We start from the raw sequence: 222,822 nt of genomic DNA on the forward strand, positions 1-222,822 counted from the left end.
ACCTGCGACATCAAGGACCCGACGCAGAACATCGTGTGGGTGACGCCCGAGGGGGGCGGTGGGCCCAACTACTCGGGCATGTGAGCCCACGACCCCATGAAGGGCCTGCACTTGCAGGCCCTTTTTTCATGCCGGTGCAGGCTGGGCATCACGGACGGCCACGCCGTTCACGCTCGCGCCGCGACCAGTACTGGAAAGCGTCCTCGTGCAGTTCGATGTCGAGTTCCTCGACGCGCTGCAGCATGCGCTCCTGCACATCGGCCACGGCCTGGTTGTAGACCAGCGGAGCGATCTCTTCCAGGAAGAAGCCAAGCAAGGCACCGGCGGCGATGTTGCCGATCTTCTGTTCCAGATGCTCCTGGAAATAGCGCTCGATGGAGGCCACGGCGTCCGCGCGGGCCTGCCGGGGAATCTCGATGCCCATGCAGTCGCTCCTTTTTTGATAGCTAATGGCGCTTGATGGCAAAGCGCCTCATGCCATTTTGGCTTGAATCTCAGTGCGCGAACAACGGCAGATCGGCCTTCTTCAGCGTGCGCAGCACGAAGCTGGAGCGGCTGTGGCGGATGCCCTTGATCTTGTAGAGCTTCTCGCGCAGCAGGCGCTCGTAGTCGCGCGTGTCCTTCACCACCACGCGCAGCAGGTAGTCGTAGTCGCCCGACACCAGGTGCGCCTCGATCACCTCGGGAATGCTGGCCAGCGTCTCGCCAAATTTCTCCAGCGTGTTGTCGGAATGGCTGTCTAGCGTGACCTGCACCAGCACCGTGTCGGCCAGGTCCAGCGACTGCGGGTTGATGCGCACCGTGTAGCCCTGGATGATGCCGGCCTCCTCCATCTTCTTGATGCGCCCCCAGCAGGGCGAAGGGCTCAGGCCCACGGCCTGGCCGATTTCCTGCAAGCTGGCGCGCGCGTTACTCTGGAGCACGGAGAGAATTTTTCTGTCAAGTCGGTCCATGCAGCCCATTATTCTTCATTCATGGAATTTGCAGAATATTTTTCTGCAGCAGAGCCATTCCTGCACAAATACAGAAAATCCATCCAGCGGCTCCGGGGCACACTTCTTCCATCAAGGCGCTCTTACCGGAACGCACGAAATGACAAGGCCCCGGCTGGTTACCGCCAGACCGGGGCGCTTGACAAACCCCACGGACAAAGCGGGTAGAATCGCGCCTTCGTCAGGAGAGAGTGCTCCGCCACCCGCGAGCAGCACCGCCGAAGGCGCAGGCACCCGCCGAACGCTCAGGCAAAAGGACTGGCAACCGCCCGCAGTGATGCGGGCGTTCCCTTGCTGGAGAGAGGTGGCCGCGCGCAACGCACAGGCCATCCACCGAAGGAGCAAGCCGCGCGGCCAGCCAGGGCGCAGCGGTGAATCTCTCAGGTAAAGCGGACAGCAGGGCAAATCCCGTGGCACCGGTGCCACGGCCCCCATTTGCCCTGGAGTCACCATGTCCGCACCTTCCGCCGCTCCCCTGCTCACCACGCCCCTCAACGCGCTGCACATCGAACTGGGTGCCCGCATGGTGCCGTTCGCCGGCTACTCCATGCCCGTGCAGTACCCCGCCGGCCTGATGGCCGAGCACCTGCACACGCGCCAGGCGGCCGGCCTGTTCGACGTCTCGCACATGGGCCAGTTGCGCCTGGTCGGCCCGGACGCCGCCGCCGCCTTCGAGAGCCTAATGCCCGTGGACGTGATCGACCTGCCCGTGGGCAAGCAGCGCTACGGCCTGCTGCTCAACGACGAGGGCGGCATCATCGACGACCTGATGTTCTTCCGCGTGGCGCAGGAGGAACTGTTCGTCATCGTCAACGGCGCCTGCAAGGTCGGCGACATCGCCCACATCCAGGCGCGCATCGGCCAGCGCTGCCAAGTCATTCCGCTGCCCGACCACGCCCTGCTCGCCCTGCAGGGCCCGCAGGCCGCCACGGCCCTGGCGCGCCTCGCGCCCGGCGTGGAAAAGCTGGTGTTCATGACCGGCGGCAACTTCCAGATCGCGGGCTGCGACTGCTTCGTCACGCGCAGCGGCTACACGGGCGAGGACGGCTTCGAGATCTCCGTGCCCGCCGCGCAGGCCGAGGCCCTGGCCCGGACCCTGCTGGCCCAGCCCGAGGTCAAGCCCATCGGTCTGGGCGCGCGCAACTCGCTGCGCCTGGAGGCCGGCCTGTGCCTCTACGGCAACGACATCGACACCACCACCACGCCCGTGGAGGCCGCGCTGAACTGGGCCATGCAGAAGGTGCGCCGCACCGGCGGCGCGCGCGCGGGCGGCTTCCCCGGCGCCGACAAGGTGCTGGCCCAACTCGACAACCCCGCCAGCGTGGCGCGCAAGCGCGTGGGCCTCGTGGCCCTGGAGCGCGTGCCCGTGCGCGAGCACACCGAGCTGCAGAGCGAAGGCGGCCAGAAGATCGGCGAGGTCACCAGCGGCCTGCTCGGCCCCAGCTTCGACAAGCCCATCGCCCTGGCCTATGTGGACGCCCAGCATGCCGCCATCGGCACGCGCGTCAACGCCATCGTGCGCGGCAAGGCCGTGCCCATGGAAGTCTGTGCCACCCCCTTCGTGCCCACGCGCTACTACCGCGGCTAAAACCGCCACGGGCGCAGGCTACATTCCGGATTCCCTTCATCTTTCAGGAGACCCTCCCATGACGATCAAATTTTCCAAGGACCACGAGTGGATCAACGCCGCCGACGCCAACGCCGCCGTGGTCGGCATCACGGTGCACGCCCAGGACGCCCTGGGTGACGTGGTGTTCGTGGACCTGCCCGCCGTGGGCGCCAGCTTCTCCCAGGGCGACGTGGCCGGCGTGGTCGAGTCCGTGAAGGCCGCCGCCGACGTATACATCCCCGTGTCGGGCGAGGTCGTCGAAGTGAACGAGGCGCTGCGCGCCGACCCCTCGCTGGCCAACTCCGACCCGCTGGGCGCCGGCTGGTTCTTCAAGATCAAGCTGTCCGACCCGTCGCAACTGGACGGCCTGATGGACGAGACCGCCTATTCGAGCTTTGCCGCCAGCGCCTGAGCGTCGCAGCAAAAACCATAGCATCTCGCGCTTGTATTCAGGCACTTTCAAAATGAAAAGTGCCTGAAAGCCTTTGAATACAAGTGCCAGATGCTCACTTTTTCATATTGCCTTTGAGACTGGTTCCCGCCATGCAGATGCCCGCCGCCCTGCCCTTGTCCGTACTCGAAAACACCACCGAGTTCCTGCCCCGCCACATCGGCATCGACGCGGCCGACGAGGCGCACATGCTGTCGGTGATCGGCGAGGCCTCGCGCCGCGCCCTCATCGACGGCATCGTGCCGCGCTCCATCGCGCGCGGCCAGGCCATGGACCTGCCGGCCCCGGCGACCGAGGCGGCCGCGCTGGCCGAGCTGAAGGCGCTGGCCTCGAAGAACCAGGTCCTCAAGAGCTTCATCGGCCAGGGCTACTACGGCACGCACACCCCCGGCGTGATCCTGCGCAACATCCTGGAGAACCCCGCCTGGTACACGGCCTACACGCCCTACCAGGCTGAAATCTCGCAAGGCCGCATGGAAGCGCTGGTCAACTTCCAGACCATGGTGTGCGACCTGACCGGCATGCCGATCGCCAACGCTTCCATGCTCGACGAGGCCACGGCCGCCGCCGAGGCCATGACGCTGGCCAAGCGCTCGGTCAAGGCCAAGGGCAACACCCTGATCGTGAGCGGCGACTGCCACCCGCAAACCATCGAGGTCATCCAGACGCGCGCCGCGCCGCTGGGCCTGTCGGTCAAGGTGATCCGCTCGGGCGACGAATGGATGGCCGCCATCGGCCAGGACGACTACTTTGCCGCCATCAACCAGTACCCCGGCTCCAGCGGCTGGCTGGCCGACTGGCAGATGAGCGCCGACATCATCCACGGCAAGGGTGCCGCGCTGATCCTGGCCGCCGACCTGCTGGCCCTCACGCTGCTCAAGACCCCGGATGAGATGGGCGCCGACATCGTGGTCGGCACCACCCAACGCTTTGGCATGCCCATGGGCGCGGGCGGCCCGCACGCCGCCTACATGGCCTGCCGCGACGAATTCAAGCGCTCCATGCCCGGCCGCCTGGTGGGCGTGAGCGTGGACGTGCATGGCAAGCCGGCCTACCGCCTGGCGCTGCAGACGCGCGAACAGCACATCCGCCGCGAAAAGGCAACCTCCAACATCTGCACCGCGCAGGTGCTGCCCGCCGTCATCGCGAGCATGTACGCCGTGTACCACGGCCCCGAAGGTTTGAAGCGCATCGGCCTGCGCGTGGCGCGTTTCACCGCCATCCTGGCCGCGGGCCTCAAGCAACTGGGCTTCGCCCCGCTGCACGCCACCGCCTTCGACACCCTGACGGTGGACCTGGGCAGCGCTGACGCCGCCCGCGCCGTGGTGCAGCGCGCATTGGATGCGGGCGCCAACCTGCGCCTGCTGCGCGGCCAGTGCGTGGCCGTGTCGCTCGACGAAACCACCACGCGCGACGACCTCGCCCTGCTCTGGCGCGCCTTCGCGCCCACGGCCACGCAGCCCACGGTCGAGGCCCTGGACGCCAGCGCGCCCGACCTCATCCCGGCCAGCCTGCGCCGCGCCAGCAGCTACCTCACGCACCCGGTGTTCAACACCCACCATTCCGAAACCGGCATGCTGCGCTACATCCGCCAGCTCTCGGACAAGGACCTGGCGCTCGACCGCACCATGATTCCGCTGGGCTCATGCACCATGAAGCTCAACGCGACGAGCGAGATGATCCCGATCACCTGGCCCGAGTTTGCCCACGTGCACCCGTTCGCTCCGGCCGACCAGCTCGAAGGCTACCGCCTGCTCGACGAACAATTGCGCGCCTGGCTGTGCCAGGCCACGGGCTACGCCGGCATCAGCCTGCAGCCCAACGCCGGTTCGCAGGGCGAATACGCCGGCCTGCTGGCCATCAAGGGCTACCACGAGGCCCGTGGCGAGGGCCACCGCAAGGTCTGCCTGATCCCCAGCAGCGCCCACGGCACCAACCCCGCCAGCGCCCAGATGGTGGGCATGCAGGTGGTGGTGACCAAGTGCGATGAAAACGGCAACGTGGACATGGCGGACCTGCAGGCCCAGTGCGAGAAGCACAGCGCCAACCTGGCCTGCGTGATGATCACCTACCCCAGCACGCACGGCGTGTTCGAGACGCAGGTGAAGGAGCTGTGCCAGCTCGTGCACAGCCATGGCGGCCGCGTGTACGTGGACGGCGCCAACATGAACGCCCTGGTGGGCGTGGCCGCGCCCGGCGAATTCGGCGGCGACGTGAGCCACCTGAACCTGCACAAGACCTTCTGCATCCCGCACGGCGGCGGCGGCCCCGGTGTCGGCCCCGTGTGCGTGGTGGAGGACCTCGTGCCCTTCCTGCCGGGCCATGCCACGGCCGGCAATGCCGCCAAGGTGGGCGCCGTCTCCGCTGCCCCGCTGGGCAACGCCGCCGTGCTGCCGATCAGCTGGATGTACATCCGCATGATGGGCGCCGAAGGCCTGCAGGCCGCCACCGAGGCCGCCATCCTCAGCGCCAACTACATCAGCGCCCGCCTGAAGGACCACTACCCCACGCTGTACGCATCCAGCAACGGCCATGTGGCGCACGAGTGCATCCTGGACCTGCGCGGCCTGAAGGAAACCAGCGGCGTGATGGCCGAGGACGTGGCCAAGCGCCTGATCGACTACGGCTTCCACGCGCCCACGCTGTCCTTCCCGGTGGCCAACACGCTGATGGTGGAACCCACCGAGAGCGAGACGCTGTTCGAGATCGACCGCTTCATCGACGCGATGATCGCCATCCGCGAGGAAATCCGCCAGGTCGAGAACGGTGCCCTGCCGCAGGACGACAACCCGCTGAAGAACGCGCCACACACGGCCGAGAGCCTGCTGGCCGGCGAATGGACGCACCCCTACACGCGCGAGGCCGCCGCCTACCCCGTGGCCGCCCTGCGCCAGGCCAAGTACTGGTCGCCGGTGGGCCGCGTGGACAATGTCTACGGCGACCGCAACCTGTTCTGCAGCTGCGTGCCGGTGAGCGAACTCGCCTGACCCCAGGCCCCAGCCGCCGTGGCCCCGGCCACGGCGGTGGATGCGACTGTGGCCGTGGGCTGGCAACGCGCTGCAGCACTACTGTTTTTGTAGCGCACTATCATTGGCAACCCTGCGGCAGAAGGCGTTTTCCTTCGATCCGCCGCGTTGCACACCCGCCCCATGCTCACCACCACGCCCCCACCCTCCCCCTCGCCCGCCTGGCAGCCCGACAGCTGGCGCACGCGCCCCGTGCGCCAGATGCCCGCCTACCCCGACCCGCAGGCGCTGGATGCGGCCTGCGCGCAGTTGCGCCAGTTTCCGCCCCTGATCTTTGCTGGCGAGGTGCAGGCCCTGCGCGCCCAACTGGCCGAAGTGGCGGCGGGCCGCGGCTTTCTGCTGCAGGGCGGCGACTGCGCCGAGAGCTTTGACACGCTGGACGGCGAAGCCGCGCGCGAAACCTTCCGCGTGATGCTGCAGATGGCCGTGGTGCTGACCTACGCGGCCGCGCGCCCGGTGGTCAAGGTGGGGCGCATTGCCGGGCAGTACGCCAAGCCGCGCTCGGCCGACACCGAAACCCAGGGCGGCGTGACCCTGCCCAGCTACCGGGGCGACATCGTCAACGGCGCCGCCTTCACCGCGCACGACCGCGCGCCCCAGCCCGAACGCCTGCTGCGCGCCTACTCGGCCAGCGCTGCCACGCTCAACCTGCTGCGCGCCCTGGCCCAGGGCGGCTTTGCCGACCTGCACCAGCTGCACGGCTGGACGGCCGACTTCGTGCGCGCCAGCCCGCAGGGCCAACGCTACCAGGAGCTGGCCGACCGCATCAGCGAAACCCTGGGCTTCATGGCCGCCTGCGGCTTTACCTCCGACAACACGCCGCAGCTGCGCGAGGTGGCCTTCTACACCTCGCACGAGGCCCTGCTCCTGCCCTACGAAGAAGCGCTGACGCGGCGCGAAGCCCCGCTCGCGGGCGCCACGCGCCCCGCCGACTGGTTTGGCGCATCGGCCCACATGCTGTGGCTGGGCGAGCGCACGCGCCAGTTGGACGGCGCGCACATCGAATACCTGCGCGGCATCGCCAACCCGGTGGGCGTCAAGATCGGCCCCGGCGCCAGCGCCGAAGACGTGCTGGCCCTGCTGCAAGCACTCGACCCCGCGCGCGAGCCCGGCCGCGTGGTGCTCATCACCCGCATGGGCGCCGGCCAGTTGCCCGCCAAGCTGCCGCCCCTACTGGCCGCCGTGAAGGCCAGCGGCCACCCGGTCGTGTGGAGCTGCGACCCCATGCACGGCAACACCACCACCACCGCCCAGGGCGTCAAGACACGCGACTTCGCCAAGGTGGTGCAGGAGGTGCGCGAATTTTTCGCCGCCCACGCCCAGGCGGGCACCGTGGCGGGCGGCCTGCATGTGGAGCTGACCGGCCAAGACGTCACCGAATGCCGGGGCGGCAGCCAGAACCTGACCGACGAGCATCTGCAAACCCGCTACACCACCGCCTGCGACCCACGCCTGAACGGCTCGCAAAGCCTGGAGCTGGCATTCTTGGTGGCCGATCTGCTCAAGGCGCAACGTGGCTGATGGGCACACCGGCCCGGCGAACCCGTCGTGCCAGGTGTGCGACCCCGCCACCCTGCAGGCCCTGCTGCAAGCCCAACCCACGCTGGCCGCGCTGTGGCCCACCCTGCCCCGGCGCAGCCATGCGGCGGGGACCGAGCTGCTGCGCGTGGGCGAGGCCAGCACGCGCTGCTGGCTGATCGAGCAGGGCCTTGTGCGCATGTACTACCTGAGCGACCAGGGCGTGGCGCGCAACCGTTCGTTTCACGCCCAAGGCCACTGGGTGGCGGGCGGCCTGCCCACGCAGAGCCTGCCCAGCCCCTGCACCATCGAAGCCCTCGAACCCCTGCAGACCGTGGAGCTGGACTTTGCCACCCTGCGCAACCTGCGCCAGCAGGTGCCCTGCCTGCAGCCCTTGCTGGAAGAAGCCCTGGGCTACCTCTTTGCGCAGCACGCGCAGCGCGAGGCACAGTTGCTCACCCTCTCGCCCGAAGCGCGCTACCGCGCCTTTCTGGCCGAGCATGCAGCCCTGCTGCCGCGCCTGCCCCAGCACCAGGTGGCGAGCTACCTCGGCATCTCGCCGGTGTCGCTGTCGCGCATCCGCGCGCGCATGCGTGGCGATGCCTGATTGAAAAACGCCTCGACCGCCCGATAGGCCGGTTTTCAAGGCGAAGACGAAGGCGGCCAGGCCATCACCGACCGATCCCGCGCGGGCATGACGATGCGGGGCAGGCTGTGCGCGTCCAGCTGCGCCTGGGCGTCCAGCAGTCCGTTCAGGTGCAGCACATAGGCCGTCGCGGCATAGACCTCGTCGCTCGACAGACTCTTGGGCGCATGGTGCGGCATGGCACGGCGCACGTAGTCGAACAGCGTGGTGGCATAGGGCCAGCGCGCGCCCACCGACATCACATGCAGCGGGTACTGGCGTATGCGCAGCGGCCGCAGCGGGTCGCTCCAGCCGATAAAGCCGTCCGACCCCGCCAGCCGCGCCGCCGGCCCCTCGATGCCCCGGGCGCCGTGGCAGGCCGCGCACTGTGCCTGGTACAGCCGCGCGCCCTGCGCCACGCTGCCCTGGCCTGGGGGCAGGTTGCGCCCATCAGGAAACACGGTGATCGACAGCCGCTGCACCTGCGCGGCATCCAGTGGCTGGCCCAGCCCCACTGCGGGCAGCTCGGCGCCTGCCTGGGCGGTGGCCACGCCCACCAGTGCACCCCACAGTACCCCGGTGCACACAGCGTTACGCATAGACGTTCTCCACCACGCCATCGCTGCCCACGCGCCAGGCCTGGATGGCGTTGTAGTGGTTGAACGAATGCAGGGCATAGCGGCGCTTCCACTCGCTGCGGGTGGGCTGCACGCGGCCCTGCTCGTCCGTGGCCCGGCTCATCAGCACGGCCTTGCGGCCATTCCAGCGCCATGGCAGCGTGAAGCGGGTAAAGGCCCGGTCGTGCACCGGGCCCTGCAACTGGGCGGGCGCCCAGTGCTGGCCGCCATCCACCGAAACGTCCACCCGCGCAATCCGCCCATGGCCCGACCAGGCCAGGCCGCCGATCTCGAAAAACCCCTGGGGCTGCGGCAGCGTCTGCTGGCCCGATGGATGGGTGATGACCGACTTCACATCCATGTGCAGCGCAAAGCGCTCGATGCGCCCGTCGGCCAGTACCTGGGTGTACAGGCCGGATTCGTCCTTGGTGTGGGCGGGCGCATCGGTCACCTCCAGCCGGTGCAGCCACTTGACCTGCGTATTGCCCTCCCACCCGGGCATGAACAGCCGCATGGGGTAGCCCTGCGAAGGCCGCAGCCGCTCGCCGTTCTGGTACAGGGCCACCATGGCATCGCGCAGCAAGGGTGTCAGTGGCAGGCTGCGGCTGTGCGAACCGCCATCGGCTCCCTCGGCCACCACCCACTGCGCGCCTTCTTTCAAGCCCGCTTCGTGCAGCAGATACGACAGGGGCACGCCCGTCCACTCCGAGCACGACACCTCGCCCGCGATCTCGCCCAGAGTCTGGTCCAGCGCCGTGGGCGAGAGCGCATTGGCCGCCGAATTGCCCGCGCATTCCAGGAAATGGATGCGGCTGACCATGGGGTAGCGCAACAGGCGCTCCAGGTCGAAGCGCAGGGGCTTGCGGACCATGCCATGCACCATCAGTTCATGCTGCCGTGGCGCGATGTCGGGCAATCCGTTGTGGTGCACCGCGAAATGCAGCCCGCTCGGGGTGATGATGCCGCGCTGCTCCTGCAAGGGCGTGCGCCAGGCCGCGAACCCGGACACATTCGACGCGATGCGCTGGACCGACTGCTCGTGGGGCGATGGCTGGCCGTAGGGCAGGTCCGCACCCCCCAGCGTCCTCATGGAATCGGGCATGCGCGCAGCCAGCGGCTCGGCGGCCTGCGCCACCAGCCCTCCGGCCCCCAGAGTCAGTCCGCCCAGAAAATCCCGCCGCGCCAACCGGCCCCGGCCACCCGATGAAAGCATGTGTGTTCCCCGCATCCCAAAGCGGCACCCATCGGCCGCAACGTCAGTGTTGCAGCGGGGGCACGGCAGCGCATCAACCTTTGTTAACGCACTTGCAAGACCGGCCGGGCCAGGTGGTGCTCTACAAAGCGTCGAGCGGGCTCAGAATCCCGCGCCCGCCCTTGTTGAGCACATGCGTGTAAATCATGGTGGTGCTCACATCGGCATGGCCCAGCAGCTCCTGCACCGTGCGAATGTCATAACCCGCCTGCAGCAAATGCGTGGCAAACGAATGCCGCAGCACATGGGGCGACACCGGCTTGGCAATCTGCGTACGCCGCGCCGCCTCGCGCACGGCGCGCTGCACCGATTCGGGGTACACATGGTGGCGCCGCTCCAGCAGCTCGCCCGTGCGGACATCGGGACGCGGATCGGTGGAGCGCACTGGCGACGGAAACACCCACTGCCAGGCCCAGCTTTGGTCGGCCTGGGGGTATTTGACGGCCAGCGCATACGGCAGATACACACGGCCAAAACCAGCGGCCAGATCCTTTTCGTGCAGCGCGCGGGCCTTTTGCAATTGCGCCTGCAAAGGCGCAATCAAGTTCTCCGGCAGCACCGTCACCCGATCTTTGTTGCCCTTGCCCTCGCGCACCACGATTTCGCGGCGGGCAAACTCCACATCCTTCACGCGAAGGCGCAGCGCCTCCAACAGGCGCATGCCCGTGCCATAGAGCAACTGCGCAATCAGGCCCGTGGTGCCATCCATGTGCAGCAATAGCTCGCGCACCTCTGTGGGCGTCAGCACCACCGGCAGGCGCTTGGGTGTTTTGGCTTGAACCACCTCATTGAGCCAGGGCAAATCCGTCTCCAGCACCTGCTTGTACAAATACAGCAGCGCCGCCTTGGCCTGGTTTTGCGTGGAGGCAGAAACCTGCCTATCAACCGCCAAATGGCTCAAAAATGCCTCCACATCAGCCGCACCCATCTCTTGCGGGTGGCGCTTGCCATGAAACACGATAAAACGCCGTGCCCAGTCGATATACGCCTCTTCGGTGCGAATGCTGTAATGCCGCGTGCGCAGGTGAATGCGCATACGTTCCAGCAGCTTGGGCGGCCGGGGCGCGACGGGGTCGCTGGTGGGCTGTGAGGATTCAGCGGGGCGCTCTGTCATCCGCGAAATTTTAGGTTTGCCTAATTTTCCGAATGTCGGGGTTTACGCGTGGCTGCTGTTGCGGTGGTTGTCTTGGCGGACTGATCGGGCTACCATGCCTGTCGTCTATTTCTAGTTAGGCCCACTGAAACCCCGCTTTATTTGGCCCATGTTGATTCAAACGGCATTTAGTTTCTCAAGCGCTGTTCAGCGCTGGGTTTGCCGTTTCTCCGGGCTTCGCCTGCTGGCATTGCGTCGTTTTCCAGTCTTTTTGGCCTCTAGCCATTGCGTAGCAAGCGCAAGCAGCTATCGTTTTCGTAGTGCTGTGCCGCCTCGGTGGCGCAGCGCTTTTTCACAGTTAGCGCCCGTCGCCAAATTCAGGTTATCCGTTTCAGCTTCTGGCTCTAACATTTCGGTCAAGCCGACCCGCCTTCGGCGGTCGGCTTACCTCGCCCGTTAGAAATCAAAGGAGAATTTATGGCCCGTTGGACAGAAACTCATGCCGATATGGTTCATATGGCTACGATTCAGAAAGAGTTCCCAATTTTTGGCATTGTTTCTGTTGCTCTTAAGAATGGCTCAACAATCGAGGGAGTCATCCGGCGAGTGAATTTTGGCAACAATGCTGGGCGTGGCGGTTGGCGCTACTACGGCGAATATGAGTTAGAAACCATCGAAGGGAATCGCTGGGTCATTGACATACTTGACATTGATTCAGCTCATGATGTTTGGCAAAGCCGCCACACGGCCTATCAAGCAGCAGGTCTCATCACCATATTAGGTGGCGTCTAACTTACCCATTCGGCTACCTTCTTTCTTGCGCTTCGGGTCTAACCCGGCGCTCAAGCCGACCCGCATACTGCGGGCGGCTTACCTTGTCCGTTAAACACATCAAATTAAAATTTCCAGTCCAGGATGATTTATGGCAAATGAAGTTGAAATAGAAATTAAGATTCTCAAAGAAGGTGATGAAATCATAGGACTTTGGGAGAATAGAATATTGATAAGACACAAAGATGGAGATGCGGAGTTTTTTATTCTATCTATAGATGAAAATGGCTATCCTCGACTAAGTAATAAAACATGGAAAATAACGAAAGGCGATGGCGAGATTCATATTAAAAGAAAAGTAGAAAATAAAAATAAAGGATCTAAAGGTGGCAATCCGCCAAAAGTAATTACATTTTAAGGCGGTAATTATGCCATGTTCTAAATGTGGCAAGACTGGGCATAACGCTAGGTCTTGCCCGGATAATCAGAGCGAAAAAAATTCTATTGTGGGTGGGCGAGATCGCATGATCATTGCGATTGACAACACCGATGAAGAAAGTCTGCATAAAATAGCCGCAGTAGTTATGAAAGCGAAACGGGAAATTGATCCAAATGCCCGTGGAACAATAGTTATTGGCGATGAAACATCACTTCCTCATAAGGTAATTCAGCTTTTAGAAAATAAAGAGCCTGGTGATGAGTAAAAAAAGACCGCCAAGTCATCTCAAAGCCCAGAAAGAAGTTAAAGAACGAGAAGGTTATATGTGTTTACGCTGTGGCGGTGTTTACAAAGATGCTCATGGTCATCACTTGCTTTACTATAGCGAGGGAGGTCCTGCTAATTACCACACCATGGCAACGCAGTGTCCAGAATGCCATAGAAAGTATCATGCAAAAAAAGCAAACATAGACATAATTCGCTTTTAGCATGTAACAAAGCACTGATATTTTCCATTTGGCTTCAAATTTTTGTAAAGCATGGTGCTAATCGTTCCTTTATTTCTACCCATTGCATTCCATGAATATCAAAAATTCATTTGCCTTCGCAAGCGTTTATTCGTTGTGGGGTTGGCGTTTCGTGGGGCTTCGTCAGCTCGCGGTCGTGGTGGCGTTGGGTAAGTTATTGGTGTTTTTGGCTTCTAGCCATTATTTCACTAGGGCAAGTAGCTCTGGTTTTCGTAGTCCGTGGCATTTGTTGTCACGGTTATTTTCTTGCGTTGGGTCTAACCCGGCGCTCAAGCCGACCCGCATACTGCGGGCGGCTTATCTTGTTCGTTAGCCCTCTTTCCCAATGCAACCTTAGCTCGCTAAAAATGGCTCAAAGCAATACAGAGGAAAAATCCCTTAAAGTGTCAGACATACGGATGCTTCGTCCCTTTGTGGTCCTCGAAAAAAAATCAAATATGTCTGTGGTGATTCAGCAGACTGAAACGTTCTCAGTAGAGAACTGCAAGATTTCTTTCTTCACGCCGAATAACGTATCCCTGTTCGTAAGCATATCCCACCGAGAATTAAAAGAAGCGGAAAGAATTTACAAGAGCCTAATCCATAAGGCGTTCGGCAAGAAAAACAAAATGAAAATTAAGGGGCGAAATCTGACCCGCCTTTATAATTATTTTGAGCACATCCAGAGCAGTATTATTGCCATCTATACTGCAATTGAGTCACTTGCAAATATTGCAATTCCACATAGCTACAAGCTCGAGCGCAAGAACAACAAAGGGGTAACCGAACTCTGGGACAAAGAATCAATTGAGCGCTGGTACAAAACCAGCGAAAAAATATCTGATATCGTTCCGGGCGTCTTAGAAATCGACAGCCCCAAGAAGCTGCCTCTATGGCAAAAATTTAAAGAGCTAGAAGATATTCGAAATGAAATTATTCATCAGAAGACGGCCATAAAAAGCAAAACGGATGTGGATTCACGGTTCCTCGCCCGTCTCTTACAGCCAACTATTTTTAGCACCATAAAATCCGGATTCGATCTGATTTCATATTTCTGTAGCATGGATAAGAGTCACGCATACTTCCCTTTAGGTTTTGGGGTGGCACATGTAAAGCCAGAGGAAGTTGACGACTTTGGCGATACATTCGAGAAAATTGAAGATGATTGAACCAACCGTTTTAGTCGCATGGGCTAACAATCCGGTCCAGCGGACAGTCGGCCAGCTGCGCTATCCGCCTGCCGCTGACCTTCGTCGTTAGGCGTCAATGGCAACGCTGCAGCCGGGCGAAAGGGTCGTTAGAGAGGGAACGTTTCTCTACGATCTGCAGATCGAATGCGATGTCCGAATCGTGTACAGCCCAATCCACTATGGCACTGGCGATTGGGAAGATCCGCCGGAAATTCAGAATGACCTCGAGCAGGACACGTACTACGTCCAATACGGGTCGACGACTGAACGGGGTCGCTTTAACGCGGGCGGCGGAGGCCATAGATCGCTGCCGGAAGCTATGGCGGCGGCGGAAGCCGCTCCTGGCATCGGTCCGACCGTACGCTGGCTGGGTCCGAGCGCGAATGACGCCTAACCCTTCCTATATGGACTCCCCCTCAACAGCAAGAGCCTGACCGATTGGGGACCAAGGGGTAAAAAAACCTGCAGTCGTATATCCGGCATCTGTTGTGGACTCTGTGGTGGTCCGTGCCGACATGGAATTTGCGTCACCGCTTCGCCACACGTTACAAGCGGCAGGCAAGCTGCCGGAAGAGTTATCGGCGTAGTGCGGTGTGGGAGGAACCCGATGGGCCATGATGGTCGATCATCTCGTCGCAAGTGGTGAATCGATAAGGCGCCTGGCGTGGTGATCCTGGCCGGTGTCAGTGCGGCATCACAAAGCTCTGGCGGTTCTCTTTCCTGTTCAACCGGGCTGCTTCATCGAACAGCTTGTGATCGCGCAGCGTCGCATAGCAAATGCGCGCCAGCTTGTTAGCCAGCGCGCAGGTGGCCTTGTTGTGGTTGCTGCGCCCCTGCACTTCCAGCGCCCAGCGGCGCACACCCTGTATCTCCTTGCCCGCCCCTTGCGCCACCTTGGCCGCTCGCAGCACACTGCGCGCGCCGTGCGTGAGCAGCATGCGCAAGTACCGGTCTCCCTTCTTGGAGATGCGGCCCAGATAGCGGCTGCCGCCCGAGCTGTACTCGCGGGGCGTCAGGCCAAACCAGCTGGAGAAGTGGCGTGCGTCCGCAAAGTGCGTCACATCCCCCGAGGTGGCTGCCACCATCGCAGTGGCTGTGAGCAGCCCGATACCGAGCACCGACAGCAGCAGGGTGCAGGCTGGGTTTTGCTGGGCGGCCATGCTCAACTGCCGCTCCACCTGGGCGATACGCGCTTCCAGCAAACGGATCTCTTCGAGCAATTGCGAAGCCGTGTGGCGGATCAGATCAGGCACCGCCGACTGCGGATCGGCCAGTATCCGCCCCATCGTCTCAATGCCGGTGCGCGCTCCTACGGGAATAGCGATGCCAAACTCCCGGCAAAAGCCCCGCAGGGCATTGATGCGCGAAGTGCGGGGGCCCATCCACAGCGAGCGAATGCGGTGCAACCCTTGCAAAGCCTGCTGTTCCACCGACTTCACACGCACGGGGCGCAAGTCTGACGCCCTGGCCGCTTCGAGCAAAGCGGCAGCATCGGTTGCGTCGGTCTTGTTGCGCCGCACATAGGCCCGCACGTACTGGGCGGGCAGCAGGCGCACCTTGATGCCCAGGCTGCCCAGCCAGCGCGCCCAGTGGTGGGCCGAGCCGCAGGCTTCCATGATGACCAAGCCCACGGATCGGTTGATGAACCAGCGCTCGAACTGCGAGCGGGTCAGCCGCTGGGTTTCGATGATGCGCCATTGGTCATCGGCCACGGCGATCTGGAAAACGGATTTGGCCAAGTCGACGGCCACGGTAGTAGCATGCATGTCGGACTCCTTTCGTTTGAAGACCTGATCCCCACGCCAATGAAGACCAGTGCGCCAATCTCGCGCAAACAAACGGGGGAGTCCATCCCATCATCGCAGCCGACCACCTACGGCGTCAGCTGAACTCAGGGCATTAACCGCTGAGGTTTGCCGTTCTGACTTAGTGGTGCTTTCTGGCTCTAGTGCTTATTCTGCATGCGCAAGAAGCTATTCTTTTCGTAGCACCTGCTTCTTCTGTCGTTTTAGCGCCCCAGCGGCACAACCCCACCCCTCGCCTCAAACAGCCCTACCATCGGGCCTTTGTTTTCCTCTGGAGCTTCCCTTCATGCGCGTTCTTTTCGCCCTACTTACGTCACTGGCCATTGCCCCCGCCGCCATGGCGCAGTTCGCAGGCGTCACCAGCCCCAGCGGCCTGGTTTTCCTGTCGCTCAAGGAAGGCGTGGGCGCCTCCCCGGCCGTCACCGATACCGTGAAAGTGCACTACCGTGGCACCTTCGCCGATGGCAAGGAGTTCGACAGCTCCTACAAGCGCGGCGAGCCCACCGAATTCCCGCTCAACCGCGTGATCCCCTGCTGGACCGAGGGCGTGCAGCGCATGAAGCCCGGCGGCAAGGCCCGGCTGACCTGCCCGCCCTCCATCGCCTACGGCGAGCGCGGCGCGGGCGGCGTGATTCCACCGAACGCCACGCTCACCTTCGAGATCGAGCTGGTGTCCGTGCGCCGCTGAGCGGCGCTCCGCGCCCCGGCAGGGCCTGCGCGGGCTTACACTTCCGTGCACAGGCCACGGCTTGGCCGCACGAAGGGTGCCGCCGCCGCCGCCCCCTGCCCATGAGCCTTCCCGACCTGTCCTTTCTGCTGCACGCCCAGTCCCCCGATCCGGGGTCCGAGGGCGTGCCCCAAGCCTCGCCGCCCGAACCCGCCAGCGCCCCCGCGCAGGCCGAGGGCACCCTGCCCGCGCTGGTCGCGGGGCTGCGCGCCTACCAGGCCGAGCTGGAGGCGCAGAACAAGGTGCTGCAGTACAGCCAGGCCGCCGCCGAGAGCGCATCCGAGCGCTTCGAGGCCCTGTTCTCCAGCGTGCCGCTCGCGCTCATGGTGCTGGACGAATACGACGTGGTGGTGCAGGCCAACTCCATGGCGCACCGCTCGTTCCAGCCCACCGAAAAGGACCGTCCCCTCACGGCGCTCATGCCTTTCGTGTGCGAGGACGACACCGAACGCGTGCGCGCCGCTTTCGCCACGGCCCAGGCCGAGGGGCGCAGCGAGGCCACGGAAGTCGTCTTCCACATCGGCGGCGACGCGCGCATCACGGGCGACCTGCACATCGCCCGCATCGAGATGGCGCAGGACGGCGCCGCGCCGCTCGTGCAGTTCCTCTGCGCCGTGATCGACCAGGGTCCGCTGCTGGCCGAGCGCCAGGCCCTGCAGCAGCGCAACGAGCAGCTCCATGCCAGTGAAAAGCGCATGGAGGCCATCATCAACTCCGCGCTCGACGCCATCGTCTGCGTGGACCAGCACCAGCGCATCACCGTGTTCAACCCCACGGCGGCGGCACTGTTCCAGTGCAGCGCGAGCGACGCGCTGGGCAGCCCGCTGGAGCGCTTCCTTCCCGACGCCGCGCAGGCCCTGGCCTTCGCCCAGCTCGCCACGCAGGCGCTGCTGGGCGAAATGACGGCGCGCACCGCCAGCGGCAAGGACCTGGCGGTGGAGGTCAGCGTCTCGTTCGAGCGCCATGCCGAAGGCGAGACCACCACCGTCTTCGCGCGCGACCTCACCGGCCGCAAGAAGGCCGAGGCGCACCGCAACGAGCTGGAGGCGCAGCTGCGCGAGTCGCACAAGATGCAGGCCGTGGGCACCATGGCCGGCGGCATCGCGCACGATTTCAACAACATCCTGGGCGCCATCCTGGGCAACGTGGAACTGGCCAAGGCCGACTGCGGCATGGGATCGCCCGCCATGGAGAGCCTGCTGGAGATCGAGAAGGCCGGGCGCCGCGCGCGCGACCTGGTGCGCCAGATCCTCACCTTCAGCCGCAACGAGCCGCCCCGGCGCACCGCCGTGCCCGTGGCCGAGGTCATGCACGACACCGAGCGCCTGCTGCGCGTGACCCTGCCCCCGGCCATCGACCTGCACATGCACCTGCCCAAGGGCCTGCCGCCCGTGCTGGCCGACCCCACGCAGGTGGAGCAGGCCCTGCTCAATCTCTGCACCAATGCCATCCACGCCATCGGGGACGCGCGGGGCGCGGTGCGGGTCGAAGCCGTGGCGGCCCATCCCGACCAGCGCCTGGGACTGCCCTCGGGCGACTACGTGGCCATCAGCGTGCAGGACAACGGCCCGGGCATGGACGCGGCCACCCTGGAACGCATCTTCGAACCCTTCTTCACCACCAAGCCCGTGGGCCAGGGCACGGGCCTGGGCCTGTCCGTGGTGCATGGCGTGATGCGCACGCACGCCGGCGCGGTGGATGTGCACAGCACGCCAGGCGATGGCAGCCGCTTCACGCTGTATTTCCCGGTCGCGCAGGCCTCGGTGCCGGCCGCCGAGATGCATGTCCCGGCGCCAGCGCCCGCCGCGCCCCCGGCGGCCCAGCCCCAAGGCCGCCATGTGATGTACGTGGACGACGACCAGGCCCTGGTGTTCTTGGTGCAGCGCCTGCTGCGCCGGCGCGGCTACCAGGTGAGCGGCTTCAACGACCCGCACGCCGCCGCCGACGCCCTGCGCGCCGCGCCGCACGACTATCACCTGCTCGTGACCGACTACAACATGCCCGGCTATTCCGGCGTGGACCTGCTGCAGGAGGTGCGCGGCATCCGCCCCGACCTTCCCGTGGCGCTGGCTTCGGGCCATGTCACGGCCGAGATCGAGCAGGCCGCGCTGGCGGCGGGCGCGCGCGCGCTGATCCACAAGCCCAACGACGTGCAGGAGCTGTGCGACACCGTGGACCGGCTGGTCAATGGCGCCCCCTGACGACGGCGGTCTGGCGGCGGCCGGCAGCATCGATTGCCTGCACGCCGACGGCGACCTGCTCGTGCTGGCCAAGCCCGCCGGCCTGCTGTGCGTGCCCGGGCGCGGCCCGGACAAGCAGGACTGCCTGAGCGCCCGCGCCCAGCAGCGCTGGCCCGAGGCCCTGGTGGTGCACCGGCTGGACCAGGCCACCTCGGGCCTGGTGCTGATGGCCCGCAACCTGGAGGCGCAGCGCCGCCTGAGCCAAGCCTTCGAGCAGCGCGCGGTGCGCAAGCGCTACCACGCCGTCGTGGCCGGCCGCATGGCCCCGCAGCCAGACAATGCCTGGGCCGAGATCGACCTGCCCATCGCGGCCGACTGGGAGCGCCGCCCCCTGCGCGTGATCGACACCGAGCGGGGCAAGCCAAGCCTCACGCGCTGGCACGTGCTGGGCCATGACGACGCGGCCGGCACCACGCGCCTCGCCCTGGAGCCCGTGACCGGACGCACGCACCAGCTGCGCGTGCACCTCGCCGCCGTGGGCCATGCCATCCTGGGCGATGCGCTGTACGCCGACGCGCCCATCCATGCACAAGCCCCCCGGCTGCTGCTGCATGCCGCCTGGCTGGCCTTCGAGCACCCGGTCTCGGGCGAATGGCTGGAATTCACCTCGCCCGCGCCGTTCTGAACCCAGGACCAGTTCACTTGCCGGCGCAGCGCTGCACGTTGTTGCGGCCGGTTTCCTTGGCGCGGTAGAGCGCCTTGTCGGCCTTGTTGACGAGCTGTTCGAACGTCAGGCCGGCTCCCTGGCCCAGCGTGGCCACGCCAATGCTCACGGTGACCGAAACCTGCGCCCCCTCCTCGTTCACGGTGACCTTCTGCCCGGCGATCACATGGCGCAGGGATTCGGCCAGGCCCAGCGCGCTGGCCTCGTCGGTTTCCGGCAGGACCAGCACGAACTCTTCCCCACCGAAACGCGCCACGGTGTCCACCCCATGGCGGGTGCGGGCCACGCAGGCGCTGGCGACGGCGCAGATCACCCGGTCGCCCGCCAGGTGCCCCCAGACATCATTGACCATCTTGAACAGATCGATATCCACCACCATCACCGACAGCGGATGGCCGAAGCGCTCGGCCCGGCGGCATTCGTTCTCGCCCAGTTCCATCAGCGTGCGGCGATTGGACAGGCCGGTCAGCGAGTCGTTGGCCGCCAGCAGCTCCAACGTGGCGTTGAGCCGCTGCAGCAACTGGTTCTGCTCGGTCAGCTGGCGGTTGATCTCGGCGATCTCGACCTCCTGGCGCTTGCGATCGTCGATGTTGAAGGTCACGCCGATCAACCGCTGGCCGGGCGACGTGCTCTTGCCGTCCATGATCCGGCCGTAGTTGGCGAACCAGATCCATTCACCCGCCTTGGAACGCAGCCGGAATTCACACCGGTACTGGGCCGTGCGGCCCGAAAGATGGTCCTCGACGGCCTTCTGGACCCGTGGCAGGTCGTCCGGGTGGAACAGGCCGTAGATGCCTTGCACGTCGGCGACGATTTCCTCCTCGGTGAAGCCCAGTTCCTCGAAAGTCTTGTTCGCCTTGCGGGTCACCTCCCCTGTCAGCAGGTTGTTCTCCCACAGGTCCAGGCCGGCGGCCTCCAGGGCCAACTCCAGCCTTTCCTTGTTCAGGTCTGCTTCGCTCATGGTCAGGCGGGCAGCGCCCCCGCGTAGCCCAGGTTGCGCAGCAGCGCGGCGAACGACGCCACCACGCCAGGCGTGCCGCACAGCTTTTCCGCGGCACGCACCTGGATCACGCTGACCATCTTTCCGGTGCTCTTGCCGGCGGTCGCGTCGAAGTATTCCGCCAGGTCGTCGCTGGCGTTGGAAAAGCCCCGTCCCGTGCTTTCGGAGTAGTAGCAGATGGAGTCGGGCGCGACGATGTCGGGCGCGGTGCTCGACGCCGAGTACATGATGAGGTTCTCGTTCAGGTTGTAGAGGTAGTGCGTCTGCGTGCTGTGCGCGGGATCGGTGGTGTTGTCCAGGCGAATGACGCCCGAGTCAAGCGATGCGCTCGACGTGGATTGCGTCACCGCCGTGATGTAGAAGTTGGTCACGACGGCGCTGGCGGCGCGGCCGGTGATCAGGGAGATCATCGCGGCCAGTTCGGCCGACGTGGGCGGGCTGGCCGCCCCCAGCAGGAAGCGGCCCAGGGCGTGCGTCTGCCGCAGGGTTCCGGCGATATAGCTGCCCGCCAGGGCGTGGCCGTTGCCCGCGTTGGAAGGCCACATGGCGATCCCCGAATACCCGCCAAAGCCCCCCACCACGCCGCCCGCCAGGGTTTCGACCTTGGCCGCCGTGGCGGCATGGAGCAGCGCCGATTCGACGGCCCCGGGCGCCTCGGCATCGCTGGCCAGCGCGCAGGGGCACGGCGCCAGCAGCGGATTGCCCGTGAAGGTGGTCTGGGGCAGCTGCGGAACGGCACGCCCGGCGCCATCGCCGTCGACCACCCAGACCGCGCCCTGGGACATCGCGGCGCCAATCAGGGGCACCAGGGAGTTGATCGGACCGATCTCCACGGGAATGAAACAACCCAGCACGGCGTCGGTCCCGGTCTCCAGCACCCGCGTGGTGTTGCGGATCGAATGCTCGATGGCGGCCAGCGTCAGGTGGTCGGCCGCGTCGGGAGACCCCATGATGGCCAGCACGCAGGCGTTGGTCACGCCGTCGTAGTCGCGCACCGCCACCGTGCCACTCCAGCCGCGCTGCTCCAGTTCCTGGAGGATGGCGAGCGCGTCGTGGTAGCTGCCGCCACCGCCGCTGGCGAGCACGGCGGCCCCGGCCGCGATGGCCTGGAAATCACTTAATCCGTATGCATGAATGTCCATGGCGCTTCTCCCGCTGGCGACCACGCTGCTGCACCGCTCTTGGCGGGCGCGCGCCCTGGCACCAAGGCTAACCGACAACCGGCCTCGCGCAGGCTCAGTAAAACCCGCAGTTTTCCGGCTGTCATCCGCACGACCCGCAGCCTTCGGCCAGGCGGGTACCATGCGGAAATGCCTCAACACCTCACCATCCTGACCGGTGCATCGCGCGGCATGGGCCTGGCCATGGCGCGCCAGCTGCTGCGCCCCGGCCACACGCTGCTGTGCCTGTCGCGCCGCACCAACGCCACGCTGGCCAGCGAGGCCGCCGCCCAGGGCGCCACCCTGCTGCAATGGGAACAGGACCTGGCCGACGCCGGGCAGGCCGCCGAGCGCCTGCGCGGCTGGCTGCAGCAGGCCCCGGCAGGCGCCTTCGCCAGCGCCACCCTGATCAACAACGCCGGGGTGATTCCCCCCATCGCGCCGCTGTCGGCCAGCGCGGGCGCCGACCTGGCCATGGCGCTGCGCGTGGGGTTGGAGGCGCCGATGCTGCTGTGCGCGGCCTTCCTGGGCGCCACCGAGGGCTGGGGCGTGCCGCGCAAGGTGCTCAACATTTCCTCGGGCCTGGGGCGCCGCGCCATGGCCTCGCAGGCCGCCTACTGCGCGGCCAAGGCGGGCATGGACCACTTCACGCGCTGCATGGCGCTGGACGAGGCCGGCAAGCCCCACGGCGCCAAGGTGTGCTCGCTGGCGCCCGGCGTGATCGACACCGACATGCAGGCGCAGCTGCGCGACGCGGCCCCCGACGCCTTCCCGGACCGCCAGAATTTCGCCAACCTCAAGACGGGTGGCCAGCTCACATCACCCCAGGACGCCGCCACCCGCGTGCTCGCCTGGCTGGACCGCGCGGACTTCGGCACGAACCCCGTGGCCGACGTGCGCGAAACATGAAAGCCCCCCTGAGCCGCTGCGCGTCTTCCCCCAGGGGGGACGCCACCCGTGGCCCGGCCAAGCCGGTTCCACAGGCCGCAGACACTTACTCATTTATTCATAGCTATCAGCGCTTGACTGGCAAGCGCTAGAGGCCTTTTTCATTCAAGGAGATTCCCATGACCCGTGAAGTCGTCGTCGTCAGCGCCGTGCGCACCGCCATTGGCACCTTTGGCGGCAGCCTGAAGGATGTGCCGCCCACCACGCTGGGCGCGCTGGTGGTGCGCGAATCGCTCGCCCGCGCCAGCGTGGAGGGCAAGGACGTGGGCCATGTGGTGTTCGGCCACGTGGTCAACACCGAGCCGCGCGACATGTACCTCTCGCGCGTGGCGGCCATCGAGGGCGGCTGCGCCGAGGGCACGCCCGCGTTCAACGTCAACCGCCTGTGCGGCTCGGGCCTGCAGGCCATCGTGTCGGCGGCGCAGAGCATCCAGCTGGGCGACGCCGACGTGGCCATCGGCGGCGGCGCCGAGGTGATGAGCCGCGTGCCCTTCGCCAGCCTGAACATGCGCTGGGGCGCCCGCATGGGCGACACCAAGATGGTGGACATGATGATCGGCGCGCTGCACGACCCCTTCCACAACATCCATATGGGCGTGACGGCCGAGAACATCGCCGCCAAATGGGGCATCACGCGCGAGGACCAGGACCGCCTGGCCGTGGAAAGCCACAACCGCGCCGAGCGCGCCACGCAGGCAGGCTATTTCAAGGACCAGATCGTGCCCGTGACCCTCAAGAGCAGGAAGGGCGACGTGCAGTACGCGACCGACGAGCACTTCCGCCCTGGCGCCACCATGGACGACATGGCCAAGCTCAAGCCCGTGTTCATCAAGGAAAACGGCACGGTGACTGCTGGCAACGCCTCGGGCATCAACGACGCAGCGGCCGCCGTGGTGCTGATGGACGCACAAGCCGCCCAGGCGCGCGGCGCCAAGCCGCTGGCGCGCCTGGTGGCCTACGCCCATGCTGGCGTGGACCCCAAGTACATGGGCATCGGCCCCGTGCCTGCCACGCAACTGGCGCTGAAGAAGGCCGGCCTCACGGTGAAGGATCTGGACGTGATCGAGGCCAACGAGGCCTTCGCGGCCCAGGCCTGCGCCGTCACCAAGGACCTGGGCCTGGACCCGGCCAAGGTCAACCCCAACGGCTCGGGCATCTCGCTGGGCCACCCCATCGGCGCCACGGGCGCGCTGATCACCGTGAAGGCCCTGCACGAGCTGCAGCGCATCCAGGGCCGCTACGCGCTGGTGACCATGTGCATCGGCGGCGGCCAGGGCATCGCGGCCATCTTCGAGCGCATGTAAATCCCTCACCCCGGGCGGCCCGCCCTGCCGCCCTTTTCCCGATTTGACGGAGACCCAAACCCCATGATTCGCCAATTGCTGTCTTTCACCGCCCTGGCCCTGGCCATGGGCGCCCCGGCCCACGCGCAGGCCCCCGCCCCGGCATTCCCCAGCAAGCCGATCCGCCTGATCGTGCCCTTCCCGCCCGGCGGCGGCACGGACATCCTCTCGCGCCTGGTGGCGACCAAGCTCACCGAGGCCAACAAGTGGACCGTGGTGGCCGACAACAAGGCCGGCGCGGGCGGCACCATCGGCATCGGCGAGGCGGTGAAGGCCGCGCCCACCGGCCATGACATCGTGATGGGCCAGAAGGACAACCTCGTCATCGGCCCCTGGCTCTACAAGAACCTGCCCTGGGACCCGACCAAGGACCTGACGGCCGTGGCCCACGTGGCCTACACGCCCGTCATCATCGCCACCAGCGCCAACTCCCGGTTCAAGACCCTGGCCGATGTGATCACCGCCGCGCGCGCCGAACCCGGCAAGATCACTTACGGCTCGCCGGGCAACGGCACCTCCATCCACCTGGCGGGAGACCTGTTCGAGAAGGCCGCCGGCATCAAGCTCAGCCACATCCCCTACAAGGGCTCCAACCCGGCCATGATGGACGCGCTGGCAGGCAACGTGGACCTGCTGGTGTCGTCCGTGCCCTCGGCCATGGGCCAGATCAAGGCCGGCAAGCTACGCCCGCTGGCCGTCACCTCGGCCAAACGCAGTTCTTCCCTGCCCGATGTGCCCACCGTGGCCGAGTCCGGCTTCAAGGACTTCGACGTGAGCACCTGGTACGGCCTGTTCGCCCCCGCCGGCACGCCGCCCGCCGTGGTGGCCACGCTGAACGCCGAGGTCAACAAGCTGCTGGCCACGGCCGACATGAAGGCCGCCATCCACGCCCAGGGCGCCGAACCGCAAGCCCTGACGCCCGCGCAGTTCGACAGCCTGCTCAAGAGCGATCACGCCAAGTGGAAGGGCATCGTCGAAGCTTCGGGCGCAAAGATCGAGTAACGCAAAAAAAAAGGCTCCCGAGGGGAGCCTTTCTGCTTCAGGGGGCGCGGTTCAGTCGCGCACCACCAGCACCGGCACGTGCACCAGGCCCAGCACACGCTGGGTGACGCTGCCCAGCACCAGCTTCTCGATGCCGCGGCGGCCATGCGAACCCATGATGATGATGTCGGCACCCGTGCTCTCGCGCGCACGCGCAATGCCCTCCTGCACGGCATGGCCCTCGCCCACCACGGTGTTGGCCTGCACGCCGGCCTCTTCCATGGCCTTCTTGGCGGCATCCAGGGCCGCATTGGCCTCGGCCGTGGCGGCACTGAGGTACTGGGCCTGACCGTAGGCGAAATCAGCACCCACGCCGGTGAACGGATAGGGGTCAATCACATACAGAACCGTGACGGCGCTGCCGAACGTCTTGGCCAGGCCTGCCGCCTTGGAAACAGCCAGCATCGAAGTGGGGGAACCGTCCACGGGGACCAGAATGTGCTTGAACATGGATGAACTCCTAGGGTTGATTGGAAGGTAGTCGCCCGGGCTCCGCAGGGGCCTGCGTCTGTGCATGCCAGTGTAACGCGCGCCTTCCCTGGCACCGGAGAATAAGGCGCTTTCATACCCCCGCTGCCACGGAAACGCAACGCCAGCCGCCAGCCCGGGCGGGCGCCGTCAGTCCCGGTGCTTGCCGTGGCCATGCCCCTTGCCATGGCCGTGCCCTTTGCCAGGGCCCTCGCCGCGCCCTGGGCCGCGTGGCGGCTCCTTCACGAAATACACCGGCTGGTTGCACGCGTCATAGCGGGCGCAGTGCTTGCGCCAGTTCTTGGCGTGCCCCGGGGGCACGTAGAGGTAGATCGGCGCACGCGGCACCACCACGGCAGGCTGATGAATCACCACCGGTTGCGGGTACAGCAGCGGCGGCGGCGGCGCGTTGCCGATCTGGATGCGGCCGTAGACCCCGGGCGCGAGTTCGCCGCCGACCGTTGCGTTGACATAGGCCTGGGCATGCGCCGAACCGGTGGCCACCCCGAGCAGAGCGGCGCCGCAAAGCAGGAAATGCAGGCATGGTTTCATGGGACACCTCGTATGGAAGGAACAAACCAGCGGGACACAAGGGCGCGCCCTCGGGTATTCAAAAAAACAACAAAAACCGCCACAAACGCTTACAAATAGAGCGCTAAATGCTATACATAGTATAGCTAAACCACAGGAATTCCGTGGTCACCCAGGGGTTCCTCCAACGCCTGGGCCGGGCCGGGCGCACCGAACAGGTGGCCCTGCCAATGGTGGCAGCCAAAGCTGGCCAGCACATCGCGCTGTTCGACTGTTTCCACCCCCTCGGCGATCACCCCCAGATCGAGGCTGTGCGCCAGCGCCACGATGGTGCGCGCGATCGCCGCATCGTTCGGGTCGGTCAGCACATCGCGCACGAAACCCTGGTCGATCTTGAGCTGGTCCAGCGGCAGGCGCTTGAGGTAGCCCAGGCTGGAAAACCCCGTGCCAAAGTCGTCCAGAGCGAAGGCCACGCCCCACCGACGCAGCTCTGACATGCGCGCGATGGTGCCTTCAACGTCGTCCAGCAGCACGGACTCGGTCAGCTCGATTTTCAGGCGCGATGGGTCAGCCCCGCTGTCCTGCAGGGCACGCAGCACGTCATCGACGAAGCCGCCGTGGCGGAACTGGCGCGCGCTCACGTTGACCGCCAGGACCAGCCCGGCGGTTTCGGGCCGCTGGGCCCAATGCGCCAACTGAACACAGGCGCTGCGCAGCACCCATTCGCCCAGCGGCACGATCAGCCCCGAGGATTCGGCAGCGGCGATGAAGTCCGCCGGCAGCACCAGGCCGCGCTGCGGATGCCGCCAGCGCACCAGGGCTTCGGCACCCACCCGCTGGCCGTCCGGCCCTACCTGGGCTTGGTAATGCAGCACGAACTGCTGCTCGCGCAGCGCCTGGCGCAGGCCGGCTTCGAGCGCCGTGCGTTCGGTGACGGCCACCTGGGCACGCGGGTCGAAGAAGCGCAAGGTGTTGCGGCCGGCCGCCTTGGCCTGGTACATGGACAGATCACCGCGCTTGAGCAGTTCGTCCACGGTGCCATGCGCGTCCGCGAAAAGCGCCACGCCGATGCTGCACGAGGTGTGGTGGGTATGGCCCTCCAGCGTGTAGGTCTGGCCCAGCGCCTGCAGCACCTTGCGGCCCACGGCCTCGGCCTGTGCCGCCGCGTCCTGGCCGCCAAGGCCCAGGTTTTCCAGCAGCAGCACGAATTCATCGCCCCCCAGCCGCGCCACGGTGTCCCCCAGCCGCACACAGCCCTCCAGGCGCGCGGCCACCTGCTTGAGCAATTCGTCGCCTACGTCATGGCCCTGCGTGTCGTTGAGGTCCTTGAAGTTGTCGAGGTCGACGAACAGCAGCGCGCCGCCCGAGCCCGTGCGCGCGCTGCTGTCGAGCGCGTGCTGCAGCCGGTCCACCATGAGGCGGCGGTTGGGCAGGCCGGTCAACGGGTCGTAGAACGCAAGGCGGCGGATTTCCTCTTCGGCGCTCTTGCGCTCGGAGATGTCGATCTGCGTGCCGACATAGTGCGTGACCTCGCCCTCCTGGTTCTTCACGGCCGAGATCGTCACCCAGGCCGGGTAGATCTCACCGTTCTTGCGGCGGTTCCAGATTTCGCCCTTCCATTGCCCGTTGGCCGCCACCTCCTGCCACAGGGCCCGGTAGAAGGTGTCGTCCTGGCGGCCCGACTGCAGAAGCCGGGGTGACTGGCCGATCAGCTCCTGCTCGCTGTAGCCCGTCAAGCGCACGAAGGCTCGGTTGACTTTCAGGATGCACCGGTCCGGTCCTGTGACGATCATGCCTTCCTGCGATTCAAACACCGTCGCCGCGATGCGCTGGGACTCCTCGATACGCCGCAGTTCGGTGATTTCGGTGGAAATCCCGCACAGCGCCACGATGGTGCCATCGGGCTTGCGCAACGGCAGCTTGACCGAGAGGTAGACATGCGTGCTGCCATCGGCCTGCAGCGTGTTCACCTCCTCGGCCTCGATCCGCTCGCCGCCCTCCAGCACCCGGCTGTCATTGGCCCGCAGTTGCAGCAGGGTCTCGGCATTGAAAAAGGCCGTATCGTCCTTGCCCAGCAGCTCTTGCGCCGTGCAGCCGAACAGTTCCAGCGTGTGGCGGTTGGCGTACTGGTAACGGTAATCCGTGCCTTTGATGTAGATATAGGCCTCCACGCTGTCGAGGATGGTGGCCAGTTTGTGCTCATTCACCTGTAGGTGGTGCGTGCGCTCCTGGACCTGCCGCCGCAGCACGAGCACGGCCAGCACCAGCAGCCCACTGAGCGCCGCGAAGGCCGCCAGACTCCACCAGCCCCATGGCACCCCGCCCGCCGCGCGCCCGCCTTCCTGCCCTCCCCAGCGCTGCAGCACCCGGGAATAGCTGGCATCGGTGCCGCTGCGCCAAACCCGCACATGCTGGTCGATCGCTGCCAGCAGATCGGCGTTGTGCCCAGGTTCCGCCGCGAAATACAGCGCGGCGGGCTGGAACACGATGCCGGAATCCTCCAGCCCGAACCGAACCCGGTGGAGATTGCCGAACAGGTGGTTGGCAATGGCGGCATCGGCCTGCCCCGACTGCACCATGGCGAAGGCCTGGGCCGGGGTGGCCACGTCCAGCAAGGTCACCTTCACCCCGAAATGCGCCATCTGGTCGGCAAAGTAGTCTTTTTGCAACGATCCTTCGAGCACCGCCACGCGCTGGCCCCGCAGATCGAAGACCGAATGGATGGCCGTTCCAGGGGCGCGGTAGACCTGCGACCAGCCATGGAGCACGGGCAGGCGGTGGAAGGCCAGGTGCGACCGGCGTTCGTCGGACTGCGTCACGCCAGGCAGCAAATCGATACGCCGTTCATGCAGTGCATCGAGGCACACCTGGCGTTCGCAGGGCAGAAAAGACAGCCGCCAGTTCTCGCGCGCCGCCACCAGATGCAGCAAATCGATGAAAACCCCCGCAGGCTGACCGGAGGCATCCATGAAAATCCGGGGCTCATTGGAATGCACCCCTACCCTTACCTCGCGCGCAGGCGTGGCCAGACACGCGGCAGGCAGCACGGCCCACAGCAGCCAGATGGCCCAGGGCCACCGGTTCCGGCGCACGGCAACAGTCACGCGGCGCTCCCCGCTGAAGAAGAGGAAGGGCTCATCGTAACTAGTTTTTACAAAATCAGTCCGTCCGGGCTTCCCTGCGTGTAGCATGCGTGGCAGAACCATTGACACAGTCGGTCAGACACCATGCCCCACGAACGCCGCCACTACATCCGTGTGACCTTTGATGCACCGGCGCTGCTCACCACCGCCACCAGCACCCACAGCGCGCATGTGCTGGACCTCTCTCTCAAGGGAGCCTTGGTGGCGCTGGCCCCGGGCGTGGTGCTGCCCCCTGGGACCTTGTGCCAGTTGACGGTGCCTCTGACCAGCACCAGCGACCATATCGCCATGTCGGCCGAGGTGGCGCATGTGGAAGGCCACTTCGCCGGTCTGCTGTGCCGCACCATCGACCTCGACAGCGTGACGCACCTGCGCCGCCTGATCGAACTGCAGCTTGGCGCACCCTCATTGCTGGAGCGCGATCTGGCCGAGCTCTCGGCGGTGACGCCGCTCACCTCTGAGCCGCCATCCGTGCATTGAATTCGACATGCGCACGCTTCGCCTGCACGGCCCTGGGCCCATTCTCCCCGCACCGATGGGTGCCAGGCAGCCACGGAGGATGAGATGCTGAACGCCAGCGCGCCCATCGTGAAGGAGCAGCCCCACAGGCAGACGGTGCTGATCGTGGACGACACGCCGCAGAACATCACGGTACTGGGAGAGCTGCTACAGCCCCACTACACCGTGCGTGCCGCCAACTCCGGCGAGCGTGCCCTGCGTGCCGCCCATTCGGACCCGCGTCCCGACATCATTTTGCTGGACGTGATGATGCCCGGCATGAGCGGCTACGAGGTTCTGCGGCAATTGCGCGCGGAAAAAGACACACGCGATATCCCGGTGATCTTCGTCACGGCCATGGACAGCACGGAAAGCGAGGAGCAAGGACTGGAGCTGGGAGCGGCGGACTACATCACCAAGCCGGTCAAGCCGGCCATCGTGCTGGCGCGGGTGCGCACGCACCTCGAATTCAAGCATGCGCGCGACCGCTTGGCGAACCAGAACGAATGGCTGGAACGCGAGGTAGCGCGGCGCATGAGCGAGAACCTGCTGATCCAGGACCTGAGCATGCGCGCGCTGGCGAGTCTGGCCGAGGCCCGCGATACCGACACCGGCCACCACATCCTGCGCACCCAGGCCTATGTCGACATCCTGGCGCGGCATCTGGAACACCACGAGCGTTTCCGGGAGGCCCTCGCAGGGGGAAGGCTGGCCATGGTGGTCAAGGCAGCCCCGTTGCACGATCTGGGCAAGGTTGGGATTCCCGACGCCATCCTGCTCAAGCCCGGGCGGCTAACGCCCGAGGAATTCGAGATCATGAAGACCCACGCAGCCATTGGTGCCGCTGCCATCGGCAAAGCCATGCAGGATGCACTGGCCGCAGCAGATGACGTCACGGCCGCCCAGGCCTCCGGCGCGTTTGCCTTCCTGCAGGTGGCTCACGAAATCGCCCTGTCCCACCATGAAAAATGGGACGGCAGCGGCTACCCCGCCGGGCTGGCCGGCGACAGTATTCCCGCCTCGGGGCGGCTGATGGCGCTGGCCGACGTGTTCGATGCACTGACCTGCCATCGCATCTACAAGAAGCCCATGTCCATCGGGCAGGCCACGCAGATCCTCACCGAGGGGCGCGGCACCCATTTCGATCCGGACGTGGTCGACGCCTATTTGGCGTGCCGCGAGCGCTTTGCCGACATTGCCATGCGTTTCCACGACACAGCGCCCGTTTTCGCGGGGTCGATCAGCTGAGCCGCTCCAGCCCCCCTTCACAGGCAAGGTGGGCCAGCCTCTGGTCAATGGTTTTTTTCAGCGTCCTGCAGCATCCGCCACATCACCTTGCCGCTACCGCTCTTGGGCAGGGCCTCGACGAACTGCACCACACGCGGCACCTTGTACACCGCCATGTTCTCGCGGCACCAGCCGATGATGTCCTGCTCGGTGGTGTCCTTGTGGCTGGCGCGCAGCACCACCACGGCCTTCACGCTTTCGCCACGGTAGGCATCCTTCACGGAGATGATGCAGGCCTCCTGGATGGCCGGATGGCGGAACATCAACGCCTCCACCTCCGCCGGCCAGACCTTGAAGCCCGAGGCATTGATCATGCGCTTGAGGCGGTCCGTGATGAAGAAATAGCCATCCTCATCCATGCGGCCAAGATCGCCTGAGCGAAAAAACCGCCGCCCCTCGAAATCGACAAAGGCCGCCTCCGTGGCCTCCGGGCGTTTCCAATAGCCGTCGAACACCTCCGGGCCATGGATGATGATCTCGCCGGATTCGCCCACCGGCATCTCCCGCAGGGTCTCGGGGTCGACCACGCGGGCATCGGTGCCCACGAACGGAACACCCAGGCATTGCTGCTTGGGGTTGTCCGGCGGGTTGCTGTGCGAGGGAGCCGCTGTTTCCGTCAACCCATAGCCCTCTGCGTAACGCAACCCGTACTGCTCAAGCAAGCGCTGGGCCACGGCCTGGGGCATGGCCGCACCACCGCCGCCGATGTAATTGAGGCTGGAGAGGTCGTACTGCGCGAAGTTCGGACTCGCCAGCAGATCGATGACCATGGTGGGAATATTGGTCCAGGAGGTCACTTTCCAGCGCGAGATCAGCCTTCCCGCCAGATCGCGGTCCCATCGCGGCATGATCACCAACGTGGCCCCGGCGTAAATGGTGGAGTGCATCACGCTCACCATGCCCGTGATGTGGAACATGGGCACCACGGCCAGCGTGATGTTTTCGGCCGAAGCATTACCCCACAAGGCACTGGCCACAGCGTTGTGCATGATGCTGCGGTGCGGATGCATGCAGCCCTTGGGCAGTCCCGTGGTGCCGCTGGTATACGGCAACACCGCCAGATCACGCGGGCCCGCCACATGCTCGGGCGGTGTGTCGCTGCATGCCAGCAGGTCCGCCCAAGAATGCACCTCACCCCCTTCCAGCTCAGGCAGCGGATACACGGTGCAGAGCCAGTCGTGCCACGCGGCCGGTGGCGCGTCCTCGCCGCACGTCTGGGGGTCGAAGGCATCCGTGAACTGCGTCACCACCAGATGCGCCAGCGCCTGCCCCGCGGGCAGCGCATTGCTGGCCTTGGCCAGTTCGGGCGCCAGATCTGCCGTGGTGATCGCGACACGGGCATCCGGGTCGGTGATGTAGTGCTTGAGTTCCTCGGCACGGTTCATCGGATTCACCGGAACCACCACCGCATTGGCCCGCAGGATAGCGAAATGCGCCAGCACCAGCTGCGGGCAGTTCTGCATGCACAGCACAACCCGGTCACCGCGCTGAACGCCCATCGCATGCAGCTGCGCCGCCAACCGCTCGGCACCCTCCACCAGTTCCTTGTAGCTGAAGGTGCGCCCAAAAAACACCACAGCCGGCTTGTCCGGATAACGCTGCGCACTGATGGCCAGATTCGCCCACAGCGACGTGGCGGGCGGCATGATGGAATGGGGAAGACGACGGGGCCAGAATCGGTGGTGCGGGCGCATGGGGACTCCTTTGCAAGGCAGTCTAGTTCCCGCTCAATCCACAAAGCTGGGGGTTTTCCCACAGTGATGTCACCCATGAGTCACCACGGGAATCGACCCTATCCCGAGATAAATCATGTTTTCCCCTTTCTCACCACAGAATCAAGGAAAGAGAAAACAGTGAACATCAACGCACGGTCCTTTTGCCTTGCTGTCTTGCCTGTGCATTGCATTCGAAGGGATTCCATACCGATGAAGGAGCCAGACAATGCTCAATGTTTCTCAAGCCACTTCCATGCTGCAATCTCTGGGTGTCAGCAACTCGATGGCGACCAAAGCTGCTGAACGCGTTTCTCAGAGCAGTTCCGACGGCGATGCACTGAACTTTCTCAAAGAGTTGCAGCACACTCTAAAAGAGCTTTCCTCGGCCACGGCCCAGGCATCTTCCATGGGCAGCACATCGACAACCAAGCCGGCAAGCCTGCCATCCACGGTCAGCCTGGCCAAGGACGATAAGGCCGCCACCGACGCCAACACCACCAAGGCCCCCTTCGGTAGCTTTGAAGAGTTCCGTGAGTGGGAGAAAGGGTTGGGAAGTAGCTTCGCCCAAGACTACAAGGCACCCGACTACATTCGCTTGATTCGCCTATCCCTTGAAGGTGGTGATAGCGACGCATTTAAGCGGTATACATTTTTCAAGAATAACCCGCAGTATGCAGTCGACTACGAGTCCATTCGAAACGGCAATCTCTCGAAATTCCCCACCGATGGTTCCACTTTGGTGAAAAGTGATCTGTCCAAGATGAACTCGGAGACCGCAGCCTTCTACAAAAAAAATCCCGATCAGCTACTTGCTGCTGAAGGTTTCAGCATGGACCCCACGCTGCTGAAAAATCGAATGGAAGGAGATACCGCAGGTATTGGCGACCCGGATTGGCTGACTCAGCACCGCTGGACAGCCGATGGTGTTGTGGCCAACAACAACCGGGTGACTTATGCGCAGTCCGCGTTCATAGGACTGGATGGCAAGGGCGCCGACAACTATCGATTGGCCAAATACGATTCGGCCACCGGGATGCTCATTGATCTGGATGGCCAAGCCTACGACCCGATTACCGGGCAAGCAGCTGCGTAAAGCCTATTCCAGTATTCCGTCGACCCCCTAGCTCACTCCCACTCAATCGTCGCTGGCGGCTTGCTCGACACGTCATAGGTCACACGGTTGATGCCGCGCACCTCGTTGATGATGCGGCCCGACACCTTTTTCAGTAGGGCGTAGGGCAGCTCTGCCCAGTCGGCGGTCATGAAGTCGCTTGTCTGCACGGCACGCAGCGCCACCACGTAGTCGTAGGTACGGCCGTCGCCCATCACGCCCACGCTCTTGACGGGCAGGAACACGGTGAAAGCCTGGCTGGTGAGGTCATACCAGGTCTTGCCAGTCGCTTCATCGGTGAAGTTGCGCAGTTCCTCGATGAAGATCGCGTCGGCGCGACGCAGCAGGTCGGCGTATTCCTTCTTCACCTCGCCCAGAATGCGCACGCCCAGGCCGGGGCCGGGGAAGGGGTGGCGGTAGACCATCTCGGGTGGCAGGCCCAGGGCCACGCCGAGTTCGCGCACCTCGTCCTTGAACAGGTCGCGCAGCGGCTCCAGGAGCTTCAGGCCCAATTGCTCGGGCAGGCCACCCACGTTGTGGTGGCTCTTGATGGTGACGGCCTTCTTGCTCTTGGCGCCGCCCGATTCGATCACGTCGGGGTAGATCGTGCCCTGGGCCAGGAAGGTCGCTCCCTTGTGGCCGGCTCCACCGGCCTTGAGTTTGGCGGCCTCCTGCTTGAACACGTCCACGAACAAGCCACCGATGATCTTGCGCTTCTGTTCGGGGTCGCTCACGCCGGCCAGCTTTCCCAGGAAGAGGTCGCTGGCATCCACGCGGATCACCTTGGCGTGCAGCTTGCCCTCGAACATGTCCATGACCATGTCGCCTTCGTTCAGGCGCAAGAGGCCGTGGTCCACGAACACGCAGGTGAGCTGGTCACCGATGGCGCGGTGGATCAACGCCGCCGCCACACTGGAGTCCACGCCACCCGAAAGGCCCAGGATCACTTCTTCATCGCCCACCTGGGCGCGGATCTGCTCCACGGCCTCGGCGATGTGGTCGCGCATCACCCAGTCCGGACGCGTGCCGCAAATGCCGAGCACGAAGCGCTCCAGCAGCGCCCGGCCCTGCACGGTATGTGTGACCTCGGGATGGAACTGCACGGCGTAGAAGCGGCGCTCCTCGTCGGCCATGCCGGCGATGGGGCAGCTGTCGGTGCTGGCCATGAGCTTGAAGCCCGGGGGCAGTTCGGTGACCTTGTCGCCGTGGCTCATCCAGACGTTGAGCATGCCATGCCCTTCGGGAGTGGAGAAGTCGGCGATGTCCTTGAGCAGCGCGGTATGGCCGCGTGCGCGCACGACGGCAAAGCCGAATTCGCGCTTGTGGCCTGTTTCAACCTTGCCACCCAACTGCTGCGCCATGGTCTGCATGCCGTAGCAAATGCCCAGCACGGGCAGCCCCAGATCAAACACGGCCTGTGGCGCACGGTCGGTGGTGTCTTCGGTCACGCTGGCGTGGCTGCCCGACAGGATGATGCCCTTGAGCGAACCGTCCTTGGCGTAATCACGCACCCAATCGTCCGTCACATCGCAGGGATGCACCTCGCAGTACACATGGGCTTCGCGCACGCGGCGGGCAATGAGCTGAGTGACTTGCGAGCCGAAATCGAGGATGAGGATTTTCTGGTGTTGCATGGTGGTGGTCCGTCAGAGGCGTGAGAGGTCGAGAAGCGGTACACCGCTGCACTGTGCGGCAGCGACCTGTTGAGGATCAAAAGTGGCCAGAGGCAGGCGCAGCGAGCGGGCCAGCCACAGGTAGGCGGCGTCAAAAGTGGGCAGGCCGGTTTCGAGCGCTACGTCGAGCACGGCTTTGTGCTGGGCGGGCGCGAGTTCATGCAGTTCCACACGGTGGCGGATGGCTTCAAGCACGCCCCACAGGCCTTCAACGGATGCGGCGGGGATGCGCCCACTGTTCACGCCGCTGGCAAGGATGTTGTTGCACTCCCACTGCCAGAGGTTGGGAGCTTGAGGCTCGACCTCGTCGCGGCGGATCAGTGTGTAGAGGCGACGCGTGTGGTCGCTGGCGGCATCGGGCAGCAACCAAGCGGCCGTAACAGAAGCATCGAGCACGAAGGCGGTCATGCAGCGCTCCGCCCCGTGCGGCGCAGGCTGTCGGTGGATGAACTGGCGCCCGCAGGCTGAATGCTGGCATGCAGCGCCTCCATCTGACCCAGCTCACGCGCAATCTGCTCGTCGGAAATCACCGGACGGCGGCGCACGGGCAGCATGCGCACCACTTCCTTGCCGTGGCGGGTGATACGCACTTCCTCGCCCTGCTCAACCAGCTCGATCAGGGCTGAGAACCGGCTCTTGGCTTCGTAGATACCGACGGATTGCATAAACAAAAAAGTCTGGCCCAAACAATGAATTCGGGCCAGACTATATCATTCTGACCAGATTTTTTCAATCAGGTCAGAATACATGTGGCAGATCAGTCCGCGCGGTAGTTCGGCGCTTCCTTGGTGATCTGCACGTCATGCACATGGCTTTCGCGGATGCCGGCCGTGGTGATCTCGACGAACTCGGCCTTGTTGTTCATCTCCTCGATCGTGGCGCAACCGCAGTAGCCCATGGAAGCGCGCACGCCACCGGCCATCTGGTAGACGATGGAGACCATCGAGCCTTTGTAGGGCACGCGGCCTTCGATGCCTTCGGGCACGAGCTTGTCCGCGTTGGGGTTGCCGGTGCTCGACTCCTGGAAATAGCGGTCGGCGCTGCCTTGCTGCATGGCGCCGATGGAGCCCATGCCACGGTAGCTCTTGTAGCTGCGGCCCTGGAAGAGGATGACCTCGCCCGGAGCCTCTTCGGTGCCGGCGAACATGCCACCCATCATGACGGTGCCGGCGCCTGCGGCCAGCGCCTTGGCGATGTCGCCGCTGTAGCGGATACCGCCGTCGGCAATCAGCGGCACCCCCGTGCCGCGCAGTGCCGTGGCCACATTGTCGATGGCCATGATCTGCGGCACGCCCACGCCGGCCACGATGCGGGTGGTGCAGATGGAGCCGGGGCCGATGCCGACCTTGACCGCATCGGCACCCGCCTCGACCAGCGCCAGCGCGGCCGCGCCCGTGGCGATGTTGCCGCCGATCACGTCCACCTGCGGATAGTTCTGCTTGACCCAGCGCACGCGCTCGATCACGCCCTTGCTGTGGCCGTGGGCCGTATCAACCACGATGGCGTCGACACCGGCCTTCACCAGCGCTTCGACGCGCTCTTCCGTGCCTTCGCCCACGCCCACCGCCGCGCCCACGCGCAGGCGGCCCGAGGCGTCACGCGCGGCGTTGGGGAAGCTGGTCTGCTTGGTGATGTCCTTCACCGTGATCAAGCCTTTGAGTTCAAAGGCGTCGTTGACCACCAGGATGCGCTCTAGCTTGTGCTTGTTGAGCAGCGCCTTGGCCTCGGCCGGCGTGGTGCCGTCCTTTTCGTTGACGGTGATGAGCTTCTCGCGCGGCGTCATGATCTGGTGGACCTTGACGTCGTAGCGGGTTTCGAAGCGCAGGTCGCGGCCGGTCACGATACCGACCACCTTGCCGCCATCGCACACCGGGAAGCCCGAGATGCCCAGTTGCTCGGACAGCTGCAGCACCTGCAGCACCGTGTGCTCGGGGGTGATGACCACCGGGTCGCGCAGCACGCCCGACTCGTAGCGCTTGACCTTGGCCACGTGCGCGGCCTGCTCCTGCGCGGTGAGGTTCTTGTGCACGATGCCGATACCGCCCTCCTGGGCGATGGCAATGGCCAGGCGTGCCTCGGTCACTGTGTCCATGGCGGCGGACACGAGCGGCAGGTTCAGCTGGATGTTGCGGGAGAGTTTCGTCGCGAGGGACGTGTCCTTGGGCAGGACCTGGGAGTACGCTGGCACCAGCAACACATCGTCGAAGGTGAGCGCTTTTCCAAGAAGGCGCATGAGAAAGCTCCAAAAAACGGATTGTACCCGCGCGGCGCCCTGGCCCGAGCGCCACCGCACCGCCGGCGCTGGGCTGGCGGCGCACCGGCCACCCGGCTAAACTCCAGCGTATGAAAACGCACAAGCTTCTGCTGTTGGCCCTGGCTTGCACCTGGGCGGTGGGCGCTGCCGCCCAGTGGCAATGGATCGACAAGGATGGCCGCAAGGTCTTCAGCGACCGCCCGCCGCCGCAGGACATTCCCGACAGCAAAATCCTGAAGCAACCACGCTTCACCGCCCCCGCCCCTGCGGCAGCCGCGGCCAGCAGCGCAGCGGCTGCTCCAGCACCTGGCGCGCCCGCCAGTGCCCCGGTGGCCTCGGGCAAGGACAAGGAGCTGGAAAAGAAGAAGGCCCAGGCAGAAGCCGAGGAAGCCGCCAAGAAAAAGGCGGAGGAAACCAAACAGGCTGCCGCACGCACCGAGAACTGCAACCGCGCCAAGCTGGCCATGGCCGCTTTCGAATCTGGCAAGCCGATGCGCATGCCCAACGCCCAGGGCGAAATGGTTTTTCTAGACGAGGCCGGCCGCTCGGCCGAGATGAAGCGCATCCAGGCCGTCATCGACGCGGACTGCAAACGCTGAAAGCCGGGCCCTCAAGGCCCCGGCCGCTCAGTAACCGGCCTTGCCACCTGGCCGCTGCCTAGCGAACAGGCCGGTCGCACGGGCTCCCTGGCGCGCGAAACGCTGGCGTCGCGCCACCTTCGGGTCCACGGTAAGCGCCCGGTACACCTCGATGCGGTCACCGGCGCGCAACACCTCGTCCCGCTCCACCACCCGTCCCCAAACACCGGCAGGCGCCCGTGCTGGCACGACAAGCCCGGCCTCGGCGCCCGCTAGCAAGGCATCCGCCACCGTGGCACCTGCACACAGGTGCAGTTCCCGTTCTTGCAGCGCGCCGGGAGCGACCTGCACCACCAGGGTGATGCACAGGCAGGCACCATCCAGATCAGCCATACACCTGCTCGGCACGCTTGACGAAGGCATCGACCATGCTGCTGGCGATGCGGTCGAACACCGGCCCCACCAACGCCGCCAGCGGCGCGCTGTCAAAGCCATAGTTCAGCTGCAGCTCGACGCGCGACGCACGCTGGCTGCCGTCGCCCACGGCATGGAAATGCCAGTCGCCATCCAGGCGTGAAAACGGCCCTTTGACCAATTGCATGCGCACGCGCCGCCCCGGCTCGTGCAGGTTGCGCGTCACGAAGGTCTGGCGGATGCCGCTGAGCGCGATGCCAACCTCCGCCAGCATGCCTTCGTTGTCCTGCTCCAGCACGCGCGCATGGTCGCACCAGGGCAGAAATTGGGGATACTGGGCAACCGCAGTGACCAGGCTGAACATTTCATCGGGGCTGTACCAGATCAATACGGACTTGTGGACGTTTTTCATGGGAGAACACGGTGCGCGCGGCCGAAAGGGATCATCCCCCGGGCGGACGAAACTAGAATCGCTGCTGCGTGATGACAGCAATTGTAGGGAGGGCATTCACCTCCCGGCTGACACCAGCCCGACTCCAGATGGCCAAGAAACCCGAAACACCCTCCCGCATCGCCGACAACAAGAAAGCGGCCTACAACTATTTCTTCGAGGAACGCCACGAGGCGGGCATGGTGCTGCAAGGCTGGGAAGTCAAGGCACTGCGCGAGGGCAAGGTACAGCTGACCGATGGCTACGTGGTGATCCGCGAGGGCGAGCTGTACCTGATCGGCTGCCAGATCAATCCGCTCAAGACGGCCTCGACGCACGTCAACCCCGAGGCCGCCCGCACCAAGAAACTGCTGCTGAAAAAAGAGGAGATCAAGCGCCTCATCGGCAAGGTCGAGCAGAAAGGCTACACCCTGGTGCCCCTCAATCTGCACTGGAAGAACGGTCTCGTCAAATGCGAGATCGCGCTGGCCAAGGGCAAGGCCGAGCACGACAAACGCGACACCATCAAGGACCGCGAAGGCAAACGAGAGGTCGAGCGCGCCATGAAGAGCAGGCACCGCTGATTTTTCCCGGCGTTTTTTTGGCGGATGATGGAATAAACCCCCACCGCCCTGTGTTTGTCCTGGTGCATGGCCGCCATCCCGCGCGGCCGGCATCCACCCGGAGACACGCGATGAAAAAGCTCGGTTTGATGACAGCAGCCCTGGTGCTGGCCGCCTGCCAGTCCATGCCCCATGCCCAGGTGAAGGTGCAGGACGGCGTCCTGGTCGGCCCCAATGGCATGACGCTCTATACCTTCGACCGCGACATGGCCGGCAACGGCAAGTCGGTGTGCAACGGCCCCTGCGCCACCAACTGGCCGCCCCTCAAGGCAGAAGGCCCCGCGCCCGGCGGCGACTACAGCGTCGTGCGGCGCGACGACGGCAGCACGCAACTGGCCTACAAGGGCAAGCCGCTGTACTACTGGGTCAAGGACACCAAGCCCGGCGACAAGACCGGTGACGGCGTGAACCAGGTCTGGCACGCCGCCAAGCCCTGAAGGCCCTCGCAGGTGCCGCATGGAGCCTCACCGCATCATCGACCATGTGCCCGCCCTGCGGCGCTATGCGCGCGTGCTCACGGGCGACGCCTGGGCCGCCGATGATCTGGTGCAGGACACCCTGGAGCGCGCCTGCCGCAAATGGCTGCTCTGGCGCTCAGGCAGCAACCTGCGCGCCTGGCTGTTCACGTTGATGCACCGTCTCTACCTGAACCAGCGGCGCGGCGCAGCGCCCTCGCCGGCTGTCGATATCGACACCCTGCACGAAGGGCTGGCAGCGCCAGCCTCCGGTACCGACGATGCCCTGGACCTCGAACGCTGCCTGCTGCGCCTGCCGGCCGAACAGCGCGCCGTGCTGCTGCTCGTGGCACTCGAAGACATGCCCTATGCCGACGCGGCGCGCGTGCTGCAGATCCCCGTGGGCACGGTGATGTCGCGTCTGGCGCGCGCACGAGCCCGGCTGCGCGAACTCATGGAACCCGCCGCGCAGGCGCCGGCCCAACCCTCGGCCCTGCGCCGCCTCAAATGACCCGGTGACCGCCATGCACGAAAGCACACCGCGCCCCATCGACGAAGACGACCTGCACGCCCTGGCGGATGGCCGGCTGGACCCGCCACGCGCGCGGGCCGTGCGCGAACGCCTGGGCGCCGATGCCGCCGCGCGCCTGGCCGCCTGGGAGCTGCAGCGCGAACGCCTGCGCGCCCTGCACGCAACCATGGCGCAGGAACCCCTGCCCGAGCCGCTGCGCTCCACGGCCGCGCGGCTGCAGCAGCGCCACGACCGGCAGACCCGGCTGCGCCACCTGGGCGGCATGGCCGCCTCGGTGCTGCTGGCCTTCGGGCTGGGGTGGACGCTACACGGGCAATGGCAATCCGCGCACTCCGTTTCCACCGCGCCCCTGGCCAGCGCACAGCGCTTTGCCCAGCAGGCGGCCATGGCCCATGCTGTCTATCAGCCGGAACAGCGCCACCCGGTCGAGGTGGCTGCGGCGCAGCAGGAGCATCTGGTGCAGTGGCTCTCCAAGCGCCTGGGGCGCCCCTTGACCCTGCCGGTGCTCACGGCGCAGGGCTTCGAGCTGGTGGGTGGGCGCCTGCTGCCGGGTGAGAACGGCGCGCGCGCGCAATTCATGTACCAGAACGCGGCGGGCCAGCGCATCACGCTCTACCTGGGCGCGCTCGATGGCGCGGGCGCGAGCGAAACGGCCTTCCGCCTGCATGCCGACGGCCCTGTGCCCGCCTTCTACTGGCTGGACCAGGGCTTTGGCTACGCTCTCAGCGGACCGCTCTCGCGCGAAGTGCTACTGGCGCTGGCCACGGCCGTGCACCAGCAGCTCTGACAGGCTCAGCGCAGCGCCGCCAGCGGGTGGGCGTGCGCTGGCCAGGGGCTGGCGAAGAACGAGGCCACCAGCTCGGGCGAAACGTCCTCGATTCGCACGGGGTTCCAGCGCGGGCTGTGGTCCTTGTCCACGGCCAGGGCGCGGATGCCCTCGACCGTTTCGCTCTGGCCAGGGCGCAGGAAGAAGCAGTGGCGCACCATGTCGCGCTCCATGCGCAGGTCACCCGCCAGGTCCATGCCACGCGCGCGGCGGATCTGCTCCAGCACCACATGCAGCATCAGCGGCGAGCGCTTGCGCAGCGTGGCCGCCGTGGCGCGCGCCCATTCGCTGTCGGCGGCTTCCAGGGCGGCCACGATGGCCCCCACGCCGTCGAGCGAAAAATACTGGTCAATTTGGCTTCTAAGGCCCGCCAGATTTGCGCTAGCAGCTACCATTTTAGAAGCAACAAACGCCTTCACATCGGCGCCATCCACAAAGGCCTGCGTGCCCAGGGCGTCCCAGACCGCGGCCTGCGCGTCCACCGGCAGGCAGCCATCGGCCAGACCGAAGGCGATGGCGTCACCGGCGCCGATGGTGTCACCCGTCAGCGCGAGCCATTCACCCACATGGCCGGGGCAACGCGAGAGGAAGTAACCGCCGCCCACGTCGGGGAACAGGCCGATGGCCGTCTCGGGCATGGCCATCTTGGTGCGCTCGGTCACCACGCGCAGCGCGGCGCCCTGGCTGATACCCATGCCGCCGCCCATGACGATGCCGTCCATGAAGGCGATGTAGGGCTTGTTGTAGTTGTGGATCAGGTGGTTGAGAGCGTATTCCTCGGTGAAGAAGTCCTCGATCTCCGGGTTGCCCGTGCTGCCCGCCTGGTGCAGGAAGCGGATGTCACCACCCGCGCAGAAAGCGCCGAACGGGCCTTCCTTGTTGCTGCCACGAATGGCCACGGCCAGCACGCGCGGGTCTTTCTGCCAGGCCAGCAGCACCGTCATCAAGTCACGCACCATGCCCAGCGACAAGGCATTGAGCGCCTTGGGGCGGTTGAGCGTGATGCAGCCCACTTGGCCGCGCAATTGAGCCATCACGTCACCGGTCATCTCCGTCATTTTTGTTCCTTCCAACCGAGTAGTTCATTGAAAACCAGCGCGCCGATCACCAGCGCGCCGCCCGTCAGCACCGCGGGCGCCGGGCGCTCACCCGCGCCCAGCCATGCCAGCAGAATGCCGAAGATCACCTCCAGCAGGCCCAGCAGCGCCAGTTCAGGCGCCTTGAGCACGCGCCCGCAACGCACCGCGAGCACGCAGGGAATCGCCAATTGCACCAGCCCGAGCAGGGCCAGCAGCGCCAGGTCGTGCCCGGTGGCCTGGAACGGCCATGCCAGCGGCAGCGTGGCCATGGAAGAAAGCACCGCGCCGATGAGCACGGCGGGCATCAGATCCACCGCATGGCCATGGCGCTGCGAGTGCTGCACCACCGTCCAGTTGACGGCGGCCGCCAGCGGCACGCACAGCGCCACCAGCGTGCCTACGATCGGCAAACCGGCCATTTGCGAGCCATACATCCAGGCAATGCCCAGGCCCGCCAGCGCGATGGCGCCCCAGGTGCGCGGCGCGATGCGGTGGCCGATGAAGGCCCAGGCGAACAGCGCGGTGAGCAAGGGACCGACGGCCATGGTCACCAGCACATTGGCCACGGGCATGAGCATGATGGCCACCATGAAGGCGGTGAACATCACGCTCCAGCACAGGCCCGAAATCCACAGCGCCCGGCCGCCGCCGCGCAGCGTGGCCAGCACGGCACGCCCCTGCACGGCCGGCAGGATGACGAGCAGCGCCAAAAGGGTAAAGAAGCTGCGCCAGAAGGTCACCTCGAAGCTGCGCGCATGCTCCAGGTGGCGTGTTACCACGCCAGCGATCGACCACATCAGCGTGACCGCCACCATGAGCCACACCGCCCGGCCATGCGAAAGACCAGGGCTATTGCGCAGCAGCGGGGGCTGGGCCGTTTCAGTTTTCATCGCGTGGCGCTTCACACATGCGCGGCCCAGGCCAGTGGCCACCGTGCAAGGGCCGCCCCGCCGCACCGGTGGCGTCCCCCTGCCCGCAGCGCGCAGCGCTGCGAGAGCGGGGGGAAGGCCCGCAGGGCCTCAGGGGGGTGTCGTTTCATTTCATTCACGGCTGGCGCGCTTGCGCTCATGTTCCTTCAGGAAGCGCTTGCGCAGACGTACGCTCTTGGGCGTGATTTCGACCAGCTCGTCGTCCTCGATGAATTCCACGCCGTATTCCAGCGTCAGCTCGATCGGGGGCGTGATCTTGATCGCGTCTTCCTTGCCGGAGACGCGGAAGTTGGTCAGCTGCTTGGTGCGGGTGGCGTTCACCACCAGGTCGTTGTCGCGGCTGTGGATGCCGACGATCATGCCTTCGTACACCGGGTCGTTGGCGCGCACGAACATGCGGCCGCGGTCGTCCAGCTTGCCCAGGGCGTAGGTGAAGATTTCACCGTCGTCCATGGAGATCAGCACGCCGTTCTTGCGGCCGCCGATGTCGCCCTTGTGCGGCTCGTAGCTGTCGAAGATGTTGCTGATCAGGCCCGAACCGCGCGTCAGGTTCAGGAACTCGTTGGAGAAGCCGATCAGGCCACGCGCCGGGATGCGGTACTCCAGGCGCACGCGGCCACGGCCGTCCGGCTCCATGTTCACCAGCTCGCCCTTGCGCTCGCCCAGCGCCTGCATGACGCCGCCCTGGTGCTGCTCTTCGATGTCGGCGGTGACCATCTCGATGGGCTCGTACTTCACGCCGTCCACGTCCTTGAACAGCACGCGGGGCTTGGAAACGGCCATTTCATAGCCTTCGCGGCGCATGTTCTCCAGCAGGATGGTCAGGTGCAGTTCGCCCCGGCCCATCACTTCGAACACGCCTTCTTCGTCGGTTTCGTTGACGCGCAGCGCCACGTTGTGCTGCAGTTCCTTCTGCAGGCGGTCCCAGATCTGGCGGCTGGTCACGTACTTGCCTTCACGGCCGGCCAGTGGCGAGGTGTTCACGCAGAAGTTCATCGTCAGCGTGGGCTCGTCCACCTTGAGCATGGGCAGCGGCGCGGGCTTGAGCGGGTCGGTCACGGTCACGCCGATGCCGATGTCGGTGATGCCGTTGATCAGCACGATCTCGCCGGGGCCGGCTTCCGTGGCCTGAACGCGGTCCAGGCCCTGGAACGTCAGCACCTGGTTCACACGGCCCTTGATGGACTTGCCGTCCGGGCCTTCCATCACCAGCACGTCCATGTTGGGCTTGATCGTGCCCTGGCTGATACGGCCCACGCCGATGCGGCCCACGAAGGTCGAGAAATCGAGCGCGGAGATCTGCAGCTGCAGAGGCGCTGCTGGGTCGCCCTTTTGCGACGGCACGTGCTCCAGCACGGTGTTGAACAGCGCCGACATGTCGGGGCCCCACTGCGCGCCGGGCTCACCCTCTTCCATCGAGGTCCAGCCGTTGATGCCCGAAGCGTACACCACGGGGAAGTCGAGCTGCTCGTCGGTGGCGCCGAGCTTGTCGAACAGGTCGAAGGCCGCGTTCACCACGTGCTGGGGGCGCGCGCCGGGCTTGTCCACCTTGTTCACCACCAGGATGGGCTTGAGGCCCAGGGCCAGCGCCTTCTTGGTCACGAAGCGCGTCTGCGGCATGGGGCCTTCCTGGGCGTCGATCAGCAGCACCACGCCGTCCACCATGGACAGGGCGCGTTCCACCTCGCCGCCGAAGTCCGCGTGGCCGGGGGTGTCGACGATGTTGATGTGCGTGCCCTTCCAGCTCACGGCGCAGTTCTTCGCCAAGATGGTGATGCCCCGTTCCTTTTCGATGGCGTTGTTGTCCATCACGGTATCGACCACCTTCTCGTGTTCGGCGAAGGTGCCGGACTGGCGCAGCAATTGGTCGACCATGGTCGTTTTGCCATGGTCGACGTGGGCGATGATGGCGATGTTGCGGATTTGTTTGCTCATAGTTTTTCCAATATGCCGCTGGCTTGTGGGCGCGGCGTGCCTTCCAAAATTTGTTGTATTTCCAGCGGGCTCAGGAGCCTGTCGGGCACCAGCTCTCCGCCCACGATATGGCCGACGCCGAGCAGAGCCCGGGGTTGGTCGCCGAACACGGCCACGGCGGGCGCATCGGGCCAGGGGCCCCTGCGGCGCATGCCGGAGAGAAACCGGCCCGCATTCTCGCTGTCGAGCGTGACATGCACATGATCGGCCAGCAGCGCCTGCGGCGGCTCCAGGCAGGCCAGGCGCGCATCCTCGTCCAGGGCTTCAAGCTGCTGCAGGGTGATGCAACGCTCCACGCCAATGCCCCCGGTGCCGGTGCGGCGCAGGAAGGTGAGATGCGCACCGCAGCCCAGGGCCGCGCCGATGTCCTCGCCCAGCGTTCGGATGTAGGTGCCCTTGCTGCAGGTCACTATCATTTTAATAGCTGGTTGCGCTTGGCTGTCGTGCGTCAGGGCCAATTCCAATGCATGAATCACCACGTCGCGCGGCGCGCGCTCGACGGCGATGCCGGCGCGCGCATATTCGTACAGCGCCTTGCCGTCTTTCTTGAGCGCGCTGTGCATGGGCGGTACCTGGCGGATCGGGCCGGTGAACTGCTGTTGCACGGCGGCCAGGCGCTCGGGCGTGAGCTGGGCCGGATCGACGTCACGCCGCTCCAGCACCTCGCCCTCGGCGTCGCCGGTGGTGGTGGTCACGCCCAGCAAAGCCACGGCCTCGTAGGTCTTGGCCGCTTCGAGCTGCAGCTGGCTGAACTTGGTGGCCGCGCCAAAACACAGCGGCAGCACGCCGCTGGCCAGCGGGTCGAGCGTGCCCGTGTGCCCGGCCTTTTCGGCGCGCAGCAACCACTTGGCCTTCTGCAAGGCCTGGTTGCTGGTGATGCCCAGCGGCTTGTCGATCAGCAGCACCCCGTGCACAGGGCGCCGGACGACCCTCGTGCGCGGCGCGTCCATGGTCATTCGTCCGCGTCTTTGGCGCGCGAGGAAACCGCCTTGGCGATCAAGGCGTTCATGTCCGCCGCACGCTCCTGCGTCCGGTCGTACACGAAATGCAACGTGGGCACGGTGTGAATGTGCAAGCGCTTGAACAGGCCGTTGCGCAGGTGCCCCGCCGCATGGTTGAGGGCCTCCTGCGTGGCCTGCGGGTCGCCCACGAGCACGCTGAAGAACACCTTGGCATGCGCGTAGTCGGGCGTGACCTCCACGGCCTGCAGCGTGACCATGCCCACGCGCGGGTCCTTCAACTCGCGCGCGATCAGCTCGGTCAGGTCGCGCTGGATCTGGTCCGCGACCTTGAAGCCGCGGTTGGGCGTGGATGACTTCTTCGCTGCCATGGCTTACAGGGTCCGGGCGATTTCCTTGATCTCGAAGAACTCCAGCTGATCACCTTCCTTGATGTCGTTGTAGTTCTTGAGCTTGATACCGCACTCGAAGCCTTCCTTGACTTCCTTGACGTCGTCCTTGAGGCGGCGCACCGACTCGATGTCGCCCGTGTAGACCACGACGTTGTCGCGCAGCAGGCGGAACTTGCAGCCGCGCGTGACCTGGCCGGAGGTGATGTAGGAACCCGCCACCGTGCCGATCTTGGAGGCCACGAACACCGTGCGGATTTCCGCCGTGCCCAGGGCTTCCTCGCGCTGTTCGGGCGCCAGCATGCCGGACATGGCCGCCTTCAACTCGTCCACCGCGTCGTAGATGATGTTGTAGTAGTGGACGCCCACGTCGTTCGACTCGGCCGTCTTGCGCGCGCCGGTATCGGCACGCACGTTGAAGCCGATCACGATGGCCTTGGAGGCAATCGCCAGGTTGATGTCGGACTCGCTGATGCCGCCCACGCCCGCGTACACCAGCTGCACCCGGATCTCGTCGGTCGAGAGCTTGAGCAGCGATGCCGCCAGGGCTTCCTGCGAGCCTTGCACGTCGGCCTTGATGATGATGGGCAGGTACTTGACCTCGCCCGCCGTCATATCGGCGAACACGTTCTCCAGCTTGGCTGCCTGCTGCTTTGCCAGCTTGGTGTTGCGGAACTTGCCGGCACGGTAGGTGGCGATCTCGCGGGCGCGGCGCTCGTCCTGCAGCACCATGAATTCGTCGCCAGCCTGGGGCACTTCGGTCAAGCCCTGGATCTCCACCGGGAGGGAAGGACCCGCCGCCTTGGTGACCCGGCCGTTCTCGTCCAGCATAGCACGCACGCGGCCATAGGTCTGGCCAGCCAACACCACGTCGCCCACCTTGAGCGTGCCGGACTGCACCAGCACCGTGGCCACGGGGCCGCGGCCCTTGTCGAGCTGGGCTTCGATCACCAGGCCCTTGGCCAGGGAATCGACCGGTGCCTTGAGTTCCAGCACTTCGGCCTGCAGCAGCACCTGCTCCAGCAGGTCGTCGATGCCCATGCCGGTCTTGGACGACACCGGAACGAAGGGCGAATCACCGCCGTATTCCTCGGGCACCACTTCCTCGACCACCAGTTCCTGCTTGACGCGGTCGGGGTTGGCATCGGGCTTGTCGGCCTTGGTGATAGCCACCACGATCGGCACCTTGGCCGCCTTGGCGTGCTTGATGGCTTCCTTGGTCTGCGGCATGACGCCGTCGTCGGCCGCCACCACCAGGATCACGATGTCGGTGGCCTGGGCACCACGGGCACGCATGGCCGTGAAGGCCTCGTGGCCCGGGGTATCCAGGAAGGTCACCATGCCGCGCGGCGTGTCCACGTGGTAGGCACCAATGTGCTGCGTGATGCCACCGGCCTCGCCGGATGCCACCTTGGTGCGGCGGATGTAGTCGAGCAGCGAGGTCTTGCCATGGTCCACGTGGCCCATGACGGTGACGACCGGCGCGCGGGGCAGGACTTCGGCCGTCTGCAGCGCGGCTTCTTCGTCGGTGAAGGCCTCGGGATCGTCCAGCGCGGCCACGACGGCCTTGTGGCCCAGTTCCTCGACCACGATCATGGCCGTATCCTGGTCCAGCGGCTGGTTGATGGTGACCATCTGGCCCATCTTCATCAGCGCCTTGATGACCTCGGACGCCTTGATCGACATCTTGTGCGCCAGCTCGGCCACGGTGATGGTCTCGGGCACATGCACTTCAATGATGCGTGCCTCGGCGGTCGATGCGTGGGCATGGTGATCGCCACCACGATCGCGGTCGTTGCCACGGCGGCCGCCGCCCTTGGGGCCGGCTCGCCAGGCGCTACCACGCGCGGCACCGCTGCCGGTGTCGCCACGGGTCTTCATTTCCTTCTTCTTGGCGGCATCGCCAGCCCAGCTGGAGGACAGCTTGGCGGACTTGACTTCCTTGCCGCTACCACCGGCGGGCGCGGCAGGCGCGGCAGCGCCACGCGGCGCAGCGCCGGGCGTGGTGGCGGGCTTGTGCAGCGTGCCCTTCTTGGGCTCGGCAGCGCGCGCAGCGGGCTTGGGTTCCTCGGGCTTCTTGGCCACCAGCACCTTGGCGGGCGCGGACATCATGGAACGGATGGCGGCAGCCTCCTCCAGGGCCTTGCGGCGGCGCTCCTCCAGGTCGCTGGCGCGCGCGCTTTCCTCGGCGGCGCGGGCTCGGGACTCGGCTTCCGCCTTCTCGCGGGCCTCGGCCTGGGCCGCGGCACGGGCGGCGGCCTCGGCGGCCTGCTCGCGGGTGGCTTCCTGCTTGATGGCGGAGGCCTGGGCCTTCTTTTCGGCCTCCTGGGCCGCGTAGGCGGCCGCACGCTCGGCGGCTTCGCGCTCGCGCTGCTCGCGGGCTTCGCGCTCGCGGCGCTTCTCCGCCAGCTCTTCCTCCTGGCGGCGGATCAGCTCGGCCTGGCGGCGCGCCTCTTCCTCGCGGCGGACCAGCTCGGGATTGTGGTCGGGCTCGGGCGCGGCCTCCTCGGCGGCCTGAACCCCAACCCCGACCACGGCGGCCTCGGCGGCCTCGTCGCGCTTGACGAAGGTGCGCTTCTTGCGCACTTCGACCTGGATGGTGCGGGCCTTGCCCGTGGCATCGGCCTGCTTGATCTCGCTGGTGGACTTGGTGACCAGGGTGATCTTCTTGCGATCCCCATGGGCCACGCCATGGCTGGCCTGCAGGTGCGCCAGCAGTTTCTGCTTGTCCGCTTCGGTCAGCGCATCGCTGGATGCGGACTTAACCACGCCCGCTGACTTGAGCTGGTCGAGCAGGACTTCAGGGGTTTTCTTGAGTTCGCTGGCGAACTCGGCGACGGTGTTACTGGACATATTCGGTACGTGCCTCCCTGACCTTACTCTTGCCCCGCGAACCAGTGTTCGCGCGCCTTCATGATCAAGGCCTTGGCTTCTTCTTCGGACTGTCCGGTCAGTTCGGTCAGTTCATCAATGGCCAGATCGGCCAACTCGTCACGCGTGTGCACGCCGCCTTCGGCGAGCTTGCCAATCAGCTCCGGGGTGATGCCTTCGAGGTCGCGCAGATCCTGCGAAACGCTCTCGACAATGTCTTCGCGGGCGATTTCCATGGTCAGCAGCACGTCCTTGGCGCGGGCGCGCAGTTCGTTCACGGTTTCCTCGTCGAAGCTCTCGATTTCGAGCATTTCCTGCAGCGGCACATAAGCCACTTCTTCGAGACTGGTGAAGCCTTCCTCGATCAGGATGTCGGCGATCTCCTGGTCGACGTCGAGCTTCTCCATGAACAGGCGGCGTGCCGCGTCGGTCTCGTCGGCGTGCTTCTGGGCGCTCTCGGCGGCGTCCATGATGTTGATCTTCCAGCCGGTCAGGTCGGACGCCAGGCGCACGTTCTGGCCGCCCCGGCCGATGGCGATGGCCAGGTTTTCCTCGTCCACCACCACGTCCATGGCGTGCTTTTCCTCGTCCACGACGATGGACTGCACGTTCGCCGGCGCCAGCGCGCCAATGACGAACTGCGCCGGGTCCTCGGACCACAGCACGATGTCCACGCGCTCGCCGGCCAGCTCGTTGGTGACGGCATTGACACGCGTTCCGCGCACGCCCACGCAGGTGCCGATGGGGTCCACGCGGCGGTCGTGCGAGAGCACGGCGATCTTGGCGCGGCTGCCCGGGTCGCGGGCGCAGCTCTTGATCTCCAGCAGGCCCTGTTCGATCTCGGGCACCTCATGGCGGAACAGTTCGACCATGAACTCGGGCGCCGAGCGCGAGAGGATGATGGGCGCGCCGCGCAGCGTCAGGTCCACTTCCATGATCATGGCGCGCACACGGTCGCCGCTGCGCAGGTTCTCCTTGGGGATCATCTCGGAGCGGCGCAGGCGGCCTTCGACGCGGCCGGACTCGACAATGATGTCGCCCTTGTCCATGCGCTTGACGGTGCCGGTGAAGATCTTCTCGCCGCGCGACATGAAGTCGTTGAGCAGCATCTCGCGCTCGGCGTCGCGGATCTTCTGCAGGATGACCTGCTTGGCGGCCATGGCGCCGATGCGGCCGATCGGCACGGATTCGATGGCTTCCTCGATGTATTCACCGACCTCGACGTCGGCCACGCGCTCGCGTGCATCCATCAACAGCTCTTCGGCATCGGGGTTCTGCAAGCCGGCGTCGTCGGGCACCACCAGCCAGCGGCGGAAGGTTTCGTAGTTGCCACTGTCGCGATCCACCGAGACGCGGATATCGACCTCGCCCTCGTACAGCTTCTTCGTCGCCTGGGCCAGGGCCGCCTCGACAGCCCCCAGAACCACATCGCGCTCGACGTTCTTCTCGCGCGAAATGGCTTCAACCAACATCAACAATTCGCGATTCATGCAACGACTCTCCTGTTTCAATCACCCCGGAAGCCCTGGCCTTGCGACCCGCTCCCACAACCACTCACCAGCAGCTCAGCCCGGCATCTGCCCGGACTTCGCTCCCCGCCCCTTGAAATCAACGATGGGCGCCAGGCGCGCGTCACGCAGCTCGTCCAGCGTGAAGCCCAGCACCTGCACGGGCGCCGGTGCGCGCTTCTTGCTCACCTTCTGGCCCGGCTTGACCGGCGGCTCATCGCTCCAGACGATCTGCCAGCCACCGGAATCGGCCCGCGAGAGCAGGCCACGGAATTTCTTGCGCAAGGGGCTCACCTGCCCCGCAGCGGCGGCGCCCATGGGCGCCTTGAGCGCGATATCGATCACCGAGCCCTCGAAGCGGATGAAATCCTGCTCGTGGCGCAACGGCCGGTCGATGCCGGGCGACGACACCTCCAGACGCTTGTAGTCCACCCCGTCGACCTCCAGCGCGAACTGCAACTGGCGCGTGACCTTCTCGCAGTCTTCCACGGTGATGAACTGCTCGGGCAGCACGGGCGCACCTTCGGTGGGTGCCTCCCACGGCAAATCGATGGTGATGCGCAGCAGGCCACCGGGGCAGCGCTCTATCTCGACCAGGTCATAGCCCAGGCCGGTCACGGTTTGCTCGACGATTTGCTGCAGTGCCACGTGTTTCAGTTCAATCCCGGAAAAACGAAAAACCCGATAACCTCCCAGAGGCTTCGAGCTCCAAAAGCAAACGACCAAAAAAAACGGGCGGTTGGTACCCGCCCGTTTGGTCGTGAGATCCACATTGTAGCCTCTAACGCCTTGATTTGCAACGACACATCGCCACGAACGTATTCCGGCCAGCCAGACGACCCCGGCCGGTGAGGTTTGGCACGAAAAATGGCTCCAGCGCTCAACCAGAAAGCGCCCGCAGCTATCAAAACCGAAGTATTCGCCTCACGCCCCGCCGTGGGCCGCGCGCACGCGCTCGAACACGGCCTGGGCCTGCGGCCCCGCGCCGGCGCCGCCCTGCGCCGCCCGCAGGCTCTCCAGCAGACGCGACAGCACGCCGGCCTGCGGCAGCAAGGGCCCCAGGAAACGCGCGGTCCGGCCGTCGGCGATCAGCAGCGTGGGAAAGGTTTCCACGTCCAGGTCGCCGGCCAGGTCGGACTCATCCTCGATGTCTACCCAGACGAAGCGCACCCCGGCATGCTCCTGCGCCAGGGCCTCGAAGACCGCGCGGTAGTCACGGCAGGTGCCGCACCATTCGGCGCACAGGCACACGGCCCACCAGCCGCTTTCGGCGGCGGCGGGGGCTGGATCGGGCAACACGGCCGGACGCACCATCGACAACACTCCTCTCAGCGCCGCTCGCGGGCGCGGTAGGCGTCGATGGTACCCACACCCGGGGCCTGGTTGCCCCAGGCATTGCGCACGAAACTCAGCACCGCCGCCACGTCCTCGTCGCCCAGCACCTGCCGGAAGGGAGGCATGCCGTGCGGGCGTGGGTTGCCAGCGGTCGCGGGCAAGTAGCCGCCCTGCAAGACCACGCGCAACAGGTTCGTGGTATCGGCCAACAACACGGCGCGGTTGCCCGCCAGCGGCGGAAAGCCTCCCGGCTCGCCCTGCCCCTGCTCGCCGTGGCATGCGGCGCAATGCCGCTCATAGACCTTCGCGCCGCGCGCCAGCGTGGAACTGGCCACGCCGCCGGCTGGCGGCGCCGTGGACATGCGCTGCGGCAGCGCGCGCAGATAGGCCGCGATGGCGCGCGCATCGGCCAGGCTCAAATACTGGGTGCCGCGAAACACCACCTCGGCCATGGGGCCGCTCACGGCGGCCCCGGGCGCCACGCCGGTGCGCAACAGCGCCACGGCGTCTTCCAGCGGCCACGGTGCCACGCCAGCCTCGGCCGGATCGTCGAGCGCGGGCGCATACCAGCCCTGGCCGGCCATGCGCCCGCCCGCCAGCGCCTGGCCCTTGCGCTCCGCCCCGAGTGCGTTTCGCGGCGTATGGCAGGCCCCGCAATGCCCCAGGCCGTTGACGAGGTAGGCACCCCGGTTCCATTCGGCGCCGCGCGCCGGTTCGGCCGCGAGCGGGCCGGGCCGGAAGTACAGCGCGCGCCAAACCGCCAGGGCCGCCTGGGTGCCAAAGGGAAAGCGCAGCGCATGCGGCACCGGGGGCCGGGCCACGGCGGGCAGGCTGCGCAGGTAGGCGTGCAAGGCGTCGGCATCCTCGCGCGTGACCCGCGTGTAGCTGGTGTACGGAAAGGCCGGGTTCAGCAGCCGGCCATCGCGCGAGCGCCCATGGTGCAGCGCGCGCCAGAAATCATCGGCCGACCAACGCCCCAGGCCCGTGGCCGGGTCGGGCGTGAGATTGCTGCTGTAGACCGTGCCGAACGGGGTTTCGATACCACGCCCACCCGCGTAGGCCGCGCCGCCCGGCGCCGTGTGACAGCCCGCGCAACCGCCCACACGGGCCAGGTAGGCACCGCGTGCCACCTGCTCCGGCGCGGCGGGCGCGGCGAGCGGCGGCGCATCGCCCTGGGCATCGGGCACGCCCCCGGCCGCCACGGCCTGGACGGCAGCCATGGCCAGGGCAAACAGCCACCCCCCGAAGCGCCGCGCGCCCATTCAGCGCCCCGCCGCCACCGGCAGCCCCTCGACCCCGCCGCAGCGCAAGGGCATGGCACCGGGCAGCCGTGCCGCAGGATGGCCATGGCCGGGCACGGGCTGCGCCGCCAGCCAAGCCGACACGGCGGCCACGTCCTGCGGCGCGAGGCGGCGTGCGATGGCGGCCATGCAGTCGGGTGCCTGGGCGCGGCGCTGACCGGTCGCCCAGGCGCCGAGCTGGCTGTTGAGGTAGTCGCGCGGCAACCCCAGCAGGCCGGGGATGGCGGGCGCCACGCCCGTGAGTGCCGCGCCATGGCACTGCACGCAGGCAGGGATTTCGCGCGCCGTGTCGCCGTGCTGCACCAGGGCCCGGCCGCGCTCCAGCACGGCCTGCGGCGCTTGCGACACAGGCGGCGGCGGGTACGGCAGATCAAGCGCGGCGAAGTGCGCGGCCATCTCGCGCAGATACTCCTCGGTGAGGTGCTCGATGAGATGGGCCATGGGCGGATAGCTGCGGCGGCCTTCACGGAAGTTGAGCAATTGGTTGGCCAGGTACCCTGCCGGCTTGCCCGCGATGCGCGGAAAGTAGCCATCGGGCGTGGCCCGGCCCTCGGGACCATGGCACAGGGTACAGGCGCGCACCCGCTGCGCCATGCCGGCATCCGCCCGTGCGGGCGGCGCGGCCAGCGCCATCGCGCACAGGACAGCCATGCCCAGGGCCCGCAGGCGGCATGGCAGACGGCGCAGGCGATCGGTCATCGGGCCATTGTGGCAAGAACGCGATGCACATGTGCCATGCTCGGGCACTCCAGGGGCCCGGTGCGCACGGCGTTCGCCAGATTCGCGTCGGCAGGAAAACGCGCCAGGCCCTGGAGAAAGCCACCGGCACCGGAGTGCGGCCCGGGCGCCTTTCTGGGACATTACGGCATGGGCCACGCACGGAGGACACGCGCCATGGACAAGATCTACGCCTGCATCGACGGCCTGGCCGCCACGGGTGCCACCATCGACTGGGCCGCCTGGGCCGCCCTGCGGCTGGACGCGCCGCTCGAACTGCTGCACGCCCTGCCACGCCCGCCCGAGCCGCCGCATGTGGGCGACTACGGCGGCGCCCTGGGCCTGGGCGCCCAGGAGGTGCTGCTGCAACAGCTGAGCGCCCTGGACGCGCAGCGCGAAAAAATCGCCCAGGAAGCCGGGCACCAGATGCTGAGCGGCGCCAGCGAGCGCGCCCGCGCCGCAGGGGTGGTGCCCACCGCCACGCATCTGCGCCATGGCGCACTGGAAGACCTGGCGGTGGAACTGGAGCCCGAGGCGCGCTTGTTCGTTCTCGGAACGCATTTCCGCGGCAGCTCGCACCAGAGACTCCACCTCGACCACCACGTCGAGCGCGTGATCCGCACCGTCCAACGCCCGGTGCTGGTGGCCACGGCGGAAAAATTCGTGGCACCCGAGCGCTTCGTCATCGCCTACGACGGCAGCGCCACCGCGCGCGAGGCCGTGCGGAGGGTGGCGACCAGCCCCTTGCTGCACGGCCTGCCGGCCCTGCTGGCCATGGCCGGCGACGACACCCCGGCCGCACGCCAGGCGCTGGACGAAGCGCGGCTGCTGCTGCACGGCGCGGGCTTCGCCGCCGAAACCATGCTGCTGCCCGGTGAACCGGAACAGGTGCTGCCCACCCTGCTGAAGTCGCAGGGCGCCGCCCTGCTGGTGATGGGGGCCTACGGCCATTCACGCATCCGCCATCTGATCGTGGGCAGCACCACCACCACGCTGCTGCGGTTGAGTGAAGTGCCGGTGCTGATCCTGCGCTGATACTGGCGCTGACATGGCAGCCGCCATTGAACTATCAAATTGATAGCTACTGGCGCTTACCAGCAAAGGGCCATGGCCAGAAAAAGCATCTAATCCTCCCGCCAAGCCGATCCTGCCCTCAGGGGCGGGCGCTGGCGGGCAACGCCTCCAGTTCGCCCCGCAAGATGGGCAGGAACTTGTCACCTTCCAGGAAACGGACCATTCGCTCGGTGGCGCCGGAGGACGTGAACCGCTCCAGGGCCTGGCGGTCGCCTTCGCTCAGGCTGGCCACGCTGGCGCTCAATTCCGCCAGGGATGACCCTCGCTGGGAGTGCTCCTGGAGTTTCTTTCCGACGGGTGTCTGGTAAAAATCGGCGAGCAAGGCCAGATCGCCGCTCGACATGCCCGCCTCCATCACCCGGGCTATCAGGGCAGTGAATGCCGATTCGGACAGACCGACCAGTTTTTGCACGGCGGCCATGTCCTTGCTGCTGCTACGCCGAACGGAGGCCGGGTCGGCCAGCAAGTTGCGGAGATTGGCCTGCAGGGTCGGCGCCAGCCCCATGGTTTGAACCAGCAAGGCAGCGGGCGACAGGGCCTGCGCCGGTTGCGATGTCTGGGCCGTGGCCATCCCGCAGGCCACCACAAGCGCCGCGGCCAGAATCTTCTTGGTCAATGACATGGTTTCTTTCGTTCAGGGTCAATAGAAGAGCCGCATCGCCAGCGGTATGCCGACCACGCTGCAAAGGGTGGTGACTGCCAGCCAGGAGGCCCAGAACGCAACCGTCGCCACGCTCTTTCGCCCCCACCAGGAAAGCTGGATGGCCAGCGAGCCCGCCAGACCGACGGCGAACGTCCACAAAAAGCGCAGGCCCCAGGTGTTGATGTCCGATGTCGCCTCGGCATGCGACAGCAGGTACAGCGCCACCATGGCAAACCCGAACGTCCAGGCCGCATGCGCCAGGCAGTGCGCCAGGGCGCGGGCGCTGGACGCCGCCGATTGATCGCCTTCCGCTGCCATTCTGCCTTCCGGACTCCTGTGTGTTGCTGAGGCCATGGGCACGTCATAACGGCCCGTGGAAAAGCAGTGTAGGGAGCTCAGGCAGCGCGAATATTGCGCCGCATCAGGAGGCGCATCGAAAGCCGCGCTGCTGAAATCCCGACGCCCGGGGAGGCGGTTCGAAGTTCTTTCAAGGAACCCCATGCGGGCTGCGACACGGGGGGCTCTTGCTCAGCGCCGCGCCTGCTCCGCACCGGGAAACCAGTGCCGCGTGCGGTTGACCAGCGCCACCAGCGACAGCATCACCGGCACCTCCACCAGCACGCCCACCACAGTGGCCAGCGCCGCGCCCGAGTTCAGGCCGAACAGCGAGATCGCCACCGCCACGGCCAGCTCGAAAAAGTTGGACGTGCCGATCAGGCAGGCCGGCCCGGCCACGTTGTGCGGCAGCCTGAGCCAGCGCGCCGCCACCAGGCTGATCGCGAAGATGCCGTAGCTCTGCACGATCAGCGGCACGGCGATGAGCGCGATGACCGCAGGCTGGGCCACGATGGTGCCCGCCTGGAAGCCGAACAGCAGCACCACGGTGGCGATGAGCCCGACGATGGACCAGGGCTTGAGCCGCGCCACGAAGTCGGCCACGGCATGGTCCGAGCGGCGCTGCAGCGCATGCCGCGTGGCCATGCCCGCCGCCAGCGGCAGCACCACATAGAGCACGGTGGAGAGCACCAGCGTTTCCCAGGGCACGGTCACGTTGGTCACGCCCAGCAGGAAGGCGGCAATGGGAGCAAAGGCCACGACCATGATGAGGTCGTTGATGGACACCTGCACCAGCGTGTAGTTGGCGTCGCCTTTCACGAGCTGGCTCCAGACGAACACCATGGCCGTGCAGGGCGCCACGCCCAGCAGGATCATGCCGGCGATGTATTCGCTGGCCGACTTCGGATCGACCCAGGGCGCGAACAGGTACTGGAAGAACAGCACGCCCAGCGCCGCCATGGTGAAGGGCTTGATGAGCCAGTTGACCACCAGCGTGAGCAGCAGGCCGCGCGGCTTCTGGCCCACGCCCTTCACGGCGTTCCAGTCGATCTGGATCATCATCGGGTAGATCATCACCCAGATGAACACGGCCACCACGAGGTTGACATGCGCCAGCTCCAGCCCGGCGATGGCCTGGAAAGCGCCCGGCGCCAGCAGCCCCAGGCCCACGCCCGCCAGGATGCCCAGGCCCACCCACACGGTCAGGTAACGTTCGAACAGCCCCATGTCATGCCCCCGTGGCCGGCAACGCAGCGCCCGCCAGTTGCAGCAGGCGTGGCACGCCCACGGGTTCTTCGCTGAGCAGCGGCACCACGGCATGGCGCGCGGCGTGGCGCGTGGCCACGGCCTCGATCTCGCGCAGCTCGTTGCGGGCGCGCTGGCGCAGCAGCGGCGATGTGGCGCGGGCCGCCGCCACGCTGTTGTTCACCACCCAGGCCCAGGGCTCGATGCCCGCACGCCGCAGGTCGGCCTGCAGGTTGGCCGCCTCCAGCACCGGCGTGGTCTCGGCCAGGGTGGCGATGAGCACCTTGGTCTGCTTCGGGTCTTGCAGCTGCATCATGGGTGTGGTGAAGTGCACGCCCTTGTCGCCCATCTGGCGCACAATGTCGCGGTGGTAGGCGCCGGTGGCGTCCAGCAGCAGCAGCGTGTGGCCGGTAGGCGCGGTGTCCATGACCACGAACTTGCGGCCGGCCTCGCGGATCACGCGCGAAAAGGCCTGGAACACCGCGATCTCTTCCGTACAAGGCGAGCGCAGGTCTTCTTCGAGCAGCGCGCGGCCCGCCGCGTCGAGCCCTGCGCCCTTGCTGGCCAGCACCTGCTGGCGGTAGCGCTCGGTGACTTCGTGCGGGTCGATGCGGCTCACGACCAGATGCTCCAGCGAGCCCGCCAGGGTTTCCTGGAGGTGCGCCGCCGGATCGGAGGTCGTCAAATGCACCTCGTGGCCCCGATGCGCCAGCTCCACGGCCACCGCGGCAGCCAGCGTGGTCTTGCCCACGCCGCCCTTGCCCATGACCATCACCAGCCCATGGCCGTCCTGGGCGATTTCGTCGACCAGCCGGGACAGGCTGGGCGCCTGCAGCACGGGCCCTTCCTCACTGCCACCGCCAGCGCCGGGCGCCGTCGGGGCCGCATCCAACAACTGGCGCAGGGCAGCGATGCCCACCAGGTTGAAGGGTTTGAGCGGCACCTGGTCCAGTGGCAGCACGCGCAAGCCCTCGGGCAGCGCGGCCAGCGCCGCCTGCTCGCGCCGGCACACGGCGGCGGCCAGCGGATCCTGCTCAGCCTCGGCCAAAGGCAGCACGCCGTTGATGACCAGGCACTGCTGGCGCAGACCGATGGCGGCAAGCTCGGCATGGGTGCGCGCGGCCTCGCGCAGCGTGGCGGGCTGGGCGCGCGCCACCAGCACCAGCCGGGTATGGGCCGGGTCGGCCAACGCGTCCACGGCAGCCTTGTAGCGCTCGCGCTGTTTTTCCAGTCCGGCCAGCGGCCCCAGGCACGAGGCATCGCCCTTGCCCGCTTCCAGGAAGCCGCTCCAGGCACCGGGCAACTGCAGCAGCCGGATGGTATGGCCGGTGGGCGCGGTGTCGAACAGGATGTGCTCGTACTGCGCGTGCAGGGCCGTGTCGGTCAGCAGCGCGGTGAATTCGTCGAACGCGGCGATCTCGGTGGTGCAGGCGCCCGAGAGCTGCTCCTCGATGCCCTGGACCACCGCATCCGGCAGCACGCCGCGCACCGGGCCGACGATGCGGTCGCGGTAGCCCTGGGCGGCGGCCTGCGGGTCGATCTCCAGCGCGGCCAGGCCCGACACTTCCGGCACGGGCGTGATGTGGTTGCCGATGGCGATGCCGAACACCTGGCCCACGTTGGAGGCCGGATCGGTGCTCACCAGCAGCACGCGCCGCCCTTGCGCCGCCAGCTGCAGCGCGGTGGCGCAGGCAAGCGAGGTCTTGCCCACGCCCCCCTTGCCGGTGAAGAAAAGGAAGCGCGGAGCTTGGTCGAGAAAGTGCATGGCAGCGTGGGGTGAAGTGGCGACAGCGGAGACAAGCACGCGGCGGTCAGCCGCAGCAACCGCCCGAACAGCAGCTGCCGGCGCTCTCGGCCTTGGCGGTGGCGGGCACGGCCAGGCCAGCCCAGCGCGCCAGGTCGGCGCGCGAGGGGTAGCGGCCCGCCAGCACGATCTGGCCGTCCACCAGGGTCAGGGGCAGCGCCTCCTGCCCTGCGCGCTCCAGAAAAGCCTTGACCGGCGCGCTCTCCGCGAAGGCCATGGGCTGCTGCGCGAGGTTGAAGCGCTCCAGCGCGGCGCCGTTCTGGCGCGCCCAGTCGGCATCGGCCGAGAAGGTGACGAGGTTCTGATCGACATCGGTGCCGCACACACCGCTGCTGCAGCACAGGGCCGGGTCGAAGATCTGGATGGTGGCCATGGGGAAACTCCTGGTTTTCAGTGGGAAGACGAAGACAGGCCGCGCGCGGCGTCCTGCAATTGGCTCTTTTGCAGCTTTTCGGGCGGCAGGCTCATCAGCAATTCGAGGCGGCGGCCGATTTCGTGCAGCGTGCGGCGAAAGGCCTCGCGCTTGGCGGCCTCGGGCGCATCGCCCGCCGAGGGATCGGCATAGCCCCAGTGCGCCGTGGCGGGGTGTCCCGGCCAAATGGGGCACGCCTCGCCCGCCGCGCTGTCGCACACGGTGATGATCAGGTCCATGCTTGGCGCGCCGGGCGCGGCGAATTCGTCCCAGCCCTTGCTGCGCAGGCCCTCGGTGGAAATGCCTGCAGCTTGCAGGACTTCCAGCGCCAGCGGGTGCGGCTGCTGCCCGGGCCGGGGGCTGCTCCCAGTAGACCACGCCTGGAAACGCCGCACGGGGGCCTGGCGGTCCAGGTGGTTGAGCAATGCCTCGGACAGGATGCTGCGGGCGGAGTTGTGGGTGCAGAGGAACAAGACGTTCAGCATGGCTTCAACAGGTGAGGTGGACGGAGAAATGGGGGACCGGCAAGCGGTTGGCGGCGATCAGGCCCGCGCGCACCCGCAGCGCTTCTGGAATGGTTTCATGGCGTGCGCCATCGACTTCCAGCGTGCGGCACTGCGCATCGCCGCCAGCGCCGCCGCCCAATGATGGCGAGCTTTTCATGGGCAATCCGTACAGGCGGCGGCCGCAGGCAGGCCCAGGCAGGCCTCCGGGTGGCCCGCGCAGCATTCGGCGGTGAGGTAGGCCACCAGGTCGCCCATCAGCGCCATGTTGGCGCGGTAGCGCTGGAAGCGCCCCTCCTGCGTGACCGAAAGCAGGCCGGACTGCGTGAGCGCCTTGAGGTGGAAGGAGAGATTGGTCGCGGGCAGACCGAGCGCCGCCGCGATCTCGCCGGCCACCAACCCCAGGGGCGCATGCCTGACCAGCAGACGGAACACATCCAGACGCACGCTGGAGGCCAGCGATTCGAAGACGGCGATGGCGGTATCTTTCTCCATGCTTTAATTATTCAATAATCGTTGAATAATTGCAATATTGAATGGCACCTGCCCCTTCGCGATTCGACCAACCGGGCACGGAGCCAGCCACCACGCCATGGCGGTTGGGCGCGATACGGATACCTGCTTTATTTGCTATCTAATCAATAGCTGCCAGCGCTTTATTGGCGGGCTAGAAGCGTGTTTTTACTCTTGTTCTTGCAAGGGAACGCGCTGGCGCGAACAAACCCCATGGGGGGAACGTGCCCGCGCAGCGCGCGGATTCATTCCCCCTCGCCGGCTTTCTTGCTTTCGTACTGGGCCACGGATTCACTCCAGGCCCGCGTGGACTGCTCGAAGGCCGTGCGGAAACGCAGCACCTGCCATGCCATCCAGGCCAGCAGCAAGCCGACGAAGGCCAGCAGGCCATAGACAACCCCCGGATGGAAGCGCTCGGATTCGATGAGGTCCACGCGCTGCTGCAGCGCGAGGGCGGCGGCATGGTCGCTGGCGGCCTGCATGCGCACCCGGGCCAGCTCCTCTTGCAGTTTGAGGATGCGCAGGGTCTCGGGCTGCGAGGCCGGTGGGGCACTGGCGGCGTCGGCAGCCATGCTGGCGGCGGCCTCGGCTCCCGATGCGGCCGAGGCTGGCGCCTCGGGCGCCGAGGCCGCGCTCGCGGGCATGGACGATGGCGCCAGAGGGGCCGGCTGCGCGGCGGCCGTGCCCGGACGTGGCGCCTGCGACATCACCACCGCCAACGGCTCCATCACCAGGCGGGGCCGGGGCGCGGGCCGGGGCCGGGGCGGCGGGGCCACGGGACGGGATGCCGTCTCCATCGCGGCCGAGGCGGCCGATGCGACCGCCACGGGTTGCGGCGCGGATGCTGGGCGCGCGCGCGGCTCGGCAGGCGCCACCACCGGCCGGCGCGGCGCGGCGGCGCTGGCCGGCTGCGCCGGCTCGGCAGCCACCGTCACGGATGGACGGGCCGCGGCGGCGGCCACCCGCGCCACGGCCGGCTCACCTCCGCCCGCTCCTGGCGCGGCCACGCGTTCGGGCATGGCGGGCGGCGCGGGCTGCGGCTCCCAGGGAATGGCCACAGGCGCCGTCGAGGGCAGCACGGTGTCGGGCAGATCGGCCAGGAACGTGTAGGTGCGGGTGATCTTGCCCGCGCAACCGACCGACAGGGCCACGGTCAGCACGGGCTCGTCGGCCAGCATCGAGGTCTGCACACGCACGGCCGGCACCTGGCCCGGCGCCTGCGGCAGTGGGACGACGCGCACCTGGCCTCGGCCCACCGGGTTTTCGCCAGACACCAGGTCGGCGGCCAGGCAGGAGGACTCCAGGTCCATGCCCGGGTCCAGCTGGACGTCGAAAACCAGGTCCACCGGGCGGCCCAGCAGCACACGCCCATGCGCGCTTCCCAAGGAAAGCGCGGCCGCATCGCCAGCGGCCAAACCCCAAACCAGGACCAACCATGCGTTACGAGGATTCACGATTTTTTCCCGTGGTTTCAGTTCATTCTGGCACCAAAGGGTGACCAAGCGAAAGAGTTTCTCGACAGCCGATGGCTATCGTAGGAATCCCCCATGTCGATCGCCCGCCACATCGCTGAATGTCGTAAGCTCTTCGGAGTCCGGACGATCGCTGGACTGTGCCGCCTGCTGCCCCGCTCCGACCTGCCAAGCGCGCCCCAGGGATGCGGCATCGACCGTCAGAAGCCGCCGGGCGCACCGTCGTCCCTGCCACTTCATGCCCGTCGACCGCTCCGAAACCCGTTCCCCGGACCTCCAACCATTGCAGGGCCTCAGCGCTGCCGATGCCCAGCGGCGCCTGGCCTCCGACGGCCCCAACCTGCTGCCCGGGAATACACCCAAGTCCACGGTGGCCATCGTGCGGGACGTCGTCACCGAGCCGATGTTCCTGATGCTGCTGGCCGCAGGCGGCATTTACCTGGCCCTGGGCGACCGGGGCGAAGCCCTGTTCCTGCTGGGCTTCGTCTTCGTGGTGATAGGCATCACGCTGGCGCAGGAGCGCAAGACACAGCGCGCGCTCGAGTCCCTGCGCGATCTTTCGGCGCCGCGTGCGCTCGTCATCCGCGACGGCCAGGAACAACGCATCGCCGGGCGCGACGTGGTGTGTGGCGACCTGCTGGTGCTGCACGAGGGCGACCGTATCGCCGCGGATGCCGTGCTGATCGACGGCCAGCTCGAAGTGGATGAATCCCTGCTCACGGGCGAGGCCGTGCCGGTGGCCAAGCTGGCCGCAGCAACCCATGCCGCGACAGACCCTCTTCCGGCACCAGGCGGCGACGGGACCTCGGGTTTGTTCGCCAGCACGGTGGTCACGCGGGGTGTGGGGGTGGCACGCGTGTGCGCCACTGGCGCCCAGACGGCCACGGGGCGCATTGGCGCCGACCTGGCAGCCACCGTCGAACCGCCTTCGGCACTGCAGCAGGGCTCGCGCCGCCTAGTGCGAGCCCTCGGCATCGGCGCGCTCCTGCTGGCGCTGGCCCAGGTGCTGCTGGGCTGGTGGTGGAACGGCAAGCCCCTCCTGGAGAGCCTTCTCGCCGGTATCGCCCTGGCCATGGCCATCCTGCCCGAGGAAATCCCGGTCATCCTCACGGTGTTCCTGGCGCTGGGAGCCTGGCGCATCGCCCATCAGAAGGTGCTGGCACGGCGCGTGTCGGCCGTGGAGGCGCTGGGCGCCATCACCGTGCTCGCGGTGGACAAGACGGGAACGCTCACGGTCAACCGGATGGCCGTGGCCGAGCTGGCCACGCCCGGGCAGCGCTTCTGCCCCGAAGGCGCCCACCATTTGCCGGAGGACTTTCACCTGCTGACCGAATTCGCCATGCTGGCGACGCCGGGCGATCCATTCGATCCGATGGAAAAGGCCATTCAGCATTTTGGTCACCAGTGGCTGCAAGGCACCGAACATGTGCATGACGGCCGCGAGCCGGAGTTCGAATACGCGCTGTCAGGCCAGATCCTGGCCATGACGCGTGTGTTCGCCAGCGACGACCCCAGCGTGCACCTGCTCGCCGCCAAGGGCGCCCCCGAGGCGGTGGCCGATCTGTGCCACCTCGATGCCCTGCGACTGGACGCCATCCGCCGCCAGGTCGATGCCATGGCCGAGCGAGGCCTGCGGGTCCTGGGCGTGGCCAGGGGGCGCTGGCGGGGCGAGCCCTCGGCGCCCGCACAGCCCCCGCCCTGGCCGCAAAGCCAGCACGACTTTGATTTCGAATTCCTGGGCCTGGTGGCGCTGGCCGATCCGCCGCGCCCCGAAGTGCCGGCCGCCCTGGCCGAGTGCCGGCGCGCCGGCGTGCGCGTGATCATGATGACCGGCGACCACCCGGCCACAGCCCGCGCCATCGCCGGGCAGGTGGGCCTGTCCGGTCGCCCCGAGGTGCTCACCGGCCCGGAACTGGAGGCACTGGACGATGCCTCCTTGACCGCGCGCCTGCGCGACGTGGATCTGTGCGCACGCCTCAAACCCGAGCACAAGCTGCGCCTGGTGCAGGCACTGCGCGCCAGCGGCGAGGTGGTGGCCATGACAGGCGACGGCGTGAACGACGCCCCGGCACTCAAGGCCGCCGATGTGGGCATCGCCATGGGTGAGCGCGGCACCGACGTGGCGCGCGAGGCGGCCGCGCTGGTGCTGCTGGACGACAGTTTCGCGCGCATTGTGTCAGCGATCCGCCAGGGCCGGCGCATCGACAGCAATCTCCGCAAGGCCATACGGTTCACCTTTGCGGTTCACATCCCGATCATCGCGCTGGTGCTCGGGCCCACGCTGCTGAAATGGCCCGCCCTGCTGATGCCGGTGCACATCGTGCTGCTGCAGTTGCTGATCGATCCCACCTGCGCCATCGTGCTGGAGTCCGAGCCCGAGCCCGCCGACGCCATGGAACGCCCGCCCCGCCCGGTCTCGGACTCGCCCTTCACCGCCCGGGCCCTGCTGCCACCGGTGCTGCAGGGCCTGGGCATGGCCGGCCTCCTGCTGGCGGGACAGGCCTGGCTCATGGCCGGAGGCGCAAGCGATGCCCAGGCCCGCGCCGTTGTCTTCTGCTCACTGGTGCTCGGGGTGATGCTGCTGATTCTGGCCAACCGCGATCCATCCCGCCCGGCGCTGCGGGGTGCGGCCGCTCCGACCCCCTGGCTGGCACGCATCAGCGCCGCCATGGCGCTGCTATTGGCCGCCGTCCTGGGCATCCCCTCGCTGCGTGAACTGATGGGCCTGGCTTTGCCAGGCACGCAAGGGCTGGCGGCAGGCGTCGGCCTGGTGGTGCTGTGCCTGGCATGGCTAGAGCTGGTACGGCGGGTGGGCCAGCGCCTGTAATACTGCCGTCGTTCGCATTGCAGCTCCCCCAATACCGGGCCTGCATTGCTATTAATTGGCTAGCACGCAGCGCTTATCCAGAAAGCGCTGCGTGCCAATTTCCTATCGAATCACGGTGGCCGTTCAAGGGAAGGTGAAGTTCTGGCTCGCACTGGCACCAGCCGCCAGCGTGGGCAGCACGGCCTGCTTCTCGGCGAAGCCCGTCAGGCTGGCGCGCAGCAGGTACTTGCCCGCCGACGCGGCATCGGCCGTGAACACCAGGGGCGCGGGCGCCGGCACATAGGCCGCCACGAGCGGAGCGGCCACGGGCAGCGTGAAGGCATAGGCACCGGTGGTGGCATCCACGAACTGGCCGCCCACCTCCACCGACACGCCGGCCGTCAGCGGCTGCAGGGCACGCACCAGGGTGTCAACCGGTGCCGTGCCCGACACGGTCGCCGTGGCCGATGCCGGCAAGGTGATCGGCGAGGCGGCCGCGCCAATGGGCGTCACCGTCTCGGCCGCGACTGGCACGCCCGTGACCACGGCCGTGGTGCGGCCCGGGGCCGTCATCACCAGCGTGTAGTTGCCGGGCTCCACCGGCTGCAGCAGGAAGCGGCCCGCCGCGTCGGGCACCGTGGCCTTGACGACCGTGCCGTTGAACTGCAGCGACACCTGCGCGCCCACCAGGGCCGCATCCATCTGGCCCTGCACGCCCGAGATGAAGCGCGGAATGACCGTCACCACCGGCTTGAGCAGGTACTGCCCGGAATTGCCCGCCCGCACCACCGACTTGCAGGCGTCGAAGTCCAGCACGAAGTCGGCCATCTTGTTCTCGGCGATGTCGATGTTGATGTTGGTCTTGACACCCGACTGCTGGCCGCTGGGCGTCTTGAGCGCCACCTCGGCACCGCCCGTGGGCACCACGGCATTGGCCGTCGGCTGGCTATTGCTGTTGTCGGCCAGGACCAGGCGCATCTGGGTGTATTTGCCCGTGGGCAGGGGCGTCTGGCCCAGCTCCATGAGCACGCCGTTGGTCAGGCCCAGCAGGTCCACGCGGCGGGCCGGGTTCAGCACGATTTCCGACCAGCCGCCGTCGTTGTCGCCAGCGCTGCCGCTCTGGTGCACACGCACCTTCTCGATGGTCACGTAGACTGCGTCGTAGCCACAGCTCGGAGCATCGGTCAGCGCCAGGCGCAGGGTGCCACTACCGCTGGCGGTACCATCGCCTCCGCCGCCGCAGGCCGCCAACCCGGCCAGCAGGACCGCGCCCAGGGCAAATTTCGCGTTGCGCAAGAATGTCATTTGCATCCCCTTGAAATGTGAATTTTTCACATGCGAGCTTAAAAAGCATCGCCCGGCGCCGCTGTAGGACAAAGCCTTTGGCAGCGCGGCAGTTGTAACGCAATGCGTGTCTTCAGGCCATGGCGGCAGCGGCCACCACCCCGCCGGACTCCTGCAGCAGGCGCGTGAGCTGCGCATCGGGCACGGGGCGCGACAGCAGATAGCCCTGGAACTCGTCGCAGCCCTGGAAGCGCAGGAAGTCGAACTGCGCCTGGTTCTCCACGCCCTCGGCCACCACCGTCTTGCGCAGGCTCTTGCCCAGCGACACGGCGGCGCGCGCGATCATGGCCACGTCTTCCTCGCACTCGATGCCGGTGACCAGCATGCGGTCGAGCTTGATGGTGTCTAGCGGGAAACGGCGCAGGTAGCTCAGCGACGAATAGCCCGTGCCGAAGTCGTCCATGGCCAGGGTCACCCCCAGGGCCTTGAAGTCGCTCAGCAGCGCCACGGTGCGCTCGCTGTCGCCCAGGAACACCGACTCGGTGATCTCCAGCTCCACCTGCGCGGGCGGCAGTTCGGCCTCGCGCAGCAGGCCCGCCACATGGGCCACGATGCCGTCATTGAGGAACAGCTGCGCTGACAGGTTCACGGCCATACGCAGCGGCACCTCGCGCCCCTGGTTCCACCGCCGCGCCGCCGCGAAGGCATTGCGCAGGACGGTGGTGGTGAGCGGCAGGATGAGCCCGGTTTCCTCGGCGATCGCGATGAAGCGGTCGGGCGCCACGGGGCCGAGTTCGGGGTGGGTCCAGCGCGCCAGCGCCTCCACGCCCACGATGCGGCGGCGGTGGTCCACCTTGGGCTGGTAATGCACCTCCAGCCCGCCCTGCTCCAGCGCGTCGCGCAGGGCGGCCTCCAGGCTCAGGCGCTCGTCGGCCTGGCGGTTGAGCTCGCGCGTGAAGAACTGGAAGTTGTTGCGCCCCCGGTCCTTGGCGGCGTACATGGCCACGTCGGCGTGCTTGAGCAGCTGCTGCGCGTCGTCGCCGTCGCCCGGGTACATGGCCACGCCCAGGCTGGCGCCCACATGGAACTCGCGCCCGCCAAGCACGATGGGCCGGCCGATGTCCTGCAGCACGCGCTCCAACAAGGAGATCACGCTGCCCATCCGGTAGTGGTCGTTGACCAGCAAGACGAACTCGTCGCCGCCCAGGCGGGCCACGGTGTCGGAGCTGCGCAGGCAGCCGGTGAGGCGCGTGGCGATGACCTTGAGCAGCTCATCGCCGGCCGCGTGGCCCAGGCTGTCGTTGATGTACTTGAAGTTGTCCAGGTCGATGAACACCAGCGCCAGGAAGTAGCCCAGGCGCTGCGCCCGCGCGATGCCCTGGGCGATGCGGTCGCCCAGCAGCACGCGGTTGGGCAGGCCGGTGAGCAGGTCGTGGTTGGCCTGGCGTTCGAGCTGGGCCTGGTAGCGGCGCCGCTCGGTGATGTCCTGCACCGTGCCCTCGTAGCACAGGAATTCGCCCTGGGAGCCGCGCACGATGTGGGCGTTCTCCGAGATCCAGATGCGCGTGCCGTCGCGCCGGAAGACCTCCGACTCGAAGTTGAGCACCTGGCCCTGCGCCTTCATGAGGCGGTGGAAGACCTCGCGGCGCCCGGCCTGGACATACAGCCGGTGCTCGATGTCGGACAGATCGGCCATCAGCTCCTGCGGCGTGGCATAGCCGTAGATGCGCGCCAGCGCCGGGTTGGCGGCCAGGTACTGGCCTTCGCGCGTGGTCTGGAAAATGCCCTCGCTGGCGTGCTCGAAGATGTGGCGGTAGCGCAGTTCGGCGTGTTCCAGCGCCTCCAGCGTCGCCTGGCGCTGCGTGACATCCTCGATGAAGCCCTCGATCACCCGCTCGCCGCGCTCGTCGCGCACGGCCACGCCGCGCTCGACCACGCGCCGCGTCTGGCCGCCGCGCGCGGTGATGCGGTACTGCACCGCGAAGCGCTGTCCGGCATCCACGGCCTCCTGCACCGCCGCGCGCACGCGGGCGCGGTCGTCGGGATGGGTGACTTCCTCCCACGAGATGACCGCGTTGCCGCGCAGCTCGTCAGGGGCGTAGCCGGTCAGGGCCAGGCAGCCCTGGCTAACGAACACCATGGTCCAGTGGCAATCGTGGCGGCAGCGGTAGGCCATGCCCTCCAGGTTGTTCACCAGCGTGTCGAGCACGCGCGCGCGGTCCACGGCCCGGGGGGAGGAAAGGCTGCCATGGCGCTGGCGCAGGGTGGAGTACGGCACGGGCGGGAGGAAGTGTCGGAATGCCCCCTCGTTGCAATGTCCATGCCTGGCCGGGCCGCGCGCCTGCGGGCCGGCCTTGCACCGCTCTGGTGCACCGGGCGCTCAGGCCGGGGAGCCCCAGCGCCCCATGCGGTGCGCGAGTTCCACGGCGGAATTCACCTGCAGCTTCTCGAAGATGTTGGCCCGGTGGAACTCGACCGTGCGCGGGGTGATGCCCAGGTGGTCTGCGATGTTCTTGTTGTAGTGCCCCTGCAGGAGCTGGTCGAGCACCTCGCGCTCGCGCATGCTCAGCGCCGCAAGCGCCTGCTGGAACCGCTGGCGCTCGGGGGCTTCGCGCTGCATGGCCAGGGCGGCCTGGCGCGCGGCCTCCACGCGGTCCACCAGCAGGTTGTTCTGGAAGGGTTTTTCCAGGAAATCCCAGGCGCCGTTCTTCACCGCCTTAACGGCCATGTCCACATCGCCGTGGCCGGTGAGGAACAGCACCGGCCACGGCCAACCCAGGCCCTTGAGCCGCTCGAACGTGGCCAGGCCCGACAGCGGCTCCATGCGGATGTCCAGCAGCAGCACGCAGCAGTCCCAGGTGGGGCTGCCCGGGCCGAGGGACGCCAGGAAGGCCTCGCCGCCGGCCCAGCCCTGGGTCGCCAGGCCGCGCGAATCAAGCAGCCAGGCCAGGCCTTCGCGAAAGTCGGTGTCGTCGTCGACGAGGTGGATGGTGGGGGTCATGGGTTGCGCGGCAGCCAGATCGTAAATTGTGCACCGTGCAAATCGGCGCTGCGCTCGACCTCGATGCGGCCATGGTGCGCCTCGACGATGGAGCGGCAGATCGACAGGCCCATGCCCATGCCGCCGCTCTTGCGGCTGAAGAAGGCGTCGAAGATGCCCTGGCGCAGTTCCGGATCGACGCCGGGGCCGCTGTCTTCCACGCGCAGGCCCGCCATGCCCTCGGCCTGCACGAGGCTGACGCGCACCGTGGGCCGCGCCGCCCCGCCCTGGGCGGCCCATTCGCCGGCATTGAGCAGCAGGTTGTGCAGCGCATGTTCGAGCAGCAGGCCGTCGGCCGGTACGGTGCAGGTGCCCTCGGGCCAGCGCCATTCCAGCGCCACGCCCTCGGGCAGCGCCACATGGCCGGCCACGCGCAGGGCGAAAGCGCGCAGCTCCAGCGGCTGGCGCGTCATTTCCTGCCGGCGCGCGAAAGCGTTGACGCGCTGGATCACGCGGCCGGCCTTGTCGGCCAGGCGCTCCATGCGCTCGACCACGGGCGCGACTTCCTCCAGCGTGATGCGCCCTTCGCGCACGCGGTTGAGCAAGCCGTTGGCGAAGCTGCTGAGCGCGCCCAGCGGCTGGTTCAGCTCGTGCGCCAGGGTGGACGCCACCTCGCCAACGGCGATCAGGCGCCCTGAGGCCTCCAGGATCTCCTGCTGGCGCGCCTCGCGGCGCTCCATGCGCTTGCGCTCGGTGATGTCGAGCACCGAGCCCATCCAGCCGATCACGGAGCCGTCGGCCAGCGTCAGGGGCGCGCCGTGCAGCAGGGCGTCGAGCAGGTGGCCGCCGCTGTGGCGCAACTGCACCTCCACGCCCACCTGCTGCTCCGGCGGCAGGGCCATGTGCTGCCGCAGCAGCGCCAGCTCATCGCCCTGCCCGGCCGGCCAGTACGGCAGGGGCGCCGGCGCGCCCAGCAGGTCGCGCGGCGCTAGGCCCAGCATCGCGCAGAACGCCTGGTTGACATAGAGCAGACGGCCGTTGAGGTCCCAGGCCCGCAGGCCCAGCGCGACCGAGCGCTCCATGGCCGTGCGCAAGGCGATCTGGGTCTGCAGCCGCGATTCGGCGCGCTGGCGCCGCCGCGCGTCGCGCCACAGGAAGTACACCGCCACGAGCATGCCGGCCAGGCACGCCAGGGCCACGCCGAAGAACAGGCGCGGTGCCAGCGCGGGCGCGCTGTCCAGGGGTACCACGCGCAGCGTGAGCGCGGCGCCGGGGAGCTGGACCGGCACGGCAAAGGCGTGCGGCGCCGCCGCGCCGACGGGCGCCTCGTCGTCCACGGACACCGCATGGTCCGCCAGGAACCAGGACGGAATGACCTCCTGCAGCGCCCGCTCCAACCGGATGGCGGCCACCTGGTCGCCCAGGAAGCGCCCCTGCTCGAACAACGGCACGGCGAGCCACAGCAGGCGCTCCTGCGCTCCGCCGGCCAGCGGCAGCGGCCCGGCATAAGCGGCCCGCTGCAGGCCCCGGGTGGTCTCCAGCATGGTGGCGAACACCAGGGCGTTGTCCGGGTCCGGCCCGGCGCCGTCCAGGAAGGCCGCCGTGCCGGCCGCCGGCGAGCCCGCTGCCAGCCAGCCGTGGTGCGCCACCACGCCCGCGCCGCGCCACAACTGCCCGGCATGCAGCGGCGCGGAAGCGGCGCCGGGTGGGCGCCGCGCGAGCACGCCCAGATCGGCTTCGAGCCGGCGGAAATGGAAGCGCAGGGTCTGGTCCAGCCACTGGGCGTCGGCGTTGCGCTGGCGGTTCTCCTCGTCCACCTCGACCGTGCGCAGGAACAGCGCGAGCGCCGCGATCGCCACGGCCACCACGGCCAGCAGGCCCGCCAGCCAGACCATGGCGCGGCGGTTCAGCGCCGACGACTGCCCGGTGTCCAGCTCAAGCAAGGCGAAGTCGATGGAAGGCGCGGGCATCATGGGGCAGGCTTTTCAGTAGCATACCGAACATGCGCGGCATCGGACCCTCCCCCTGGAAACGGCTGGCGCGGCGTTGCCGTGCCGTGGGCCTGGGCGCGTGCTGGCTGCTGGCGGGCCTGGCGGGCGCGGCCCCGGCGCCCATGCTGGTGCGTTTTTCGCATGTGGTCGCGCCCGACACCCCCAAGGGCCTGATGGTCGAGCGCTTCCAGGCGCTGGTGGCGCAGCGCTCGGGCGGGCGCATCCGCGTGGCGGTGTACCCCGACTCGCAGCTCTACGGCGACCAGGACGAGATCGAGGCCCTGCAGCTCGGGGCCGTGGAGATGCTGGCGCCCTCGCTGTCCAAGTTCAGTGCCATGGGGGTCGGAGGGTTCGAGGTGTTCGACCTGCCCTTCCTGTTCCAGGACCTGGGCCAGGTGCGCTGCGTGACGCGGGGCGCGATCGGACGGCAGCTGCTGGAAGACCTGTCGCGCCACCGCATGGTGGGGCTGGGCTTTCTCGACAACGGATTCAAGCAGATGAGCGCGGCCAAGCCCCTGCGCGAACCGGGGGATTTCAAGGGCCTGCGCCTGCGCATCCAAGCCTCGCGCGTGGTGGCAGCGCAAATGCGCGCTCTGGGCGCGCACCCGGTGGTGCTGCCCTTTGGCGAGACACAGCGCGCCCTGGCCTCCGGAGTGGTGGACGGCACGGAAAACCCTCTCTCCAACTTCCTGAGCCAGGGGCTGGCGCCAGTGCAGGCCGCCGTGACGCTGACCGACCACGGCTACCTGGGCTACGCCGTGGTGGCGAACCCGCGCTTCTGGGCGCACCTGGCTGCGCCGGACCGCCTGCTGCTGCAGCAGGCGCTGGCCGAGGCGCTGGAGCACGGCAACCGCCAGTCGGCCGACCTCAACGCCCAGGCCCTGGCGGCGCTGCGGCAGATGCCCCAGGTGCGCGTGCATGCGCTGACACCGCCGCAACGCGACGCCCTGCGCCAGGCCATGCAACCGGTGTACGCCGACTTCCAGCGCCGCAACGGCGCCCCGCTGCTGCGGCGCATCCAGGACGAGTGCGCGCCCTGAGAGCCTCTTCCTACAGGCTCCGTGGTACGGCTTTGAAAAGACCATAAGACCTTGAAAACAAAAGGCTTTTGGCGGAATTAGGGTTAACCCGACTGTTGAACGCCACAGTTGGCGAGCGGCGGACGGGTCCGTATTCTTCGCAACCGCCCCGCAACGGGGATGCTGAGTGGCCGGCCCGCCCCCCTGGGCGCCGCGGCCACGGTTTCCACCCCACCCTTTAGAGACCTTCGCCATGTCACAGGCATCCGAGCGCAAGCCGCTGTACAAGTCCCTTTACGTCCAGGTGCTGTTCGCCGTCACCGTGGGCGTGCTGCTGGGCCATTTCCAACCCGACCTGGGCGCCCAGATGAAGCCGCTGGGCGATGGCTTCATCAAGCTGATCAAGATGATCATCGCCCCGATCATCTTCTGTACGGTGGTGGTGGGCATCGCCGGCATGGAAGACATGAAGAAGGTGGGCAAGACCGGCGGCCTGGCGCTGCTGTACTTCGAGATCGTCTCCACCCTGGCGCTCATCATCGGCCTGGTCGTGGTCAACGTGTTGCAACCCGGCGCGGGCATGCACATCGACCCCGCCTCGCTCGATACCAAGAGCATCGCGGCCTACACGGCGCCCGGCAAGATGCAGGGTACGGTGGACTTCCTGCTCAGCGTGATTCCCAGCTCGGTGGTGGACGCCTTCGCCAAGGGCGAGATCCTGCAGGTGCTGCTGTTCTCGGTGCTGTTCGGCTTCGCCCTGCACAAGTTCGGCGGACGCGGCACCATGGTGTTCGACTTCATCGAGAAGTTCTCGCACGTGCTGTTCGACATCGTCGGCATCATCATGAAGGTCGCTCCGATCGGTGCCTTCGGCGCCATGGCCTTCACCATCGGCAAATACGGTGTCAGCTCGCTGTTCTCGCTGGGCAAGCTCATGGGCGCGTTCTACCTGACCTGCCTGGTGTTCGTGTTCATCGTGCTGGGCATCATCAGCCGCCTGCATGGCTTCAGCATCTTCAAGTTCGTGCGCTACATCAAGGAAGAGCTGCTGATCGTGCTGGGCACCTCCTCGTCCGAATCGGTGCTGCCGCGCATGATGGAAAAGCTCGAAGTCCTGGGCGCGCGCAAGTCGGTGGTCGGCCTGGTGATTCCGACCGGCTACTCGTTCAACCTCGACGGCACCTCGATCTACCTCACCATGGCGGCCGTCTTCATCGCCCAGGCCACCGACACCCCCATGACGCTGACCCAGCAGCTCACGCTGCTGGCCGTGCTGCTGCTGACCTCCAAGGGCGCGGCCGGCATCACGGGCAGCGGCTTCATCGTGCTGGCGGCCACGCTGTCGGCGGTGGGCGGCATTCCGGTGGCGGGCCTGGCGCTGATCCTGGGCATCGACCGCTTCATGTCCGAAGCCCGCGCGCTGACCAACCTGGTGGGCAACGGCGTGGCCACGCTGGTGGTGGCCAAGTGGACCGGCGACCTCGACATGCAGCGCCTGCACGATGGCCTGGACCACCCCGCGCCGCAGGAAGCGGACGAGCCCGAAGCCATCCTGGACCTGCACGAGGACCACATGGCCGTCTCCAAATCGGCGGCCTGAGCGTCGCCCTGCCGACCCGCCGGGCTTGCGCCCGGCCGGGTCAGCCTGCGGCGGCCACCAGCCGCTGGGTATAGGGGTGCCGCGGCGCATCGAGCACCTGGGCCACGCTGCCGCCCTCCAGCACCTCGCCGTCCTTCATCACCAGCACCTCGTGCGCCATGGCGCGGATCACATCCACGTCGTGCGTGATGAGCAGGTAGCTCAATCCCTTGTCCTTCTGCAAGCGCTGTAGCAAGCCCAGCACCTGCTGCTGGATGGTGACGTCGAGCGCGCTGGTGGGCTCGTCGAGCACCAGCACGCGCGGTTGCACGATGAGCGCGCGCGCCACCGCCAGGCGCTGGCGCTGGCCACCCGAGAATTCATGCGGATAGCGCGCCAGCAGGCCGGGGAACTGGCTCTCGGTCAGGCCCACCTCGGCCAGCGCGGCCTCCACCCGGGCACGGCGCTGTGCAACATCCAGCGCGGGCTCGTGCACCTTGAGACCCTCGCCCACGATCTCCTCCACGGTGAGGCGCGGCGAGAGCGAGGAGAACGGATCCTGGAACACCACCTGCACCTGGCGGCGCAGCCGCTGGTTGGCCGGTGTGTTGCGCGTGGCGGGCTGCTGCCAGCCCTGCCCGGCCACCGCCAGATCGCCGCCATGCGGCAGCAGGCCCAGGATGGCCTGCGCCAGCGTGGACTTGCCCGAGCCCGATTCGCCCACCACGCCCAGCGTGCGGCCCGGCGGCAACTGCAGCGCGGCGCCCTGCACGGCGACGAACTCCCCCTTTTGGAACCAGCCCCGGAAGCCGGGCAGCGGCGTGGGATAGACCACGCGCAGGTTCTGCGCCCGCACCACGGGGGCCGTGCCTTCGGGCAATGCGTCCTCCACCACATCGCGCCGGGGCTGGCTGGCGATGAGGCGCTGGGTGTAAGGGTGCTGCGGCGCGCGGAAGACTTCATTCACACGCCCCTGCTCCACCAGCACGCCCTGCTCCATCACGGCCACGCGGTCGGCGAAGCGGCGCACCAGGTTCAGGTCGTGCGTGATGAGCAGCACGGCCATGCCGCTGCTGCGTTGCAGTTCGGAGAGCAGGTCGAGGATCTGGCCGCGTAGCGTGACGTCGAGCGCCGTCGTCGGCTCGTCGGCCAGCAGCAGCGCGGGCTCGCTGGCCAGGGCCATGGCGATCATGGCGCGCTGGCGCTGGCCGCCGCTGAGCTGGTGCGGGAAGCTGTTGGCACGCCGTTCGGGCTCGGGGATGCCGGTTTTTGCTAGCAATTCAATAGCTACTTGCGCAGACTGGGCGGGCGTCAGGGCCTTTTTTAGCTCCAAAACCTCGGCAATCTGCTGGCCGATGGTCATGAGCGGGTTGAGCGCTGTCATGGGTTCCTGGAACACCATGGCGATCTCGCCACCGCGCACGCCGCGCATCTCGCGCTCCGATAAAGAGAGCAGGTCACGCCCGCGCAGCAAGGCCTGGCCGCTGATCTGCGCCTCACCCGCCAGGCGCAGCAGGCTGAGCGCCGTGATGGTCTTGCCCGAGCCGGACTCACCCACCAGCGCCAGCTTCTCTCCCGGCGCGATGTCGAAGCCCACGCCGCGCACCACCTCCTTGGCGCCGAAGCGCACGGACAAGTCGCGAACTTGCAACAATGGATTCATGGCTTCGCCGCTCATCGGTCGGCCTTTCGGGGGTCGAGCGCATCGCGCAGCGCGTCGCCCATGAAGGTCAGCAGCAGCAGCGTGACCACCAGCACGCCGAAGGTGGACAGCGAGATCCACCAGGCATCGATGCTGTTCTTGCCCTGCGAAAGCAGCTCGCCCAGGCTCGGCGTGCCCGGCGGCACGCCCAGGCCCAGGAAGTCGAGCGAGGTCAGCGCCAGGATGGCCGCGCTCATGCGGAACGGCAAGAAGGTCACCACGGGCGTGAGGCTGTTGGGCAGGATGTGGCGCCAGATGATCTGCGCGTTGCCCACGCCCAACGCGCGCGCGGCCTTCACGTAGTCAAGCTGGCGGTTGCGCAGAAATTCAGCGCGCACGTAGTCGCTCAGCCCCATCCAGCCGAACAGGCTCAGCAGAATCAGCAGCAGCGAAATGCTGGGCGCGAACACCGCGCTGAAGATGATGAGCAGGTACAGCTCGGGCATGGAGCCCCAGATCTCGATGAAGCGCTGGAAGGCCAGGTCCGTCTTGCCGCCAAAGAAACCCTGGATAGCGCCCGTGAGCACCCCCAGCGCCACGCCCGTCACGGTGAGCGCCAGCGCGAACAGCACGCTCACGCGGAAGCCGTAGATGAGCTGCGCCAGCAGGTCGCGTCCTCTGTCATCGGTGCCCAGCCAGTTGTCCCGCGTGGGTGCAGACGGATTGGGCGCCTTGGCGAAGTAGTTGAGCGTGTTCGGGCCGTAGGGGTTGAGGGTGTAGAGCGCCCAGTTGGCGCCGCTGGTGATGCGTTCGCGGATGAAGGGGTCGAGGTAGTCGGTGGGCGTCTCGAAATCGCCGCCAAAGGTCTTCTCGGGGTAGTCCTTGAGCATGGGGAAGTAGGTCTGCCCTTCGTAGCGCACGATGAGCGGCCTATCGTTGCTGACCAGCTCGGCGCACAGACTGACGAGCACCAGCGCGCAAAAGATCAGCAGGCTCCAGTAGCCCAGGCGGTTGCGTTTGAAACGCAGCCAGGCGCGGCGGGAGGGGGACAGTGATGCGGGCACGGCGGCCGCAGAAGCAGGAGATGCGCTGAAAACCATGGCCTGCTGCTTATCCGGCATCGTGCTGCAAGAGTGCCTTGCTGTACTGCAGGAACTCATCGAGGTGCTTTTCGATGATGGCGACGGTGATGGGCAGTTGCAGGCTCTGGTAGTCGTGCACCGCGATGTTGCGGAAGCCCACCATGCGCTGCAGGCCTTCGGCCAGGCCCGGCTCGATGCGGCCGGCCCGGGCCAGCAGGGCAAAAACATCGCGCGCGCTTTGCGGAACGCCCAGGCGGTCGCGCCGGATCAGGTGCTGCCCCATGTCCAGCGCGGCTTCGCAGGCACGTTGGATGTTCAGAATGGCGGCGTCCTGGCGGCTGAAGTTGGTGGCGAAGCTGGCCGGATCGCTGAAATATTCTTCCCGCGCGCGCAGCACGCAACGTTCGATCGTGGCGGCCTTGTTGATCAGCACGTCATCCACCATACACAGTCCCTCGCTCTCGAATATCGGTCAGCAGGCCCGCACGCGCCGTGTCCAGGTCGGTTTTCTCGCTCAGGATGGCGCTCTCGAACAACGCGGCCTGCACATCCCTGGCCCACCAGCGCTCGCCTTGGGTAATGACCTGGTACTGCATCACCGTGGACGCGGCGCGCAAATCCAGCAGATCGACGGCGCGGCCCGCGATGTCCGCCAGTTCACCGGAGAGCTGCCACAGCAGCGTGACGTCGGCATAGCCGGGCACCAGCACGGCCATGTCCAGGTCGCTGTCCGGTCCTGCCGTGCCCTGCACCTGGCTGCCAAAGCCATACACCGCCAGCAGGCCTGGCAGCCGCGCCTGCAGCATGCGCACCGTTCGCTCGATCACTTCGGAGGTCACATGCATGCGCGTCCTTCAATCAAACTTCACGCGCGGGTCCACCCACACGTAGCACAGGTCGCTGATGAGCTTGGTCACCAGCCCGATCAGCGTGAACAGGTACAGCGTGCCCAGCACCACGGGGTAGTCGCGCCGGATCACGCTCTCGTAGCTCAGCAGGCCCAGGCCGTCGAGCGAAAACAGCGTCTCGATCAGCAGCGAGCCCGCGAAGAACGCGCCAATGAACGCTGCCGGAAAGCCGGTGATGATGGGAATCAGCGCATTGCGGAACACATGCTTCCAGAGCACCTGGCGCTCGGAGAGCCCCTTGGCGCGCGCCGTCAGCACGTACTGCTTGCGGATTTCCTCCAGAAAGGCGTTCTTGGTCAGCATGGCGGTGACGGCAAAGCTCCCCAGCACCATGGCGGTGATGGGCAACGTGATGTGCCACAGGTAGTCCACGATGCGCGCCCCCCAGGACAGCTCGTCCCAGTTCGACGAGGTCAGCCCGCGCAGCGGGAACCACTGCAACTGCCCGCCGAAGATGACCAGCAGCGCCACGCCGAGCACGAAGCCCGGAATCGCATAGCCCACCAGGATGAGCAGCGTGGTCACCAGGTCGAAGCGCGAGCCCGCGCGCACCGCCTTGGCCACGCCCAGCGGCACGGCCACCAGGTAGCTGATGAAGAAGGTCCACAGGCCCAGGCTGATGGAGACGGGGAGTTTCTCTTTCACCAGCGTCCACACGTCCTTGTTCTGGAAGAAGCTCTTGCCCAGGTCGAAGTGCGCGAACTGCCCCAGCATCTGCAGGAAACGCTCGTGCGCGGGCTTGTCGAAGCCGTAGAGCGCCTTGATCTGTTCCAGGCGCTTGGGATCCACGCCCTGCGCGCCCCGGTAGCTCAGGCCACCGCCCTCGGCACCACCACCCACCCCGGCGCCCGCCTTGGCCTCGGCCATGTACTGCTCGACCGGGCCGCCCGGCACGAACTGGATCACGACGAAAGTCAGCAGCAGCACGCCCAGCAAGGTGGGCAGCATGAGCAGGATGCGCTTGAGGATGTAGGCCAGCATCTACGATCAACCCTTGTTCTCGATAGCGGTGGTGGCGGCCGCAGCGCCGGGCCGCCCCAAGCAAGGCCAGCCCCCTCGGGGGGCAGCGACCCGTGCAACGGTGGAGCGTGGGGGCCACATTACCGGGCCCACCAGGTGTCGATGGCCCAGCCCTCGCCGCTCGAATACGGTGGCAGGGCCTCGGGGCGCGCCAGGCGCCAGGCGTTGTAGGCCATGCGGTGGGTACCGGCGGTCCACTGCGGAATGAGGTAGTGGCTGTGGGCGATGACGCGCTCCAGGGCATGGCAGGCGGGCAGGAGTTGCGCCTCGGTCTTGGCCGCGGTCATGGCCGCGATCAGCGCATCGACACCGGGGTTCTTCACGCCCGCGAAATTGCCCGAATCCTCGGTGTCGGCGGCCTTGCTGCCGAACAGGTCGGCATATTCCTGGCCAGGGTTGTGCGTTCCCTGGAAGGCCATGGAGGTGATGTCGAAGTCAAACTTCTGCAGGCGCTGCTGGTAGAGCGCGAAATCCACCGCCCGGAAACGTAGCGTGATGCCCAGCTTTTCCAGGCTGCGCATCCAAGGCGTGACCACGCGCACGCCGCCCTCGTTGCTGTCCATGTATTCGAGCACCATGGCTTCGCCGCGCGCATTGCGCAGCGCACCGCCCTGCACCTCCCAGCCAGCCTCTTTCAGCAATTGCTGCGCGCGGCGCAGATTGGCGCGCAGCGACGAATCGCCGTCGGTGCGCGGCGGCACCGTCATGGGGCCGAAGGCAGCGGCGGGAAGGTGCTGGCGCCAGGGCTCCATCAGGGCCAGCTCCTGCGGCGTGGGCGTGCCGCGTGTTTCGCAGGCGGTGTTGCCGAAGAGGCCGTTGACGCGCTGGTAGGCGCCGTAGAACATCTGGCGGTTCATCCACTCGTAGTCCAGCGCGAGGCCCAGGGCCTCGCGCACACGCACGTCCTGCAGGAACGGCCGGCGCGTGTTGAGCACATAGCTCTGGAAACCCGAGGGCAGCTTGTGCGCGAATTCGCCCTTGACCAGTTCGCCCGTGTCGAACTTGCGGCCATTGACGCGGCGCGCCCAGTCGCCCGCGCTAAAAAAACGCATCAGGTCGAATTCGCCCGCCTTGAGCGCTTCGAGCCGCGCCGTGGCGTCTTTGTAGATCTTGACGGTGATGCGGTCGAAGTTGGCCGTGCCCTTGCGCACGTTCAAGTCCTTGGCCCAATAGTTGGGGTCGCGCACGTAGGTAATGTCCTTGCCGAAGCGGACCGGGCCAATCTTGTAGGGGCCGCTGCCGATGGGAAAGTCCATCACCACCTGGTCGAAGGGCTTGGCCTTGCCGTTCTCCACGCCCCAGTCGCGGCTGAACACCGGCAGGCCGCCCACGGTGAGCGGCAGCTCGCGGTTGGGCTTGTGGAAGCGGTAGCGCACCGTGCGCTCGCCCAGCACATCCACACCGGCCACGTCGATCAGCAGCGTCTTGTACGCAGGCGAGGTGTGCGGGCCCACCAGGGTGTCGTAGCTGTGCTTCACGTCTGCGGCCAGCACGGGTTTGCCGTGGTGGAAGCGCGCCTCGGGCCGCAGGCGGAACGTGGCCGAGAGGCCATCCTGCGCCACCTGCACGTCCTCGGCCAGCAGGCCGTAGCCCGTGGCCGTCTCGTCGAGCGAGCCCACGAGCAACGCGTCGAACATCAGCGAGGACAGATACGCCGGTGCGTTGCCCTTGATGGTGAACGGGTTGTATTTGTCGAAAGTGGAGGTGCGCAGGTTGCTCACCAGCCGCAGCTCGCCGCCCTTGGGCGCCTGCGGGTTCACATACGCAAAATGCGCGAAACCGGCCGGGTAGCGCGGCTCGCCCCACAGCGCATAGGCATGGGCCGCCCAGGCCGGGGCGGCGCACATCGTCAGCAGAAAAGTCAGCCAAAACCGCATGCGACAATTCTGCACTACGCTGGCGGCGCACCAGGGCAGGCTGCGGGTATTTCCCCCCGCCACCGCGCCGCCATTTCCCCGCATTCCCCAGGAGAACAACAATGGGTTTTCTGACCGGCAAGAAGCTGCTCATCACGGGCGTCCTGTCCAACCGCTCCATCGCCTACGGCATCGCCAAGGCCTGCCACGCGCAAGGCGCCGAGCTGGCGTTCAGCTACGTGGGTGAGCGCTTCAAGGACCGCATCACTGAGTTCGCCGCCGATTTCAACTCGACGCTGGTGTTCGACTGTGATGTGGGCGACGACGCCCAGATCGAGGCCATGTTCAAGGGCCTGGGCGAAGCCTGGGGCACCTTTGACGGCTTCGTGCACAGCATCGGCTTCGCGCCGCGCGAGGCGATTGCCGGCAACTTCCTCGACGGCCTGTCGCGCGAGAACTTCCGCATCGCCCACGACATCAGCGCCTACAGCTTCCCGGCGATGGCCAAGGCGGCCCTGCCCTACCTGAACGACAAGTCCTCGCTGCTGACGCTGTCGTACCTGGGCGCGCTGCGCTCCATCCCCAACTACAACACCATGGGCCTGGCCAAGGCCAGCCTGGAGGCCAGTGTGCGCTACCTGGCCGAGGCCGTGGGCCGCACCCAGGACGGCCGCGCCATCCGCGCCAACGGCATCAGCGCCGGCCCCATCAAGACGCTGGCCGCCAGCGGCATCAAGGACTTCGGCAAGCTGCTCTCGCGCGTGGCCGACGCCTCGCCCCTGCGCCGCAACGTGACCATCGAGGACGTGGGCAACGTGGCGGCCTTCCTGCTGTCCGACCTGGCCTCGGGCGTGACCGCCGAGATCACCTACGTGGACGGCGGCTTCAGCCAGACGGCGGGCCTTTCCGCCGACCAGGTCTGACGCACAGGACTTTAGGCAAAAATGGCCTCCAGCGCTTATCCATCAAGCGCTGGCAGCTATATTCTTCATAGCATCATTGACCGCAGGGCCTGCCTGGCCCTGCTGGCGCTGACCGCCCTGCCCGCCCCGGCCCTGGCGGCGGACGCCCCGGCGCTGCTGCTGGCCCAGGTGTACCGCCCCGGTCTGCCGCTGCAGGACTACTGGGTGAGCGAAAAATACGACGGTGTGCGCGGCTACTGGGACGGCCGCACCCTGCGCACGCGCGGCGGCGCCACCGTGGCGGCCCCGGCCTGGTTCACTGCTGGCTGGCCCGAGACACCGATGGACGGCGAGCTGTGGGCCGGGCGCGGGCGCTTCGGCCACGCCCAGTCCACCACCCGGCAGCAACAACCCGACGACGACGCCTGGCGGCCCATGCGCTTCAAGGTGTTCGACCTGCCCGCGCACGAAGGCCCCTTTGACGAGCGCCTACCCGCCCTGCAGGCCCTGGTGGCGCGCCTGGGTCTGCCCTGGGTGCAGGCCGTGCCGCAGCGGCGCGTGGCCACGGAGGCAGCCTTGCAGGCCCTGCTGCGGCGCACGGTGCGTGCGGGCGGCGAGGGGCTCATGCTGCACCGGGGCGCCTCGCTGTACCGCGCAGGGCGCAGCGACGACCTGCTCAAGCTCAAGGAACACGAGGACGCCGAGGCGCGCGTGCTGGCCCACCTGCCCGGCAAGGGCCGGCACGCGGGCCGCATGGGCGCCCTGTGGGTGGAGATGCCCACGGGCCAGCGCTTCCGGCTGGGCGCGGGCTTCAGCGACGCTGACCGCGACCACCCACCGCCCGTGGGCGCCTGGGTCACCTACCGCTTCCGCGGCACGCACGACGGCGGGCTGCCGCGCTTTGCCAGCTACCTGCGGGTGCGTGAAGACATGCCGCCTCTGAGCCGATAGCTACAACTTTCATAGCTACTCGCGCTTTCAGGACGGGCGTTTCAGCCCCTTTTGATACAAAAAAGGCAGGCATCCCGCCGGAATGCCTGTCTTGGCGCGAAAGCCCGCCGTGTGCGTCAGACGTTGCGCCCGTAGGGGCCGTCGTCACCCACCTGAACCATGTTCTCCGCCGTGGTCAGCGGCTTGGGGTTCTTGCGGGTGGATTTGCCCTCGGCCACGCAGTCGGCGTAGTAGCGCACCTGGCCGTTTTCGTCCTCCACCTCGACCAGGCCGTGGATGTCGGTCTCGAAGCCGGGGCACAGCTTGGCGAACTCGCGCGCGAACTTGAGGTAGTCCACGATCTTCTTGTTGAAGACTTCGCCAGGAATCAGCAGCGGAATGCCGGGCGGGTACGGCGTGACCAGGCCCACGGTGATGCGACCTTCGAGGTGGTCGATCTCCACGCGCTCGGTCTGGCGGTGGGCGATGTGCGCGTAGGCGTCGCTGGGCTTCATCGCGGGCGTCAGGTCCGAGAGGTACATCTCGGTCGTCAGGCGGGCGATGTCGTATTTGGCGTACATCTCGTGCACATGCTGGCACAGGTCGCGCAGGCCCATGCGCTCGTAGCGCTTGTGCTGCTGGCAGAACTCGGGAAGGATGCGCCACATGGGCTGGTTCTTCTCGTAGTCGTCCTTGAACTGCTGCAAGGCAGTGAGCAGCGTGTTCCAGCGGCCCTTGGTGATGCCGATGGTGAACATGATGAAGAAGCTGTAGAGGCCCGTCTTCTCGACCACCACGCCGTGCTCGGCCAGGTACTTGGTGACGATGGACGCGGGAATCCCGGTCTTGTCGAACTTGCCGTCCAGGTTCAGGCCGGGCGTGACGATGGTGGACTTGATCGGGTCCAGCATGTTGAAGCCGTCGGCCAGCTGGCCGAAGCCGTGCCACTTGCTGCCGTTCTTGCGGCCCTTGCCATCACTGCGGATGATCCAGTCCTCGGCCCGGCCCAGGCCTTCGTCCACGAGCTTGTCCGGGCCCCAGACCTTGAACCACCAGTCGTTCTTGCCGAAGTCTTCCTCCACCTGGCGCATGGCGCGGCGGAAGTCCAGCGCTTCGAGCAGGCTCTCCTCCACCAGCGCGGTGCCGCCGGGTGGCTCCATCATCGCGGCGGCCACGTCGCAGCTGGCGATGATGCTGTACTGCGGCGAGGTCGAGGTGTGCATCAGATACGCCTCGTTGAACAGGTGGTGGTCCAGCTTGGTGGTCTGCGAGTCCTGCACCAACACGTGGCTGGCCTGGCTGATACCCGCCAGCAGCTTGTGGATGGACTGCGTGGCGTACACCACCGAATGGCGGGGCCGCGCGCGCTTCTTGCCCATGGCATGGTAGGTGCCGTAGAACGGGTGGAAGGCCGCGTGCGGCAACCAGGCTTCGTCGAAGTGCAGGTTGTCCACGTAGCCGTCCAGCAAGCCCTTGATGGTTTCGGTGTTGTAGAGCACGCCGTCGTAGGTGGACTGCGTGATGGTCAGGATGCGCGGCTTGACCTTCTTGGCGTCCACGCCCTTGAGCAGCGGATTGGCCTTGATCTTGGCCTGGATGGCCGCGGGCTCGAATTCGCTCTGCGGGATCGGGCCGATGATGCCGAAATGGTTGCGCGTGGGCTTGAGGAACACCGGGATGGCCCCGGTCATGATGATGGAGTGCAGGATGGACTTGTGGCAGTTGCGGTCCACCACCACGACGTCGCCCGGCGCCACCGCGTGGTGCCACACCATCTTGTTCGAGGTGCTGGTGCCATTGGTGACGAAATAGCAGTGGTCGGCGTTGAAGATGCGCGCGGCATTGCGCTCGCTCTCGCCGATAGCGCCGTTGTGGTCCAGCAGCTGGCCCAGCTCTTCCACGGCGTTGCACACGTCGGCGCGCAGCATGTTCTCGCCATAGAACTGGTGGTACATCTGGCCCACCGGGCTCTTGAGGAAGGCCACGCCGCCCGAGTGGCCGGGGCAGTGCCACGAATACGAGCCATCTTCCGCATAGTCGAGCAGCGCCTTGAAGAATGGCGGCTGCACGCCTTCGAGATAGCTCTTGGCCTCGCGGATGATGTGGCGCGCCACGAATTCGGGCGTGTCCTCGAACATGTGGATGAAGCCGTGCAGCTCGCGCAGGATGTCGTTGGGCAGGTGGCGGCTGGTCTTGGTTTCGCCATGCACGTAGATGGGCACATCGGCGTTCTTGCGGCGCACTTCCTCGATGAAGGTGCGCAGGCTCAGCACGGCGGGGTCTAGGTCCGGGCCGGGCGAGAACTCCTCGTCGTCGATCGACAGGATGAAGGCGCTGGCACGGCTTTGCTGCTGCGCGAACTGGCTCAGGTCGCCATAGCTGGTGACCCCCAGGACCTCGAAGCCCTCGGCCTCGATGGCCTGCGCCAACGCGCGGATGCCCAGCCCCGAGGTGTTCTCGGAACGGTAGTCCTCGTCGATGATGATGATGGGAAAACGAAACTTCATGCGCAGCCTCCGTGCTACCGTGCCCTGCCCGGCCAAAAAACGAAACAGGCGCGAAGTGTAAGGAATAACCTTGACGTACCTTTGATCTGCCAGTTTTTTGACCCAGAATGTGGCGAACTAAATACAAACCCTTGTGGAGGTTGCTATGGAGGAATCCACCATCTGGTGGCTGATGGCGGGCATCGCGGTGGCGGTGGAACTGATGACCGGCACGTTCTACCTGCTGATGCTGGCTCTGGGCCTGGCGGCTGCGGCCATTGCAGCCCACCTGGGACTGTCCATGCCCCTGCAGATCGTCACGGCCGCCCTCGTCGGGGGCGGTGCGGTGGTGGTCTGGCACTACCTGCGCCGCAAGCGCCCTGGCGATCCCTCCGCCCGCGCCGACCGCAGCGTGAACCTGGATGTGGGGGAAACCGTGCAGATCGACGGCTGGAACCCCGATGGCACCACCACCGTGAAATACCGCGGCGCCACCTGGACGGCCATCCATCGCCCCGGCATCACGCCCTCCACCGGCCTGCACCGGGTGTCCGAGCTGGTGGGCAACCGCCTGCTGGTCGACCCCCTCTGAATTCCTGCCCACTTTTCTAGAAAGGCTTCCCATGGAAATCGCCATCGTCCTCTTCGTCATCGCGGTGATCTTCATCGCGCGCTCGGTCAAGGTCGTGCCACAACAGAATGCCTGGGTCAAGGAACGCCTGGGCAAATACGCCGGCACACTCACGCCGGGCTTGAACTTCCTGGTGCCGTTCGTCGACCGCGTGGCCTACAAGCACAGCCTCAAGGAAATCCCGCTCGACGTGCCCAGCCAGATCTGCATCACGCGCGACAACACGCAGTTGCAGGTGGACGGCATCCTGTACTTCCAGGTGACGGACCCGATGCGCGCCAGCTACGGCTCCAGCAACTACATCATGGCCGTGACGCAGCTGGCGCAAACCTCGCTGCGCAGCGTGATCGGCAAGCTCGAACTCGACAAGACCTTCGAGGAGCGCGACATCATCAATGCCCAAGTGGTCCAGGCCATCGATGAAGCGGCGCTCAACTGGGGGGTGAAGGTGCTGCGCTATGAGATCAAGGACCTGACCCCCCCGAAGGAAATCCTGCACGCCATGCAGGCCCAGATCACCGCCGAACGCGAGAAGCGCGCCCTGATCGCCGCGTCCGAAGGCCGCCGCCAGGAACAGATCAACATCGCCACCGGCGAGCGCGAAGCCTTCATCGCCCGCTCCGAGGGCGAAAAACAGGCCGTCATCAACAACGCCATCGGCGAGGCTGAATCCATCCGCGCCGTGGCCCTGGCCACGGCCGAGGCCATCGAGCGCGTGGCCGCCGCCATCCGCCAACCTGGCGGCGAACAGGCAGTGCAACTCAAGGTCGCGGAACGTGCGGTGGACGCCTACGGCAAAGTGGCATCGGATGCCACCACCACGCTCATCGTGCCGAGCAATATGACGGAGGTGTCGGCGCTGATCGGCTCGGCGATGAAAATGGTCCAAACCTCGCAAAAGGCAGGCTGACGACAGCAGGAATGCAGACATTTTTTAGGTCCCAATCCCTGCATCCATCCAAATGCGCCCGATCCTGTGGCTATAATGGAGAGCTTCGGAGAGGTGGATGAGCGGTTTAAGTCGCACGCCTGGAAAGCGTGTGTGGGCTAATCCCCACCGCGGGTTCGAATCCCGCCCTCTCCGCCAAATAAAAGCCCAAGCAGGAGACTGCTTGGGCTTTTTCTTTTTGGCTATCGTCAGCAGCACGATCCACGATGGCGCGCACCGTCAGCAGAAGCCTATTGCGGAAATGTCCGATCGGTGCGATTTCCAGGACACCACAGCGCCCCAAAAGACAAAGAAAAACCGCCACAGCCTGGGGATTCCAGAGTGTGGCGGTGTCTAGTATGGTGGAGCTGGCGGGAAGCTCCACCAATCGATACGCAAGGGGTTGATTTATAACAATATTTTTACAAAAACAAAAGCCACGAACTAAGATTTTAGTACCTTGAATGGTACCTCAACGGGGCCGAGATCTTCAGCGGATCTGAACCAGCGTCCGCAAATGTCCACCCCTCAAAACTGTCGAATCGTCGGCGCCTCCGTTCAGCCTCCAAAAAGTTGGCGCAATTTGCTTCTAACTTTTGGCTGATGTCTGAGACAGACGAAGACCCGAGCGCTGATGTCCTAGATAGTTAACCTACGGCGCAGACTCCATAACCAGGAAGCTGAGTGTCAAGTCTTGAGCTGCGTCCTTCTAGAGTTCAAGCACAAACATGAATGGCTGAACGACAGGCCGATCAGCCAGGCTCAATGGTACTCATAGTCTGTAGACTCAAAGTCATCATATTGTGACCATTGTGTCGGAGGCGAAAAATTGCCTGATTCCGACATATTGCGAGCCTTCGGCCTAGCGCTGAAATACCACAGACAAGCGTCAGGCCTATCCCAAGAGGCCTTGGCGGAGCTTTGTGGTCTGCATAGAACCTATGTCGGTGGCATTGAGCGTGGGGAACGAAATCTTGGATTGCTCAACATCTTTGCAGTCTGCGACGCTTTGACCATTGCACCGGAGGCCATTTTTCGCACTACCAGTCTATTTCTTAACGACGAGGGAGTGCGACCTGATGAACTTTTGCGGAAAAACGATCCCAACGCGAGCTAACGCAAAATACGACCCAGAAGACCTACACCGCTGTCACCTTCACAGTGGTCACGCCGGAAGGTGTCAAGAGTATCCCTATCTCGACCACTTGGCTGGAGTGGCGCCCAAGGTAAAGAATAAAGTTGTCAGAGACGCCACTAAGACTACTGGTGCGGCATGGAAAAGCGATGATGCGGGGCCAAACCGAATCTCTCGCTGGGTCATGATGCTAGACGACGAAGAGTTGCTCGCCCTCGGCATCGATATGTCGAAATTGAAGCCAGGTATCGTTGCTAAGCTTCGGGAAAAGTCCGCCAGTTACGACGACTGCATGGCAAGTGCCAAATACCTTACTTACCTTGTCTATGGTATGGCAAATGCCCCCATTCCAGATCAATACACTCGGCAGTACCTCGAAGCACTTTTCGGGCCTATCAATGCTGGCACGACCTCTTGTCTCATATGCAAGAGCCAGCTGGATTTCGCTGATTTCAGCGAGGCACGGCGCGGTAGGGCAGAAATAGAGACGGCCCACGCTCAGCCTCGGCTCCACACGCCTGGCAATGTTGGATTCGCCCACCGTGACTGCAACATAGCTCAAGGCGACAAAACACTGCCAGAGTTCTATGAGTGGATCGCAGGTATCCTAGAGCGTAGAAGACATAGCGGAGGCTAGAGTTCGATGTCCGGGCCGGCCATTCGCTTCATCTCAGAAAGCAACTTCGACCGGCCTTGGAGCGTTGCCCTGAACTGTGCGATCCGTTCCCTCCATGGACCTTCTCCAATTAGCAGTGGAATTTTGAGTTCCATCAGTCGACTTCCTAGTGTTCCTAGAGTGGACTGAATGAACACTAGTCCTCGCAGCCGAAGCTTCACGGAGGGAAGGTTAAGAGCAAATAGCAAGGAGTATGGATCGAGTTTGCTCTTGTCGTTAACACTAATGATCCGAAGGTGGCTTTGTGCGATGCAGAGGGCCGAGTGCTCATCGAGTATTGCCGTTGTGCCGATGCGGTACCTACCGTCGACGACCATCAGAATATCCCCCGGTTGCAAATTCTGCGCCGATGCATATTGCTCATAAACCTGCTCGCTGACCGACTTCGTCGGATCCGCAGAAACTTCAAAGTTAGAGATATCGGAAGTACGAATGAAGGGGATTTCGCCCGTCCCGTAGGCGTCCGACCCGACTTCGTGCCCTTTCCTGACTGAGATCAACCCCTTCTTGACAAGATCACCCAACGTGACAAGCTTGGCATTACTGCCAAGCCACTCCTCTGGGGCACCCTTATCGCTCTTGTAGTAGTGGTAGCGCGGGACAAGGTACTCTGACTCATTTAGGTCAACGTTGCGCCACAGATCGGAGCCATCGTTAGAGTAAGCGGTCGCAATATGGGGAAAGTCATCTGCGTGAGCCTCGCCAGTGGCCTTGACAGATCTGCCTCGCCTGTCATGCCCACAGTTGATTGCTACCGCTACTTTGGTTTTCTGCTTGGTTGGGCTCCCGGGCAACTCTGACTTCCTAAAAAATAGAACGTTGGTTTTTGTATCTGTTCCAGGTTGGAAGGCGGTACGCGGACAATCAAGCAGGGCATCGATGCTTCCCTGTTGTCGTAACCAAGTCCAGACATATGCAGTTTGCTTATTGCCGAACATCCCCTCTGGAAGAACTATTCCCAGCCTGCCACCCGGCCGCAAAACACGAATACAGAACTCCAGAAATAGTACCTGAGGGTCTTCACTTGCGCAAAGTGCCCCGGTCGCAGTCCACCCACTAGTTTTTGATTGACTCCAAACGTGCCCGAAGCTGTAATTAGACAGGATGCTAGGCTCTTTGATACCAATCTTTGCGCCAAATGGAGGATTGGTCAGTACAACATCAAAGCCATCTGATGGATTTGAACCTGTGGATGCTCGCCATTCCTCAAAATCCAGCGAGTTGAAGTTATGAATCTCCGCTCGCTGACCTGCCAACACGGTTAGAAGCGCGCTAGAGAGTCGCGCTAGGCCTGAGTCCTTGTCGACGCCAATTAAGCCTCCATTAGCTGCCTCCTTACCGTGCTTGTGTGCTTGGTAAAGAAAAGTTTCTGCCAAGAACCCCCCTGTTCCCACACACGGGTCCAGTACCCGCTCCCATGGCTTTGGGTCAAGAATCTGCACCATCCCTTGAACAAGCGACTTCGGAGTGAAAAATTGCCCTTTTTCGCCTCGAAGACGGGGGCCAATGAGCGCCTGAAAGGCCTCTCCGATCAGATGGGCTGGCGCCTTGGCTAGGTCTAGGTCTGCCATTTCGCTAAGCGACCGACGAAGGGAGGCATCGTCCAGCGCGAACCGCTGTCCAGTGCCGAGCAGCTTTGGGAACACCGAAGTCAATAGCGGAAGCAGATTGGTGTTCGCATCGCCACCGTCGGCAACAAAACTCTCGATTACGGCGCGTCGTCCGGTCTGGTCAGCCGAGAGTTTTGTTAGCAGTAACAGCGAGAGGTCTTCGATGATTGCCTCTGCACGACTTGCCTTGCTATTACTGTAGAGATGGTAGTAGATGCGCTTGAATACCTCCGGAAGGTTCTGATTCATGCTGGTAGCAGAGCCGAGCGAAAGACCGAGTTGGGAGGCATCAGAAGGAGACGTGACAGACATTGAACACTTTTAGTAGCATCACACGATGTGTTTGATTCTACTCTCTGATGTTGAGTATCGCCACAACAGCAAACTGTTTTGACCTCACAGCACCAATCCACCGGGCAACCGTTTTGGCCGCTGTCTCCTCACTACAAGGCAATCGAACAGCGACCCCGCTGTGAGCTTCTGCGTTGGGTCGTCCACCAGTAATCGAGCCGCCTCATCCAACTCGTGCACTGTGATGCCCAGCCCCTCGGCTCTTTGAAAGAATTTTGTACTGACTTGTGTGTCAAGGTAAGAGAACTGCGGATACAGAGCGCGAATCCTCTCCCTGATTTGCCCCGCGTTTAGATTGGGGCTACTCCCTCTAAAAGGCGCCACCGCAAGGTGGCGGGGTTCCCCTAGGGGCTCCGTCGGAGCCCCTGCGCTGCAGACATTCGGGAACGCGCTACGCGCGTTCCCGTCCTGTACTGACTCATGTACTGAAAAACTGTCTTGACCTACGGTCTTGATCAGTACTGATTGAATGGGGTCGGGCTGCTCAAAATCCTCGAATTCATGCGGGTTCGCAACGAAATCAGACATAGGGACTGTCGGCAACTTCTCGGGGCTATTGCCGCCGTTTTCTATCGAGGTTGCCGGACTGGGTGCCGACTCGTGGTCGTCCCAACCCCAATCATCTTCATCGTCATCTGTTGCATCTTGAACCGTTGACCTAGGGGCTTTGAACGGTTCTGCGTATGCCTGTGGTGTGTACTCGTCTGGAAGAATCGACTCGTTTTGCGGCGCGCCTTCGGCGTCTGGCACCGTGGGGCGCAGCGCCCGCATTGGAGACATGGGCAGGCGCAAGGTCAGACCCTCTTTGCGGTTCTGCACATCCGCCACCAGTCCAGCTTGTTCTAGCCGCTGGATGATGCGTGCCACCTCTTTGCCGTCAATGATGTTGCTGGCTGTACTACGTCCTTGTGTCGTCGGGATAGCGACACGGTCAGCAATGGACTCATAGGTCAGCTTTTGGCGCCCGAAGGCGCCCACTACACCAGTACGAAAGTTGGCGAGCCATTTAAGCTCGAAATAGACCCGCAGGCTGCGCAGGCATACGCCCTGCAAGGCGGCGGTTTCCGCCTTGTTGAAGCTGATGTACGCCTCGGCTTTGGGTTTTGTGTCGGTGGGGCGTTGCGCCGCCCCGGTCGTTTTTCCTTTCTTTGTTGTCATGGGTTCCTCCTTGTTGTTGACTCAGCCGAATCGCCTGCTTGGCGTGTGGTGTTGGGGTGGGATGTAGTTGGGGTCCAGATTGCCCTGCTCCCTGCGTCGCTCGCGGAATGCCGCCAGTTGCGATGGCTGGACGGGTTTCCCAGTGAGCGTCACTGACTCGACGCGCAGTTGCTCCTTGACCGTATCCAACACTCCCGCTTGCATTGCGTCGGCGGGCTCCACGGTCATGCCCGTTTTGAGGGCTTCGAGCATGGCTGCGCGTACAAAGTCAGGGTGGCCGGTGAAAGTCACGGATTTCCACTTCTTGACCTTCGCCATGCGCACCAACATCTGCGCCGCCTCTTGGTGGCTCATGTGGTGTGCTGTGACAGAAGTGCCGTTGTCACGGATGGCTTTGGGCTTGTCGAAGTACAGAACCGCACCGCCTGTGTGCTGATGGATGTTGTGCAGGCTGACGCCAAACGCCTCCCGCATGGCTTCACTGTATTGCGGAGTCATCAGTTCGCGCCTGCGCTCCCGGCGATAGGCGTCGGCCGCTCGCTTGGAACTGTGCCTGGGCTCCGGCTGCATCATGGTCATAGCGACCACCGGCAGGTCGATAACTGGGATGCCCTGGACTGGGTCGGCGACCATGCTTGGTGCTGGTTCGTAGGCGTCGTCTTGTAGATTTTGGGTTTTGTCGGTTGTGTTCATGTGTGTCTCCTTTTGGTGTTTTCTTTTTGAGCCTGCTCCGGGTTGTTCAACCCTGTGCAGGTGGTATTGACGCTCCACTTCACGCAACAACGTCTCGATACGGCGGTAGTCGTTGGAGTCCGAAATGGCCTGCCCCTGTGCGTTGATGCGGCAGATGACCATATGGACGTGGTCGTGGTCGGTGTCGTTGTGCCGGATGAACTTCATCGGGCACCCTTCGTAGCCCAGCCCGTGGGCGACGAAGTTGCAGATGTCTGACCAATTTTGGTCGGACAAGGTTTTGTCCTGCGGGTGTGCAGACAACGGCAGGTGCAGGATGGCTTTCCCCATCTTGGGGCGCAGCCTGCGTATGGCGCCGATTTCAGCCGCCATGTCGCGGGGAGTGATGCCTGCCAACGTGCCGCCGATGATGCTGGCGCGCTCTCCGTTGAGCAGGTATTCAAGCAGCCCTCGGGCGCCCTTGCCTTTAATTGCCTTGCCAATCACGTGGACTCCCCTTCGGCGATGGCGTCATGCGTCAGCAGTTGCAGCCGCAAAGCACGAACGGCATCGCTGAGTTGTAGGACTGTGGTGGCGTCTACGCCTGTGGCGTTGCCGCTGGCAATGGCATGAGCAAGCTGGTTAAGGTTGGATGCCCACCGTGCAGCCTCTTGCCATGCCTTGATGTTCAAGGCCGGTGGTGGCGCTTGAATGCGTTGACTTAATGCGGCTTTGCGGATGTATGTGGATACCGGTAGATTCAACCGCCTCGCCCTAGTGGTAATCGCTTCGCGCTCGGCTTCGTTCAGATACAGGTCAAAGCGTTCGCGCAAGACCTGCCGGGGTAATAGTGGTTGTGCCATGGATGCCTCCCTTCTTCTTTTTGTATGGCTGGCGTGCCAGCGAGCGTTCTGCACGGGTTTAGAACCCGGTGCAGAACATTGCTCGCTGCACACCCTTCAGACACTTACCTCCTTCAACAGAGGAAAGCAAGGGGGGCCGGAAAAGAAGGGACAAACGGAGGGTGCCGCCCGGGCGGCACCCAAGCTAGCAAGACCGCATTAACGAAGAAGAGAGGGTTGTTCCCACATGCCGTTGATCCAAGCAACCAGCTCACCGTCAATGCCCCATGGGTGAAGAAGTGCCTGCATTACGGGCCATACCCCATGGATGAAATAAAGGTGCTTCAACGGTTCGTCACCGACAAATAGTGCCAGCCTGTACATGGAAAGCAGCACAGCCACATCATCGACGTTCAGTCCTGCAACGGTGTTCGTAGCATTGGGTATGGTGGGTGGCAAATTCACCAAGGGCTTGTAGTAGGCAGCGATGACATTTTTCTGCTTGCCGCGTTGCCAATCAATGAAATCAACGCCATCGAGTGTGATGGGGTAGTACTGAGCAATTACGCGCACGATGTACGCACTCAATGGGGGGCGATGTTTCTCCAGGCCATGCAGTTCTTTGACGTGAAGTCTGATGACGCGCATCGAAGCCTCGATGGTGCCGCCCATCACCTCCCAGAGTGGGTACTGGCCTGGCCCGTGATGATAGATGTCACTTGTGCCTGGGTAGTACCGCTCGACGATTTTTAGTGTCTGATGGGATGGCGACACATTTCCCGACCTGATGCGGTCTATCCGAGGTGGTTGAAAAACCTGGTGCTCTACAAGCAAAGTGGCTGATCTCTTCACCCAACTGGCGTCAAAAGAGTTTTGACTACTTGCATTTGCGGCGTGTAGGACCGCACTTCCCCAAGCCGCTGATTTGAAGCGCTCGACAGCATCACGATTTTTTCGTCCGGCCACTGCTGCTCCCATTGTCCTGTGTACTCCGACAGCACACGGGTGAATTATTTCAAACTCTTCTTTCTACAGGAGGAGTCGCAGGTGATCGAGGAGTTTTGCGCAGCCACGAAATAGAGCCATTTCGTGTCGTATCCGTTAAGTGCTCATCTCCGGAGAATTCATTCCACAGCGAGTTGCTGTGTCAAATGAAAGGACGCTTATGAAAAATACGAAACACAAAGCAGCACACGAAAACGTCTCGGTGTCTTACGCAGAAAACGATCAAGCAGCAGCGCCTAAGGTGGAAATTCACCCTGCTGCGAAACTGCTCCCAGCAATGGATGAGTGTACCTACGTCGCCTTGCTCGCTGATATCCAGCAGCACGGGGTGCGTGTTCCGATCGCCTTGCTGGATGGGCAAATCATTGATGGCCGCGCACGCTATGACGCTTGTGTAGAGCTGGGGATCACGCCACCGTTTTGCAATGTCTCGTCTGGTGCGGGCGGTGGTGAAGCCTCTGTTATTTCTCTGAATCTTTTGCGCAAGCACTGGACTGAGGGGCAGCGTGCCTTGATGGCTGCACGTCTTTCCACTACTTCGCTGGGCTCCAACCAGCAGAGCATCGGCGCTGTGACGCAAGGTGAGGCGGCAAAGCGTTTTGCCATCTCGGTTGATTCCCTTCAGCGCGCGCAGAAGATCATTCAGAAGGGCAATTCCGATTTGATCCAGCATGTTGAGAAGGGCGACGTCACCCTTAAAACTGGTGAGGCTGCAGCCAAGTCCTTGTCGAACGCAACCATCAAGGAGATCTTGAAATCGCCTGCGGGAAGCAACTACGGGAAGAAGATTGCGTTTGCAGTTTCGGCAGCAAAGCAGCGTACTGCCGAGGCGATCGCAAATGTCGGACTCAGCTCTGAGCGGGCAAAGGCTGCGGCCAACACTGTGGAGCTGCCGATTGGTGAGTCTCGTTATGGCGTCATCTATGCAGATCCACCGTGGGACTATCTTGGTAAAGACAAAGCGCCGTACCCGACGATGTCGATTGAAGAAATTTGCGACATGGAGGTGAACAAGCTCGCCGCAGATGATGCAGTCCTTTTTCTCTGGATTCCAAACAGTCAACTGAGGAAAGGGCTTCAGGTCATCGAATCCTGGGGCTTTGAGTACAAGACCAATTTTGTGTGGGACAAGCAGATCCCAGGCGCAGGGGTTTTCCACGATGCGCGCCACGAGCTGATCTTGATGGCCACTCGTGGCAAGGGAAATGGCTTCGTTGTGGCGAATCGCCCAACTTCGCTCATTCGCGAAAAGAAGGACAGTCAAATCCATAGCCGCAAGCCCGAGGAAGGGTACGTTCTGATTGAGTCGATGTACCCAACGCTGAGCAAGATTGAGTTGTTCTGTCGGGGCGTTCCTCGCCCAGGCTGGGAGGGTTGGGGCAATCAATGCCTGAACCGTCCCGAATTGACTGCTGACGCCGTTGGCCTGCCCAAGAAACTCGCCAAGGCAAGCAAGAAGGCCAAAAACGATGCAGTCATTGCCCAAGCCGCCTGAGAAAGACAGTCAATGAACAGGGACACATGACTTGTGCCCTGTTCATTTTTGCTTCACACGAATAGGAGAACACCATGAACCAAACGCAATCTCTCGACCAACATCCCTTCGCAGAATTTATGGCGCTGATGAACCATCAGATCGACTGGGACGATATTGATGATGGCGACATCGGAGACTATTTTTATCAGACTTATCAGCGCGCCGACGACGGCTTCACTTTCCATGTGATCGAGAACACGCTGTGTTCCTCTGAGTGGTACCTCAGCCACGACAAGAACGTCAACAATCGCGATAGCTGGATTCCGATCACTCGTCTCATGGGCTACCTCATCACCAGCATTGATGTGGCGAATTGGATCGAAAACGTGCCTACACCCGAGATCTGTCAGGAATGCAGTGAGTTGTTCGAAGAGTATGAAGAGAATCCAGAGGACCTTGCCCTCGAAATGCTCAACGCGGGACGCGACCCGCAGCAGGTATCCAAAGAATTTGTCATCGCATGGCTCAAGGGCCGGAAAGGCCTGCAGGCAAAAGAACGTACAAGGTCCCTTTGAATCTCATGCCCATGCGAGCGCTTTCCGCATTAGGAGGCTTTACCTGCTCGCATCTGGTTTCGACGAGTTTTTGGTTTCAAAGACACACCTTGAACGGTGTTGTCTTTTGCCGCGTCACGTCTTGCTCTCGCTGCACGGTTGACAAAGAACCTCTTGTAGTAGGAGTCGCAGTCACCCTGTTTGTACACAGGGAGTTCAAGCATGGGCAACGGCAAACGGTTGAGCAGGCTCAGTTTCGCTTCATAGTGAAGCTCATGGGCGTAGGTTCTTTCGAACGTGCCCTCACGCGCATGGCCTGTGAGTGAAACAATATGCATGCGTTCTGCATTCGACTGATTGAACAGTTGATGACAGAACCAGTGTCGAAAACTGTGGAAGACTTTGCGCGGGTCTTTGATTTTGACCTTGTCTCGCAGATAGCGTGAAAAGAACTCCGAGACGGTATCCCCGTAGCCAGAGGCTTTGGTGTAGACCAGACTTGGAAAAACGCGCTGATGGCCCAAGCGACGCAGGTCTTCCAGATAGCACAGAAAACCCATTTCGATCAGCCTAGGATGCATGGGTATTGAGCGCAAAGCGCTTTCATTCTTCACCCTCTGATCCGTCCGCTTGGCGAGGATCATGAATCGCCACGCATCAGGTTTGCCTGGAATGTCATTGACGATGTCGTCAAGATAAAGTTGAGAAATTTCGTTGACTCGAGCCCCAGTCATCAATGCAATCAATGGGGGCCAGAATGTGTGTGGCATCGTGCGGGTCTTGTAGAGCTGGGAAGAAAAAATTTGCTCCAAGTCCTGCAAGTCAAACGGCAACCGTTCCGCCAAAGATTCCGTTGCCCCCCCCTTCGTCATCTTCCTCTTGGGAGTTCTGCCAGAAAACGGATTGTCGTGCCCCATGTAACGACGTCGCTTGCAGAAAGAGAAGAACGCCGAAAGTCGAATCACATGCTTGGTGACCGTGCTTTCGGAGATGTGCGGTAACTGCTCAATTTGGACGTGGTGGGTGGCCTGCAAAAAGCTGATCTTGCGCCAGAGATCACGGTTTTTCTTGTCCTTCTCAGGATTGCGAGGCAACCATTTCACCCGCTCCATGAACTCATCAACGATCCTGGGTGAATAGTCGTCTGGAGGCAGGTCTCCCGCAATGTCCTTCAGTATTTCCAAGGCTCGCAAGCACTCATCCACGTACTTTGTTGTACTGTTGGACCTCTCGAGGTGCTCTTTGAATGCAGCCACGCGATGGGACATCGGCGCAGCATAGTCGGGCGAAAGTCGAAAAACGCTCTTTGAACTACCAACATTGCCCGCTGCGACTGCTACCTCCGCGACTTGTGGAGCAATAACGGGCGCCATCGGTGGCTGGAAAAGGTGAGGCATGTGCTTGCGGGCAAGCACCGCATCACGCTCGTTGTTGATTACAACCTCTTCAACCTGGCCTGTGAGTGGATCGCTGCGACGGATGGTCAGATCGCGGGCTCCACCCGTCTTAATAGTCTGGATGATGTCCGAGACCCTGGGCTCTGACATGAGCAACTCCTTGCGCAGTTGGCGAAACAGGTCGCCCAACGCCACGGCGTACCGTGCAGCGATAAGACGGGCTTGGTCTTTATCCCAGACTGCCAGAGACCTGACAAGGTAGCGTTGCCCAATGACGGATCGCAGGTCGGTCGGGATGAACACCCGACAGTACAGCCCGTCTTTACGGGCCATAAGCCAAGGGGAGGGCATTTTGGTACCTCATTTGGTACCCCTTGGCGCCTGTCGATTCATGTTTTTACCATGAAAATCAACAGGTTACCTTCAAAATGGTGGAGCTGGCGGGAATTGAACCCGCGTCCGCAAGCCTTCATCGGGCAGATCTACATGCTTAGCGGTCTGCTTTGGATCTCACCCGGAACAACGCGCAGCCGCACGCTTCATTCCAGGCCAGCACCCTTGTTTCTCGCTCAATGCCAAGGTACCCGGCACCAAGCCAGCTGATGTGAATTCCCTTGCAGCCTGGAGGCCTTGCGACCCCCTTGCCCAGCCCATCAGCGTGCTGTTGCAAGGCTCACCGGATTAAGCGGCGAGTGCGAAACGTTCGTCGTTTGCAGTTAGTTTTTTGAATGCAGATTTACGAGCGCCACTCAAGCTCGGCATGCACCACGCCGATTCCGAACCCACGTCGAAACCAGGGCAGCCCCTCAGTACCCGATTTTAGGCCAGGTCCAGCAATTGCAAGAGGTCGAGGGGAAAATTAATCTCGGCGTGGGCGCCCCAGCGCCTCACGTCGGCCTTGTTGCCCAGGTATCCGTAGCATGCAGCCACGGTGCCCATGCCTGCGGCCAAGCCCGCGACCACGTCCCTCTCGTCATCTCCCACATACACGCACTGCGCCGGGGCCAGGCCCAGCCGGCTTGCGGCTTCGAGCAGAGGCGCCGGATGCGGCTTGGCATGGGGCGTCGTGTCGCCGCTGACAATGGCGCCCGCGCTAGCGAAAAGGGGCATGGAGCGGGCCAGCGGATCGGTGAAACGCGACGACTTGTTGGTGACAACCCCCCAAGCAAGCCGGTGCTGGACCAGACACCGCACCAGCTCGGCCACCCCTTCGAACACCTGTGTGCGGTGGGTCATGCATGCCTGGTAATTGGCAAAAAACTCCTCGCGGTAGAGGGGGAAGTCCGCATGCTCGGGCGTGATGCCGAAAGCCTCGCCCAACATGCCGCGCGCGCCAGCACCGGCCATCGGGCGGTAGCGGTCCAAAGGCAGGGGCGGCAGGCCGCGATCGGTGCGCATTTTGTCGGCAGCAGCCCCCAGGTCGGGAGCGCTGTCTATCAGCGTGCCATCCAGGTCAAACAGCACGGCACGGATATCGGTGAACATCTTCACCCTTCAGGCAGGGCGACGCGTGGCGAACAGGTAGTTCACGTCCGTGTCTTCATTGAGCCAGTACCGGCGGGTGAGTGGGTTGTATTGCAGGCCCTTGGTCTGCAGCACATCGAGCCCGGCGGTGCGGCAACTGGCGGCCAGCTCGCTGGGGCGGATCAACCGGGCGTATTCGTGTGTTCCACGCGGCAGCATGTTCAGCACGTATTCCGCGCCAACAATGGCCAGCATGAAGGCCTTGGCATTGCGGTTGATGGTGGAAAAGAATACCCAACCACCCGGCTTGACGAGCTGACCGCAGGCCTTGACCACGGAGGCGGGATCAGGGACATGCTCCAGCATCTCCATGCATGTCACCGTATCAAAGCTGCCAGGCTGCTCGGCGGCCAGGGCCTCCACGCTGACCTCGCGATACTGCACACGCGGTGTCTGCGCCTCCAGGGCATGCAGTTGCGCCACGCGCAAGGATTTCCCCGCCAGATCAATGCCGAGCACATCCGCCCCCTTGCGGGCCATGGCGTCAGCCAGGATACCGCCGCCGCAGCCGACGTCCAGCACCCTCTGGCCGTGCAGTGGAGAAAGACCATTGATCCATTCCAGCCTCAAGGGGTTGATTTCGTGCAGGGGCCGGAATTCGCTTTCAGGGTCCCACCAGCGGTGGGCCAGTTCCGAGAATTTGGCCAGCTCGGCCGGATCGACATTGAGGGTGTTGTTCATGACGGTGTATTGTCCAGCAAGCGCCTGGGCGCCCCATAAAAAAAGCCCCGTTACCGGGGCTTTTTTCAGAATCTCGGAAGAGATCAGTTGGCGCGGGTGCCGACCACTTCGATTTCCACGCGACGGTTCTTGGCGCGGCCTTCCTTGGTCTTGTTGTCGGCCACGGGCTGCTTTTCGCCCTTGCCTTCGGTGTACACGCGGTTCTTTTCGATGCCCTTGGACACCAGGTAAGCCTTCACGGCTTCGGAACGGCGCACGGACAGCTTCTGGTTGTAAGCGTCAGAGCCCACGGAGTCGGTGTGACCCACGGCGATGATGACTTCCAGGTTGATGCCCTTGACCTTGGAGACCAGGTCGTCCAGCTTGGCCTTGCCTTCGGGCTTCAGCACAGCCTTGTCGAAGTCGAAGAATGCGTCGGCGGCGTAGGTCACCTTGGAGGCAACGGCGGGAGCAGGAGCTGGCTTGGCAGCAGGTGCAGCAGCAGCGGGTGCGGGAGCAGGCGCGGGAGCAGCAGCGGGTGCGGGAGCAGCCAGGGCACCGTCGCAACCAGCGGCGGCGGTGGCGGGCGTCCAGGAAGCGTCGCGCCAGCACAGTTCGTTGGTGCCGTTCTTCCAGACCAGTTCGCCGGAGCCGTTCTTCCAGTTGTCGATGGTTTGTGCGCCAGCGGCGGTTGCAAGCACAGCCGACGCAACCAGCATTGCCACTTTGTTCAGTTTCTTCATGGTTCTCCTCTTTTCGGGAAAAAGCCGCAGCCGCGCGGCGAAATATACGACGTCGCCGGTGACCACCACCAAAAACGTTGAAATTGATTGTGCCATACGTAAACACATGGTGTGACCCAACGCCTTGACATGACCGTAGGACAAAAGCGCAATCGCCACGATGTGTTGCTCGATAGCCACAAGCGCTTGCCCCTAAAATGGTCGTCCCTTGCCGCCTTCACGCATGCCCCATGACCCAGTTCGCCAAAGAGACCCTGCCCATCAGCCTTGAAGAGGAGATGCGCCGCAGTTACCTGGATTACGCCATGAGCGTGATCGTGGGCCGGGCCCTGCCGGACGCGCGCGATGGTCTCAAGCCCGTGCACCGGCGCGTCCTCTACGCCATGCACGAGCTGAACAACGACTGGAACCGGCCCTACAAGAAGTCGGCCCGTATCGTTGGCGACGTGATCGGTAAGTACCACCCGCACGGCGACTCGGCGGTGTACGACACCATCGTTCGGATGGCCCAGGATTTCTCCTTGCGCCACATGCTGGTGGACGGCCAGGGCAATTTCGGATCGGTGGACGGCGACAACGCCGCCGCCATGCGTTACACGGAAATTCGCTTGGCGAAGATCGCCCACGAAATGCTGGCCGACATCGACAAGGAAACCGTCGATTTCGGACCCAACTATGACGGCAGTGAAAAAGAGCCGCTGGTGCTGCCCAGCAAATTGCCCAATCTGCTGGTCAACGGCTCGGCCGGCATCGCCGTGGGCATGGCGACCAACATTCCGCCGCACAACCTCAACGAGGTGGTGGACGCGTGCCTGCACATGCTGCGCAACCCGGACACCTCCATCGACGAGTTGATGGAGATCATCCCGGCGCCCGACTTCCCCACCGCCGGCATCATCTACGGCATCAACGGCGTGAAGGACGGCTACCGCACCGGCCGCGGCAAGGTGGTGATGCGCGCCAAGTGCCACTTCGAGGACATCGACAAGGGCCAGCGCCAAGCGATCATCGTGGACGAGCTGCCTTACCAGGTCAACAAGAAGACGCTGCAGGAGCGCATGGCCGAGCTGGTGCACGAGAAAAAGCTCGAAGGCATCAGCCACATCCAGGACGAGAGCGACAAATCGGGCATGCGCCTGGTGATCGAACTCAAGCGCGGCGAAGTGCCCGAGGTGGTGCTCAACAACCTGTACAAGCAGACGCAGCTGCAGGACACCTTCGGCATGAACATGGTGGCCCTGGTGGATGGCCAGCCCAAGCTGTGCAACCTCAAGGACCTGATCCAGGTCTTCCTGCAGCACCGCCGCGAAGTGGTGACGCGCCGCACCGTGTTCGAGCTGCGCAAGGCGCGCGAGCGCGGCCATGTGCTCGAAGGCCTGGCCGTGGCACTGGCCAACATCGACGACTTCATCGCCATCATCCGCAACGCGCCCACGCCGCCCGTGGCCAAGGCCGAGCTGATGAACCGCGCCTGGGACAGCAAGCTCGTGCGCGAGATGCTGACCCGCACCCGCGCCGACGGCGGTGTCGTGAATGCCGACGACTACCGTCCCGAGGGCTTGGAGCGCGAATTCGGCATGGGCCAGGACGGCCTGTACCGCCTGTCGGACACGCAGGCCCAGGAAATCCTGCAGATGCGCCTGCAGCGCCTGACCGGCCTGGAGCAGGACAAGATCGTCGCCGAGTACAAGGACGTCATGGCGGTCATCGAGGATCTGCTCGACATCCTGGCCACGCCCGAGCGCGTTTCCACCATCATTGGCGAGGAACTGACAGCCATCAAGCAGGAGTTCGGCCAGCACAAGCTGGGCGCACGCCGCAGCGAAGTGGAATACAGCGCACAGGACCTCTCCACTGAGGACCTGATCACCCCCACCGACATGGTGGTCACGCTCAGCCACACGGGTTACATCAAGAGCCAGCCCCTGTCCGAATACCGCGCCCAGAAGCGCGGCGGGCGCGGCAAGCAAGCCACGGCGACCAAGGAAGACGACTGGATCGACCAGCTTTTCATCGCCAACACGCACGACTACATCCTGTGCTTCTCCAACCGGGGCCGCCTGTACTGGCTCAAGGTCTGGGAAGTGCCGGCAGGCTCGCGCGGCTCGCGCGGCCGCCCCATCGTCAACATGTTCCCGCTGCAGGACGGCGAAAAGATCAACGTGGTGCTGCCGCTGACCGGGGAATTCCGCAGCTTCCCGGCCGACCACTACGTGTTCATGGCGACCAGCATGGGCACCGTGAAGAAGACCGCGCTCGACGAGTTCAGCAACCCGCGCAAGGGCGGCATCATCGCCGTCAACCTCGACGAGGGCGATTACCTCATCGGCGCCGCACTCACCGATGGCCAGCACGATGTGATGTTGTTCTCCGACGGCGGCAAGGCCGTGCGCTTCGACGAGAACGACGTGCGCCCCCTGGGCCGCCAGGCGCGCGGCGTGCGCGGCATGATGCTCGAAGACGGCCAGAGCGTGATCGCCATGCTGGTGGCCGAGGACGAAACCCAGAGCGTGCTGACCGCCACCATCAACGGTTTTGGGAAGCGCACCAGCATCACCGAATACACCCGCCATGGCCGGGGCACCAAGGGCATGATCGCCATCCAGCAAAGCGAGCGCAACGGCAAGGTCGTGGCCGCCACGCTGGTGCATGCCGACGACGAGATCATGCTCATCACCGACAAGGGTGTGCTGGTGCGCACCCGCGTGAGCGAGATCCGTGAACTCGGCCGCGCCACGCAGGGCGTGACGCTGATCGCCCTGGACGAAGGCTCCCAGCTCAGCGGCCTGCAGCGCATCGTGGAAAACGACGCCAACGCCGCCGAGAACGCCGAATCCGAAGACACGCCGCCCTCCACCGACGAATGACCCCCATCCGCCCCACTCCGGGGCGGATGATTGCTATTATTTTTATAGCTTTAGACGCTTGATTCAAAAGCATCAGAGCCATTTTTCACGATCAACCATGCAACGCCCCTACAACTTCTCCGCCGGCCCGGCCGCCATTCCCGCCGAAGTCCTGGAGCAGGCCGCCGCCGAAATGCTGGACTGGCACGGCAGTGGCATGGGCGTGATGGAGATGAGCCACCGCGGCAAGGAGTTCATCTCGATCTACGAGCAGGCCGAGGCCGATCTGCGCGAGCTGCTGGCCGTGCCCTCCAACTTCAAGATCCTGTTCATGCAGGGCGGTGGCCTGGCCGAGAACGCCATCGTGCCGCTGAACCTCTCGCGCGCCGCCACCGTGGACTTCGTCGTCACCGGCAGCTGGAGCCAGAAGTCGCAGAAGGAAGCGCGCAAATACGCCGCCGAGGTCAACGTGATCGCCTCCGGCGAGGCCAGCGGCTTCACCACACTGCCCGACCCGGCCAGCTGGGCACCCAGCCGGGGCGCCAGCTACCTGCACATCTGCAGCAACGAAACCATCAACGGCGTCGAGTTCCACGAGCTGCCCGACCTGAAGGCCCTCGGATGCGATGCCCCGCTGGTGATCGATTTTTCGTCGCACGTGGCCTCCCGCCCGGTGGACTGGTCGCGCGTCGGCCTGGCCTTTGGCGGCGCGCAGAAGAACCTGGGGCCGGCTGGCCTGACCCTGGTCGTGGTGCGCGAGGACCTGCTGGGCCACGCCCTGGCCGCCTGCCCCAGCGCCTTCGACTACAAGACCGTGGCCGACAACCAGTCCATGTACAACACCCCGCCCACCTGGGGCATCTACATGGCGGGCCTGACCTTCCAGTGGCTCAAGCGCCAGCGCGAGGGCGCGGCCAGCGGCATCGCCGCCATGGAGCAGCGCAACATCGCCAAGGCGAAGCTGCTTTACGAGGCCATCGACCAATCCCAACTTTACATCAACAAAGTGGCGCCGAACTGCCGCTCGCGTATGAACATACCCTTCTTCCTGCGCGACGAGACCCGCAACGACGCTTTCCTGGCCGGCGCGAAACAGCGCGGCCTGCTGCAACTCAAGGGCCACAAGTCCGTGGGCGGCATGCGCGCGAGCATCTACAACGCCATGCCGCTGTCCGGCGTGCAGGCGCTGGTGGACTACATGCGAGAATTTGAGCAGCTGCACGCCTGACCCCGCCCCTCAATGAACACACCCCAAGCATCCCCCGAGCTGGCCAGCCTGCGCGTCCAGATCGACAACATCGACCAGCAGCTCCTGACCCTGCTGAACCAGCGCGCGCTGGTGGCCGAGCGCGTCGGCGAAGTCAAGAAGCGTGAAGGCACGCCGTTCTTCCGCCCCGACCGCGTGGCCCAGGTCATCGAGAAGATCACCGGCGCCAACCCTGGCCCGCTCAAGGGCGCGCATGTGGCCGCCATCTGGCGCGAAATCATGTCGGCCTGCCTGGCGCTCGAATCGCCCCAGCGCGTGGCCGTGCTGGGCCCGGCCGGCACCTTCTGCGAGCAGGCCGCCATTGAATACTTCGGCGGCGCGGCCGACATCGTGTACTGCGCCAACTTCGACGAGGTGTTCCACGCCACGGCCTCGGGCAGTGCCCAGTTCGGCGTGGTGGGGGTCGAAAACTCGGTCGAGGGCGTGGTCACGCGCTCGCTCGATCTGTTCCTGCACACGCCCACGCACGTGGTGGGCGAGGTCAGCCTGCTGGTGCGCCACAACCTGCTGCGCACCACCAATACGCTCGAAGGCGTCGAGGCTGTGCTGGCCCATCCGCAGGCCCTGGCGCAATGCCAGGCCTGGCTCTCCAAGCACCTGCCGCACGCCGAGCGCCGTCCGGTCTCCAGCAACGCCGAGGGCGCGCGCCTGGCGGCCACCAACCCGGCCTGGGCCGCCCTGGCCAGCGACCGCGCGGCCACGCAATTCGGCCTGCACATCGTGGCCCATGCCATCCAGGACGAGGCCTACAACCGCACGCGCTTCGCCATCATCTGCCTGCCGCACACGCTGGACACGCCGCCGCCCTCGGGCCACGACTGCACCAGCCTGATCGTCTCGGTGCCCAACCAGCCCGGCGCGGTGCACGACCTGCTGGTGCCGCTCAAGAAGCATGGCGTCTCGATGACGCGCTTCGAGTCGCGTCCGGCGCGCACGGGCCAGTGGGAATACTATTTCTATATCGATATCGACGGCCACCCGAGCCAGCCCCATGTCAATGCCGCGCTGACCGAATTGCGCAGCCTGTGCGCCTACTACAAGGTGCTGGGCACCTACCCGGTGTCGTCATGATGGCCTCCCACCCCGGCTCCGCCCTGTCCATGCAGCCACAGCCCGGCGCTGCCCCCTCGGAATCTCACCATGTTTGAACAACTAGGACTCATTGGCTGCGGCCTGATGGGCGGGTCGTTTGCACTGGCACTCAAGCGCGCGGGGCTGGTGCAGCGCGTGGTCGGCTACAGCAAATCCCCCTCCACCACCGACCGCGCCCGCCAGCTTGGCGTGATCGACGTGGAAGCGCCCTCGGCCCTGCTGGCCGTGGCCGGTGCCGACATCGTGCTGCTGGCCGTGCCCGTTTCCGCCACCGAGGCCACGCTCAAGGCCATCAAGCACCTGATCACGCCGCAGATGCTGGTCATGGACGTGGGCTCCACCAAGGCCGACGTGGTCATGGCCGCCGAACGCGCGCTGCGCGACAAGGTGGGCTCGTTCGTGCCCGCCCACCCCATCACAGGCCGCGAGGTCTCGGGCGTGGAACATGCCGAGGCCGATCTCTACACCGGCCGCCAGGTCATCCTGACGCCCACGGAGCGCACGCTCACGGCCCAGCTGCAGCGCGCCGAGGAGGTCTGGACGGCCCTGGGCTGCCGTGTCACCAGCATGTCGCCCGAATCGCACGACGCGGCCTTCGCCGCCGTCAGCCATCTGCCGCACCTGCTGGCGTTCTCGCTGGTCAACAGCATCACCGGCCAGCCCCACGCCGACACCTTCCTGTCGCTGGCCGGGCCAGGTTTCCGCGACTTCACGCGCATCGCCGCCAGCGACCCCAAGGTCTGGCGCGACATCCTGCTGGCCAACCGCGAAGAACTGCTGGCCCAGTCCAGCCTGTTCCAGCAAACCCTGCAGCGCCTGGAACAGGCCATGCGCGAGGGCAATGCCCAGGCCATCGAGGACATGCTCACCCTGGCCAGCGAAACCCGCGCGCACTGGCGCATGGGTGCGCAGCGCACCTCACGCCACAAATAAATGTTCACCACGGCCTTTCTCGACCTGCCCCCACTGGACTCCGCCGCAGGCGAGGTGCAGCTGCCGGGCTCCAAAAGCATTTCCAACCGCGTGCTGCTGCTGGCCGCGCTGAGCAACGGCACCACCACGGTGCACGACCTGCTGGCTTCGGACGACACCCGCGTCATGCTCGACGCCCTGCGCCAGCTCGGCTGCGGCGTGGAGGAAGACGGCACCGAGGTGCGCATCTCCGGCCTCGGAGGCCGCGCGCCACGGTCCCCCGCGAAACTGTTCCTCGGAAACGCCGGCACGGCCATGCGTCCACTCACCGCCGCGCTGGCCCTGCTGGGTGGTGAATTCGAACTCGGCGGTATCGCGCGCATGCATGAACGCCCCATCGGCGATCTGGTCGATGCCCTGCGCCAGCTCGGCTGCCAGATCGACTACCTGGGCAACGACGGCTACCCCCCCCTGCGCATCGCCCACACGGCAGGCGTGCCAGCACTGCAACTCGCCGCGCCCATCCGCGTGCGTGGCGATGTGTCGAGCCAATTCCTCACCGCCCTGCTCATGGCCCTGCCGCTGGCGGCCACCCAGCAGGACGTGGTGATCGAGGTGGTGGGCGAACTCATCTCCAAGCCCTACATCCACATCACGCTGCAACTGCTCGAACGCTTCGGCATCCGCGTGGCGCATGAGAACTGGCAACGTTTTACCATTCCCGCCGGCTGCCGCTACCAATCGCCGGGCCACATCCATGTCGAGGCGGACGCTTCTTCTGCTAGTTATTTCATAGCACTTGGCGCAATAACATCCTGCCCGGCAGGCCAAAAAGGCATCAAGATCCTGGGTGTGGGCCTGGATTCGATCCAGGGCGACATCCGCTTCGTCGAGGCCGCGCGCGCCATGGGCGCACAGGTCACCGGCGGCCCCAACTGGCTGCAGATCGAACGCGGCGCCTGGCCCCTGAAAGCCATCGACCTGGACTGCAACCACATCCCCGACGCCGCCATGACGCTGGCCGTGATGGCGCTCTATGCCGAAGGCACGACCCGGCTGCGCAACATCGCGAGCTGGCGCGTCAAGGAAACCGACCGCATCGCCGCCATGGCCACCGAGCTGCGCAAGCTCGGCGCCACCGTGGAGGAAGGCGCGGATTGCATCACCGTGACGCCGCCGGCCACCGTGGCCGACTGGAAGGCCGCCAGCATCCACACCTACGACGACCACCGCGTCGCCATGTGCTTCTCGCTTGCCGCTTTCAATCCGGCCGGCCTGCCGGTGCGCATCGAAGACCCCAAGTGCGTCGCCAAGACCTTCCCCGATTACTTCGAGGCCCTGTTCTCGGTCGCCCGGACGGCCCCCGAGCGCATTCCCGTGCTCTGCATCGACGGCCCCACCGCCTCGGGCAAGGGCACCGTGGCCGCGCTGGTGGCCCAGCGCCTGGGCTACGCCTTCCTCGACTCCGGCGCGATGTACCGCATCACCGCCCTGGCCGCCACGCGCGCGGGCCTGGCCATCGACACCGGGCACGAGGCGCAGATTGCCGCGCTGGCACGCCAACTCCCGGTGCGCTTCGAAGGCGGCAAGATCTGGCTGGGCAGCGATGACGTGACCGAGGCCATCCGCACCGAGGAGGCCGGCATGAACGCCTCGCGCGTCTCGGCCCTGCCCGCCGTGCGCGAAGCCCTGGTGGACCTGCAGCACGGTTTTCGCCGCCTGCCGGGCCTCGTGGCCGATGGCCGCGACATGGGCACGGTGATCTTCCCCGGCGCGCCCCTCAAGGTCTACCTCACGGCGAGCGCCGCCTGCCGCGCCGAGAGGCGCCACAAGCAGTTGATTTCAAAGGGATTAACGGCTAGAATCGAAGACCTTCGTGCGGATTTGGAGGCGCGCGACGCACGGGACATGTCCCGCAGCGCCGCCCCCTTGAAGCCCGCGCAGGACGCCCTGCTACTGGACAGCTCCGAAATCACGGTCGAACAGGCCGTGGACCGGGTGCTCGGCTGGTGGCAGGAGCGGCAGCCTTTCACGCCCCGCGCGCAAGGCTGACAACAGGCCCACCCGGCCCCCCGCCGCGCAGCAGCGCACGGCCAGGTGGTTCTATAACTTAACCTGCGGAATCCCCGCAAAACCACCGCAAGCAGCTATAAAAACGGTAGCAATAGTGCTGCCGGAATCCTGTTTGTGGCAAGGAAACACATGTCCGAATCTTTTGCCGCCCTTTTTGAAGAATCCCTGCAGCGTACCGAAATGCGCCCGGGCGAAGTTATCACCGCCGAAGTCGTGCGCGTGGAACACAACTTCGTCGTGGTCAACGCCGGCCTCAAGTCCGAAGCCTACGTGCCGCTGGAAGAATTCAAGAACGACAAGGGCGAAGTCGAAGTCCAAGTGGGTGACTTCGTCTCGGTGGCCATCGGCTCCATCGAAAACGGCTACGGCGACACCATCCTGTCGCGCGACACGGCCAAGCGCCTGGCTTCCTGGATGAGCCTGGAAAAGGCCCTGGAATCCGGCGAATTCGTCACCGGCACCACCTCCGGCAAGGTCAAGGGCGGCCTGACCGTCCTGGTCAACGGCATCCGCGCATTCCTGCCCGGCTCGCTGATCGATACGCGTCCGATCAAGGATCTGACGCCGTACGAAAACAAGACCATGGAATTCAAGGTCATCAAGCTGGACCGCAAGCGCAACAACGTGGTGCTGAGCCGCCGCGCCGTGGTCGAAGCCTCCATGGGCGAAGAGCGCGCCAAGCTGATGGAAACCCTGAAGGAAGGCTCCATCGTCCAAGGCGTGGTCAAGAACATCACCGAGTACGGTGCGTTCGTGGACCTGGGCGGCATCGACGGCCTGCTGCACATCACCGACATGGCATGGCGCCGCGTGCGTCACCCCTCCGAAGTGGTGACGGCTGGCCAGGAAATCACCGCCAAGATCCTCAAGTTCGACACCGAGAAGAACCGTGTGTCCCTGGGTCTGAAGCAGATGGGCGACGACCCCTGGATGGGCGTTTCGCGCCGCTACCCCCAGAGCACCCGCCTGTTCGGCAAGATCACGAACATTGCCGACTACGGCGCGTTCGTCGAACTCGAACCCGGCATCGAAGGCCTGGTGCACGTTTCCGAAATGGACTGGACCAACAAGAACATCGCCCCCAGCAAGCTGGTCTCCCTGGGTGACGAAGTCGAAGTCATGGTTCTGGAAATCGACGAAGACAAGCGCCGCATCAGCCTGGGCATGAAGCAGTGCAAGGCCAACCCCTGGCAAGAGTTCGCGCAGAACACCAAGCGCGGCGACCGCGTCAAGGGCCCGATCAAGTCGATCACCGACTTCGGCGTGTTCGTCGGCCTGGCCGCCGGCATCGACGGCCTGGTGCACCTGTCCGACCTGTCCTGGAACGAAGCCGGCGAAGCCGCCGTGCGCAACTACAAGAAGGGCCAGGAAGTCGAAGCCATCGTGCTGGCCGTGGACGTGGACCGCGAACGCATCTCCCTGGGCATCAAGCAGCTCGACGGCGACCCGTTCACCACCTTCGTGACCGTGAACGACAAGGGCCAGACGGTGACCGGCAAGGTCAAGACCGTGGACGCCCGTGGCGCCGAGATCGACCTGGGCGACGACATCATCGGCTACCTGCGTGCTTCGGAAATCTCCCGCGACCGCGTGGAAGATGCCCGCAACGTGCTCAAGGAAGGCGACGAAGTCACGGCCGTGGTGGTCAACGTGGATCGCAAGACCCGCAACATCCAGCTGTCGATCAAGGCCAAGGACATGGCTGACCAGAACGAAGCCATGCAGTCCCTGAGCCAGCAATCGGCCCGCGAAAGCGCCGGCACGACCAGCCTGGGCGCCCTGCTGCGCGCCAAGCTGGACAATTCCGACAAATAAAGCGCCCAGCGCGTCGGATAGCACTGGCCGGGTGGGCGCACAATGCGCCCACCCGGCCATTTTTCCTGAAGAAAAGACCAGTCATGACCCGATCAGACCTCGTCGAAGAGCTTGCCGCCCGGTTCAGCCAGCTCACCCACCGCGATGCCGAGTACGCCGTCAAGACCCTGCTGGACGCCGTGGGCGAAGCCCTGGTGCGCGGCCACCGCATCGAGGTGCGTGGCTTTGGCAGCTTTTCGGTCAACCACCGCCCCCCGCGCATGGGCCGCAACCCGCGCAGCGGCGAAGCCGTGGCCATTCCGTCCAAGCGCGTGCCGCACTTCAAGCCGGGCAAGGCCCTGCGCGAGGCCGTGGACCAGCGCACCGCCGAGATGAAAGACCAGGGCTGAAGCGCCAGAAGCTATCGAAAATATAGCTGTTAGCGCTTAATGCACAAGGCGAAACGACCAATTTGGCAGTATTTTCCGTGTGTTCACTCGCCGTGCGCGAGCCGGCTCTTAGAATTCCCCCACCACCGGGGAGACACATGAAATACCTCCTGTGGCTGCTCAAGGCAGCCATTTTTTTTACCCTGTTCGCCTTCGCCCTGAACAACCAGCAGGATGCCACCGTGCACTTCTTCTTCGGCACGCAGTGGCGCGCACCGCTGGTGCTGGTGGTGCTCGCCGCCTTCGCCGCAGGGCTGGTGACCGGCGTGCTGGGCATGGTGCCCCGCTGGTGGAAGCACCGCAGCGCGGCACGCCTGGCGCAACAGCAGGCCCTGCAGCCGATGGCCAGCGCCCCCACACCCACCCCGAACACCGAAACCACCCCGCCCCATGGAATTTGATCCCGTCTGGCTGCTGCTGGGCCTGCCCCTGGCCTTCATGCTGGGCTGGGGCGCATCGCGCATCGATCTGCGTCAGCTGCGCGCCGAGAACCGCAGCGTACCCAAGGCCTACTTCAAGGGTCTGAACTTCCTGCTCAACGAGCAGCAGGACAAAGCCATCGACGCCTTCATCGAGGCCGTGCAAAACGATCCCGACACCTCCGAGCTGCATTTCGCCCTGGGCAACCTGTTCCGGCGCCGCGGCGAATACGACCGCGCGGTGCGCGTGCACGAGCACCTGCTCTCGCGCGGCGACCTGGAGCAGAAGGACCGCGAACGCGCCCAGCATGCCCTGGCCCTCGACTTCCTCAAGGCCGGCCTGCTCGACCGCGCGGAAACCGCCCTTGCCCGCCTGGAGGCCACGCCCTTCGAAGGCCAGGCACGGCTGGCGCTGCTCGCCATCTATGAACGCTCGCGCGACTGGCCGCGCGCGGCCGCCATCGCCTGCAAGATGCATGGCGCCAGCCAGGGCGACTTCAGCACCCGGCAGGCGCATTACCTGTGCGAACAAGCGCTCGAACTGGCCAGCAAGGACCCGCTTGGCGCCTGCGCCCTGCTCGAAAAGGCCCGCGACGCGGCCCCCGACGCCCCACGCCCCCGTATCGAGCTGGCCCGCCTGCAACAGCGCCAGGGCCGGCCGGAGGCCGCGGCCGCCACGCTCAAGGCCCTGGCCGGCGAGGCCCCGGCGGCCCTGCCGCTGGCTGCGGCCCTGCTGGTCGAGACATCGCAGGCCAGTGGCCAGACGGCCCAGGCGCTCGATCTGCTGCAACGCCACTATGCCGCCTCCCCCTCGCTCGACGTGCTCGACGCCATCGTGACGCTGACGGCCGCGACACCCGGGCAGGCCGACGGGCAGGGCCGGTTGTGGTACCTGCGCCATCTGGAGAGCGAGCCCTCGCTGGTCGCGGCGGCCAAGTGGATCGCCGGCGAGCGGCTGGAACATGAGCAGTACCATCCCCAGGTGCAGCGGGCGCTCGACCACGCCACCCTGCCGCTCACCCGCTACCGCTGCGCGGCCTGCGGCTTCGAGGCGCGCCAGCATTTCTGGCAATGCCCCGGCTGCCAATCCTGGGACAGCTACCCGGCACGGCGCGTCGAGGAACTCTAACCATGCGTCCGCGCCGCCTCTTGCTCGCCGTTCTTGCCTGCTGGTGCTGCATCGGCGCCGCGAGCGCCGCCGTCGAGGCCAACCAGGCCAGCGAGGCCGAACTCGACGGCGTGCGCGGCATCGGCCCGGGCCTGTCCTCGCGCATCATCGCGGAACGCCAGAAAACGCCCTTTCGCGACTGGGCCGACTTCATCGGCCGTGTGCCCGGCGTGGGCGCCTCGCGCGCCGCCCGGCTGTCGGCCGAAGGCCTCACCGTGGGCGGGCAGGCCTACGGCACGCCCGCCCCGGCCGCCAAGGCCGCTTCTCGCTGAACAGTGGGCATTTCTGGGCGGCGGCATGTCCAATGCCGTCAATGCGCTCAGGTTTTCATAGCATGTCGCCAGGGGCCTGCCCATAGAATGGCCCGCACATGCCCCTGGTTTCACTCATCCTTCTGCCCTTTCTCGGCAGCCTGCTGGCCGCCGTGCTGCCCGCGAACGCCCGCAACACCGAATCGACGCTGGCGGGCCTGATCGCGCTGTTTTGCACGGTGCAGACCGCGCTGTATTTCCCCGAGATCGCCGGTGGGGGCGTGCTGCGCCAGGAAATCCCCTGGCTGCCCGCGCTGGGGATGAACCTCGTCATCCGCATGGATGGCTTCGCGTGGATGTTCTGCATGCTGGTGCTGGGCATCGGCTCGCTGGTGGTGCTGTACGCGCGCTACTACATGTCCCCGGCCGACCCGGTGCCGCGCTTCTTCGCGTTCTTCCTGGCCTTCATGGGCGCCATGGCCGGGGTCGTTCTCTCGGGCAACCTGATCCAGCTCGCCTTCTTCTGGGAGCTGACCAGCCTGTTCTCGTTCCTGCTCATCGGCTACTGGCACCACCGCAAGGACGCGCGCCGTGGCGCGCGCATGGCGCTCACGGTGACGGGCACGGGCGGCCTCGCCCTGCTGGCCGGCCTGCTGGTGCTGGGCCACATCGTGGGCAGCTACGACCTGGACCGCGTGCTCGCTGCTGGCGACCAGGTGCGCGCCCACCCGCTGTACCCCGTGGCCCTGGTGCTGGTGCTGCTGGGCGCGCTCACCAAGAGCGCGCAGTTCCCCTTCCATTTCTGGCTGCCGCACGCCATGGCCGCGCCCACGCCGGTGTCGAGCTACCTGCACTCGGCCACCATGGTGAAGGCCGGCGTGTTCCTGCTGGCGAGGCTGTGGCCCGTGATGGGAGGCACCGAGCCGTGGTTCTGGATCGTGGGCGGCGCGGGCCTGGCCACGCTGCTCGTGGGCGGCTATGCCGCCATGTTCCAGCACGACCTCAAGGGGCTGCTCGCGTACTCCACCCTCTCGCACCTGGGCCTCATCACGCTGCTGCTGGGCCTCAACAGCCCGCTGGCCGCCGTGGCGGCCGTGTTCCACATCATGAACCACGCCACCTTCAAGGCCTCGCTGTTCATGGCGGCGGGCATCGTGGACCATGAAAGCGGTACCCGCGACATCCGGCGCCTCTCCGGCCTGCGGCACATGATGCCGGTCACGGCCACGCTCGCCATGGTGGCCAGCGCCGCCATGGCCGGCGTGCCGCTGCTCAACGGCTTCCTGTCCAAGGAGATGTTCTTCGCCGAGACAGTGTTCCTCGACGCCGCGCCCGCCGTGCGCTGGGCGCTGCCCATCGCCGCCACGGTGGCTGGCATGTTCAGCGTGGCCTACTCGTTGCGCTTCACCGTCGATGTGTTCTGGGGCCCGCCCGCGACCGACCTGCCCCACACGCCGCACGAGCCGCCGCACTGGATGCGCGTGCCCGTCGAGCTGCTCGTGCTGGCCTGCCTGGTCGTGGGCACGCTGCCCGCCTGGTCCGTGGGCCAGTACCTCGACGCCGCCGCGCGCCCGGTGGTGGGCGGCACGCTGCCCGCATTCAGCCTCGCCGTCTGGCACGGCCTGAACACCCCGTTCTTGATGAGCGTGGTCGCGCTCGCGGGAGGCGTGCTGCTGTACCGCCTGCTGCGCGCGCAACGCGAGGCCGGCCGCATCGATGCGCCGCCGCTGATGCACCGCATCGACGGACGCCGCCTGTTCGAAGCGCTGCTGGCCCGGCTCACGGCGGCGGGGCGCGCGGGGCGCCGACGGCTGTCCACGCGGCGCCTGCAATGGCAGATGCTGTGGCTGGTGGGCGCGGCCCTGCTGGCCGGTGCGCTGCCGCTGTGGCTGCACGGCCTGCGCCTGGGGCAGCGGGGCACGCTGCCGCTGTCGCCAGCGTTCGTGGTGCTGTGGGGCCTGGGCACCGTGTGTGCCGTGGCGGCCGCCTGGCAGGCCAAATACCACCGCATGGCGGCGCTGACGCTGCTGGGCGGCGCGGGACTGGCGACCTGCATCACCTTCCTGTGGTTCTCGGCGCCCGACCTGGCGCTGACGCAGATCGCAGTGGAACTCGTGACCACGGTGCTGATCCTGCTGGGCCTGCGCTGGCTGCCCAAGCGCGACGAGCGCCTGCGCCCCTCGGCCCGCGTGCAGCCGCCCGGCACGCGCTGGCGCCGCCTGCGCGACATGCTGCTGTCCGTCCTGGCCGGCGGCGGCATGGCCTGGCTGGCCTTCGCGATGATGAGCCGCGATTTCCCGGAGAGCACCTCCACCTTCTTCCTGGAGCGCGCGCAGACCGAAGGCGGGGGCACCAACGTGGTGAACGTGATGCTGGTGGATTTCCGGGGCTTCGACACCTTCGGCGAGATCGTCGTGCTGGGCATCGTCACCCTCACGGTGTACGCGCTGCTGCGGCGCTTCCGCCCCGCGCGCGAAACCATGGACCTGCCCGAGCAGCAGCGCAACCTGCCCGCCGACCTGCAGACCGATCTGCTGAACCCGCGCAACGCGCAGGACACCGCCGTGGGCTACCTCATGGTGCCCGCCGTGCTGGTGCGCCTGCTGCTGCCGTTCGCGGCCGTGGTGTCGGCCTACATCTTCATGCGCGGCCACAACGAGCCGGGTGGCGGCTTCGTCGCGGGGCTGGTGCTCTCGGTGGCGCTGATCCTGCAGTACATCATCTCGGGCGCGCAGTGGGTCGAGGCCCACCTGCCCCTGCTACCGCGCCGCTGGATCGCCACGGGGCTGCTGTGCGCGCTGGCCACGGGCACGGGCGCCATCGCGCTGGGCTACCCCTTCCTCACCACGCACACGGCCCACCTGCACCTGCCGGTGGTGGGCGACATCCACGTGGCGAGCGCGCTGTTCTTCGACATCGGCGTGTTCACGCTGGTGGTGGGCTCCACGCTGCTGATCCTCACCGCCATCGCCCACCAGTCGATCCGGGGCCACCGCTACCACGCACGCCTGCAGGAGGATGCCGCGGCATCGCCCGCCGGAGACCACGAAGGGGAGATCCGCTGATGGAAATCGTCCTGGCCATCGCCATCGGCGTGCTCACGGGCTCGGGCGTGTGGCTGCTGCTGCGCCCGCGCACGTTCCAGGTCATCATGGGCCTTTCACTGCTGTCCTACGCCGTCAATCTGTTCATCTTCAGCATGGGCCGCCTGGGCCTGCAGATGGGCAAGGTGCCGGTGCTTTCGGCCGGCGTGCCGCAGGACCTGCAGCACTATGCCGACCCCATGCCCCAGGCCCTGGTGCTGACGGCCATCGTGATCGGCTTCGCCATGACGGCGCTGTTCCTCGTGGTGCTGCTCGCCTCGCGCGGCATGTCGGGCACCGACCATGTGGATGGCAGCCATTCGCGCGACACGCAGGAGATGCCATGACCGCGGCCAGCCTGCTCGACGCCCTCGCGCAATCGGCGGCACACCTGATGCCGCACCTCATGCTCGCGCCCATCGCGCTGCCGCTGCTCACGGCGGCGCTGATGCTGCTGCTGCGCGAGGAGCAACAGCGCCTCAAGATCGCGCTGAACCTGCTGTCCACCGCCCTGGGCCTGGCCGTCGCCGTGGCCCTGCTGGCCTGGAGCAGCGACGCCGGCGCGCCCAGCACGCTGGGCGTGTACCTGCCCGGCAACTGGCCCGCGCCATTCGGCATCGTGCTCGCGCTCGACCGGCTCTCGGCGCTCATGCTCGTGCTCACCAGCACCGTGGCCCTGGCCTCGATCGTGTTCGCCACATCGCGCTGGCACCGCGCGGGTGTGCACTACCACCCGCTGTTCCAATTCCAGCTCATGGGCCTGGCGGGCGCTTTCCTCACGGCCGACCTGTTCAACCTGTTCGTGTTCTTCGAGATCATGCTCGCCGCCTCCTACGGGCTGCTGCTGCACGGCTCGGGGCGCGCGCGCGTGCAGGCGGGGCTGCATTACATCGCCATCAACCTGGCCGCCTCCTCGCTGTTTCTCATTGGCGTGTCCATGCTCTACGGCATCACCGGCACGCTCAACATGGCCGACCTCGCGCGCGCCATTCCCCAGGTGGCCGCCGGCGACCGGGGCCTGCTGCACGCGGCGGCGGGCATCCTGGCCACGGCCTTCCTGATCAAGGCCGCCGTATGGCCGCTCAACTTCTGGCTCGTGCCCGCCTACAGCGCCGCCACGGCCCCCGTGGGCGCGCTGTTCGCGCTCATGACCAAGGTGGGCGTCTACACCCTGCTGCGGCTGTGGACGCTGATGTTCGGCAGCGAGGCGGGTGCATCGGCCCTGTTCGGCGGAGCGTGGCTCATCGGCGGCGGCATGCTCACCATGGCGTTCGGCGCCATCGGCATGCTCGGATCGCAGCGCCTCACCCACCTCGCGGGCTTCGCCGCCGTGCTCTCGTCGGGCACGCTGCTCGCGGCCGTGGGCATGGGCCAGGGCGCGCTCACGGCCGCGCTGCTGTACTACCTGCCCAGTTCCACGCTGGCCGTCAGCAGCCTGTTCCTGCTGGCCGACCTGATCGAGCGCTGGCGCAACGACGGCACCAGCACCGACCCGGACGACGAGGACGCCCCCTTCCTCAACCCCGAGCTGCTGCCCACGCAGGGCATGAACCTCGACGACGACGAGGAGGTGCTGATCGGCCGCGTCATCCCCGCCGCCGCCGCCTTCCTGGGCCTTGCGTTCATGGTGTGCACCCTGGTCATCGCCGGGTTGCCGCCCCTGTCGGGCTTCGTGGGCAAGGTGGCCATGCTCACGGCGCTGCTTAACCCGCTGGGACTGGGCGCATCCGACGGCCTGAACCCAGGCCCTGCTGGCTGGGGCCTGCTGGCCCTCATGATCGGCACGGGCCTGCTCGCGCTGATCGCCCTCACGCGAGCGGGCGTGCGCCACTTCTGGGCCGCGCACGACCGGGCCACGCCCCGGCTGCGGGTGCTCGAAGGCCTGCCCATCGCGGCGCTGCTGCTGGCCTGCGTGGCCCTCACCTTCCAGGCCGGTCCCATGCTGGGGTTCACCCAGGCCACGGCCAGGGCGCTGCACGCGCCCGGCGCCTATGTGCACGCCGTGATGTCTGCCACGCCCATTCCGGGGCCTGTGTCGCGGCCCGCGACAGCCGCACCAGGGGAGAAGGCACCATGAAGTGGCTCTTGAACGCGCTGTTGCCCGCGCCGCTGCTGTCGGCGGCGCTGTTCATCCTGTGGCTGCTGCTCAACCGCTCGGCGAGCCCGGGCCAGTTGATCCTCGCGGCCATCCTGGCGCTCGCGATTCCGGTGCTCACGCGGGGCCTGCGGCCGTTGCCCGTGCGCATCCGCCGGCCCGGCATGGTGCTGCGCCTGGGCCTCACGGTGATGGCCGACACGGTCGAATCCAACCTTGCTGTGGTGCGTTTCCTGCTGCTGCCCCGGCTGCGCCGCCACCCGCCGGCCTTCGTGCACATTCCACTGGAACTGCGCGACCCCAACGCGCTGGCCGTGCTGGCCATGATCGTGTGCATCACCCCGGGCACGGCCTGGGCCGAGCTCGCACGCGACCGCTCGGCCCTGATGCTGCATGTGCTGGAGGTGGGTGACCCGCAGGCCATCATCGACCACGTCAAGACGCGCTACGAGCGCCCCCTGATGGAGATATTCGAATGACCTCTCCCGTGCTGTCCTGGGCCCTGCCCCTGGCCATGGCCCTGCTGGCGCTGGCCATGGTGTTCACGCTGGTGCGCCTGCTGCGCGGCCCCACGGCGCAGGACCGGGTGCTTGCGCTCGACTGCATGTACCTCAACGGCATGCTGCTCATGCTCGTGCTGGGAATCCAGCAGGGCAGCAGCCACTACTTCGAGGCCGCGCTGCTGGTGGCGCTGTTCGGCTTCGTGGGCTCCACGGCCATGGCCAAGTTCCTGCTGCGCGGGGAGGTCATCGAATGACGGGCTTCGCGCTGCCGCTGTGGGCCGAGATCGTGGTCGGCACCCTGGTGCTGCTGGGCGCGGGCATCGCGCTGGTGGGCTCGCTCGGGCTGCTGCGCCTGTCCACCTACTTCGAGCGCGTGCACGCGCCGTCGATCATCGCCACCATGGGCTGCTGGTGCATCATGCACGCGAGCATCCTGTACTTCTCGCTGCTGGGCCGCCACCTGGCGCTGCACCCGCTGCTGATCGCGCTGTTCGTTGCCATCACGGTGCCCGTCACCAACATCTTCCTCATGCGCGCGGCCCTGTTCCGCGCCCGCCGCGCCGGCCTGAACGTGCCGCCCAGCCTGAGCCGTACCATTCCGCCCACGCCCGAGAACTCCTGAATTCATAGCTTGCAGCGCGCTCTGCGACTGCCTTTGCGGCCAATTTCATTCAAAATTGCTCGGGTGCGCCAAACCCGCCGCCCCCGGGGGTGTGGATCTCGAACACATCGCCCGGCTGCATGGCCGCCTGGCCGATGTGGCCGAGCTGCTCCACGCCGCCATCGGCGCGCACCACCCGGTTCAGGCCCCATTGCCCGCCCTGGCCGCCCGCCATGCCGAAGGCACCGTGGACCCGACCGTTGGAGAGGATGCTGGCCGTCATCGGTTCCAGGAAGCGCACGCGGCGCATGCCGCCGTCGCCGCCACGCCAGCGCCCCGCGCCGCCCGATCCCTGGCGAATGGCGTAGCTCTCCAGCCGCACCGGGAAGCGGAATTCCAGCACCTCGGGGTCGGTCAGGCGCGAATTGGTCATGTGGGTCTGCACCACGCTCGTGCCCGCGAAGCCGCCCACCAGCGCCCCGGCATCGTCGAACACGCCGCCCGCGCCGCTGCCGCCGGAGATGGTCTCGTAGTACTGGTGGCGCGCGTTGCCGAAGGTGAAGTTGTTCATGGTCGGCTGGCCGCCGGCCATCACGCCGAGCGCACCGAGCAGCGCGTTGGTGATGCAGGTGGAGGTTTCCACGTTGCCCGCCACCACCGAGGCCGGCGGGTTGGGGTTGAGCATGGAGCCCGGCGGGATGATCACCTTGAGCGGCTTGAGGCAGCCGGCGTTGAGCGGGATGTCGTCGTCCACCAGGCAGCGGAACACGTAGAGCACCGCCGCCATGCACACCGCCGTGGGCGCGTTGAAGTTGTTCGCCTGCTGCGCGCTGGTGCCGGTGAAGTCGATCTCGGCGCTGCGGCTGGTGGCGTCGATGCGAACCGCCACCTGGATCTGCGCGCCATTGTCCAGTGGCAGCGTGAAACGGCCGTCCTGCAGGCGGGCTGCCAGGCGCGTGATGGCGCGGCGCACCGACTCCTCGGCGTTGTCCTGCACATGGCCCATGTAGGCCTGCACCACGTCCAGGCCGAACTGCGCCACCATGCGGTGCAGCTCCTGCACGCCCTTCTCGTTCGCGGCGATCTGGGCCTTCAGGTCGGCCAGGTTCTGCTGCGGGTTGCGCGAGGGGTATTCACCGCTGGACAGCAGCGCCAGGATCTCGGCCTCGCGCAGCACGCCGGCGTCCACCAGCTTGAAGTTCTGGATCTGCACGCCCTCCTCCTCGATGCGCGTGGAGAACGGCGGCATGGAGCCCGGCGTGGTGCCACCCACGTCGGCATGGTGGCCCCGGCTGCCCACGTAGAAGGTGGGCCGGTCCGCGCCGTCCACATAGACCGGCGTGATGACGGTGATGTCGGGCAGGTGCGTGCCGCCGTGGTAGGGGTCGTTGAGCACAAACACATCACCCGGCCGCATGGTGCCCGCGTTGTCGCGGATCACGGTCTGGATGCTCTCACCCATGCTGCCCAGGTGCACCGGCATGTGCGGCGCGTTGGCGATGAGGTGGCCCTCGGCGTCGAACAGCGCGCACGAAAAGTCGAGCCGCTCCTTGATGTTCACCGAGTAGGCCGTGTTCTGCAGCTGCAGGCCCATCTGCTCGGCGATGTTCATGAACAGGTTGTTGAACACCTCCAGCAGCACCGGGTCCACCGTGGTGCCCGCCGCATGGCGCACGGCGCGCGGCGCGCGGCGCTGCAGCAGCAGATGGTCCAGTTCCGTGAGCCGCGCCTCCCAGCCGGGCTCGACGATGGTCGTCGCGTTCTTCTCGGCGATGATGGCCGGGCCGGCGATCAGGTCGCCGGGGCGCAGGTCTTCGCGCACCACCAGGGCCGCGTCGTGCCAGGCGGCCATGCCGTCCAGGCCGGCGGTGTACATGCGCACGGTGTCGCGCCGGGGCACCGCGCGTTCCGGGTGCAGGGCGTGGCGCGGCTCGGCCGGCGCATCGCCCGCCACCACGGCCTCGACCGACACGGCCTCCACCACCAGGGCCTTGCCCTGCATGAGGAAGGCATAGCGCTGGCGGTAGGCGGCCTCGAAGCCGGCCACGAGCGCGGCCATGCCCGCCGCCGCATCCTGCAGCAGCGCATCCGGGGCATCGACCACCAGGGCCGCGTCCGAGCCTTCATAGCGCACATGCACGCGCCGGCGCACCGCCACCGTGCCCGCGCCCACCTGCTGGCGCGCCAGATCGGTGCGCGCCGCCTCGGCCAGCGCGTCGAGCGCGGCCTGCACGGTGCCCAGGGCCTCGGGGGCGAGCCGGCATTCCACCGCCTGTTCGCGGATCAGGCTCTGGTCGGCCAGGCCCATGCCGTAGGCCGAGAGCACGCCCGCCAGCGGATGCACCAGCACCTGCGGCATGCCCAGCGCATCGGCCACCAGGCAGGCATGCTGGCCGCCCGCGCCGCCGAAGCACTGCAGGGTGTAGCGCGTCACGTCGTAGCCGCGCGCCACGCTGATCTTCTTGATGGCATTGGCCATCTGCTGCACGGCGATCTGGACGAAGCCATGGGCCACGTCCTCGGCCGTGCGCCCCGTCTGCGCCGCCAACGCGCCGAAGCGCTGCGCCACCACGGCGCCGTCGAGCGGCTCGTCGGCGCCGTGGCCGAACACGCGCGGGAAGTGCGCGGGCTGGATCTTGCCCACCATCACGTTGGCATCGGTCACGGCCAGCGGGCCGCCGCGCCGGTAGCTGGCCGGGCCGGGGTTGGCGCCCGCGCTCTCGGGGCCAACGCGGAAGCGCGCGCCGTCAAAGCCGAGGATGGAGCCGCCGCCCGCCGCCACGGTGTGGATGCTCATCATGGGCGCGCGCATGCGCACGCCGGCCACCTGGGTCTCGAACTCGCGCTCGAACGCGCCGGCGTAGTGGCTCACGTCGGTGCTGGTGCCGCCCATGTCGAAGCCGATCACGCGCGCGTGGCCCGCCAGCTCGGCCGTGCGTGCCATGCCCACGATGCCGCCCGCCGGGCCCGAGAGGATGGCGTCCTTGCCCTGGAACACGCGCGCATCGGTCAGGCCGCCCGAGGACTGCATGAAGAACAGCTTCACGCCCGGCATCTCGGCCGCCACCTGCTCGACATAGCGGCGCAGGATGGGCGAGAGGTAGGCGTCGACCACGGTGGTGTCGCCCCGGCCGACGAACTTCATCATGGGGCTGGTCTGGTGCGAGGTGCTGACCTGCGTGAAACCCGCCTGGCGCGCCAGCCGGGCCGCTGCCTGCTCGTGCTGCGTGTAGCGGTAGCCATGCATGAAGACGATGGCCACGCTGCGCAGGCCGGTGTCGTAGGCACCCCAGAGGCGCTCCTTCAGGTGCTCTTCGTCCAGCGGTTCGATCACGTCGCCGTGCGCACCGATGCGCTCCTGCGCCTCGACCACGCGGCTGTAGAGCAGCTCGGGCAGCACGATGTGGCGGTCGAAGATGCGCGGGCGGTTCTGGTAGGCGATGCGCAGCGCGTCGCGGAAGCCCTGCGTGGTCACCAGCAGCGTGGGCTCGCCCTTGCGCTCCAGCAGCGCGTTGGTGGCCACCGTAGTGCCCATCTTCACGCACTCCACCAGGTCGGGCGTGACCGGCGCGCCCGGCGCCAGCCCCAGCAGGTAGCGGATGCCGGCGACCGCCGCGTCGCGGTACTGCTCGGGGTTGTCGGACAGCAGCTTGTGCGTGACGAGCTGGCCGTCGGGGCGCTTGCCCACCACGTCGGTGAAGGTGCCGCCCCGGTCGATCCAGAACTGCCAGCGGGCGGGCTGTGGGGTGTGCGTGGTGGTCATGGTGTGCTATTGATAAGATAGCTACTAGTGCTTACCAGTAAAGCGCTAGAGCCCGATTTCGTTCAAAGCGACGCGGCCGCGCGCGCCGCCTGGTCGTACATGCCCGAGAGCACGCGCAGCAGGCGCGCCAGCTCGCCGATGTCGCGGTTCAGCGCATCATCGGCTTTGAGCGCGTCGATCAGACAGCTTTCGCGGATCTCGCGGTAGCGCTGCACGTAGGCGCGGCCGGTGTCGGTGGCCGCGTAGGTCACTTCCTTGCCGTTCTTGTGCGAGGCGACCACGCCCAGGCCCTGGAGCTTCTTGAGCGCGTAGTTCACCAGGTGCGTGTCCTCCACGTTCATGATGAAGCAGATGTCGGCCAGGCGCTTGTCGCGCGCGCGGTGCGTGACGTGGTGCAGCACCAGCACGTCCAGCGGCGTGAGGTCCTTCAGGCCCGCCGCCGCCATGCAATGCGCCACCCAGCGGTGGAAGGCATTGCCGGCCACGATGAGGCCGAACTCGAACTCGCTCATCTCGGCGCTCTGCGCCGACACCAGGTGCGCCGACGACACGATGGGCCCGGAGGATTCAGACTTGGATCGCGCCGCAGGTTTCATGGAAGACAACTCCAGGGTGGGTGGGCTGGCACGGAATGTGTATGCCGATTCATTGTAGGCAAGTCAAAAACAAATTGTCGGTAATTTGTCGACATTCAGGATAAACACCTACGCCCTGGCGGCAGGCGTCCCGCTACAGTGATTTCCTGCCCTCGTTCCTTCCAACCCATCTTGCGGAGTCCTTCCATGCAGCGTCGATTCTTCCCCGCCACCGCGCTCGCCCTGGCCCTGGCCTGCGGCCTGTCCATCTCCCCCGCCATGGCCCAGACCAAATGGGATCTGGCCGCCGCCTACCCGGCCACCAACTTCCACAGCGAGAACATGGCCCAGTTGGCGAGCGATGTGGACAAGGCCACCGGCGGCAAGCTCAAGATCACGCTGCACGCCAACGCCGCGCTCTTCAAGGCGCCCGAGATCAAGCGCGCCGTGCAGGGCGGCCAGGCCCAGATGGGTGAGATCCTCCTGGCCAACTTCCAGAACGAATGGCAGTTGTTCGGCACCGACGGCCTGCCCTTCCTGGCCACCAGCTACGACGACTCGAAGAAGCTCTACCAGGCGCAGAAGCCCTTCCTGGAGAAGAAGCTCGCCGAACAGGGCATGGTGCTGCTCTACGCCGTGGCCTGGCCGCCCCAGGGCATCTACACCAAGAAGCCGGTGAACGCCGCGGCCGACCTCAAGGGCATCAAGTGGCGCGCCTACAGCCCGGCCACCTCGCGCATCGCCGAACTGGTGGGCGCGCAGCCGGTCACCGTGCAGGCGGCCGAGTTCTCGCAGGCGCTCGCCACGGGCGTGGTCGAATCGACCATGACCTCGGGCGCCACGGGCGTGGACAGCAAGCTCTACGAGCACCTGAAGTACTACTACGACACCCAGGCCTGGCTGCCCAAGAACGCGGTGATCGTGAACAAGAAGGCCTTCGACGCGCTCGACAAGCCCAGCCAGGACGCCCTGCTCAAGGCCGGTGCCGACGCCGAGGCGCGCGGCTGGGCTGCCAGCCAGAAGGTGAACACCGAGACACTGGAAAAGCTCAAGGCCAATGGCATGCAGGTGCTGCCGCCGTCGGCGCAGCTCAAGGCCGACATGGCCAAGGTGGGTGACGCCATGCTCAAGGAATGGCTGGACAAGGCCGGCCCCGATGGCAAGGCCCTGATCGACGCCTTCCGCAAGTAAGCGATGCGCCGTCTGCTCGACGCCTTGTACGACAGCGCCGCCGCCCTGGCGGCGCTTTTCATGGTGGCCCTCTTGGGCATGGTGCTGCTGTCCATCGCCAGCCGGCAACTGCACTTCCATGTGCCCGGCACGGACGCCTACGCCGGCTACCTGATGGCGGCCACCGGCTTCCTGGCGCTGGCCCACACGCTCAAGCGCGGCGAGCATATCCGCGTGACGCTGCTGCTGGGCATGCTCACGGGGCGCTGGAAGAAAGCCTTCGAGGTGTGGGCGCTGGCCGCGGCCTCGCTGCTGGCCGGGCTGTTCGCCTTCTACAGCTGCAAGCTGGCCTGGCAGTCGCACGAATTCCACGACATCTCCACCGGCAGCGACGCCACGCCGCTGTGGATTCCGCAGATCGCCATGGCGCTGGGCACGGTGGTGCTGGCCATTGCCTTCATCGACGAGCTGGTGCTGGAACTGCGCGGCCGGCGAGCCCAGGCGGCGCATGGCGAAGCCCTGCGCAACGAATGAACCGGAGGGCTACCCGCCATGAGTGACCTTGCCATCACCGGCCTGCTGGTTCTGTCGCTGTTCCTGATCCTGGGCAGCGGCGTGTGGATCGGGCTCACGCTCTCGGGCGTGGCCTGGATCGGCATGCAGCTGTTCTCGGCCCGCCCCGCGGGCGATGCCATGGCCGTGACCATCTGGGGCTCGGCGTCGAGCTGGACCCTGACCGCCCTGCCCCTGTTCATCTGGATGGGCGAGATCCTGTTCCGCACGCGGCTGTCGCAGGACATGTTCAAGGGCCTGGCGCCCTGGGTGCAGGCCTTGCCCGGGCGGCTGCTGCACACCAACGTGGTGGGCTGCACCATCTTCGCGGCGGTGTCGGGGTCGAGCGCCGCCACCTGCGCCACCATCGGCAAGATGACCCTGCCCGAGCTCACGCGCAGGGGCTACCCCGAGCACATGGTGGTGGGCACGCTGGCCGGCGCGAGCACGCTGGGCCTCTTGATTCCACCCTCGATCATCATGATCGTCTATGGCGTGGCGGCCGATGTGTCGATCTCCCAGCTCTTCATCGCGGGCGTGCTGCCCGGCATCCTGCTGGCGTGCCTGTTCTCCGGCTACATCATGCTCTGGGCCCTGCGCCACCCCGGGCAGGTGCCCGCGGCCGACACGCGCATGTCCTTCATGCAAAAGCTGTCGGAATCGAAGAGCCTGATCCCCGTTGTGCTGCTGATCGCGGCCGTGCTGGGTTCCATCTACACCGGCATCGCCACGGCCACCGAGGCCGCCGCCGTGGGCGTGGTGGGATCGCTCATCCTGTCGGCCGCGCAGGGCTCGCTGAACTGGGACAGCTTCCGGGGCGCGCTCATGGGCGCCACGCGGCTGTACTGCATGATCGCGCTGATCCTGGCGGGCGCGGCCTTCCTCACGCTGTCCATGGGCTACATCGGGCTGCCGCGCCACCTGGCCGAATGGATTGCCTCGCTGGGGCTGGGGCAGGCGCAACTCATCCTGGCCCTGGCCGTTTTCTACATCATCCTCGGCTGCTTCCTCGACGGTATCTCCATGGTGGTGCTGACCATGGGCGTGCTCATGCCCACGGTGCAGGCCGCCGGAATCGACCCGGTCTGGTTCGGCATCTTCGTGGTGCTCGTGGTCGAGATGGCGCAGATCACGCCGCCCGTGGGCTTCAACCTGTTCGTGCTGCAGGGCATGACCGGGCGCCAGCTGCCCTGGATCGCCAAGGTGGCCCTGCCGATGTTCCTGCTGATGTGTGCGGCGGTGGCGCTCATCTACCTGTTCCCGGGCATCGTGACCTGGCTGCCGCAGCAGATGGCGGCGCGCTGAGCCGCCGTTGCGGGGACAATCGCGGCATGCTCAATGTCTTGTCCATCTGCATCGGCGCCAGCCTGGGCGCCCTCGCCCGCTGGCGCCTGGGGCTGTGGCTCAGCACGCCCGGCAGCCTGCTGCCCTGGGGCACGCTGGCGGCCAATCTGGTGGGCGGCTACCTCATAGGCGTCTGCGTGGCGCTCTTCCAGACACTGCCGCACGTCGATCCGGTCTGGCGCCTGGCGCTCATCACCGGCTTCCTCGGCGCGCTCACGACCTTCTCCAGCTTTTCCGCCGAGGTCGTCACCATGCTGGCACAGCAGCGCTACCTGCTCGCCACGGCCACGGTGGCGCTGCACCTGTTCGGCTCGCTGCTGATGACGGTGCTGGGCCTGCAATCGGTGGCGCTGGTACTTGCAAACCGTTCCTGAGCGACATCCACCCAGCCTGTCCCACGCCATCATTCGCTACACTATTAATAGCAATAAAGTATTGATGGGAAAGCCAGATAGGCATCAAGGCATACTTAGAATACGCAATTCGCGGCATATGCTCCTGGGCCCGCCGCCTCCTTGATTCACTGGCGCGGCCTGGCTGCCCCTGGAACCCACGATGGAAGCAAACACACAGCTCAATGAACGCCGCCTGGCCGATGCCTGGGAGGAACTGCACAACCACGCCAACAAGGGCAACCCGCTGCTGGCCGACTCCAACCGCATGGCGTTCGCCGACCCGGAGTTCCTGTTCCGGCGCGAAACGCGGGGCATCCGCTTTCAGTTGGAGATGCTCAAACCCGATCTAGGCCAGACGCACCAGGGTATCGAGAACACGATCGTGGTCTACGGCAGCGCACGCTTCGTGGCTCCGGACGAAGCCGCCCGTCAACTGGCCGAGGCCCAGGCCAGCGGCGATGCCCCGCGCATCGCCCTGGCCGAGCGCGCCGTGCGCAACGCGCACTACTACGAGCAGGCACGCCGCTTTGCACGCCTGGTAGCCGAGCACAGCAACCAGCAAGAGCCGGTGAACCGCCTCTACATCTGCACCGGTGGCGGCCCCGGCATCATGGAAGCAGCCAACCGCGGCGCACATGATGCCGGCGCACCCAACGTGGGCCTGAACATCGCCCTGCCGCATGAGCAGGGCGGCAACCGCTTCATCACACCCTCGCTGAGCTACAAGTTCCACTACTTCGCGCTGCGCAAGATGCATTTCATGATGCGCGCCAAGGCACTGGTGGCCTTTCCCGGGGGTTTCGGCACCCTCGACGAGCTGTTCGAGGTGCTAACGTTGGTGCAGACGGGCAAGACCAAGCCGGTGCCTATCGTGCTTTTCGGCTCCAGTTTCTGGAGCCGCCTGATCAACTTCGACCTGCTGATCGAGGAAGGCACGATCTCGGCCGATGATCGCAAGCTGTTTCACATCACCGATGATCCGCAGGAGGCCTGGGACACGATCCGGCAGTTTTACAAACTTTGATTCACGACCTTACCTGATTGGGAACAACGGAACGATGATGATGGGCCCGATCGGAATGATGGGCCGTATCGGCCGAACAGGCACGATGGGAGGGGTTGTCGGTGCCGTCGGGTTGGTAGGCGTCGCCGGATTGCCCGGCTGCCTGCCACCACCGGGATTGGTGGGAACAACGGGGGTTCCTGGCGTGGTGGGATTAGTGGGTTGCCTGCCTCCGCCAGGATCGGTTGGCACAACGGGGTCCGGCTGTTGCGGTACGGGCTCCGCCGGTGGTGTAGTGGGGACCAGTATCACCGCGCCATAGCTCCCATCGGACAAAATCTGCTCGCCGGGCTGCACGGCCTCGCGCGGCAGCGTCTGCGGCAGCAGAGCCCTCGTATGGGTGTACACCGGTAACTGCTGGGCGGAGATCACGCGCACCGCTTCGCGTGGCTTGACTTCCACGCATCCTGCCTCGGTACAGACCTCGATGGTGTTGTGTTCGCCCGAGACCTCCACCTCCCCCTCTGCGTTCATGAACACCTTGAAGGCCGTGCCTCTGATGCCCACCACGGCCGTGGGGGTGATGACGCGGTAGTTCTGTGGATTGCGCTGTCCGATCTTGCCAGTCACCGCCCGCAGCGCCCCCTGAAGGAAGCGCACGGCAAAGCGATCCTCACTCTGCCCTGTCTGCGCGCTGTCACTGTAGGCACCAATGGCCAATTGCGACTGGGGATAAAGCGCCAGGATCCCCCCATCGGTGAAACGGATTTGCGCCTGTCCGGAAGGCCCGCTGCGCAATACATCACCAACTTCGACCTCCGCGCCACGCATGACTTCCCGTGAACTGCTGCCCCGTTCCAGAAGCACATCCCCCGCCACGAACTGCACCTGCCCGGCAGCAGCCCAGGCTGCGGTACACCCGCCCATGCCCAACCCGCTCCCCAACAGCAAGGTGATGAATGCATGGAAGGTGGTTCGGAAAACCGCAATCATGTCGTTTCTCCCTGTGTGGTAGTGGACAGCGCGCGCATCGTGTCAAAACTCTCGGCGGACTGTGAGTGAAACCTGTTTGCGCTGGTAGGGAAAAATTGGCACGGAGGAATCCACCTCGGTCCATTCCACCTGGGGCGTGATGCGCCAACCGGGTGCCGGGATCCACGACAGGCCCAGCACCAGACGCCATTGGGTATCTTTCCGCTGACGGCTGAAGAACGGGTCCACAGCCCCGAAACGCCGCCGTTCTACATCAATGCTGCCAAAGGCAGCCCAACGAGGATCCAGCATCCACTGCCCTCCCAGCCGCACTCCCGCCAGCCGATGCCCCAGATCGGTCGCGGCAGCGAGGCGCGGCGCCTCCTCACCGGCATGCCCTGCCAAGTACACAATGCTGCCATTGCGCAATACCAGCGCGTGACTCAGGCCCGCGACCGTGCGACGCACATCACGTACGCGCTGACCGGGATAGCGCATGTCCAAGGACTGGATGAAGCCTCCCCACTGGCGCAGGCCATCCATGCGGTATACCCACTCCCCCTGCACACCCACGCTGCCACGCACTTGGCTACCATCGCGCGCCTCATGGATGCCGCGCGCAGTGACAATCCATTCATGGCGGTTGGAGCGCAAAGCCAAGCCCAGATGGCCATCGGCTTCACTTGGCTCCAAACGCTCAGCGGCCGCACTGTAATGGCGCCCTGCCAGATGCAACCCTCCGACCATGGACCACTGCGGTGTCAATACATGGCGGCCACGCAGATTCAGTGCAAGCGAAACATGGTTGGATGCCCGCTCCCGCGCTTCTGGGTCCACTGTCCATGCCGGCAAACCCGGCCACTGAGGAGGAACCATGCCGGAATCGAGCCCCGCATTTACATTCGAATCGCGCCCCACACCGAAATCCACGCTGCCATACAACGTGGAACGCCCACCATAGCCAGGTCGGTCGTAGGAGTAGAGGTGCTGGTCGATACTGCGTGCCGCATCCACCGCTACGCTGCGCTGGCGCACGGCCTCAGGCAGCGCCTGCAAACCATGTCCATCCCCCAGAATTTGCAGCAGGCGTGCCTGTGCATCCTGGGCTTGAAGATCATCAGGCCGCAGTTGCAGCACACGTTCCCACGCAAGCAGCGCCCGGGTATAGAGCCCCATGGTTTCTGCAAGTGCAGCAATGGCCTGGTCAAACGCCAGATCGCCCGCCCGCACGGGCTCCTGGGCATCCAGCATTGCAAAGGCCTCTTCGAACGCCCCCTGCCGCTGCAAGGCTTGGGTCCGCTCAAGCAACTCATCTGCAAGCACGCCCCCGGCTCCCGCCAGGCCAGCAGCCCCCAGCACGACTGTGCCCAGCCAATGCCACACGCCCCCCGGTGTCCATTTCGTTTGCCTCATGCGCCCCCCTTTCGCAAGGACAGCGCCAATCTACTCCTATTTACCTGGCGTGCAAGGCCCCCTGGCCGCTCATACAACAGCAAACCTCAGGTGGCTTGCTGATTGTTCACAGCCAAGGAACTGTCAGAGGCATCCTTCGTCTTGTCCACCAACGCCACCGGCAGTGCCTTGGTGGGCTTGACCCCCAGCTCGCGCAGCATTTCAGCCTGACGGATCACGTTGCCCCGGTTCTGGCTCAGCTTGTTGTAGGCCTTGGAATAGGCATCCTGCGCCTGGGAAAGGTTCTTGCCTACGCGCTCCAGGTCCTCCACGAAGCCCACGAGCCGGTCGTACAGCTCGGCGCCACGTTGCGCAATTTCCTGCGCGTTGCGGCTCTGCGCCTCCTGGCGCCAGAGGTGGGCCACGGTGCGCACCACGAACAGCAGCGTGGAGGGGCTCACCAGCAGCACGTTCTTGTTCCAGGCATCGTTGTAGAGCTGGCTGTCGGACGTGACGGCGAGCATGAACGCGGGCTCGATGGGCACGAACATGAGCACGAAGTCGAGCGACTGCAGCCCATGCAGTTGCTGGTAGTTGCGCTCGGCCAGGCCCTTGATGTGCTGGCGCACCGATTCAAGATGGCGGCGCTGCGCCGCCGCGCGCTGCAGGTCGTCATCGGCACTGGCGTATTCCTCGTAGGCCAGCAGTGAGACCTTGGCATCGACCACGAGGTGCCGGTTCTCCGGCAGGTGGATCACCACGTCGGGCTGGGCACGCGTGCCGTCGTCGCGCAGGTGGTTTTCCTGCACGTCGTATTCGGCGCCCCGGCGCAGGCCGGCGAGTTCGAGCACGCGCTCCAGGATCAGCTCGCCCCAGTTGCCCTGCGCCTTGGTCGAGCCCTTGAGCGCCTGCGTCAGGTTGCGCGCCTCCTCGCTCAGCGCCTGGTTCAGCCCCATGAGCTGGTGCACCTGCTGGCTCAGGGCCGACCGCTGCTTGCCTTCGGCATCGTAGAACTGCTCAACCTTGCCCTGGAATTCCTGCAGGCGCATGCGCAGCGGGTCGAGCATCTGGCCCAGGTGCTGTTGGTTCTGCTCGGCGAAGCGCTTGCCTTTTTCTTCCAGGATGTCGTTGGCCAGGCTCTTGAACTGGTGCGTGAGCGCCTCGCGGGCCTCGTTCAGGAGCTGGAGCTTTTCCTGCGCGGCGCGGCGTTCGGCGTCGAGCTGCGTGGCCTGGGCCGCAAGCTGGCTCTGCAGTTCGGACACCTGCTGGCGCGCGGCCTGTGTCAGCGCGGCCTGCTCGTGCCACTGTGCCTCCAGTCCCGGCACGCGGGCGGCGCGTTCGGCGAGCTGGGCGCGTTCGTCACGGGCGGTGTCCAGCGCCTCGCGCCAGCCTTCGGACTGTGACCGGGTCTGCTGCAGTTCGGCCAGCAGCGCTGCACGCTCGGCCTCCAGCCCGCGCACGCGTTCCTGCGCCGTGGCAATCTGGGCATTGGCCGTGGCCTGCACTTCCATCTGTGCCTGGCCTCGCGCTTGTGCCACGGCCTGCTCCTGCTGCTGCAGTGCCTCGCGCCGGGCGCGGGCCGCGCCCCAGAACCCGCCCAGGCCCAAGGCGGCCAGAACCAGCAAGGCAGCGGCCAACATGGCCAGGGTTTCGATGGTCACGGATTTGCTTCCAATTTAATAGCTGATGGCGCTTTATTATCAAGCGTTGGAAGCTATTTTTACTGTAAATCCCCGCCCACGGGGCGCGGCCCGGGCGTGTTCACTGGCGTGAGCGGCCCGCGTCCGTCGAAGAAGGCAATCAGGTTGTCTGCCGCCAGGTTCGCCATGGCCCGGCGCGTACCGACCGTGGCGCTGGCGATGTGCGGTGTGAGCACCACGTTGGGCACCTCCAGCAAGCCTGGATGGACCTGGGGCTCGCCCTCGAACACATCGAGGCCCGCCGCTGCGATGCGCCGCTCCCGCAAGGCCTGGGCCAACGCGGCGTCGTCCACGATACCGCCGCGCGCAATGTTGACCAGGGTGGCCGTGGGCTTCATCAGCGCCAGCTCCGCCGCGCCGATGGTGTGGTGCGAATCGGGCGTATAGGGCAGTACCAGCACCACATGGTCGGCCGTGCGCAGCAGTTCCTCCTTGGAAACGTAGCGCGCCTTGCACTCAGCCTCCAGCGCAGGGGCCAGGCGCGAGCGGTTGTGGTAGACCACGTCCATGCCAAAGCCATGGGCCCCGCGCCGCGCAATGCCCTGCCCGATGCGCCCCATGCCGATGATGCCCAGGCGCGTGCCGTGCACCTCGGCGCCGGCGAACATGTCATAGCTCCACTTATTCCAGCACCCGGCGCGCAGGTAATGCTCGCTCTCGGTGACGCGGCGCGCCGTGGCCATGAGCAGCGCGAAACCAAAGTCGGCCGTGGTCTCGGTCAGCACATCGGGCGTATTGGTGCCCTGCACGCCCGCCGCCGTCATGGCGTCCACATCGAAGTTGTTGTAGCCCACGGCCATATTGGCGACGATGCGCAGGCGCGGGCACGCAGCCAGCAGCGCGGCATCGATGCGCTGGCTGCCCGTGGTGAAGGCGCCGTCCTTGTCGGCCAGGCGCGCAGCCAATTCAGCGGGGGACCAGAGGACATCCTGGGGGTTGGACTCCACCTCGAAGTGGCGCGACAGGCGCTCGACGACCTCGGGGAACACGGCACGGGCGATCAGGATGCGGGGCTTGGACATGGCGGCCTCGGATATCAGCGGAACCAGATGAAGGTCATGACCACGAACAACGGCACCAGGATGCCGCAGGACCACAGCATGTAGCCAAAGAAGCTCGGCATCCTGACGCCGCGGTCCTCGGCGATGGCCTTGACCATGAGGTTGGGCGCGTTGCCGATATAGGAATTGGCGCCCATGAAGACAGCGCCCGCCGAAATGGCGGCCAGCGTGGGCGCGAGCTGGGTCATGAGCACGGCCGGATCACCGCCCGCGGTGTTGAAGAACACCAGGTAGGTGGGCGCATTGTCGAGGAACGAGGACAGCACCCCCGCAGCCCAGAAGTACATGGCCGGATCGGGCGTGCCATCGGGCCGCGTCACGGCGCTGACAATGGCGCCGAATGGGCCGCTCACGCCCGCCTTGAGCATGGCGATCACGGGAATGATGGTCAAGAAAATGCCCGCGAACAGCTTGGCCACCTCCTGCATGGGGCCCCAGCTGAACTGGTTGTTCTCATGCACCACCCGGGGCGTGAGCCAGAGCGAGAGGAAGGTGATGACGATCAGGCCCGCATCGCGCACCAGTCCGGGCAGCCCCACGTCGGTGCCCGCCACATGGAACACCACGGGCGATTTCCAGAAACCGCTGAGCAGCACCAGCCCCACCACGCCCGCGAGCAACAGGAAGTTCACCTTCCCGTCAAAGCCGATGGAACGCGTGTCGGGCGTGGGGTCGCGCATCAGCAGTTCCTCGCGCTGGTGGTAATACCAGGCATCGAGGGCATAGAACAGCGCCAGCAGGGTTCCGACAAGAAACAGGGTTTCGGGAAAGATGTGGCTCAGGGTCCAGAAGAAATCGACCCCCTTGAGAAAGCCCAGGAACAGCGGCGGGTCGCCCAGCGGGGTCAGCGACCCGCCGGCGTTGGACACGATGAAGATGAAAAACACCACCACATGCGCCTTGTGCACGCGGTGGTCGTTGGCCCGGATGAGCGGACGGATCATCAGCATGGAGGCGCCCGTCGTGCCCATGAAGCTCGCCAGCACCGCGCCAATGGCCAGGATGGCCGTGTTCAGCCCCGGGCCGCCATGGAGGTTGCCCCGGATGTAGATGCCCCCGGCCACCGTGAACAACGCGGTCAGCAGGATCACGAAGGGCAGGTATTCGGCCAGCAGCGCATGCACCAGGCTGGCACCGGCGGCCCCCGGTCCGAACACCAGCGCGAAGGGCAGCAGGAACAGCAGCCCCCAGGCCGCGGCCACCTTGCCAAAATGGTGGTGCCAGAAGATCGGCGCCAGCAAGGGCATGAGCGCGATCGACAGCAGGATGCCCGCGAAGGGCACACCCCACCAGATCGCCAAGGCACTGCCATCAAGGTCTGCGGCCATGGCCAGGCCAGGCGCGGCCGCCAGCACAGCCGTGGTCAGCCAACGAAGGGGTTTCATGGGGTTGTCTCCCGGTTTTTCTGGATACGGATGCCGTGCAGGCACGCGCCGCGCGCCTTGCAGCGGCGAAGTGTAGGCGAGTATCCCCTGCGGAAGCTCCCGATCAATACCAGGAGCACCCGGTTGAAAACATCCCGTCAGGAAACAGGCCGGCCCTCTCCGGAGAGCGACCCTGCCTGCAACGCAGGCCCGTCATGGCATGTCAGCCAACGGCCAGCAGCTTCTCCAGCACGGCGCGCAATGTCCCGGGCACGGGCACCGGCCGGCGTGTTTCGCGATCCACATAGACATGGACGAAATGCCCCGCCGCGGCCGTCAGAGGCTCGCCGGCCGCGAACAATCCCACCTCGTAACGCACACTGGACGAGCCGATGCGCGCCACGCGGATACCGGCCTCCACCGTCTGGGGAAACGCCAGGGGGGCGAAATAGTTGCACTGGGTTTCGATCACCAGGCCAATGGTTCCGCCGGCATGGATGTCCAGCGCGCCCTGCTCGATCAGGTGTGCATTCACGGCCGTGTCGAACCAACTGTAGTAGACGACATTGTTGACATGGCCATACACGTCGTTGTCCATCCAGCGCGTGCTGATGGAGCGAAAGGCACGGTAGGCATGGCGCGGCTGGGGCGCCGGGCGCTCGGAGGGGGCGGCGGTGGTCATGGACGGGCATTGTGCCAGCGCCCGCTGCGCAGCCTCAGAGAGCCCAGTCACCTTGGTTAACCTGCTCCACGAACCCCGGTGCCGGCAACAGTTTGTAAAGCAGCTCCTCTAAAATGCTGCATTGCACCAATTTCACTTGCAATCCGGCGAGAACCCCGTAGAATTCAATCCATGCTGCACTGCAACATGACTTCGGGAGCATGGCCAGCGCAGATGTCTCTAGACCCTGAACCCTCAGGCCCTCATCCATAGGAGAAATGACATGTCGCTGACCACCGAACAAATCCTGGCCGCCCACAAAGCCAACATTGAAACCCTCTTCGGCCTGACCAGCAAGGCTTTCGAAGGCGTGGAAAAACTCGTCGAGCTGAACGTGACCGCTTCGCGCGCCGCCCTGACCGAAGCCGCCAACCACACCCAGGCCGTGCTGAGCGTGAAGGACGTGCAGGAACTGATGGCCCTGCAGGCCGGCCTGTTCCAGCCCCTGGCCGAGAAGACCGCTTCCTACAGCCGCCATCTGTTCGACATCGCCTCCGGCACCGGTGGCGAGTTCACCAAGGCCGTCGAAACCAAGACCGCCGAAGCACAAAAGGCCTTCACCAGCCTGGTGGACACCGCAGCCAAGAACGCCCCCGCCGGCTCCGAAACCGCAGTGGCCGTGATGAAGAGCGCCGTATCGGCCGCCAACAACGCTTTTGAATCGGTGCAAAAGGCCGTCAAGCAGGCCACCGACGCCGCCGAGGCCAACTTCAACGCTGTCGCCGCCACCGCTGCCGACGCCGCCAAGACGGCCACCCCGCGCAAGCGCTGAGCCTCGCGGTCTGGAGACATGTCTCTAGACCACACAAGGGATTACCCTTATAATTCCTTCATGCATCTCTGAGGCATCAGAGATCTCCAGTTGTCTCCTTGGATCCTTTCGAAACCCCGTTTCTTGGATCCTTTCAAAGCCCGGTTTCAGCCGGGCTTTTTTTTGCCCGCGCCATCCGGTCACCGCCCGCGCCGAGCATGACCACGGCGGCATGCTGGCATTGCACTCAATTTTATTGCGAATAGTTCGCGTTTGTCTTATCATCGCAGGATACCAATCCCGCGAAAGATGCATCCATGTCGAAGACCGTGAAAGCCTTGCTGTCCTGCTGCGTTCTGGCCAGCTCCGCGACCGCAGCCCTGGCCCAGGAACAGGTGGTGAACCTCTACTCGGCCCGCCACTATTCCACCGATGAGGCGCTCTACAGCAACTTCACCAAGGCCACCGGGATCAAGATCAACCGCGTGGACGCCGACGACGCCGGGATCCTGGCCCGCCTGAAGGCCGAAGGCAGCGCCTCCCCTGCCGATGTGATCCTCCTGGTCGATGCCGCCCGGCTCTACAAGGGCGAGATCGACGGCCTGTTCCAGCCCATCCAGTCCAAGGTGCTGAACGACGCCATTCCGGCCAACCTGCGCAGCACGCCGGCGGCCGATGGCGGCACCGCCTGGTTCGGCCTGTCCACCCGCGCCCGGGTCATCGTGTACAACAAGATCAAGGTCCAGAAGGAAGACGTGGACACCTATGAGGAGCTGGGCGACCCCAAGAACAAGGGCAAGCTCTGCATCCGCTCTGGTTCGCACCCCTATAACCTGAGCCTGTTCGGCGCGGTGACCGAGCACCTGGGAGAGCAAAAGGCCGAGGCCTGGCTCAAGGGTGTGGTTGACAACCTGGCGCGCGCACCCAAAGGCGGCGATACCGACCAGATCAAAGCCGTGGCTTCGGGTGAATGCGACATCGCCGTCACCAACAGCTACTACCTGGCGCGCATGATGCGCTCGACCAAGCCCGAGGACACGGCCGTCGTCAACAAGGTCGGCGTGGTGTTTCCCAACCAGCAGTCCTGGGGCACGCACATGAATATCGCTGGCGGCGCCGTGGCGCGCCATGCGAAGAACCAGGCCAATGCCGTCCGCTTCCTCGAATACCTGGCCAGCGCCGAAGCACAGAATTACTTCGCCAACGGTAACAACGAATGGCCCACGGCCAAGGGCGTGAACGCGGACAACCCCGCGCTCAAGGCCATGACCGGCAATGCACCGTTCAAGAGCGAAACCATTCCTATCAGTGCCGTGGGCGCCAATGTGACCAAGGTCCAGCAGATGCTCGACCGCGTGGGCTTCAAGTAAACCGCCCCACCCCACCCGATGCCCGGCCCATGCCGGGCATTTTTCATGGTGGACCGTATCGGTCATAATTGACGTTTACGTCAACGTCACTCTTTGGAGACAGAACATGGAAATCAAGGGCAAGGTATTCATCGTGACCGGCGGTGCGTCCGGTCTGGGCGAAGGCACGGCGCGCATGCTGGCGGCCCAGGGCGGCAAGGTGGTCATTGCCGACATGCAGGCGGAAAAGGGCGAAGCCGTGGCCAAGGAGATTGGTGGCGCCTTCGTGAAGTGCGATGTCAGCAGCGAAGTCGACGGCCAAGCCGTGGTGGCGCAAGCCGTGTCCATGGGCAAACTCATGGGCCTGGTGAATTGCGCTGGCATCGCCCCCGCCGAAAAAACCGTGGGCAAGAACGGCGCGCACGCGCTGTCGGTTTTCAGCAAGACCATCACCGTCAACCTGATCGGCAGCTTCAACATGATCCGCCTGGCGGCCGAAGCCATGTGCAAGAACGAGCCCGAAGCCACGGGCGAGCGCGGCGTGATGATCTCCACCGCCAGCGTGGCTGCCTATGACGGCCAGATCGGCCAGGCCGCCTACAGCGCCTCCAAGGGCGGCGTGGTGGGCATGACACTGCCCATCGCGCGCGACCTGGCGCGCAACGGCATCCGCAACATGACCATCGCGCCCGGCATCTTCGGCACGCCCATGCTGTTCGGCATGCCCAAGGAGGTTCAGGACGCCCTGGCCGCCGGTGTGCCCTTCCCCAGCCGCCTGGGCACCCCGCAGGATTACGCCAAGCTCGTGCAGCACATCTTCGAGAACGACATGCTCAACGGCGAGGTGATCCGCCTGGACGGCGCCATTCGCCTCGCCCCCCGCTGAGTTCACGGTTTTTGCTATTGTTTTAATAGCTTTAGGCGCTTGCTCATAAAGCGCTAGAGGCCAAAACAATACAAAACACCCTCGCAAGCCCCGGCGCCCACGGCTCCGGGGCTTTTGCTTCATGGCTGGGTCACGACAGGCCTCTCCAGCAACGCTGTGATCTGCTCCGCGGGCACGGGGCGGCTGAAGTGGTAGCCCTGACCCGTTTCGCAGCCGATCCCTACCAGGGCCTGCGCCTGCGCGGGGGTCTCCACGCCCTCGGCGATGGACTCCAGCCCCAGGCTCTGCGCCAGGCCCACGATGGCGCGCACGATGTGCAGGCCGTTGCCGTCCTCACCGCCGATATGGCGCACGAACGACTGGTCGACCTTGAGCTTGTGCACGCGCAGCCGCTGGATATAGCTGAACGAAGAGTAGCCCGTGCCGAAATCGTCGATCGACAGCTGTACACCCAGGTCGCAGAGCTGCTGCACGATGGCGATCACCCGCTCCGGGGCATCCATGGCGATGCTCTCGGTCAACTCCAGCTCCAGCGCACCCGCCGGCACACCGCTTTCCGCCAGCGCACCACGCACCATGTCCACCAGTCCCGGGTGGCGGAACTGCACCATCGAGAGATTGACCGCGACCGTGATGCCGGTGTGGCCGGCGTCGCGCCAACGGCGCATCTGCGCGAGCGCATTGCGCAGCACCCATTGGCCAATGCCCAGTATCTGGCCGCTGCTCTCGGCCACGGGAATGAACTCCCCAGGGCTGACGGCCCCCAGCTCAGGATGGCTCCAGCGCAGCAGCGCTTCGACCCCCACCAGCTTGCCGTCGATCAGCCGGATCTGCGGCTGGTAATGCAATGCGAGCTGGTTCAGCACGATGGCGCTGCGCAGCGCGTTCTCGATGCGCAGCACGCGCGACGACTGGGCCTGCATGTCGGCGGAAAAGAAGCTGTAGTGATCGCGCCCCATGTCCTTGGCGCGGAACATGGCGGCATCCGCACGCTGGGCCAGGGTTTCGAAATCTCCGCCGTCCTCGGGGTACAGCGCGATGCCGACCGACCCCGTGACCACCAGCTCGTGCGGGCCGATCTGGCACACGCGGCGGACCTCGGCCAGCATCTGCTCGGCCACATGCGCTGCCTGCTGGCCATCCGTCAGCGGCAGCACCACGATGAACTCATCGCCCCCCTGGCGGCACACGGTGTCCTCATCGTGCAGGATCGATTGCAGCCGGTGGGCCACTTCCACCAGAAGGTCATCGCCCACCTGGTGACCCAGCGAATCGTTCACATTCTTGAAATGGTCCAGATCGAGGTACATCAGCGCCAACTGCCGACCGCTGCGCTGGGTGAGCGCCAGTGCCTGACTGAAGCGCGAAGCAAACAGGGTGCGATTGGGCAATCCGGTCAGGATGTCGAAATTCACCAACTTTCGGATGCGCTCCTCGTCGCGCTTGCGGTCCGAGATATCTTCCTGGATGGACAGGTAATGGGTGGTCACGCCATGCTCGTCATGCAGTGGCGAGATCAGTGCGGACTCGTGGTATTCGCGACCATCCTTGCGCCGGTTCAGGAATTCGCCCTTCCATGACTGGCCCGCCAGCAGGTTCGACCACAGTTCCTGGTAGGTGGAGCGCGGCGTCTTGCCCGCGCTGAGCAGCCTCGGGTCCCTCCCAGCTACATCCTCCAACCGGTAGCCCGTGATGGCAGTGAAGGCCGGATTCACGTATTCGATGCGCGCCTGCAGATCCGTGATGAAGATCGAATTGGGGGTCTGCTCGACCGCATGCAGCAGCTTGCGCAGCGTCTCTAGCATCTCCACGCGCTGCGTGATATCGCGCGCCAATACGACAAACCGCGCCTCGCAGTCCTCCTGCACCAGCGACTTGCGTGCCACGGACAACTCGAACCAGTGCTTCCCGTCGGGCAAGTCCAGCGCGTATTGGCTGCCCCTGGAGAAACCCACCGCATGCGCCTGCGCGAGCGCCGATTGCGCCACGGCCGCAGCCGGAGCAGGAAGGGTCTCATGGATGCTGTGCCCCAAAATCTGCCCCGGGGGAACCGCCAGGAGTTCCGGCTGCCGCGAATAGACGCGCACATAGCGTCCCTCCTGCGTGACCTCGAACATCAGGTCAGGCACGGCATCCAGCACCGCGCGCAAATCTTTTTCCGAGCGGCTCAGGGCCTGGTACGGCGCTTCGATGGTTCCAACGAAGATGGCGCGGTAGAGGTAAACGTAGGCCACCACCTTGTAGACATGGCCAAGCAGGTTGAAATGGTCGTTGGCCGATACGTAGAGCGTGAAGAAGAATTCACTCAGCCCCATGATCCAGACTGCAGCGAACAATTGCGGCGCGTTGAACGCCGCTGTCTCGCGCATATGGCGCAAGAGCAGCACGACCACGACCCCGAGCACCCCCATGACGCCGTATTCGGCAGCGATCTTGAAGCGTGTCAGCCCACCAGGCTGCTCATACGTGACGGGCAACATCTGTGGAAACCACAGCACCAACACATGCACGACCGCCACCACCAGCAACACGGCCCCCAGGGCGATGAAGCGGCGCGGATCTGGCGCCGTGCCGAGCTGGGCGGAGCCCCAGGGCAAGAGCATCGCCAGCAACAAGCTCAAGGCCCCCAGATAACGCGCAGGCAACCAGAAATTGATGCCCTTCTCCACGGAATTGGGGGTGATGTAGTCCGGCATGCCTGCATAGGACAGCATGTGCGAGAAATCCAGGACCGCCACCCCGAAAAAGCCACAAGCCAGGATCAGAATGTTGCGCTGCGGATTGATGCTGTGCGCCTTCCAGCCAACGGCAAACACCAGGACGGACACGGCGATCGATAGGGTTTCGAAGACCATGTGCAGCGTCAGATAGCCGCTGATACGGCCCAGTGCCGCATCGAAGAAGTAACTCCAGGCCAGCAGCACCCCGAGAGTCAGCACGGCCAAAACCGGCATGGTGCCGCGCAACCCTTGTGCATGCTGAGGGTGGACCCTCCATCGCAAAGCCATCATGTATCCTGTGTTCCGCCCATCAACCACATTGGTTATGCGGGTATTTGAAAAGACATTCTCACACAGACTCATGCACGGGAGAGGGCGCCATCACAACCAGATCGGCACGCTCTTGCAAGCATTCATCGGCGCTGGCAATTGCCGATGAAAATAAAAAAAGCCGCCCATCTGACGATGGACGGCTTTTCAATCTGGCGGAGTGGACGGGACTCGAACCCGCGACCCCCGGCGTGACAGGCCGGTATTCTAACCAACTGAACTACCACTCCTGGCAGGCAGCTTTTGCTTGCATTACTACACAAGCCAAGCGCTACAACTTGGCGACCCTACGGGGATTCGAACCCCGGTACTCACCGTGAAAGGGTGATGTCCTAGGCCTCTAGACGATAGGGTCAAAACCTGGGAACTAACCGTTCTCAAACTTCAGATTGGTGGAGGTAAACGGGATCGAACCGATGACCTCTTGCATGCCATGCAAGCGCTCTCCCAGCTGAGCTATACCCCCACATATCCTTGGCACCTTTGCATGGCTGTAGCCTGCAAGGCATAAACTGGCGGAGTGGACGGGACTCGAACCCGCGACCCCCGGCGTGACAGGCCGGTATTCTAACCAACTGAACTACCACTCCTGGCAGGCAGCTTTTGCTTGCATTACTACACAAGCCAAGCGCTACAACTTGGCGACCCTACGGGGATTCGAACCCCGGTACTCACCGTGAAAGGGTGATGTCCTAGGCCTCTAGACGATAGGGTCAAAACCTGGGAACTAACCGTTCTCAAACTTCAGATTGGTGGAGGTAAACGGGATCGAACCGATGACCTCTTGCATGCCATGCAAGCGCTCTCCCAGCTGAGCTATACCCCCACAATCCAGCGACTTCAATCAATTAACTGTCGTTGCTGTCTGAGCCTCAAATTATAAACCGGTTTTTCAGCGGTTTCGCAAACTTGCCGTAACTTTTTCACGCCCGAGCAGTTCAAGCACCGCATCAACGGATGGCGTGTGCGGGGTGCCCGCGGCGAGCACGCGCACCGGCATGGCCAGCTGCGGCATCTTGAGGCCCTGCGCCGCGAGCACTTCCTTGAAGGCGGCGGCGATCGATGCCTTGTCCCAGGCGCAGGCCTGCAGGGCGTCGGCCAGCGCATCAAGGGCGGGGCCGATCGCGGCGGTGACATGCTTCTCGCGGTCTTCCGGCGCCGGCGTGACAACGCCGCCATAGAACACCATGGCCCAGTCCGCGAGCGCCACCGTGGTGTCGCAGCGGTCCTTGAACAGCGCGCAGATGCGCGGCAGGCGGCCATCGGCCAGGGCCTCGGCGCCCACCCCGCGCTTTTCCAGCAGTGGCGCCACGAGGGCGGCCAGCGTATCGTCGGCCAGCGCCTTGAGGTGCTGGGCATTCACCCAGCGCAGCTTGGCTTCATCGAACTGCGCGGCGCTGCGGCCCAGGTGATCCAGGTTGAACCACTGCAGGAATTGCTCGCGCGAGAAGATCTCATCGTCGCCATGGCTCCAGCCCAGACGCGCCAGGTAATTCACCATGGCATCGGGCAGGTAGCCTTCGTCGCGGTACTGCGTCACGGGCTTCGCGCCGTTGCGCTTGCTCATCTTTTCGCCCTGCTCGTTGAGCACGGTGGGCAGATGGGCATACACGGGCGGCTCCTTGCCCAGCGCGCGGAAGATGTTGATCTGGCGAGGCGTGTTGTTCACATGGTCGTCGCCACGGATCACGTGGGTAATCCGCATGTCGATGTCATCCACCACCACGCAGAAGTTGTAGGTGGGCGTGCCGTCGGGGCGCGCGATCACCAGGTCGTCGAGTTCGTCGTTGCGGATCTCGATGCGGCCCTTGACCTTGTCATCCCACGCCACCACCCCGCCCTGCGGGTTCTTGAAGCGCAGCACGGGCTGCACCCCTTCGGGCACGGCGGGCAGTTGCTTGCCAGGTTCAGGGCGCCAAGTGCCGTCATAGCGCGGCTTTTCCTTGGCAGCCATCTGCTTCTCGCGCAGCGCGTCCAACTCGGCAACGCTCATGTAGCAGGGATAGACGTGGCCGGCGGCCTGCAACTGCGCCAGCACCTCCTTGTAACGGTCCATGCGCTGCATCTGGTAGAACGGCCCCTCATCGTGGTCCAAGCCCAGCCAACGCATGCCTTCGATGATCACGTCCACGGCGGCCTGGGTGGAGCGCTCCACGTCGGTGTCCTCGATGCGCAGGATGAAGTCGCCGCCCGTGGCGCGCGCGAAGGCCCATGGATACAGCGCCGAGCGGATGTTGCCCAGGTGGATGAAGCCCGTGGGCGAAGGCGCGAAACGGGTGCGCACGCGCGCGGTGGTGGTAGCTTGTTGTTCTGCGGTCATGTCAGGGAATCCAGACCCCGTGCGAGGTCGGCTTTCAAGTCGTCGATATGTTCCAGGCCCACGGCGACGCGGACCAAGCCCTGGCCGATGCCGGCTGCCTGGCGCTGCTCTTCGGACAGGCGCCCGTGCGAGGTGCTGGCCGGGTGGGTGATGGTGGTCTTGGTGTCGCCCAGGTTGGCGGTGATGCTGCACACGCGCGTGCTGTCGATGACATGGAACGCCCGCGCGCGGCCCGTGGCAGGGTCGCTGGAGCGCACGTCAAAAGACAGCACGGCGCCACCCAGGCCCGACTGCTGGCGCATCGCCAGCGCATGCTGCGGATGCGATGCCAGGCCGGGGTAGTAGACACGCGCCACCTGTGGATGCGCTTCCAGCCAGGTGGCCAATTGCAGCGCGTTGGCGCTCTGGGCCTGCATGCGGATGGTCAAGGTTTCCATGCCCTTGAGCACCACCCAGGCATTGAACGGCGAGAGGTTCATGCCGGCGCTGCGGATCAGCGGAGCCAGCTTGTCGTCGATGATGGCACGCGGGCCGCACACGGCGCCAGCCATGACCCGGCCCTGGCCGTCGAGGAACTTGGTGCCCGAGTGGATGACCAGGTCCGCGCCCAGGCTGGCGGGGCGCTGCAGCGCGGGCGAGGCGAAACAGTTGTCCACGGCCAACAGCACGCCTGCTGCGTGCGCGATATCGGCCAGCTCGCGGATGTCGCACAGATCGGTCAGCGGGTTGGTGGGCGTCTCGGCGAACAGCAGGCGCGTTTCGGGCCGCAGGGCGGCTTTCCAGGCGGCGGCATCGGTCTGCGGCACGAAGCTGGACTGCACACCGAAGCGCGACAGCTCGCCCCCGATGAGCTTGATCGTGGAACCGAACATCGACTGCGAGCAGACCACATGGTCGCCCGCCTTGAGCAGCCCCAGGCACATCAGCAGGATGGCCGACATGCCGCTGGAGGTGCCGATGGCCGCCTCGGTGCCTTCGAGCGCCGCCAGGCGTTGCTCGAAACTCGTGACCGTGGGGTTGGACGTGCGCGAGTAGGTATAGCCTTCCTCTTCGCCGGCAAAGCGGCGCGCCGCCGTGGCGGCATCGGGCTGGACGAAGCTGCTCGTGAGATAGAGCGCCTCGGAGTTTTCGCCGTAGGCGCTGCGCGGCACGGCCTGGCGCACCGCCAGCGTGTCAGTATGCAGCCCGTCGGGCAATGCGTGGTTCATGGGTCTAGGCCTTCGCGGTGATGGGTCTCGGGCAGGGGCCGCAAGTCTCAGTTGTCCTGGGCATTGGGCAGCGACAGACGGGAGGTGTCCTCATCCCCTTCATCGCCGCCATTGCGACCCTCGTTGATCTGCGCGATCTCGTTGACGGTGATGTCGCCCGTGACATACACGCCATCGAAGCACGATGCGTCGAAGCCCGCGATTCCGGTGTTGAGCGCGCCGATGGCCTTCTTCATGGCATCGACGTCCTGGTAGATCAACGCATCGCAGCCGATGATCTGGCGCACCTCTTCGACAGAGCGGCCATGCGCCACCAGCTCACTGCTCGTGGGCATGTCGATGCCGTAGACGTTGGGGTAGCGCACCGGCGGCGCGGCGCTGGCAAGGTACACCTTGCGCGCGCCAGCATCGCGGGCCATCTGCACGATCTCGCGGCTGGTGGTCCCGCGCACGATGGAGTCGTCCACCAGCAACACGTTGCGGCCCTTGAATTCGCTGCCAATCACATTGAGTTTCTGGCGCACCGACTTCTTGCGCACACCCTGCCCCGGCATGATGAAGGTGCGGCCCACATAGCGGTTCTTCACGAACCCCTCGCGGTAGGGCAGGCCCAGCAATTGCGCCAGCTGCATCGCGCTCGGACGGCTCGACTCGGGGATGGGCACCACCACGTCGATCTCGTTGGGCGGCACGGTGGACACCACGCGCTTGGCCAGGGTCTGGCCCAGATTGAGACGTGCCTGGTAGACCGAGATGCCGTCCATCACCGAATCGGGCCGCGCCAGGTACACGTATTCGAAGATGCACGGGCTGAGCTGGTGCGCTTGCGCGCACTGCTGCGATGAGATATTGCCCTGCAAATCGATGAATACCGCCTCGCCGGGCTGAATGTCCCGCTCGAACACATGGCCCGTGCCCTCCAGGGCCACGGACTCGCTGGCCAGCATCACGGTGCCATCGGCACTGCGGCCGATACACAGCGGACGGATGCCATAGGGGTCGCGGAACGCCAGCACGCCATGGCCGGCGATCAGCGCGATGACGGCATAGGACCCCCGGATGCGCTTGTGCACGGCCTGCACGGCGGCAAACACATCCTGCGGCTGAAGCACCTTGCCCCGCGTCGCCTTGTCCATCTCGTCGGCCAGCACATTGAGCAGGACCTCCGAGTCGCTCTCGGTGTTGATGTGGCGGTGGTCGGTGCTGAACAGATCCGCCTTGAGCGCCTGGGCGTTGGTCAGGTTGCCGTTGTGCACCAGCACGATGCCGAACGGCGCGTTGACGTAGAACGGCTGCGCCTCCTCCTCGCTGAAGGCATTGCCGGCCGTGGGATAGCGCACCTGGCCCAAGCCGCAATTGCCGGGCAGTGCACGCATGTTGCGGGTGCGGAACACGTCCTTCACCATGCCCTTGGCCTTGTGCATGAAGAACTTGCGCCCCTGCTGCGTGGCAATGCCCGCCGCATCCTGGCCCCGGTGCTGCAGCAGCAGCAGCGCGTCATAGATCAGCTGGTTGACAGGGGTCGTACTGATGACGCCGACGATTCCACACATATGTATTCCATCCATTGGCGGGGCCTGCCCCGCATGCAACCACTACGTCCATTCACAAGGGAAGATGACTTCCCAGCTCCGCCGGAAGCACCGGCTTGAGCTCCTTGAGCAGGCCCGACAGCAGCGCCGCGCCCTGCGACTCCTGCCACCAGGCAGCCTGATGCAGCTGGGTCAACCCCGCCACCACCACCAATACCAGCAACACCATCAGCCCGCGCAGCACGCCAAAGGCCGCGCCCAGCGTGCGGTCCACGGGCCGCAACCCCACGGCCTCGACCAGCTTCTTCGCCAGCCAGGCCAGAAAACCGCAGGCAAAGAGGCTGCCCACGAACACCAGAATGAAGCCCGCCGCATACCGCATGGTTTCGGAGGCCTCGCCCATGGGCAGCCACGCCGCCGCATCGGCCGCCAGCCACTGCGCCACCACGAAGGCTGCCACCCAGCCCGCCAGCGACAACACTTCGTAGACCAAGCCACGCCAGGCCCCGATGAGCATCGACACCAGCAGCAGCGCCGCGAATATCCAGTCCAGCACCGCCATCCGCAGGGCTCAAAGCAGCAGGATGGACACGGGCAGGTTCAGCCCCTTGATGCGCGCGGCCGCCTTCTCGGCCTCGGCCTTGCCGTCAAAGGGGCCCACGCGCACGCGGATGCGCTTGCCTTCCTTGGTCTCGACCACTTGCGCATAGGTTTTGATGCCGGCGCGCTCAAGTTTCAGGCGGGCTTCGCGGGCCTTCTCCTGCTCGGCAAAGGCGCCGATCTGCACGATGAACCGGCCCTGCTCGGGCAAGGTGGCCGCAGCCACCGGCGCGGCGGCCGGGGTACGGCCCTCCAGCAGGGCTCGCGCACGGGCGGCTTCATCGCTGCTGGGCGGGGGGCGGTGCTCGGCGGGCGCCGGCTTGCTTTCGGGCTTGGGCTCGGGGCGCGGCTTGACCGCCACGGCCACGGAAGCAGGCGCTTCAGGCGCGGAAGCGGCTTTGCGCGCATCGCGGGCGGCAACCTCAGCAGCGGCAGAAGCCGGTGCCTTGGCAGGAGCGGCCGCGGCCACTGACGCCTCGGGCGCTGGCACGACCAACGGGGCGACCTTGTTGCGGTCGGGTATTTCGATCGGGATATCGACGGGGATCGGGCGCGGCTGCGTATCAAAGAGGATGGGGAAGCCCACCACGCCCAGCAACACCAACAGGGCGGCGCCGATGAGGCGGTGGCGTGCACGCCGGCGCATCACCTCGATGCTCTCCACCCGGGAAGGCCGCGCGGCCTTCCGCGCCTTGCCGCCCTGCTCCTTCTGGCCGGGCCACGGAAACTTGAAAAATGCCATGGAGTTGCAAATACCGTGTCGGGTTAGACGCCCAGATGCTTGGCCTGCAGGCGCGGCACGCCATCGAGCAGCACGCCACCCACTGTGTGGAAGGAGCCAAAGACGATGATTCTATCAGCCGGGTCCGCCGCCAACAGGGCCGCCTGCAGCGCCTCGGCCGGGGTGGCATGGGTGCTGGTGTGCACCTCGCGCCGTCCGCCAGCCACGATCTGCAGCGCGTTCCATTTCTGCTGCAGCCCGGCGGCGCTTTCGGCCCGGGGCGTCGGCAGGTCGGTGAAATACCAGCGGTCCACCACCGGGCCGATCTTGGCCAGCATGGGTCCGAGGTCCTTGTCGGCCATGGCGCCGAACACGGCATGCGTGGTGGGGAAGTAGCCCATGGCATCCAGGTTGGCCGTCAGGGCCGCCACCGAATGCGGGTTGTGCGCCACGTCGAGCACCAGCGTCGGCTGGCCCGGGATGATCTGAAAGCGCCCCGGCAGCTCCACCAGCGACAGGCCGTTGCGCACCGCCTGGGCCGTGACGGGAATGCGCTCGCGCAGCGCCACCAGCGCCGCCAGGGCGCCCGAGGCGTTGACGAGCTGGTTGGCGCCGCGCAGCGCCGGGTAGGCCATGCCCGCGTAGCGCCGGCCCCGGCCGGCCCAGCCCCACTGCTGCTTGTCGCCGGAGAAATTGAAGTCTTGGCCGAAGCGCCAGAGGTCGGCGCCGATCTCGCGCGCATGGTCGATCACGCTCTGCGGCGGCATGGGGTCGCTGACCACCACCGGGCGCCCGGTGCGCATGATGCCGGCCTTCTCGCGCCCGATGCTCTCGCGGTCGGGGCCGAGGTATTCGACATGGTCGATGTCGATGCTGGTGATGACCGCGCAATCGGCGTCGACGATGTTGGTGGCGTCCAGCCGCCCGCCCAGCCCCACCTCCAGGATGGCCACGTCGAGCAGCGCATGGCTCATCAGGCGCAGGATGGCCAGCGTGGTGAACTCGAAATAGGTGAGTGCAATGTCGTTGCCGTTGAGCGTGCGCGCGCTTTCCACGGCCGCGAAATGCTCCAGCAGCGCATCGGCCTGGACGATGTCTCCATCGATGCGGCAGCGCTCCTGGAAATGCACCAGGTGCGGCGATGAATACACCCCCGTGCGGTAGCCCGCCTGCAGCGCGATGGCCTCGATCATGGCGCAGGTCGAGCCCTTGCCGTTGGTGCCGGCCACGGTAATGACGGGGCAGTCGAACCGCAGCCCCATGCGGCGCGCCACCTCGCCCACGCGCTCCAGGCCCATGTCGATGTTGTGCGGGTGCAGGCGTTCGCAGTGCGCGAGCCAGCCTTCCAGGGTGTGAATCTTCGTGTGCATACGGAGCGGGATTGTCGCCCACCATGCGTCTGGCGCATGATGGCACCATGAAAAACCCGGATATCACCGTCTACGGCATCGCCAACTGCGACACCGTCAAGAAAGCCCGCGCCTGGCTCACGGCACAAGGCCTCGCGCACCACTTCCACGACTTCAAGAAGCTCGGTGTTCCCGCAGACCGGCTCGCGCTCTGGATCGACCAGGCGGGCTGGGAAAAGCTGCTCAACCGCCAGGGCACCACCTGGCGCAAGCTCGACCCCGCCACGCAGGCCACCGCACGGGACGCCGCCAGCGCCAGCGCGCTGATGCGGGAGCATTCCAGCACCATCAAGCGCCCCGTGGTGGAGTGGCGCCAGGGCGACCGCCTGCAGGTCAGCGTGGGTTTCGATACCGCCAGCTGGCAGGCGCGCGCGGAAAACGGCGGTTTCGTTGGATAGCGCACACTTTCTTACGCAGCTTTACAGCACCCACGCCCCGAATTCACGCCGCGCCGATAAACTTTTTTCCAGTCTGGCGCGTTACAGGCAGACGACCTGAAAGGGGTTCTTCCATGAAAAGACTGGTTCTGTTTTCCCTCATCGCCGCCTCCGCCGGCCTGGCCGCCGCGCAGGAACGCGGGCGCGTGCTGTCGGCCACGCCCATCGTGCAGCAGGTGGCCATTCCCCGGCAGGTGTGCAGCAACGAGACCGTGTACACCGGCCAGCGCACCACGGGCGGGGGCGCCGTGCTGGGCGCCATCGCGGGCGGCGCGGCGGGCAATGCCGTGGGCAAGGGCAGCGGCCGTGCCGCGGCCACCGCCATTGGCGTGATCGGTGGCGCCGTGCTGGGCAACCACATCGAGGGCCAGGGCCGCCCCGAATACGAAACCGTGCAACGCTGCGGCACCGAAACCACCTACGAAAACCGTACCGTGGGCTACAACGTGGTCTACGAATACGCGGGCCGCCAGTACAGCACGCAGACGCCGACCGACCCGGGCCGCTACATCGCGGTGCAGGTGCAGCCCGCTCCCTACGGCGGCCAGCCCTACTCCAACCAGCCCGACCCGTACTACGGCCAGGGCAGCTACCCGCAGCCTGGCGTGGTGAGTTCGCCCTACGCCGCGCCACCGGCCTACCCACCGGGCACGACCATCATCGAATACGAGAGCGACCACGGCCGCTATCCCTACCCGCCGCCGCGCCAAAACCCCTACTGGCGCTGACAAGCCACCCCAAGAGCCCTTCGCGGGCTCTTTTTTCGTCCGCGCCGGCCCTGCGCACCGTGGCCTAAAATCGACGGTTTCCCCTTGCTCCCAGCCACACCTCCATGACCACCGAAAAAATCGACGGCGTGTCCGTCACCACCCAGGCCAATGTGTACTTTGACGGCAAGTGCGTGAGCCACGGCATCACCTTCCCGGACGGCACCAAGAAATCGGTCGGCGTCGTGCTGCCCGCCACGCTGACGTTCAACACCGGTGCGCCCGAGATCATGGAATGCGTGGCCGGCTCGTGCGAATACAAGCTCGCCGGCAGCGACGCCTGGGTGAAGTCCTTGGCGGGCGACAAGTTCAGCGTGCCCGGCAACTCCAAGTTCGACATCCGCGTGACCGAGGCCTACCACTACATCTGCCACTTCGGCTGAAACTTAGAGCGTTTTTGGCCTCCAGCGCTTATGTGGTAAGCGCGAGCAGCTATCATTTTTGAGAACCATTCCATGGCAACCATCCTGCAAAACCTCCCCATCGGCCAAAAGGTCGGCATCGCCTTCTCGGGCGGCCTGGACACCAGCGCGGCCTTGCGCTGGATGAAGAACAAGGGCGCCCTGCCCTATGCCTACACGGCCAACCTGGGCCAGCCCGACGAGCCGGACTACGACGCCATCCCGCGCAAGGCCATGGAATACGGCGCCGAGAAGGCCCGCCTGATCGACTGCCGCACGCAACTGGCCCACGAAGGCATCGCCGCGCTGCAGGCCGGCGCCTTCCATGTGCGCACCGCTGGCGCCACCTACTTCAACACCACGCCCCTGGGCCGCGCCGTCACCGGCACCATGCTGGTGGCCGCCATGAAGGAAGACGACGTCCACATCTGGGGCGACGGCTCGACCTTCAAGGGCAACGACATCGAGCGCTTCTACCGCTACGGCCTGCTGACCAACCCCTCGCTCAAGATCTACAAGCCCTGGCTCGACCAGCTGTTCATCGACGAACTGGGCGGCCGCGCCGAAATGTCGGCCTTCATGACGAAGGAAGGCTTCGGCTACAAGATGAGCGCCGAAAAGGCCTATTCCACCGACTCCAACATGCTGGGCGCCACGCACGAGGCGAAAGACCTGGAGTTCCTCAACAGCGGCATCCGCATCGTGAACCCCATCATGGGCGTCGCGTTCTGGAAGGACGACGTGGTCGTCAAGGCCGAAGAGGTCTCGGTGCGCTTCGAGGAAGGCCAGCCCGTGGCCCTGAACGGCGTCGAGTTCAACGACCCGGTGGAACTGTTCCTGGAAGCCAACCGCATCGGCGGCCGCCACGGCCTGGGCATGTGCGACCAGATCGAGAACCGCATCATCGAGGCCAAGAGCCGCGGCATCTACGAGGCCCCCGGCCTGGCGCTGCTGCACATCGCCTACGAGCGCCTGGTGAGCGGCATCCACAACGAGGACACCATCGAGCAGTACCGCATGAACGGCCTGAAGCTGGGCCGCCTGCTGTACCAGGGCCGCTGGTTCGACCCCCAGGCCATCATGCTGCGCGAAACCGCCCAGCGCTGGGTGGCGCGCGCCATCACCGGCACCGTCACGCTGGAACTGCGCCGCGGCAACGACTACTCCATCCTGAACACGGAAAGCCCCAACCTGACCTACGCGCCCGAGCGCCTGTCGATGGAAAAGGTGGAAGACGCGCCGTTCTCGCCGCTGGACCGCATCGGCCAGCTCACCATGCGCAACCTGGACATCGTGGACACGCGCGACAAGCTGGGCGTGTACGCCAAGAGCGGCCTGCTGTCGCTGGGCGGCAATGCCGCGCTGGCGCAGCTGGGCGACGATTCGGCCAAGAAATAAGCGCAAAACCGGCCTCCAGCGCTTGATGAACAAGCGCTGCCAGCTATCAAAACAAGAGTAGCCGCCCCGCCGCCAGGCCGGGCGGCTTTCTTTTTTCCGGCTTTTTTTGCGCATCCGTGTCACAAAATCAGCGCTCCAGCCGTCTTGAGGGTATGAACGCCAACACCCGCACCACCATGGCCCCGCACACCGCCACCTTCCAGCAGCACCGGCCGCGCCTCATGGGCGTGGCCTACCGCATGCTCGGCAGCCGCGCCGACGCCGAGGACGTGCTGCAGGACGCCTGGCTGCGCTGGCAATCGACGGATGCCGAGCGCGTGCAGACGGCCGAGGCCTGGCTGGTCGCCACCGTCACCCGCCTGTGCGTGGACAGGCTGCGCGCCGCCCGCACCGAGCGCGAACACTACAGCGGCCCCTGGCTGCCCGAGCCCTGGATCGCCGAGGCCACCGCCCCGCCCGCCGACGCGCGTGCCGAGCTGGCGAGCGACCTGTCCATCGCCCTACTGGTGGTGCTGGAGCGCCTGTCGCCCGACGAGCGCGCGGCCTTCCTGCTGCACGACGTGTTCGACTGCGACTACGCCGAAGTGGCCATGGTGCTGGACCGCAGCGAGGCCGCCTGCCGCCAGCTGGTGCACCGCGCCCGCACCCAGGTGCGCCAGGACAAGGTGCGCTTCACCGCCACGCCCGACGCCGCGCAGGCCCTGCTGCACCGCTTTGTCGATGCCATGCGCGCGCAGAACCACGAGGCCCTGCTAGGCCTGTTCGCGCAGGACGCCACCTGGACGCCCGACGGCGGCGGCAAGGTGCCCGCCGCCACCAAGGTGCTGCGCGGCCCGCGTGCCCTCACCCGTTTCGCCGTCGCCGTGTGGCGCCTGCACCTGCGGCACCTCACGCTGCAGGAGGTGCAGATCAACGGCACGCCGGGCCTGGTGCTGCGCGAGGGCACCGTGCCGCGCGTGGCCCTAGCGCTGCAGACCGACGGCACCCGCATCCACGGCATCTACGCCGTGCTCAACCCCGACAAGCTGCGCGGGCTCTAGCCCCGCTCCACTCCACTACCGCGCAAGGCGCCCCGCCCGGGTGCGGGCCGCGCCTTGAGCCGTCGCTTTCATCCCGCTGTTTTCATCCACCCCACCGAAAGGAAACCACCATGTCGCAACAGCGCATCCATCTGCTCAAGAACCACCCCGCCACCGCCAAGGCCATGATGGCGCTGGAGCACCAGCTCGCCGCCGGCACGCTGACCATCCAGCTCAAGGAGCTGGTGAAGATGCGCGTCTCGCAGCTCAACGGCTGCGCGTTCTGCATCGACATGCACGTGGCCGAGGCGCGCAAACAGGGCGAGAGCGATCGCCGCCTGCACCTGCTGGCCGCCTGGCGCGAGGCCGGCCTGTTCGACGCCCGCGAGCGCGCGGCCCTGGCCTGGGCCGAGGCGCTGACCCGCTTGGCGAACACGCAGGACGTGCCGGACAGCCTCTACAACGAAGTGGCTGCGCAGTTCTCCGAGGCCGAGATCGTCGAGCTGACGCTCACGGTGGTGGCCATCAACGGCTGGAACCGCTTCCAGGTGGGCTTTCGCGCCCAGCCGGCGGGTGCTGCCGCCTGAAAATCAGCAAGAAAATAGGCTCCAGCGCTTATCCATCCTGCGCTGGCAGCTATCAAAAATGAAGCAACTGCGGGGCGAACACCTCAGACAACCACCGGCTCGGGCTCCAGGCGGATGCCGAAGCGCTCGTACACGCTGGTCTGGATGGCCTTGGCCAGCGTCATGACCTCGCCGCCGGTCACGCTGTCCATGCCCTGGCCCCGGTTCACCAGCACCAGCGCCTGTTTCTCGTACACCGCCGCCTTGCCCACGCTCTTGCCCTTCCAGCCACAGGCGTCGATGAGCCAGCCGGCCGCCAGCTTGATGCTGCCGTCGGGCATGGGGTAGTGCACGATCTTCGGGTCGCGCGCGATGATGTCCTGGCACTGCTCGGGCGTCACCGTGGGGTTCTTGAAGAAGCTGCCGGCGTTGCCCAGCACGGCCGGGTCGGGCAGCTTGGCGCGGCGGATCTCGCACACCCAATTGAAGATCTGCCACGCCGTGGGTTGCACGCTGCCCATCTCGGCGGCGCGGCGCTCCAGCTCCAGGTAGCCCAGCTCGGGCTTCCAGGGCTTGGGCAGGCGAAAGCGCACCTGGGTGATGACCGCGCGCCCCGCCAGCCCCATGCCGCGCGGCAGGCACTCGGACGTGCCGGGCTGCGCGGGCGCGTGCTTGAACACCGAGTCGCGGTAGCCGAAGGCGCACTGGGCCGCGTCGAGCGTGAACGCCTGGCCCGTGGCCAGGTCCACGGCGTCGAGCGACTCGAACCGGTCCTGCAGCTCCACGCCATAGGCGCCGATGTTCTGCACCGGCGCCGCGCCCACGGTGCCGGGAATCAGCGCCAGGTTCTCCAGCCCGGGCCAGCCCTGCTCCAAGGTCCAATCCACGGTGTCGTGCCAGGGCTCGCCCGCGCCCACCTCGACGATCCAGGCGTCCGGGGTTTCGCGCACCAGCCGCCGCCCCCGGATCTCCATCTTGAGCACCACCGCGCTCACATCCCCGGTCAGCACCACGTTGCTGCCGCCGCCCAGGACGAAAAACGGCCGACGCCCCAGCACGGGGTCCCCCCGCAGCGACTCCAGATCCTTGACCGAACGCACACGCACCAGGGTTTCGGCGCGCGCGACGATGCCAAAGGTGTTGTAAGGCTGCAGGGAGACATTTTTCTCGACTAACATTGGCCGAATTGTCGCACCGGGCCTCCGTGCGGCCCGCTTTTTGGAGAATGACCCCGCCATGCCGTCTTTTGATACCGTCTGTGAAGCCGACTTCGTCGAAGTGAAGAATGCCGTGGAGAACGCGGCCAAGGAAATCGGCACCCGCTTCGACTTCAAGGGCACCTCCGCCGCCGTCGAGCTCAAGGACAAGGAAATCACCCTGTTCGGCGACGCCGAGTTCCAGCTCACCCAGGTCGAGGACCTGCTGCGCAACAAGCTCACCAAGCGCAACGTGGACGTGCGCTTCCTCGACATCGGCAAGCCCCAGAAGATCGGTGGCGACAAGGTCAAGCAGGTGGTCAAGGTGCGCAACGGCATCGACAGCGAGTTGGGCAAGAAGCTGCAGCGCCTCATCAAGGACAGCAAGCTCAAGGTGCAGGCCGCCATCCAGGACGAAAAAGTGCGCGTCACCGGCGCCAAGCGCGACGATCTGCAGGCCGCCATGGCGCTGATCCGCAAGGAGATCACCGACATGCCGCTGTCGTTCAACAACTTCCGCGACTGAGCTCCCCGCGCCCGGCCTCGCCATGCCGCTGCTCCGCCACCCCCTCCTGCTTGCCAGCCTGCTGGCGCCGGGCCTGGCCTGGGCGCAGGCGGTTTCCCTGGCCGGCATCCTGGGTGGCAAGGCCCTGCTGGTGGTCGATGGCACGCCGCCGCGCGGCGTGGCGGCGGGCGAGACGCACCAGGGCGTGAAGGTGGTTTCGGTCGGCCGCGACGAGGCCGTGATCGAGATCGCGGGCGCGCGCAGCACCGTGCGCCTGGGCGAGGCCCCCGTGAGCGTGGGCTCGCGCGGAGGCGGCCGCAAGATCGTCCTCATGAGCGACAGCCGAGGCCATTTCGTGAACCAGGGCCTGATCAACGGCCGCGTGATGCAATTCATAGTGGACACCGGGGCCACCACCGTGGCCATCGGCCGGCCCGACGCCGAGCGCATGGGGCTCGACTACCGCAAAGGCCGGCCCGTGCAGCTGAACACGGCCAACGGCGTGGCGCAAGGCTGGTATCTCAAGCTCGACTCGGTGCGCGTGGGCGACGTGGAGGTGTTCGGCGTGGACGCCATCATCACCCCCCAGTCCATGCCCTACGTGCTGCTGGGCAACAGCTTCCTGGGCGAATTCCAGATGACCCGCAACAACGACCAGATGGTGCTGGAAAAACGCCGCTGAACGCCATGCCGCCAAACCATCAGGCCCGCACCTCCCACGACGAAGAATACGAAGACCTGCTCGGCCTCTGGGGCGACCTGGAGTCGGGGCTGTCGGTGCTGCTGGCCCGGCCCCTGCATGTGCAGGACTTCGCCGGCAAGGTGCGCCAGTTCGACCAGTGGCTGCAGGACCTGGTGACGCACGACATCGACGCCGCGCTCTACCTGATGTTCCAGCTCGCGGCCACCTCCACCGTGGGCTACAGTGCCTCGCACGCGCTGGTCTGCGGCACGCTGTGCCACATCATGGCGCGCGAGTTCGAACTGCCTTCCAGCGAACGCAATGCCCTGGTGCGCGCGGCGCTCACCATGAATATCGGCATGACGACGCTGCAGGACGAGCTGGCCGGGCAGCGCGAGCCCCCCAATGCGGCGCAGAAGGACGCCATCGCCACCCATCCGATGCGCGGCCTGGACATCCTCGAACAGCTGCACATCACCAACGACCTCTGGCTCGATCTCGTGGGCCAGCACCACGCCCGGGTGCCCGAGCGCACGCCACTGGCCGAACTCAGCCCCGTGGACCGGCTCACCCGCATCCTCGGCACCATCGACCGCTACGCCGCCATGATCAGTCCGCGCAAGTCGCGCGCGGGCCGCAGCACCACCGATTCGGTGCGCGAGCTGGTGGGCAAGGAAGTGGAAGAACGCGACGAGGTGGGCCTGGTGCTGGTGCGCACCGTGGGCCTGTGCCCGCCGGGCACTTTCGTGCGGCTGGACAACGGCGACATCGCCGTGGTGCTGCGCCGCAGCGACAAGGCCAACATGCCCCTGGTGGCCAGCCTGGTCGACCGGCACAACACCCCGCTGAACGCACCCCGGCTGCACCAGACCGTCCACGGCCGCCCGCGCATCCAGTCGGCGCTGGCGCGCAATGCCGTCACCGTCGAGCTGAACCACCGCACCATGGTGCGGCTCGGGCTGTATGCCGCGACCCAGCCTGGCCAGATCGCCGGGCTGCAGGCGACGCAGCCCGCCCCCCTGCTCTGACACCGCTGCACGGCTGGCGCGGCCCAGCCGGAGGAACCGCGCCCGGTGGCTCTCAATGCCCCCAGTAGATCAGCGCATCGCGCCCCTGCACCGACAGCTCCACGGTGGCGCCCACCGGCAACAGCACCTTCGTCGCCACATGGCCGTAGGGCAGGCCGGTGAGCACCGGAATGCCGATCTGGCCGCGCAGCCAGTCCACCACCGATTGCAGCTTGTAGCCCTTGTCGTGCGGCGCCAGCTTGTAGTTGGTGAACTGCCCCAGCAGCAACGCCTTCTGCCGCGCCAGCACGCCGGCATGCAGCAGCTGCGTGAGCATGCGCTCGACGCGGTAGGGGTGCTCGTTCACGTCCTCGACGAACAGGATGCCGCCCTCCACCTGCGGCAGGTAGGGCGTGCCCACGAGCGAGGTCAGCACCGCCAGGTTGCCGCCCCACAGCGTGCAGCCTTCGATCTCGAACTCCGGCAGCGGCGCCTCGGGCGCGTCCGCCGCGCGGCGTTCCTTGGGCATGCGCCAGCCCGCGCCCTCGCCGTGGCCGGTGAGCAGGTCGTCGAAGCAGGCCTCCATGATGTCGTCGGGGCCTTCCGGCACGCCGAAATCCGCGCCCAGCGCCGGGCCGGCCCAGGTGATGGCGCCGGTCTGGGCCAGCACGGCGTTCTGGAAGGCCGTGAAGTCGCTGATGCCGACGAAGCGTGTGCCCTTTTCAATGGCGCGCGCCACGGCGGCATAGTCGATCCCGGGCAGGATGCGCGTGAGCCCGTAGCCGCCGCGCGAGATCAGCGCCACGTCGGCACCGCTGGCGGCCGCGCGGTGGATGGCCGCCAGGCGCGTGGCGTCGTCGCCCGCGAAGCGCGTGTGCTGCGCCAGCGCGTCGGTGTCGATCTCGACCTCGTGGCCCAGCGCCTGCAGGCGCTTGACGCCTCGGCGGAAGGCTGCCTTGTCGCGCACCGCGCTGGACGGCGAATAGATGTAGATGTGCTTGGGGCCGTGGTCGTGGCCGCAGCCGCAGTGTGCGTGGTCGTGCTCGGAAGACAAGGCGTCCGGGCCCTTCGGGGGCCCGCTCCATGATGGCTCAAAGCCGGAAGTATTCCACAGCCTGCCGCGCCACCGCCTCGCCATGCTCCTGCACGAAATGGCCCGCCTGCGGCAGCACCACCAGCGGGGGCGCGCCGCGCACCGCCTGCCGCAGTTGCTCCATCAGCGGCACGCCCAGCACCGGGTCGCGCGCGCCCGCGAACAGCAGGCTGCGACCGCTCCAGGCGTGCCGCCAGAAATCGCGCGCGGCCCGTGACAGCGCGGCGCCCGGCGCATCCGGCTGGTCGGGCACGAGGCGCGGGAAGGCGCGCAGCGCGGCGCGGTGGCCCGCGTCGGGGAACGGCGCGTCGTAGGCCGCGCACTCACCGCCACCCAGGTGCGGATTGCCACGCGCCAGCAGGCGGCCCACGCCATACAGGGGTTTGTCGGCGCACATGGCGCGCCAGTCCAGGAAGCCCTGCGGCAGCGGCGCGTCGCCCGTGGCCAGCAGGGTGTTCATGGCCAGCAGGCCGCAAAAGCGCTCCGGCATGGCCATGGGCAGCGTCAGGCCCAGGATGCCGCCCCAGTCCTGCACCACCAGCACCACGTTGCGCAGGTCCAGCCGCTCCACCAGCTCCAGCAGCACCTGGCGGTGCCACGCGAAGGTGTGGGCGCCCTCCTTCTTGGGCTTGTCGCTCTTGCCGAAGCCGATCAGGTCGGGCGCCACCACGCGGTGCCCCGCCTGCGTGAAGACGGGCAGCATGCGCCGGTAGAGGTAGCTCCAGGCCGGGTTGCCGTGCAGGCACAGCCAGGTGAGCGGCGCATCGCGCGGGCCCTCGTCGAGGTAGTGCAGGCGCAGGCCGGCGAGCGCGGGCAGGTCGCTCAGGTAACGCGGCGCCCAGGGGTAGCCGGGCAGGTCGGCAAAGCGCGCCTCGGGCGTGCGCAGTGCATCATCGCGCAGCGGGTGCGCGGCCCGGGCCTCGGCGCGCTGCTGGTGGCGGCGCGCGCGGAAGAAACCGGCCAGCAGCGCGCCGCATTCCTGCGCCAGCACCCCACCCTGCACCTGCGTCTGGTGGTTCAGCAGCGGCTGGGCGAACAGGTCCACCACCGAGCCGGCGGCGCCGGTCTTGGGATCGGGCGCGCCGTACACCACGCGCGGCAGGCGCGCATGCAAGAGCGCGCCGCTGCACATGGCGCAGGGCTCCAGCGTCACGTAAAGCGTGCAGTCCTCCAGCCGGTAGTTGCCCAGCTTCTGCGCCGCGGCACGCAGGGCCACGATCTCGGCGTGCGCCGTGGGGTCGTGCCCGGCCACGGGCGCGTTGCGGCCCGTGGCGATGACCGCGCCACCGCGCACCAGCACCGCGCCCACGGGGACCTCGCCCGCCTGTGCGGCGGCTTCGGCCTCGGCCAGGGCCAGGCGCATCCAGTGGCTATCGGTTTCCGTTTGCATGCTATTGATTCAGTAGCTGCTTGCGCTTGATGGATATGCGCTGCAGTCCATTTTCATTTGGCATCATCCGGCATGGACCGGGGCTGCTGCAGGGCGCCTTCCAGGGCCTGGCGGTACTGCTCTTGCACCTGCTCGCCCTGTACGCGTGCATTGTTCGGGGCCGAGGCAGGGGCGGCCGGTTGCAACATGGGCAAGGGGCCGCGCTGCGGTGCCAACTGCTTCTTGGCCAGCACGCCCACCACGGCCAACACCAGCAGCAGCGACACGAGTCCCAGGGCGGCGCGCATCTCAGCCCTCCTGCGCGGGCGCCATGCCCAGCGTCTGCATCCACTGCGCGAGACCCTGCGCGCCCGCATCGCCCTCGCGGTAGGCCGCATGCATGGCGGCGTGCGATTCCTTGCGGTGCTGGTTGAGCTTGAGCTTGCACTGCAGATCGGTCACGCGCAGCTCGAAGGCGACGATGCCGGCCAGCATCTTGTGCGCGAACTCCTCCCCCAGCGCGCGCCACTGCGCGGCATAGGGCGGCTCGTGGTCGCCGATCAGTTGCTTGAGCAGCGCGTCCTTGGCTGCCGGCTCCTCGATCAGGCTGGCCTGCACGCGGCAATGCACCGCCAGATAGTTCCAGGTGGGCACGCGCGCCAGGTCGGGGTAGACCGAGGGCGAGAGGTAGGCGTGCGGGCCCAGGAAGACCACGAGCGCCCCGGGCCGCTGCTGCAGGTAGCGCCAATGCGGGTTGCCACGCGCGCAGTGGCCCAGCAGCACCAGGCCATCGCCGCGCTCCTGCAGGTGCAGCGGCAGGTGGGTGATGAAGGGGAAGCCGTCGTCGTCGTTCGACACCAGGCTGGCCAGCGGGTGCGCGCGCATCAAGGCATGGGCATGCGCGGGATCATGGCTCTCGAAATGGGCGGGAAGGTACATGGCGTCGTGCTCCTGAACCTGCCACTGTATCGGCAAAACGGCCGCACGCACGCGTGGTGCGGTGCGGCCGTCGGTAGGCTGCAAGCGGGCGCCCGGGGGCGCCGGGGCATCAGTTCAGCGTCACGCGGGCATTGTCCTTGTAGGTGTAGAGCGTCACGGCGGGCGTGGTCAGCTCCCCCTTGGGGGTGAAGGCGATGTTGGCGGTCACGCCCTTGAACTGGGTCTTGCCGATGAAGGGCGTGTAGACGCGCGGGTCCACCGAGTTGGCGCGCTTCATCGCGTCGGCCAGCACCATGGCGGCGTCATAGGCGTAGGGGCTGTAGATCTGGAACTGGCCGGGGAACTTGGCGTCGTAGCGCTTCTTCCACTCGGGACCGCCCTGCATCTTGTCGACCGAGGCACCGCCCGTGGCGCAGGTCACGTTCACCAGTGCGGGCGACTTGCCAGCCAGCTCGGGCAGCTTCTCGGTGCACAGCGCGTCGCCGCCGAAGAACTTCACGTTGCCCAGGCCGAGCTGCACCATCTGGCGCAGCATGGGGCCGGCCTGTGCGTCCAGGCCGCCGTAGAAGATGGCGTCGGGCTTCTTGTTCTTGATCGAGGTGAGGATGGCCATGAAGTCCGTGGCCTTGTCGTTGGTGAACTCCTCGGCCACCACATTCATGCCCTTTTGCTTTGCCGTGGCCTTGAACACGTTGGCCACGCCCTGGCCGTAGGCCGTGCGGTCGTCGATGACGGCCACGTTCTTGAGCTTGAGCGTGTCGGCGGCGAACACGGCCAGGGCGGCGCCCAGGGCGTTGTCGTTGGCGATCAGGCGGAAGGTGGTTTTGTAGCCCGGCTTGGTCAGATCGGGGTTGGAGGCCGACGCCGTGATGTTCGGCAGGTCGCATTTGGAGTAGACCGAGGCGGCCGGGATCGAGGTGCCCGACTGCAGGTGGCCCACCAGGCCGGCCACCTTCTGGTCGCACAGCTTCTGCGCCACGGCCGTGGCCTGGCGCGGGTCGCCGGCGTCGTCCTCGGCGGCCAGTTCGAACTTGATCTTCTTGCCACCGATCACCAGGCCCTGCGCGTTCAGGTCCTCGACCGCCAGGCGCACACCGTTTTCCGTATCCTTGCCGATATGGGCAATGCCGCCGGAGGTGGGGCCCGCATGGCCGATCTTGACCACCTGGACGTCCTGCGCGGTGGCCACGCCGCAGGCAGCGGCCAGGGCGGCGGCGGCCGTCAGTTGCAGGGAAAAGCGGAAACGGGTCGAACGCACGGACATCAACATCACTCCTGAGTGGAAAGAGGAAAGAGCAGCCATGCTAGCCAATCCCTTCGCCTCCTGGGCCTCTGCGGGGTCTTATACCCGCAGATCAGGTAGGACATTAACAGTTCTTATACAAACCAAATAACAATAAACATATAAATGAGTGAGCATATTGATTACGGGTCCCAGCCATGCCCTTGAGCCCCCCCGCCCCCCGCAAGCCCAGCCATGTGCGCCGGGTCGTCTACCACGGCTATGAACGCGAGGACGGCCTGTGGGACATCGAGGCCGAGTTGCACGACAGCAAGGCCCACGACGCTCCCTCGCTGCGCGCGGGGGGCACGCGCCCGGCGGGCGCGCCCATCCACCACATGTGGCTGCGCGTGACCGTGGGCCGCGACCTGGTGGTCCAGGGCATCGAGGCCGCCATGGACACCACGCCCCTGCCCGATTGCCCGCAGGCGCGCGCCGCGCTGCAACAGATGGTGGGTTGCTCGATGGCACGCGGCTGGCGCCAGGCCATCCAGAAGCACCTGGGCGGCGTGGCCAGTTGCACGCACCTGCGCGAGCTGCTGTTCAACCTGGCCACGGCCGCCTTCCAGACCCTGCCGGCCGCTTTCGCGCCGGCCGGCACGGACGAGCCGCCGCGCCATCTGGGCCAGTGCACGGGCTGGGATTTCCAGGGCAACGGCGTGCGGCTCCATTACCCAAAGTTCTACCGCACCGCCCCCGGCGCCCCGCCTGCGCAAGGCTGAGCGCGGGCTACTTGGAAACCGTCTCGTACTGCACGGTCAGGTTGTTCATCACTTCGAGCAGGTTCTCGCTGCTCGTCGCCACGGCCTGCAGGCCACGGACATCCGGCTCGCGCTCCAGCGAGGCATTGAAGAACACCCACTGCTGCTCGCCCATCGTCAACTCGCTGCGGATGGTCGGTGTGTTGACCGGCGCGCCCGCCAGCGCGGCCATGTTCTTCGTGAATTCCGCCTTGTCCGCCGCCATCTGGTCGCGCATGGCCTTGTCGCCCAGGCCGGCGGCCGACAGGAAGTAGCTCTTGGCCAGGCGCTGCGACAGGTAGCGCTGGCTGCCAGCCGTGTTCACCAGGTTGCCAGTGGAGATCTTGGCCTGCTTCTCCAGCGCCACGGTGGCGGCATTGGCGGCCACGAGCAGCTTGTCGGCCTGCGCCGCGACGGCACCCACCGATTCACGCGTGGGCGGCATGACCAGCTTGGCCTCCAGATCCTCGTAGAGCTTGCGCACTTCCGCCAGCGGACCGGCCATGTCGGCGGCCAGCGGGCTCTTGGCCAGGTCCTCGAAGCCCGTGCGCGCCAGCTTGCGCGCAGCGTCGAGCACTTGCTCCGCGGCCTTGGCCTGCACGCTCAGGTGCAGCTGGCAATAGGCCTTGGCGATGCGCTGCGAAAGAGCCCGGAAGCGCCCCATCCGGTTGATGGCGGTGGCCATGGCCGGCTGCGCCAAGGCCTGCACCGACAGCCCCCAGGAGGCCATCAGGGCGCCAGCGGCCACCCCCTTGATCACAGATCGACGACTGACAGAAGAACTCCTGGGAAACGAATGGACATGCATGGTGGATGGTGGGTGCTTTGTGGTTATCGCTGTGATTCTCAAAGCGCCCTCCGCCCTGCTCTATGACACAAATCAACGATTACCCCAGTGCCGACATTGGTTTTCCGGAGTCTCCCAAGCGACTGCGCACGCTGCGGCCTGGCGGTAAGTGCGCCATGCTGAAAAAGAGGAAAGCCCGCATTGCGCAGGCAGGGCCCGGCCGGGCCCGGGAGAATCAGCCCAGCACTTCCTTGAGCGCCGCGTCGTACAGGCCCGTGAGCCGGTCCATCACCTCCAGCATGCGCTCGCTGGTGGTGGCCACGGTTTCCAGGCCCCGGTCGTCGGGCTTGCGCTGCAGCGCTCCATCAAAGAACAGCCACTGCGAATCGCCCAGCGCCAGCTCGTTGCGGATGGCCGGCGTGGACACGGGCGCCGCCGTGAGCGTGGCCATGGCCTGCCGGAACTCGGCGGCATCGGCCTTCATCTGCTCCTGCGTGCCCTTGCTTTCAAGCTTGGCGGCCACGAGGAAATAGTTCTTGGCCAGGCGCTGCGACAACGCACGCTGGCGGCCCGCCATGTTCACCAGCTTGGCCGAACCCAGCTTGGCATATTTTTCAAAGGCCTCCGTGGTGGCCTGCGAGGCTGCCATCATCTTGTCGGACTGCGCGGCCACGGCCGCGACGGAATCGCGCGTGGGCGGCAACACCAGCAGGGACTCCAGCGTATCGGCCTGTTTCTGGATATCGGCCACCATGCGCGCGAGGTCGGTCGGCCATTGCACCTTGGCCAAGTCCTCGAAGCCCGAGCGCACCAGTTGCCGCGCCGTCGTCAGCACCGTGCGCGCCTGGTCCGGCAGCACGTTCAGGTGGATCTGGCAATACACCTTGGCGATGCGCTGCGACAGCGCCCGGAAACGAGCAACGCGGTTGATGGCCGTGGAGAGCGCCAATTGCGCCTGGGCCGTGGACAGCGTGGGCGCCAACAATGCCACGGCCAGGGTTTGGATCACCGCGCGGCGGCTGACAGGGCATGCAGGGCGACTGGCTAGGGTTTTCATGGATTGGCAAAAGCGGAAGATTGAATGTTCATTTTCACCAACACGCATGCCATGGGCCATGAGACAAATCAAGAAACCACACGCCAGGGGAAGGTTTTTTCAGCCTACCACAAGCCACTGACACCGGAGCTCGCACGCTGTAAGCCTCGCGACTACAGCCAAGGACCGCTAGGCGCCACACCTGGCGCTCCGGCATTTGACACGCCTCAAGGGGCACGCGTCCAGCCCCCGCCCCGACCATGCAAGTGGGGCAGAATCCCGACATGTCCGAACGTGTCATCCCCCTGGTGGACCACCGTGCCGTGGGGCCCGGCCTCGTGCTGCCCAACCATCCCGTGGCCCCCACGGGCCAATTGACCGACACCTTGGGCCGCCCGCTGCGCGACCTGCGCATCAGCGTCACCGACCGCTGCAACTTCCGCTGCCGCTACTGCATGCCCAAGGAGGTGTTCGACAAGGAGCATGCTTTCCTGCCGCACGGCGCGCTGCTGAGTTTCGAGGAGATCACCCGGCTGTCGCGGCTGTTCCTGGCGCACGGTGTGCGCAAGATCCGCCTCACCGGCGGCGAGCCCCTGCTGCGCCGCCACGTCGAGAACCTGATCGCCCAGCTCGCCGAGTTGCGCACCGTGGACGGCACCACGCCCGACCTGACCCTGACCACCAACGGCTCGCTGCTGGCGCGCAAGGCGCGCGCCCTCAAGGATGCCGGCCTGCAGCGCGTGACCGTGAGCCTGGACGGCCTGGACGACGCGGTGTTCCGCCGCATGAACGATGTGGACTTCCCGGTGGCCGACGTGCTCGCGGGAATCGAGGCCGCGCATGCGGCGGGCCTCGCGCACATCAAGGTCAACATGGTCGTCAAGCGCGGCACCAACGACCACGAGATCCTGCCCATGGCACGGCATTTTCGCGGCACGGGCACCACGCTGCGCTTCATCGAATACATGGACGTGGGCGCCACCAACGGCTGGCGCATGGACGAGGTGCTGCCCTCGGCCGAACTCATCGAACGCCTGCGCGCCGAGCTGCCCCTGGTGCCGCTCGACCCCACCGCCCCCGGCGAGACGGCCGAGCGCTGGGGCTACGCCGACGCCTCGGGCCGGCACGACCCGGCGCTGGGCGAGGTCGGCGTGATCAGCAGCGTGACACAGGCCTTCTGCGGCGACTGCAACCGCGCCCGCCTGTCCACCGAAGGCCGGCTGTTCCTGTGTCTGTTCGCCACGCAAGGGCACGACCTGCGCGGCCTGCTGCGTGGCGGCGCCAGCGACGGCGACATCACCTCGGCCCTGGCGCACATCTGGCAGGGCCGCGGCGACCGCTACTCCGAGCTGCGCGCCAGCCTGCCCGCCGAGGCCGGCCAAGGCACGCGGCGCGTGGAGATGAGCTATATCGGCGGCTGAACCCGGCCCGCGCGCGATGATCGCTCCGCACCACATCACCGGCCTGGTGCTCGCCGGCGGCCAGGGCACCCGCATGGGCGGTATCGACAAGGGCCTGCAATTGCTCGATGGCACGCCACTGGCGCTGCATGCCTTGCGCCGGCTGGCGCCCCAGGTGGGCACAGTGCTGGTCAACGCCAACCGCAACCACTCCGCCTACGAAGTCTTCGGCGCACCGGTCTGCCCCGACACCGTGGCGGGTTTCGCCGGCCCGCTGGCAGGCTTCCTGACCGGGCTGGCGCGATGCCGCACGCCCTGGCTGCTCACCGTGCCCTGCGACACGCCCCGCTTTCCCGCAGACCTGGCCGCGCGCCTGGCGGCGGCCGCCGATGCGCAGGGCGCGGAGATCGCCATGGCCATGGCCCCCGACAGCGAAGCGCCGGATGCCAGCTTGCGCCCCCAGCCTGTGTTCTGCCTGCTGCGCGCGGACCTGCGGGACAGCCTGGAGCGCTTCATCGCGGAGGGCGGCCGCAAGGCCGGCGCCTGGACGGCCCGGCACCACTGTGTCCGCGTGCCGTTCGACCAGCCGGGGGACGATGCGCGCGCGTTTTTCAACGCCAACACACTCGACGAACTGCGCCTGCTCAACGCATCCGCCTGAGGCGAATTTCAGCAAAAAAGCCTTCCAGCGCTCATGCACCAAGCGCCAAATGCTCCCAAATAAATAGCGAATTACCCGCCTACCGCAAAGGCCACCGTTCGCCGGCATGATGGGCCACCGATCCGCAAGATGCCGCCCATGCCCTACACCTCCCAGCACCTCGCCCAGCCGCCCACGCGCGTGGAGGTTGACCGCCTGCCCGGCGCCACGCTGCTCGAATTCGGCACGCCCTGGTGCGGCCACTGCCAGCGCACCCAGCCGCTCATCGCCCAGGCGTTGGAGCAGCGGGCCGAGGTGGCCCACCTCAAGGTGGAAGATGGCCCGGGCCGCCCGCTGGGCCGCAGCTATGGCGTCAAGCTCTGGCCCACGCTGGTGTTCCTGCGCGACGGCCAGGAGATGGCCCGGCTGGTGCGCCCCCAGGACCCGCAGGCCCTGCAGGACGCCCTGGCGCGCCTGGCCCCCGCGTCCTGAGCACGAAGTCAGCCCCACAGCAAACGCACGGCCCAGTACACGCCCAGGCCCATCTGCACCGCGAAGGCGGAGAAACGCAGGGTGACGGCCAGACTCGACAGCGAGGCCAGGTGGATCAGCGACTGCAGCACGCGCGCGGCGAGGAACACATGGGCCAGCGGGTCCGTGACAGCGGCCTGCCCGGCCAGCACGGCCACCAGCAGCAGGCCGCCGAAAAGAGGCAGGCCCTCCAGGCAGTTGGCATGGGCGCGCGCCAGGCGCTGCATGAAGGGCGAGAGATTGCCATTGTCCGGCTGGAAGCCGTTGGCCGGCACGGCACGGGTGAGCACGAGCCAGGAGCGGACGGCCTCCATCCACACCAGCAACAGCAAGGTCCAGGCAATGAATCCCGTGAGGGCCATGAGGGTGGGTGACATGTCGTGCTCCCGGGGGAAGTGTCTGGAATGAAGCCCGCCCACGCGGGTGGCAGGCGGCCGGCCTGCGGGTAGCGTAGAACGCCGCGTGCCGTGCGCTCCCCGTAAAAACCCGCACACAGTTTGATCTAGCTCCAGGGCCATGCCGATGCCCGCAGGGCGCCCAGGTCTAAAATGACCACTTTCATAAAAAGGGTTTTCACCATGGTTAAGCGCATTCCTGTGGTCCTGGCGATGGCATTGGCGGCCTTGCTGGCATGGCAGCCAGCGGCGGCCCAGTCGGCCCGCGCGCGCGCGACCGCCAAGGTGGACCTGGATGCCCGCTTCAAGGAAGTGCAGACCAACCCCAAGCTGGCCGACGACCTCTACAAGGTGGGCCGCAAGGTGGCGGCCGTGTGCGCCAACTGCCACGGCGACGGCGGCAACAGCACCAAGCCCTCCATCCCCAACCTCGCGGGCCAGAACCCGGCCTACCTGCTGGAGCAGTTGCGCCAGTTCGCCGATGGCCGGCGCCGCAACGAATTCATGGAAGGCATGATCCGCGCCATGGACGCCGACGAGAAGATCGGCATGGTGCTGTTCTACGCGGCCCAGGAAGTCATCCACAAACCCGCCACCAATGCCGGGATCGCCGCCAAGGGGCAGGACATCTTCAACAAGAACTGCTTCCGCTGCCATGGCAACGTGGGCCGGGGCAACGAGCAGATCGCCCGCATCGCCGGACAGCAGCACGACTACCTGCGTCTAACCCTCAAGCGCTACCGCGATGGCGCCGACGTGCGCGCCAACTCCATCATGACCCCCAACACCAAGCACATGACGGACGCCGACATCGAGGCCGTGGTGGCCTACGTGTCCTCCATGCCTTGATGCCCCCTGAGGGGCCGCGCCACGCCCCCCTTCATCTCGCACGCAATGCGGGAAGGGGAGCGCCACCAGCGCGGCGGCGGCCCTAGCGCGGTGGGTGCCGGCCTGGGCCGTGTTGACTGCATGCGCCGAGGCCATGCGCAACATGGATCGCTGACACGAAGCGGGACACTTCCCTGCGCTCCGTCAGAGGCTCGCTGGCGGCGGTCGGAGACAATCGCCGCATGGATTCTCAGCATCTTCCCCTTCTGCGGCGCGCCGGCCTGGTGCTGCTCATCGCCGGCCTGGCCGATCTCGCCGCCCTGGCCTATTGCCTGTCCAACGGCATCGACTACGTTTCGGGCTTCAACCTGTTCGCGGTCGCCTGCGGCATCCTGCTGCTGCGCGGCAGCCTGATGGCGGCCTCCGTGGTGCGCTGGGTGGCGTGCTTCGCGCTGGCGGCCAGCGTGGCGCTGCTGCTGGGCCTGCCGATGATGCAACCCTTCAGCCTCACCTTCACGCAATTGCGCCTGAACCAGGGCCCTTCCGTGGGCGCGGCGGCCCTCACGGCCGCCGTGGTGGCGCTCCTGGCGTGGCTGGTGTGGCAGCTCGGGCGCGCGCCCATCGGTGCCGCGCGCGCCCATGCCGGCCTGCCGCACCGCGCACTGCACCTTCCCACGCTCGCGGGGGTGGGAATGGTCGTGGCCCTGGGCATCTTCCTGGTCACCATGCGGGTGGGCGCCACCGCCAACAACGCCAAGATCATGGCCGAGCAGCAGGTGGGGCCGGGCTACCGCTTCCACATCAGCTCGCTCAGCAGCAGCCGGGGCGACAAGGGAACCTCCGTGGTCGGCGTGGTCATCGCCTGGAAGGAAAACGACATCCAGCGCATCCCCGTGCGCTGGCTGGAACCTTAACCCGCGCGTGCCACGATGCGGCAGGCCTTGCCGCTGCGCCCGCGCGGCACGGGCCGGCCCAGTTCGGCACGCACGCGGATGGGGGCCAGCCCCTGGGCGATGGCAAAGGCCTGCAGAGCCGCGCGGCCGCGCGCCAGGGCGGCGCGCGCCTCCTCGCCCTGCTGCGGCAGGCGCAGCACCAGGGTGCGCTCGTCCACCTGGCGCAGGTGGAAATCAAAAACGCCCGCATCGCTTTCGAGCACGGTGGACAGCGCCAGCGGCAGCAGCGTGACAGTGCCGCCCTGGCAGCCCGCCATGACCAGCGCATCGTCCTGGCGGCCGCTCACCTCGATCACCGGCAGGGGCGAGCCACAGGTGCAGCGCTCGGCATGCACCGTGACATGGTCGCACAGCTCGTAGCGGATGAGCGGCTGCAGCGTGTTGGCCAGGTTGGTCAGCAGCACCGCATGGGGTGACACGCCCGGGGGCACGGGGCGATGTTGCTCGTCCACGGGCTCCAGGATCACCCAGTCGGCGTTGAGGTGCATGTGGCCGTGCGCGCATTCCCAGCCCATGGCCAGGAACTCCGACGCCCCGTAGCTGTTGCGCAGCACGCCGCCCAGGCTGTCCTCGATGTGCGCGCGCACGGCCGGCCCCAGGGTCTCGCCGCCGGTCCATATCTCGCGCGGCGTGATGCGCAGGCGCCCCGCGCGGGCCTCGTCGGCCAGCAGCGAGGCCGCCGTGGGATAGCTGATGAGCACGGTGGGCGCGAAATCGTTCAGGTCCCGCACCAGCTCCTGCACGGGCCGCTGGATGGAGAAACCGCGCGTGGTGGTGGCGATCCAGGGGTTGATGGTGCGCAGGCGCTGCAGCGAAACCTGGCTGGCGAAATGCCCGCCCGTGGCGCCCACGAAGGCATGGCGCTCGGCCAGGTGCAGCGGGTCCATCCAGTGGGCCAGTGGGCGCGGCGCGCTGCGGCGCAGGGCTTCGAGCGCGTCGTACACGGCCATGGCCTGCCCGTCCTGCACGAAGATGCCCGGCGCACCGGTGGTGCCGGAACTCTCCCACACCACGAAGCGGCCCAGCCAGGGCTCGGCGATGCGCTCGGGGTCGGCCGTGAAGGCGCGCAACTCGTCGATGCGCAGGCGCGGGTCGGTCACCCAATCGTCGAAGCGCTCCATGAGCTGGCCGCGCGTGACCACCGGCAACCGGTCCAGCGGCGTGCCGGCGGTGGTGCCCGCGGGCACCAGTTCCTGGTACAGGCGCGAACCGCGCAGCGCCGCGTCCAGCAGTTGCTGCAGGCGCACCTGCTGGCGCTGCGCGATGCCCAGCGCCCCGCCCCGCTGGGCGGCCACCACGTCGAGCGACACGGTGGACAGGCGCAACAGATCAAACACGGCGCTCATGGTGCTGGCGCTCCTCGCGGTACGTCGGTAGGGACGGACATCATAGAAGCAGGCCCTTACCACAGGAGCCAAACACGAGGGAGTCACTCGGTTACTGCGCGCGGCGGTTCTCTGCTATTTCAAGCGTTTTCGAGGCCAAAGCCAATACTGCAAAGCGCGAGAAGCTATATTTCTAATAGCAAAAAAACAAACCCACCGAGGCTTCAATGGCGCGCCGCGCCATCCACTCCGGCATGCGCCGGCTGGTCGTGTGCCGTATCGGTGCGCGCGCCGGGCACGGACGGGCGCGCGAACAGCGAGTACATGGTGGGCACGACGAAGATGGTCAGCAGCGTGCCCAGTGACATGCCGCCTACGATCACCCAGCCGATCTGGGTGCGCGTCTCGGCGCCCGCGCCCTGCGCCAGCGCCAGCGGCACGGCGCCGAGCACCATGGCGCCCGTGGTCATGAGGATAGGGCGCAGGCGCTGCGCCGAGGCCTTGACCAGCGCGTCCACCATCTCCAGGCCCTGCTCGCGCAGCTGGTTGGTGAACTCGACGATCAGGATGCCGTGCTTGGTGATCAGGCCCACCAGCGTGATCAGGCCGATCTGCGAATACACGTTGAGCGAACCGCCGCTCCATTTGAGCGCCAGCAGCGCGCCGATCATCGACAGCGGTACCGACAGCATGATGACCAGCGGGTCGATGAAGCTCTCGAACTGCGCCGCCAGCACCAGGAAGATGAACACCAGCGCCAGCAGGAAAACCACGCCCAGCGCGCCCTGCGAGCTGCGGAACTCGCGCGAGGTGCCGTTGAGCTCGGTGGTGTAGCCCGGCTGGAGCACCTTGGCCGCCGTGGCGTCCATGAAGCGCAGCGCCTCGCCCAGCGAATAGTCGGGCGAGAGGTTGGCCGTGATGGTGGCCGAGCGGCGCTGGCCGAAGTGGTTCAGCTCGCGCGGGCTCACGCTCTCGCGCACCGTGACCAGGCTGGAGAGCGGGATGAGCGCATCGCCCCGGCCGCGCACATGGATGCCGTCGATGTCCTCGGGCGTGGTGCGCCCGCTGGGCTGGGTTTGCACGATCACGTCGTACTGCTCGGCGTCGCGCTTGTAGCGCGTCACGGCGCGCCCGCCGAGCATGGTCTCGATGGCCTTGGCCACCACCTCCACGCTCACGCCCAGGTCCGCGGCGCGTTCGCGGTTGACGTCGATGCGCAACTCGGGCTTGTTCAGGCGCAGGTCGACGTCGGGCGAGACGATACCGGGGTTCCTGGCGATCTCGGCCAGGAAGCGCTCGACCGCGGCGTTGAGGTTCTCGTAACTGTCGGAGGTCTGGATCACATAGTTGAGCGGCCGCGAACGGAAGCCCTGCCCCAGCGAGGGCGGCGTGATCGGGAAGGCGCTCACGCCGGGCAGGCTGGCCAGCCGGGGCTGCAGCTCGCGCGCCAGTTGCAATGTGCTGCGCTGGCGGTCCTCCCAGTCCACCGTGCGGTACACCACGCTGCCCTGCGACACCATGGGATTGCCGATGTTGGCAAAGATGCGGTCGAACTCGGGGTAGTCGCGGCCGATCTTCTCCAGCTCCAGCGCGTAGCGGTTGGTGTATTCGAGCGTGGCGCCATCGGGCGCGGTGATGCTGGCCAAGATGGTGCCGCGGTCCTCCAGCGGTGACAGCTCCTGCTTCATGGTCGGATAGACCATCCACAGCCCCAGGGCGCTGAGCAGCATGACGCCGACGACGATCCAGCGCGCCTGCAGCAGCGCGCTGCCCTGCCAGCGCGCCGTGACCACCCAGCGCAGCAGCCGGCCGTAGGCGTCCGACAGCGCGGTGAGCCAGCGCTCCATGGAGCGGTCGAACCAGTTGGGCTGGGGGTTGTGCCTGAGCAGCAGCGAGCACATCATGGGCGAGAGCGTGAGCGCCACGAAGCCCGACACCAGCACGGCACCGGCCAGCGCCAGCGCGAATTCGACGAACAGCCGCCCGGTGCGTCCCGGCGTGAAGGCCAGCGGCGCATACACGGCCACCAGGGTCATCGTCATGGCCACGATGGCGAAGCCGATCTCCCGGGCGCCCTTGATGGCGGCGGAGAACGGATCGAGCCCCTCCTCGATGTGGCGGTAGATGTTCTCCAGCATCACGATGGCGTCGTCCACCACCAGGCCGATGGCCAGCACCAGCGCCAGCAGGGTCAGCGTGTTGATCGAGAAACCCGCCAGCTGCATCAGCGCGAAGCTGCCGATCAGGCTCACGGGAATGGTGACGATGGGGATGACGGACGCGCGCAGCGTGCGCAGGAACACGAAGATCACCAGCGCCACGAGCACCACGGCCTCGGCGATGGTGGCGTAGACGCTCTTGACCGAGCGGTCGATGAAGCGCGAGTTGTCGTTGGCGATGTCCACGCGCACATCGGCCGGGAGGTCCGCGCGCAGCGTGGGCAGCATCGCGCGCACGCCCTCGGACAGCTCCAGCGGGTTGGCCGTGGCCTGGCGGATCACGCCCACCGAGATGGCATCGCGCCCATTGAGGCGCACGCGGCTGCGGTCGCTGGCGGCGCTTTCCTCCACGCGCGCCACGTCGGACAGGCGCACCGGGAAGCCGTTGACGGTGCGCACCACGATCTCGCCAAACTGCGCGGGCTGCCCCAGGTTGGTCTGCGAGGTCACGCTGAACTCGCGCTGCTGCGATTCGATGCGCCCGGCCGGCAGCTCCAGGTTGTTGCGCCGGATGGCGTCCTCGATGTCCTGCGTGGTGAGCCGGTAGCCCGCCATGCGCTGCGGATCGAGCCACACGCGCATGGCGTAGCGGCGCTCGCCGTAGATGGGCACGTCGGCCACGCCCGTCACGGTCTGCAGGCGCGGGCGCACGATGCGGTTGAGCAGGTCGTTGATCTCGACCGGCGTCTTGGTCTCGCTGCTGAAGGCCAGCCACATGACCGGGAAGGCGTCGGCCTCGACCTTGGCGATCACGGGCTCGTCCACCGCGTCGGGCAGGCGGTTGCGCACGCGCGCGGTGCGGTCACGCACCTCGGCGGCGGCGTTGTCGGCGTCCTTTTCCAGGCGGAAGCGCACGCTGATCTGGCTGCGCTCGGCCCGGCTGATGGAGGTGATGACGTCCACCGCGTCGATGCCGGCGATCGAGTCTTCGAGCGGCTTGGTCACCTGCGACTCGATCACCTCGGCCGAGGCGCCCGCGTAGTTCACGCTCACGGTGACCACGGGCTCGTCGATCTTGGGGTATTCGCGCACCGACAGGCGCGTGAAGCTCACGGCGCCCACCAACAGCACCAGCAGCGACAGCACGGTGGCGAACACCGGGCGGCGGATGGAGATCTCAGCGAGCTGCATGGCCGGCCCTCAACCCGGCTGGCCCGGCGCGCGCGCCGCCGATGCCGCGCCAGCGGCGGGCTGCTGGCCCGTCACGCGCACCGGCACGCCATCGCGCGCCACGCGCTGCTGCCCGGCCGTGACCACCGTGTCGCCGGCCTTCAAGCCCTCGATCACCTCGACCACGCCCTCGCGGCGCAGGCCCAGGCGCACCGGCACGCGCCGCGCCGTGACGCCATTGCCGGCCTCGGCCGGCACCACCTGCAGCACATAGGGGCTGTTGCCCTGGGGCACGATGGCCTCCTCGGGCACCACCAGCGCATCGGCGCGCTCCCCAAAGCGCACCGCCACGCGCGCGAACATGCCGGGGCGCAGCCGCAGCTGCGGGTTGTCGATGCTGGCGCGCACCGAGACCGAGCGGCCATTGGCGTCGATCAGCGGGTCCACGGCCAGCACCACGGCACCGTAGGCTTCGCCGGGCAGGGCATCAAGCTCCACGCGCGCCGCCTGGCCGACGCGGATCTTGCCCTGGTAGCGTTCGGGCAAGCGGAAATCCACGTAGACGCTGTCGAGGTCCTCGATGTGGACGATGTCGGCGCCGTCCTTGAGGTAGTCGCCCTCGTTGACGTTGCGGATACCGGCGATGCCGTCGAACGGCGCCATGATGCGCAGCCGCTGCGTCGTGGCCTCGGCCAGCGCCAGCTTGGCCTGTGCCACCTGCAGGTTGGCCGCGCTCTCGTCGAGCGAGCGCTGGCTCACGAAGCCCTGGGCCACCAGTTCCTGGTTGCGCTGGTGGTTGGCGCGCGCGATCGACAGCTCGGCCTGCGCCTGCAGCACCTGGGCGCGCGGAAGCTGGTCGTCGAACTGCACCAGCAACTGCCCCTTGCGCACGCGCGCGCCATCGCGGAAGTTGAGCTGCGTGACGCGCCCGCTCACCTCGGGGCGCAGCATCACGGTGCGGCGCGAGCGCAGGCTGCCCACGGCCTGGGCCTCGTCATGAAGGGCCATGGCGCGCACGTTCGCCACCTCCACCGCAACGGCTTGCTGCGGGCCCTTGGCCGAGGCATCGGCAGGCGCGGAGGGGCCGGAGACGGGGGCGCTGGCGGGCTTTTGCAGCCACCAGGCAGCGGTGCCGGCGCCAGCCAGGCCGAGCGCGACGACGAGGAAATGGATTGCTCTGGAAGCCATGGGGACGAATACCGGGTTACTTCAAGCCATCCGCGAATGTAGCAGCGCCATCGTGCCGGCACGGCCGCCCCGGGGCTTTGCACCCGTGCCCGCAATGCCCTTTACGCAGGCTTTACACGCAGGGACGCGCGGGGGTGCCTCAGCGGCGCCCGAGCGCCTGCTCCACACCCCGGTTGGCTAGGGCATCGGCGCGCTCGTTGCCGGGGTCGCCCGAATGGCCCCGCACCCAGCGCCAATCGATCTGGTGGCCGCCCTGCCCCACCAGCGCATCTAGGCGCTGCCACAGCTCCACGTTCTTCACGGGCTGCTTGGACGCCGTGCGCCAGCCGCGCGCCTTCCAGCCATGGATCCATTCGGTGATGCCCTTGCGCACATATTCACTGTCAAGGTACAGCGTGACGGCGCAAGGCCGCTTGAGCGCCGAGAGCGCCTCGATCACCGCCATCAGTTCCATGCGGTTGTTGGTGGTGCCCAGCTCGCCGCCAAACAGCTCCTTCTCGGTGGGGCCCGAGCGCAGCAGCACGCCCCAGCCGCCCGGCCCGGGGTTGCCCTTGCACGCCCCGTCGGTGTAGATCTGTACCTGGTTCACTCCATGTTCCTGTCGGTCAAAGTCATTTCGGTGGCGCTGCGGGCCACGGGCATGGTGGCAGCGGCGCGTTGTCTTCGGGTGCGCCACGCGGGCTCCAGCAAGCGCATGCCATGCACGCGCTTGACGGCCACGATGAAATACCCGGCACCCAGTATCGGCCAGCACCGCTCGCCCACGCGCTCCATCCAGGCAAAGCTCTCCATCCAGTGCTCGGTGCGCACCGCCGGGCGATAACAGCCGAAATGCGCCGCTTCCACCTCGAAATTGAGCAAGCGCAGCCAGTCGCGCAGACGCCAGTAGCCGATGAACTCGCCCACGTCGGGCAGGTACAGGCGCCCGCGCCCGCCGCTCAGCCGCTGGTACAGGCGCACGCGGCGCTGGCGCAGGCCCCACAGGCTGGCCGGATTGAGGCCGGTGATGACCACGCGCCCCTCGGGCACCAGCACGCGCACCACCTCGCGCAGCGCCACGTGCGGGTCGTGGCTGAGTTCGAGCGCATGCGGCAGCAGCACCAGGTCGAGACTATTCTCCGGGAACGGCAGGGCCACGGCATGCGCCAGCAAGTCCGGCGCCGGGCCGGCACCGGGTTCGGGCGCGGGCACCTCGTCCAGCGCCAGCCAGCGGTGCGGCATGCGGTTGGCGCGCAGGCCGTCCAGCAAGGGCATGCCGATCTGCAGGCTGTGGTAGCCGAAGATGTCCGCCACCGCCTCGTCGAAACGCGCCTGCTCCCAGGCCAACAGGTAGCGCCCGGGCGGAGAATCGAACCAATGGTGCAAACCTATAATTTCGGAGCTCATGAACCTGCTTGCGTTGCCCGCCTTCACCGACAACTACCTCTGGATGTTGCACGACGCCCGGCAGGCCGTGGTGGTCGACCCCGGCCAGGCGGAGCCCGTGCTGCAGGCCCTCGCCGAGCGCGGGCTGCAATTGCAGGCCATTCTAGTCACGCACCACCACGCGGACCATGTCGGCGGCGTGAATGCCCTGCGCCTGGCCACGGGTGCCAGGGTCTACGGACCGGCGCGCGAGCGCATCCCCGAACCGTTCACCCCCCTGTCCCAGGGCCAGGGCGTGTCCGTGCTGGGGCTGGATTTCCAGGTGCTGGACGTACCCGGCCACACGGCCGGCCACATCGCCTATTACTGCGCCGACCTGGACGGCGCGCCCCTGCTGTTCTGCGGCGACACGCTGTTCTCCGGCGGCTGCGGGCGCCTGTTCGAGGGCACGCCGGCGCAGATGCAGGCCTCGCTCGACCAGCTTGCCGCCCTGCCGGACGACACCCGGGTGTGCTGCACCCATGAATACACACTTTCCAACCTGAAATTCGCGCGCGCCGTGGAACCCGGCAACGCCGAACTGCTCCACTACAGCTCCCGCTGCGAAGCGCTGCGCGCGCAGGGACAGCCCACGCTGCCCTCGCGCATGGCGCTCGAACGGGCGATCAACCCCTTCCTGCGCACCCGCGTGCCCGCCGTGGCCGCCGCCGCAGCGGGCTTTGCCCCCTCGACCGATACCCGCGACGCAGTGGCCGTTCTGGCCGCGCTGCGCGAATGGAAAAACGGATTCCAATGAAGCTTCTCCACATTGCCTGCCTGGCGGGCCTGCTCTGGCTCACGGGCTGCGCCACCCAGGTCGGCGCCCCCAGCACGGCCGGCACCGACAGCCCCACATCCACGGCACCCGCGCCCACCCCCGAGGCCTCGCACACGCCGTCCATTCCCTCCGGGCCGCTGCTGCCGATCGCCCCCGCGCGGGCCTCGCGCCTGGAAGTGATGCCGCTGTTCACCCCCTCCGACCTGTGGGACCGCATCCGGCGCGGCTTCGCCATGCCCGACCTGCAGCACGAACTGGTGCAGGACCGCGAGCAGTGGTACGCCAACCGGCCCGACTACATGCAGCGCATGACCGAACGCTCGCGCAAGTACCTGTTCCACATCGTCGAGGAGCTGGAGCGCCGCGGCATGCCCACCGAACTGGCGCTGCTGCCCTACATCGAGAGCGCGTTCAACCCGCAGGCCGTGTCCACGGCCAAGGCCGCCGGCATGTGGCAGTTCATGCCGGCCACGGGCAACTACTTCGACCTCAAGCAGAACGCCTTCCGCGACGACCGCCGCGACGTGCTGGCATCCACGCGCGCCGCGCTCGACTACCTGCAAAAGCTCCACGGCATGTTCGGCGACTGGCACCTGGCGCTGGCCGCCTACAACTGGGGCGAAGGCAGCGTGAGCCGTGCCATCGCGCGCAACCAGAAGGCCGGACGGGGCACGGGCTACACCGACCTGACCATGCCCGCCGAGACCCGCATGTACGTGCCCAAGCTGCAGGCGGTGAAGAACATCGTGGCCGACCCGCAGGCCTTCCGCACCGAGTTGCCGCTGATCGAGAACCACCCCTACTTCCAGACCGTGGACATCACGCGCGACATCGACGTCGCGCTGGCCGCCCGGCTGGCGGATGTGCAACTGGAGGACTTCCGGGCGCTCAACCCCTCGCTGCACAAGCCCGTGATCCTGGCGGCGGGCACGCCCCAGATCCTGCTGCCCTGGGACAACGCCAAGGTGTTCGAGCGCAACTTCGCGGCCTACAACGAGGGCCAGTATGCGAGCTGGACCGTCTGGACCCTGCCTTCCACCATGAGCACGGCCGAGGTGGCCCGCCGCGTGGGCATGGATGAAGCCGAGCTGCGCAACATCAACCGCATTCCGCCGCGCATGCTGGTCAAGGCCGGCTCGGCCCTCATCGTGCCGCGCTCCAACACAGCGCACGCCGACGTGACGGAAAAGGTGGCCGACAACGGCCAGATCGCCCTGGCGCCGGAGATCGTGACGCGGCGCACCGTCGTGCGCGCCAGCAAGGGCGACACCGTCGCCAGTCTGGCCCGGCGCCACCGGGTAAGCCCGGCCAACGTGGCCGACTGGAATGACGTCAAGGCCAGCGCGGCCTTCAAGGCCGGGCAGCAGGTCGTGCTGTACCTCCCGGTGCGCGCGGTGGTCTCCAAGGCCACGGGCCGCTCACCGGGCAAAGGCACGCCCGGCAAGCGTGGCGGCAAGCCCTCGAAGGCCAAGCGGCGCTGAGGCGCGCGCCGTCAGAGGCGCAACTGGTGGATGCCCAGCAGTCCCAGGATGCCGATGACGATGAGGTACAGCGCCACGATGGTGCTGAGCAGGCGCGGGAAGACGAGAATCAGAATGCCCGCGACCAGGGAGACCAGGGGTGCGAGGCTGAGATGAAGCGTCATGGGTGCGTGCGATGGGTGTTGGTTGAAGCGCCCAGCCTACCAGCTATCCGGGGCGTTTCCGGCATCCGAAGCGCCACGGACAGCGGGACCCGGCGACCACGCAGGGTCGATGAGAATGGAGCCCCCAGGCCAGAGCCGCCGCGCTGAGCAAGCGCCCCTTCCATGCATCGTGCAGCGGTGCCGGAAAAAAGGGGGGAGCGGCGTGGCCGTTCAGGGGGTTGTCACCGCTTCACGCGCTGAATTTCTGCTTGGCCTTGCGCGCGAATTCCTGGGTGTAGGTGCGCGCCAGATCGAGGCGCCGCGCCGCGATGCCGGGGTCGAGCGAGGCCAGGGCGCGCAAGGCTGTTTCCGGGCCGCCGTCGGGCATCAGGCCGTCGGGTGAGATGGCCTCGCGCACACGGGCCAGGGCCGCCAGGTACAGCCCCCGGTCACCCATCAGGTCCTCGGCCGGCACGGCCCGCACGATGTCGGCGGGTGCCGCCGTCTGCAGCCACTTGAGCGCGTGCACCACGCCGTTGACCAGGGCCTGAACGTCGCCGGGCTGGCGCTGCAGGAACTGCGGCGCGACCACGAGGCAGCCGCCGGGCATCTGGCCACCGAACAGCGCCTGGGCCCCGGCCAGGTTGCGCGCGTCGCTGATGACGCGCACCTCGCCCTTCTGCTCCAGCCGCGCCATCACCGGGTCGGCATGGCTCAGTGCATGCACCTGGCCCGAACGCAGGGCCGACAGCGCGCGCGCGCCGTCACCCACGGCCACGAAGGCCACCTCGTCGGCACGCAGGCCGGCCTGCGCCAGCGCCATGCGGGCCAGGGCGTGCGAAAGCGAGCCGAATTCGCAGATGCCGATCTTGCGGCGCCGCAGATCATCCATCGAGCGGTAGTGCGGCAGCGCGCGCGCCGACACGCCCAGCGCCAGCTGCGGTGCACGCCCCTGCAGCACCACCGAGCGCACCGCCGGGCGGCCCTCCAGCGGACGCAGCGTGGCCTCGTAGCCCACGGCGCCCATGTCGGCCAGTCCGTCCTGCACGGCCTGCAGCGCCAGCGCGTCGCTGGCGAACTCCAGCCAGGTGATGTACAGCCCTTCAAGGCGGAAGAAACCCAGTTCTGCGGCCAAGGTCAGCGGCAGGTGCCGGAACGCATAGGCCGACCGGCCGCCCACCGCCACCGTGACACGCGCGATGGCGCGCGCAGGCAGCACGGGCAGCAGCCCGGCCATGGCGGAGAGCGCGCCCAGGGCGCGGCGGCGGGAAATCAGAGGGGACACGGTGGAGGATGAGGCGTTGTGCGCCGCAGCAATTCTGCCGCAGGCACCCTCGAAACGCATCAGGGATGGCCCGAGCGGGTTTCTACTTACCAGACGCCCCCACAACAGGGGCCTCGCCCATCGGAAGGTCAGCGGTAGCCGATGAAGAAAATGCCGATGTTGACCAGGAACGCCGCGCCCCACACCAGGCTGCGCGCCATGGGCATGTCGGAGACGTACATCATGATGTAGAACAGCCGCAGCATCACGTAGAGCAGCGCCAGCAGGTCCAGCGCCGTCTGCCCCGCGCCGAGCTGGTGCGCGATGACCACCGCGCCGATGAAGAATGGCAGCGCCTCGAAGCTGTTGGCCTGCGCCGCGTTGGCGCGCGCGGCGGCGCCTGACTGACGCGCCAGCCAGGCGCGCGGGTCGTGGTTGTCGTAGCCGCCCTCGGACCGCCGCTTGCCCACGCCGCCGCGCTTGGCGATGACGGCGCACAGCAGGGGCAGCAGCGCCGCGACGAAAACACACCAGTAGGCAACGGTGAAATGGGCCATGTGAGGGGCATTCATGGTTTCAATGAAATAGGCTTTCAGCGCCCTATCTTAAAGCGCCTCAAGCTATTGAATGAATAGCAATATCAGCGCCGGTCCGCGAGCGCATGGGCGATGGTGCCCAGGTCCACGTATTCCAGTTCGCTGCCCACGGGCACGCCGCGCGCGAGGCGCGTGACCTGCAGGCCGCGCGCCTTGAGCGCCTCGCCGATCACATGGGCCGTGGTCTCTCCCTCGGCCGTGAAGTTGGTGGCCAGGATGACCTCCTGCACCGTGCCATCGGTGGCGCGCTGCAGGAGCTTGTGCACACCGATGTCACGCGGCCCCACGCCGTCGAGCGGCGAGAGCCGCCCCATGAGCACGAAGTACAGCCCGCTGAAGGCACCCGTGCGCTCCAGCGCCGCCTGGTCGGCCGGCGTCTCCACCACGCACAGCCGCGTGGCGTCGCGCGCGGGGTCCAGGCAGGTGTCGCACACCTCCGCCTCGGTGAAGGTGTGGCAGCGTGCGCAGTGGTGCACCTGGTCCGCCGCCTGCGCCAGCGCCTGCGACAGCACCTGCGCGCCGGCGCGGTCGTGCTGCAGCAGATGGAACGCCATGCGCGCCGCCGACTTCACCCCCACCCCCGGCAGCCGCCGCAGGGCCTGGATCAGCGCGTCAAGGGAATTGGTGGTGGACATCGGAACTGGATTTCAGCCTGCAAGCCCTGCTCTCAGGGACGGTCAGAAGGGAAACTTCATGCCACCCGGGAGGCCCGGCATGCCGGCGGTGATCTTGCCCATCTTCTCCGCCGAGGTCTCCTCGGCCTTGCGCACGGCGGCGTTGAAGGCGGCGGCCACCAGGTCTTCAAGCATGTCCTTGTCGTCGGCCAGCAGGCTGGGGTCGATGGTGACGCGCTTGACGTCATGCTTGCAGGTCATGACGACCTTCACCAGGCCAGCGCCGGATTCGCCCTCGACCTCGACGTTCGCGAGTTCATCCTGGGCTTTCTTGAGGTTGTCCTGCATGGCCTGGGCCTGCTTCATGAGGCCGGCGAGTTGTCCTTTGTTGAACATGGGAGATACCTTTCGTTGGAAGAGTCAGAGGGGTTTGATGCTGCCGGGCACGACGCGGGCGTCGAACTCGCGCACCATGGTCTGCACGAACGGGTCGTTCATGACGATGTCCTGCGCCCGCTGCTGGCGGGCATTCTCGATGGCGGCGTTGCGGCGCGCCGGGCTGTCGATGACCACGCCCAGCTCCACGCTGATCTGCTGCGCGAGGCCGGCGGCCGCCAGCGCGCCGCGCAGGCGCTCGCGCGTGCTGGCCTGGTTAAGCGATTCGCGCTCCACGCGCAGCAGCCAGTGCTCGCCGTCGCGCGCCACCAGCTGCGACTGCAGCGCCAGCTCGCGCACCAGGGCGGTGATGGCCTCGCTGGCGATAAGCTGGCGCACGGCGGCATGCCACACCTCGCCCTCTTCGGTGGGCGTGAAACGCGCCGCCGCCGCGCGGCCGGCATCGGGGGCCTGCGGCTGCAGGCGCGCGCCGGGCTCGGGCGACTGGCGCACGGGGATGGCCACCACCGCCGGGGGCGGCTCGGCACGGGGGGGCATGGGAACGGCGGCGGCCAGGCCTTCGGACGTGCGAACGGGCAGCGCCTGCGTGGGGCGCGCCAGGGGCGTGGCGTCGTGCGAAACCGTCTCGATTGCTATCGATTCAGTAGCTTCTGGCGCAATATCGGCGGGCGCTGGAGCCGTTTTTTCTTCAAATGCACCAAACCCGGCAGGCGCCACGGCCGGTGCTGCGGCAGGCACCGCTGGCAGTGCCGCCGCGGGCGTTTCAGGCCGCGTCAGTGTTTTTTTTTCCGCCGTGCCGCTGTCGGGCTTGAAGGCCAGCAGGCGCAGCAGCACCATGGTGAGCGCCGCGTATTCATCGGGTGCCAGGCCCAGCTCGCCGCGCCCGTGCAAACACAGGCTGTAGAGCAGCTGGGTTTCGTCTGGCGGCATCCGCGATGCCAGGCGCGCGGTTTCGGTCGCGTCGGGGTCGCTGGCGTCGCCACCCATGCCGGGCACGGCCTGCAGCACGGCCATGCGCTGCAGCACGGCCGACATGTCCTCCAGCGTGGAGGCGGCGGAGAGGCCGTTGAGGCGCAGCACGTCCACGGTCTCGACCACGGTGCGGCCGTCGTTGTTCGCCAGCGCGTCGATGAGGCGGAACACATAGGTGCGGTCCACGCTGCCGAGCATCTGGCGCACGGCGGCCTCCTCGATGCGGCCGCTGCCGAAAGCGATGGCCTGGTCGGTGAGCGACAGCGCGTCGCGCATGGAGCCGCGCGCGGCGCGCGCCAGCAGGCGCAGCGCCGGGGGTTCGGCGGCCACGTTCTCGGTGGCCAGCACCTGGGCGAGGTGTTCCAGCACCGTTTCGGGCGCCATGGGCCGCAGGTTGAACTGCAGGCAGCGCGAGAGCACGGTGACCGGCACCTTCTGCGGATCGGTCGTGGCGAGCACGAACTTGAGGTATTCGGGGGGTTCTTCCAGCGTCTTGAGCATGGCGTTGAACGCCGTGTTCGTGAGCATGTGCACTTCGTCGATCATGAAGACCTTGAAGCGCCCCTGCACCGGCTTGTAGACCGCCTGCTCCAGCAGGCCCTGCACCTCGTCCACGCCCCGGTTGGAGGCGGCGTCGAGCTCGGTGTAGTCGGGGAAACGCCCGCTGTCGATGTCCTGACAGGCCGGGCACACGCCGCAGGGCGTGGCGGTGATGCCGCCCTGCCCGTCGGCCCCCTGGCAGTTGAGCGACTTGGCCAGAATGCGCGAGACCGTGGTCTTGCCCACGCCGCGCGTGCCCGTGAACAGGTAGGCATGGTGCAGCCGCTGCTGCGTCAGCGCATTGGTGAGGGCCTGCACCACATGCTCCTGCCCCACCATTTCGGTGAAGTTGCGGGGGCGGTATTTGCGGGCCAGCACGAGATAGGACATGGGGAGCGATTCTATGTGGATGTCGATAGGCCCACGGTCCGCATAAGCGGGGCTTCAGAAAGGGCCGCCACCATGGGGCCCAACCGTTCTGGAGGATTCCATGCCCACACCCGCCACCACCCCTGCCGCGCGCTACGCCGGCGCATCCATCGCCCTGCACTGGCTCATGGCCGTGCTGCTCGCTGCCACGGTGGCCACGATCGAGATGAAGGGGCTCTACCCCAAGGGCAGCGCCCTGCGCGATCTGCTCAAGACCGCGCACTTCATGCTCGGCCTGTCGGTCTTTGCCCTGGTCTGGGTGCGCCTGCTGGCGCGCTCCCTGTCGTCCACGCCGCCCATCCTGCCCGCGCCGCCCGCCTGGCAGGCGCGGCTGGGCCACCTGGTGCACGGCGCGCTCTATGTGCTGATGATCGGCCTGCCCCTGCTCGGCTGGCTGGCGCTCAGCGCCAAGGGCAAACCCGTGCCCCTGCTCTGGGGCCTGGAATTGCCGCAATTGATCACCGAAAGCAAGGAAACCTCGCACCGGCTCAAGGACATGCACGAAGCCCTGGCCACGGCAGGCTACGCGCTCGTCGGCCTGCATGCGGCGGCGGCCCTGGTGCACCACCACCTGGTGCGCGACAACACACTGCGCCGCATGCTGCCCGGTAGCCGCTGAGGCGCCCTATCGCACGACGCCACGCCACGGCGCGGGATCGCATCGCTTACAATACGAATTGACGGGCCTCCCCGCATGGTGAAGCGGCCAACCGGGTCAGGTGGGGAACCAAGCAGCCCTAACTGTGGAGCCAGTGCCGGGGGTAAGGCTCGTCAACTTCTTCTTTCGCGCGGCCTTCGGCGGCGCCCCCCACGACGAACGCGCTCCCCGCACCATGCGTTCCTCCCCCACTCCCATCGCCCACCCGCCCCGCTGGCTCGCGGCACTGTGGCTTTCCTGGCTGTGCCAGGCCGCCCTGGCCGGCGCCTTCGTCGATGCCGGGCGTCCCACGCCTGCGGCATGGCAGGCCACCGAAGTGCTGGCCGATGCCGAAGCCGAAGGCCTGCGGCCCCAGGATTACGACGCCATGCCGCTGGCACGGGCCGTGGCCGCCGCGGCCCAGGGGCCGGCCCTGGACGGCGCCCAGTCCGCGCGGCTCGATGCCGCGCTGACCACCGCCCTGCACCGCTACCTGGCCGACCTGCACACAGGCCGCGTCGATCCGCGCCAGATCCAGGCGGACTTCACGGCCAGCCCGCCCCAACCCTTCGACCCCGATGCCGCCCTCCAGGCCGCGCTGGCCGCTCCGCGCCTGGCCGACGCACTGCGCGCGGCCGCGCCGCGCGTGCCGCTCTATGCCAGCCTGCGCACGGCGCTGGCCCAGTACCGCGCGCTGGCCGACCACCCAGCCTGGGCGGCGCCCCTGCCCCCGCTGCCCAACAACCGCAAACTCGAACCCGGTCAGGCCTGGGCCGGCCTGCCACAGCTCACCCAGCGGCTCGTGGCGCTGAGTGACCTGCCCGAAGGCACCCAGCCCGCGCCGGTCTACGACGAGGTGCTGCAAGGCGGCGTCAAGGCCTTCCAGCAGCGCCACGCGCTGGCGGCCGATGGCGTGGTAGGCAAGGGCACGCTGGCGCAGCTGGAAGTGGCGCCGGCCCAGCGCGCGCGGCAGATCACGCTGGCCATGGAGCACCTTCGCTGGACGCCGCTGCAGCAGGCCCCACGCATGGTCGCGGTCAACCTGCCCGAGTTCGTGCTGCGCGCCTACGAGGTGCGCGATGGGTCGCCCGCCGTGTCGCTGTCGATGAAGGTGATCGTCGGCAAGTCCCTGAAAACCCACACGCCGCTGTTCGACGAACCCATGCGTTTCATCGAATTCAGCCCCTATTGGAATGTGCCGCCGTCGATCGCGCGCGAGGAAACCGTGCCCCGCCTGCGCCGCGACAGCGCCTATTTCACGCAGCAGGGCTTTGAATTCGTCGATGGCAGCGGCCAGGCCGCCGCCACCCTCTCCGACGAACACCTGAACGCCGTGCTGAGCGGCCAGATGCGCCTGCGCCAGCGGCCCGGCCCGCGCAATGCGCTGGGCGACATCAAGTTCGTGTTCCCGAACCACGACAACATCTACCTGCACCACACGCCCAGCCCCCAGCTCTTCGCGCGCGAGCGGCGCGATTTCAGCCATGGCTGCATCCGCGTGGAGGACCCCGTGGCGCTGGCCCGCTTCGTGTTGCAGGACGACCCTGCCTGGACGCCCGAACGCATCCGCGAGGCCATGGGCCGGGGCCAGTCGCACACCGTGCGCCTGCCACGGCCCGTGCCCGTGGTGCTGGCCTACAGCACCACCGTCGTCAAGGACGGACGGCCGCACTTCTTTGCCGACCTCTATGGTCTCGACCTGCGGCTTGAGCAGGCCCTGCGCCGCAACGCCTTGGCCCGGCAAGCCCCGCGCCAGGCACAATGACCCCAACCCATGTCCGCCACGCCCCCACCCTACCGCCGCCGCTTCCTGAGCCAATGCACCCAGTGGCTCGTGGCCGGCTCCGTCCTGAAGCAGGCCACGCCCTCGCTGGCGGCCGTGGCCGGCGCGCGCAGCCTGGCGCTGGAGCACACCCACACCCGTGAGCAGATCGCGCTGGTGTATGCCCTGGGCGATGACTTCCTCACGCCAGCGCTGGGCAGCCTCAACCACTTCCTGCGCGACCACTACAGCGGCGAGGTGGGCCAGATGGACCCGCAACTGTTCCACCTGCTGCACCAGGTACGGCAGGAGCTGGGCGCGCGCCAGCCCTTCCAGGTGATTTCCGGCTACCGCAGCCCCGCCACCAACGCCATGCTGCGCGGCGCGCGCGAGGGCGGCGTGGCCCGGCACAGCCTGCACATGGACGGCAAGGCGCTCGATGTGCGCCTGCCTGGCGTGCCCCTGGCCGACCTGCGCGATGCCGCGCGGTCGCTGCGCCGGGGCGGGGTGGGTTTCTATCCGCGCGAGCAGTTCGTGCACATCGACACGGGCCGCGTGCGCCACTGGTAGGCGCGGGCGCGGTTCAGTGGCGCTTGTGCTTCTTGTGCGGCGCGGGGTGCGCCGCGTCGGCGGGCGCGCTTTGATTCTTGCCCTTGCTGCCCAGGCGCGATTCCTTGCCCTGGATGAGGCGGGTGATGTTCTCCTTGTGGCGCCAGATCAGCAGCGCAGACATCACCACGATGGCCGCGACGATGGCACGCTCGGAATACCAGAGCGGCCCGGCGGCCAGCACATAAATGACCGGAGCCGACACCGCCGCCGACAGCGAAGCCAGCGACGAGTAGCGCGACACCGCCGCCACCAGCAGCCAGACCAGCGCCACCACCAGCCCCAGCCAGCCGCTGATGCCCACGAGCACGCCCAGCGCGGTGGCCACGCCTTTGCCGCCCACGAAACGGAAGAACACCGGCCACAGGTGGCCCAGGAAGGCCGCCAGCCCCGCCAGCGCCACGGTGCCCTCGCCCAGGCCGTAGGGCTCGCCGAACCAGCGCACCAACACCACGGGCACCCAGCCCTTGACGGCATCGAGCAGCAGCGTGACCACGGCCGCCGCCTTGCTGCCCGAGCGCAGCACGTTGGTGGCGCCCGGGTTCTTGCTGCCGTAGGTGCGCGGGTCGTTCAGGCCCATGGCGCTGGAGACGATGACGGCGAACGACAACGAGCCCAGCAGGTAGGACGCCAGCACGGCGAGGACGGAATAGACGACGGGCACGAAACACTCTCCTGAATACTGCGGTGCGCCGCGCGGACGCGGCACGGGGATGGCGCCGCTGGTGGCGCGGCGCCCATTCTGCCAGCCCGGCTATTCCTGCAGCAGCGCGCACTGCACGGGCTGGGCGCCCAGCAGGCGCACGCAGGCCCGCGGGTCGATCTGCACCAGGTAGCCCCGGCGCCCGCCGTTGATGGCGATGCGCGGCAAGGCCAGGATGCTTTCCTCGATATAGACCGGCATGTCGCGCCGCGTGCCGAACGGCGAGGTGCCGCCCACCAGGTAGCCGCTGTGGCGATGGGCCACCTCGGGCGTGCAGGGCTCGACCGACTTGGCGCCGATCTGGCGCGCCAGGTTCTTGGTCGAGACCTTGCGGTCGCCGTGCATGAGCACGATGAGCGGCTTGGCGTCCTGGTCCTGCATCACCAGGGTCTTGACCACCTGGTGCTCGTCCAGCCCGAGCTGGCGCGCGGATTCTGCCGTGCCGCCGTGCTCCACGTACTCGTAGGGGTGGCCGGTGAACTCCACCTGGTGCGCCTTGAGCATCTGCGTGGCGGGGGTTTCGCTCACATGCGCGGTCTTGCCTTCTTTCTTGGCCATTTTTACTATTATTTTGATAGCTTATAGCGCTTTACCAGCAAGCGCTATGGGCGGATTTTGCCTCAAAACTGTCACAAGGCCGGGTCGCCCAGCTCCCAGCGGATGGCGTCGATCCGTGCCAGCAGCTCGGGCGCAAGCGGCGTGCCCCAGGCGTCCAGGTCTTCGTCGAGCTGCGCCAGCGAGGTCACGCCGATGATGGTGCTGGCCACCTGCCACTTGGTGTAGCAAAAAGCCAGCGCCATCTGCGTGGGCGTGAGGCCGTGCTCGCGCGCGAGCTGGTTGTAGCGGCGCGCGGCGGCCAACGCCTCGGGCCGGCCCCAGCGCTGCTTGCGCACCGATTCGTAGCGCGCCATGCGCGCGCCCTGCGGCGCATCCGCGCCGGTGGTGCCGCTCTGGTCGAACTTGCCCGTCAGCAGGCCAAAGGCCAGCGGCGAATAGGCCAGCAGCGACACGCCGAGGCGGTGGCAGGTTTCATCGAGCGCGTTCTCGTAGGTGCGGTTGAGCAGGCAGTACGGGTTCTGCACCGAGGCCACGCGCGGCAGGCCGTGCTGCTCGGCCAGGCGCACGAATTCGTGCACGCCGTAGGGCGTCTCGTTCGACAGGCCGATGGCGCGCACCTTGCCCGCCTTGACCAAGCCCGCCAGCGCGTCGAGCTGCTCGTGGATGGGCGTCTGCGACACCTCCTTGGCCGGGTCGTAGTAGCGCGTACCGAAGGCGGGCACGTGACGCTCGGGCCAGTGGATCTGGTAGAGGTCGATCACGTCGGTCTGCAAGCGGCGCAGGCTGCCCTCGCACGAGGCCACGATGTCGGCCGCCGTCATGCCCTTGCCCTCGCGGATCCAGGGCATGCCGCGCGACGGACCGGCCACCTTGGTGGCCAACACCACCTTCTGCCGCCGGCCGGGGTTCCGCGCAAACCAATGGCCGAGGATGGTTTCGGTGGCGCCATAGGTCTCGGCGCGCGCGGGCACGGCGTACATCTCGGCCGTGTCGAGGAAGTTCACGCCGCGCTCCAGCGCGCGGTCGAGGATGGCGAAGGCGTCCGGCTCGGCCACCTGTTCGCCGAAGGTCATGGTGCCCAGGCAGATGGGGGAAACCTGCAGATCGCTCTGGCCGAGGGGGATGGTGTTCATGCGTTCTCCGTGAAAAGGGCGCGGACCAGTTTACGGGGCCTGGGCGCGCCGCGCTGTCTCCCGCGCTTTGACCAGGGCCGGCAGCGGACATGTCCCGCGATTGACACAAGCCAAGCGGTCGCTTGGTAATATTGCCCCATGTACCAAGCCCGCCAGACCTCGCGCAGCGAATTCGTTGCCATCCGCCAGTTGAACTACCACGTGCGCCTGTGGGGCCCGGAGACCTCCGCCCTGCCGCCGCTGGTGCTGGTGCATGGCTGGATGGACGTGGGCGCGTCGTACCAGTTCGTCGTCGATGCCTTCGGCGAAGACTTCCTGCGCGGGCGCCGCATCATCGCGCCCGACTGGCGGGGCTTTGGCCTCACGGCGCCGCCCGTGCCCACGGACCACTACTTCTTCCCCGACTACCTGGCCGACCTCGACCAGTTGCTCGACCACTACGCGCCCGGCATGCCGGTGGACCTGGTGGGCCACAGCATGGGCGGCAACGTGGTCATGTTCTATGCCGGCGCACGGCCCGAGCGCGTCCGCCGCCTCGTCAACCTCGAAGGTTTCGGCATGCCCGCCAGCAAGCCGGCCAAGGCCCCCGGGCGCTATGCCCAGTGGATGGACGAACTCAAGGCCCTGCAACGCGGCGAGATGGCCCTCAAGACCTACGACAGCGTGGACGGCGTGGCCCGGCGGCTGATGAAGACCAACCCGCGCCTCTCGCAGGACAAGGCCGGCTGGCTGGCCCAGCACTGGGCCCGCCCCAACGCGCAGGGCCAGTGGGAGATCCTGGGGGATGCCGCGCACAAGATCGTCAATGCGCAGCTGTTCCGCGTGGACGAGGTGCTGGCGCTCTACGCCGCCATCACCGCGCCCACGCTGGCCGTGGAGGCCAGCGACGACAGCCTCGGGCTGTGGTGGAAGGGCCGCTACACGCTCGACGAATACCACGCCCGTCTGCGCAGCGTGCCCGACTGCCGCACGGCGCAGGTGGCGGACGCGGGCCACATGCTGCACCACGACCAGCCGCAGGCCGTGGCCGCGCTGATCGAGGCGTTTCTCGGTCCATGAAGAAAACAGGCTGCAAGGCCCGTTCATCCTGCGCCATGCGCTATCTTTTCTGAATCCATTGCCCCGCCCTGCCTGGCCCGCGCCATCCAAAATGCGGCGCGGCGCGGCGCATGAGAAAATCGCGGGTTATTTGTCAGAACAATTCAGGATTGCACACCATGGAAGCAGAACGCATCAACCAGATCGGCAACACCCTCCAGGACTTGGCCACGCGCACGGCCGAGTTACGGAGGTATCTTTGACTTCGATGCCAAATTCGAACGCCTGCGCACGGTAAACGCCTCGCTGGAAGACCCTTCGGTCTGGAACGATCCGAAGAAGGCCCAGGAACTGGGCAAGGAACAGAAGTCGCTCAACGCCGTCGTGCTCACGCTCGACAAGCTCACGCATGAGCTGGCCGACAACGCCGAGCTGTACGAGATGAGCAAGGAGGAAGGCGACGAGGCCGGCCTCCAGACCATCGAGGCCGAGACCGGCAAGCTGCGCCCCATGGTGGAAGAGCTGGAATTCCGCCGCATGTTCAGCAACGAGGCCGACCCGCTCAATTGCTTTGTGGACATCCAGGCCGGCGCCGGTGGCACCGAGGCCTGCGACTGGGCCAGCATGCTGCTGCGCCAGTACCTCAAGTACGCCGAGCGCAAGGGCTTCAAGGCGACGGTGGAAGAAGAAACACCGGGCGACGTGGCCGGCATCAAGAGCGCCACGATCCACATCGAAGGCGAGTACGCCTATGGCCTGCTGCGCACCGAAACCGGCGTGCACCGCCTGGTGCGCAAGTCGCCCTTCGACAGCTCGGGCGGCCGCCACACCAGCTTTGCTTCGCTGTTCGTCTACCCCGAGATCGACGACTCGATCGAGATCAACATCAACCCGTCCGACGTGCGCACCGACACCTACCGCGCTTCCGGCGCGGGCGGCCAGCACATCAACAAGACCGACTCGGCCGTGCGCCTGACGCACATGCCCACCGGTATCGTGGTGCAGTGCCAGGACGGCCGCAGCCAGCACAGCAACCGCGACGTGGCCTGGCAGCGCCTGCGCTCCAAGCTCTACGACTTCGAGATGCGCAAGCGCATGGAAGAGCAGCAGAAACTGGAAGACACCAAGACCGACGTGGGCTGGGGCCACCAGATCCGCAGCTACGTGCTGGACAACAGCCGCATCAAGGACCTGCGCACCAACGTCGAAATCTCCGCCACGCAGAAAGTGCTGGACGGCGACCTCGACGCGTTCATCGAAGCCTCGCTCAAGCAAGGCGTATAAGGAAAACCCATGCCCTCAATGCGTGACGCGCAGGCTCCGGCCACCGCCATCCACCGCGCCGACTACCAGGCCCCGGCCTGGTGGATCGACACCGTGGACCTGGCCTTCGACCTGGACCCCGCCAAGACCCGCGTGCTCAACAAGATGCGCGTGCGCCGCAACCCCGCGGTGCCCGCGCAGCCGCTGCGCCTGCACGGCGAGGAGCTGAACCTCTCGCGCGTGCTGGTCAACGGCGCGGGCACCTCGTTCAAGATGGACGGCGATCAGCTCGTGCTGGAGAACCTGCCCGAAGGCACGGAAGCCTTCGACCTGGAGATCTTCACCACCTGCGCGCCCGCCAAGAACACGCAGCTCATGGGCCTGTACGTGAGCCAGGGCACCTTCTTCACGCAGTGCGAGGCCGAGGGCTTCCGGCGCATCACCTACTTCCTCGACCGGCCCGATGTCATGGCCAGCTACACCGTGCTGCTGCGCGCCGACAAGGCTCAGTATCCGGTGCTGCTGTCCAACGGCAACCTGGTCGAACAGGGCGAGCTCGAAGGCGGCCGCCACTTCGCCAAATGGGTCGACCCGCACAAGAAGCCGAGCTACCTGTTCGCCCTGGTAGCGGGCAAGCTGGTGGCGCGCCAGCAGCGCATCGTCTCGCGTTCGGGCAAGGAGCACTTGCTGGAGGTGCATGTGCGCCCCGGCGACCTGGGCAAGACCGAGCACGCCATGAACTCGCTCATGGCCAGCGTGGCCTGGGACGAGGCACGCTTCGGCCTGCCGCTGGATCTGGAGCGCTTCATGATCGTCGCCACCAGCGACTTCAACATGGGCGCCATGGAGAACAAGGGCCTGAACATCTTCAACACGAAGTACGTTCTGGCCAGCGAATCCACCGCCACCGATGTGGACTTCGCCAACATCGAGAGCGTGGTCGGCCACGAGTACTTCCACAACTGGACGGGCAACCGCGTCACCTGCCGCGACTGGTTCCAGCTCAGCCTGAAGGAGGGCCTGACCGTCTTCCGTGATCAGGAATTCAGCATGGACCTGGCGGGCAGCCCCTCGGCGCGCGCCGTCAAGCGCATCGAGGACGTGCGCGTGCTGCGCACCGCCCAGTTCCCCGAGGACGCCGGCCCCATGGCCCACCCGGTGCGGCCCGACAGCTACATCGAGATCAACAACTTCTACACCGTCACCATCTACGAAAAGGGTGCCGAGGTCGTGCGCATGATGCACACCCTGGTGAGCCGTGACGGTTTCGCCCGGGGCATGAAGCTCTATTTCGAGCGCCACGACGGCCAGGCCGTGACCTGCGACGACTTCGCCCAGGCCATCGCGGATGCCAACCCGGGCTCCGAACTGGCCCAGCGGCTGGACCCGTTCAAGCGCTGGTACAGCCAGGCCGGCACGCCGCATGTGCGCGCCACGGGCCAGTACGACGCCGCCGAGCGCCGCTATACCCTCACCCTGGCGCAAAGCTGCGCGCCCACTCCGGGGCAGCCCACCAAGGCGCCCTTCGTCATCCCCGTGGAGCTGGGCCTGCTCGCGCAGGACGGCCGCGCCCTGCCCCTGCAGCTCGACGGCGAGACCGCCCCTGGCGCCGCCACGCGCACCGTGGTGCTGGCCGAGACCAGCCTGCAGCTCACGTTCGTGAATGTGGACAGCGCCCCCGTGCCCTCGCTGCTGCGCGGTTTCAGCGCGCCCGTGGTGCTGGACTGCGATTACAGCGACGACGACCTGCGGACCCTGCTGGCGCACGACAGCGACGCCTTCAACCGCTGGGAGGCCGGCCAGCGCCTGGCCCTGCGCATCGCTATCAATACCATAGCTGACAGCGCAATCCAGGCGGGCGTAAACGGCCAAATAAGCCAAAACATTCTGCCCGCCAGCTTCATCGAAGCCATGCGCGGCGTGCTGCGCCACCCCGAACTCGATCCCGCCTTCAAGGAACTGGCGCTCGCGCTGCCGTCCGAGACCTACATCGCCGAACAGCTCGCCGTGGTGGACCCGCAGCGCGTGCACGCCGTGCGCGAGGCCATGCGCCTGCAGCTCGCCCTGGCCCTGCAGACCGACTGGCAATGGGCCTACGAGCAGCACCAGCACACGGGTGCCTACCGCCCTGACGCCGCCTCGGCCGGGCGCCGGGCGCTGGCGGGCATGGCGCTGTCGATGCTGTGCCTGGCGGCACAGCAAACCGGCGATACCGTCTGGCCGGGCAAGACGCTGCAGCGCTTCAAGGATGCGGGCAACATGACCGACCGCTTCAACGCGCTCAGCGCCCTCGTGGGCAGCGGCCATGCCCTGGCTGCGCCCGCGCTGGCGCGCTTCCACCAGCTCTTCAAGGATGAGCCGCTGGTCATCGACAAGTGGTTCGCGCTGCAGGCGGGCAGCCCCGACCGGGGCGGCAACGTGCTGCCCATCGTGCGCCAGCTCATGCAGCACCCGGACTTCAGCCTGAAGAACCCGAACCGCGCGCGCAGCGTCATCTTCAGCTACTGCAGCGCCAACCCCGGCGCCTTCCACCGCCAGGACGCGGCCGGCTACGTGTTCTGGAGCGAGCGCGTCATCGAGCTCGACGCCATCAACCCGCAGGTGGCCGCGCGCCTGGCGCGCGCCATGGACCGCTGGAAGAAACTCGCCGAACCCTGGCGCACCGCCGCCCGCGAGGCCATCGCCCGCGTGGCCGCCCGCGAGGGCCTGAGCAACGATGTGCGCGAGGTCGTCACCCGCGCACTGGCCGACGAATAAGGAGAACAAGCATGGCAAAACGAATCAGCCTGACCCGCTACCTGGTGGAACAGCAGCGCGTGGCGGGCCATATCCCGTCCGAGCTGCGCCTGCTGCTCGAAGTGGTGGCACGCGCCTGCAAGAGCATCAGCCAGGCCGTCAACAAGGGTGCCCTGGGCGGCGTGCTCGGCAGCGCCGAGAGCGAGAACGTGCAGGGCGAGATGCAGAAGAAGCTCGACATCATCGCCAACGAGGTGCTGATCGAGGCCAACGAATGGGGCGGCCACCTGGCCGCCATGGCCAGCGAGGAAATGGACGGCATCTACGTCGTGCCCAACCGCTACCCCAAGGGTGAATACCTGCTGCTGTTCGATCCCCTGGACGGCTCGTCCAACATCGACGTGAACGTGAGCATCGGCACCATCTTCAGCGTGCTCAAGAAGCCCGAGGGTGACCGTGGCGTCGAGGAGACCGACTTTCTCCAGCCCGGCAGCCACCAGGTGGCCGCGGGCTACTGCGTCTACGGCCCGCAAACCACGCTGGTGCTCACCGTGGGCGACGGCGTGGCCATGTTCACGCTCGACCGCGAGCAGGGCTCGTTCGTGCTGACGCAGGAAAACGTGCGCATTCCCGAGGACACCAAGGAATTCGCCATCAACATGAGCAACATGCGCCACTGGGACGAGCCCGTGAAGCGCTACATCGACGAATGCCTGCAGGGCAAGGAAGGCCCGCGCGGCAAGGACTTCAACATGCGCTGGATCGCCAGCATGGTGGCCGACGTGCACCGCATCATGTCGCGCGGCGGCATCTTCATGTACCCCTGGGACAAGCGCGAGCCCAACAAGCCCGGCAAGCTGCGCCTGCTGTACGAAGCCAACCCCATGGGCTGGCTCATCGAACAAGCCGGCGGCGCCGCCACCAATGGCCGCCAGCGCATCCTCGACATCCAGCCAGGACTCCTGCACGAGCGTGTGAGCGTGATCCTGGGCTCAAAAAATGAGGTTGAGCGCGTGACAAGCTACCATTCCACGCTATAATTTAAATCTTACGTAGCCGGTGTAGCTCAGTCGGTAGAGCAGCTCATTCGTAATGAGAAGGTCGGGTGTTCGATTCATCTCTCCGGCACCAAATGGAAAGCCCTGACTCGCAAGAGTCAGGGCTTTTTTCTTTGGCTCCGAATGTTTTAGCGTGCCATGGCGCAGCCAATCCAGCAATTCACGCCTTGGCCTCCAGCAAATCCTGCCACTGGGTCGTGTACCCGGGCGACCGGCGCTCCTGCCGCATCGCCCAGGCCCTCCCATCGCCTGCCAGGCCAGCACCAGCCAACTGAAGGGTGTCGCGCCCATGGCGGCGGTTGACACCGTCGATGACTTGCATCAACCGGGAGCGGCGCTCCGATGGGGGCGCCACCTCCAAGGCCAGCTCATGCTGCACTCCATCCGCTTGCGCCAGATCGAACAGCACCACGCCCGCACGGGCATAGCGAAACCCCGGCCGATAGATGGCCCGCAACCCGTCGTGCACGGCGCGCGCCATGGCTGCACTGTCGTCCGTGCGCTGCCGCAGGGGAACCACCACGGAGCCGGAATACTGCCCCTCCTGACGGCGGAAAGGGCTGGTACGGATGAAGACCATCAAACGACCCGCCCGGCTCCCCTGGCGCCTGAGCTTTTCAGCGGCGCGGCTGGTGAAATCCGTCACCGCTTCCTGAAGATCACTTAACTCCGTGACCGGCCCGCCAAAACTGCGGGTACAGGCAATTTCACGCCGCGCCTGCGCTTCGTGCTCCAGGCCAGCACAGGCGATGCCCCGCAGTTCCTGGACCGTGTGCTCCAATGCCACGGACCAGCGGCGGCGCGCCAGGGCCGGATCGAGCCGGCACAGGTCCAGCGCGCTATGGATACCCGCCGCATGCAACTGGGGCGCCAGGCGCCAGCCCACACCCCAAACATCGTTCACGGCGGTAGCGGCCAACAGGCTTTCCCGCGCCTGCGGCGCAACCGCGCCCAGATGGCAAATCTGGGCATGCGAGCCGGGATAGCTGCCGGGCTTGCGCTCGGCGGCCTTGGCGATATGGTTGGCCAGCTTGGCCAGCGTTCTGGTGGGACCAATACCGATGCATGTCGGCAGACCGACCCATTGCAGAAGACGATGACGCATCCTGCGGCTGCGGTCTTCCAGATCACCCCGGATGCCGGAGAGATCCACGAAGCACTCATCGATGGAATAGACCTCCTGGTGGTGACCCAGGCCGGCGGCCAGGGCCATCATGCGGTCGGACATGTCGCCGTAGAGGGCGAAATTGGCACTCAGCGCCAGCAGCCCCGCTTCCTGCTCCAGATGCCTGATCTGGTACCAGGGGGCCCCCATGCGGATACCCAGGGCCTTGGCCTCGTTGGACCGCGCGATGGCACAGCCATCGTTGTTGCTCAGCACCACCACGGGCCGGCCGCGCAGGCGGGGGTTGAAGACACGCTCGCAGCTCACATAGAAGTTGTTGCCATCGATCAGCGCATACATGGCTCAGCAAGGAAACAACGTGAGCGCGGCCGTGACCACACCCCAGACTTCAAGGGCCTGGCCCTCGCCGGGATGGATGTCGGGGTAGGCTGGATGCGCGGCCACCAGATGCGCCCGTCCACCGCGCAAAGACAATCTCTTGCAGGTGAATTCGCTGTCCACGATGGCCACCACGATGCTGCCGTGCCGGGGCTCCAGTGCCCGGTCCACCGAGATGATGTCGTTGTCGTGGATGCCCGCCCCCGTCATCGAGTCCCCCCGGACCCGCATGAAGAAGGTCGATTGCGGGTGTGCGCCCAGCAAGTCCATCAGATCGCAACGCCGCACCATGTGGTCTTCCGCCGCGGACGGAAACCCCGCTGGCACCCGTGCATCCAGCATCTGGAGCGTCGCGCCCGCCAGGCTGGAAGGCACCGGAGCGGAAAGATCGGGCAGGATAGGTCGCATAAAATACTGTGATTTTTTACAGTATATCGAAGATGCCATCACGGTGAAAGATCCCTTCGAACCTGTTACCGATCTTTTCATGGGGTGCGCAAGGCAACAAACCGCCACGATCCAGACGTCCGCCGGAGCCCGTGCTGGCGGCCTGGGCAAGGTGGGCAACGACGAGCGTGGCGGTTTGCTGCCATGCCGAGCCTGCGGCAGACAAAAAAAAAGCCCCGGCCAGAGAAGGACGGGGCTGGCTGCCTGCAAGCACGGGCCTCGCGGCCCTGCTTGGCGGACAGTGTGCTTACTTGGCGGCGGAAGCGTCGGCAGCGGGAGCTGCAGCAGCAGCGGAAGCGGCATCGGTAGCGGCGGCGGCAGCTTCAGAAGCAGGAGCTGCGGGGGCTGCGGGCTCAGCGGCAGGAGCGGGAGCTGCTGCGGGAGCGGGGGCGGGAGCAGGTGCCGGCTCTTCCTTCTTGCCACAGGCGGCCAGGGCAGCAGCAGCGATGAGGGAAGCGATGACGAGAGACTTGTTCATTTCAGGTTTTCCTTGAGGACGGTCAAAAAAACAAAAAATGCCACAACGTCCAGCCTCTTGCAGCCCGGCTCCGCTCTGGCAGAGAGTGCTCCGGTGGAGCACGTTTTCAACTCAGCCAAGGATTATATTGGTTATTCGTCAATACTGAATAACACCAAGCGCGGAGTCAAACCATGCGATGTTGCGCACAACTGACACCAAGCTGACCGCAGTCTGTCGCTTGTCTGACTTTCCCCTCAAAGCCCCAGCGTGGTCGAGGGGAATCCGGGAGTACTCTTGCTGCGCAACCACTCATTGAGGGTTTCGCGCAACAGTACACGGCGCTCGGGTTCACCGCCCGTCACGCCGGTGCAGCGCTCTGGGTCCAGCCGCTGCAGCACCCAGCCCGGCGACCAGAGGACACTGGGAATGTCGAGCGGATCAGCTGCCGGGCTGACGCGGCAGGTCAGGATATGGTCCCAGGTGCCGCGCCAGCGCACCAGGCGCGCGTGGCGCCGGATGACCTCGTTGTAGGAGCCGGCCAGCATGGTGAGGCGCCGGCCACTGTGCGCCCACGCCTGCAGCGACTCCACCACGGCCCGCTCGCCCAGGGGCCAATCGTGAAAATCGGCATCGCTGAGCACGATCTCCCGCCAGCCTTCGCGAGCAGCCGTGGCCAGGGCATCGCGCACCAACTGCTGGAAGGCCTCGCGACCACTGAAACGGCCTTCGGGCAAAGGCGCCATGGCACCTTCGGACGGATCGGAATCGGGGCGCATGGTGGACATCGGTCCCTCCCTGGATCAAGACGGAGAACAGGCTCCGGACATGTGCCTTTCGGCGAACTGCGACAATTCTCCTATGGAAATCACCGAACAATGCGTGGTCGCGCTGACCTGGACGCTCAAGGACACCCTGGGCGAAGAACTTGATGTACTCGACGAACCGGTCGAGTTCCTGGTGGGCGGCGGCGATCTGCTGGCGCGCATCGAAGAAGCGCTGCAAGGCCATGGCGTGGGCGCCACCCTGTCCCTGCACCTGGAACCCGAAGACGCCTTTGGCGACTACCAAGAGCACCTGCTGTTCCTGGAGCCGCGCAACTTGTTCCCCGAGGAGCTGGAGGAAGGCATGACCTTCGAGGGCAGCGCCCTGCCCACCGGCTGCAACCCCGAGGCCCCGCGCGACGCTTTCTACACCGTCACCGAAATCTACCCCGAGCATGTGGTGCTCGATGGCAACCATCCACTGGCCGGTATCGCCCTGCGCCTGCACCTGAAGGTGTGCGGCGTGCGCGAGGCCACCGTGGACGAGGTCGGCCGTGGCACGGCCGGCACGGGCTTCTTCCGGGTCCAACCCCAGGCACCAGGCGGTTCGTCGCTGCACTGAGAACGCATCTTTACGATCTCCCAGAGGCCGCACAGCGGCCTTTGCGGGATGGAATGCAAGATCGTAAACACCTTCTGAGCACCACCATCCCAGTCAATAGCGCGAGATCTGGCCGTTGTAGAGACGCACGCGGTCACCCACGCGCAGATCCCCCACCGAGCCGACGTCATAGGCCCGGTGGCCGCCCCTGTCGAGCCGAATGGAGATGCGGTAGAGCGTGCCATGGCCACCGCTGTTGCGCTCTTCGATGGCATTGCCGGCCACGGCGCCTCCCACCACGCCCACGGCCGTGGCGGCAGCCCGGCCGCTGCCCTTGCCGACCTGGTTGCCCAGCACACCGCCCACCACGGCACCCAGCACGGCGCCCGCGCCCGTGGTCTGGCCACGCGGGGATGTCTGCAGGAGTTCGATATGGGTCACCTGCCCGTACTCGGTGCCCACAGGGGCCTGCGCCGGGTAGGCGGCGCCCTGAGGATAGCCGGACGAATAGGCGGGATAGGCGGGCGGGGGCGGGCGATGGGGCGCGCAGGCCGTCGACACGACAGCCAGGACAACACCGCCAACGAGCATGGCGGTCCGGGAAAGGTTCGATGTACGCACGGGGTCTTCCTCACGTCAATGGATGTTCGTGGGATTGCAGCACGCCGGATGGGTTCCGGGCTGCCGGGCAAGGGCCGCACCCCGGGCCGGACAGCGGCGCGCGCGCTCGTAGGCAAACGCCTACGCGGGGATCAGGCCTTGCCCGTGGAACCGTAACCCCCTTCGCCACGCTCGCTGGCGGCGGCAAATTCGCTGACCACGTTGAACCGCGCCTGCACCACCGGCACGATGACCAGTTGCGCCAACCGCTCCATGGGCTGGAGCGTGAAGGCCTGGGGACTGCGGTTCCAGGCGCTGACCATGAGCTGACCCTGGTAGTCGCTGTCGATCAGCCCCACCAGGTTGCCCAGCACGATGCCATGCTTGTGGCCCAGGCCCGAACGCGGCAGGATGAGCGCGGCGTAGCCGGGGTCGCACAGGTGAATGGCGATGCCCGTGGGCACCAGTTGCCATGCGTTGGGTTCGAGGGTGAGCGGCGCATCCAGGCAGGCCCGCAAGTCGAGCCCGGCGCTGCCGGGCGTGGCGTAGGCGGGCAACTGGTCCGCCATGCGCGGGTCGAGAATCTTGACGTCGATGTTCACTTCTTGTTTCCTGTGTCGCGCTGCTGCGCGAGTTGACGCAGCCGCTCCTGCAACTGCGCGATATTCATCGGAACCCGGGTACCGCCGGGGGCTTCCATGCCGGACACCACCGCGACCACCCGGCCCAGCCCCCACCACAGGAACCCCATGAACAGCAGTCCCGGCAACGAACCCTTGCCCAGCACAAGGAAGGCCGCTCCGTGCGCCAGCGTGAGCACCAACAGCACCGCGCGCGCGATCTGCAGCACACCCGCCAAGGGCGCAAGCACCTGCGCCAGATCCGGTGGCTGGCCCGTCTCGCCGCCCATCGCCGGACGACGCGCCACCGCCTTGCGCTCCTGGGGTTGCGGCTGCTGGCGCACCGACGGCCGGGAAGCGGCCGAGCCCGCGGACAGCCGCTCCACATAGCGCACGAAATCGCCGTCGGGCGGCGTATCCCATTCGGGCCGGATCGGACTGGGCATGGCGGTACTCCTGGGTGGGAGGGCGAAGGTCAGGCGTGACGTCCTGGCAGCCGCGTGGCGATCTCCGCCACGAGCTGGCGTGCCAGCGTGCGCTTGGAAGCGCGCGGCAGCTCACGGTGGCCGGTGGCATCCACCAGCAGCAGGGCATTGTCGTCCTGGCCGAACGTGGCCGGGCCGATGTTGCCCACCAGCAGCGGCACGCCCTTGCGTTCGCGCTTGGCGCTGGCGTGCGCCAGCAGGTCGTGGCTCTCGGCCGCGAAACCCACGCAGAACAGGCTGCCGGCACGGGCGCGCGGCGACTGCGCCACGGTGGCCAGGATGTCCGGGTTCTCCACGAAGCCCAGCACGGGCGTCTGGCCCGAGCCGTCCTTCTTGATCTTCTGGTCGGCCTGCGTGGCCGGGCGCCAATCTGCCACCGCTGCGGTTGCTATGAAAACAGTAGCTTGCTGCGCCCGTGGTTCGGCCGCCGCGAGCATTTCCTGTGCAGAGCGCACGTTGATGCGCTGCACGCCACGCGGCGTGGGCAGGTGGACGGGGCCGGCCACCAGCGTGACCTCGGCGCCTGCCTCACGGGCCGCGCGCGCGATGGCGAAGCCCATCTTGCCGCTGGAATGGTTGGTGATGCCGCGCACCGGGTCGATGGATTCGAACGTGGGCCCCGCCGTGACCAGCACCTTCTGCCCCGCCAGCAGCTTGGGCGTGAAGAAGGCGATCACCTCCTCCAGCAATTCCGCCGGTTCGAGCATGCGGCCATCGCCGGTCTCGCCGCAGGCCTGGTCGCCGTTGCCCACGGCCAGCACCGTGGCGCCATCCTGCGCCACCTGGGCCAGGTTGCGCTGCGTGGCCGGGTGCGCCCACATCTCGCGGTTCATGGCCGGGGCCAGCAGCAGCGGCACGCGCTCCTGCGGGCGCGCCAGGCACAACAGGCTCAGCAGTTCGTCGGCCCGGCCCTGGGCCAGGCGGGCGACGAAATCGGCGCTGCACGGCGCGATGAGGATGGCATCGGCCTCGCGCGAGAGGTTGATGTGCGGCATGTTGTTGGCCTCGCGCGCATCCCACTGCGAGCCGTACACCGGCCGGTTCGACAACGCCTGCATGGTCACGGGCGTGATGAACTGGGCGGCCGCCTCGGTCATCACCACCTGCACGGTGGCGCCCTCCTTGATGAGCGCGCGGCACAGTTCCGCCGATTTGTAGCAGGCCACGCCTCCGCTGAGGCCCAGGACGATGTGTTTGCCGGCAAGCTCTTTCATGGGCCGCAATTTAGCAGACGGGACACCCCCGCGCGGCGGGCCGGCGATGCCGGGATGGGGGACGCCCTCTATAATTGCAATTTCCCACCACCTTAAAAAGACATGACCAAATTTGTCTTCGTCACCGGCGGTGTGGTGTCTTCCCTGGGCAAGGGAATCGCCTCAGCCTCCCTTGCCGCGATCCTCGAATCGCGCGGCCTCAAAGTCACCCTCATCAAGCTCGACCCGTACATCAACGTGGACCCGGGCACCATGTCCCCGTTCCAGCACGGCGAAGTGTTCGTGACGGACGACGGCGCCGAAACCGATCTCGACCTGGGCCACTACGAGCGTTTCATCGAAACGCGCATGAAGAAGGCCAACAACTTCACCACCGGCCGCATCTACCAGTCCGTGCTGGAAAAAGAGCGCCGGGGCGACTACCTGGGCAAGACGGTGCAGGTGATCCCGCACGTCACCAACGAGATCCAGGAGTTCATCAAGCGCGGCGCCGGTGTCGGCACCGATGATGCCGTGGACGTGGCCATCGTCGAAATCGGCGGCACGGTCGGCGACATTGAATCGCTCCCCTTCCTCGAAGCCGTGCGCCAGCTCAGCCTCAAGCTGGGCCCGAACAACGCCGCCTTCGTGCACCTGACCTACGTGCCTTTCATCGCCGCGGCCGGCGAGCTCAAGACCAAGCCCACGCAGCACACGGTGCAGAAGCTGCGCGAGATCGGCATCCAGCCCGACGCGCTGCTGTGCCGCGCCGACCGCGCCATCCCCGATGACGAGCGCGGCAAGATCTCGCTGTTCACCAACGTGCCCGAATGGGGCGTGATCAGCATGTGGGACGTGGACACCATCTACAAGGTGCCGCGCATGCTGCACGAGCAGGGCCTGGACGGCCTGATCTGCGACAAGCTGCGCCTGAACACCCCGCCCACCAGCCTCAAGCGCTGGGACGCGCTGGTGCACGAGACCGAGCACCCGCAGGGCGAAGTCACCATCGCCATGGTGGGCAAGTACGTCGATCTGTCCGACAGCTACAAGTCGGTCAACGAGGCGCTGCGCCACGCCGGCATGCAGAACCATGTGCGCGTGAAGATCGACCATGTCGATTCCGAAACCATGGAAGGCCCGGACGCCGCCGAAAAGCTGGCCCGTTACGACGCCATCCTGGTGCCCGGCGGCTTTGGCCAGCGCGGCGTGGAAGGCAAGATCAACACCGCCCGCTACGCCCGCGAGCACAAGGTGCCCTACCTCGGCATCTGCCTGGGCATGCAGGTGGCCACCATCGAATACGCCCGCCACGTGGCGGGCCTGGCCGGCGCCAACAGCACCGAGTTCGACCCGGACTGCCAGCACCCCGTCATCGCCCTGATCACCGAGTGGAAAGATGCCGACGGCAGCATCCAGAAGCGCGACGCCAGCTCCGACCTGGGCGGCACCATGCGCCTGGGCGCGCAAAGCTCCGACGTGGCCCCCGGCACGCTGGCCCACGGCATCTACGGCGACGTGGTGACCGAGCGCCACCGCCACCGCTACGAGGCCAACGTCAACTACCTCGACCAGTTGCGCAAGGCCGGCCTGGTGATCTCGGCGCTGACGCAGCGCGAACACCTGACCGAGATCGTCGAGCTGCCCGCGAACGTGCACCCCTGGTACATCGGCGTGCAGTTCCATCCCGAGTTCAAGTCCACGCCCTGGGACGGCCACCCGCTGTTCAACGCCTTCATCAAGGCGGCCGTCGCGCACCAGAAGGCCGCCAAGGCATAAGGAGACCCGCCATGAAACTCTGCGGATTCGACGTCGGCCTTGACCAGCGCTTCTTCCTGATCGCTGGGACCTGCTCCATCGAAGGCCTGCAGATGTCTCTGGACGTCGCCGGCCAGCTCAAGGAAACCTGCACGGCGCTGGGCGTGCCCCTGATCTACAAGGGCTCGTTCGACAAGGCCAACCGGTCTTCGGGCACCAGCCAGCGCGGCGTGGGGCTGGACGCAGGGCTGAAGATCCTCGATGAAGTGCGCCGCCAGCTGCAGCTGCCCATCCTGACCGATGTGCACGAAGCCGCCCAGGTGGCCGAGGTGGCCAGCGTGGTGGACGTGCTGCAGACTCCGGCCTTCCTGTGCCGCCAGACCGACTTCATCCGCGCCGTGGCGCAGTCCGGCAAGCCGGTGAACATCAAGAAGGGCCAGTTCCTCGCGCCCTGGGACATGAAGAACGTCATCGACAAGGCCCGCGCCGCCGCGCGCGAAGTGGGCCTGTCCGAGGACCGCTTCCTGGCCTGCGAGCGCGGCGTGAGTTTTGGCTACAACAACCTCGTGGCCGACATGACCAGCCTGGCCGAGATGCGCAACTCCGGCGCGCCCGTGGTGTTCGATGTGACCCACTCGGTGCAGAAGCCCGGCGGCCTGGGTGCCGTGAGCGGCGGCGCGCGCGACATGGTGCCGGTGCTGGCCCGTGCCGGCGTGGCCGTCGGCGTGGCGGGCCTGTTCATGGAAACGCACCCCAAGCCCGCCGAGGCCTGGTCGGACGGGCCCAACGCCGTGCCACTCAAGCACATGCGGGCCTTGCTCGAAACCCTGGTGGCGCTCGACGACGTCACCAAGAAGAACGGTTTTCTCGAAAACAACTTTGGAGCCTGAGAACATGCCCAGTGGCTACGTCATCGCCAACGTGCGCGTCACCAACCCCGCGCAGTACGAGGAATACAAGAAGTGGTCCACCGCGGCCTTCCAGGCCCACAACGCCGAGATCTGCGTGCGCGGCGGGCAGGTGGAGGTGATGGAGGGTGACTGGACGCCCGAGCGCCTGGTGATCGCCAAGTTTCCCAGCTTCGAGGCCGCCAAGGCCTTCTACCATTCGCCCGAGTACGGCAAGGCCCGCGCGGCGCGCGAAGGCGCGGCCATCATGCGCCTGGTCTGCGTCGAAGGCCTTTGATACTCCCAATTTGATAGCTGCCAGCGCTTACCAGATCAGCGCTAGAGGCCGATTTTATTTGAAACTCCCGCAAAAAGGAAACCCATGAGTGCCATCGTTGACATCGTAGGCCGCGAAGTGCTGGACAGCCGCGGCAACCCCACCGTCGAATGCGACGTGCTGCTGGAATCGGGCGTGATGGGCCGCGCCGCCGTGCCCTCGGGCGCCTCCACCGGCTCGCGCGAAGCCATCGAGCTGCGCGACGGCGACAAATCCCGCTACCTGGGCAAGGGCGTGCTCAAGGCCGTGGAGCACATCAACACCGAAATCAGCGAGGCCGTGCTCGGCCTGGACGCCTCCGAACAGGCCTTCCTCGACAAGACCCTGATCGACCTCGACGGTACCGACAACAAGAGCCGCCTGGGTGCCAACGCCATGCTGGCCGTTTCCATGGCCGTGGCCCGCGCCGCCGCCGAAGAGTCCGGCCTGCCCCTGTACCGCTACCTGGGCGGCATGGGCGGCATGCAACTGCCCGTGCCGATGATGAACGTCATCAACGGCGGCGCGCACGCCAACAACAGCCTGGACCTGCAAGAGTTCATGATCATCCCCGTGGGCGCCCCCTCCTTCCGCGAGGCCGTGCGCTGGGGCGCCGAGGTGTTTCACGCCCTGAAGAAGATCATCCACGACAAGGGCATGAGCACCGCCGTGGGCGATGAAGGCGGTTTCGCGCCTTCCGTGGAAAACCACGAAGCCGCCATCCAGCTGATCCTGCAGGCCATTGACGCCGCTGGCTACACCGCGGGCGAGCAGATCGCCCTGGGCCTGGACTGCGCCGCCAGCGAGTTCTACAAGGACGGCATGTACGTGCTCGAAGGCGAAGGCGGCCTGCGCCTGACGGCCCAGCAGTGGACCGACATGCTCGCCACCTGGTGCGACAAGTACCCCATCATCTCCATCGAGGACGGCATGCACGAGGGCGACTGGGAAGGCTGGAAGATCCTGACCGAGCGCCTGGGCAAGAACGTGCAGCTGGTGGGCGATGACCTGTTCGTCACCAACACCAAGATCCTGCAGGAAGGCATCGAGAAGAACATCGCCAACTCGATCCTCATCAAGATCAACCAGATCGGCACGCTGACCGAGACCTTCTCCGCCATCGAGATGGCCAAGCGCGCCGGCTACACCGCCGTGATCTCGCACCGCTCGGGCGAGACCGAGGACAGCACCATCGCCGACATCGCCGTGGGCACCAACGCCGGCCAGATCAAGACCGGATCGCTCTCGCGCTCGGACCGCATCGCCAAGTACAACCAGCTGCTGCGCATCGAGGAAGACCTGGGCGACATCGCCTACTACCCCGGCCGCCGCGCGTTCTACAACCTGCGCTGAACACGCCGTGCGCCGCACCATGCCCCGCCCCGCCCCACGGCTCGCCGCGGGGGGCTGCCGCCCTGCGGCGGCGTGGCTGCGGGCACGGTCCTAGACCATGGGACTGCGCCTCATCCCCGTCGTGCTGCTGGCCTTGCTGGTGGCCCTGCATGTCCAGCTCTGGTCCGGCCGGGGCAGCGTGCCGCGCGTCAAGGCCATGCAGAGCCAGCTCGACGCGCAGAAGGCCGCCAATGCCCAGGCCAGCCAGGCCAATGAGCGCCTGGCCTCCGAGGTGCACGACCTGAAGGAAGGCCTGGACATGGTCGAGGAGAAGGCCCGCAGCGAGCTGGGCATGGTCAAGCCGGGCGAGATCTACGTGCAGTTCACCCAGAAATAGGGGGCATCCCCCTGAGCGGCAACGCCGCTTCCCCCTTCTCTCGGCTTCGCCGGGAAGGGGGACGCCACCAGCGCGGCGGGGCGGCCCTTGCGCGGTGGCTGCTGGCCTGGGCCGCGCGCTGTGTCAGTGCAGCGTGGGAGAGGCCGGGGAGTCCGGCGTTTGCACCACGGGCGCAGCAGTGAACAGGCCTGCGGCATCCACCGCGTCGAAGCGGTACTGCTGGCCGCAGTATTCACAGCCCACCTCGATATGGCCCTGCTCGGCCAGGATGCTCTCGGCCTCGGCCGTGCCCAGGCTCTGCAGCATGCGGCCCACGCGCTCGCGGCTGCAGGTGCAGGCGAAGCGCGGGCCGTCCGCGCCCTGCCGGGGCTCGAAGCGCAGGAGCTTTTCTTCCCAGAACAGGCGGCGCAGGATGGTATCGGCGTCCAGCGTGAGCAGCTCCTCGCGCGTCAGGCTGGAGGCCAGGTGGGCGATGCGGTTGTAATCCTCGTTGCGGCCGATCTGGTCTTCGTTCTCGCTGTGGGTCAGCGCGCCGGCCAGGTTGCCCTCGCCCTTGATGGGCATGCGCTGGATCAGCAGACCGGCGGCCACCTTGTCGTCGGCCGCCAGCACCAGCACGGTGTCGAGCTGCTCGGACTGCAGCATGTAGTGCTGCAGCACGTCGGACAGGCGTTCAAGCTTTTCATGCCGGTCGCCATGCAGCGGCACCACGCCCTGGTAGGGCTGCTGGCCGGGCAGGCGGTCCTGCGGGTCGAGCGTGATGGCGCAGCGCCCGCCGCCGCCCACGTTGAGCATCTGGCTCAGGCGCGCGCCGTCCGGTACCTCGCCGTTGACCGTGGCCGTGGCGCGCAGCGCCAGGTCGGACTGCACCTCGGCCACCGCCAGCTTGACGGGGCCATCGCCGAACACCTGCAGCACCAGCGCGCCGTTGAACTTGATGTTGGACTGCATGAGCACGGCGGCCGCCGCCATCTCGCCCAGCATCTCGCGCACGGGTGCCGGGTAGGCGCCCGTGGCGGTGTTGCCGGCACGGCGCGCCAGGATGTCGGTCCAGGCGTCGGTCAGGCGCACCAGCATGCCGCGCACGGGCAGGCCATCGAAAAGAAACTTGTGGAGTTCAGACACGCGGGGAATCTCGGAAAAGGGTTCAGCCGATCTTGCGCAGGCCGCTCTGGAAACGGCGCGCGTTCTCGATGTAGTGCAGCGCGCTCATGCGCAGACCATCCATCTGTTCGGGGGTGAGTTGGCGCACCACCTTGGCGGGGCTGCCGATGATCATGGAGCCGTCGGGGAACTCCTTGCCCTCGGTGACCAGCGCGCCGGCACCCACCAGGCAGTTCTTGCCAATCTTCGCGCCGTTGAGGATGACGGCGCCGATGCCGATCAGCGACTCGTCGCCGATGGTGCAGCCGTGCAGCATCACCTGGTGGCCCACGGTCACGCGCTCGCCCACCACCAGGGGCTTGCCGAAGTCGGCGTGCAGCACGCTTGCGTCCTGGATGTTGGAGCCCGCGCCGATGGTGATGCTCTCGGTGTCGCCGCGCACCACGGTGCCGAACCAGACGCTGGCGTCCTCACCCAGCGTCACCTTGCCCATCACCTGCGCGCTGTCGGCCACCCAGCTCGAAGCCGCCACCTGCGGCGCCACGCCGTCGAGTTCGTAAATCGCCATGCACCCACTCCCGCAAAAAAAAAGAAGCTGCCTTCGGTTACAAAGCGACGACTCGCTCCGGATGGCAGCACCTAGAATTGTAAGGATGGAGCTTCGCCACCGCGCACTGCAGGTCTTGTGCCTCTCGGACCCTGAGCAAAAAGTGGCTCAAACCCTTGAGCTGCAAGCGCAAGCAGCTCATTTTTCAATAGCAGACCAGGCTCCGTCCACGGACGGATTGACCCTGCCCGGCCACCCCGAGCGCCCCGAACTGCGCAGCCACACCGAGATGGCCCGGCGCTCGCCCGCCACCCCCGAAGGCCGGGCCGTGCTGCTGCATGCCATCGCGCACATCGAGTTCAACGCCATCAACCTCGCGCTCGACGCCGTCTGGCGCTTCGACGGCATGCCGCGCCCGTACTACCTCGACTGGCTGCGCGTGGCGGCCGAGGAGGCGCGCCATTTCCAAATGCTGCGCGACCATCTGCGCGGCCAGGGCCGTGACTACGGCGACTACCCTGCCCACCAGGGCCTGTGGACCATGTGCGAGAAGACGCGGCACGACGCCACCGCGCGCATGGCGCTGGTGCCGCGCACCATGGAGGCGCGCGGCCTGGACGCCACGCCCCTCATCCAGCGCAAGCTGCGCCAGGTGGGCACGCCCGATGCGCTGGCCGCCGCCCGCATCCTGGACGTGATCCTGGAGGAAGAAGTGGGCCATGTGGCCATTGGCAACCACTGGTACCGCTGGCTGTGCGAGCGCCAGGGCCTGGAGCCAGAATCGCACTACGCCACCCTGGTCCGCCGCCACGAAGCGCCGCGCCTCAAGCCCCCCTTCAACGAAGCGGCCCGGCGCCAGGCGGGTTTCAGCGAGACCGAACTGCGATGGCTGCAGCACGGCTGAACCGTCCAATTCTTCCTACAATCACGGCCCGACCCCTTGCCACACACCCATCCAGCGAAGATTCACAACATGTCGAGCACCACCGCACCCGGAACCACCAACGCACCGGACGCCAGCCTGACATCCGTGGCCCTGATCGCGCGCCAGGCCATCGTGAATGCGCAGCATGTCGTGATCGGCTATGAACTGTTCAATCGCTCGCGCACCGGCCCCATGCACACGGCCGCCACCGATGTGGCGCTGGTCTTCACCGCCCTCTCGCACGCCGGCACGGACGAACTGGTGGGCAAGAAGCTCATCTTCGTCAACTGCACGCACGAAAGCCTGACCGGCGGCCACCTCGAACTCATCGACCCCGACAAGGTGGTGCTGGAGATCCCGCCGCTGGGCCATGCCGCCGCCGAGGAAGTGGCGGCGCGCCTGCCCATCCTCACGGGCCTGCGCGAACGGGGCTTTCACCTGGCCTTCACCCACACGGTGCTGCAGTCCACCTACGCCTCCTGGCTGCCGCTGGCCGACTACATCAAGCTGGACCTCTCGGTGCTCGCGCCCGACCAGCTGGCCGTGCTGATCAGCTACGCCAACCGCCATTCGCAGGCCGAGCTGATCGCCGAGAAGGTGGAGACCGCGCAGCAGTACGACGCCGCCTCCAGCCAGGGCATACAGATGTTCCAGGGCTACTGGTTCGCGCGCCCCTCGCTAGTGCACGCCAAGCTGGTGGCCCCCGGGCAGGCCAGCATCCTCGAACTCATCAACCTGGTGCGCAAGCAGGCCAGCACCGACGAGATCGAGGAGGTGCTCAAGAAGGACGCGGGCCTGGCCTTCAACCTGATGCGCCTCATCAACTCCTCGGGCTTCGGCCTGACGCGCGAGATCACTTCCTTCCGCCAGGCCGTGATGCTGATGGGCCTCAAGAAGCTGTTCCGCTGGGCCGCGCTGCTGCTCACCGCCTCGCGCACCAGCGGCACGCCCTCCTCCGTGGGCCAGACGGCCGTCGTGCGCGGGCGGCTCATGGAGCTGCTGGCGCTCGAAACCCTGTCGCAGGAAGAAGCCGACGAGGCCTTCGTGGTGGGCATCTTCTCCATGCTTGACACCATGCTGAGCATGCCCATGGCGTCGGCGCTGAACCTGCTGAGCGTGCCCGACAGCGTGAGCGCCGCGCTGCTGCGCCGCGAAGGCTTCCTGGGCGACCTGCTCACGCTGGTCGAGGCCTGCGAATCCAGCGACGACGCGGCCTTCAACCACGCCGCGGGCACCCTGCACCTGAGCAGCCAGCAGATCAACGGGGCGCACCTGCAGGCCCTCGCCTGGGCGGATCACGTCATCGACTGAGCGCCGAAACCCAAGGGGGAACGCAGGCGCGCCGATTCACCCTAGAATCAGGCGAAAGACACCACGCACTCCCCCATGTCCAGTATTCCCGAGCCAGACACCGCGCCTTCTCCAGAAACCGTCACGGACGAGGGTTCCGCTGCGCTGATCGCGCGCCAGGCCATCGTGGACGAGCACCGCGCGGTATTCGGCTATGAGCTGTACGACCGCTCCACGGGCGACAACCACACCGCCGCCAGCGACGCAGCCCTGCTGTTCAACGCCCTCTCCCATGGCGACGCCGATCTCCTGGCGGGCAAGAAGCTGGTCTTCATCAACTGCACGCACGAGAGCCTGGCCTCGGGCCACCTGGAGCTGATCCACCCCGATAAGGTGGTGCTCAAGGTGCCCACGCTGCCCGAAGGCGCCAGCATCGAGGACATCGAGCACACCGTGGACCTGTTCGCGTCGCTCACCAAGCGGGGATTCCGCCTGGCCTTCAACCAGAACGTGCTGCGCCGCGCCTACGCCGCCTGGCTGCCCCACGCCTCTTACATCAAGCTCGACATGACGGCCTTCCGGCCCGAGATGGCGGCGCCGCTGGTGAAGTTCGCCACGCTCAACAGCAAGGCCCAGCTGGTGGCCGAAAAGGTGGAATCCGCCGAGCAATACCAGCTCATGGCGGACCTGGGCGTCAAGCTCTTCCAGGGCTACTGGTTCGCCAAGCCGGCCATCGTGCAGGCCAAGACCATCCGGCCCTCGCAGGCCATCATCATCCAGCTCATCAACCTGGTGCGCAAACAGGCCAGCTCGGCCGAGATCGAGGAACTCCTCAAGAAGGACCCCACGCTCTCGTTCAACCTGCTGCGCTTCATCAATTCCTCGGGCTTCGGCCTGTCGTGCGAGATCACATCCTTCCGGCACGCTGTGATGATCCTGGGCCTGAAGAAGCTCTTTCGCTGGGCCTCGCTGCTGCTGACCACCTCGCGCGGCGGCAGCGCGCCCGCCGTGGGCACCACCGCCGTGGTGCGCGGCCGCCTCATGGAACTGCTGGCCACCGAGATGCTCTCGCCCGAGGAATGCGACAACGCCTTCGTCGTCGGCGTGTTCTCGCTGCTCGACGCCATGCTGGGCATCCCGATCGACAAGGCCCTGGAGTCCGTGGCCCTGCCCGAGCCCGTGGTCGAGGCCCTGCTGCACGACACCGGCGTCTTCGCGCCCTTCCTCGCGCTCGCCAAGGCCTGCGAAAGCGGTGACGACGCGGCCTTCGCGCACAACATCGAGCTGCTGCACCTCTCGGGCCACCAGGTCAACATGGCCCACCTGCAGGCCCTGGCCTGGGCCGACAGCCTGGGCGCGGAATAAGCCTCAGCCGCGCGGGTGGTGCCGCGCGTGCAGCTGCCGCAGGCGCTCGCGCGCCACATGGGTGTAGATGGTGGTGGTGGAAATGTCGGCATGCCCCAGCAGCAACTGCACCACGCGCAGGTCGGCGCCGTGGTTGAGCAGGTGCGTGGCGAACGCGTGGCGCAGGGTGTGCGGTGACAGCGGCGCGGTGATGCCCGCCGCCCGCGCGTGCTTTTTCACGACGACCCAGAACATCACGCGCGTCATGCCCGCGCCGCGCGCCGTCACGAACAGGTCGTCGGTCTGCTGCCCGGCCAGGATGGCGCCGCGCGCGTCGCGCAGGTAGCGCTCCAGCCACTGGCGCGCCACCTCGCCAAAGGGCACCAGACGCTCCTTGCCACCCTTGCCCATCACGCGCAAAACGCCCTCGTTCAGCCCCAGGTTCCAGGTCTTGAGCGTCACCAGCTCGGTCACGCGCAGGCCGCTGGCGTACATCAGTTCCAGCATGGCCCGGTCGCGCAGGCCCAGGGGCGTGTCCACCTCGGGCGCGACGAGCAGCGCCTCCACCTGCGCCTGCGTGAGCGTCTTGGGCACGCGCAGCGGCTGGCGCGCCGCCTGCAGGCGCACCGTGGGGTCCTGCTGGATGCGCCGCTCGCGCAGCGCCCAGTGGAAGTAGCGCCGCAGCACCGTCAGGCGCCGGTTGGCCGTGGTGGCGCGGGTCGCCGCGTGGCGCTCGGCGAAATAGCCCTGGAGGTGGTGTTCGGCCGTGCCGTCCAGGGCCTGCGCGGGCTGCTGCCGGGCCAGCCACTGCGCGTACAGCGTGAGGTCGCGCCGGTAGGCCGCCAGGGTGTTGCGCGAGAGACCGTCCTCCAGCCACAGGGCATCCACGAAGGCATCGATGGCGGACTGGCTGTTCTGGAGATCGGCGGACATGCGGGAACCATAGCGCAAAAAAAAGGCCCTGCCAGCGCGCGCTGGCAGGGCCTCTGGGAGGATGCCGGTCAGTTGAGGTTGAGCTTCTGCTGCTCGACCACCTTCTTGTAGACCTCGAACTCGGCCTTGATCTGCGCGCCGAACTGCTCGGGCGTGTTGGCCACGATGAGCGAGCCCGTGTCCTCGATGCGCTTCTTCACGGCCGGGTCTTCCAGGGCTTTGCGCACGGCCGCGTTGACCTTGTCCACCACCTCCTTGGGCAGGCCCTTGGGGCCGACGATGCCGTAGTAGGCCATGCGGTTGACGGGCTCCAGCCCCAGCTCCTTGAAGGTGGGCACGTTGGGCAGGCCCGCCACGCGCTGGGGCGCGGCCACCACGATGGGCACGAGGCGGTTTTCCTTGATGAAGGGCAGCGCCGAGGGCAGGTTGTCGAAGATGATGGGCACCTGGCCGGCCACCGTGTCATTGAGCGCGGGGCCCGCGCCACGGTAGGGGATGTGCGTCATGAAGGTGCCGCTGAGGTTTTTGTACAGCTCGGTCTGCAGGTGGCCGATGCCGCCCGTGCCCGACGAGGCATAGGAATGCTTGCCGGGGTTGCGTTTCACCTCGGCCACGAAAGCCGCATAGTCCTTGGCCGGGAAGCTCGGGTGCACCGCGATGATGTTGGGCGTGGCCGCGATGTTGACGATGGGCGTGAAGTCGGTCAGCGGGTTGTACGGCGTCTTGGGGTTGATGGCCGGGTTGGCCGCCGTGGTGGACACCGTGGCCATGCCGAGCGCATAGCCGTCGGCCATCGCCTTGGCCGTCTCGTTGGCGCCGATGATGCCACCGCCACCCGCCTTGTTCTCCACCACCACGGGCTGGCCCAGCGCCTTGCCCAGCGGGTCGGAAATCACCCGCGCGATGATGTCGGTCGTGCCGCCCGGCGCGAACGGCACCACCAGCTTCACGGGCTTGTTCGGGTAGCCCTGGGCGAGGGCGGTGCCTGCGGCGGCAGCCAGGGCCAGGCCCAACCAGCTTCTACGATGCATACATGTCTCCTTGTTATGGATGGAACAGGGCACATCCTATACGCAGAGGGCCTGCCCCGCAGGCTTGCCCCAGGGTGCCCATGGGTCATGGGTGCTCGCACCCGAGCCCCCGGCCCGGGCAATCCCGGCGTGACAGCGCGGCGGTGCGTGCCACGGTATCCTGCGCACCGTGAACTACGCGCAACTGCTCTTCCCGGATTTTTCGCTCATCCTCTGCGGCTACCTCATCTGCCGCTACACCGCCCTCAACCGCACGGTCTGGCAGCCCGTGGAAAGCCTGGTGTACTACCTGCTCTTTCCGGTGCTGCTGTTCCAATCCATCGTCAAGAGCCCGATCGACCTGAACGCAGCCTCGGGGCTGATGGCGGCCGGCCTGCTCTCGGGCCTGTGCGGCATCGGCCTGGCCTACGCACTGCCCCACCTGCCCTGGCTGGGCAAGCACCTCGATCCGCGCGACCACGCCGCGAGCGCGCAGGTGGCCTTCCGCTTCAACTCCTTCATCGGCCTGGCGCTGGCCGAGCGCGTGGCCGGCAGCCAGGGCCTGCTGATGATCGCCGTGCTCATCGGCGTGTGCGTGCCGCTGTTCAACGTGGCCGCCGTCTGGCCCATGGCGCGCCAGGGCAAGCACAGCTTCGCGCGCGAGCTGCTGCGCAACCCGCTGATCCTGGCCACGGCCACGGGCCTGGTGGCCAATCTGCTGGGCTTTCGCATTCCGGGATGGATGGAGCCCACCGTCCACCGCATCGGCGCCGCCTCGCTGGCGCTGGGCCTGATGGCCGCGGGCGCGGGCATGCAGTTCGGGCTGCTCCAGCGCAGCAAGCTGCTGTCGCTGTCGGTGCTGTCCATCCGCCATTTGGTGCAGCCGCTCATCGCCCTGGGTGTGGCCTGGCTGCTGCGCCTGGACCCGGTGCAGACCACGGTGCTGCTGGCCTTCTCGGCCCTGCCCACGGCCTCCACCTGCTACGTGCTGGCCGCGCGCATGGGCTACAACGGGCCGTATGTGGCGGGTCTGGTCACGCTCTCGACGCTGCTGGGGCTGGCGAGCCTGCCCTTCGCGCTCGGGGTGCTGCGGTGAAGGGCACGGCCTCTCCCGCGCCGGACATGCCGCGCCGGCGCTGGCTGGCCGCCTGCCTGCTCGTGGCGTCGCTCGCCGCCTGCGGACGCAAGGCGCCGCGCGCCCAGGCCGTGCCACGCGAGGCCACGGTGCTGGCGCTGGGCGATTCACTCACCTCGGGCGTGGGCGCATCGGCCGACACGGCCTACCCCGCCGAATTGCAGCGCCTGACCGGCTGGACGGTGGTGAACGGCGGTGTGTCTGGCAACACCTCAGCACAGGCGCTGGAGCGGCTGCCCGATCTGCTGCGGCGGCACCAGCCGCAGCTCGTCATCGTCAGCATCGGCGGCAATGATTTTCTGCGCCGCCAGGGCACCAGCGCCACGCGCGACCGGGTGCGCCAGATCTGCGAGCAGGTCCGCGCCAGCGGTGCCCAGGTACTGCTGGTGGCCGTGCCCGAGCTGTCCTTGCTGGCGGCGGCGGGCCGGCTGAGCGACCACGCGCTGTACAAGGACATCGCGGACGAACTCCGCATCCCGCTGCACCGCGAGGGCTGGTCGACCGTGCTGGCCGACGCCCGCCTGCGGTCCGACCCCATCCATGCCAACGCGGCGGGGTACGCGCAGTTTGCGCGGGGGCTGGTGGACACGCTGCGCGACACCGGCCTTCTGGCGCACTAGATTTGCTATTTTTTTAATAGCTTGCGGCGCTTTCCAGCAAAGCGCTGCAGGCCGATTTCATTCGAAACCCCGCTGGGCCAGCGCCCATTCCACATGCTCGCGCACCAGGGCGCTCTCGTGCTGCGCGCGCGACTGCAGCGCCGCGCGCACGCCAGCGTCGCCCGTGGCGCGCAGCGCGTTGCCCAGCGCCACGGCGATGTTGCGCAGCCAGCGCTCGTGGCCGATGCGGCGGATCGGCCCGCCCTCGGTCAGGCGCAGGAAGGTGGGCTCGTCCCAGGCGAACAGGTGCACCAGCTGCTGGCCCGTGAGTCCGGCACGCGCGTCGAAGTCGGGCAACTGGCTGGGCTGGGCGTATTTGTTCCAGGGGCAGACGAGCTGGCAGTCGTCGCAGCCGTAGATGCGGTTGGCCAGCAAGGGCCGCAGCTCCAGCGGGATGGGGCCGGAGTGCTCGATGGTCAGGTAGGAGATGCAGCGCCGTGCATCGAGCCGGTAGGGCGCGATGATGGCCTTGGTGGGGCACACGTCCATGCAGGCCTGGCAGGTGCCGCAGTGCGCGGTGACGGGCGCGCTCGGCTCCAGGGGCATGTCCACGTAGATCTCGCCCAGGAAGAACATCGAGCCGCCCTCGCGGTTGAGCACCAGCGTGTGCTTGCCGCGCCAGCCCTGGCCGCTGCGCCGGGCCAGCTCGGCCTCCAGCACCGGTGCCGAGTCGGTGAACACGCGGTGCCCGAGCGGCCCCACGGCCTCGGCGATGCGGTCGCAGAGCTTCTGCAGCCGCGCGCGCAGCACCTTGTGGTAGTCGCGCCCGCGGGCATAGACCGAGACGATGGCCTCATCGGGGCGCTGCAACCGGTCGAATTCGACGGCCTGCCAGCCCGGCGGCACATCGACGGGCGTATCGCGCGGCAGGTAGTCCATGCGCGCGGTGATCACGCTCACCGTGCCGGGCACCAGCTCGGCCGGGCGCGCGCGCTTGAGGCCGTGCGCCTCCATGTAATGCATCTCGCCATGGAACCCCTGGGCCAGCCATTGCATCAATCCTTCCTCCGCGGAAGACAGATCCACACCGGCCACGCCGATTTGGGAGAATCCCAGCTCGCGCGCCCACTGCTGAATTTGAGGAACCCATTGACTGCTGCTGACCACCATCGCCCGATTGTAGAAAGCGCCCCCCAATCCGCCGTCGCACAAGCCACCTGGCGCAGTGAGGACGATACGGCTGCATTCGCCCGGCAACTGGCCGCGCAGCCGCTGCTGGCCAACGCCTTCATCACCCTGCACGGCGACCTGGGCGCGGGCAAGACCACGCTGGTGCGCCACCTGCTGCGCGCGCTGGGCGTGCAGGGCCGCATCAAGAGCCCGACCTACGCCGTGGTCGAGCCGCACGAGGCGCCCGACCTGCATATCTGGCACTTCGACTTCTACCGCTTCAACGACCCGCGCGAGTGGGAAGACGCGGGTTTTCGCGACGTGTTTGCCAGCCAGGGGCTGAAACTGGCAGAATGGCCGGAAAAGGCCGCAGCGCTGATCCCTGCTGCGGATGTTGCTATCCACATTGAAGCACTGGACGAGGATGCGCGGCAGGTCACCCTGCGCGCCCACACCCCCCTCGGCCTCCGCCTGCTGCAAGGATTGAGCGCATGACACTTCCGCCCCGCCACCGCACCGCGCCCGCTGCCTCCGGCCAGCCCTCGCGCCGTGCGCTGCTGCAGGCGGGCGGCCTGGTGCTGCTGCTGGGCACGCAGCAGATCGCGCGCGGTGCCTCCATCGTCGCGGTGCGCGTGTGGCCCGCGGCCGAATACTCGCGCGTCACCATCGAATCCGACCAGCCCCTGCGCGCCAAGAAGCTCTTCGTCGCCGCGCCGCCGCGCCTGGCGGTGGACATCGAGGGCATCGACCTCAACCCCGCGCTGCGCGAGCTGGTGGCCAAGGTGCGGCCGGACGACCCCAACATCGCCGGCATCCGCGTGGGCCAGTATGCGCCCGGCGTGGTGCGCCTGGTGGTGGACCTCAAGCACCCCGCCCTGCCCCAGGTGTTCGCGCTCGAACCCGTGGCTGCCTACGGCCACCGGCTGGTGTTCGACCTCTACCCCGAGAACGCCATCGACCCGCTCGAATCGCTGATCGCCGAGCGCCTGCGCGAGAAAACGCCGGAACCCGCCACCGCCGCCACCGCCGCCAGCGGCGCGGCCGGCGCCAGCCAGGCCGCCGTGGCGGCGCAGCCCGCCGCCTCCGACCCCGGCCACGACCCGCTGGGCGAGCTGATCGCCCGCGCCGACACCCCGCGCAAGGCCGCCAGCCCGGCCACGCCCGCACCGGCCAGCGCGGCGCGCCAGACCGACCGCATCATCATCATCGCCCTCGACCCCGGCCACGGCGGCGAGGACCCCGGCGCCGTCGGCCCCGGCGGCACGCGCGAGAAGGACGTGGTGCTCAAGGTCGCCCATCTGCTGCGCGAACGCATCAACGCCACCAGCGTGGGTGGCAACCCCATGCGCGCCTACCTCACGCGCGACGGTGACTACTTCGTGCCCCTGGCCACGCGCGTGCAGAAAGCCCGCCGGGTGCAGGCCGACCTGTTCGTAAGCATCCACGCCGATGCCTTCACCAACCCCGACGCGCGCGGCGCCAGCGTGTTCGCGCTGAGCCAGGGCGGCGCATCCAGCTCGGCCGCGCGCTGGCTGGCCAACAAGGAAAACCAGGCCGACCTGGTGGGCGGCCTGAACGTGCGCGCCAAGGACCGCCATGTGCAGAGCGCCCTGCTCGACATGAGCACCACGGCACAGATCAACGACAGCCTCAAGCTCGGCAGCGTGCTGCTGGGCGAGATCGGCAACGTGGGCAAGCTGCACAAGCCGCGCGTGGAACAGGCCGGCTTCGCCGTGCTCAAGGCCCCCGACATCCCCAGCGTGCTGGTGGAAACCGCCTTCATCAGCAACCCCCAGGAAGAAGCCAAGCTGCGCACCAGCGCCTACCAGGAAGAGCTGGCCGACGCGCTGATGCGCGGCATCACGCGCTACTTCGCCAAGAACCCGCCGCTGGCACGCAGCCGCACGGTGTAGCCAGGGCAACGCCCCCTGTTCACTGCCGCGAGACAGCGGTACATTGACAGGCATATCACTTCCTGTTTGCTGCACCACGCTGCCCATGAAACTGGCGCAATCCAGGCCAGCGGCCACCGTGCAAGGGCCGTCCCGCCGCACCGGCGGCGTCCCCCTTCCGCATCGCGCAGCGATGCCTGAGAAGGGGGAATGGCGCGCAGCGCCACAGGGGGTTGTTTCATCTCAGGAAGGAGACAAGCCATGGCACAGCCCCACGCTCAGTCCGGCCAGATCGTCAGCGTGCGCCCCCTGGGCGCCCAGCTCGCGCAGGCCAGCAGCACCGCCATCCTGAAGGCGGGCCAGCTTGAAGTCATGCGCATCGTGCTGCACACGGGCAAATCCATGCCCGAGCACATGACGCGCGGCGAAGCCACCGTGCAGTGCCTCGAAGGCGAGGTGCAGTTCCAGGGCCACACCGGCATCCAGCGCATGGAGCCCGGCGACTTCGTGCACCTGGAGCCGCGCGCGCTGCGCGCGCTCACGGCGGTGCGCGATGCCTCGCTGCTGGTGACCTTGTGTTTGCAGCCGGGGTAACTGCGTCGCCATCGACAAAAATCGGCGTCGGCGCTTATGCATCAAGCGCCAGTAGCTATCATTTAAGTAGCGATCAGGCCAGCTTGGTCTTGCGCCCCGCGCGCCAGGCGCCAAAGATGGCGATCAGCCCCGGCACGAGGATCAGCCCCCAGATGATCTTGTCCAGGTGTTCGCGCACCCAGGCCAGGTTGCCGAAGAAGTAGCCCGCCGTGCAGATGCCCAGCACCCACAGCAGCGCGCCGCCCACATTGAAGGCGGTGAACTTGCCCCGGTCCATCGCGGCCACGCCCGCCACGAAGGGCGCGAAGGTGCGGATGAACGGCATGAAGCGCGCCAGCACGATGGTGATGCCGCCGTAGCGCTCGTAGAAGTCGTGCGCCTGGTCGAAGGCGCGGCGGTTGAACCAGCGCGAGCTTTCCCACTGGAACACCTTGGGCCCGAAGTAGCGGCCGATCGAGTAATTGCACTGGTCCCCCAGGATGGCGGCCACCAGCAGCACCGTGACTGCGGGGGCGAATTCCATCAGCCCGGCGCCGCACAGCGCGCCCACGATGAACAGCAGCGAATCCCCCGGCAGGAAGGGCATGACGACCACGCCCGTCTCCACGAACACGATGATGAACAGCAGCGCATACACCCACACGCCATAGGCGGCCACGAAGGCTTCGAGGTGCTTGTCCACGTGCAGGATAAAGTCGATCAGGAAGGCAATGATTTCCATGGGGTGCGGTCGATGAGCAGCGCGCATTATCCCCACCTAGAATCCGGCGGGTGACCGAAACCACTGCAAACCCTCCAGCGCGCCGACCCATCCGCGACCTGCCCGACGAACTCATCAGCCAGATCGCCGCCGGCGAAGTGGTCGAGCGCCCCGCCTCGGTGGTGCGCGAACTGGTGGACAACGCGCTCGATTCCGGCGCCAGCCAGATCACCGTGCGCCTGCTGGCCGGCGGCGTGCGCCTGATCGCCGTGGAGGACGACGGCTGCGGCATCCCGCAGGAGGAACTGCCCGTCGCCCTGCGCCGCCACGCCACGAGCAAGATCACCAACCTGCACGACCTGGAGACCGTGGCCACCATGGGCTTCCGGGGCGAGGCGCTGGCGGCCATCGCCTCGGTGTCGGAAACCGCCCTGCTCTCGCGCCCGGCCACCCAGGCCAGTGCCTTCCTGCTCGACGCGCGCAGCGGCGAGCTGCGCCCCGTGGCGCGCAGCGGTGGCACCACGGTGGAGGTGAAGGAGCTGTTCTTCAGCACCCCAGCGCGGCGCAAGTTCCTCAAAACCGACGCCACCGAGCTGGCCCACTGCGTGGAGGCCGTGCGCCGCCACGCGCTGGCGCGGCCCGACGTGGGCTTCGCCATCTGGCACGAGGGCAAGCTGGTGGAGCAGTGGCGCGCCACCTTCCAGCCCGGCCAGGGGGATGTGCAGGACGCCCTGGCGCGCCGCCTGGCGGACGTGCTGGGCGAGGAGTTCGTGGCCCAGTCCGTGCCCGTGCGCCATGCCGAGGGGCGCATCACCGTCACCGGCCGCGCCGGCCTGCCCGACGCCGCGCGCTCGCGGCCCGACCAGCAGTACTGCTACGTCAACGGCCGCTTCGTGCGCGACAAGGTGGTCACCCACGCCGCCCGCAGCGCCTACGAGGACGTGCTGCACGGCCAGCGCCAGCCGGTGTATGCGCTCTACATCGAGATCGACCCGGCGCGCGTGGACGTGAACGTGCACCCCACCAAGATCGAGGTGCGCTTCCGCGACAGCCGCGAGGTGCACCAGGCCGTGCGCCATGCCGTGGAAAACGCCCTGGCCGTGCCGCGCGCCACCACGCTGGCGGCGGCCGCCGAGGCCCCGGCAGCACCTTTCACCACGCCGATTTTTGAGCAAAAAACGCCTGCAACGCCCATCTGGCAAGCGCAGGCAGCTATGAAATTTGATGAGCGCCCGGGCCACCGCGTGTCCGACCTGGGCGCGCTCTGGGGCACGCCCCGCCCCGCCAGCGCCAGCCCGGCCCCGCTGGAATCCGCGCCACTCGCCGCAACCTCCCCGGCCGCTGCCACCGCGTGGACCCCGGCGGAACCTGCAGCGCCCGCACCCGCCACCGCCGAAGCCCCCGAGGCCGGCCAGCCCTGGCCCCTGGGCCGCGCGCTGGCGCAGTTGCACGGCGTCTACATCCTGGCCGAGAACGCCCAGGGCCTGGTGCTGGTGGACATGCACGCCGCGCACGAGCGCATCGTCTACGAGCGCCTGAAAACCCAGGCCGACACCGGCCAGCGCATCGCCAGCCAGCCGTTGCTGATCCCGGCCACCTTCGCCGCCACGCCCGAAGAGGTGGCCACGGCCGAGGCCCATGCCGAGACGCTGCTGCACCTGGGCCTGGAGGTCTCGCCCTTCTCGCCGCGCACCCTGGCCGTGCGCGCCGTGCCCACCCAGCTCGCCCACGGCAACGCCGTGGAGCTGGCGCGCAGCGTGCTGGCCGACCTGGCCGCGCACGACGCCAGCACCGTGGTGCAACGTGCCAAAAACGAAATCCTCGCCACCATGGCCTGCCACGGCGCCGTGCGCGCCAACCGCAAGCTCACGCTGGACGAGATGAACGCCCTGCTGCGCCAGATGGAGGTGACCGAGCGCTCGGACCAGTGCAACCACGGCCGGCCGACCTGGCGGCAGCTCACGATGAAGGAGCTGGACGCTCTGTTCCTGCGCGGGCGATAAGGCCCGTCTCCCTCGCCGTCCTCCATGAAAAAGGCCCGCAGCTGCGGGCCTTTGTACGTGTGCTGACCTGCGCCCGCTCAGTTGTCGCGCGCGGCCTTGGCGTGGTCGGGAAAGTCGCTGAACACGCCGTCCACCCCCAGGTTGTAGAACAGCTTGTATTCGGCCTTCGGGTCGCCACGGAAGTCCGAGGCCAGGCGGCGCGGCTCGCTGCGGAAGGTGTAGGCGTGCACGAACAGGCCGGCGGCATGGGCGTTCCTGACCACGTCGGTGGCGGGCAGCATCACGCGGTCGCGCTCGTCGATCTTGCCGTCGCCGTTCAGGTCGTCAGGCTTGCCGTCGTTGTTGGCGTCCACCTGTTTCGACGGGATCAAGTAGGGCTTCCAGGGGCCGATGCCGTCGGCATAGGTCTTGACCTCCTTCAGGCCCGCGGGCGTGAGCAGGCTGGCGAAAGTGCGCGCATCGCCGGCCACGGCGAAGTCGTAAGGCTTGTCGTAGGGCGCCACGAGCGAGATGCTGCCGTCGGGCTTGACGTCGTCGGCATCCACCAGCTGCACCAGGCGCACCTGGGTCTTGCTGCGCAGGTACTTGAGGTTGGAGACCTCGAACGACTGCACGATCACGGGCGCGGCCTTGCTGGTGTAGCCGTATTGGGCCAGCACGGCCAGCAGGCGGTCTTCGAGCTGGAGCCCCAGGTTCACGTGGTAGGTGGGGTGCTTGGTTTCGGGGTACACGCCAATGCTGCGACCCAGGCGCGCGCCCTCGGCCTTGGCCAGGTCCAGCACTTCTTCGAGCGTGGGGATGGCGTACTTGCCGTTGTGGACCTGGTCGCGCTCGGCCAGGGGCTGGATGGCGCGCAGGGTCTTCAGCTCCGCCAGCGTGAAATCCGAGGCGAACCAGCCTTCCTCCTGCACGCCGTCGACCGTTTTCTTGGTCTTGCGCGCAGCGAATTCGGGGCGCTGGACCACGTCGGTGGTGGCGGTGATGTTGGGCTCGTGGCGCGCGATCAGCACGCCGTCCTGAGTGGCCACGAGGTCGGGCTCGATGAAGTCGGCGCCCAGTTCGATGGCCTTCTTGTAGCCCTCCAGCGTGTGGTCGGGCAGGTAGCCGCTGGCGCCCCGGTGGCCGATCACCAGGGGCTTGTCACCCAGCAACGTGGGTGTGCCGTCGCCACCGCCACAGGCCGTCAGCGCGAGCGCGGGTATCAGGGCCAGCAGGCTGGTTCGGGGGTGCGGTGCGCGCATGGTTTCTCCTCCTCGTGTCATTGGAAGCGAACCACTGTGCCCCGCGCGCGTGACAACGGAATGACCGGCAGAAACGCACCAATCTAGAGATATGACGCACTTATTTTGGGCGCTAATGCACCATTCTTCACCGTGATGCATAGTTTTGGTGCATGGCGCCATGTGTGTTTGGCATAATCCTGTGCTGCG

The 222,822-nt window shown here is 66.4% G+C and carries 214 protein-coding genes, 8 tRNA genes, 2 other RNA genes and 2 riboswitches; of the genes, 106 read left to right on the forward strand and 118 right to left on the reverse strand.

Annotated elements, in window-relative coordinates:
• Window positions 1–84: 4Fe-4S dicluster domain-containing protein (locus tag D8S75_RS17935; RefSeq protein WP_157982626.1), on the forward strand; the 84-nt coding region annotated here is incomplete at its 5' end.
• A 64-nt stretch (window positions 85–148) separates the two neighbouring features.
• Here the strand turns inward: D8S75_RS17935 and D8S75_RS07845 are convergent.
• Both D8S75_RS07845 and D8S75_RS07850 read right to left on the reverse strand, forming a co-directional pair.
• Entirely contained in the window at window positions 149–424 is a 276-nt protein-coding gene (locus D8S75_RS07845; protein WP_119965651.1) for a DUF2164 domain-containing protein, read from the reverse strand.
• Window positions 425–494: 70 nt separating this feature from the next.
• Entirely contained in the window at window positions 495–953 is a 459-nt protein-coding gene (locus D8S75_RS07850) for an Lrp/AsnC family transcriptional regulator (RefSeq protein ID WP_119966096.1), read from the reverse strand.
• A gap of 211 nt (window positions 954–1,164) precedes the next feature.
• Window positions 1,165–1,263, forward strand: a riboswitch (glycine riboswitch).
• A gap of 13 nt (window positions 1,264–1,276) precedes the next feature.
• A riboswitch (glycine riboswitch) is annotated at window positions 1,277–1,399 on the forward strand.
• Window positions 1,400–1,443: 44 nt separating this feature from the next.
• On the opposite strand from D8S75_RS07850, the gene gcvT reads away from it, so the two are divergent.
• The 5 genes from gcvT to D8S75_RS07875 all read left to right on the forward strand — a co-directional run bounded on the left by gcvT (window position 1,444) and on the right by D8S75_RS07875 (window position 8,203).
• A complete protein-coding gene (gene gcvT / locus D8S75_RS07855) occupies window positions 1,444–2,580 on the forward strand; it encodes a glycine cleavage system aminomethyltransferase GcvT (protein ID WP_119965652.1) in 1,137 nt (378 codons plus the stop codon).
• Between the two features lie 58 nt (window positions 2,581–2,638).
• A complete protein-coding gene (gcvH, locus tag D8S75_RS07860) occupies window positions 2,639–3,013 on the forward strand; it encodes a glycine cleavage system protein GcvH (protein WP_119965654.1) in 375 nt (124 codons plus the stop codon).
• 131 nt (window positions 3,014–3,144) lie between these two features.
• Window positions 3,145–6,039, forward strand: a complete 2,895-nt coding sequence (gene gcvP, locus D8S75_RS07865) for an aminomethyl-transferring glycine dehydrogenase (RefSeq protein WP_119965655.1) — start codon at window positions 3,145–3,147, stop codon at window positions 6,037–6,039.
• Window positions 6,040–6,201: 162 nt separating this feature from the next.
• On the forward strand, window positions 6,202–7,599 hold the full coding sequence (locus D8S75_RS07870) for a class II 3-deoxy-7-phosphoheptulonate synthase (protein ID WP_119965657.1): 1,398 nt from the start codon (window positions 6,202–6,204) through the stop codon (window positions 7,597–7,599).
• On the forward strand, window positions 7,592–8,203 hold the full coding sequence (locus tag D8S75_RS07875) for a Crp/Fnr family transcriptional regulator (protein WP_157982610.1): 612 nt from the start codon (window positions 7,592–7,594) through the stop codon (window positions 8,201–8,203). Before D8S75_RS07870 ends, D8S75_RS07875 begins: the two co-directional genes overlap by 8 nt.
• A 35-nt stretch (window positions 8,204–8,238) precedes the next feature.
• Here D8S75_RS07875 and D8S75_RS07880 read toward each other — a convergent pair whose 3' ends face one another.
• The 3 genes from D8S75_RS07880 to D8S75_RS07890 form a co-directional block, all read right to left on the reverse strand.
• Window positions 8,239–8,820 carry a c-type cytochrome gene (locus tag D8S75_RS07880; RefSeq protein ID WP_119965660.1) on the reverse strand — a complete coding sequence of 194 codons (582 nt, stop codon included), beginning with the start codon at window positions 8,818–8,820 and terminating at the stop codon, window positions 8,239–8,241.
• Entirely contained in the window at window positions 8,813–10,051 is a 1,239-nt protein-coding gene (gene soxC / locus D8S75_RS07885; protein WP_119965661.1) for a sulfite dehydrogenase, read from the reverse strand. Before soxC ends, D8S75_RS07880 begins: the two co-directional genes overlap by 8 nt.
• A 121-nt stretch (window positions 10,052–10,172) precedes the next feature.
• Window positions 10,173–11,204, reverse strand: coding sequence for an integron integrase (locus D8S75_RS07890; RefSeq protein WP_119965663.1), 1,032 nt, complete (start codon window positions 11,202–11,204; stop codon window positions 10,173–10,175).
• Between the two features lie 148 nt (window positions 11,205–11,352).
• Between D8S75_RS07890 and D8S75_RS07895 the strand changes: the two genes are divergently transcribed.
• From D8S75_RS07895 to D8S75_RS07915, 8 genes are all read left to right on the forward strand, one after another.
• Window positions 11,353–11,643: a DUF1010 domain-containing protein gene (locus D8S75_RS07895; RefSeq protein WP_119965664.1), complete on the forward strand. Its 291-nt coding sequence runs from the start codon at window positions 11,353–11,355 to the stop codon at window positions 11,641–11,643.
• 17 nt (window positions 11,644–11,660) lie between these two features.
• A complete protein-coding gene (locus tag D8S75_RS17420; RefSeq protein WP_157982611.1) occupies window positions 11,661–11,975 on the forward strand; it encodes a hypothetical protein in 315 nt (104 codons plus the stop codon).
• Window positions 11,965–12,069, forward strand: a complete 105-nt coding sequence (locus tag D8S75_RS17940; protein ID WP_119965665.1) for a DUF1010 domain-containing protein — start codon at window positions 11,965–11,967, stop codon at window positions 12,067–12,069. The genes D8S75_RS17420 and D8S75_RS17940 overlap by 11 nt, the downstream gene beginning before the upstream one ends.
• Window positions 12,070–12,105: 36 nt before the next feature.
• Complete coding sequence (locus D8S75_RS17425; RefSeq protein ID WP_157982612.1) at window positions 12,106–12,372, forward strand: hypothetical protein; 267 nt, start codon at window positions 12,106–12,108, stop codon at window positions 12,370–12,372.
• Between the two features lie 106 nt (window positions 12,373–12,478).
• Entirely contained in the window at window positions 12,479–12,658 is a 180-nt protein-coding gene (locus D8S75_RS17430) for a hypothetical protein (protein ID WP_157982613.1), read from the forward strand.
• Window positions 12,659–12,716: 58 nt separating this feature from the next.
• Window positions 12,717–12,881: an HNH endonuclease gene (locus D8S75_RS17945; protein WP_370807539.1), complete on the forward strand. Its 165-nt coding sequence runs from the start codon at window positions 12,717–12,719 to the stop codon at window positions 12,879–12,881.
• A gap of 386 nt (window positions 12,882–13,267) precedes the next feature.
• On the forward strand, window positions 13,268–14,068 hold the full coding sequence (locus D8S75_RS17435) for a hypothetical protein (protein ID WP_157982614.1): 801 nt from the start codon (window positions 13,268–13,270) through the stop codon (window positions 14,066–14,068).
• A gap of 97 nt (window positions 14,069–14,165) precedes the next feature.
• The gene (locus D8S75_RS07915; RefSeq protein WP_119965670.1) at window positions 14,166–14,483 is read left to right on the forward strand and encodes a hypothetical protein; all 318 of its coding nucleotides are present in this window, start codon (window positions 14,166–14,168) and stop codon (window positions 14,481–14,483) included.
• Window positions 14,484–14,772: 289 nt separating this feature from the next.
• On the opposite strand, the gene D8S75_RS07920 is transcribed toward D8S75_RS07915, so the two are convergent.
• The gene (locus tag D8S75_RS07920) at window positions 14,773–15,855 is read right to left on the reverse strand and encodes an IS110 family RNA-guided transposase (RefSeq protein WP_119965672.1); all 1,083 of its coding nucleotides are present in this window, start codon (window positions 15,853–15,855) and stop codon (window positions 14,773–14,775) included.
• 325 nt (window positions 15,856–16,180) lie between these two features.
• Here D8S75_RS07920 and D8S75_RS07925 point away from each other — a divergent pair, with 325 nt between their 5' ends.
• The 3 genes from D8S75_RS07925 to D8S75_RS07935 all read left to right on the forward strand — a co-directional run bounded on the left by D8S75_RS07925 (window position 16,181) and on the right by D8S75_RS07935 (window position 19,486).
• Window positions 16,181–16,582: an FKBP-type peptidyl-prolyl cis-trans isomerase gene (locus tag D8S75_RS07925; protein WP_119965673.1), complete on the forward strand. Its 402-nt coding sequence runs from the start codon at window positions 16,181–16,183 to the stop codon at window positions 16,580–16,582.
• A 101-nt stretch (window positions 16,583–16,683) separates the two neighbouring features.
• The gene (locus D8S75_RS07930) at window positions 16,684–18,822 is read left to right on the forward strand and encodes a PAS domain-containing hybrid sensor histidine kinase/response regulator (RefSeq protein WP_119965675.1); all 2,139 of its coding nucleotides are present in this window, start codon (window positions 16,684–16,686) and stop codon (window positions 18,820–18,822) included.
• Window positions 18,809–19,486, forward strand: coding sequence for an RluA family pseudouridine synthase (locus D8S75_RS07935; protein WP_119965676.1), 678 nt, complete (start codon window positions 18,809–18,811; stop codon window positions 19,484–19,486). The genes D8S75_RS07930 and D8S75_RS07935 overlap by 14 nt, the downstream gene beginning before the upstream one ends.
• 13 nt (window positions 19,487–19,499) lie before the next feature.
• On the opposite strand, the gene D8S75_RS07940 is transcribed toward D8S75_RS07935, so the two are convergent.
• The gene (locus D8S75_RS07940) at window positions 19,500–20,486 is read right to left on the reverse strand and encodes a sensor domain-containing diguanylate cyclase (protein ID WP_119965678.1); all 987 of its coding nucleotides are present in this window, start codon (window positions 20,484–20,486) and stop codon (window positions 19,500–19,502) included.
• Between the two features lie 2 nt (window positions 20,487–20,488).
• On the reverse strand, window positions 20,489–21,667 hold the full coding sequence (locus D8S75_RS07945; protein ID WP_119965680.1) for an S-methyl thiohydantoin desulfurase domain-containing protein: 1,179 nt from the start codon (window positions 21,665–21,667) through the stop codon (window positions 20,489–20,491).
• Window positions 21,668–21,835: 168 nt separating this feature from the next.
• Here D8S75_RS07945 and D8S75_RS07950 point away from each other — a divergent pair, with 168 nt between their 5' ends.
• The 3 genes from D8S75_RS07950 to D8S75_RS07960 all read left to right on the forward strand — a co-directional run bounded on the left by D8S75_RS07950 (window position 21,836) and on the right by D8S75_RS07960 (window position 24,978).
• On the forward strand, window positions 21,836–22,594 hold the full coding sequence (locus D8S75_RS07950) for an SDR family NAD(P)-dependent oxidoreductase (protein WP_119965681.1): 759 nt from the start codon (window positions 21,836–21,838) through the stop codon (window positions 22,592–22,594).
• A gap of 158 nt (window positions 22,595–22,752) precedes the next feature.
• A complete protein-coding gene (gene bktB, locus D8S75_RS07955) occupies window positions 22,753–23,937 on the forward strand; it encodes a beta-ketothiolase BktB (RefSeq protein ID WP_119965683.1) in 1,185 nt (394 codons plus the stop codon).
• Between the two features lie 63 nt (window positions 23,938–24,000).
• The gene (locus D8S75_RS07960; RefSeq protein WP_119965685.1) at window positions 24,001–24,978 is read left to right on the forward strand and encodes a tripartite tricarboxylate transporter substrate binding protein; all 978 of its coding nucleotides are present in this window, start codon (window positions 24,001–24,003) and stop codon (window positions 24,976–24,978) included.
• Between the two features lie 51 nt (window positions 24,979–25,029).
• Here D8S75_RS07960 and D8S75_RS07965 read toward each other — a convergent pair whose 3' ends face one another.
• The 3 genes from D8S75_RS07965 to D8S75_RS17865 form a co-directional block, all read right to left on the reverse strand.
• On the reverse strand, window positions 25,030–25,467 hold the full coding sequence (locus D8S75_RS07965; protein WP_119965686.1) for a universal stress protein: 438 nt from the start codon (window positions 25,465–25,467) through the stop codon (window positions 25,030–25,032).
• Between the two features lie 168 nt (window positions 25,468–25,635).
• On the reverse strand, window positions 25,636–26,037 hold the full coding sequence (locus D8S75_RS07970; RefSeq protein WP_119965688.1) for a hypothetical protein: 402 nt from the start codon (window positions 26,035–26,037) through the stop codon (window positions 25,636–25,638).
• A gap of 125 nt (window positions 26,038–26,162) precedes the next feature.
• Window positions 26,163–29,120 (reverse strand): EAL domain-containing protein, encoded by a 2,958-nt coding sequence (locus D8S75_RS17865; protein WP_306419019.1) that lies wholly within the window; start codon window positions 29,118–29,120, stop codon window positions 26,163–26,165.
• Between the two features lie 123 nt (window positions 29,121–29,243).
• On the opposite strand from D8S75_RS17865, the gene D8S75_RS07980 reads away from it, so the two are divergent.
• Together D8S75_RS07980 and D8S75_RS07985 are read left to right on the forward strand one after the other, a co-directional pair.
• Window positions 29,244–29,639, forward strand: a complete 396-nt coding sequence (locus D8S75_RS07980) for a PilZ domain-containing protein (protein ID WP_119965691.1) — start codon at window positions 29,244–29,246, stop codon at window positions 29,637–29,639.
• Between the two features lie 84 nt (window positions 29,640–29,723).
• Window positions 29,724–30,905: a response regulator gene (locus tag D8S75_RS07985; protein ID WP_119965693.1), complete on the forward strand. Its 1,182-nt coding sequence runs from the start codon at window positions 29,724–29,726 to the stop codon at window positions 30,903–30,905.
• A 44-nt stretch (window positions 30,906–30,949) separates the two neighbouring features.
• Here the strand turns inward: D8S75_RS07985 and D8S75_RS07990 are convergent, their stop codons facing one another.
• Window positions 30,950–32,638, reverse strand: coding sequence for a long-chain fatty acid--CoA ligase (locus D8S75_RS07990; protein ID WP_119965695.1), 1,689 nt, complete (start codon window positions 32,636–32,638; stop codon window positions 30,950–30,952).
• 274 nt (window positions 32,639–32,912) lie between these two features.
• On the opposite strand from D8S75_RS07990, the gene D8S75_RS07995 reads away from it, so the two are divergent.
• On the forward strand, window positions 32,913–33,752 hold the full coding sequence (locus tag D8S75_RS07995; RefSeq protein ID WP_157982615.1) for a hypothetical protein: 840 nt from the start codon (window positions 32,913–32,915) through the stop codon (window positions 33,750–33,752).
• 32 nt (window positions 33,753–33,784) lie between these two features.
• On the opposite strand, the gene guaA is transcribed toward D8S75_RS07995, so the two are convergent.
• The 4 genes from guaA to guaB all read right to left on the reverse strand — a co-directional run bounded on the left by guaA (window position 33,785) and on the right by guaB (window position 37,676).
• Window positions 33,785–35,404: a glutamine-hydrolyzing GMP synthase gene (gene guaA, locus D8S75_RS08000; protein ID WP_119965698.1), complete on the reverse strand. Its 1,620-nt coding sequence runs from the start codon at window positions 35,402–35,404 to the stop codon at window positions 33,785–33,787.
• A 12-nt stretch (window positions 35,405–35,416) separates the two neighbouring features.
• Window positions 35,417–35,851 (reverse strand): type II toxin-antitoxin system VapC family toxin, encoded by a 435-nt coding sequence (locus D8S75_RS08005; protein WP_119965700.1) that lies wholly within the window; start codon window positions 35,849–35,851, stop codon window positions 35,417–35,419.
• On the reverse strand, window positions 35,848–36,108 hold the full coding sequence (locus tag D8S75_RS08010; RefSeq protein WP_119965701.1) for a type II toxin-antitoxin system Phd/YefM family antitoxin: 261 nt from the start codon (window positions 36,106–36,108) through the stop codon (window positions 35,848–35,850). Before D8S75_RS08010 ends, D8S75_RS08005 begins: the two co-directional genes overlap by 4 nt.
• 92 nt (window positions 36,109–36,200) lie before the next feature.
• The gene (guaB, locus tag D8S75_RS08015) at window positions 36,201–37,676 is read right to left on the reverse strand and encodes an IMP dehydrogenase (protein ID WP_119965703.1); all 1,476 of its coding nucleotides are present in this window, start codon (window positions 37,674–37,676) and stop codon (window positions 36,201–36,203) included.
• 110 nt (window positions 37,677–37,786) lie between these two features.
• On the opposite strand from guaB, the gene D8S75_RS08020 reads away from it, so the two are divergent.
• On the forward strand, window positions 37,787–38,296 hold the full coding sequence (locus tag D8S75_RS08020; RefSeq protein ID WP_119965705.1) for a DUF4124 domain-containing protein: 510 nt from the start codon (window positions 37,787–37,789) through the stop codon (window positions 38,294–38,296).
• 27 nt (window positions 38,297–38,323) lie between these two features.
• On the opposite strand, the gene D8S75_RS08025 is transcribed toward D8S75_RS08020, so the two are convergent.
• A complete protein-coding gene (locus D8S75_RS08025; protein WP_119965707.1) occupies window positions 38,324–38,668 on the reverse strand; it encodes an RnfH family protein in 345 nt (114 codons plus the stop codon).
• Entirely contained in the window at window positions 38,661–39,101 is a 441-nt protein-coding gene (locus D8S75_RS08030) for a type II toxin-antitoxin system RatA family toxin (protein WP_119965708.1), read from the reverse strand. The genes D8S75_RS08025 and D8S75_RS08030 overlap by 8 nt, the downstream gene beginning before the upstream one ends.
• A gap of 128 nt (window positions 39,102–39,229) precedes the next feature.
• On the opposite strand from D8S75_RS08030, the gene smpB reads away from it, so the two are divergent.
• From smpB to D8S75_RS08050, 4 genes are all read left to right on the forward strand, one after another.
• Complete coding sequence (gene smpB / locus D8S75_RS08035) at window positions 39,230–39,703, forward strand: SsrA-binding protein SmpB (RefSeq protein WP_119965710.1); 474 nt, start codon at window positions 39,230–39,232, stop codon at window positions 39,701–39,703.
• Between the two features lie 110 nt (window positions 39,704–39,813).
• Window positions 39,814–40,179 carry a COG4315 family predicted lipoprotein gene (locus D8S75_RS08040; protein WP_119965712.1) on the forward strand — a complete coding sequence of 122 codons (366 nt, stop codon included), beginning with the start codon at window positions 39,814–39,816 and terminating at the stop codon, window positions 40,177–40,179.
• Between the two features lie 19 nt (window positions 40,180–40,198).
• Window positions 40,199–40,708 carry an RNA polymerase sigma factor gene (locus tag D8S75_RS08045; RefSeq protein WP_119965713.1) on the forward strand — a complete coding sequence of 170 codons (510 nt, stop codon included), beginning with the start codon at window positions 40,199–40,201 and terminating at the stop codon, window positions 40,706–40,708.
• Between the two features lie 13 nt (window positions 40,709–40,721).
• Window positions 40,722–41,516, forward strand: coding sequence for an anti-sigma factor family protein (locus tag D8S75_RS08050; protein ID WP_119966097.1), 795 nt, complete (start codon window positions 40,722–40,724; stop codon window positions 41,514–41,516).
• 5 nt (window positions 41,517–41,521) lie between these two features.
• Here D8S75_RS08050 and D8S75_RS08055 read toward each other — a convergent pair whose 3' ends face one another.
• The 11 genes from D8S75_RS08055 to D8S75_RS08105 form a co-directional block, all read right to left on the reverse strand.
• Window positions 41,522–42,613, reverse strand: a complete 1,092-nt coding sequence (locus tag D8S75_RS08055) for an enoyl-CoA hydratase/isomerase family protein (RefSeq protein WP_119965715.1) — start codon at window positions 42,611–42,613, stop codon at window positions 41,522–41,524.
• Entirely contained in the window at window positions 42,610–43,524 is a 915-nt protein-coding gene (locus D8S75_RS08060; protein ID WP_119966098.1) for a DMT family transporter, read from the reverse strand. The genes D8S75_RS08055 and D8S75_RS08060 overlap by 4 nt, the downstream gene beginning before the upstream one ends.
• Before the next feature lie 150 nt (window positions 43,525–43,674).
• Window positions 43,675–45,498 (reverse strand): translational GTPase TypA, encoded by a 1,824-nt coding sequence (typA, locus tag D8S75_RS08065; protein ID WP_119965717.1) that lies wholly within the window; start codon window positions 45,496–45,498, stop codon window positions 43,675–43,677.
• Entirely contained in the window at window positions 45,495–46,487 is a 993-nt protein-coding gene (gene truB / locus D8S75_RS08070; RefSeq protein ID WP_119966099.1) for a tRNA pseudouridine(55) synthase TruB, read from the reverse strand. Before truB ends, typA begins: the two co-directional genes overlap by 4 nt.
• Window positions 46,488–46,489: 2 nt before the next feature.
• A complete protein-coding gene (gene rbfA / locus D8S75_RS08075; RefSeq protein WP_119965719.1) occupies window positions 46,490–46,867 on the reverse strand; it encodes a 30S ribosome-binding factor RbfA in 378 nt (125 codons plus the stop codon).
• A gap of 3 nt (window positions 46,868–46,870) precedes the next feature.
• Window positions 46,871–49,738: a translation initiation factor IF-2 gene (infB, locus tag D8S75_RS08080; RefSeq protein WP_119965720.1), complete on the reverse strand. Its 2,868-nt coding sequence runs from the start codon at window positions 49,736–49,738 to the stop codon at window positions 46,871–46,873.
• A 23-nt stretch (window positions 49,739–49,761) separates the two neighbouring features.
• Window positions 49,762–51,246, reverse strand: coding sequence for a transcription termination factor NusA (gene nusA / locus D8S75_RS08085; RefSeq protein ID WP_119965721.1), 1,485 nt, complete (start codon window positions 51,244–51,246; stop codon window positions 49,762–49,764).
• Window positions 51,247–51,321: 75 nt separating this feature from the next.
• Complete coding sequence (gene rimP, locus D8S75_RS08090) at window positions 51,322–51,912, reverse strand: ribosome maturation factor RimP (RefSeq protein WP_119965723.1); 591 nt, start codon at window positions 51,910–51,912, stop codon at window positions 51,322–51,324.
• 276 nt (window positions 51,913–52,188) lie between these two features.
• Window positions 52,189–52,578 (reverse strand): thioredoxin family protein, encoded by a 390-nt coding sequence (locus tag D8S75_RS08095; protein WP_119965725.1) that lies wholly within the window; start codon window positions 52,576–52,578, stop codon window positions 52,189–52,191.
• A 14-nt stretch (window positions 52,579–52,592) separates the two neighbouring features.
• On the reverse strand, window positions 52,593–53,819 hold the full coding sequence (locus D8S75_RS08100; protein WP_232828977.1) for a c-type cytochrome: 1,227 nt from the start codon (window positions 53,817–53,819) through the stop codon (window positions 52,593–52,595).
• A 42-nt stretch (window positions 53,820–53,861) separates the two neighbouring features.
• Window positions 53,862–54,599, reverse strand: a complete 738-nt coding sequence (locus tag D8S75_RS08105; protein ID WP_370807484.1) for a c-type cytochrome — start codon at window positions 54,597–54,599, stop codon at window positions 53,862–53,864.
• 195 nt (window positions 54,600–54,794) lie between these two features.
• Between D8S75_RS08105 and D8S75_RS08110 the strand changes: the two genes are divergently transcribed.
• A complete protein-coding gene (locus tag D8S75_RS08110) occupies window positions 54,795–55,652 on the forward strand; it encodes a universal stress protein (RefSeq protein WP_119965729.1) in 858 nt (285 codons plus the stop codon).
• Window positions 55,653–55,770: 118 nt separating this feature from the next.
• Here D8S75_RS08110 and D8S75_RS08115 read toward each other — a convergent pair whose 3' ends face one another.
• The 9 genes from D8S75_RS08115 to D8S75_RS08155 form a co-directional block, all read right to left on the reverse strand.
• A complete protein-coding gene (locus D8S75_RS08115) occupies window positions 55,771–56,313 on the reverse strand; it encodes a DUF2059 domain-containing protein (protein ID WP_119965731.1) in 543 nt (180 codons plus the stop codon).
• An 18-nt stretch (window positions 56,314–56,331) separates the two neighbouring features.
• Window positions 56,332–56,652, reverse strand: a complete 321-nt coding sequence (locus D8S75_RS08120; protein ID WP_119965732.1) for a hypothetical protein — start codon at window positions 56,650–56,652, stop codon at window positions 56,332–56,334.
• Between the two features lie 210 nt (window positions 56,653–56,862).
• The gene (arsB, locus tag D8S75_RS08125) at window positions 56,863–57,897 is read right to left on the reverse strand and encodes an ACR3 family arsenite efflux transporter (protein ID WP_119965734.1); all 1,035 of its coding nucleotides are present in this window, start codon (window positions 57,895–57,897) and stop codon (window positions 56,863–56,865) included.
• 1 nt (window position 57,898) lies between these two features.
• Window positions 57,899–59,680 (reverse strand): arsenical pump-driving ATPase, encoded by a 1,782-nt coding sequence (gene arsA / locus D8S75_RS08130; protein WP_119965735.1) that lies wholly within the window; start codon window positions 59,678–59,680, stop codon window positions 57,899–57,901.
• Window positions 59,681–59,726: 46 nt separating this feature from the next.
• The gene (gene arsD / locus D8S75_RS08135) at window positions 59,727–60,092 is read right to left on the reverse strand and encodes an arsenite efflux transporter metallochaperone ArsD (RefSeq protein ID WP_119965737.1); all 366 of its coding nucleotides are present in this window, start codon (window positions 60,090–60,092) and stop codon (window positions 59,727–59,729) included.
• A 17-nt stretch (window positions 60,093–60,109) separates the two neighbouring features.
• Window positions 60,110–60,616 (reverse strand): arsenate reductase ArsC, encoded by a 507-nt coding sequence (locus tag D8S75_RS08140; RefSeq protein WP_119965738.1) that lies wholly within the window; start codon window positions 60,614–60,616, stop codon window positions 60,110–60,112.
• Between the two features lie 4 nt (window positions 60,617–60,620).
• A complete protein-coding gene (locus tag D8S75_RS08145) occupies window positions 60,621–60,794 on the reverse strand; it encodes a DUF2703 domain-containing protein (RefSeq protein WP_232828978.1) in 174 nt (57 codons plus the stop codon).
• Entirely contained in the window at window positions 60,791–61,129 is a 339-nt protein-coding gene (locus D8S75_RS08150; RefSeq protein ID WP_119965740.1) for an ArsR/SmtB family transcription factor, read from the reverse strand. Before D8S75_RS08150 ends, D8S75_RS08145 begins: the two co-directional genes overlap by 4 nt.
• Window positions 61,130–61,392: 263 nt before the next feature.
• Entirely contained in the window at window positions 61,393–62,532 is a 1,140-nt protein-coding gene (locus D8S75_RS08155) for a hypothetical protein (protein WP_157982617.1), read from the reverse strand.
• Between the two features lie 325 nt (window positions 62,533–62,857).
• Here D8S75_RS08155 and D8S75_RS08160 point away from each other — a divergent pair, with 325 nt between their 5' ends.
• Window positions 62,858–65,446, forward strand: coding sequence for a cation-translocating P-type ATPase (locus tag D8S75_RS08160; RefSeq protein WP_119965743.1), 2,589 nt, complete (start codon window positions 62,858–62,860; stop codon window positions 65,444–65,446).
• 123 nt (window positions 65,447–65,569) lie between these two features.
• Here the strand turns inward: D8S75_RS08160 and D8S75_RS08165 are convergent, their stop codons facing one another.
• The 4 genes from D8S75_RS08165 to D8S75_RS08180 form a co-directional block, all read right to left on the reverse strand.
• Window positions 65,570–66,736 carry a DUF4382 domain-containing protein gene (locus D8S75_RS08165; RefSeq protein ID WP_370807488.1) on the reverse strand — a complete coding sequence of 389 codons (1,167 nt, stop codon included), beginning with the start codon at window positions 66,734–66,736 and terminating at the stop codon, window positions 65,570–65,572.
• Window positions 66,737–66,842: 106 nt separating this feature from the next.
• A complete protein-coding gene (locus D8S75_RS08170) occupies window positions 66,843–68,987 on the reverse strand; it encodes a putative bifunctional diguanylate cyclase/phosphodiesterase (protein ID WP_232828979.1) in 2,145 nt (714 codons plus the stop codon).
• A 102-nt stretch (window positions 68,988–69,089) separates the two neighbouring features.
• Window positions 69,090–69,710 (reverse strand): response regulator transcription factor, encoded by a 621-nt coding sequence (locus tag D8S75_RS08175; protein WP_119965746.1) that lies wholly within the window; start codon window positions 69,708–69,710, stop codon window positions 69,090–69,092.
• Window positions 69,707–71,662: an ATP-binding protein gene (locus D8S75_RS08180; RefSeq protein ID WP_119965748.1), complete on the reverse strand. Its 1,956-nt coding sequence runs from the start codon at window positions 71,660–71,662 to the stop codon at window positions 69,707–69,709. The genes D8S75_RS08175 and D8S75_RS08180 overlap by 4 nt, the downstream gene beginning before the upstream one ends.
• A gap of 29 nt (window positions 71,663–71,691) precedes the next feature.
• Between D8S75_RS08180 and D8S75_RS08185 the strand changes: the two genes are divergently transcribed.
• Both D8S75_RS08185 and D8S75_RS08190 read left to right on the forward strand, forming a co-directional pair.
• A complete protein-coding gene (locus D8S75_RS08185) occupies window positions 71,692–72,720 on the forward strand; it encodes a DctP family TRAP transporter solute-binding subunit (RefSeq protein ID WP_119965750.1) in 1,029 nt (342 codons plus the stop codon).
• Between the two features lie 232 nt (window positions 72,721–72,952).
• Window positions 72,953–74,299 (forward strand): dicarboxylate/amino acid:cation symporter, encoded by a 1,347-nt coding sequence (locus D8S75_RS08190; RefSeq protein ID WP_119965752.1) that lies wholly within the window; start codon window positions 72,953–72,955, stop codon window positions 74,297–74,299.
• Between the two features lie 40 nt (window positions 74,300–74,339).
• Here D8S75_RS08190 and D8S75_RS08195 read toward each other — a convergent pair whose 3' ends face one another.
• From D8S75_RS08195 to D8S75_RS08220, 6 genes are all read right to left on the reverse strand, one after another.
• On the reverse strand, window positions 74,340–75,956 hold the full coding sequence (locus D8S75_RS08195; protein WP_119965753.1) for an ABC transporter ATP-binding protein: 1,617 nt from the start codon (window positions 75,954–75,956) through the stop codon (window positions 74,340–74,342).
• Window positions 75,953–77,020: an ABC transporter permease gene (locus tag D8S75_RS08200; protein ID WP_119966102.1), complete on the reverse strand. Its 1,068-nt coding sequence runs from the start codon at window positions 77,018–77,020 to the stop codon at window positions 75,953–75,955. The genes D8S75_RS08195 and D8S75_RS08200 overlap by 4 nt, the downstream gene beginning before the upstream one ends.
• A 10-nt stretch (window positions 77,021–77,030) precedes the next feature.
• Window positions 77,031–77,447, reverse strand: a complete 417-nt coding sequence (gene hepT, locus D8S75_RS08205; protein ID WP_119965755.1) for a type VII toxin-antitoxin system HepT family RNase toxin — start codon at window positions 77,445–77,447, stop codon at window positions 77,031–77,033.
• On the reverse strand, window positions 77,437–77,847 hold the full coding sequence (gene mntA / locus D8S75_RS08210) for a type VII toxin-antitoxin system MntA family adenylyltransferase antitoxin (RefSeq protein WP_119965756.1): 411 nt from the start codon (window positions 77,845–77,847) through the stop codon (window positions 77,437–77,439). The genes hepT and mntA overlap by 11 nt, the downstream gene beginning before the upstream one ends.
• Before the next feature lie 9 nt (window positions 77,848–77,856).
• The gene (locus D8S75_RS08215; RefSeq protein ID WP_119965758.1) at window positions 77,857–78,891 is read right to left on the reverse strand and encodes a microcin C ABC transporter permease YejB; all 1,035 of its coding nucleotides are present in this window, start codon (window positions 78,889–78,891) and stop codon (window positions 77,857–77,859) included.
• Between the two features lie 119 nt (window positions 78,892–79,010).
• Window positions 79,011–80,807, reverse strand: coding sequence for an extracellular solute-binding protein (locus tag D8S75_RS08220; protein ID WP_119965760.1), 1,797 nt, complete (start codon window positions 80,805–80,807; stop codon window positions 79,011–79,013).
• A 101-nt stretch (window positions 80,808–80,908) separates the two neighbouring features.
• Between D8S75_RS08220 and fabI the strand changes: the two genes are divergently transcribed.
• Together fabI and D8S75_RS08230 are read left to right on the forward strand one after the other, a co-directional pair.
• Entirely contained in the window at window positions 80,909–81,709 is an 801-nt protein-coding gene (gene fabI / locus D8S75_RS08225; protein WP_119965762.1) for an enoyl-ACP reductase FabI, read from the forward strand.
• Window positions 81,710–81,730: 21 nt separating this feature from the next.
• Window positions 81,731–82,639, forward strand: coding sequence for a DNA ligase (locus D8S75_RS08230; RefSeq protein WP_198673168.1), 909 nt, complete (start codon window positions 81,731–81,733; stop codon window positions 82,637–82,639).
• A 116-nt stretch (window positions 82,640–82,755) separates the two neighbouring features.
• Here D8S75_RS08230 and D8S75_RS08235 read toward each other — a convergent pair whose 3' ends face one another.
• Window positions 82,756–85,125 carry an Orn/Lys/Arg family decarboxylase gene (locus D8S75_RS08235; protein ID WP_119965764.1) on the reverse strand — a complete coding sequence of 790 codons (2,370 nt, stop codon included), beginning with the start codon at window positions 85,123–85,125 and terminating at the stop codon, window positions 82,756–82,758.
• Between the two features lie 145 nt (window positions 85,126–85,270).
• Here D8S75_RS08235 and D8S75_RS08240 point away from each other — a divergent pair, with 145 nt between their 5' ends.
• The 5 genes from D8S75_RS08240 to D8S75_RS17950 all read left to right on the forward strand — a co-directional run bounded on the left by D8S75_RS08240 (window position 85,271) and on the right by D8S75_RS17950 (window position 88,435).
• Window positions 85,271–85,696: an NfeD family protein gene (locus tag D8S75_RS08240; RefSeq protein ID WP_119965765.1), complete on the forward strand. Its 426-nt coding sequence runs from the start codon at window positions 85,271–85,273 to the stop codon at window positions 85,694–85,696.
• A 31-nt stretch (window positions 85,697–85,727) separates the two neighbouring features.
• Window positions 85,728–86,645, forward strand: coding sequence for an SPFH domain-containing protein (locus D8S75_RS08245; RefSeq protein ID WP_119965766.1), 918 nt, complete (start codon window positions 85,728–85,730; stop codon window positions 86,643–86,645).
• Between the two features lie 87 nt (window positions 86,646–86,732).
• Window positions 86,733–86,822, forward strand: a tRNA-Ser gene (locus tag D8S75_RS08250).
• Window positions 86,823–87,510: 688 nt separating this feature from the next.
• On the forward strand, window positions 87,511–87,780 hold the full coding sequence (locus D8S75_RS08255; RefSeq protein ID WP_269813998.1) for a helix-turn-helix domain-containing protein: 270 nt from the start codon (window positions 87,511–87,513) through the stop codon (window positions 87,778–87,780).
• Entirely contained in the window at window positions 87,743–88,435 is a 693-nt protein-coding gene (locus tag D8S75_RS17950) for a hypothetical protein (protein ID WP_370807494.1), read from the forward strand. The genes D8S75_RS08255 and D8S75_RS17950 overlap by 38 nt, the downstream gene beginning before the upstream one ends.
• Here D8S75_RS17950 and D8S75_RS08265 read toward each other — a convergent pair.
• The 5 genes from D8S75_RS08265 to D8S75_RS08275 all read right to left on the reverse strand — a co-directional run bounded on the left by D8S75_RS08265 (window position 88,432) and on the right by D8S75_RS08275 (window position 93,779).
• On the reverse strand, window positions 88,432–90,396 hold the full coding sequence (locus tag D8S75_RS08265) for an N-6 DNA methylase (protein ID WP_198673169.1): 1,965 nt from the start codon (window positions 90,394–90,396) through the stop codon (window positions 88,432–88,434). The genes D8S75_RS17950 and D8S75_RS08265 overlap by 4 nt on opposite strands.
• An 84-nt stretch (window positions 90,397–90,480) precedes the next feature.
• Complete coding sequence (locus D8S75_RS17440) at window positions 90,481–91,593, reverse strand: hypothetical protein (RefSeq protein ID WP_157982618.1); 1,113 nt, start codon at window positions 91,591–91,593, stop codon at window positions 90,481–90,483.
• Window positions 91,594–91,614: 21 nt separating this feature from the next.
• A complete protein-coding gene (locus D8S75_RS08270; RefSeq protein ID WP_119965770.1) occupies window positions 91,615–92,772 on the reverse strand; it encodes a relaxase/mobilization nuclease domain-containing protein in 1,158 nt (385 codons plus the stop codon).
• Window positions 92,769–93,128: a plasmid mobilization protein gene (locus D8S75_RS17445; RefSeq protein WP_157982619.1), complete on the reverse strand. Its 360-nt coding sequence runs from the start codon at window positions 93,126–93,128 to the stop codon at window positions 92,769–92,771. The genes D8S75_RS08270 and D8S75_RS17445 overlap by 4 nt, the downstream gene beginning before the upstream one ends.
• A gap of 198 nt (window positions 93,129–93,326) precedes the next feature.
• The gene (locus tag D8S75_RS08275) at window positions 93,327–93,779 is read right to left on the reverse strand and encodes a hypothetical protein (protein ID WP_119965771.1); all 453 of its coding nucleotides are present in this window, start codon (window positions 93,777–93,779) and stop codon (window positions 93,327–93,329) included.
• Window positions 93,780–94,272: 493 nt separating this feature from the next.
• Between D8S75_RS08275 and D8S75_RS08280 the strand changes: the two genes are divergently transcribed.
• Together D8S75_RS08280 and D8S75_RS08285 are read left to right on the forward strand one after the other, a co-directional pair.
• On the forward strand, window positions 94,273–95,607 hold the full coding sequence (locus D8S75_RS08280; RefSeq protein WP_119965773.1) for an MT-A70 family methyltransferase: 1,335 nt from the start codon (window positions 94,273–94,275) through the stop codon (window positions 95,605–95,607).
• A 74-nt stretch (window positions 95,608–95,681) separates the two neighbouring features.
• Window positions 95,682–96,164 carry a hypothetical protein gene (locus D8S75_RS08285; protein WP_119965775.1) on the forward strand — a complete coding sequence of 161 codons (483 nt, stop codon included), beginning with the start codon at window positions 95,682–95,684 and terminating at the stop codon, window positions 96,162–96,164.
• 29 nt (window positions 96,165–96,193) lie between these two features.
• Here D8S75_RS08285 and D8S75_RS08290 read toward each other — a convergent pair whose 3' ends face one another.
• From D8S75_RS08290 to ompA, 5 genes are all read right to left on the reverse strand, one after another.
• Complete coding sequence (locus D8S75_RS08290; protein WP_119965776.1) at window positions 96,194–97,891, reverse strand: site-specific integrase; 1,698 nt, start codon at window positions 97,889–97,891, stop codon at window positions 96,194–96,196.
• A gap of 78 nt (window positions 97,892–97,969) precedes the next feature.
• Window positions 97,970–98,346: a transfer-messenger RNA gene (ssrA, locus tag D8S75_RS08295) on the reverse strand.
• 13 nt (window positions 98,347–98,359) lie between these two features.
• Window positions 98,360–99,025 carry an HAD-IA family hydrolase gene (locus D8S75_RS08300; protein WP_119965778.1) on the reverse strand — a complete coding sequence of 222 codons (666 nt, stop codon included), beginning with the start codon at window positions 99,023–99,025 and terminating at the stop codon, window positions 98,360–98,362.
• A gap of 9 nt (window positions 99,026–99,034) precedes the next feature.
• Window positions 99,035–99,745 (reverse strand): bifunctional 2-polyprenyl-6-hydroxyphenol methylase/3-demethylubiquinol 3-O-methyltransferase UbiG, encoded by a 711-nt coding sequence (gene ubiG, locus D8S75_RS08305; protein WP_119965779.1) that lies wholly within the window; start codon window positions 99,743–99,745, stop codon window positions 99,035–99,037.
• An 83-nt stretch (window positions 99,746–99,828) separates the two neighbouring features.
• Entirely contained in the window at window positions 99,829–100,467 is a 639-nt protein-coding gene (ompA, locus tag D8S75_RS08310; protein ID WP_119965781.1) for an outer membrane protein OmpA, read from the reverse strand.
• Window positions 100,468–100,697: 230 nt separating this feature from the next.
• Between ompA and gyrA the strand changes: the two genes are divergently transcribed.
• The 16 genes from gyrA to D8S75_RS08390 all read left to right on the forward strand — a co-directional run bounded on the left by gyrA (window position 100,698) and on the right by D8S75_RS08390 (window position 119,041).
• Window positions 100,698–103,334: a DNA gyrase subunit A gene (gene gyrA, locus D8S75_RS08315; protein ID WP_119965782.1), complete on the forward strand. Its 2,637-nt coding sequence runs from the start codon at window positions 100,698–100,700 to the stop codon at window positions 103,332–103,334.
• Between the two features lie 97 nt (window positions 103,335–103,431).
• On the forward strand, window positions 103,432–104,541 hold the full coding sequence (gene serC / locus D8S75_RS08320) for a 3-phosphoserine/phosphohydroxythreonine transaminase (protein ID WP_119965784.1): 1,110 nt from the start codon (window positions 103,432–103,434) through the stop codon (window positions 104,539–104,541).
• Window positions 104,542–104,553: 12 nt separating this feature from the next.
• The gene (pheA, locus tag D8S75_RS08325) at window positions 104,554–105,651 is read left to right on the forward strand and encodes a prephenate dehydratase (RefSeq protein WP_119965785.1); all 1,098 of its coding nucleotides are present in this window, start codon (window positions 104,554–104,556) and stop codon (window positions 105,649–105,651) included.
• Between the two features lie 69 nt (window positions 105,652–105,720).
• A complete protein-coding gene (locus D8S75_RS08330; protein WP_119965787.1) occupies window positions 105,721–106,605 on the forward strand; it encodes a prephenate dehydrogenase in 885 nt (294 codons plus the stop codon).
• On the forward strand, window positions 106,606–108,636 hold the full coding sequence (locus D8S75_RS08335) for a bifunctional 3-phosphoshikimate 1-carboxyvinyltransferase/cytidylate kinase (protein WP_119965788.1): 2,031 nt from the start codon (window positions 106,606–106,608) through the stop codon (window positions 108,634–108,636).
• Between the two features lie 135 nt (window positions 108,637–108,771).
• Window positions 108,772–110,472, forward strand: coding sequence for a 30S ribosomal protein S1 (rpsA, locus tag D8S75_RS08340; protein WP_269813995.1), 1,701 nt, complete (start codon window positions 108,772–108,774; stop codon window positions 110,470–110,472).
• A gap of 83 nt (window positions 110,473–110,555) precedes the next feature.
• Window positions 110,556–110,861, forward strand: coding sequence for an integration host factor subunit beta (locus D8S75_RS08345; protein WP_119965791.1), 306 nt, complete (start codon window positions 110,556–110,558; stop codon window positions 110,859–110,861).
• Window positions 110,862–110,998: 137 nt separating this feature from the next.
• A complete protein-coding gene (locus D8S75_RS08350; RefSeq protein ID WP_119965793.1) occupies window positions 110,999–111,301 on the forward strand; it encodes a LapA family protein in 303 nt (100 codons plus the stop codon).
• Window positions 111,291–112,448 (forward strand): lipopolysaccharide assembly protein LapB, encoded by a 1,158-nt coding sequence (gene lapB, locus D8S75_RS08355; RefSeq protein WP_119965795.1) that lies wholly within the window; start codon window positions 111,291–111,293, stop codon window positions 112,446–112,448. Before D8S75_RS08350 ends, lapB begins: the two co-directional genes overlap by 11 nt.
• Before the next feature lie 2 nt (window positions 112,449–112,450).
• Window positions 112,451–112,759 carry a ComEA family DNA-binding protein gene (locus D8S75_RS08360; protein WP_119965797.1) on the forward strand — a complete coding sequence of 103 codons (309 nt, stop codon included), beginning with the start codon at window positions 112,451–112,453 and terminating at the stop codon, window positions 112,757–112,759.
• Window positions 112,760–112,857: 98 nt separating this feature from the next.
• On the forward strand, window positions 112,858–115,803 hold the full coding sequence (locus D8S75_RS08365) for a monovalent cation/H+ antiporter subunit A (protein WP_119965798.1): 2,946 nt from the start codon (window positions 112,858–112,860) through the stop codon (window positions 115,801–115,803).
• Window positions 115,803–116,168, forward strand: coding sequence for a Na+/H+ antiporter subunit C (locus tag D8S75_RS08370; protein WP_119965799.1), 366 nt, complete (start codon window positions 115,803–115,805; stop codon window positions 116,166–116,168). Before D8S75_RS08365 ends, D8S75_RS08370 begins: the two co-directional genes overlap by 1 nt.
• Window positions 116,165–117,898, forward strand: coding sequence for a monovalent cation/H+ antiporter subunit D (locus tag D8S75_RS08375; protein WP_119965800.1), 1,734 nt, complete (start codon window positions 116,165–116,167; stop codon window positions 117,896–117,898). Before D8S75_RS08370 ends, D8S75_RS08375 begins: the two co-directional genes overlap by 4 nt.
• On the forward strand, window positions 117,895–118,395 hold the full coding sequence (locus D8S75_RS08380) for a Na+/H+ antiporter subunit E (protein ID WP_119965802.1): 501 nt from the start codon (window positions 117,895–117,897) through the stop codon (window positions 118,393–118,395). The genes D8S75_RS08375 and D8S75_RS08380 overlap by 4 nt, the downstream gene beginning before the upstream one ends.
• Entirely contained in the window at window positions 118,392–118,673 is a 282-nt protein-coding gene (locus tag D8S75_RS08385; RefSeq protein WP_119965803.1) for a K+/H+ antiporter subunit F, read from the forward strand. Before D8S75_RS08380 ends, D8S75_RS08385 begins: the two co-directional genes overlap by 4 nt.
• Window positions 118,670–119,041, forward strand: a complete 372-nt coding sequence (locus D8S75_RS08390) for a monovalent cation/H(+) antiporter subunit G (protein ID WP_119965805.1) — start codon at window positions 118,670–118,672, stop codon at window positions 119,039–119,041. Before D8S75_RS08385 ends, D8S75_RS08390 begins: the two co-directional genes overlap by 4 nt.
• 49 nt (window positions 119,042–119,090) lie before the next feature.
• Here D8S75_RS08390 and D8S75_RS08395 read toward each other — a convergent pair whose 3' ends face one another.
• Together D8S75_RS08395 and D8S75_RS08400 are read right to left on the reverse strand one after the other, a co-directional pair.
• Window positions 119,091–122,783, reverse strand: coding sequence for a hydantoinase B/oxoprolinase family protein (locus tag D8S75_RS08395; RefSeq protein ID WP_119965807.1), 3,693 nt, complete (start codon window positions 122,781–122,783; stop codon window positions 119,091–119,093).
• A 62-nt stretch (window positions 122,784–122,845) separates the two neighbouring features.
• On the reverse strand, window positions 122,846–123,379 hold the full coding sequence (locus D8S75_RS08400; protein ID WP_119965808.1) for a winged helix DNA-binding protein: 534 nt from the start codon (window positions 123,377–123,379) through the stop codon (window positions 122,846–122,848).
• Window positions 123,380–123,565: 186 nt separating this feature from the next.
• On the opposite strand from D8S75_RS08400, the gene D8S75_RS08405 reads away from it, so the two are divergent.
• The 5 genes from D8S75_RS08405 to D8S75_RS08425 all read left to right on the forward strand — a co-directional run bounded on the left by D8S75_RS08405 (window position 123,566) and on the right by D8S75_RS08425 (window position 127,843).
• Window positions 123,566–124,549 (forward strand): TRAP transporter substrate-binding protein, encoded by a 984-nt coding sequence (locus D8S75_RS08405; protein ID WP_119965810.1) that lies wholly within the window; start codon window positions 123,566–123,568, stop codon window positions 124,547–124,549.
• A 3-nt stretch (window positions 124,550–124,552) separates the two neighbouring features.
• Entirely contained in the window at window positions 124,553–125,062 is a 510-nt protein-coding gene (locus D8S75_RS08410) for a TRAP transporter small permease (protein ID WP_119965811.1), read from the forward strand.
• A gap of 18 nt (window positions 125,063–125,080) precedes the next feature.
• A complete protein-coding gene (locus D8S75_RS08415; RefSeq protein WP_119965813.1) occupies window positions 125,081–126,385 on the forward strand; it encodes a TRAP transporter large permease in 1,305 nt (434 codons plus the stop codon).
• A 26-nt stretch (window positions 126,386–126,411) separates the two neighbouring features.
• Entirely contained in the window at window positions 126,412–126,798 is a 387-nt protein-coding gene (gene crcB / locus D8S75_RS08420) for a fluoride efflux transporter CrcB (protein WP_119965814.1), read from the forward strand.
• A gap of 181 nt (window positions 126,799–126,979) precedes the next feature.
• On the forward strand, window positions 126,980–127,843 hold the full coding sequence (locus D8S75_RS08425; protein ID WP_119965816.1) for a TIGR00730 family Rossman fold protein: 864 nt from the start codon (window positions 126,980–126,982) through the stop codon (window positions 127,841–127,843).
• 9 nt (window positions 127,844–127,852) lie between these two features.
• Here the strand turns inward: D8S75_RS08425 and D8S75_RS08430 are convergent, their stop codons facing one another.
• The 6 genes from D8S75_RS08430 to D8S75_RS08455 all read right to left on the reverse strand — a co-directional run bounded on the left by D8S75_RS08430 (window position 127,853) and on the right by D8S75_RS08455 (window position 134,993).
• Window positions 127,853–128,815 (reverse strand): FecR family protein, encoded by a 963-nt coding sequence (locus D8S75_RS08430; protein ID WP_119965817.1) that lies wholly within the window; start codon window positions 128,813–128,815, stop codon window positions 127,853–127,855.
• A gap of 42 nt (window positions 128,816–128,857) precedes the next feature.
• Window positions 128,858–130,117, reverse strand: coding sequence for a surface lipoprotein assembly modifier (locus D8S75_RS08435; protein WP_157982620.1), 1,260 nt, complete (start codon window positions 130,115–130,117; stop codon window positions 128,858–128,860).
• Between the two features lie 176 nt (window positions 130,118–130,293).
• A complete protein-coding gene (locus D8S75_RS08440; RefSeq protein WP_119965821.1) occupies window positions 130,294–131,847 on the reverse strand; it encodes a DNA recombination protein RmuC in 1,554 nt (517 codons plus the stop codon).
• A 59-nt stretch (window positions 131,848–131,906) separates the two neighbouring features.
• Window positions 131,907–132,908 carry a 2-hydroxyacid dehydrogenase gene (locus D8S75_RS08445; RefSeq protein WP_119965823.1) on the reverse strand — a complete coding sequence of 334 codons (1,002 nt, stop codon included), beginning with the start codon at window positions 132,906–132,908 and terminating at the stop codon, window positions 131,907–131,909.
• 14 nt (window positions 132,909–132,922) lie between these two features.
• Window positions 132,923–134,332: a sodium:proton antiporter gene (locus D8S75_RS08450; protein ID WP_119965825.1), complete on the reverse strand. Its 1,410-nt coding sequence runs from the start codon at window positions 134,330–134,332 to the stop codon at window positions 132,923–132,925.
• 202 nt (window positions 134,333–134,534) lie between these two features.
• Complete coding sequence (locus D8S75_RS08455) at window positions 134,535–134,993, reverse strand: acyl-CoA thioesterase (protein WP_119965826.1); 459 nt, start codon at window positions 134,991–134,993, stop codon at window positions 134,535–134,537.
• Between the two features lie 262 nt (window positions 134,994–135,255).
• On the opposite strand from D8S75_RS08455, the gene D8S75_RS08465 reads away from it, so the two are divergent.
• The 3 genes from D8S75_RS08465 (at window position 135,256) to D8S75_RS08475 (ending at window position 138,018) form a co-directional block, all read left to right on the forward strand.
• Window positions 135,256–135,804, forward strand: a complete 549-nt coding sequence (locus D8S75_RS08465; RefSeq protein ID WP_119965830.1) for a phasin family protein — start codon at window positions 135,256–135,258, stop codon at window positions 135,802–135,804.
• Window positions 135,805–136,100: 296 nt separating this feature from the next.
• Window positions 136,101–137,153: an extracellular solute-binding protein gene (locus tag D8S75_RS08470; RefSeq protein ID WP_119965832.1), complete on the forward strand. Its 1,053-nt coding sequence runs from the start codon at window positions 136,101–136,103 to the stop codon at window positions 137,151–137,153.
• A 106-nt stretch (window positions 137,154–137,259) separates the two neighbouring features.
• A complete protein-coding gene (locus D8S75_RS08475; RefSeq protein WP_119965833.1) occupies window positions 137,260–138,018 on the forward strand; it encodes a 3-hydroxyacyl-CoA dehydrogenase in 759 nt (252 codons plus the stop codon).
• A gap of 119 nt (window positions 138,019–138,137) precedes the next feature.
• Here D8S75_RS08475 and D8S75_RS08480 read toward each other — a convergent pair whose 3' ends face one another.
• From D8S75_RS08480 to folC, 13 genes are all read right to left on the reverse strand, one after another.
• A complete protein-coding gene (locus D8S75_RS08480; protein ID WP_232828981.1) occupies window positions 138,138–140,972 on the reverse strand; it encodes a bifunctional diguanylate cyclase/phosphodiesterase in 2,835 nt (944 codons plus the stop codon).
• A gap of 249 nt (window positions 140,973–141,221) precedes the next feature.
• Window positions 141,222–141,298: transfer RNA gene (locus D8S75_RS08485), tRNA-Asp, on the reverse strand.
• Window positions 141,299–141,347: 49 nt separating this feature from the next.
• Window positions 141,348–141,423 (reverse strand) — tRNA-Glu (locus tag D8S75_RS08490).
• A gap of 35 nt (window positions 141,424–141,458) precedes the next feature.
• Window positions 141,459–141,534, reverse strand: a tRNA-Ala gene (locus D8S75_RS08495).
• Window positions 141,535–141,581: 47 nt separating this feature from the next.
• Window positions 141,582–141,658, reverse strand: a tRNA-Asp gene (locus D8S75_RS08500).
• A gap of 49 nt (window positions 141,659–141,707) precedes the next feature.
• Window positions 141,708–141,783: transfer RNA gene (locus D8S75_RS08505), tRNA-Glu, on the reverse strand.
• A gap of 35 nt (window positions 141,784–141,818) precedes the next feature.
• Window positions 141,819–141,894 (reverse strand) — tRNA-Ala (locus tag D8S75_RS08510).
• 66 nt (window positions 141,895–141,960) lie between these two features.
• On the reverse strand, window positions 141,961–143,388 hold the full coding sequence (gltX, locus tag D8S75_RS08515) for a glutamate--tRNA ligase (RefSeq protein WP_119965837.1): 1,428 nt from the start codon (window positions 143,386–143,388) through the stop codon (window positions 141,961–141,963).
• Window positions 143,385–144,596, reverse strand: coding sequence for an O-succinylhomoserine sulfhydrylase (locus tag D8S75_RS08520; protein ID WP_119965838.1), 1,212 nt, complete (start codon window positions 144,594–144,596; stop codon window positions 143,385–143,387). The genes gltX and D8S75_RS08520 overlap by 4 nt, the downstream gene beginning before the upstream one ends.
• Window positions 144,597–144,643: 47 nt before the next feature.
• Window positions 144,644–146,149: an amidophosphoribosyltransferase gene (gene purF / locus D8S75_RS08525; RefSeq protein WP_119965839.1), complete on the reverse strand. Its 1,506-nt coding sequence runs from the start codon at window positions 146,147–146,149 to the stop codon at window positions 144,644–144,646.
• Between the two features lie 52 nt (window positions 146,150–146,201).
• Window positions 146,202–146,690 carry a CvpA family protein gene (locus D8S75_RS08530; protein WP_119965840.1) on the reverse strand — a complete coding sequence of 163 codons (489 nt, stop codon included), beginning with the start codon at window positions 146,688–146,690 and terminating at the stop codon, window positions 146,202–146,204.
• Between the two features lie 9 nt (window positions 146,691–146,699).
• A complete protein-coding gene (locus D8S75_RS08535; RefSeq protein ID WP_119965842.1) occupies window positions 146,700–147,470 on the reverse strand; it encodes an SPOR domain-containing protein in 771 nt (256 codons plus the stop codon).
• Between the two features lie 23 nt (window positions 147,471–147,493).
• On the reverse strand, window positions 147,494–148,819 hold the full coding sequence (folC, locus tag D8S75_RS08540) for a bifunctional tetrahydrofolate synthase/dihydrofolate synthase (protein WP_119965844.1): 1,326 nt from the start codon (window positions 148,817–148,819) through the stop codon (window positions 147,494–147,496).
• Window positions 148,820–148,866: 47 nt separating this feature from the next.
• Here folC and D8S75_RS08545 point away from each other — a divergent pair, with 47 nt between their 5' ends.
• The 6 genes from D8S75_RS08545 (at window position 148,867) to D8S75_RS08570 (ending at window position 153,467) form a co-directional block, all read left to right on the forward strand.
• Window positions 148,867–149,256, forward strand: a complete 390-nt coding sequence (locus tag D8S75_RS08545; protein ID WP_119966105.1) for an arsenate reductase — start codon at window positions 148,867–148,869, stop codon at window positions 149,254–149,256.
• Between the two features lie 113 nt (window positions 149,257–149,369).
• Window positions 149,370–150,023, forward strand: a complete 654-nt coding sequence (locus D8S75_RS08550; RefSeq protein ID WP_119965845.1) for a glycine zipper 2TM domain-containing protein — start codon at window positions 149,370–149,372, stop codon at window positions 150,021–150,023.
• A gap of 104 nt (window positions 150,024–150,127) precedes the next feature.
• Window positions 150,128–150,445 (forward strand): pyrimidine/purine nucleoside phosphorylase, encoded by a 318-nt coding sequence (ppnP, locus tag D8S75_RS08555; protein ID WP_119965847.1) that lies wholly within the window; start codon window positions 150,128–150,130, stop codon window positions 150,443–150,445.
• Between the two features lie 72 nt (window positions 150,446–150,517).
• Window positions 150,518–151,861, forward strand: a complete 1,344-nt coding sequence (argG, locus tag D8S75_RS08560; protein WP_119965849.1) for an argininosuccinate synthase — start codon at window positions 150,518–150,520, stop codon at window positions 151,859–151,861.
• A gap of 152 nt (window positions 151,862–152,013) precedes the next feature.
• Window positions 152,014–152,901 carry an RNA polymerase sigma factor SigJ gene (sigJ, locus tag D8S75_RS08565; RefSeq protein ID WP_119965851.1) on the forward strand — a complete coding sequence of 296 codons (888 nt, stop codon included), beginning with the start codon at window positions 152,014–152,016 and terminating at the stop codon, window positions 152,899–152,901.
• 110 nt (window positions 152,902–153,011) lie between these two features.
• The gene (locus D8S75_RS08570) at window positions 153,012–153,467 is read left to right on the forward strand and encodes a carboxymuconolactone decarboxylase family protein (protein ID WP_119965852.1); all 456 of its coding nucleotides are present in this window, start codon (window positions 153,012–153,014) and stop codon (window positions 153,465–153,467) included.
• An 83-nt stretch (window positions 153,468–153,550) separates the two neighbouring features.
• On the opposite strand, the gene murB is transcribed toward D8S75_RS08570, so the two are convergent.
• On the reverse strand, window positions 153,551–154,624 hold the full coding sequence (gene murB, locus D8S75_RS08575; protein WP_119965854.1) for a UDP-N-acetylmuramate dehydrogenase: 1,074 nt from the start codon (window positions 154,622–154,624) through the stop codon (window positions 153,551–153,553).
• 58 nt (window positions 154,625–154,682) lie between these two features.
• Here murB and D8S75_RS08580 point away from each other — a divergent pair, with 58 nt between their 5' ends.
• The 3 genes from D8S75_RS08580 to D8S75_RS08590 are packed head-to-tail and all read left to right on the forward strand — an operon-like array spanning window position 154,683 to window position 156,857.
• On the forward strand, window positions 154,683–155,168 hold the full coding sequence (locus tag D8S75_RS08580; RefSeq protein WP_119965856.1) for a YajQ family cyclic di-GMP-binding protein: 486 nt from the start codon (window positions 154,683–154,685) through the stop codon (window positions 155,166–155,168).
• A gap of 22 nt (window positions 155,169–155,190) precedes the next feature.
• A complete protein-coding gene (locus D8S75_RS08585) occupies window positions 155,191–155,829 on the forward strand; it encodes a retropepsin-like aspartic protease family protein (RefSeq protein ID WP_119965858.1) in 639 nt (212 codons plus the stop codon).
• Window positions 155,830–155,834: 5 nt separating this feature from the next.
• Complete coding sequence (locus D8S75_RS08590) at window positions 155,835–156,857, forward strand: HD-GYP domain-containing protein (RefSeq protein WP_119965859.1); 1,023 nt, start codon at window positions 155,835–155,837, stop codon at window positions 156,855–156,857.
• 52 nt (window positions 156,858–156,909) lie between these two features.
• Here the strand turns inward: D8S75_RS08590 and D8S75_RS08595 are convergent, their stop codons facing one another.
• The 5 genes from D8S75_RS08595 to D8S75_RS08615 all read right to left on the reverse strand — a co-directional run bounded on the left by D8S75_RS08595 (window position 156,910) and on the right by D8S75_RS08615 (window position 161,501).
• Window positions 156,910–157,890 (reverse strand): LD-carboxypeptidase, encoded by a 981-nt coding sequence (locus tag D8S75_RS08595; protein WP_232828983.1) that lies wholly within the window; start codon window positions 157,888–157,890, stop codon window positions 156,910–156,912.
• 37 nt (window positions 157,891–157,927) lie between these two features.
• Window positions 157,928–159,319: a tRNA adenosine(34) deaminase TadA gene (gene tadA / locus D8S75_RS08600; protein WP_119965863.1), complete on the reverse strand. Its 1,392-nt coding sequence runs from the start codon at window positions 159,317–159,319 to the stop codon at window positions 157,928–157,930.
• 53 nt (window positions 159,320–159,372) lie between these two features.
• Window positions 159,373–159,606, reverse strand: coding sequence for a hypothetical protein (locus D8S75_RS08605; protein ID WP_119965865.1), 234 nt, complete (start codon window positions 159,604–159,606; stop codon window positions 159,373–159,375).
• A 1-nt stretch (window position 159,607) separates the two neighbouring features.
• Entirely contained in the window at window positions 159,608–160,237 is a 630-nt protein-coding gene (locus tag D8S75_RS08610; RefSeq protein WP_119965866.1) for an FMN-binding negative transcriptional regulator, read from the reverse strand.
• A gap of 109 nt (window positions 160,238–160,346) precedes the next feature.
• Window positions 160,347–161,501, reverse strand: a complete 1,155-nt coding sequence (locus D8S75_RS08615; protein ID WP_370807499.1) for a branched-chain amino acid ABC transporter substrate-binding protein — start codon at window positions 161,499–161,501, stop codon at window positions 160,347–160,349.
• A 176-nt stretch (window positions 161,502–161,677) separates the two neighbouring features.
• On the opposite strand from D8S75_RS08615, the gene D8S75_RS08620 reads away from it, so the two are divergent.
• Complete coding sequence (locus tag D8S75_RS08620) at window positions 161,678–162,241, forward strand: DUF2889 domain-containing protein (RefSeq protein ID WP_119965870.1); 564 nt, start codon at window positions 161,678–161,680, stop codon at window positions 162,239–162,241.
• 7 nt (window positions 162,242–162,248) lie between these two features.
• On the opposite strand, the gene D8S75_RS08625 is transcribed toward D8S75_RS08620, so the two are convergent.
• Together D8S75_RS08625 and D8S75_RS08630 are read right to left on the reverse strand one after the other, a co-directional pair.
• On the reverse strand, window positions 162,249–162,989 hold the full coding sequence (locus tag D8S75_RS08625; protein ID WP_232828984.1) for a type IV pili methyl-accepting chemotaxis transducer N-terminal domain-containing protein: 741 nt from the start codon (window positions 162,987–162,989) through the stop codon (window positions 162,249–162,251).
• A 292-nt stretch (window positions 162,990–163,281) separates the two neighbouring features.
• Complete coding sequence (locus tag D8S75_RS08630) at window positions 163,282–164,055, reverse strand: type IV pili methyl-accepting chemotaxis transducer N-terminal domain-containing protein (protein ID WP_232828985.1); 774 nt, start codon at window positions 164,053–164,055, stop codon at window positions 163,282–163,284.
• Window positions 164,056–164,366: 311 nt separating this feature from the next.
• Here D8S75_RS08630 and moaA point away from each other — a divergent pair, with 311 nt between their 5' ends.
• From moaA to D8S75_RS08645, 3 genes are all read left to right on the forward strand, one after another.
• Window positions 164,367–165,503 (forward strand): GTP 3',8-cyclase MoaA, encoded by a 1,137-nt coding sequence (gene moaA / locus D8S75_RS08635; protein ID WP_119965876.1) that lies wholly within the window; start codon window positions 164,367–164,369, stop codon window positions 165,501–165,503.
• A gap of 16 nt (window positions 165,504–165,519) precedes the next feature.
• Window positions 165,520–166,143 carry a molybdenum cofactor guanylyltransferase MobA gene (mobA, locus tag D8S75_RS08640; RefSeq protein WP_119965877.1) on the forward strand — a complete coding sequence of 208 codons (624 nt, stop codon included), beginning with the start codon at window positions 165,520–165,522 and terminating at the stop codon, window positions 166,141–166,143.
• Window positions 166,144–166,281: 138 nt separating this feature from the next.
• On the forward strand, window positions 166,282–166,614 hold the full coding sequence (locus tag D8S75_RS08645) for a thioredoxin family protein (RefSeq protein WP_119966106.1): 333 nt from the start codon (window positions 166,282–166,284) through the stop codon (window positions 166,612–166,614).
• An 8-nt stretch (window positions 166,615–166,622) separates the two neighbouring features.
• On the opposite strand, the gene D8S75_RS08650 is transcribed toward D8S75_RS08645, so the two are convergent.
• Window positions 166,623–167,030 (reverse strand): MAPEG family protein, encoded by a 408-nt coding sequence (locus tag D8S75_RS08650; protein ID WP_119965879.1) that lies wholly within the window; start codon window positions 167,028–167,030, stop codon window positions 166,623–166,625.
• Window positions 167,031–167,231: 201 nt separating this feature from the next.
• Here D8S75_RS08650 and D8S75_RS08655 point away from each other — a divergent pair, with 201 nt between their 5' ends.
• Both D8S75_RS08655 and D8S75_RS08660 read left to right on the forward strand, forming a co-directional pair.
• Window positions 167,232–167,897: a c-type cytochrome gene (locus D8S75_RS08655; protein WP_119965881.1), complete on the forward strand. Its 666-nt coding sequence runs from the start codon at window positions 167,232–167,234 to the stop codon at window positions 167,895–167,897.
• Window positions 167,898–168,118: 221 nt separating this feature from the next.
• Complete coding sequence (locus tag D8S75_RS08660; RefSeq protein ID WP_119965883.1) at window positions 168,119–168,790, forward strand: hypothetical protein; 672 nt, start codon at window positions 168,119–168,121, stop codon at window positions 168,788–168,790.
• Here the strand turns inward: D8S75_RS08660 and D8S75_RS08665 are convergent.
• From D8S75_RS08665 to D8S75_RS08685, 5 genes are all read right to left on the reverse strand, one after another.
• A complete protein-coding gene (locus D8S75_RS08665; RefSeq protein ID WP_119965884.1) occupies window positions 168,787–170,175 on the reverse strand; it encodes a phenylacetate--CoA ligase family protein in 1,389 nt (462 codons plus the stop codon). The genes D8S75_RS08660 and D8S75_RS08665 overlap by 4 nt on opposite strands.
• Window positions 170,176–170,378: 203 nt before the next feature.
• Window positions 170,379–173,504: an efflux RND transporter permease subunit gene (locus D8S75_RS08670; RefSeq protein WP_119965886.1), complete on the reverse strand. Its 3,126-nt coding sequence runs from the start codon at window positions 173,502–173,504 to the stop codon at window positions 170,379–170,381.
• Window positions 173,505–173,513: 9 nt separating this feature from the next.
• Window positions 173,514–174,671: an efflux RND transporter periplasmic adaptor subunit gene (locus tag D8S75_RS08675; RefSeq protein WP_119965887.1), complete on the reverse strand. Its 1,158-nt coding sequence runs from the start codon at window positions 174,669–174,671 to the stop codon at window positions 173,514–173,516.
• 139 nt (window positions 174,672–174,810) lie between these two features.
• Window positions 174,811–175,260, reverse strand: a complete 450-nt coding sequence (gene rnhA / locus D8S75_RS08680; RefSeq protein ID WP_119965889.1) for a ribonuclease HI — start codon at window positions 175,258–175,260, stop codon at window positions 174,811–174,813.
• Window positions 175,257–176,057 carry a class I SAM-dependent methyltransferase gene (locus tag D8S75_RS08685; RefSeq protein ID WP_119965891.1) on the reverse strand — a complete coding sequence of 267 codons (801 nt, stop codon included), beginning with the start codon at window positions 176,055–176,057 and terminating at the stop codon, window positions 175,257–175,259. The genes rnhA and D8S75_RS08685 overlap by 4 nt, the downstream gene beginning before the upstream one ends.
• On the opposite strand from D8S75_RS08685, the gene gloB reads away from it, so the two are divergent.
• Complete coding sequence (gene gloB / locus D8S75_RS08690; RefSeq protein ID WP_119965893.1) at window positions 176,056–176,832, forward strand: hydroxyacylglutathione hydrolase; 777 nt, start codon at window positions 176,056–176,058, stop codon at window positions 176,830–176,832. The genes D8S75_RS08685 and gloB overlap by 2 nt on opposite strands.
• On the forward strand, window positions 176,829–178,334 hold the full coding sequence (locus D8S75_RS08695) for a transglycosylase SLT domain-containing protein (RefSeq protein WP_119965895.1): 1,506 nt from the start codon (window positions 176,829–176,831) through the stop codon (window positions 178,332–178,334). The genes gloB and D8S75_RS08695 overlap by 4 nt, the downstream gene beginning before the upstream one ends.
• 11 nt (window positions 178,335–178,345) lie before the next feature.
• On the opposite strand, the gene D8S75_RS08700 is transcribed toward D8S75_RS08695, so the two are convergent.
• From D8S75_RS08700 to dnaX, 6 genes are all read right to left on the reverse strand, one after another.
• Complete coding sequence (locus D8S75_RS08700) at window positions 178,346–178,498, reverse strand: DUF3096 domain-containing protein (protein ID WP_119965897.1); 153 nt, start codon at window positions 178,496–178,498, stop codon at window positions 178,346–178,348.
• A gap of 229 nt (window positions 178,499–178,727) precedes the next feature.
• Entirely contained in the window at window positions 178,728–179,762 is a 1,035-nt protein-coding gene (locus D8S75_RS08705; RefSeq protein ID WP_232828986.1) for an ABC transporter substrate-binding protein, read from the reverse strand.
• Window positions 179,763–179,890: 128 nt separating this feature from the next.
• On the reverse strand, window positions 179,891–180,313 hold the full coding sequence (locus D8S75_RS08710; RefSeq protein WP_198673170.1) for an MAPEG family protein: 423 nt from the start codon (window positions 180,311–180,313) through the stop codon (window positions 179,891–179,893).
• Between the two features lie 68 nt (window positions 180,314–180,381).
• The gene (gene recR, locus D8S75_RS08715; RefSeq protein WP_119965903.1) at window positions 180,382–180,972 is read right to left on the reverse strand and encodes a recombination mediator RecR; all 591 of its coding nucleotides are present in this window, start codon (window positions 180,970–180,972) and stop codon (window positions 180,382–180,384) included.
• Between the two features lie 42 nt (window positions 180,973–181,014).
• Window positions 181,015–181,347 carry a YbaB/EbfC family nucleoid-associated protein gene (locus D8S75_RS08720; protein WP_119965904.1) on the reverse strand — a complete coding sequence of 111 codons (333 nt, stop codon included), beginning with the start codon at window positions 181,345–181,347 and terminating at the stop codon, window positions 181,015–181,017.
• A 24-nt stretch (window positions 181,348–181,371) separates the two neighbouring features.
• The gene (gene dnaX, locus D8S75_RS08725) at window positions 181,372–183,249 is read right to left on the reverse strand and encodes a DNA polymerase III subunit gamma/tau (protein WP_119965906.1); all 1,878 of its coding nucleotides are present in this window, start codon (window positions 183,247–183,249) and stop codon (window positions 181,372–181,374) included.
• A gap of 100 nt (window positions 183,250–183,349) precedes the next feature.
• Between dnaX and D8S75_RS08730 the strand changes: the two genes are divergently transcribed.
• The 4 genes from D8S75_RS08730 (at window position 183,350) to mepK (ending at window position 186,257) form a co-directional block, all read left to right on the forward strand.
• Entirely contained in the window at window positions 183,350–183,907 is a 558-nt protein-coding gene (locus D8S75_RS08730) for a cytochrome b (protein ID WP_119965908.1), read from the forward strand.
• Between the two features lie 60 nt (window positions 183,908–183,967).
• Window positions 183,968–184,064, forward strand: an RNA gene (gene ffs / locus D8S75_RS08735) — signal recognition particle sRNA small type.
• Window positions 184,065–184,121: 57 nt separating this feature from the next.
• Window positions 184,122–185,690 carry a L,D-transpeptidase family protein gene (locus tag D8S75_RS08740; RefSeq protein WP_119966107.1) on the forward strand — a complete coding sequence of 523 codons (1,569 nt, stop codon included), beginning with the start codon at window positions 184,122–184,124 and terminating at the stop codon, window positions 185,688–185,690.
• Window positions 185,691–185,699: 9 nt separating this feature from the next.
• Window positions 185,700–186,257, forward strand: coding sequence for a peptidoglycan L,D-endopeptidase MepK (gene mepK / locus D8S75_RS08745; RefSeq protein WP_119965909.1), 558 nt, complete (start codon window positions 185,700–185,702; stop codon window positions 186,255–186,257).
• Window positions 186,258–186,270: 13 nt separating this feature from the next.
• Here the strand turns inward: mepK and plsY are convergent, their stop codons facing one another.
• The 3 genes from plsY to D8S75_RS08760 form a co-directional block, all read right to left on the reverse strand.
• Window positions 186,271–186,960, reverse strand: coding sequence for a glycerol-3-phosphate 1-O-acyltransferase PlsY (gene plsY, locus D8S75_RS08750; RefSeq protein ID WP_119965911.1), 690 nt, complete (start codon window positions 186,958–186,960; stop codon window positions 186,271–186,273).
• A gap of 90 nt (window positions 186,961–187,050) precedes the next feature.
• Window positions 187,051–187,557: a Cys-tRNA(Pro) deacylase gene (ybaK, locus tag D8S75_RS08755; protein ID WP_119965913.1), complete on the reverse strand. Its 507-nt coding sequence runs from the start codon at window positions 187,555–187,557 to the stop codon at window positions 187,051–187,053.
• A 71-nt stretch (window positions 187,558–187,628) separates the two neighbouring features.
• Entirely contained in the window at window positions 187,629–188,690 is a 1,062-nt protein-coding gene (locus D8S75_RS08760; protein WP_119965914.1) for an aldo/keto reductase, read from the reverse strand.
• A gap of 138 nt (window positions 188,691–188,828) precedes the next feature.
• Between D8S75_RS08760 and D8S75_RS08765 the strand changes: the two genes are divergently transcribed.
• From D8S75_RS08765 to D8S75_RS08785, 5 genes are all read left to right on the forward strand, one after another.
• On the forward strand, window positions 188,829–189,749 hold the full coding sequence (locus D8S75_RS08765; RefSeq protein ID WP_119965916.1) for an alpha/beta fold hydrolase: 921 nt from the start codon (window positions 188,829–188,831) through the stop codon (window positions 189,747–189,749).
• A gap of 158 nt (window positions 189,750–189,907) precedes the next feature.
• A protein-coding gene (gene prfB, locus D8S75_RS08770; protein WP_119966108.1) for a peptide chain release factor 2 occupies window positions 189,908–191,012 on the forward strand; the annotation gives its coding sequence in 2 pieces (ribosomal slippage) (window positions 189,908–189,988 and window positions 189,990–191,012; 1,104 coding nt in all).
• Between the two features lie 9 nt (window positions 191,013–191,021).
• On the forward strand, window positions 191,022–193,748 hold the full coding sequence (gene pepN / locus D8S75_RS08775; protein ID WP_119965918.1) for an aminopeptidase N: 2,727 nt from the start codon (window positions 191,022–191,024) through the stop codon (window positions 193,746–193,748).
• 11 nt (window positions 193,749–193,759) lie between these two features.
• Window positions 193,760–194,767 (forward strand): class 1 fructose-bisphosphatase, encoded by a 1,008-nt coding sequence (locus tag D8S75_RS08780; RefSeq protein ID WP_119965919.1) that lies wholly within the window; start codon window positions 193,760–193,762, stop codon window positions 194,765–194,767.
• 15 nt (window positions 194,768–194,782) lie between these two features.
• Window positions 194,783–194,858 (forward strand) — tRNA-Thr (locus tag D8S75_RS08785).
• An 87-nt stretch (window positions 194,859–194,945) separates the two neighbouring features.
• Here D8S75_RS08785 and D8S75_RS08790 read toward each other — a convergent pair.
• From D8S75_RS08790 to D8S75_RS08805, 4 genes are all read right to left on the reverse strand, one after another.
• Window positions 194,946–196,250 carry a Y-family DNA polymerase gene (locus D8S75_RS08790; RefSeq protein ID WP_119965921.1) on the reverse strand — a complete coding sequence of 435 codons (1,305 nt, stop codon included), beginning with the start codon at window positions 196,248–196,250 and terminating at the stop codon, window positions 194,946–194,948.
• Between the two features lie 3 nt (window positions 196,251–196,253).
• A complete protein-coding gene (locus D8S75_RS08795) occupies window positions 196,254–196,697 on the reverse strand; it encodes a LexA family protein (protein ID WP_119965923.1) in 444 nt (147 codons plus the stop codon).
• Window positions 196,698–196,983: 286 nt separating this feature from the next.
• Window positions 196,984–197,214, reverse strand: a complete 231-nt coding sequence (locus tag D8S75_RS08800; RefSeq protein ID WP_119965924.1) for a hypothetical protein — start codon at window positions 197,212–197,214, stop codon at window positions 196,984–196,986.
• Between the two features lie 236 nt (window positions 197,215–197,450).
• Complete coding sequence (locus tag D8S75_RS08805; RefSeq protein ID WP_198673176.1) at window positions 197,451–197,972, reverse strand: hypothetical protein; 522 nt, start codon at window positions 197,970–197,972, stop codon at window positions 197,451–197,453.
• Between the two features lie 82 nt (window positions 197,973–198,054).
• On the opposite strand from D8S75_RS08805, the gene D8S75_RS08810 reads away from it, so the two are divergent.
• Window positions 198,055–198,579, forward strand: coding sequence for an FKBP-type peptidyl-prolyl cis-trans isomerase (locus D8S75_RS08810; protein WP_119965926.1), 525 nt, complete (start codon window positions 198,055–198,057; stop codon window positions 198,577–198,579).
• 93 nt (window positions 198,580–198,672) lie between these two features.
• On the opposite strand, the gene D8S75_RS08815 is transcribed toward D8S75_RS08810, so the two are convergent.
• The 4 genes from D8S75_RS08815 to coaBC all read right to left on the reverse strand — a co-directional run bounded on the left by D8S75_RS08815 (window position 198,673) and on the right by coaBC (window position 201,477).
• Window positions 198,673–199,149 (reverse strand): glycine zipper 2TM domain-containing protein, encoded by a 477-nt coding sequence (locus D8S75_RS08815; RefSeq protein WP_119965928.1) that lies wholly within the window; start codon window positions 199,147–199,149, stop codon window positions 198,673–198,675.
• A 161-nt stretch (window positions 199,150–199,310) separates the two neighbouring features.
• A complete protein-coding gene (gene dut / locus D8S75_RS08820) occupies window positions 199,311–199,760 on the reverse strand; it encodes a dUTP diphosphatase (protein ID WP_119965930.1) in 450 nt (149 codons plus the stop codon).
• The gene (locus tag D8S75_RS08825) at window positions 199,757–200,224 is read right to left on the reverse strand and encodes a hypothetical protein (RefSeq protein ID WP_232828988.1); all 468 of its coding nucleotides are present in this window, start codon (window positions 200,222–200,224) and stop codon (window positions 199,757–199,759) included. Before D8S75_RS08825 ends, dut begins: the two co-directional genes overlap by 4 nt.
• 29 nt (window positions 200,225–200,253) lie before the next feature.
• A complete protein-coding gene (coaBC, locus tag D8S75_RS08830; RefSeq protein ID WP_119965932.1) occupies window positions 200,254–201,477 on the reverse strand; it encodes a bifunctional phosphopantothenoylcysteine decarboxylase/phosphopantothenate--cysteine ligase CoaBC in 1,224 nt (407 codons plus the stop codon).
• Between the two features lie 102 nt (window positions 201,478–201,579).
• Between coaBC and pyrG the strand changes: the two genes are divergently transcribed.
• From pyrG to D8S75_RS08855, 5 genes are all read left to right on the forward strand, one after another.
• Window positions 201,580–203,235 (forward strand): CTP synthase, encoded by a 1,656-nt coding sequence (pyrG, locus tag D8S75_RS08835; protein ID WP_119965934.1) that lies wholly within the window; start codon window positions 201,580–201,582, stop codon window positions 203,233–203,235.
• An 11-nt stretch (window positions 203,236–203,246) separates the two neighbouring features.
• The gene (gene kdsA / locus D8S75_RS08840) at window positions 203,247–204,104 is read left to right on the forward strand and encodes a 3-deoxy-8-phosphooctulonate synthase (protein ID WP_119965936.1); all 858 of its coding nucleotides are present in this window, start codon (window positions 203,247–203,249) and stop codon (window positions 204,102–204,104) included.
• A gap of 4 nt (window positions 204,105–204,108) precedes the next feature.
• Window positions 204,109–204,399 (forward strand): DUF1330 domain-containing protein, encoded by a 291-nt coding sequence (locus D8S75_RS08845; RefSeq protein ID WP_119965937.1) that lies wholly within the window; start codon window positions 204,109–204,111, stop codon window positions 204,397–204,399.
• Window positions 204,400–204,483: 84 nt separating this feature from the next.
• Entirely contained in the window at window positions 204,484–205,770 is a 1,287-nt protein-coding gene (eno, locus tag D8S75_RS08850; protein ID WP_119965939.1) for a phosphopyruvate hydratase, read from the forward strand.
• 97 nt (window positions 205,771–205,867) lie between these two features.
• Complete coding sequence (locus D8S75_RS08855) at window positions 205,868–206,146, forward strand: FtsB family cell division protein (RefSeq protein ID WP_119965941.1); 279 nt, start codon at window positions 205,868–205,870, stop codon at window positions 206,144–206,146.
• Between the two features lie 123 nt (window positions 206,147–206,269).
• Here the strand turns inward: D8S75_RS08855 and hslO are convergent, their stop codons facing one another.
• Window positions 206,270–207,271: an Hsp33 family molecular chaperone HslO gene (hslO, locus tag D8S75_RS08860; protein WP_119965943.1), complete on the reverse strand. Its 1,002-nt coding sequence runs from the start codon at window positions 207,269–207,271 to the stop codon at window positions 206,270–206,272.
• Between the two features lie 22 nt (window positions 207,272–207,293).
• Window positions 207,294–207,818 (reverse strand): gamma carbonic anhydrase family protein, encoded by a 525-nt coding sequence (locus D8S75_RS08865; protein ID WP_119965944.1) that lies wholly within the window; start codon window positions 207,816–207,818, stop codon window positions 207,294–207,296.
• Window positions 207,819–207,903: 85 nt separating this feature from the next.
• Here D8S75_RS08865 and D8S75_RS08870 point away from each other — a divergent pair, with 85 nt between their 5' ends.
• The 3 genes from D8S75_RS08870 (at window position 207,904) to D8S75_RS08880 (ending at window position 211,377) form a co-directional block, all read left to right on the forward strand.
• Window positions 207,904–208,701: a ferritin-like domain-containing protein gene (locus D8S75_RS08870; protein WP_119965945.1), complete on the forward strand. Its 798-nt coding sequence runs from the start codon at window positions 207,904–207,906 to the stop codon at window positions 208,699–208,701.
• Window positions 208,702–208,770: 69 nt separating this feature from the next.
• Window positions 208,771–210,033, forward strand: a complete 1,263-nt coding sequence (locus D8S75_RS08875) for an EAL and HDOD domain-containing protein (protein WP_119965947.1) — start codon at window positions 208,771–208,773, stop codon at window positions 210,031–210,033.
• A 75-nt stretch (window positions 210,034–210,108) separates the two neighbouring features.
• Complete coding sequence (locus D8S75_RS08880; RefSeq protein ID WP_119965949.1) at window positions 210,109–211,377, forward strand: EAL and HDOD domain-containing protein; 1,269 nt, start codon at window positions 210,109–210,111, stop codon at window positions 211,375–211,377.
• A gap of 3 nt (window positions 211,378–211,380) precedes the next feature.
• Here the strand turns inward: D8S75_RS08880 and xerD are convergent, their stop codons facing one another.
• Together xerD and D8S75_RS08890 are read right to left on the reverse strand one after the other, a co-directional pair.
• Window positions 211,381–212,289 carry a site-specific tyrosine recombinase XerD gene (xerD, locus tag D8S75_RS08885; protein ID WP_119965950.1) on the reverse strand — a complete coding sequence of 303 codons (909 nt, stop codon included), beginning with the start codon at window positions 212,287–212,289 and terminating at the stop codon, window positions 211,381–211,383.
• A gap of 68 nt (window positions 212,290–212,357) precedes the next feature.
• Window positions 212,358–213,320 (reverse strand): tripartite tricarboxylate transporter substrate binding protein BugE, encoded by a 963-nt coding sequence (locus D8S75_RS08890; protein ID WP_119965952.1) that lies wholly within the window; start codon window positions 213,318–213,320, stop codon window positions 212,358–212,360.
• 169 nt (window positions 213,321–213,489) lie between these two features.
• Between D8S75_RS08890 and D8S75_RS08895 the strand changes: the two genes are divergently transcribed.
• Window positions 213,490–214,395: an AEC family transporter gene (locus tag D8S75_RS08895; RefSeq protein ID WP_119965954.1), complete on the forward strand. Its 906-nt coding sequence runs from the start codon at window positions 213,490–213,492 to the stop codon at window positions 214,393–214,395.
• Window positions 214,392–215,054, forward strand: a complete 663-nt coding sequence (locus tag D8S75_RS08900) for a DUF459 domain-containing protein (protein WP_370807509.1) — start codon at window positions 214,392–214,394, stop codon at window positions 215,052–215,054. The genes D8S75_RS08895 and D8S75_RS08900 overlap by 4 nt, the downstream gene beginning before the upstream one ends.
• A 57-nt stretch (window positions 215,055–215,111) precedes the next feature.
• Here D8S75_RS08900 and queG read toward each other — a convergent pair whose 3' ends face one another.
• On the reverse strand, window positions 215,112–216,170 hold the full coding sequence (gene queG / locus D8S75_RS08905) for a tRNA epoxyqueuosine(34) reductase QueG (RefSeq protein ID WP_119966112.1): 1,059 nt from the start codon (window positions 216,168–216,170) through the stop codon (window positions 215,112–215,114).
• Window positions 216,171–216,182: 12 nt separating this feature from the next.
• Between queG and tsaE the strand changes: the two genes are divergently transcribed.
• The 3 genes from tsaE (at window position 216,183) to D8S75_RS08920 (ending at window position 218,689) form a co-directional block, all read left to right on the forward strand.
• Window positions 216,183–216,698 (forward strand): tRNA (adenosine(37)-N6)-threonylcarbamoyltransferase complex ATPase subunit type 1 TsaE, encoded by a 516-nt coding sequence (tsaE, locus tag D8S75_RS08910; protein WP_119965956.1) that lies wholly within the window; start codon window positions 216,183–216,185, stop codon window positions 216,696–216,698.
• Entirely contained in the window at window positions 216,695–218,116 is a 1,422-nt protein-coding gene (locus D8S75_RS08915; protein WP_119965957.1) for an N-acetylmuramoyl-L-alanine amidase, read from the forward strand. The genes tsaE and D8S75_RS08915 overlap by 4 nt, the downstream gene beginning before the upstream one ends.
• 240 nt (window positions 218,117–218,356) lie before the next feature.
• Window positions 218,357–218,689: a cupin domain-containing protein gene (locus tag D8S75_RS08920; RefSeq protein ID WP_119965958.1), complete on the forward strand. Its 333-nt coding sequence runs from the start codon at window positions 218,357–218,359 to the stop codon at window positions 218,687–218,689.
• A 73-nt stretch (window positions 218,690–218,762) separates the two neighbouring features.
• Here D8S75_RS08920 and D8S75_RS08925 read toward each other — a convergent pair whose 3' ends face one another.
• Window positions 218,763–219,410 (reverse strand): DedA family protein, encoded by a 648-nt coding sequence (locus D8S75_RS08925; RefSeq protein WP_119965960.1) that lies wholly within the window; start codon window positions 219,408–219,410, stop codon window positions 218,763–218,765.
• A gap of 50 nt (window positions 219,411–219,460) precedes the next feature.
• Here D8S75_RS08925 and mutL point away from each other — a divergent pair, with 50 nt between their 5' ends.
• Window positions 219,461–221,392, forward strand: coding sequence for a DNA mismatch repair endonuclease MutL (mutL, locus tag D8S75_RS08930; RefSeq protein WP_232828989.1), 1,932 nt, complete (start codon window positions 219,461–219,463; stop codon window positions 221,390–221,392).
• A gap of 77 nt (window positions 221,393–221,469) precedes the next feature.
• Here the strand turns inward: mutL and D8S75_RS08935 are convergent, their stop codons facing one another.
• Entirely contained in the window at window positions 221,470–222,633 is a 1,164-nt protein-coding gene (locus D8S75_RS08935) for a glycerophosphodiester phosphodiesterase (RefSeq protein ID WP_119965963.1), read from the reverse strand.
• Window positions 222,634–222,822: the final 189 nt, after the last annotated feature.

The sequence above is a fragment of the Simplicispira lacusdiani genome (genome assembly GCF_003604195.1).
GTDB lineage: Bacteria > Pseudomonadota > Gammaproteobacteria > Burkholderiales > Burkholderiaceae_C > Simplicispira > Simplicispira lacusdiani.

Bases quoted from the DNA above. Each gene is read 5' to 3' on its own strand.
- D8S75_RS07845 (WP_119965651.1), bottom strand. From the start codon at position 424: ATGGGCATCGAGATTCCCCGGCAGGCCCGCGCGGACGCCGTGGCCTCC.
- D8S75_RS07850 (WP_119966096.1), bottom strand. From the start codon at position 953: ATGGACCGACTTGACAGAAAAATTCTCTCCGTGCTCCAGAGTAACGCG.
- gcvT (WP_119965652.1), top strand. From the start codon at position 1,444: ATGTCCGCACCTTCCGCCGCTCCCCTGCTCACCACGCCCCTCAACGCG.
- gcvH (WP_119965654.1), top strand. From the start codon at position 2,639: ATGACGATCAAATTTTCCAAGGACCACGAGTGGATCAACGCCGCCGAC.
- gcvP (WP_119965655.1), top strand. From the start codon at position 3,145: ATGCAGATGCCCGCCGCCCTGCCCTTGTCCGTACTCGAAAACACCACC.
- D8S75_RS07870 (WP_119965657.1), top strand. From the start codon at position 6,202: ATGCTCACCACCACGCCCCCACCCTCCCCCTCGCCCGCCTGGCAGCCC.
- D8S75_RS07880 (WP_119965660.1), bottom strand. From the start codon at position 8,820: ATGCGTAACGCTGTGTGCACCGGGGTACTGTGGGGTGCACTGGTGGGC.
- soxC (WP_119965661.1), bottom strand. From the start codon at position 10,051: ATGCTTTCATCGGGTGGCCGGGGCCGGTTGGCGCGGCGGGATTTTCTG.
- D8S75_RS07890 (WP_119965663.1), bottom strand. From the start codon at position 11,204: ATGACAGAGCGCCCCGCTGAATCCTCACAGCCCACCAGCGACCCCGTC.
- D8S75_RS07895 (WP_119965664.1), top strand. From the start codon at position 11,353: ATGTTGATTCAAACGGCATTTAGTTTCTCAAGCGCTGTTCAGCGCTGG.
- D8S75_RS17420 (WP_157982611.1), top strand. From the start codon at position 11,661: ATGGCCCGTTGGACAGAAACTCATGCCGATATGGTTCATATGGCTACG.
- D8S75_RS17425 (WP_157982612.1), top strand. From the start codon at position 12,106: ATGGCAAATGAAGTTGAAATAGAAATTAAGATTCTCAAAGAAGGTGAT.
- D8S75_RS17430 (WP_157982613.1), top strand. From the start codon at position 12,479: ATGATCATTGCGATTGACAACACCGATGAAGAAAGTCTGCATAAAATA.
- D8S75_RS17945 (WP_370807539.1), top strand. From the start codon at position 12,717: ATGTGTTTACGCTGTGGCGGTGTTTACAAAGATGCTCATGGTCATCAC.
- D8S75_RS17435 (WP_157982614.1), top strand. From the start codon at position 13,268: ATGGCTCAAAGCAATACAGAGGAAAAATCCCTTAAAGTGTCAGACATA.
- D8S75_RS07915 (WP_119965670.1), top strand. From the start codon at position 14,166: ATGGCAACGCTGCAGCCGGGCGAAAGGGTCGTTAGAGAGGGAACGTTT.
- D8S75_RS07920 (WP_119965672.1), bottom strand. From the start codon at position 15,855: ATGCATGCTACTACCGTGGCCGTCGACTTGGCCAAATCCGTTTTCCAG.
- D8S75_RS07925 (WP_119965673.1), top strand. From the start codon at position 16,181: ATGCGCGTTCTTTTCGCCCTACTTACGTCACTGGCCATTGCCCCCGCC.
- D8S75_RS07930 (WP_119965675.1), top strand. From the start codon at position 16,684: ATGAGCCTTCCCGACCTGTCCTTTCTGCTGCACGCCCAGTCCCCCGAT.
- D8S75_RS07935 (WP_119965676.1), top strand. From the start codon at position 18,809: ATGGCGCCCCCTGACGACGGCGGTCTGGCGGCGGCCGGCAGCATCGAT.
- D8S75_RS07940 (WP_119965678.1), bottom strand. From the start codon at position 20,486: ATGAGCGAAGCAGACCTGAACAAGGAAAGGCTGGAGTTGGCCCTGGAG.
- D8S75_RS07945 (WP_119965680.1), bottom strand. From the start codon at position 21,667: ATGGACATTCATGCATACGGATTAAGTGATTTCCAGGCCATCGCGGCC.
- D8S75_RS07950 (WP_119965681.1), top strand. From the start codon at position 21,836: ATGCCTCAACACCTCACCATCCTGACCGGTGCATCGCGCGGCATGGGC.
- bktB (WP_119965683.1), top strand. From the start codon at position 22,753: ATGACCCGTGAAGTCGTCGTCGTCAGCGCCGTGCGCACCGCCATTGGC.
- D8S75_RS07960 (WP_119965685.1), top strand. From the start codon at position 24,001: ATGATTCGCCAATTGCTGTCTTTCACCGCCCTGGCCCTGGCCATGGGC.
- D8S75_RS07965 (WP_119965686.1), bottom strand. From the start codon at position 25,467: ATGTTCAAGCACATTCTGGTCCCCGTGGACGGTTCCCCCACTTCGATG.
- D8S75_RS07970 (WP_119965688.1), bottom strand. From the start codon at position 26,037: ATGAAACCATGCCTGCATTTCCTGCTTTGCGGCGCCGCTCTGCTCGGG.
- D8S75_RS07980 (WP_119965691.1), top strand. From the start codon at position 29,244: ATGCCCCACGAACGCCGCCACTACATCCGTGTGACCTTTGATGCACCG.
- D8S75_RS07985 (WP_119965693.1), top strand. From the start codon at position 29,724: ATGCTGAACGCCAGCGCGCCCATCGTGAAGGAGCAGCCCCACAGGCAG.
- D8S75_RS07990 (WP_119965695.1), bottom strand. From the start codon at position 32,638: ATGCGCCCGCACCACCGATTCTGGCCCCGTCGTCTTCCCCATTCCATC.
- D8S75_RS07995 (WP_157982615.1), top strand. From the start codon at position 32,913: ATGCTGCAATCTCTGGGTGTCAGCAACTCGATGGCGACCAAAGCTGCT.
- guaA (WP_119965698.1), bottom strand. From the start codon at position 35,404: ATGCAACACCAGAAAATCCTCATCCTCGATTTCGGCTCGCAAGTCACT.
- D8S75_RS08005 (WP_119965700.1), bottom strand. From the start codon at position 35,851: ATGACCGCCTTCGTGCTCGATGCTTCTGTTACGGCCGCTTGGTTGCTG.
- D8S75_RS08010 (WP_119965701.1), bottom strand. From the start codon at position 36,108: ATGCAATCCGTCGGTATCTACGAAGCCAAGAGCCGGTTCTCAGCCCTG.
- guaB (WP_119965703.1), bottom strand. From the start codon at position 37,676: ATGCGCCTTCTTGGAAAAGCGCTCACCTTCGACGATGTGTTGCTGGTG.
- D8S75_RS08020 (WP_119965705.1), top strand. From the start codon at position 37,787: ATGAAAACGCACAAGCTTCTGCTGTTGGCCCTGGCTTGCACCTGGGCG.
- D8S75_RS08025 (WP_119965707.1), bottom strand. From the start codon at position 38,668: ATGGCTGATCTGGATGGTGCCTGCCTGTGCATCACCCTGGTGGTGCAG.
- D8S75_RS08030 (WP_119965708.1), bottom strand. From the start codon at position 39,101: ATGAAAAACGTCCACAAGTCCGTATTGATCTGGTACAGCCCCGATGAA.
- smpB (WP_119965710.1), top strand. From the start codon at position 39,230: ATGGCCAAGAAACCCGAAACACCCTCCCGCATCGCCGACAACAAGAAA.
- D8S75_RS08040 (WP_119965712.1), top strand. From the start codon at position 39,814: ATGAAAAAGCTCGGTTTGATGACAGCAGCCCTGGTGCTGGCCGCCTGC.
- D8S75_RS08045 (WP_119965713.1), top strand. From the start codon at position 40,199: ATGGAGCCTCACCGCATCATCGACCATGTGCCCGCCCTGCGGCGCTAT.
- D8S75_RS08050 (WP_119966097.1), top strand. From the start codon at position 40,722: ATGCACGAAAGCACACCGCGCCCCATCGACGAAGACGACCTGCACGCC.
- D8S75_RS08055 (WP_119965715.1), bottom strand. From the start codon at position 42,613: ATGACGGAGATGACCGGTGACGTGATGGCTCAATTGCGCGGCCAAGTG.
- D8S75_RS08060 (WP_119966098.1), bottom strand. From the start codon at position 43,524: ATGAAAACTGAAACGGCCCAGCCCCCGCTGCTGCGCAATAGCCCTGGT.
- typA (WP_119965717.1), bottom strand. From the start codon at position 45,498: ATGAGCAAACAAATCCGCAACATCGCCATCATCGCCCACGTCGACCAT.
- truB (WP_119966099.1), bottom strand. From the start codon at position 46,487: ATGGACGCGCCGCGCACGAGGGTCGTCCGGCGCCCTGTGCACGGGGTG.
- rbfA (WP_119965719.1), bottom strand. From the start codon at position 46,867: ATGGCAGCGAAGAAGTCATCCACGCCCAACCGCGGCTTCAAGGTCGCG.
- infB (WP_119965720.1), bottom strand. From the start codon at position 49,738: ATGTCCAGTAACACCGTCGCCGAGTTCGCCAGCGAACTCAAGAAAACC.
- nusA (WP_119965721.1), bottom strand. From the start codon at position 51,246: ATGAATCGCGAATTGTTGATGTTGGTTGAAGCCATTTCGCGCGAGAAG.
- D8S75_RS08095 (WP_119965725.1), bottom strand. From the start codon at position 52,578: ATGGTGCGTCCGGCCGTGTTGCCCGATCCAGCCCCCGCCGCCGCCGAA.
- D8S75_RS08100 (WP_232828977.1), bottom strand. From the start codon at position 53,819: ATGGCTGCCGTCCAGGCCGTGGCGGCCGGGGGCGTGCCCGATGCCCAG.
- D8S75_RS08105 (WP_370807484.1), bottom strand. From the start codon at position 54,599: ATGACCGATCGCCTGCGCCGTCTGCCATGCCGCCTGCGGGCCCTGGGC.
- D8S75_RS08110 (WP_119965729.1), top strand. From the start codon at position 54,795: ATGGACAAGATCTACGCCTGCATCGACGGCCTGGCCGCCACGGGTGCC.
- D8S75_RS08115 (WP_119965731.1), bottom strand. From the start codon at position 56,313: ATGTCATTGACCAAGAAGATTCTGGCCGCGGCGCTTGTGGTGGCCTGC.
- D8S75_RS08120 (WP_119965732.1), bottom strand. From the start codon at position 56,652: ATGGCAGCGGAAGGCGATCAATCGGCGGCGTCCAGCGCCCGCGCCCTG.
- arsB (WP_119965734.1), bottom strand. From the start codon at position 57,897: ATGGGGCTGTTCGAACGTTACCTGACCGTGTGGGTGGGCCTGGGCATC.
- arsA (WP_119965735.1), bottom strand. From the start codon at position 59,680: ATGCACTTTCTCGACCAAGCTCCGCGCTTCCTTTTCTTCACCGGCAAG.
- arsD (WP_119965737.1), bottom strand. From the start codon at position 60,092: ATGGCCACCATCCAGATCTTCGACCCGGCCCTGTGCTGCAGCAGCGGT.
- D8S75_RS08140 (WP_119965738.1), bottom strand. From the start codon at position 60,616: ATGCTGAACGTCTTGTTCCTCTGCACCCACAACTCCGCCCGCAGCATC.
- D8S75_RS08145 (WP_232828978.1), bottom strand. From the start codon at position 60,794: ATGAAAAGCTCGCCATCATTGGGCGGCGGCGCTGGCGGCGATGCGCAG.
- D8S75_RS08150 (WP_119965740.1), bottom strand. From the start codon at position 61,129: ATGGAGAAAGATACCGCCATCGCCGTCTTCGAATCGCTGGCCTCCAGC.
- D8S75_RS08160 (WP_119965743.1), top strand. From the start codon at position 62,858: ATGCCCGTCGACCGCTCCGAAACCCGTTCCCCGGACCTCCAACCATTG.
- D8S75_RS08165 (WP_370807488.1), bottom strand. From the start codon at position 66,736: ATGCAAATGACATTCTTGCGCAACGCGAAATTTGCCCTGGGCGCGGTC.
- D8S75_RS08175 (WP_119965746.1), bottom strand. From the start codon at position 69,710: ATGACCCCCACCATCCACCTCGTCGACGACGACACCGACTTTCGCGAA.
- D8S75_RS08180 (WP_119965748.1), bottom strand. From the start codon at position 71,662: ATGATGCCCGCGCCTTCCATCGACTTCGCCTTGCTTGAGCTGGACACC.
- D8S75_RS08185 (WP_119965750.1), top strand. From the start codon at position 71,692: ATGCGCGGCATCGGACCCTCCCCCTGGAAACGGCTGGCGCGGCGTTGC.
- D8S75_RS08190 (WP_119965752.1), top strand. From the start codon at position 72,953: ATGTCACAGGCATCCGAGCGCAAGCCGCTGTACAAGTCCCTTTACGTC.
- D8S75_RS08195 (WP_119965753.1), bottom strand. From the start codon at position 75,956: ATGAGCGGCGAAGCCATGAATCCATTGTTGCAAGTTCGCGACTTGTCC.
- D8S75_RS08200 (WP_119966102.1), bottom strand. From the start codon at position 77,020: ATGGTTTTCAGCGCATCTCCTGCTTCTGCGGCCGCCGTGCCCGCATCA.
- hepT (WP_119965755.1), bottom strand. From the start codon at position 77,447: ATGGTGGATGACGTGCTGATCAACAAGGCCGCCACGATCGAACGTTGC.
- mntA (WP_119965756.1), bottom strand. From the start codon at position 77,847: ATGCATGTGACCTCCGAAGTGATCGAGCGAACGGTGCGCATGCTGCAG.
- D8S75_RS08215 (WP_119965758.1), bottom strand. From the start codon at position 78,891: ATGCTGGCCTACATCCTCAAGCGCATCCTGCTCATGCTGCCCACCTTG.
- D8S75_RS08220 (WP_119965760.1), bottom strand. From the start codon at position 80,807: ATGCGGTTTTGGCTGACTTTTCTGCTGACGATGTGCGCCGCCCCGGCC.
- fabI (WP_119965762.1), top strand. From the start codon at position 80,909: ATGGGTTTTCTGACCGGCAAGAAGCTGCTCATCACGGGCGTCCTGTCC.
- D8S75_RS08230 (WP_198673168.1), top strand. From the start codon at position 81,731: ATGGCCTCCAGCGCTTATCCATCAAGCGCTGGCAGCTATATTCTTCAT.
- D8S75_RS08235 (WP_119965764.1), bottom strand. From the start codon at position 85,125: ATGAAGTTTCGTTTTCCCATCATCATCATCGACGAGGACTACCGTTCC.
- D8S75_RS08240 (WP_119965765.1), top strand. From the start codon at position 85,271: ATGGAGGAATCCACCATCTGGTGGCTGATGGCGGGCATCGCGGTGGCG.
- D8S75_RS08245 (WP_119965766.1), top strand. From the start codon at position 85,728: ATGGAAATCGCCATCGTCCTCTTCGTCATCGCGGTGATCTTCATCGCG.
- D8S75_RS17950 (WP_370807494.1), top strand. From the start codon at position 87,743: ATGAACTTTTGCGGAAAAACGATCCCAACGCGAGCTAACGCAAAATAC.
- D8S75_RS08265 (WP_198673169.1), bottom strand. From the start codon at position 90,396: ATGTCTGTCACGTCTCCTTCTGATGCCTCCCAACTCGGTCTTTCGCTC.
- D8S75_RS17440 (WP_157982618.1), bottom strand. From the start codon at position 91,593: ATGACAACAAAGAAAGGAAAAACGACCGGGGCGGCGCAACGCCCCACC.
- D8S75_RS17445 (WP_157982619.1), bottom strand. From the start codon at position 93,128: ATGGCACAACCACTATTACCCCGGCAGGTCTTGCGCGAACGCTTTGAC.
- D8S75_RS08275 (WP_119965771.1), bottom strand. From the start codon at position 93,779: ATGGGCGGCACCATCGAGGCTTCGATGCGCGTCATCAGACTTCACGTC.
- D8S75_RS08280 (WP_119965773.1), top strand. From the start codon at position 94,273: ATGAAAAATACGAAACACAAAGCAGCACACGAAAACGTCTCGGTGTCT.
- D8S75_RS08285 (WP_119965775.1), top strand. From the start codon at position 95,682: ATGAACCAAACGCAATCTCTCGACCAACATCCCTTCGCAGAATTTATG.
- D8S75_RS08290 (WP_119965776.1), bottom strand. From the start codon at position 97,891: ATGCCCTCCCCTTGGCTTATGGCCCGTAAAGACGGGCTGTACTGTCGG.
- D8S75_RS08300 (WP_119965778.1), bottom strand. From the start codon at position 99,025: ATGTTCACCGATATCCGTGCCGTGCTGTTTGACCTGGATGGCACGCTG.
- ubiG (WP_119965779.1), bottom strand. From the start codon at position 99,745: ATGAACAACACCCTCAATGTCGATCCGGCCGAGCTGGCCAAATTCTCG.
- ompA (WP_119965781.1), bottom strand. From the start codon at position 100,467: ATGAAGAAACTGAACAAAGTGGCAATGCTGGTTGCGTCGGCTGTGCTT.
- gyrA (WP_119965782.1), top strand. From the start codon at position 100,698: ATGACCCAGTTCGCCAAAGAGACCCTGCCCATCAGCCTTGAAGAGGAG.
- serC (WP_119965784.1), top strand. From the start codon at position 103,432: ATGCAACGCCCCTACAACTTCTCCGCCGGCCCGGCCGCCATTCCCGCC.
- pheA (WP_119965785.1), top strand. From the start codon at position 104,554: ATGAACACACCCCAAGCATCCCCCGAGCTGGCCAGCCTGCGCGTCCAG.
- D8S75_RS08330 (WP_119965787.1), top strand. From the start codon at position 105,721: ATGTTTGAACAACTAGGACTCATTGGCTGCGGCCTGATGGGCGGGTCG.
- D8S75_RS08335 (WP_119965788.1), top strand. From the start codon at position 106,606: ATGTTCACCACGGCCTTTCTCGACCTGCCCCCACTGGACTCCGCCGCA.
- D8S75_RS08345 (WP_119965791.1), top strand. From the start codon at position 110,556: ATGACCCGATCAGACCTCGTCGAAGAGCTTGCCGCCCGGTTCAGCCAG.
- D8S75_RS08350 (WP_119965793.1), top strand. From the start codon at position 110,999: ATGAAATACCTCCTGTGGCTGCTCAAGGCAGCCATTTTTTTTACCCTG.
- lapB (WP_119965795.1), top strand. From the start codon at position 111,291: ATGGAATTTGATCCCGTCTGGCTGCTGCTGGGCCTGCCCCTGGCCTTC.
- D8S75_RS08360 (WP_119965797.1), top strand. From the start codon at position 112,451: ATGCGTCCGCGCCGCCTCTTGCTCGCCGTTCTTGCCTGCTGGTGCTGC.
- D8S75_RS08365 (WP_119965798.1), top strand. From the start codon at position 112,858: ATGCCCCTGGTTTCACTCATCCTTCTGCCCTTTCTCGGCAGCCTGCTG.
- D8S75_RS08370 (WP_119965799.1), top strand. From the start codon at position 115,803: ATGGAAATCGTCCTGGCCATCGCCATCGGCGTGCTCACGGGCTCGGGC.
- D8S75_RS08375 (WP_119965800.1), top strand. From the start codon at position 116,165: ATGACCGCGGCCAGCCTGCTCGACGCCCTCGCGCAATCGGCGGCACAC.
- D8S75_RS08380 (WP_119965802.1), top strand. From the start codon at position 117,895: ATGAAGTGGCTCTTGAACGCGCTGTTGCCCGCGCCGCTGCTGTCGGCG.
- D8S75_RS08385 (WP_119965803.1), top strand. From the start codon at position 118,392: ATGACCTCTCCCGTGCTGTCCTGGGCCCTGCCCCTGGCCATGGCCCTG.
- D8S75_RS08390 (WP_119965805.1), top strand. From the start codon at position 118,670: ATGACGGGCTTCGCGCTGCCGCTGTGGGCCGAGATCGTGGTCGGCACC.
- D8S75_RS08395 (WP_119965807.1), bottom strand. From the start codon at position 122,783: ATGACCACCACGCACACCCCACAGCCCGCCCGCTGGCAGTTCTGGATC.
- D8S75_RS08400 (WP_119965808.1), bottom strand. From the start codon at position 123,379: ATGAAACCTGCGGCGCGATCCAAGTCTGAATCCTCCGGGCCCATCGTG.
- D8S75_RS08405 (WP_119965810.1), top strand. From the start codon at position 123,566: ATGCAGCGTCGATTCTTCCCCGCCACCGCGCTCGCCCTGGCCCTGGCC.
- D8S75_RS08410 (WP_119965811.1), top strand. From the start codon at position 124,553: ATGCGCCGTCTGCTCGACGCCTTGTACGACAGCGCCGCCGCCCTGGCG.
- D8S75_RS08415 (WP_119965813.1), top strand. From the start codon at position 125,081: ATGAGTGACCTTGCCATCACCGGCCTGCTGGTTCTGTCGCTGTTCCTG.
- crcB (WP_119965814.1), top strand. From the start codon at position 126,412: ATGCTCAATGTCTTGTCCATCTGCATCGGCGCCAGCCTGGGCGCCCTC.
- D8S75_RS08425 (WP_119965816.1), top strand. From the start codon at position 126,980: ATGGAAGCAAACACACAGCTCAATGAACGCCGCCTGGCCGATGCCTGG.
- D8S75_RS08430 (WP_119965817.1), bottom strand. From the start codon at position 128,815: ATGATTGCGGTTTTCCGAACCACCTTCCATGCATTCATCACCTTGCTG.
- D8S75_RS08445 (WP_119965823.1), bottom strand. From the start codon at position 132,908: ATGTCCAAGCCCCGCATCCTGATCGCCCGTGCCGTGTTCCCCGAGGTC.
- D8S75_RS08450 (WP_119965825.1), bottom strand. From the start codon at position 134,332: ATGAAACCCCTTCGTTGGCTGACCACGGCTGTGCTGGCGGCCGCGCCT.
- D8S75_RS08455 (WP_119965826.1), bottom strand. From the start codon at position 134,993: ATGACCACCGCCGCCCCCTCCGAGCGCCCGGCGCCCCAGCCGCGCCAT.
- D8S75_RS08465 (WP_119965830.1), top strand. From the start codon at position 135,256: ATGTCGCTGACCACCGAACAAATCCTGGCCGCCCACAAAGCCAACATT.
- D8S75_RS08470 (WP_119965832.1), top strand. From the start codon at position 136,101: ATGTCGAAGACCGTGAAAGCCTTGCTGTCCTGCTGCGTTCTGGCCAGC.
- D8S75_RS08475 (WP_119965833.1), top strand. From the start codon at position 137,260: ATGGAAATCAAGGGCAAGGTATTCATCGTGACCGGCGGTGCGTCCGGT.
- D8S75_RS08480 (WP_232828981.1), bottom strand. From the start codon at position 140,972: ATGCCGGTTTTGGCCGTGCTGACTCTCGGGGTGCTGCTGGCCTGGAGT.
- gltX (WP_119965837.1), bottom strand. From the start codon at position 143,388: ATGACCGCAGAACAACAAGCTACCACCACCGCGCGCGTGCGCACCCGT.
- D8S75_RS08520 (WP_119965838.1), bottom strand. From the start codon at position 144,596: ATGAACCACGCATTGCCCGACGGGCTGCATACTGACACGCTGGCGGTG.
- purF (WP_119965839.1), bottom strand. From the start codon at position 146,149: ATGTGTGGAATCGTCGGCGTCATCAGTACGACCCCTGTCAACCAGCTG.
- D8S75_RS08530 (WP_119965840.1), bottom strand. From the start codon at position 146,690: ATGGCGGTGCTGGACTGGATATTCGCGGCGCTGCTGCTGGTGTCGATG.
- D8S75_RS08535 (WP_119965842.1), bottom strand. From the start codon at position 147,470: ATGGCATTTTTCAAGTTTCCGTGGCCCGGCCAGAAGGAGCAGGGCGGC.
- folC (WP_119965844.1), bottom strand. From the start codon at position 148,819: ATGCACACGAAGATTCACACCCTGGAAGGCTGGCTCGCGCACTGCGAA.
- D8S75_RS08545 (WP_119966105.1), top strand. From the start codon at position 148,867: ATGAAAAACCCGGATATCACCGTCTACGGCATCGCCAACTGCGACACC.
- D8S75_RS08550 (WP_119965845.1), top strand. From the start codon at position 149,370: ATGAAAAGACTGGTTCTGTTTTCCCTCATCGCCGCCTCCGCCGGCCTG.
- ppnP (WP_119965847.1), top strand. From the start codon at position 150,128: ATGACCACCGAAAAAATCGACGGCGTGTCCGTCACCACCCAGGCCAAT.
- argG (WP_119965849.1), top strand. From the start codon at position 150,518: ATGGCAACCATCCTGCAAAACCTCCCCATCGGCCAAAAGGTCGGCATC.
- sigJ (WP_119965851.1), top strand. From the start codon at position 152,014: ATGAACGCCAACACCCGCACCACCATGGCCCCGCACACCGCCACCTTC.
- D8S75_RS08570 (WP_119965852.1), top strand. From the start codon at position 153,012: ATGTCGCAACAGCGCATCCATCTGCTCAAGAACCACCCCGCCACCGCC.
- murB (WP_119965854.1), bottom strand. From the start codon at position 154,624: ATGTTAGTCGAGAAAAATGTCTCCCTGCAGCCTTACAACACCTTTGGC.
- D8S75_RS08580 (WP_119965856.1), top strand. From the start codon at position 154,683: ATGCCGTCTTTTGATACCGTCTGTGAAGCCGACTTCGTCGAAGTGAAG.
- D8S75_RS08585 (WP_119965858.1), top strand. From the start codon at position 155,191: ATGCCGCTGCTCCGCCACCCCCTCCTGCTTGCCAGCCTGCTGGCGCCG.
- D8S75_RS08590 (WP_119965859.1), top strand. From the start codon at position 155,835: ATGCCGCCAAACCATCAGGCCCGCACCTCCCACGACGAAGAATACGAA.
- tadA (WP_119965863.1), bottom strand. From the start codon at position 159,319: ATGCAAACGGAAACCGATAGCCACTGGATGCGCCTGGCCCTGGCCGAG.
- D8S75_RS08605 (WP_119965865.1), bottom strand. From the start codon at position 159,606: ATGCGCGCCGCCCTGGGACTCGTGTCGCTGCTGCTGGTGTTGGCCGTG.
- D8S75_RS08610 (WP_119965866.1), bottom strand. From the start codon at position 160,237: ATGTACCTTCCCGCCCATTTCGAGAGCCATGATCCCGCGCATGCCCAT.
- D8S75_RS08615 (WP_370807499.1), bottom strand. From the start codon at position 161,501: ATGTCCGTGCGTTCGACCCGTTTCCGCTTTTCCCTGCAACTGACGGCC.
- D8S75_RS08620 (WP_119965870.1), top strand. From the start codon at position 161,678: ATGCCCTTGAGCCCCCCCGCCCCCCGCAAGCCCAGCCATGTGCGCCGG.
- D8S75_RS08625 (WP_232828984.1), bottom strand. From the start codon at position 162,989: ATGGCCTCCTGGGGGCTGTCGGTGCAGGCCTTGGCGCAGCCGGCCATG.
- moaA (WP_119965876.1), top strand. From the start codon at position 164,367: ATGTCCGAACGTGTCATCCCCCTGGTGGACCACCGTGCCGTGGGGCCC.
- mobA (WP_119965877.1), top strand. From the start codon at position 165,520: ATGATCGCTCCGCACCACATCACCGGCCTGGTGCTCGCCGGCGGCCAG.
- D8S75_RS08645 (WP_119966106.1), top strand. From the start codon at position 166,282: ATGCCCTACACCTCCCAGCACCTCGCCCAGCCGCCCACGCGCGTGGAG.
- D8S75_RS08650 (WP_119965879.1), bottom strand. From the start codon at position 167,030: ATGTCACCCACCCTCATGGCCCTCACGGGATTCATTGCCTGGACCTTG.
- D8S75_RS08655 (WP_119965881.1), top strand. From the start codon at position 167,232: ATGGTTAAGCGCATTCCTGTGGTCCTGGCGATGGCATTGGCGGCCTTG.
- D8S75_RS08660 (WP_119965883.1), top strand. From the start codon at position 168,119: ATGGATTCTCAGCATCTTCCCCTTCTGCGGCGCGCCGGCCTGGTGCTG.
- D8S75_RS08665 (WP_119965884.1), bottom strand. From the start codon at position 170,175: ATGAGCGCCGTGTTTGATCTGTTGCGCCTGTCCACCGTGTCGCTCGAC.
- D8S75_RS08670 (WP_119965886.1), bottom strand. From the start codon at position 173,504: ATGCAGCTCGCTGAGATCTCCATCCGCCGCCCGGTGTTCGCCACCGTG.
- D8S75_RS08675 (WP_119965887.1), bottom strand. From the start codon at position 174,671: ATGGCTTCCAGAGCAATCCATTTCCTCGTCGTCGCGCTCGGCCTGGCT.
- gloB (WP_119965893.1), top strand. From the start codon at position 176,056: ATGAACCTGCTTGCGTTGCCCGCCTTCACCGACAACTACCTCTGGATG.
- D8S75_RS08685 (WP_119965891.1), bottom strand. From the start codon at position 176,057: ATGAGCTCCGAAATTATAGGTTTGCACCATTGGTTCGATTCTCCGCCC.
- D8S75_RS08695 (WP_119965895.1), top strand. From the start codon at position 176,829: ATGAAGCTTCTCCACATTGCCTGCCTGGCGGGCCTGCTCTGGCTCACG.
- D8S75_RS08700 (WP_119965897.1), bottom strand. From the start codon at position 178,498: ATGACGCTTCATCTCAGCCTCGCACCCCTGGTCTCCCTGGTCGCGGGC.
- D8S75_RS08710 (WP_198673170.1), bottom strand. From the start codon at position 180,313: ATGAATGCCCCTCACATGGCCCATTTCACCGTTGCCTACTGGTGTGTT.
- recR (WP_119965903.1), bottom strand. From the start codon at position 180,972: ATGTCCACCACCAATTCCCTTGACGCGCTGATCCAGGCCCTGCGGCGG.
- D8S75_RS08720 (WP_119965904.1), bottom strand. From the start codon at position 181,347: ATGTTCAACAAAGGACAACTCGCCGGCCTCATGAAGCAGGCCCAGGCC.
- dnaX (WP_119965906.1), bottom strand. From the start codon at position 183,249: ATGTCCTATCTCGTGCTGGCCCGCAAATACCGCCCCCGCAACTTCACC.
- D8S75_RS08730 (WP_119965908.1), top strand. From the start codon at position 183,350: ATGCCCACACCCGCCACCACCCCTGCCGCGCGCTACGCCGGCGCATCC.
- D8S75_RS08740 (WP_119966107.1), top strand. From the start codon at position 184,122: ATGCGTTCCTCCCCCACTCCCATCGCCCACCCGCCCCGCTGGCTCGCG.
- mepK (WP_119965909.1), top strand. From the start codon at position 185,700: ATGTCCGCCACGCCCCCACCCTACCGCCGCCGCTTCCTGAGCCAATGC.
- ybaK (WP_119965913.1), bottom strand. From the start codon at position 187,557: ATGGCCAAGAAAGAAGGCAAGACCGCGCATGTGAGCGAAACCCCCGCC.
- D8S75_RS08760 (WP_119965914.1), bottom strand. From the start codon at position 188,690: ATGAACACCATCCCCCTCGGCCAGAGCGATCTGCAGGTTTCCCCCATC.
- D8S75_RS08765 (WP_119965916.1), top strand. From the start codon at position 188,829: ATGTACCAAGCCCGCCAGACCTCGCGCAGCGAATTCGTTGCCATCCGC.
- pepN (WP_119965918.1), top strand. From the start codon at position 191,022: ATGCCCTCAATGCGTGACGCGCAGGCTCCGGCCACCGCCATCCACCGC.
- D8S75_RS08780 (WP_119965919.1), top strand. From the start codon at position 193,760: ATGGCAAAACGAATCAGCCTGACCCGCTACCTGGTGGAACAGCAGCGC.
- D8S75_RS08790 (WP_119965921.1), bottom strand. From the start codon at position 196,250: ATGTATGCGCTGATCGATGGCAACAACTTCTATGTGAGCTGCGAGCGT.
- D8S75_RS08795 (WP_119965923.1), bottom strand. From the start codon at position 196,697: ATGCGACCTATCCTGCCCGATCTTTCCGCTCCGGTGCCTTCCAGCCTG.
- D8S75_RS08800 (WP_119965924.1), bottom strand. From the start codon at position 197,214: ATGAACAAGTCTCTCGTCATCGCTTCCCTCATCGCTGCTGCTGCCCTG.
- D8S75_RS08805 (WP_198673176.1), bottom strand. From the start codon at position 197,972: ATGCGCCCCGATTCCGATCCGTCCGAAGGTGCCATGGCGCCTTTGCCC.
- D8S75_RS08810 (WP_119965926.1), top strand. From the start codon at position 198,055: ATGGAAATCACCGAACAATGCGTGGTCGCGCTGACCTGGACGCTCAAG.
- D8S75_RS08815 (WP_119965928.1), bottom strand. From the start codon at position 199,149: ATGCTCGTTGGCGGTGTTGTCCTGGCTGTCGTGTCGACGGCCTGCGCG.
- D8S75_RS08825 (WP_232828988.1), bottom strand. From the start codon at position 200,224: ATGCCCAGTCCGATCCGGCCCGAATGGGATACGCCGCCCGACGGCGAT.
- coaBC (WP_119965932.1), bottom strand. From the start codon at position 201,477: ATGAAAGAGCTTGCCGGCAAACACATCGTCCTGGGCCTCAGCGGAGGC.
- pyrG (WP_119965934.1), top strand. From the start codon at position 201,580: ATGACCAAATTTGTCTTCGTCACCGGCGGTGTGGTGTCTTCCCTGGGC.
- kdsA (WP_119965936.1), top strand. From the start codon at position 203,247: ATGAAACTCTGCGGATTCGACGTCGGCCTTGACCAGCGCTTCTTCCTG.
- D8S75_RS08845 (WP_119965937.1), top strand. From the start codon at position 204,109: ATGCCCAGTGGCTACGTCATCGCCAACGTGCGCGTCACCAACCCCGCG.
- eno (WP_119965939.1), top strand. From the start codon at position 204,484: ATGAGTGCCATCGTTGACATCGTAGGCCGCGAAGTGCTGGACAGCCGC.
- D8S75_RS08855 (WP_119965941.1), top strand. From the start codon at position 205,868: ATGGGACTGCGCCTCATCCCCGTCGTGCTGCTGGCCTTGCTGGTGGCC.
- D8S75_RS08865 (WP_119965944.1), bottom strand. From the start codon at position 207,818: ATGGCGATTTACGAACTCGACGGCGTGGCGCCGCAGGTGGCGGCTTCG.
- D8S75_RS08870 (WP_119965945.1), top strand. From the start codon at position 207,904: ATGGAGCTTCGCCACCGCGCACTGCAGGTCTTGTGCCTCTCGGACCCT.
- D8S75_RS08875 (WP_119965947.1), top strand. From the start codon at position 208,771: ATGTCGAGCACCACCGCACCCGGAACCACCAACGCACCGGACGCCAGC.
- D8S75_RS08880 (WP_119965949.1), top strand. From the start codon at position 210,109: ATGTCCAGTATTCCCGAGCCAGACACCGCGCCTTCTCCAGAAACCGTC.
- xerD (WP_119965950.1), bottom strand. From the start codon at position 212,289: ATGTCCGCCGATCTCCAGAACAGCCAGTCCGCCATCGATGCCTTCGTG.
- D8S75_RS08890 (WP_119965952.1), bottom strand. From the start codon at position 213,320: ATGCATCGTAGAAGCTGGTTGGGCCTGGCCCTGGCTGCCGCCGCAGGC.
- D8S75_RS08915 (WP_119965957.1), top strand. From the start codon at position 216,695: ATGACACTTCCGCCCCGCCACCGCACCGCGCCCGCTGCCTCCGGCCAG.
- D8S75_RS08920 (WP_119965958.1), top strand. From the start codon at position 218,357: ATGGCACAGCCCCACGCTCAGTCCGGCCAGATCGTCAGCGTGCGCCCC.
- D8S75_RS08925 (WP_119965960.1), bottom strand. From the start codon at position 219,410: ATGGAAATCATTGCCTTCCTGATCGACTTTATCCTGCACGTGGACAAG.
- D8S75_RS08935 (WP_119965963.1), bottom strand. From the start codon at position 222,633: ATGCGCGCACCGCACCCCCGAACCAGCCTGCTGGCCCTGATACCCGCG.